Annotated in this window: 178 protein-coding genes and 8 pseudogenes (1 of these 186 cut by a window edge); 90 read left to right on the top strand and 96 right to left on the bottom strand. The window is 36.5% G+C overall.

All coding sequences use genetic code 11. From position 1 onward, the window contains the following. From H6G25_RS04440 to petB, 5 genes are all read right to left on the bottom strand, one after another. Positions 1–356 (bottom strand): recombinase family protein (locus H6G25_RS04440; RefSeq protein WP_190391419.1); only part of this gene is annotated, 356 nt, incomplete at its 3' end. 96 nt (positions 357–452) lie between these two features. Next, complete coding sequence (locus H6G25_RS04435) at positions 453–824, bottom strand: hypothetical protein (protein WP_190391418.1); 372 nt, start codon at positions 822–824, stop codon at positions 453–455. Positions 825–1086: 262 nt separating this feature from the next. Further along, complete coding sequence (locus H6G25_RS04430; RefSeq protein WP_190391417.1) at positions 1087–1530, bottom strand: anti-sigma regulatory factor; 444 nt, start codon at positions 1528–1530, stop codon at positions 1087–1089. A gap of 300 nt (positions 1531–1830) precedes the next feature. Continuing rightward, the gene (gene petD / locus H6G25_RS04425) at positions 1831–2313 is read right to left on the bottom strand and encodes a cytochrome b6-f complex subunit IV (protein WP_028083690.1); all 483 of its coding nucleotides are present in this window, start codon (positions 2311–2313) and stop codon (positions 1831–1833) included. Between the two features lie 172 nt (positions 2314–2485). Beyond that, complete coding sequence (gene petB / locus H6G25_RS04420; protein ID WP_028083689.1) at positions 2486–3133, bottom strand: cytochrome b6; 648 nt, start codon at positions 3131–3133, stop codon at positions 2486–2488. 396 nt (positions 3134–3529) lie between these two features. Here petB and ctpA point away from each other — a divergent pair, with 396 nt between their 5' ends. The 3 genes from ctpA (at position 3530) to H6G25_RS21045 (ending at position 7110) form a co-directional block, all read left to right on the top strand. Next, positions 3530–4762 (top strand): carboxyl-terminal processing protease CtpA, encoded by a 1233-nt coding sequence (ctpA, locus tag H6G25_RS04415; RefSeq protein WP_190391416.1) that lies wholly within the window; start codon positions 3530–3532, stop codon positions 4760–4762. A gap of 667 nt (positions 4763–5429) precedes the next feature. After that, on the top strand, positions 5430–6929 hold the full coding sequence (locus H6G25_RS04410) for a site-2 protease family protein (RefSeq protein ID WP_190391415.1): 1500 nt from the start codon (positions 5430–5432) through the stop codon (positions 6927–6929). A gap of 28 nt (positions 6930–6957) precedes the next feature. Beyond that, positions 6958–7110 (top strand): hypothetical protein, encoded by a 153-nt coding sequence (locus tag H6G25_RS21045; protein ID WP_242034879.1) that lies wholly within the window; start codon positions 6958–6960, stop codon positions 7108–7110. Here H6G25_RS21045 and H6G25_RS04400 read toward each other — a convergent pair. Both H6G25_RS04400 and H6G25_RS04395 read right to left on the bottom strand, forming a co-directional pair. Next, on the bottom strand, positions 7099–7665 hold the full coding sequence (locus H6G25_RS04400; protein WP_190391414.1) for a phycobiliprotein lyase: 567 nt from the start codon (positions 7663–7665) through the stop codon (positions 7099–7101). The two genes, H6G25_RS21045 and H6G25_RS04400, sit on opposite strands and share 12 nt — an antisense overlap. A gap of 72 nt (positions 7666–7737) precedes the next feature. After that, positions 7738–8418, bottom strand: a complete 681-nt coding sequence (locus tag H6G25_RS04395) for a HEAT repeat domain-containing protein (protein WP_190391413.1) — start codon at positions 8416–8418, stop codon at positions 7738–7740. 337 nt (positions 8419–8755) lie between these two features. Between H6G25_RS04395 and H6G25_RS04390 the strand changes: the two genes are divergently transcribed. Then, positions 8756–9307, top strand: coding sequence for a DUF892 family protein (locus H6G25_RS04390; protein WP_190391412.1), 552 nt, complete (start codon positions 8756–8758; stop codon positions 9305–9307). A 130-nt stretch (positions 9308–9437) separates the two neighbouring features. Here H6G25_RS04390 and H6G25_RS04385 read toward each other — a convergent pair whose 3' ends face one another. Together H6G25_RS04385 and H6G25_RS04380 are read right to left on the bottom strand one after the other, a co-directional pair. Further along, positions 9438–10136 (bottom strand): fasciclin domain-containing protein, encoded by a 699-nt coding sequence (locus H6G25_RS04385; protein ID WP_190391411.1) that lies wholly within the window; start codon positions 10134–10136, stop codon positions 9438–9440. 67 nt (positions 10137–10203) lie between these two features. Then, positions 10204–10346 (bottom strand): annotated as a pseudogene (locus H6G25_RS04380) (IS630 family transposase); the annotation flags it as partial. A gap of 252 nt (positions 10347–10598) precedes the next feature. Between H6G25_RS04380 and purL the strand changes: the two are divergent. From purL to purF, 4 genes are all read left to right on the top strand, one after another. Then, positions 10599–12983: a phosphoribosylformylglycinamidine synthase subunit PurL gene (gene purL / locus H6G25_RS04375; protein WP_190391410.1), complete on the top strand. Its 2385-nt coding sequence runs from the start codon at positions 10599–10601 to the stop codon at positions 12981–12983. A gap of 695 nt (positions 12984–13678) precedes the next feature. Continuing rightward, entirely contained in the window at positions 13679–13891 is a 213-nt protein-coding gene (locus tag H6G25_RS21040; protein WP_347239144.1) for an RRXRR domain-containing protein, read from the top strand. Then, the gene (locus H6G25_RS21035; protein WP_242034878.1) at positions 13869–14264 is read left to right on the top strand and encodes a hypothetical protein; all 396 of its coding nucleotides are present in this window, start codon (positions 13869–13871) and stop codon (positions 14262–14264) included. The genes H6G25_RS21040 and H6G25_RS21035 overlap by 23 nt, the downstream gene beginning before the upstream one ends. 300 nt (positions 14265–14564) lie before the next feature. After that, positions 14565–16064, top strand: a complete 1500-nt coding sequence (gene purF, locus H6G25_RS04365) for an amidophosphoribosyltransferase (protein WP_190391409.1) — start codon at positions 14565–14567, stop codon at positions 16062–16064. Positions 16065–16283: 219 nt separating this feature from the next. Here the strand turns inward: purF and H6G25_RS04360 are convergent, their stop codons facing one another. Together H6G25_RS04360 and H6G25_RS04355 are read right to left on the bottom strand one after the other, a co-directional pair. Then, positions 16284–16784: a DUF2085 domain-containing protein gene (locus H6G25_RS04360; protein WP_190391408.1), complete on the bottom strand. Its 501-nt coding sequence runs from the start codon at positions 16782–16784 to the stop codon at positions 16284–16286. An 81-nt stretch (positions 16785–16865) separates the two neighbouring features. Next, positions 16866–17684, bottom strand: a complete 819-nt coding sequence (locus H6G25_RS04355) for a Uma2 family endonuclease (protein WP_190391407.1) — start codon at positions 17682–17684, stop codon at positions 16866–16868. Positions 17685–17792: 108 nt separating this feature from the next. Between H6G25_RS04355 and H6G25_RS04350 the strand changes: the two genes are divergently transcribed. Together H6G25_RS04350 and dcm are read left to right on the top strand one after the other, a co-directional pair. Beyond that, the gene (locus H6G25_RS04350; RefSeq protein ID WP_190391406.1) at positions 17793–19781 is read left to right on the top strand and encodes an SUMF1/EgtB/PvdO family nonheme iron enzyme; all 1989 of its coding nucleotides are present in this window, start codon (positions 17793–17795) and stop codon (positions 19779–19781) included. A 484-nt stretch (positions 19782–20265) separates the two neighbouring features. Next, positions 20266–21585 (top strand): DNA (cytosine-5-)-methyltransferase, encoded by a 1320-nt coding sequence (gene dcm, locus H6G25_RS04345; protein WP_190391405.1) that lies wholly within the window; start codon positions 20266–20268, stop codon positions 21583–21585. Positions 21586–21588: 3 nt separating this feature from the next. Here the strand turns inward: dcm and H6G25_RS04340 are convergent, their stop codons facing one another. Then, positions 21589–21879, bottom strand: a complete 291-nt coding sequence (locus H6G25_RS04340) for an NgoBV family restriction endonuclease (RefSeq protein WP_190391404.1) — start codon at positions 21877–21879, stop codon at positions 21589–21591. 1109 nt (positions 21880–22988) lie between these two features. Here H6G25_RS04340 and H6G25_RS04335 point away from each other — a divergent pair. Beyond that, positions 22989–24788 carry an aspartate kinase gene (locus H6G25_RS04335; RefSeq protein WP_190391403.1) on the top strand — a complete coding sequence of 600 codons (1800 nt, stop codon included), beginning with the start codon at positions 22989–22991 and terminating at the stop codon, positions 24786–24788. A gap of 190 nt (positions 24789–24978) precedes the next feature. Here H6G25_RS04335 and H6G25_RS04330 read toward each other — a convergent pair whose 3' ends face one another. Together H6G25_RS04330 and cimA are read right to left on the bottom strand one after the other, a co-directional pair. Continuing rightward, positions 24979–26397: a glycosyltransferase family 2 protein gene (locus H6G25_RS04330; RefSeq protein ID WP_190391402.1), complete on the bottom strand. Its 1419-nt coding sequence runs from the start codon at positions 26395–26397 to the stop codon at positions 24979–24981. 639 nt (positions 26398–27036) lie between these two features. Then, complete coding sequence (cimA, locus tag H6G25_RS04325) at positions 27037–28668, bottom strand: citramalate synthase (protein ID WP_190391401.1); 1632 nt, start codon at positions 28666–28668, stop codon at positions 27037–27039. Positions 28669–29041: 373 nt separating this feature from the next. On the opposite strand from cimA, the pseudogene H6G25_RS21030 reads away from it, so the two are divergent. The 3 genes and pseudogenes from H6G25_RS21030 to thiO all read left to right on the top strand — a co-directional run. Further along, a pseudogene (locus tag H6G25_RS21030) lies at positions 29042–29276 on the top strand ((2Fe-2S)-binding protein); the annotation flags it as partial. Positions 29277–29292: 16 nt separating this feature from the next. Continuing rightward, a complete protein-coding gene (locus H6G25_RS04320; RefSeq protein WP_190391400.1) occupies positions 29293–29745 on the top strand; it encodes a hypothetical protein in 453 nt (150 codons plus the stop codon). 321 nt (positions 29746–30066) lie between these two features. Next, positions 30067–32067 carry a glycine oxidase ThiO gene (gene thiO, locus H6G25_RS04315; RefSeq protein ID WP_190391399.1) on the top strand — a complete coding sequence of 667 codons (2001 nt, stop codon included), beginning with the start codon at positions 30067–30069 and terminating at the stop codon, positions 32065–32067. Positions 32068–32268: 201 nt separating this feature from the next. Here thiO and H6G25_RS04310 read toward each other — a convergent pair whose 3' ends face one another. From H6G25_RS04310 to H6G25_RS04285, 6 genes are all read right to left on the bottom strand, one after another. Further along, a complete protein-coding gene (locus H6G25_RS04310) occupies positions 32269–32697 on the bottom strand; it encodes a type II toxin-antitoxin system VapC family toxin (protein WP_190391398.1) in 429 nt (142 codons plus the stop codon). Beyond that, complete coding sequence (locus tag H6G25_RS04305; protein WP_190391397.1) at positions 32694–32948, bottom strand: DUF2281 domain-containing protein; 255 nt, start codon at positions 32946–32948, stop codon at positions 32694–32696. The genes H6G25_RS04310 and H6G25_RS04305 overlap by 4 nt, the downstream gene beginning before the upstream one ends. A gap of 161 nt (positions 32949–33109) precedes the next feature. Then, positions 33110–33448: a hypothetical protein gene (locus H6G25_RS04300; RefSeq protein ID WP_190391396.1), complete on the bottom strand. Its 339-nt coding sequence runs from the start codon at positions 33446–33448 to the stop codon at positions 33110–33112. Positions 33449–33586: 138 nt separating this feature from the next. Then, positions 33587–37087 (bottom strand): N-6 DNA methylase, encoded by a 3501-nt coding sequence (locus tag H6G25_RS04295; protein ID WP_190391395.1) that lies wholly within the window; start codon positions 37085–37087, stop codon positions 33587–33589. Between the two features lie 110 nt (positions 37088–37197). Next, on the bottom strand, positions 37198–37566 hold the full coding sequence (locus H6G25_RS04290; RefSeq protein WP_190391394.1) for an aspartyl protease: 369 nt from the start codon (positions 37564–37566) through the stop codon (positions 37198–37200). Then, positions 37563–37880, bottom strand: coding sequence for a hypothetical protein (locus H6G25_RS04285; protein ID WP_190391393.1), 318 nt, complete (start codon positions 37878–37880; stop codon positions 37563–37565). Before H6G25_RS04285 ends, H6G25_RS04290 begins: the two co-directional genes overlap by 4 nt. 23 nt (positions 37881–37903) lie before the next feature. Here H6G25_RS04285 and H6G25_RS21475 point away from each other — a divergent pair, with 23 nt between their 5' ends. The 6 genes from H6G25_RS21475 to H6G25_RS04255 all read left to right on the top strand — a co-directional run bounded on the left by H6G25_RS21475 (position 37904) and on the right by H6G25_RS04255 (position 43927). Then, positions 37904–38047: a hypothetical protein gene (locus H6G25_RS21475; protein ID WP_190391427.1), complete on the top strand. Its 144-nt coding sequence runs from the start codon at positions 37904–37906 to the stop codon at positions 38045–38047. Positions 38048–38344: 297 nt separating this feature from the next. Then, the gene (locus H6G25_RS04275; RefSeq protein ID WP_190391392.1) at positions 38345–38524 is read left to right on the top strand and encodes a ssl1498 family light-harvesting-like protein; all 180 of its coding nucleotides are present in this window, start codon (positions 38345–38347) and stop codon (positions 38522–38524) included. A gap of 383 nt (positions 38525–38907) precedes the next feature. Beyond that, entirely contained in the window at positions 38908–39174 is a 267-nt protein-coding gene (locus H6G25_RS04270) for a hypothetical protein (protein ID WP_190391391.1), read from the top strand. A gap of 15 nt (positions 39175–39189) precedes the next feature. Next, complete coding sequence (locus H6G25_RS04265) at positions 39190–41355, top strand: tetratricopeptide repeat protein (protein ID WP_190391390.1); 2166 nt, start codon at positions 39190–39192, stop codon at positions 41353–41355. A 20-nt stretch (positions 41356–41375) separates the two neighbouring features. Continuing rightward, entirely contained in the window at positions 41376–43232 is a 1857-nt protein-coding gene (locus H6G25_RS04260; RefSeq protein ID WP_190391389.1) for an ABC transporter ATP-binding protein, read from the top strand. A gap of 107 nt (positions 43233–43339) precedes the next feature. Continuing rightward, positions 43340–43927 carry a Crp/Fnr family transcriptional regulator gene (locus H6G25_RS04255; RefSeq protein WP_190391388.1) on the top strand — a complete coding sequence of 196 codons (588 nt, stop codon included), beginning with the start codon at positions 43340–43342 and terminating at the stop codon, positions 43925–43927. Between the two features lie 126 nt (positions 43928–44053). Here the strand turns inward: H6G25_RS04255 and H6G25_RS04250 are convergent, their stop codons facing one another. Together H6G25_RS04250 and H6G25_RS04245 are read right to left on the bottom strand one after the other, a co-directional pair. Beyond that, positions 44054–44614 (bottom strand): redoxin domain-containing protein, encoded by a 561-nt coding sequence (locus H6G25_RS04250; RefSeq protein WP_190391387.1) that lies wholly within the window; start codon positions 44612–44614, stop codon positions 44054–44056. Between the two features lie 53 nt (positions 44615–44667). Next, positions 44668–45279, bottom strand: coding sequence for a peroxiredoxin (locus tag H6G25_RS04245; RefSeq protein WP_190391386.1), 612 nt, complete (start codon positions 45277–45279; stop codon positions 44668–44670). Positions 45280–45823: 544 nt separating this feature from the next. Between H6G25_RS04245 and H6G25_RS04240 the strand changes: the two genes are divergently transcribed. Both H6G25_RS04240 and H6G25_RS04235 read left to right on the top strand, forming a co-directional pair. Continuing rightward, complete coding sequence (locus H6G25_RS04240) at positions 45824–47284, top strand: hypothetical protein (RefSeq protein ID WP_190391385.1); 1461 nt, start codon at positions 45824–45826, stop codon at positions 47282–47284. A gap of 78 nt (positions 47285–47362) precedes the next feature. Next, entirely contained in the window at positions 47363–48934 is a 1572-nt protein-coding gene (locus tag H6G25_RS04235; RefSeq protein WP_190391384.1) for a tetratricopeptide repeat protein, read from the top strand. Positions 48935–49301: 367 nt separating this feature from the next. Here the strand turns inward: H6G25_RS04235 and H6G25_RS04230 are convergent, their stop codons facing one another. Next, on the bottom strand, positions 49302–50291 hold the full coding sequence (locus H6G25_RS04230; RefSeq protein WP_190391383.1) for a PRC-barrel domain-containing protein: 990 nt from the start codon (positions 50289–50291) through the stop codon (positions 49302–49304). A 615-nt stretch (positions 50292–50906) separates the two neighbouring features. Here H6G25_RS04230 and H6G25_RS04225 point away from each other — a divergent pair. The 3 genes from H6G25_RS04225 to H6G25_RS04215 all read left to right on the top strand — a co-directional run bounded on the left by H6G25_RS04225 (position 50907) and on the right by H6G25_RS04215 (position 55405). Further along, on the top strand, positions 50907–53318 hold the full coding sequence (locus H6G25_RS04225) for a type I restriction-modification system subunit M (RefSeq protein ID WP_190391382.1): 2412 nt from the start codon (positions 50907–50909) through the stop codon (positions 53316–53318). Between the two features lie 96 nt (positions 53319–53414). After that, a complete protein-coding gene (locus H6G25_RS04220) occupies positions 53415–54674 on the top strand; it encodes a restriction endonuclease subunit S (RefSeq protein ID WP_190391381.1) in 1260 nt (419 codons plus the stop codon). A 119-nt stretch (positions 54675–54793) separates the two neighbouring features. Next, a complete protein-coding gene (locus H6G25_RS04215) occupies positions 54794–55405 on the top strand; it encodes a Uma2 family endonuclease (RefSeq protein WP_190391380.1) in 612 nt (203 codons plus the stop codon). 464 nt (positions 55406–55869) lie between these two features. On the opposite strand, the gene H6G25_RS04210 is transcribed toward H6G25_RS04215, so the two are convergent. After that, on the bottom strand, positions 55870–56121 hold the full coding sequence (locus tag H6G25_RS04210; protein ID WP_199319650.1) for a UPF0175 family protein: 252 nt from the start codon (positions 56119–56121) through the stop codon (positions 55870–55872). A 519-nt stretch (positions 56122–56640) separates the two neighbouring features. On the opposite strand from H6G25_RS04210, the gene H6G25_RS04205 reads away from it, so the two are divergent. The 3 genes from H6G25_RS04205 (at position 56641) to H6G25_RS21470 (ending at position 60580) form a co-directional block, all read left to right on the top strand. Next, a complete protein-coding gene (locus H6G25_RS04205; protein ID WP_190391378.1) occupies positions 56641–59688 on the top strand; it encodes an HsdR family type I site-specific deoxyribonuclease in 3048 nt (1015 codons plus the stop codon). Between the two features lie 78 nt (positions 59689–59766). Beyond that, positions 59767–60468 (top strand): SprT family zinc-dependent metalloprotease, encoded by a 702-nt coding sequence (locus H6G25_RS04200; protein ID WP_190391377.1) that lies wholly within the window; start codon positions 59767–59769, stop codon positions 60466–60468. After that, a complete protein-coding gene (locus H6G25_RS21470; RefSeq protein ID WP_255501586.1) occupies positions 60452–60580 on the top strand; it encodes a hypothetical protein in 129 nt (42 codons plus the stop codon). The genes H6G25_RS04200 and H6G25_RS21470 overlap by 17 nt, the downstream gene beginning before the upstream one ends. Positions 60581–60642: 62 nt before the next feature. Here H6G25_RS21470 and H6G25_RS04195 read toward each other — a convergent pair whose 3' ends face one another. The 5 genes from H6G25_RS04195 to H6G25_RS04175 all read right to left on the bottom strand — a co-directional run bounded on the left by H6G25_RS04195 (position 60643) and on the right by H6G25_RS04175 (position 62333). Next, positions 60643–60993 carry a DUF5615 family PIN-like protein gene (locus H6G25_RS04195; protein ID WP_190391426.1) on the bottom strand — a complete coding sequence of 117 codons (351 nt, stop codon included), beginning with the start codon at positions 60991–60993 and terminating at the stop codon, positions 60643–60645. Further along, positions 60981–61226, bottom strand: coding sequence for a DUF433 domain-containing protein (locus H6G25_RS04190; protein ID WP_190391376.1), 246 nt, complete (start codon positions 61224–61226; stop codon positions 60981–60983). Before H6G25_RS04190 ends, H6G25_RS04195 begins: the two co-directional genes overlap by 13 nt. A 106-nt stretch (positions 61227–61332) precedes the next feature. Further along, on the bottom strand, positions 61333–61530 hold the full coding sequence (locus tag H6G25_RS04185) for a type II toxin-antitoxin system HicB family antitoxin (protein ID WP_190391375.1): 198 nt from the start codon (positions 61528–61530) through the stop codon (positions 61333–61335). 309 nt (positions 61531–61839) lie between these two features. Beyond that, on the bottom strand, positions 61840–62103 hold the full coding sequence (locus tag H6G25_RS04180; RefSeq protein WP_199319649.1) for a hypothetical protein: 264 nt from the start codon (positions 62101–62103) through the stop codon (positions 61840–61842). Then, entirely contained in the window at positions 62100–62333 is a 234-nt protein-coding gene (locus H6G25_RS04175) for a UPF0175 family protein (RefSeq protein ID WP_190391374.1), read from the bottom strand. Before H6G25_RS04175 ends, H6G25_RS04180 begins: the two co-directional genes overlap by 4 nt. Before the next feature lie 80 nt (positions 62334–62413). On the opposite strand from H6G25_RS04175, the gene H6G25_RS21465 reads away from it, so the two are divergent. The 8 genes and pseudogenes from H6G25_RS21465 to H6G25_RS04140 form a co-directional block, all read left to right on the top strand. Beyond that, positions 62414–62536 carry a hypothetical protein gene (locus tag H6G25_RS21465; RefSeq protein ID WP_277881703.1) on the top strand — a complete coding sequence of 41 codons (123 nt, stop codon included), beginning with the start codon at positions 62414–62416 and terminating at the stop codon, positions 62534–62536. A 76-nt stretch (positions 62537–62612) separates the two neighbouring features. Continuing rightward, entirely contained in the window at positions 62613–64766 is a 2154-nt protein-coding gene (locus H6G25_RS04170) for a DegT/DnrJ/EryC1/StrS family aminotransferase (RefSeq protein ID WP_190391373.1), read from the top strand. A 172-nt stretch (positions 64767–64938) separates the two neighbouring features. Further along, positions 64939–66012 carry an NAD-dependent epimerase/dehydratase family protein gene (locus tag H6G25_RS04165; RefSeq protein WP_190391372.1) on the top strand — a complete coding sequence of 358 codons (1074 nt, stop codon included), beginning with the start codon at positions 64939–64941 and terminating at the stop codon, positions 66010–66012. Positions 66013–66075: 63 nt separating this feature from the next. Continuing rightward, a complete protein-coding gene (locus H6G25_RS04160) occupies positions 66076–66621 on the top strand; it encodes a DUF1349 domain-containing protein (protein ID WP_190391371.1) in 546 nt (181 codons plus the stop codon). A gap of 11 nt (positions 66622–66632) precedes the next feature. Continuing rightward, positions 66633–67796, top strand: a complete 1164-nt coding sequence (locus tag H6G25_RS04155) for a DMT family transporter (protein WP_190391370.1) — start codon at positions 66633–66635, stop codon at positions 67794–67796. Further along, complete coding sequence (locus tag H6G25_RS04150; RefSeq protein ID WP_190391369.1) at positions 67789–68586, top strand: class I SAM-dependent methyltransferase; 798 nt, start codon at positions 67789–67791, stop codon at positions 68584–68586. The genes H6G25_RS04155 and H6G25_RS04150 overlap by 8 nt, the downstream gene beginning before the upstream one ends. 42 nt (positions 68587–68628) lie before the next feature. Beyond that, a complete protein-coding gene (locus tag H6G25_RS04145; RefSeq protein ID WP_190391368.1) occupies positions 68629–69672 on the top strand; it encodes a hypothetical protein in 1044 nt (347 codons plus the stop codon). A gap of 109 nt (positions 69673–69781) precedes the next feature. After that, positions 69782–69934, top strand: a pseudogene (locus H6G25_RS04140) (IS1 family transposase); the annotation flags it as partial. Positions 69935–70017: 83 nt separating this feature from the next. Here H6G25_RS04140 and H6G25_RS04135 read toward each other — a convergent pair. The 6 genes from H6G25_RS04135 to H6G25_RS21020 all read right to left on the bottom strand — a co-directional run bounded on the left by H6G25_RS04135 (position 70018) and on the right by H6G25_RS21020 (position 72200). Continuing rightward, positions 70018–70212 carry a type II toxin-antitoxin system HicA family toxin gene (locus tag H6G25_RS04135; RefSeq protein ID WP_190391367.1) on the bottom strand — a complete coding sequence of 65 codons (195 nt, stop codon included), beginning with the start codon at positions 70210–70212 and terminating at the stop codon, positions 70018–70020. Then, on the bottom strand, positions 70209–70412 hold the full coding sequence (locus H6G25_RS04130) for a type II toxin-antitoxin system HicB family antitoxin (RefSeq protein ID WP_246862935.1): 204 nt from the start codon (positions 70410–70412) through the stop codon (positions 70209–70211). Before H6G25_RS04130 ends, H6G25_RS04135 begins: the two co-directional genes overlap by 4 nt. Before the next feature lie 251 nt (positions 70413–70663). Continuing rightward, the gene (locus H6G25_RS04125; protein WP_190391366.1) at positions 70664–71212 is read right to left on the bottom strand and encodes a restriction endonuclease; all 549 of its coding nucleotides are present in this window, start codon (positions 71210–71212) and stop codon (positions 70664–70666) included. A 284-nt stretch (positions 71213–71496) separates the two neighbouring features. Then, positions 71497–71724, bottom strand: coding sequence for a hypothetical protein (locus tag H6G25_RS04120; protein ID WP_137907244.1), 228 nt, complete (start codon positions 71722–71724; stop codon positions 71497–71499). A gap of 2 nt (positions 71725–71726) precedes the next feature. Further along, complete coding sequence (locus H6G25_RS21025; RefSeq protein ID WP_242034877.1) at positions 71727–71957, bottom strand: hypothetical protein; 231 nt, start codon at positions 71955–71957, stop codon at positions 71727–71729. 3 nt (positions 71958–71960) lie between these two features. Beyond that, positions 71961–72200 (bottom strand): hypothetical protein, encoded by a 240-nt coding sequence (locus H6G25_RS21020; protein ID WP_242034876.1) that lies wholly within the window; start codon positions 72198–72200, stop codon positions 71961–71963. 419 nt (positions 72201–72619) lie between these two features. Here H6G25_RS21020 and H6G25_RS04110 point away from each other — a divergent pair, with 419 nt between their 5' ends. Together H6G25_RS04110 and H6G25_RS04105 are read left to right on the top strand one after the other, a co-directional pair. After that, positions 72620–72916, top strand: coding sequence for a hypothetical protein (locus H6G25_RS04110; RefSeq protein WP_027402408.1), 297 nt, complete (start codon positions 72620–72622; stop codon positions 72914–72916). Positions 72917–72923: 7 nt separating this feature from the next. Further along, positions 72924–73328 carry a type II toxin-antitoxin system VapC family toxin gene (locus tag H6G25_RS04105; protein ID WP_190391365.1) on the top strand — a complete coding sequence of 135 codons (405 nt, stop codon included), beginning with the start codon at positions 72924–72926 and terminating at the stop codon, positions 73326–73328. Positions 73329–73384: 56 nt separating this feature from the next. On the opposite strand, the pseudogene H6G25_RS04100 reads toward H6G25_RS04105, so the two are convergent. From H6G25_RS04100 to smc, 6 genes and pseudogenes are all read right to left on the bottom strand, one after another. Next, positions 73385–73507: pseudogene (locus tag H6G25_RS04100) on the bottom strand (type II toxin-antitoxin system HicA family toxin); the annotation flags it as partial. After that, entirely contained in the window at positions 73500–73709 is a 210-nt protein-coding gene (locus H6G25_RS04095) for a type II toxin-antitoxin system HicB family antitoxin (protein WP_137907243.1), read from the bottom strand. The pseudogene H6G25_RS04100 and the gene H6G25_RS04095, both read right to left, overlap by 8 nt. 319 nt (positions 73710–74028) lie before the next feature. Further along, entirely contained in the window at positions 74029–74865 is an 837-nt protein-coding gene (locus H6G25_RS04090; RefSeq protein WP_190391363.1) for a hypothetical protein, read from the bottom strand. 200 nt (positions 74866–75065) lie between these two features. Beyond that, complete coding sequence (locus tag H6G25_RS04085; protein ID WP_190391362.1) at positions 75066–75482, bottom strand: PIN domain-containing protein; 417 nt, start codon at positions 75480–75482, stop codon at positions 75066–75068. Then, positions 75469–75762, bottom strand: coding sequence for a CopG family transcriptional regulator (locus H6G25_RS04080; protein WP_242034875.1), 294 nt, complete (start codon positions 75760–75762; stop codon positions 75469–75471). The genes H6G25_RS04085 and H6G25_RS04080 overlap by 14 nt, the downstream gene beginning before the upstream one ends. A gap of 221 nt (positions 75763–75983) precedes the next feature. After that, complete coding sequence (smc, locus tag H6G25_RS04075) at positions 75984–79766, bottom strand: chromosome segregation protein SMC (RefSeq protein WP_190391361.1); 3783 nt, start codon at positions 79764–79766, stop codon at positions 75984–75986. A 105-nt stretch (positions 79767–79871) separates the two neighbouring features. Between smc and H6G25_RS04070 the strand changes: the two genes are divergently transcribed. The 8 genes from H6G25_RS04070 (at position 79872) to H6G25_RS04035 (ending at position 92000) form a co-directional block, all read left to right on the top strand. Further along, on the top strand, positions 79872–81317 hold the full coding sequence (locus tag H6G25_RS04070) for a glycoside hydrolase family 13 protein (RefSeq protein ID WP_190391360.1): 1446 nt from the start codon (positions 79872–79874) through the stop codon (positions 81315–81317). Between the two features lie 248 nt (positions 81318–81565). Then, on the top strand, positions 81566–81943 hold the full coding sequence (locus H6G25_RS04065) for a tetratricopeptide repeat protein (RefSeq protein WP_190391359.1): 378 nt from the start codon (positions 81566–81568) through the stop codon (positions 81941–81943). A gap of 494 nt (positions 81944–82437) precedes the next feature. After that, on the top strand, positions 82438–82983 hold the full coding sequence (locus H6G25_RS04060) for an acyltransferase (RefSeq protein ID WP_190391358.1): 546 nt from the start codon (positions 82438–82440) through the stop codon (positions 82981–82983). A gap of 20 nt (positions 82984–83003) precedes the next feature. Continuing rightward, the gene (locus tag H6G25_RS04055; protein WP_190391357.1) at positions 83004–84209 is read left to right on the top strand and encodes an aminotransferase class I/II-fold pyridoxal phosphate-dependent enzyme; all 1206 of its coding nucleotides are present in this window, start codon (positions 83004–83006) and stop codon (positions 84207–84209) included. A gap of 11 nt (positions 84210–84220) precedes the next feature. After that, a complete protein-coding gene (locus tag H6G25_RS04050; protein WP_190391356.1) occupies positions 84221–87127 on the top strand; it encodes a hypothetical protein in 2907 nt (968 codons plus the stop codon). Between the two features lie 458 nt (positions 87128–87585). Continuing rightward, a complete protein-coding gene (locus H6G25_RS04045; RefSeq protein WP_190391355.1) occupies positions 87586–88344 on the top strand; it encodes a TIGR00297 family protein in 759 nt (252 codons plus the stop codon). A gap of 261 nt (positions 88345–88605) precedes the next feature. Next, complete coding sequence (locus tag H6G25_RS04040; protein ID WP_190391354.1) at positions 88606–89364, top strand: peptidylprolyl isomerase; 759 nt, start codon at positions 88606–88608, stop codon at positions 89362–89364. Between the two features lie 32 nt (positions 89365–89396). Next, positions 89397–92000, top strand: coding sequence for a type I secretion system permease/ATPase (locus H6G25_RS04035; RefSeq protein WP_190391353.1), 2604 nt, complete (start codon positions 89397–89399; stop codon positions 91998–92000). A 41-nt stretch (positions 92001–92041) separates the two neighbouring features. Here H6G25_RS04035 and H6G25_RS04030 read toward each other — a convergent pair whose 3' ends face one another. Beyond that, positions 92042–93010 carry an ROK family protein gene (locus H6G25_RS04030; RefSeq protein ID WP_190391352.1) on the bottom strand — a complete coding sequence of 323 codons (969 nt, stop codon included), beginning with the start codon at positions 93008–93010 and terminating at the stop codon, positions 92042–92044. Positions 93011–93650: 640 nt separating this feature from the next. On the opposite strand from H6G25_RS04030, the gene H6G25_RS04025 reads away from it, so the two are divergent. Further along, on the top strand, positions 93651–94625 hold the full coding sequence (locus tag H6G25_RS04025; protein ID WP_190391351.1) for a sucrase ferredoxin: 975 nt from the start codon (positions 93651–93653) through the stop codon (positions 94623–94625). A gap of 71 nt (positions 94626–94696) precedes the next feature. Here the strand turns inward: H6G25_RS04025 and H6G25_RS04020 are convergent, their stop codons facing one another. Continuing rightward, positions 94697–96286 carry a transcriptional regulator gene (locus H6G25_RS04020; RefSeq protein ID WP_190391350.1) on the bottom strand — a complete coding sequence of 530 codons (1590 nt, stop codon included), beginning with the start codon at positions 96284–96286 and terminating at the stop codon, positions 94697–94699. 928 nt (positions 96287–97214) lie between these two features. On the opposite strand from H6G25_RS04020, the gene fdxB reads away from it, so the two are divergent. From fdxB to H6G25_RS03985, 7 genes are all read left to right on the top strand, one after another. Beyond that, complete coding sequence (gene fdxB / locus H6G25_RS04015; protein WP_028089711.1) at positions 97215–97508, top strand: ferredoxin III, nif-specific; 294 nt, start codon at positions 97215–97217, stop codon at positions 97506–97508. 411 nt (positions 97509–97919) lie between these two features. Continuing rightward, positions 97920–98855 carry a cytochrome c oxidase subunit II gene (locus H6G25_RS04010; protein WP_028089712.1) on the top strand — a complete coding sequence of 312 codons (936 nt, stop codon included), beginning with the start codon at positions 97920–97922 and terminating at the stop codon, positions 98853–98855. Between the two features lie 136 nt (positions 98856–98991). After that, on the top strand, positions 98992–100671 hold the full coding sequence (ctaD, locus tag H6G25_RS04005) for a cytochrome c oxidase subunit I (protein ID WP_190391349.1): 1680 nt from the start codon (positions 98992–98994) through the stop codon (positions 100669–100671). Between the two features lie 77 nt (positions 100672–100748). Then, complete coding sequence (locus H6G25_RS04000; RefSeq protein WP_190391348.1) at positions 100749–101339, top strand: heme-copper oxidase subunit III; 591 nt, start codon at positions 100749–100751, stop codon at positions 101337–101339. A gap of 96 nt (positions 101340–101435) precedes the next feature. Next, a complete protein-coding gene (locus tag H6G25_RS03995; protein WP_190391347.1) occupies positions 101436–101921 on the top strand; it encodes a hypothetical protein in 486 nt (161 codons plus the stop codon). 13 nt (positions 101922–101934) lie between these two features. Beyond that, positions 101935–102546 carry a cupin gene (locus tag H6G25_RS03990; RefSeq protein ID WP_190391346.1) on the top strand — a complete coding sequence of 204 codons (612 nt, stop codon included), beginning with the start codon at positions 101935–101937 and terminating at the stop codon, positions 102544–102546. 150 nt (positions 102547–102696) lie between these two features. Beyond that, positions 102697–103173 carry an ArsC/Spx/MgsR family protein gene (locus tag H6G25_RS03985; RefSeq protein ID WP_028083562.1) on the top strand — a complete coding sequence of 159 codons (477 nt, stop codon included), beginning with the start codon at positions 102697–102699 and terminating at the stop codon, positions 103171–103173. A gap of 165 nt (positions 103174–103338) precedes the next feature. On the opposite strand, the gene cysK is transcribed toward H6G25_RS03985, so the two are convergent. Beyond that, positions 103339–104280, bottom strand: coding sequence for a cysteine synthase A (gene cysK, locus H6G25_RS03980; protein ID WP_190391345.1), 942 nt, complete (start codon positions 104278–104280; stop codon positions 103339–103341). Positions 104281–105202: 922 nt separating this feature from the next. Between cysK and H6G25_RS03975 the strand changes: the two genes are divergently transcribed. The 7 genes from H6G25_RS03975 to H6G25_RS03945 all read left to right on the top strand — a co-directional run bounded on the left by H6G25_RS03975 (position 105203) and on the right by H6G25_RS03945 (position 108807). Then, positions 105203–105631 carry a hypothetical protein gene (locus tag H6G25_RS03975; protein WP_190391344.1) on the top strand — a complete coding sequence of 143 codons (429 nt, stop codon included), beginning with the start codon at positions 105203–105205 and terminating at the stop codon, positions 105629–105631. Between the two features lie 37 nt (positions 105632–105668). Beyond that, a complete protein-coding gene (locus H6G25_RS03970) occupies positions 105669–105932 on the top strand; it encodes a hypothetical protein (RefSeq protein ID WP_028083565.1) in 264 nt (87 codons plus the stop codon). Positions 105933–105934: 2 nt separating this feature from the next. Next, complete coding sequence (locus H6G25_RS03965) at positions 105935–106246, top strand: hypothetical protein (RefSeq protein ID WP_028089718.1); 312 nt, start codon at positions 105935–105937, stop codon at positions 106244–106246. A gap of 124 nt (positions 106247–106370) precedes the next feature. After that, complete coding sequence (locus H6G25_RS03960) at positions 106371–106706, top strand: hypothetical protein (protein ID WP_028083567.1); 336 nt, start codon at positions 106371–106373, stop codon at positions 106704–106706. Positions 106707–106724: 18 nt separating this feature from the next. Continuing rightward, a complete protein-coding gene (locus tag H6G25_RS03955; protein WP_190391343.1) occupies positions 106725–107723 on the top strand; it encodes an LLM class flavin-dependent oxidoreductase in 999 nt (332 codons plus the stop codon). Continuing rightward, positions 107716–108087 (top strand): hypothetical protein, encoded by a 372-nt coding sequence (locus tag H6G25_RS03950; protein WP_028083569.1) that lies wholly within the window; start codon positions 107716–107718, stop codon positions 108085–108087. Before H6G25_RS03955 ends, H6G25_RS03950 begins: the two co-directional genes overlap by 8 nt. A gap of 108 nt (positions 108088–108195) precedes the next feature. Next, complete coding sequence (locus H6G25_RS03945) at positions 108196–108807, top strand: class I SAM-dependent methyltransferase (protein WP_190391342.1); 612 nt, start codon at positions 108196–108198, stop codon at positions 108805–108807. 215 nt (positions 108808–109022) lie between these two features. Here the strand turns inward: H6G25_RS03945 and H6G25_RS03940 are convergent, their stop codons facing one another. Continuing rightward, positions 109023–109559 carry a hypothetical protein gene (locus H6G25_RS03940; RefSeq protein WP_190391341.1) on the bottom strand — a complete coding sequence of 179 codons (537 nt, stop codon included), beginning with the start codon at positions 109557–109559 and terminating at the stop codon, positions 109023–109025. Between the two features lie 380 nt (positions 109560–109939). Between H6G25_RS03940 and H6G25_RS03935 the strand changes: the two genes are divergently transcribed. From H6G25_RS03935 to grpE, 5 genes are all read left to right on the top strand, one after another. Then, entirely contained in the window at positions 109940–112153 is a 2214-nt protein-coding gene (locus H6G25_RS03935; RefSeq protein ID WP_190391340.1) for an Hsp70 family protein, read from the top strand. 103 nt (positions 112154–112256) lie between these two features. After that, a complete protein-coding gene (locus H6G25_RS03930) occupies positions 112257–112553 on the top strand; it encodes a hypothetical protein (protein WP_190391339.1) in 297 nt (98 codons plus the stop codon). A gap of 61 nt (positions 112554–112614) precedes the next feature. Further along, on the top strand, positions 112615–115116 hold the full coding sequence (locus H6G25_RS03925; RefSeq protein ID WP_190391338.1) for a hypothetical protein: 2502 nt from the start codon (positions 112615–112617) through the stop codon (positions 115114–115116). A gap of 65 nt (positions 115117–115181) precedes the next feature. Then, on the top strand, positions 115182–115574 hold the full coding sequence (locus H6G25_RS03920) for a molecular chaperone DnaJ (protein WP_190391337.1): 393 nt from the start codon (positions 115182–115184) through the stop codon (positions 115572–115574). Between the two features lie 32 nt (positions 115575–115606). Continuing rightward, entirely contained in the window at positions 115607–116083 is a 477-nt protein-coding gene (gene grpE, locus H6G25_RS03915) for a nucleotide exchange factor GrpE (RefSeq protein WP_190391336.1), read from the top strand. A gap of 102 nt (positions 116084–116185) precedes the next feature. On the opposite strand, the gene hypB is transcribed toward grpE, so the two are convergent. The 17 genes from hypB to H6G25_RS03830 form a co-directional block, all read right to left on the bottom strand. Beyond that, positions 116186–117010 carry a hydrogenase nickel incorporation protein HypB gene (hypB, locus tag H6G25_RS03910; protein WP_190391335.1) on the bottom strand — a complete coding sequence of 275 codons (825 nt, stop codon included), beginning with the start codon at positions 117008–117010 and terminating at the stop codon, positions 116186–116188. Beyond that, on the bottom strand, positions 117001–117342 hold the full coding sequence (gene hypA / locus H6G25_RS03905; RefSeq protein WP_190391424.1) for a hydrogenase maturation nickel metallochaperone HypA: 342 nt from the start codon (positions 117340–117342) through the stop codon (positions 117001–117003). Before hypA ends, hypB begins: the two co-directional genes overlap by 10 nt. Positions 117343–117452: 110 nt before the next feature. After that, on the bottom strand, positions 117453–117800 hold the full coding sequence (locus H6G25_RS03900; RefSeq protein ID WP_231395417.1) for a type II toxin-antitoxin system RelE/ParE family toxin: 348 nt from the start codon (positions 117798–117800) through the stop codon (positions 117453–117455). Further along, complete coding sequence (locus H6G25_RS03895) at positions 117772–118035, bottom strand: type II toxin-antitoxin system Phd/YefM family antitoxin (protein WP_137909070.1); 264 nt, start codon at positions 118033–118035, stop codon at positions 117772–117774. Before H6G25_RS03895 ends, H6G25_RS03900 begins: the two co-directional genes overlap by 29 nt. 177 nt (positions 118036–118212) lie before the next feature. After that, entirely contained in the window at positions 118213–119307 is a 1095-nt protein-coding gene (gene hypE, locus H6G25_RS03890) for a hydrogenase expression/formation protein HypE (protein ID WP_190391334.1), read from the bottom strand. A gap of 78 nt (positions 119308–119385) precedes the next feature. Further along, the gene (locus H6G25_RS03885) at positions 119386–119601 is read right to left on the bottom strand and encodes a 4-oxalocrotonate tautomerase family protein (protein WP_028089727.1); all 216 of its coding nucleotides are present in this window, start codon (positions 119599–119601) and stop codon (positions 119386–119388) included. Positions 119602–119625: 24 nt separating this feature from the next. Then, a complete protein-coding gene (gene hypD / locus H6G25_RS03880) occupies positions 119626–120777 on the bottom strand; it encodes a hydrogenase formation protein HypD (protein ID WP_190391333.1) in 1152 nt (383 codons plus the stop codon). 58 nt (positions 120778–120835) lie between these two features. After that, positions 120836–121084: a HypC/HybG/HupF family hydrogenase formation chaperone gene (locus H6G25_RS03875; RefSeq protein WP_190391332.1), complete on the bottom strand. Its 249-nt coding sequence runs from the start codon at positions 121082–121084 to the stop codon at positions 120836–120838. A 59-nt stretch (positions 121085–121143) separates the two neighbouring features. Further along, positions 121144–123495, bottom strand: a complete 2352-nt coding sequence (gene hypF, locus H6G25_RS03870) for a carbamoyltransferase HypF (protein ID WP_190391331.1) — start codon at positions 123493–123495, stop codon at positions 121144–121146. A gap of 445 nt (positions 123496–123940) precedes the next feature. Further along, a complete protein-coding gene (locus H6G25_RS03865; RefSeq protein WP_190391330.1) occupies positions 123941–125101 on the bottom strand; it encodes a hypothetical protein in 1161 nt (386 codons plus the stop codon). Between the two features lie 89 nt (positions 125102–125190). Continuing rightward, positions 125191–128433 (bottom strand): type ISP restriction/modification enzyme, encoded by a 3243-nt coding sequence (locus H6G25_RS03860; RefSeq protein WP_190391329.1) that lies wholly within the window; start codon positions 128431–128433, stop codon positions 125191–125193. Positions 128434–128728: 295 nt separating this feature from the next. Further along, on the bottom strand, positions 128729–128953 hold the full coding sequence (locus H6G25_RS03855; RefSeq protein WP_028083582.1) for a hypothetical protein: 225 nt from the start codon (positions 128951–128953) through the stop codon (positions 128729–128731). A gap of 8 nt (positions 128954–128961) precedes the next feature. Beyond that, the gene (locus H6G25_RS03850) at positions 128962–129225 is read right to left on the bottom strand and encodes a hypothetical protein (protein ID WP_028089732.1); all 264 of its coding nucleotides are present in this window, start codon (positions 129223–129225) and stop codon (positions 128962–128964) included. Between the two features lie 10 nt (positions 129226–129235). Continuing rightward, positions 129236–130204 (bottom strand): hypothetical protein, encoded by a 969-nt coding sequence (locus H6G25_RS03845; RefSeq protein ID WP_190391328.1) that lies wholly within the window; start codon positions 130202–130204, stop codon positions 129236–129238. A gap of 457 nt (positions 130205–130661) precedes the next feature. After that, positions 130662–132251, bottom strand: coding sequence for an archaeosortase/exosortase family protein (locus tag H6G25_RS03840; protein WP_190391327.1), 1590 nt, complete (start codon positions 132249–132251; stop codon positions 130662–130664). 212 nt (positions 132252–132463) lie between these two features. Next, a complete protein-coding gene (locus tag H6G25_RS03835; protein WP_190391326.1) occupies positions 132464–133186 on the bottom strand; it encodes an HpsJ family protein in 723 nt (240 codons plus the stop codon). 485 nt (positions 133187–133671) lie between these two features. Further along, entirely contained in the window at positions 133672–134265 is a 594-nt protein-coding gene (locus H6G25_RS03830) for a molybdenum cofactor guanylyltransferase (protein WP_190391325.1), read from the bottom strand. A gap of 63 nt (positions 134266–134328) precedes the next feature. Here H6G25_RS03830 and H6G25_RS03825 point away from each other — a divergent pair, with 63 nt between their 5' ends. Further along, positions 134329–134790 carry a nitrate reductase associated protein gene (locus tag H6G25_RS03825; protein WP_190391324.1) on the top strand — a complete coding sequence of 154 codons (462 nt, stop codon included), beginning with the start codon at positions 134329–134331 and terminating at the stop codon, positions 134788–134790. Positions 134791–134925: 135 nt separating this feature from the next. Beyond that, positions 134926–135126, top strand: coding sequence for an RNA-binding S4 domain-containing protein (locus H6G25_RS03820; protein ID WP_190391323.1), 201 nt, complete (start codon positions 134926–134928; stop codon positions 135124–135126). Between the two features lie 84 nt (positions 135127–135210). On the opposite strand, the gene H6G25_RS03815 is transcribed toward H6G25_RS03820, so the two are convergent. The 4 genes from H6G25_RS03815 to H6G25_RS03800 all read right to left on the bottom strand — a co-directional run bounded on the left by H6G25_RS03815 (position 135211) and on the right by H6G25_RS03800 (position 138421). Next, positions 135211–135939, bottom strand: a complete 729-nt coding sequence (locus H6G25_RS03815; protein ID WP_190391322.1) for an ABC transporter ATP-binding protein — start codon at positions 135937–135939, stop codon at positions 135211–135213. A 77-nt stretch (positions 135940–136016) separates the two neighbouring features. Further along, a complete protein-coding gene (locus H6G25_RS03810) occupies positions 136017–136244 on the bottom strand; it encodes a ferredoxin family protein (protein ID WP_190391321.1) in 228 nt (75 codons plus the stop codon). A gap of 39 nt (positions 136245–136283) precedes the next feature. Beyond that, positions 136284–137489, bottom strand: a complete 1206-nt coding sequence (locus H6G25_RS03805) for an ATP phosphoribosyltransferase regulatory subunit (protein ID WP_190391320.1) — start codon at positions 137487–137489, stop codon at positions 136284–136286. Beyond that, positions 137489–138421, bottom strand: coding sequence for a DnaJ domain-containing protein (locus H6G25_RS03800; protein ID WP_190391423.1), 933 nt, complete (start codon positions 138419–138421; stop codon positions 137489–137491). Before H6G25_RS03800 ends, H6G25_RS03805 begins: the two co-directional genes overlap by 1 nt. 388 nt (positions 138422–138809) lie before the next feature. On the opposite strand from H6G25_RS03800, the gene H6G25_RS03795 reads away from it, so the two are divergent. The 5 genes and pseudogenes from H6G25_RS03795 to H6G25_RS03775 all read left to right on the top strand — a co-directional run bounded on the left by H6G25_RS03795 (position 138810) and on the right by H6G25_RS03775 (position 143264). Beyond that, on the top strand, positions 138810–139772 hold the full coding sequence (locus tag H6G25_RS03795) for a hydrogenase small subunit (protein WP_190391319.1): 963 nt from the start codon (positions 138810–138812) through the stop codon (positions 139770–139772). Between the two features lie 78 nt (positions 139773–139850). Beyond that, a pseudogene (locus H6G25_RS03790) lies at positions 139851–140363 on the top strand (nickel-dependent hydrogenase large subunit); the annotation flags it as partial. 292 nt (positions 140364–140655) lie between these two features. Then, entirely contained in the window at positions 140656–141066 is a 411-nt protein-coding gene (locus tag H6G25_RS03785; RefSeq protein WP_190391318.1) for a hypothetical protein, read from the top strand. 69 nt (positions 141067–141135) lie between these two features. Next, the gene (locus H6G25_RS03780; protein WP_190391317.1) at positions 141136–142692 is read left to right on the top strand and encodes an AAA-like domain-containing protein; all 1557 of its coding nucleotides are present in this window, start codon (positions 141136–141138) and stop codon (positions 142690–142692) included. Positions 142693–142823: 131 nt separating this feature from the next. Further along, on the top strand, positions 142824–143264 hold the full coding sequence (locus tag H6G25_RS03775) for a hypothetical protein (RefSeq protein ID WP_168466052.1): 441 nt from the start codon (positions 142824–142826) through the stop codon (positions 143262–143264). Positions 143265–143364: 100 nt separating this feature from the next. On the opposite strand, the gene H6G25_RS21015 is transcribed toward H6G25_RS03775, so the two are convergent. Next, positions 143365–145098 carry a 3'-5' exonuclease gene (locus H6G25_RS21015; RefSeq protein WP_242034874.1) on the bottom strand — a complete coding sequence of 578 codons (1734 nt, stop codon included), beginning with the start codon at positions 145096–145098 and terminating at the stop codon, positions 143365–143367. 145 nt (positions 145099–145243) lie between these two features. On the opposite strand from H6G25_RS21015, the gene H6G25_RS03765 reads away from it, so the two are divergent. The 3 genes from H6G25_RS03765 to H6G25_RS03755 all read left to right on the top strand — a co-directional run bounded on the left by H6G25_RS03765 (position 145244) and on the right by H6G25_RS03755 (position 147583). Then, complete coding sequence (locus H6G25_RS03765) at positions 145244–145531, top strand: hypothetical protein (protein WP_242034873.1); 288 nt, start codon at positions 145244–145246, stop codon at positions 145529–145531. Beyond that, positions 145528–145947 (top strand): PIN domain-containing protein, encoded by a 420-nt coding sequence (locus tag H6G25_RS03760; RefSeq protein WP_168466051.1) that lies wholly within the window; start codon positions 145528–145530, stop codon positions 145945–145947. The genes H6G25_RS03765 and H6G25_RS03760 overlap by 4 nt, the downstream gene beginning before the upstream one ends. A 79-nt stretch (positions 145948–146026) precedes the next feature. Beyond that, positions 146027–147583 carry an AAA-like domain-containing protein gene (locus H6G25_RS03755; RefSeq protein ID WP_190391316.1) on the top strand — a complete coding sequence of 519 codons (1557 nt, stop codon included), beginning with the start codon at positions 146027–146029 and terminating at the stop codon, positions 147581–147583. A 41-nt stretch (positions 147584–147624) separates the two neighbouring features. Here the strand turns inward: H6G25_RS03755 and H6G25_RS03750 are convergent, their stop codons facing one another. Beyond that, positions 147625–147993, bottom strand: coding sequence for a hypothetical protein (locus H6G25_RS03750; protein ID WP_028083594.1), 369 nt, complete (start codon positions 147991–147993; stop codon positions 147625–147627). A gap of 90 nt (positions 147994–148083) precedes the next feature. Here H6G25_RS03750 and H6G25_RS03745 point away from each other — a divergent pair, with 90 nt between their 5' ends. Beyond that, positions 148084–148302, top strand: a complete 219-nt coding sequence (locus tag H6G25_RS03745; RefSeq protein WP_028088678.1) for a hypothetical protein — start codon at positions 148084–148086, stop codon at positions 148300–148302. Next, the gene (locus H6G25_RS03740) at positions 148295–148690 is read left to right on the top strand and encodes a hypothetical protein (protein ID WP_190391315.1); all 396 of its coding nucleotides are present in this window, start codon (positions 148295–148297) and stop codon (positions 148688–148690) included. Before H6G25_RS03745 ends, H6G25_RS03740 begins: the two co-directional genes overlap by 8 nt. Before the next feature lie 89 nt (positions 148691–148779). On the opposite strand, the gene H6G25_RS03735 is transcribed toward H6G25_RS03740, so the two are convergent. The 4 genes from H6G25_RS03735 to H6G25_RS03720 form a co-directional block, all read right to left on the bottom strand. Beyond that, positions 148780–149808 (bottom strand): adenine-specific methyltransferase EcoRI family protein, encoded by a 1029-nt coding sequence (locus H6G25_RS03735; protein WP_190391314.1) that lies wholly within the window; start codon positions 149806–149808, stop codon positions 148780–148782. Positions 149809–149820: 12 nt separating this feature from the next. Continuing rightward, complete coding sequence (locus H6G25_RS03730) at positions 149821–150651, bottom strand: EcoRI family type II restriction endonuclease (RefSeq protein WP_190391313.1); 831 nt, start codon at positions 150649–150651, stop codon at positions 149821–149823. 337 nt (positions 150652–150988) lie between these two features. Further along, positions 150989–151522, bottom strand: a complete 534-nt coding sequence (locus H6G25_RS03725) for a hypothetical protein (RefSeq protein ID WP_190391312.1) — start codon at positions 151520–151522, stop codon at positions 150989–150991. Further along, positions 151522–152091 (bottom strand): GNAT family N-acetyltransferase, encoded by a 570-nt coding sequence (locus tag H6G25_RS03720; RefSeq protein ID WP_190391311.1) that lies wholly within the window; start codon positions 152089–152091, stop codon positions 151522–151524. The genes H6G25_RS03725 and H6G25_RS03720 overlap by 1 nt, the downstream gene beginning before the upstream one ends. A gap of 253 nt (positions 152092–152344) precedes the next feature. On the opposite strand from H6G25_RS03720, the gene H6G25_RS03715 reads away from it, so the two are divergent. From H6G25_RS03715 to H6G25_RS03705, 3 genes are all read left to right on the top strand, one after another. After that, a complete protein-coding gene (locus H6G25_RS03715; protein ID WP_190391310.1) occupies positions 152345–153895 on the top strand; it encodes an ATP-binding protein in 1551 nt (516 codons plus the stop codon). A gap of 599 nt (positions 153896–154494) precedes the next feature. Beyond that, positions 154495–154725, top strand: coding sequence for a DUF433 domain-containing protein (locus H6G25_RS03710; protein ID WP_027402180.1), 231 nt, complete (start codon positions 154495–154497; stop codon positions 154723–154725). Further along, a complete protein-coding gene (locus H6G25_RS03705; protein ID WP_190391309.1) occupies positions 154722–155063 on the top strand; it encodes a DUF5615 family PIN-like protein in 342 nt (113 codons plus the stop codon). Before H6G25_RS03710 ends, H6G25_RS03705 begins: the two co-directional genes overlap by 4 nt. A gap of 377 nt (positions 155064–155440) precedes the next feature. Here the strand turns inward: H6G25_RS03705 and H6G25_RS03700 are convergent, their stop codons facing one another. The 6 genes from H6G25_RS03700 to H6G25_RS03675 form a co-directional block, all read right to left on the bottom strand. Next, positions 155441–155761 (bottom strand): type II toxin-antitoxin system VapC family toxin, encoded by a 321-nt coding sequence (locus H6G25_RS03700; protein WP_242034872.1) that lies wholly within the window; start codon positions 155759–155761, stop codon positions 155441–155443. After that, positions 155748–155987, bottom strand: a complete 240-nt coding sequence (locus H6G25_RS03695; protein ID WP_190391308.1) for a hypothetical protein — start codon at positions 155985–155987, stop codon at positions 155748–155750. Before H6G25_RS03695 ends, H6G25_RS03700 begins: the two co-directional genes overlap by 14 nt. Before the next feature lie 358 nt (positions 155988–156345). Next, positions 156346–156651: a hypothetical protein gene (locus H6G25_RS03690; protein WP_190385473.1), complete on the bottom strand. Its 306-nt coding sequence runs from the start codon at positions 156649–156651 to the stop codon at positions 156346–156348. Further along, on the bottom strand, positions 156648–157199 hold the full coding sequence (locus H6G25_RS03685; protein ID WP_053539677.1) for a DUF6036 family nucleotidyltransferase: 552 nt from the start codon (positions 157197–157199) through the stop codon (positions 156648–156650). The genes H6G25_RS03690 and H6G25_RS03685 overlap by 4 nt, the downstream gene beginning before the upstream one ends. 122 nt (positions 157200–157321) lie before the next feature. After that, on the bottom strand, positions 157322–157654 hold the full coding sequence (locus H6G25_RS03680; protein WP_190391307.1) for a S1 RNA-binding domain-containing protein: 333 nt from the start codon (positions 157652–157654) through the stop codon (positions 157322–157324). Between the two features lie 4 nt (positions 157655–157658). Continuing rightward, complete coding sequence (locus H6G25_RS03675; protein WP_190382728.1) at positions 157659–158000, bottom strand: hypothetical protein; 342 nt, start codon at positions 157998–158000, stop codon at positions 157659–157661. Between the two features lie 317 nt (positions 158001–158317). On the opposite strand from H6G25_RS03675, the gene H6G25_RS03670 reads away from it, so the two are divergent. Then, positions 158318–158869 (top strand): transposase, encoded by a 552-nt coding sequence (locus H6G25_RS03670; protein ID WP_190391306.1) that lies wholly within the window; start codon positions 158318–158320, stop codon positions 158867–158869. 435 nt (positions 158870–159304) lie between these two features. Here the strand turns inward: H6G25_RS03670 and H6G25_RS03665 are convergent, their stop codons facing one another. Both H6G25_RS03665 and H6G25_RS03660 read right to left on the bottom strand, forming a co-directional pair. Further along, positions 159305–159613, bottom strand: a complete 309-nt coding sequence (locus H6G25_RS03665; protein ID WP_190391305.1) for a hypothetical protein — start codon at positions 159611–159613, stop codon at positions 159305–159307. Between the two features lie 297 nt (positions 159614–159910). After that, positions 159911–161385: pseudogene (locus tag H6G25_RS03660) on the bottom strand (site-specific integrase). Between the two features lie 117 nt (positions 161386–161502). Between H6G25_RS03660 and H6G25_RS03655 the strand changes: the two are divergent. From H6G25_RS03655 to H6G25_RS03640, 4 genes and pseudogenes are all read left to right on the top strand, one after another. Then, a pseudogene (locus tag H6G25_RS03655) lies at positions 161503–162603 on the top strand (nickel-dependent hydrogenase large subunit); the annotation flags it as partial. Positions 162604–162786: 183 nt separating this feature from the next. Then, complete coding sequence (locus H6G25_RS03650) at positions 162787–163209, top strand: hypothetical protein (RefSeq protein WP_028084356.1); 423 nt, start codon at positions 162787–162789, stop codon at positions 163207–163209. A 470-nt stretch (positions 163210–163679) separates the two neighbouring features. Further along, positions 163680–163931: a type II toxin-antitoxin system Phd/YefM family antitoxin gene (locus tag H6G25_RS03645; protein ID WP_190391304.1), complete on the top strand. Its 252-nt coding sequence runs from the start codon at positions 163680–163682 to the stop codon at positions 163929–163931. Next, positions 163924–164343, top strand: coding sequence for a putative toxin-antitoxin system toxin component, PIN family (locus tag H6G25_RS03640; RefSeq protein WP_190391303.1), 420 nt, complete (start codon positions 163924–163926; stop codon positions 164341–164343). The genes H6G25_RS03645 and H6G25_RS03640 overlap by 8 nt, the downstream gene beginning before the upstream one ends. A 321-nt stretch (positions 164344–164664) precedes the next feature. Here the strand turns inward: H6G25_RS03640 and H6G25_RS03635 are convergent, their stop codons facing one another. Further along, positions 164665–164976: a helix-turn-helix transcriptional regulator gene (locus H6G25_RS03635; protein WP_137908524.1), complete on the bottom strand. Its 312-nt coding sequence runs from the start codon at positions 164974–164976 to the stop codon at positions 164665–164667. Then, a complete protein-coding gene (locus H6G25_RS03630) occupies positions 164963–165364 on the bottom strand; it encodes a type II toxin-antitoxin system RelE/ParE family toxin (RefSeq protein WP_137908523.1) in 402 nt (133 codons plus the stop codon). The genes H6G25_RS03635 and H6G25_RS03630 overlap by 14 nt, the downstream gene beginning before the upstream one ends. 316 nt (positions 165365–165680) lie before the next feature. On the opposite strand from H6G25_RS03630, the gene H6G25_RS03625 reads away from it, so the two are divergent. Next, positions 165681–166154: a hydrogenase maturation protease gene (locus tag H6G25_RS03625; protein ID WP_190391302.1), complete on the top strand. Its 474-nt coding sequence runs from the start codon at positions 165681–165683 to the stop codon at positions 166152–166154. A 41-nt stretch (positions 166155–166195) separates the two neighbouring features. On the opposite strand, the gene H6G25_RS03620 is transcribed toward H6G25_RS03625, so the two are convergent. The 3 genes and pseudogenes from H6G25_RS03620 to H6G25_RS03610 form a co-directional block, all read right to left on the bottom strand. Continuing rightward, entirely contained in the window at positions 166196–166570 is a 375-nt protein-coding gene (locus H6G25_RS03620) for a hypothetical protein (RefSeq protein ID WP_190391301.1), read from the bottom strand. 18 nt (positions 166571–166588) lie between these two features. After that, positions 166589–167194: pseudogene (locus tag H6G25_RS03615) on the bottom strand (SagB/ThcOx family dehydrogenase); the annotation flags it as partial. Positions 167195–167317: 123 nt separating this feature from the next. Next, on the bottom strand, positions 167318–167827 hold the full coding sequence (locus H6G25_RS03610; RefSeq protein ID WP_190391300.1) for a hypothetical protein: 510 nt from the start codon (positions 167825–167827) through the stop codon (positions 167318–167320). A gap of 264 nt (positions 167828–168091) precedes the next feature. Here H6G25_RS03610 and H6G25_RS03605 point away from each other — a divergent pair, with 264 nt between their 5' ends. From H6G25_RS03605 to H6G25_RS03595, 3 genes are all read left to right on the top strand, one after another. Beyond that, positions 168092–169432 (top strand): glycoside hydrolase family protein, encoded by a 1341-nt coding sequence (locus H6G25_RS03605; protein ID WP_190391299.1) that lies wholly within the window; start codon positions 168092–168094, stop codon positions 169430–169432. A gap of 230 nt (positions 169433–169662) precedes the next feature. Next, positions 169663–169965 carry a hypothetical protein gene (locus H6G25_RS03600; RefSeq protein WP_190391298.1) on the top strand — a complete coding sequence of 101 codons (303 nt, stop codon included), beginning with the start codon at positions 169663–169665 and terminating at the stop codon, positions 169963–169965. After that, positions 169962–170369 carry a hypothetical protein gene (locus H6G25_RS03595; protein WP_028089543.1) on the top strand — a complete coding sequence of 136 codons (408 nt, stop codon included), beginning with the start codon at positions 169962–169964 and terminating at the stop codon, positions 170367–170369. Before H6G25_RS03600 ends, H6G25_RS03595 begins: the two co-directional genes overlap by 4 nt. Here the strand turns inward: H6G25_RS03595 and H6G25_RS03590 are convergent. The 11 genes from H6G25_RS03590 to H6G25_RS03540 form a co-directional block, all read right to left on the bottom strand. Continuing rightward, positions 170359–170637 carry a hypothetical protein gene (locus H6G25_RS03590; RefSeq protein ID WP_190391297.1) on the bottom strand — a complete coding sequence of 93 codons (279 nt, stop codon included), beginning with the start codon at positions 170635–170637 and terminating at the stop codon, positions 170359–170361. The two genes, H6G25_RS03595 and H6G25_RS03590, sit on opposite strands and share 11 nt — an antisense overlap. After that, positions 170634–171671: a site-specific DNA-methyltransferase gene (locus H6G25_RS03585; protein WP_190391296.1), complete on the bottom strand. Its 1038-nt coding sequence runs from the start codon at positions 171669–171671 to the stop codon at positions 170634–170636. Before H6G25_RS03585 ends, H6G25_RS03590 begins: the two co-directional genes overlap by 4 nt. A 231-nt stretch (positions 171672–171902) precedes the next feature. After that, entirely contained in the window at positions 171903–172256 is a 354-nt protein-coding gene (locus H6G25_RS03580) for a DUF5615 family PIN-like protein (protein WP_028089546.1), read from the bottom strand. Next, positions 172257–172505 carry a DUF433 domain-containing protein gene (locus H6G25_RS03575; RefSeq protein WP_028089547.1) on the bottom strand — a complete coding sequence of 83 codons (249 nt, stop codon included), beginning with the start codon at positions 172503–172505 and terminating at the stop codon, positions 172257–172259. It lies immediately after the preceding gene. Between the two features lie 443 nt (positions 172506–172948). Beyond that, the gene (locus H6G25_RS03570; protein WP_028089548.1) at positions 172949–173200 is read right to left on the bottom strand and encodes a FeoA family protein; all 252 of its coding nucleotides are present in this window, start codon (positions 173198–173200) and stop codon (positions 172949–172951) included. A gap of 110 nt (positions 173201–173310) precedes the next feature. Beyond that, complete coding sequence (locus H6G25_RS03565) at positions 173311–173610, bottom strand: 2Fe-2S iron-sulfur cluster-binding protein (RefSeq protein WP_028084346.1); 300 nt, start codon at positions 173608–173610, stop codon at positions 173311–173313. Between the two features lie 105 nt (positions 173611–173715). After that, positions 173716–174093, bottom strand: a complete 378-nt coding sequence (locus H6G25_RS03560) for an iron-sulfur cluster assembly accessory protein (protein WP_028084345.1) — start codon at positions 174091–174093, stop codon at positions 173716–173718. Between the two features lie 61 nt (positions 174094–174154). Beyond that, entirely contained in the window at positions 174155–174937 is a 783-nt protein-coding gene (locus H6G25_RS03555; protein WP_028089549.1) for a HesA/MoeB/ThiF family protein, read from the bottom strand. A gap of 10 nt (positions 174938–174947) precedes the next feature. Further along, positions 174948–175265, bottom strand: a complete 318-nt coding sequence (nifW, locus tag H6G25_RS03550; RefSeq protein WP_028084343.1) for a nitrogenase-stabilizing/protective protein NifW — start codon at positions 175263–175265, stop codon at positions 174948–174950. Continuing rightward, positions 175262–175462: a CCE_0567 family metalloprotein gene (locus tag H6G25_RS03545; protein WP_028084342.1), complete on the bottom strand. Its 201-nt coding sequence runs from the start codon at positions 175460–175462 to the stop codon at positions 175262–175264. The genes nifW and H6G25_RS03545 overlap by 4 nt, the downstream gene beginning before the upstream one ends. 131 nt (positions 175463–175593) lie before the next feature. Next, positions 175594–175773, bottom strand: the end of a protein-coding gene (locus H6G25_RS03540) for a NifX-associated nitrogen fixation protein (protein ID WP_190391295.1). The gene runs 297 nt beyond the window's last position; 180 of the gene's 477 nt are visible here — the last part of the coding sequence; its start codon lies off the right edge, out of view; the stop codon is at positions 175594–175596.

The raw sequence follows: 175773 nt of genomic DNA, 5'->3' as shown, positions 1-175773 counted from the left end.
ACAACAAGGATGAATTTATTTCCTTGCAAAAGTCTGTCCAGTTTGGAGCGCAGACCTTTTCTTTTGAAGTTGAGTCCTGAGCCAATATCTTTGATGATTTCTGCGTCTGGGTAGAGGGATTGCATATAGGCGATTTGTCTATCAAGGTCATCTCGCTGTTTTGAGGAACTGACCCGGCAGTAGCAAATAGTGGGAGTTCTAATTGAATCGCCCGTGATGTATGATTCGACATCGTATAATCTTTGTCCTGCCGGGTTTTTAATGCTTTTGATTTTCCCCTCATCTGCATATCTCCTCAAGGTGTTTGGATGCAATCCCAGAAATTCGACCGCTTTTCTAAGTGGTATGTATGCCATAAGAAAAGCATAGCATTAGTTAGTATTAGTTGGCAAATATTTAACTAGCTAAACTCCTTTCTAGATTCCAACTTAATACTGACCACTGACCACTGACTAATCTTCCCATGATTGGGCTTGGACTTCAACCGCTGTCACATCAATTGTCCCTTCCGGTGTAAAACGTTGAAATTGACTGTTTTTAACTGATAATCGCTCTCCACAGTTAGCACACTGTGTTTGACTATTATTTAAACCTGTTAATTCATATCCACATACGGGACACTGTCCACTAACCAGATTCTTTTGTAACCACCAGCGAAACCCAAAAAATGCTGCTACGGGTAAAAATAACAATAAGCCAACAATAATTACTAAAGAATTAACTAACCAGCCCAAGCCCAATGATGCTAATAACCAGGTAATTGCTAACAGGGTCAGCCAGGGGCGGATTTTTTCAAAGTTGAATTGCAAGTTTTTAAAGCTCATGTCTCAAATTTGTACTGCTGACTCTAGGATAGCGAGTTTATTTTTTGCTGATGGAAAATGGCGGAAATAGAACTTTTTAATAAACTAAATAGTTATTATACCCTTTTATTTTAACTTTTTAATTCCTGTTAATTCCTGTAACCTGTCCCCTGTAACCTCTTTTCCCTTTCCCCTGTTCCCTCTTCCCTGTTCCCTGTTCCCTGTCCCCTGTTCCCTGTTCCCTCTTCCCTTGTCATAACGACAATTTTTCACGCCAACCTACTTAGTGTGATTCATCTAAACAATATTTGACAATTAACAAACAATTTCTTGTATCTTGATCACGCTCATAGACGACTTTATCAGCCAAACGTCGGAGTAAAAACCATCCATACCCACCTACTTGTAGAGTCCCCGGTACTGGTTCAGTGATCACATCAGGATTAAATGGTTTTCCATAATCCCAAATTCTCATTTCCAGTCTATTAATCCATAGACTGACTTGAATTTCTATCGCTGTTTCCGGTGGTAAAGAATGATGAGCATGACGAACAGCGTTGGTAAAACCTTCTGCTAAAGCTAGATTAAGACGATAAATTTGACTGTCTGACCAGCCATATTTCGGTAAATATTGGTGACAAAATTCTTCAAACCATTGTTGCACTTCGTTTAGGAGTTTAAGATCGCTCCTCACAGTCCGATGGTCCTGCTGCACTATGCCAAGCATTGACCCTAATTTGAATAAAAAATAAGTGGATAATACTTTAGACTGGGGAAAATTGGCAGGTGATTTGAGATTGGGGATATTTTGGTTTTGACTCCCTCGTGATCACTAATCTCAAGATTCTCCCGCTCCAATTCTATATTAGTTAACGCCTGTTGGTCTTCAAGAGCATATATTTTGAAATATCAATATCAATCACAATAGATCATCAAAGACCTAGTGTTATTTGTTTTTCAGATATTGTCTTCTATACACCCTTGAAAACCACAGACGTTATCAGGTTTATGTTTGACTGGAACTACCTTAGAACAATCCTAAAGTTAAGGATTTATCTAATGGGAGCGCAGCACCAATACCTAGCCACAGAGTCACAAGAGTACCAAAGAGAAATACAGTTGTTGCTACGGGACGACGGAAGGGGTTTTGGAACTTGTTCACGTTTTCCAGGAAAGGAACAAGAATTAGTCCCAAAGGTACAGAAGCCATTGCTAATACACCTAATAGTTTACTAGGTAATGAGCGTAAAATTTGGAATACAGGATACAAATACCACTCTGGTAAAATTTCCAAAGGAGTAGCAAAAGGATTAGCTGGTTCACCTGTCATAGCTGGATCTAAAACAGCTAAAGAGACAATACAGGCAAAAGAACCCATAATGACGACAGGAAATATATACAGCAAATCGTTAGGCCAAGCGGGTTCACCATAATAATTATGACCCATGCCTTGGGCAAGTTTGGCTCTCAACTTAGGATCGCTCAGATCCGGTTTTTTTTGCGTTGACATTTTTAAATGCGCTCTCCGGCTGAATTGAGGTTAAAGCATTAGCGAAAGCTATTAGCTTACAACTAGCTTGTGATTTCCGATATCCAGTTGTTTTCTTTTAGTTTAAAACAAACTCCGATGATCTGGAAACACAAGTTATAGCTGTTGGCTAATAACTTTGATGACAAAGTGATTACAATGGTCCTGAAATACCTTGTTTGCGAATCATCAAGAAGTGGAACAACATGAAGACAGCAATTAGCCAAGGAAGAATGAAGGTGTGGGCGCTATAGTAGCGGGTGAGTGTAGCTTGACCAACACTAGAACCACCACGTAATAAATCGGATATAAAAACGCCGACTACGGGAATTGCTTCTGGTACACCGCTAACAATTTTTACAGCCCAGTAACCAACTTGATCCCAAGGTAAAGAGTAGCCTGTTACACCGAAGGAAACGGTAATAACTGCAAGAATGACACCACTTACCCAGGTCAATTCCCGGGGCTTTTTGAAGCCACCAGTCAAATAAACGCGGAATGTGTGGAGAATCATCATCAGTACCATCATACTGGCTGACCAGCGGTGAATGGAGCGAATTAACCAACCGAAGTTGACTTCATTCATGATGTACTCTACAGAAGAAAAAGCTTCGGTAACTGTAGGTTTATAGTAGAATGTCATCGCAAATCCAGTCGCAAACTGGATCAGGAAACAAACTAGGGTAATTCCACCTAAACAGTAAAAAATGTTAACGTGGGGAGGAACGTATTTGGTGGTAATATCATCAGCAATCTCTTGGAGATCCAAGCGTTCCTCAAACCAGTCATAAACGTTGGCCATACAATCCTAAGTTCCTAAAAAATAGATTGCGGTTGATAAGTTTTGTGATGCGAAGCTTAGTCGGGAACGACTATTCAACTAACCTAAGTTAGAGGGTTCGCTTCTCGTTTTACTCAAGAGAATTGGCTTCTACTTGTCTACGAGCGTTAAGGGTGTAAGTTACCCTAGTTTAGTGAGTGTTTCTTCCTGTCTCTCGTCTTTAATGGACTGACAATGACAATGTTGACCCCAAAAAAGATTTTATCGTTAGATCAGGAAGAATGGACATCTCATTCAGTTGGACTAGCAACTTTATGAGAATAATGCACTGCTTCTATAAAAAAAGTAACATAGTCGAGAGATAGATTTCATCAACAAGTGAGCATTACACAAAGTTTTAGGGAATTTGAGTCTGACATGGAACTGAAATTAGGGTTTATTCACAAACGGGCTTGGCGGCTAGGATGTTTACTATTACTGCTTTTCGCTTTGGTGTTTACTGGCTATATTCCCCCGGCCTCGGCTTTGACTCCAGAACAGAAGTTAGTTTATGAAGTATGGCGAATTGTTAACCGTTCTTATTTAGATGGCACTTTTAATCATCAAAACTGGCTTGATGTCCGACAAAAAGCACTTAAAAATCGTTTTGTCAATCATGAAGCCGCTTATGCCACAATTCGGGATATGCTCAAAGGGCTGGATGATCCTTTTACCCGTTTTCTTGAACCTGAAAAGTATCGCAGTTTAAAGGTTAGCACCTCTGGAGAACTTACGGGTGTGGGATTACAAATCGCTCTCAATCCCCAAACTGGTATTTTGGAAGTGATTACACCTATTGAAAATTCTCCAGCCGATAAAGCAGGTTTAAGACCGCGCGATCGCATTTTGAAAATTGAGGGTCTATCTACAGAGAATATCTCTCTTGATGAAGCAGCGGCGCAAATGCGTGGACCATTGGGCAGTGTGGTTACGCTTTTGATTGGTAGGGAAGGAGAAAAAGATCAAGAAGTTGTATTAGTACGCGATCGCATTACTCTTAACCCTGTTCTATATGATTTAAAATTATCCCCAACAGGAAATAAAATTGCTTATATTCGTTTAACTCAATTTAGTGCTAATGCGGTGAAAGAGTTAACACAGGCTATTTCGATTTTAGAAGAAAAAGGCGCGTCTGCCTATATTCTTGATTTAAGAAATAATCCTGGTGGACTCTTACAAGCTGGAATCGAAGTCGCTCGTTTATGGTTGGATTCTGGTACAATAGTATATACTGCTAATCGTCAAGGCATTCAAGGAAGTTATGAAGCCTGGGGTCCGGCCATGACACAAGATCCCTTAGTTATTCTAGTCAATCAGGGAACAGCCAGCGCCAGCGAAATTTTAGCCGGTGCATTACAAGATAATCATCGCGCTCAATTGGTCGGGGAAAGGACTTTTGGTAAAGGTTTAATTCAATCTTTGTTTGAATTATCCGACGGTTCTGGTTTAGCAGTGACAATTGCTAAATATGAAACTCCTAACCATCGAGATATTAACAAATTAGGAATTAAGCCTGATCAAATTATTCCCCAACAACCTATCAACCGCGAACAAATTGGTACGGTGAAAGACGCTCAATATCAAGCAGCTATGGCACTACTAGCTAATTGATATAAGACTTAAGCAAGCATCAGAAAACATGATCATTTTTGTTTTCCAGTTATGGCTTTAGCCCTTATTCTATTCGCCCAGCGTCTAGAAGAGAGGACTAAAGTTCTGAATAAAATCGCTTAAAAATAAAAATATGTGTTAATTTACATAATACTAAGTTATGATAAAACTCGATAAAATAAGTCTTCAAGAATAATTGAACACAGATAAATACTAATGAATTAATGTGAACCAGGACTTACGCAAAATATCTCTCAAACCCTCTTTTCTTCGTTCTCTTCGTTCCTTCGTGGTTCATTATTCCGTGACTTGTGCGTAAGTCCTATGAACTAATGGATTTGATGATTCTGTACAGTCTCGCATAAAAAATGAAAAGTTTTAGAAGTGTTTGCTGATAAATGTTTGTCCTACTGGTTAGCAAATAAATGCTCTCCAAAAAATCATCCAAAAAATAAAATACTGTCAAATTTACGATAGTATAAATAAGAAAACGCTGGAAAATAGTCTAGTATTTAAATTATTTGTGTTGTAACATTGAGAGTAAATTCATCAGTAAGATTGGTGACGGTTAAAGGGAATAAATAAGCTTTTTGCTGTTCAACTAAGCATCAAAATCTTTAATAGAAATTACAGGTAAGGTATTCTATCTAATTATAGTGTAAATAATATGACATTTTGGTTTTTTATCGTTCTGGGGTTATTAACTTATTTACTAATGCAGTACAGTGTCGCACGGGCTACAAGAACCCCAGTGTGGTTATTGTGGCTAGTTTTAATGACACCAGCATTTATATCTACTGCTTGGAGTCTGATATATGGTGTCAAACAATCACCTCCCTCTGGGCTAATTATTTCGGTTTCAGTGATTTGTTTATTATTGTATTGGGTATTGTTTAATTCGGGCAGACAATTACCTGTAAATCGAGAAAATCAATCTCAAGACAATCAAGAACAACCAAATAATAATTCTCCTAATAATTCCCGTAATTCTACAGTAGAAACACCACCAGTTCGTCCTATTGACTTAGCAGAAGAAGCACAACTGCGAACTTGTTTTCCCTGGTCTGTATATTTTATCCAAAAAATCGAATATCGTCCCCAAGCAATTATTTGTCGAGGACATTTGCGAACTATGGCTAGTGCAGCTTACGAAGAAATTAAAGCTAATATTGAAAAAGAATTTGGCGATCGCTTTTTAGTTATATTTCAAGAAGGAGTAAATGATAAACCATTTTTTGTTTTAGTTCCTAATTCTCAAGCTGCTAAACAAAATAACCAACGAGATGCAGAAAAAATTACTCAACCGGGGTTAGCATTGGTATTATTAATAGCAACCTTAGTTAGTACCACCTTTGTCGGGTTGAAAATTGCGGGTTTTCAAGTCTCACAACTAGAATCTGATTTCACATTATTTTTTCAGGGTTTACCTTATGCTTTAGGTTTAATGACTATTTTAGCTACTCATGAATTAGGACATTATTTAACAGCGAGATTCTATAAAATTCGCGCTACATTACCTTATTTTATTCCTGTACCTTTTTTCCTGGGAACATTCGGCGCTTTTATCACTATGCGAAGTCCCATACCTCACCGTAAGGCTTTATTTGATGTGAGTATTGCTGGACCTTTAGCAGGATTTATTGTAACTGTACCTTTATTATTCTGGGGTTTAGCTAATTCGGAAATAGTAGCTTTACCGGAAAAAACCGGAATGTTAAACCCCAATGCACTTGATCCTAAATATTCGATTTTATTAGCTTTACTCTCCAAATTAGCTTTAGGAAGTGAATTAACTGTAAAATCAGCTATTGATTTACATCCGGTTGCAGTAGCAGGTTTTTTAGGATTAATTGTCACAGCTTTAAATTTAATGCCGGTCGGACAATTAGATGGAGGTCACATTGTTCATGCTATGTTTGGACAACGTACTGCTGTTATTATTGGTCAAATTGCCAGATTATCATTACTAATACTTTCGCTCCTTAGAGAGGAATTTTTATTGTGGGCAATTATTTTATTATTCATTCCTTTAAGTGATGAACCTGCTTTAAATGATGTTACTGAATTAGATAATAAACGGGACTTTATGGGATTAATGTCAATGGTTTTATTGTTGTTGATTGTTTTACCATTACCGGAATTTCTGGCTAATTTATTGCACATTTAACAAAAAAATTCCCAAGTAATTATACAATATGAATGTAATCAAAAAGCAAAAAGCAAAAAGCAAAAAGCAAAAGGCAAAAGGCAAAAGGCAATTACCAATTACCAATTACCAATTACCAATTACCAATTACCAATTACCAATTACCCATTACCAGCCTCAATATTGTATTTTAGGATTTTAGCGAATTAGCGGCTTCTGTAGCCTTTTTAGAAGCATCCGTACTACCCATACGGATTTCAGATGTAAAGGAAGCCATACTAAAACCACCAAACCGCTTTAATACACTTACTCGCATCCGTAAATTAGGACTAGCAAACCATAGTCTTTCTTCAGACCACATAGTTTCATATTCGGTAATCAGTGTCAAAGCACCATCATCACCGATTTTATAGCTACCAGCAACGGGGGCTTTTTCCGCATAACCCATTTCTCGCAGTAATTTACCTTCATTTGGATTATCTGCATTGGGAACTGTAGCTAAAACCGTCGAACCCTCATGTTTTTCCTCGTCCCATTCCATTGTCCCATTCCAGGTGACACGGGCCCCACAAGTGGCTGTATGCGGCTCAATTTCATACTGTTGACAGAGTTTAATCACTTCAGGATGATCAGCGGCTAACATCTCAATCACGATGTCTGATTTACCATCTTCTGACTGCTTAAACGCTAAATGGTGACTGGTGCGGTGAGAAAACCATTTTCCAGCACTTAATTCAAAAAATTCTTCAACCTTCATAAATAAAACTACCCCTGCATCATAATTTTAACAATCTCTTTTATTATTAAAAACTAGGAAGAGACTTTAATTTCAACTCAAGTTGTTGGTTTTCTCAAGTTGTTGCAGAGAAATTCTGGCCGCTTGAGCAACGTTGTGATGACTATCTTTTGCTAGATATTTTAAAGCTGAGACACTTTGGGGTGTGGGTAAATTACCTAAAGCTTCAGCGAGACGTTGACGCACTAACCAATCTTCTGATTCAGCAAAACGGAGAATATGTGTTACGGAATCTATATCCCGGATTTCTCCCAACGCAGAAATAGCAGCTTGTTGAATTACTATTTCTTGACTATTTAAGGCTTGAATGAGAATATCATGGGCGCGGGGGTCTTTAATATTACCTAAAGATACAGCCGCACTAAACCTTACTAGCCAATCTGTATCTTCATAAAATGCCCGTGATAAGGCTTCCACGGCTCGATTATCTTCAAGATATCCTAAAGCTCCAGCCGCATCAGCACGGATACCATAATCTGGATCTGTTTCCAGAATTTTTACTAGGATAGAATAACACTCTGGTGTTTTCTTGATACCTAGAGCAAAAATGGCCATGGAACGCATTTGCAGGGAATCATCATCTAATACCTTTTTAATTAAAGGTACAGCCTCAGCAGCGGATACATCACGTAAACTAGCAAGAGCTATCATGCGATCGCGCAAATTGGGACTTTCTAACTGAGTTGAAATTAATTCTAAACTGAGAGCAGCCATTTCTTTGACAGCATTTTCTTAATTTATCTTTACTTTAACGCAATTGGGGAAGTCTAAACCGTGATTTTGGTGATTTTGATAATTTAAGTAATTAAACTTATTTTTCCGGTCTAGTTTGTATTGTATAAAAGGGTAATATCTGCAAAACTTCATGAATAATAGTTAAATTAATCACACAAATTATAGTCCTATTCCCCAAGTCTGATCTTGTCACTTAAATAACAAATTATATTTCACACCTATACTGTATCTTTGGTCAGAAGAGAATAAATCAAAGTAGAACTAAAGTTAATAGAACTGCTGCTAAATGCAGTTTCATATCATCAGGAGAATAATCATGGTTCAACTTAGCGAGCGTCCAATTACAAACAAAATCACCAATTTGCAACAGAAGTTTATCTATGAGATAAACACCATGTTTGATGCTGAAAATCGCTTTTTAGAAGCCCAGCAAATGATGTGGCAATGTTGTCAAAATAATAAGCTGAAGACGGTAATTGAGCCACATATTCAAGAAACTGAACAGCACATTAAAAACTTAGAACAGGTGTTAAATATTTTAGGAGAAAAACCACAAAGAATTACCTGTGATCTTGCGTCTGGTTTAATTAGTGAATGTCAGAAATTTACACTTTTAGCAGCAGATAATCCCAAAATTGTAGACTTAGGACTGGCAGAATGGCATAGTAAAATTGAACAACTAGAAATAGCTTGTTATCGTCGTTTGATTAAAGTTGCTGAACAAATGGGACAAAACCAAATTGTCCAATTGTTAGAGCAAAACTTACACCAAGAGGAAGAGGTAGCACAAAAGCTTGAGCAATTGATGATGCAGTTAATTGAAGCAATAAAAACAACCGAAGGAAAGTCAACTGCTAAAGCTCGTTAGTCTGATTAATTTTTTTTAAAGCCCAGTTAAATAGTATTTTAACTGGGCTTTTCTATTGATTAAAATTTCCAGATTATGTAAAAATTGTAGATTTTGAACTTGATATTTTTACCAATCAAACATCGAAAATCTAGTAACTAGGAGGTATGAGCAAATGATCAATTTGATGAATAACACCATTACTACCTTGGATATCTGCCTTAGTTATGTTAGCGTATTCAACCTTGACAACTTTCTTATCAATGCTTACTTTAATAGGTTCTCCTTGTAGACTTTTCAATTCCCCAGATTTCAAATCACTAGAAAGGATTTTACCAGGTACTACATGATAAGTTAAAACATCCACTAATATTTTTCTATTTTCTGGCTTTAGCAGATCTGTAACGGCGTTTTTGTCTTTTAATTGTGCAAATGCCGTATCTGTGGGGGCAAAAATAGTAAAAGGACCCTCCCCTTGTAAAGTATCTATGAGTCCCGCTGCTGTTAGGGCTTTAATGAGGGTTTTGAATGAGCCATTGGCGTTAGCCAACACTATTAAGTTCCTGGTTTCTTTTATTTCTGTTATGGGCGCTGCTGAGGTGGGTTTAACAGTGGGAGCAGCGGGAACTGTTGTTGAGGCTGGGGTGGGTTTGTTGACTGGGGTTTCACTAGGTTTTTTACCACGATTGTAGAGTGGTTCGTTGAAAATACTTGGTTTGGGATTGCGTACTTCTTGTGCTTGAGATACTACATTCATCAGGAGACTAGTGCCGACTAATCCCATTATACTGACGATTTTGACCAATAATTTGAATTTGAACTGGCCAAATTTGCCGTAATTATCCTTCATAAATTTTTTATCTTGTTTATTTACAAGTTATATCAAGACTTATAACATTTTGCCAACTGTAGGACTTCTATTGGAGTTTTGGACAAATTCCGTACATCTCAAGAGTGGGAAAATCAAAGGTAGTGTGTCGAATAAACCACTCAAACATCCACTTTAAATGACATGGGAGAATTTTGGTATCAATGCACAGAAAGGCCGAACCCATGTTTTAGTCCATATTCCGCACTTCGTTTTGCAATACGCGAATATTTCCTTGATTTTATTTTTTATTGTATTTTAACAATACTTATGTTATCAAAAATTTTAAGTTTTAATACTTAATTACTTAAGCATTATTAAGAATAATTCTTAAAAAGCCTCATACTACATTATGAAGTGCGGAATGTCGGGTTATATAGTAGTCCTGAATTATGCGTTATGTTGCTATAAAATATTCCTCTGTCCTCTTGGTGCATAACTCCCATGACCACATTTGGTGAAAATCCATTTTCTACCCAAGAAATTGCCTCAGAAGGCATAAAACCAGAAGAATATGCAGAAATCGTTCGCCGTTTAGGTCGTCACCCCAACAAAGCCGAACTAGGTATGTTTGGGGTCATGTGGTCAGAACATTGCTGTTATAAAAATTCCCGCCCTTTACTCAAACAGTTTCCCACCACCGGACCGCGGATTCTCGTCGGACCTGGGGAAAATGCTGGAGTTGTGGATATCGGTGACGGACTACAATTGGCGTTCAAAATAGAATCCCATAACCACCCCTCCGCTGTTGAACCATTTCAAGGCGCTGCAACTGGAGTAGGTGGAATCTTAAGAGATATATTTACCATGGGGGCGCGTCCTATTGCTTTATTAAATTCTTTGCGGTTTGGTGATTTGAATGACCCGAAAACCCAAAGATTGTTTACAGGCGTAGTTGCGGGAATAAGTCATTATGGCAACTGTGTCGGCGTTCCCACTGTGGGTGGTGAAGTGTATTTTGACCACGCTTACTCTGGAAATCCCCTGGTTAACGTCATGGCTCTCGGTTTGATGGAAACTTCGGAAATTGTCAAATCAGGAGCTTCAGGCGTGGGAAATCCCGTGCTGTATGTAGGTTCAACCACCGGGCGGGATGGTATGGGAGGGGCAAGTTTTGCTAGTGCAGAATTAACCCAGGAGTCTATGGATAATCGTCCTGCGGTGCAAGTGGGAGATCCATTTTTAGAAAAGTCCTTAATTGAAGCTTGTTTAGAAGCATTTAAAACTGGGGCTGTAGTAGCAGCACAGGATATGGGCGCTGCGGGTATCACTTGTTCAACTTCGGAAATGGCCGCTAAAGGTGGTGTCGGTATTGAATTTGATTTAGATAAAATTCCGGTGCGGGAGTCAGGAATGATACCCTATGAATATCTGCTGTCGGAATCTCAAGAAAGAATGTTATTTGTCGCCGAAAAAGGACGAGAACAGGAATTAATCGCTATTTTCCACCGTTGGGGACTACAAGCGGTAGTTGCAGGTACGGTAATTGCTGAACCCATTGTCAGGATTTGGTTTGAGGGGAAAATCGCCGCCGAAATTACCGCTGAGGCTTTAGCGGAAAATACACCTTTATATGAAAGAGAATTATTGACAGAAGCACCAGAGTATGCTATCAAGGCTTGGCAATGGACAAAAGATAATTTACCCGCTTGTGATGTGACAGGAATTGAAATTGGCAGAAATTGGCAAAGTTGGAATCATATTTTATTGACTTTGTTAGATACTCCTACTATTGCTTCTAAAAGCTGGGTTTATCGCCAATATGATCATCAAGTTCAAAACAACACAGTATTATTACCAGGTGGGGCTGATGCTGCTGTAGTTCGTCTTCGTCCTTTAGAAAAAATCCAAAATCCAAAATCTCAAATCGAAAATCCAAAATCTGCTGTTGCGGCTACGGTAGACTGTAATTCTCGCTATGTCTATCTTGATCCTTATGAAGGGGCTAAGGCAGTAGTAGCAGAAGCTGCCCGGAATCTTAGCTGTGTGGGCGCTGAACCCCTGGCTGTGACGGATAACCTCAATTTTGGTAGTCCAGAAAACCCCATTGGTTATTGGCAATTAGCGTCCGCTTGTCGGGGTTTGAGTGCAGGTTGTCGGGAGTTGGGAACGCCGGTAACTGGGGGGAATGTGTCTCTATATAATGAAACCTTTGACGCGGAGGGAAATCCTCAACCAATTTACCCAACTCCCGTTGTGGGTATGGTGGGTTTAATTGAAGACTTGACTAAAATTTGCGGACAGGGTTGGCAAAATCTAGGTGATATAATTTACCTGCTTGGTTTACCTATTCAATCCCAAATCGAAAATCTAAAATCTAAAATTGAATTAGGCGCTTCTGAATATTTGGCAACAATTCATCATACAATTGCAGGTAGGCCGCCTAAAGTTGATTTTGATTTAGAACGGTGTGTACAACAGGCTTGTCGTCATGGTATTCGCACTGGTTGGGTAAAATCTGCCCATGATTCCGCTGAAGGTGGTTTGACTGTTGCTATAGCAGAATCTTGTCTTTCTGGAAATTTGGGGGCAGAAATTAATTTCCCAATCACGACAAATCATGATTTACGATTTGATGAAGTGCTTTTTGGTGAAGGTGGAGCAAGAATTTTAGTTTCTGTGAGTGGGGAAAATCAAGAAATTTGGGAATCTTATTTACAAGAGCATTTGGGGGAATATTGGCAAAAACTAGGTATTGTAGTTAATTCTGGCAATTTGCAGATTTTAACGGCAGACAACCATAAGTTAGTTCAGGTTAGTATTGAAGATATGCGCGATCGCTATTATGGGGCAATCTCTAAACGTCTAGCAGTTCATAGTAACATCTGAACCAGATCAAAAATCAAGGTTTGAACGTCAATAACCCCACCCGACGATAGGTATGGAGCTTGTAAAGAACAAACTTTACGTGGTTGACTAGCTCGTTGAGACTAATCCTGATACGCACTTCCGAATGCTTCCCTAGTTCGGATTATCTGCAAGACTATTTGTTTAGTCGTTGGGTACAAGCCAAGACATTTTGGATTAGTTGGGCGAGGGGACTTAAACGGGTTTGCTAGTTCCTAGGATTATATCCACTCAAAAACTAGTAATTTAATGATCACGGCGGTTTTAACCACACCCTTCGGGATCTTGCTACGCGTCGCTTCCCTAACCCATAAATTATGGTAATAACAGATTTGTACCAGATTTTAAATAAAAAATGGGAGGTGCGATAGCTCGCAATGTTCGAGTCGAACGTCAATAACCCCACCCGTCAATAGGGATGGGGCTTGTAATTAACAAAAATTACGTGTTTGACTAGCCCACTGAGACTAATCCTGATACGCACTTCCAAATACTTCCCCAGTTTGGATGATCTGCAAGACTATTTGTTTAGTCGTTGGGTACAAGCCAAGACATTTTGGATTAGTTGGGCGAGGGGACTTAAACTTTTACTCCAAGGATTATCTCTTTATGCGAGTACCTGTAATTTCAGTAGACAATATTCCATTAATGCCAACTAAGTCTAGCCGCGCTAGACGTTGGGTAAAGCAATTGGTAAATTCAACAAGTTAGGTATTTTTTATGTCCAGTTGATAACTGAATCATCTAATACAAAAGCTCAAGAAATCGTAATTGGTTTAGACCCGGGTAAAATGTTTTCTGGTATTGCTGTTCAATCCAATAAATACACTTTACAAATGTTGCATCTAGTTCTTCCATTCAAAATTTGTGAAATACCAAACATGGAATGACATTAAAAATCATGGTGCGTCTTGGGTAGGTAATGTAACTATTACTGAGTCGCAATTTACTATTTTACGTCCTCCTCCCATTAGTCGTAGACAACTACATTTAATGGTTTTCTCGAAAGGTGGAAATAGACGTAAATATGGTGGAACTACAACAAGGCATGGATTCAGAAAAGGTGATTTTGTAGAAGCTACTCAAGGTAAGAAAACATTTTTCGGTTGGGTTAGTGGAGACACAGAAAAACAAGTTTCAGTTAGTGACGCATCTTGGAAAAGATTGGGTCAATGTACAGCTAAAAAAGTCCGATTGATACAGCGAAACACGGGTTTAATTGTATTGTCAACTCGGAAAATGTTTAATTTAACAGTGTCGTAGGCGAAGCTTTCTCGAAGAGTACCATTAAATTAAACGCATTATCCCGTCCCAACCTGCTTCGCTGTAGCTTGCTTCTTCGAAGGAGTGGATGGGGTATCTCGCAGAAAACAAGATGAAAATTCACAATTCATACTTGATAATTCACCAATTTAAGGTAATGTTTTAATGGATGGTTAACGATTTGTTAAGAATGTTTCAACTATCCATAAAGTAAGGTGACAGGTAGGATTTCTTTACTTTTGACTTTTGACTTGTGACTTTTGACTTGTGAACAACATCCCCACCAGGAGCAATACCAGTATGATTCCCATTAATTCCGTCACCTTAGATGAATACCCCGAAATTGCTAATAACTTGATCAACAGTTATGAAAATACCAGTGACAAACCCGAAGAAGCTTGTGGTATTTTTGGCATTTATGCTCCAGAACAAGATGTTGCTAAATTAACCTACTTTGGATTATATGCTCTCCAGCATCGGGGTCAAGAATCTGCTGGGATTGCTACCTTTGAAGGTTCACGCGTCTACCAGCATAAAGATATGGGTTTGGTGTCTCAGGTATTTAATGAAACTATCTTAGAGCAATTACCAGGTAATTTGGCAGTTGGTCATACCCGTTATTCTACTACTGGTTCTAGTCGCAAAGTTAACGCCCAACCTGCTGTGGTGGAAACTCGGTTGGGTTCATTAGCTTTAGCACACAATGGTAATTTAGTCAATACTGTACAATTGCGTTCTGAGTTAATCAAAGATAAGTTTGATTTAATCACAACAACAGACTCAGAAATGATTGCTTATGCGATCGCTCAAGAAGTCAACGCTGGTGCAGACTGGATTACAGGCGCAATGTATGCTTTTAAACGCTGTCATGGCGCATTTAGCCTAACTATTGCTACTCCTGCCGGTGTAATGGGAGTCCGTGATCCTAACGGGATTCGTCCCTTAGTAATTGGCACATTAGATAGTGAACCTGTGCGTTACGTTCTCGCTTCCGAAACTTGCGGTTTAGATATTATCGGCGCGGAATATCTGCGTGATGTCGGACCTGGGGAATTAGTTTGGATTACCGAAACTGGTTTAGAATCATTTCAGTGGCATCAACAGTCAGAACGTAAACTTTGTATCTTTGAAATGATCTACTTTGCCCGTCCCGATAGCCTCATGCACAATGAAACTTTATACAGTTATCGAATGCGTTTAGGACGGAAAATGGCAGCAGAATCTCCCGTAGAAGCCGATTTAGTCTTCGGTGTCCCTGATTCTGGTATACCTGCGGCCATTGGCTTTTCCCAAGCTTCTGGTATAGCTTATGGTGAGGGACTAATTAAAAATCGCTACGTCGGCCGCACCTTTATTCAGCCTACCCAAGCCATGCGCGAATCAGGGATTAAAATGAAACTTAACCCCCTCAAAGATGTTTTATTCGGTAAGCGAGTTATAATTATTGATGATTCCATTGTCCGGGGAACTACTAGCCGTAAACTCGTGCAGGCCCTTCGTGATGCTGGTGTAGCAGAAGTTCACATGAGAATTTCGTCTCCTCCTGTGACACACCCTTGTTTTTACGGTATTGATACTGATACCCAAGATCAATTAATTGCTGCGACAAAATCGGTAGAGGAAATAGCCAAACAATTGCAGGTTGATAGTCTAGCTTATTTGAGTTGGGAAGGAATGTTAGAAACCACCAGAGAAGATACTAATAGTTTCTGTTCTGCTTGTTTTACTGGTAATTATCCCGTTGCTATTCCTGAACAAGTAAAGCGTTCTAAATTGATTTTGGAAAAAGTTGTAGTTTAGAAAATTGGAAAGAGCCAAAAACTGAATTGTACAATTTTGTGATTTAGAAATATCGGGTAACTGGAAATTTAGCTATCCAAACTAAACCCAGTTACCCTTTAGGACTTTCCAATAAATAATGATAAATAAAATAATGTAGAACAGTTTTTACAGTCATAACTTCTTTAAGATAATTAGAACGAATAATTTGTGGTGTTGGGTTTTGTAACCCAACCCACTTCATGACCTGGGAAAATGTAAAATTGGCATAGTAAATAAACCCCAAGCTAGACCAGTAATCAAACCGAAAGGAGTAACAATATAATTATTAAAATCCCATAAACCGAAAATCTGGGCTGCTAATTCCAAAGGATAGGCCATCATTAACACAGTAGCATAAGCAGCGCCATTTCTACCATATTGACTTAACCAAAAAACACCTTTGCCATCAGTTAAACTATACAAAATCCGAGTAATTAATAAACCTGTCACTGTGCCATAACAGCGCATACAAACCGCCATAATAAAAGGTGGTGCTAACTCCAAACCCATAGTAGGCTGCGGACAGACATGATCACCCATAAAGTAAATAATATCCGCAATACCCGGAAGCAAAAACACACCAGACCCAGCGAGAAAAGGAGCAAGAGGGGGACCAAAAACCATACCAGCTAACAGGAAATCAGCAAAAAAACTCACCCAATTAACTTGTAACCCTCTTAATAAAACTACCCTTTCCATATTCTCTCCGTGTCCTCTGCGCCTCTGCGGTTCGTTTTCTGCAATTAGTTAGTATTCTAGCGCAGAAAATACCCAAAATGATTATAAATCATCATTTGGATCTATCCCCATTGCCCGTAAACGTTCGGCTAATTGTGCAGCTTTTCGTTCTGCTTGTTCAGCCCTTTGTTGTTGCTGTTCAGCCCTTTGTTGTTGCTGTTCAGCCCTTAATTTTTGTAATTGGGCTTCTTCTTGACCTACCAATAACAAATTACCATCTAAATCCCACCAGCGCAGCCAAAGTTGTTCAGGATTATTTAAGTAACTTCCTTGCCATAGTCCCAATTCTACACCTAATGGCGCAATAGGATAATGTCCACGTTCGTTAGGCTGGATTTTTTGGTAAGCAAAATCCACCAAATGATAAACCTCTAATTTGCCATGATTAACTTCATAGATGGCATAATAGGGAACACGGATAATACGTTCATATACCCAGAATTTACCAGGTTTTTCACCTTCCTGTAAACCCACTAGAGGGGTGGAATCTCTTTCTTCGTCACCATTACCACTGGCTAATTCTATAACAATTAATGGAGGAATATATTCCCGCCATAATACATAGGAACGACGAATTTTACCATCTAATCTTGGTGCTACATCAGGGACATAAAACCAATCTGGTGCTACTGTACCTTTTTCTGGTGGTTCAGTTTCGCGCCAGTAAATACCACAATCTTGACCTATACAAAATTGTCCATCAGGATGTAATTTTTGTAAACTTTGAATTATGGAATCTGTGATGATAATACTTTGGGGATGTTCTTGAAAATTCTTCACGAATGTACCATCAGACTCTGGGAGTTGAGTATGATCAGGAAACTGCGGTGGTATAGCAATATCAGCCAGGGTTTCACTCATACTATTTAAAGGATTGCAGTTGTTAATTTAGTATTATATCAGAGAATAGGGAGCGCGGAATTACTGGATATTGTATTATAAAGGTTATACGGTCATCTATCACAGATTATGATTTGCTGCTTAAACCCGGATTGTTCCCAGCCTATCAACCCTGATCATAATAAGTTCTGTCAATCTTGCAGAACCCCATTGATACCATTATTAATCAATCGCTTTCAAGTATTGCGTGTGCTTTCTAATGAGGGTGGTTTTAGGAGAACCTATTTAGCGGAAGATAGCCAAAAGTTAAATGAACCCTGTGTAATCAAGCAACTTGCACTTAAACAGTCAGGAACTTACGCTTTAAAAAAAGCCACAGAGTTATTTATTGAAGAAGCTAAACGCTTACAAGATTTAGGAGAACACCAGCAAATACCAACACTGTTTGCTTATTTTGAAGATAATGGGTTTCTCTATTTGGTACAACAGTTTATTAAAGGGGATAATTTATTAGATGAATTAGAACAAAAGGGGAAATATAACGAAATTCAAATTAGAGAATTATTACTAGATTTATTACCACTTTTAAAGTTTATTCATGAGCGCCAGGTTATTCATCGAGATATTAAACCACAGAATATCATGCGCCGAGCAATTGATGGTAAATTGGTATTAATTGATTTTGGAGCATCAAAACAATTAACTATCACAGTTCACACCCAAATAGGAACACAAATTGGTTCTTATGGATATAGTCCACTGGAACAAATACAAGGTGGTGAAGCTTATCCAGCCAGTGATTTATTCGCTTTAGGTGCAACTTGTTTTCATTTATTAACAGGGGTTAATCCTTTTAATTTATGGACAATAAATGGTTTGAGTTGGGTGAATAATTGGCGAGAAAATTCACCCGTTTCTGTTAGTCAGGATTTGGGGAAAGTTTTAGATAAGTTGTTGAAAATTGAGATTCAAGAACGGTATCAATCTGCGGATCAAGTCATCAAAGATATACAAATTCCTCCTATAGTTTATCTACCTCCAGGGGGAAATCAAATTTATCAAAATCAAATTTCGGGAAATTCTCCAACTACAATCAATCGTCGCGGTTTTATCTATGGAGGATTATTTTTAGGTGGTGTAACTGTTGCATTTATAGGACAAAGTTTATTTTCTGGGAAGCAAAATCAAACTTTAATTCCCGAAAATACAATCACTCCTGAAAATACACCAACTCCTGAAAATACAATAACTCCAATAACTCCTGGAAATACACCAACTCCTATTATAAATAACCTTAAAACATTCAAATTTGAAGTGGTCAGCACTAACGCAACCGGAAACATCATTAACCGACGGAATGAAAGTGCAACATACTTTACAGAAGATTTAGGAAATGGTGTGACATTGGAAATGGTGGAAATCCCAGGGGGAACATTTATCATGGGTTCACCGGAAAACGAAGCAGAAAGGTATTCAAACGAAGGTCCCCAACATCAAGTTACTGTTCCTGCTTTCTTCATGGCAAAATATGAATTGACACAGGCACAATATCAAGCTATCATGGGTAGTAACCCTTCTCAATTCAAAGGCAATAATCGCCCAGTGGAAAGAGTCAGTTGGAATGATGCAGTTACTTTTTGTCAAAGGTTAAGCCAGAAGACAGGAAAAAACTACAGATTACCCAGTGAAGCCGAATGGGAGTATGCTTGTAGAGCCGGAACTACCACACCGTTTTATTTTGGTGAAAGTATTACTGCTGATTTGGTAAACTATAATGGTAATTCCACTTATGGTTCTGCACCAAAAGGACAGAATCGTCAACAAACCACAGATGTAGGTTCTTTTCCCCCTAATGCTTTTGGTTTGTATGATATGCACGGTAATGTATGGGAGTGGTGTTTGGATGATTATATAGATAATTATAGTGATGCACCTAAAGACGGCAGTGCCTTGACAGGACGAAGCAGTTATAATATGTTGCGAGGCGGGTCTTGGTTCTTCCTTCCTCGTTTCTGCCGTTCTGCGTCTCGCCACGTCTTCCCTTGGGACGTGCGCGACTACGTCATACTCGGCAGCCAGTTTGGTTTTCGTGTTGTCTGCGTTGTTGGGAGGACTTAGTAGCCGTTTACACTCTTGCTCTTTTCCCTTCTTTGATCGCATCACAGCGATAAATTTTTTTTATAAAAGTTAGAGTAGGGTATGTTGTATGATAATAACAGAGTTTTTCGGTCATGTCAAGTTTTATTTTGTCAGAATCAGGATATCCAGGATTTGAGGATTTTCAGGATATTGTTGATAAATTTCTGGTTTTCCTTTTTTAAAAAATTGCAGTTGTTAATTTAGTATAACTTAAGTAGTGTAGACTGTTGCAAAGCGATCGCTCAATTTTGTCATTATTGCGTGGTTAATATTTCATATATACCATTTTTACCCCTGCTGATATATTTATACAATGATGTATTCATGTATATATAAATAATTCAAAAAACATTTAATTTAAGTTATTGATGTTTTGTAAAACTCATGATTAATTACTAATAATGACTATTCAAACAATAGATTTTATGGTAAAATGTGAATTGTTGATTGCAATAAAATTTTTATGTTACCTATTAAATTTGTTGATTTATTTGCAGGAATTGGGGCAATAAGATTAGGTTTAGAACAAGCTTGTCAATCTTTAGGATTTAAAAGTGAATGTGTTTTAACATCCGAAATAAAAACTTCAGCAATTCAAGTTTATCAAGAGAATTTTCAACAAGATAAAATATGGGGTGATATTACTACAATTTCAACTCAACAAATACCTGATTTTGATATTTTATTAGCTGGTTTTCCCTGTCAACCTTTTAGTAGTGCAGGAACAAGACAAGGATTTTTAGATACTAGAGGAACGCTGTTTTTTGAAATCGAACGAATTTTAAAAGATAAATCACCGTTTGGTTTTTTATTGGAAAATGTGGAGGGTTTAGTACAACATGATGATGGGAGAACATTAACAACTATTGTTAATAAATTAGAACAATTAGGTTATCAGGTAAAATATGATGTTTTAAATGCTAAAGATTTTGGTGTTCCTCAAGATAGAAAAAGAGTTTATATAGCAGGAACTAAAACAAATGCTATTTCTCTGAATTTCTCTAAAAATGCTAAACCCAGATTATTAGATATTTTAGAAACAGGTTGTTCAACTTTACAAACTAATTTTGCCAAAAAATTATTACAACAATATTCTATTGAAGAACTTTATGGAAAATCAATTAAAGATAAAAGAGGAGGAGAAGATAATATTCATAGTTGGGATTTAGAATTAAAAGGAAATGTGAGTTTAGTACAAAGGGAATTATTGAATTTATTGCTAAAACAAAGAAGAAGAAAAATATGGTCTGCAAAAAAAGGGATTCACTGGATGGATGGAATACCATTAACGGTAGATGAAATTGCTACTTTTTATCCCCATCCTAAATTAGCAGAAATGTTAGATGATTTAGCAAATAAAGGTTACTTAAAATATGAACATCCTAAAGATATTCAGGAAGTAATAAATAAAGATGGTAACAAGGTTAAAAAAAGAGAATATAGATTTGATTTACCCAAAGGATATAATATAGTGGTGGGTAAACTGAGTTTTCCTATCAATAAAATTCTCGATCCTCATGATATTGCACCCACTTTAGTAGCTACAGATATGCAGAAATTAGCAGTAGTTGATGGGGATGGTTTAAGATGTTTAACAATTAGAGAAGGATTAAGATTATTTGGTTTTCCTGAAGATTATCAAATTAATTTACCTATTACTAAAGCATTTGACTTATTAGGAAATACTGTAGTAGTTCCTATTGTAAGAGAAATTGCAGAAAGAATAGTTATACAAAAAATGTTATCAGTTCCTAAAAAAGAATATGTTTTAACTTTTCTGTGAAACTTATAATTCTTCTCCTGTGTGTAAAAGATAATTATCTTTAGTAATATTTGAATTTTCATCAACCAAAAAAGCAGGGAACTCTTGAGTATTTTGTTTCGTCTTGAAATTAATCTTTTTTTGTCTCATCCATTCAGCAAACCATTCTTCAAATATATATCCTACAGCACTTTTTTCATTGATTTCTACAGATATATTGAAAAAATTAACAATAATTTCTCCTTCTTGTTTTGTAATTTCATCCTTAATTAATAAATTGTAAATTTGAGTAGCGATAGGATGATATTGAATCATAAGTGTTTTTTTGATCCTGTTTATGGATATTTAGTTTAATGATAACAGACTTTTTAGGGTGATGTAAAGGTTTATTTTGTCAGAATCAGGATTTACAGGATTTGAGGATTTACAGGATGTTATTGATAAATTGCTGGTTTTCCTTTGCGTCTACCCTGCAAGATTCCTAAGAGGATGTTTTAAAAGTATAGGGCGAATATATAGGAATCCTATTTGATTTTTGATAGCTTGGGTGGCGTAGCCATACAAGACTCAGTAGGTATCAATGCTGTCTTTCCTGTTCCCTGTTCCCTGACCACACAAGTAAATTCACAGAATCAAACCGGATTCCTATAATATGGCTTCGCCACGCCCAAGGAGAACGCTACTATACAAACTAAGTCCATCTGCGTGGGCTAAGGTCAAATTAAGGTTTTTTAACTCAGGTAGGTGGGTTTTCTCTGTGTACCTGCGTAGCGCAACGGGTAAGCAAGCTATGGGTAGCGTGCTGGAAGCATCTTTCTAATCGCCGGGTTAGGTCTTTAGAAACATCTGGTACAATGGTTTTTGCTGAAGGTTCTATTCCATAGTTCTAATTCCTGCCCAGGAATAGGTAGAATCTTCTTATGGACTAGATATCTAGTCCTAAGCTGACAATTTGCTAGACAAAGCTATATTTCTGTGGACAAAAATCAATATAAAAAATCAAGATATTTTAGTTAAAAAAATCAACTACTTGATATATAATCCTAAGATATCAAGTATCAAGTATTAAATTAAGACTATTGCTGACGCAAAAACCAAGCAATAATAGTGGTAGTCTTTTTCAAAACTTTTACAAAAGAAAGATGGCTGCGCCGTTGAAGACAGCTAAATGCGTTGGGCTACAGCGTGTAAGTCTACGGAGGGATAACCTCCCAAAAACTCCTGTTGAGGTAGAAAGTAAAGTCTAGCTTTGTCTAGGTTTTATATAACAGAACCACCTCGCTTACTAGATACCGCAAGGGGTCTAATTTGAGTGGACTCGTTCAACCAAGAATCACTGTATCTAAAGGTTCAGTGAATGTCAATTTTTTTTAATCTTTCCCTAGCTTACTCACTTAGGATAAATAGATCGAATATTTAAAATTATGGCGCTCATAGTTCAGAAATACGGGGGTACATCTGTTGGTTCAGTCGAACGTATTCAAGCGGTTGCGACTAGAGTTGAAAAAACTGTCAAAGCTGGAAATTCTGTAGTAGTAGTAGTTTCAGCCATGGGGAAAACTACCGATGGATTAGTTAAACTAGCTCATGATATCTCTAAAACCCCTAATCGTCGGGAAATGGATATGCTACTCTCTACAGGAGAGCAAGTTACTATTGCCTTATTGAGTATGGCATTACAGGAAATTGGACAACCAGCAATTTCCATGACTGGCGCTCAGGTAGGCATTGTTACTGAAGCTGAACATTCCCGCGCTCGCATTTTACATATTGAAACAGAACGCTTAATGCGGCAGATTAATGACGGTAAAGTTGTTGTGGTTGCTGGATTTCAAGGGATTAGCAACACAGAAGAATTAGAAATTACTACTTTGGGGCGTGGTGGTTCTGATACTTCCGCAGTTGCTTTAGCCGCAGCCATTGGCGCAGATTTCTGTGAAATTTATACAGATGTACCAGGTATTTTAACTACAGATCCCCGCATTGTCCCCCAAGCCCAATTATTGACAGAAATCAGCAGTGATGAAATGCTGGAATTGGCAAGTTTAGGGGCGAAAGTATTACATCCCAGGGCTGTGGAAATTGCCCGTAATTATGGCGTTCCCTTGGTGGTACGTTCAAGTTGGACAGATCAACCGGGAACGTGGGTAACAACCCCTCCAAGACGAAATCGGGCGTTAATTAACTTAGAATTAGCTCGCCCTGTAGACGCTATAGAATTTGATATGCAACAGGCTAAGGTGGCTTTATTGCGCGTTCCTGACCAACCTGGGGTAGCAGCCCGGTTATTTGGCGAAATTTCTCAGCAAAATGTGGATGTGGATTTGATTATTCAATCTATTCATGAAGGTAATAGTAACGACATTGCTTTTACAGTAAATACATCAATATTAAAACGAGCGGAAGCGGTATCATCGGCTATAGCTCCGGCATTGAGAAACAATCCCAGTTCCAATGAAGCAGAGGTTTTAGTAGAAAAAGATACTGCAAAAATTAGTATTGTCGGCGCGGGGATGATTGGTAGACCAGGGGTAGCAGCGCAAATGTTTAAAACTTTGGCGGCCGCTGGTGTGAATATTCAGATGATTTCTACCAGTGAGGTCAAGGTGAGTTGTGTAGTTGATGCTGTAGATTGCGATCGCGCTATAGTTGCTTTGTGTGATACATTTGAGATCAATTCTTCCTGTACTTCCCTGGCCTATCCAAGTCCTCAAGCCCCCGCTGTGCGTGGTGTCGCTTTAGACAGGAATCAAGCCCGGATTGCTATTCGTCAATTACCAGACCGTCCGGGTATGGCCGCTAAATTGTTCGGATTTTTGGCAGAATATAACATCAGTGTGGATATGATTATTCAATCCCAACGTTGTCGGGTGGTAGACGGTGTTCCCCGTCGGGATATCGCGTTTACTGTGGCTAAAATAGATGCAGAAATCGCTCAAGAAAAACTTACACAAGTCGCAGCGGAATATGATTGGGGTGAGGTAATATTAGATAGTGCGATCGCTAAAGTTAGTATCGTTGGTTCTGGTATGGTAGGACAACCAGGAATTGCAGCGAAAATGTTTACAGCTTTAGCGCAAAATCAAATCAACATTCAAATGATTGCTACCTCAGAAATTAAAATTAGTTGTGTTGTAGGTATTGATGAAGGTGTGAAAGCTTTACAAGTTATTCACGCGGCTTTTGATTTAGCTGGGAGTGAAAATTTTGTAGTTCCCGCTTGAAGATAATCAGCTTGTCTAACTATTTTAACCAAGAATCCCCGTGTCCTGAGACCGGGGAGTATTAACCTGATAGCGAATCCTAGTCTAATAAAGTACAAAATTATCTGCGTTTATCCGCGTTTATCTGCGTTTAATTCTGAGTTCTTGTACCTAACTTCCATACTTCCATGGGAATTGCTATATTACCTAATTACAAAATTGATTTTTCCACACCTTTATGAACAGTTTTTACCCATTTTAAACGTTTTGGTCGGAACGACATTCGCGCTGTGGTGCTACTCATAACTACTAACCAATGCAACATATATAAACTGCCGCGAAGGGTTTGTAAAAGTAACACTAAATATGTAGACGGTTTTAGCTGTTCTGATAGCCTTGGGGTAGCCTTATAGACCTGCTTTAAACCCGCAAACATACCTATAACTGACATCCCTAGAGATAACCCACTTACAGAACTTAACATAGGTGGACGATGACGAGCGATCGCCATTAATATATCTGGTATTGCCGCCGTTGGCAAGATATACATTGTCACCATAAAGATCAACAAATCCCAGGTTTTCTTTGTCCCCATGCGGTTTTTGAGGATCAGATCCCAGTAGTCTAAATAACGTTGATAACCACCTTCCGCCCAGCGGTTACGTTGATGCCAAAGGGCTGTAGCATTGGTAACACCTTCTTCCTCCACTGGGGGATGAAAAACACATTCAATATCCCACTTATCTAAATGTAAGCGGATAGTTAAATCCAGATCATCGGTGATAGTTTCCTCATTCCAACCACCGCAACTTGCTAGGGCTTGACGACGGACAAATTGACCATTACCTCGGAGTTCACCAATACCACCAATAGCAGTCCGCTGTTCTTGAAACCAGATATCCAACAACATTTCCGCCATTTGTCCCTTAGTCCAGAAATTTTCTGGAGCATTGGCGATCGCTTTACGTATTTGTACAGCCCCTACTCTGTCTTTTTCAAACAAAGGAACTACCTGAAATAGTAAATCTGGTGTAACTTGGGCATCAGCATCAAATACAGCAATAATGTCTCCCTTTATCAGTGGTAATACCTGATTTAATGCTCCAGATTTTCCGCCACTAGCTTGGGGAGAACGCCTAAATACATTCAGTTGTTGATATTCTTGCTGGAGTTCTGCTAATAATTGGGGTGTATTATCTGTACTATTATCATCAATAATCCAGACTTCATATTCACCATTACCGTATTCCAAATTACAGAGATTCTTAACTAATCTGCCAATTACTGCTTCTTCATTTTTAGCAGCCACTAACACAGACACAAAAGGCAAATCTGCCTCTATTTTTGGGGAATGGTCGCGGGGTTTGGTAAAAATAATCCCCAAGGCATGAATTCCCAGTATTGTTGTCAGTCCCAGGATCAATATCGAACCCCAAGAAACTAAATGTAGGGTAATAGTCCCACTCCAGACTATAGTTAAAACTAGAGCAGCTTTGCCACGACGGCCTTTAAATCGTTTTGGTTGTAGGTATTCTGATTCTTTATTTTCTGAGAGGTCAGGTAAGATCAGGTCAAGGGGATCAGAGTTTCCGTGATCAGTATTGTTTTCAGGCCAGGAATTTGCTGGCATAGGTTATATAATTAAAAAGGGCTATTTTATGTATGTAGCCTTAAATTACAGACCGATTCTGTAACAGATTACTAGCTACCTAATTAATATAGTTCTAAAGAGTCCCAAAGGGAATAGATAGAGCATAATTCCTCTTCTCGTCTCCCCCTCTCCCTCACTCCCCCTCATCGAGTGAAAGCGGCTATTAAATTAATTCCACATAATTATACATATCCCGGACTTCTTCAATAAGTTCGGGATACATAGCGATTATAACTAAAACGACAATACCTCCCTTTTCTCTACCTCTGCGTCCTCTGTGTCCTAGTAGGTTCGTTCCAAAAAAATCCGTTCACAACCCACCGAGGAATGCTACAGCACTACAAGAGTGTTATGAGGTACATATCTAGCGGGCAAGATGCCCGCACTACAAGAGTTTCATGATTCAACTTTATACCTCATCAGAGCGGAAAACGCTGTAAGTAGGTGAACGGAAAAACCGACACAAGTAACGAAAAGTAAAGTTGCCCAAAACCTGTAACCTGTCCCCTGTTCCCTATTCCCTGTTCCCTGTTCCCTGTTCCCTGTTCCCTGTTCCCTATTCCCTTGTCATAACGACAATTTTTAACGCCAACCTACTTATATTTACCTATTTACGGCTCAACTTTCACAAGAGTTTTCTGCTTGGAAATGTAATAATAAACCATATTCCAAACCTTCAACTACTGCTTGATAAGAGGCGGCCAAGATATTCTTAGAAACGGCAACAGTTGTCCAGCGTTGTTGAATATTGCGAGATTCAACTAAGACACGAGTTTTTGCCGCAGTTCCGGTATTTCCATTCAAAATTCTAACTTTATAATCTGTTAACTCAAAGGTGGCAATTTGCGGATAAAAGTTCACCAAAGCCTTACGCAAAGCCGCATCCAAAGCCGCTACAGGTCCAGTACCTTCCGCAGCTTCCAGAATATTTTCACCATTGACAGTGACCTTAATAGTTGCTAAAGAATGAGTTGTTTCTTTGCCCTGAATCAAATCACAATGGACTTGAAAACCATTGATTTCAAAAAATTGTTGACGCAGACCTAAAACATCATACATCAACAGGGCAAAACTCGCCTCCGCTGCCTCAAATTGATAGCCGACACTTTCCAATTCTTTCATCCTCTGGAGAATTTGTCTAGCCTGGGGATGATCCTTGTCTAACTCAATACCAAAAGTCCGGGCTTTAGCCAAAACATTACTGAGTCCAGACTGTTCGGAAATGACAATGCGGCGTGTATTTCCGACTTGTTCTGGTTGAATATGTTCATAGGTTAAAGGGTTGCGTTCTACTGCTGATACATGAATACCGCCTTTATGGGCAAAAGCGGAACGTCCTACAAAAGGTGCGTGTTCATCAGGAGCGAGATTGACAACTTCACTGACAAAACGACTAGCCGCTGTCAGTTGATGTAGCTGGTGTTGGGAGATACAACTATAACCCAGCTTTAGCTGTAAATTAGGAATCAGAGAACACAGATTAGCATTACCACAGCGTTCTCCATAACCGTTGATTGTCCCTTGTACCATTGTTGCACCCGCCATAACTGCTGCTAGAGCATTAGCTACCGCCATTTCTGAATCATTATGAGTATGTATTCCTATTTGCGGAATTGTTGACCATTCACCATTGGCCATTGACAAATGACAATTAACATCCTGAACAATTTGTGTAACTTCATGAGGTAAAGTCCCACCATTGGTATCGCATAAAACCAACCATTCCGCACCTGCGGTCATAGCAGTTGTCAAAGTTTGTAAAGCATAATCAGGATTTTGCTTATAACCATCAAACCAATGTTCAGCATCGTAAATTACCCGTCGTCCTTGAGAACACAGATACTCAATCGTGTCACCAATCATGGCTAAATTTTCTTCTAGACTGGTCTTGAGTCCGGCTGTAACGTGCAAATCCCAGGATTTACCGAAAATAGTCACCCAGCGAGTACCTGCCGCCAAAATCGCTTGCAGCATGGGTTCATCTGGGGGTTTGGTATGAGGACGACGGGTAGAGCAAAAGGGAACAACTTCTGCCTGTTTGAGGGGATTTTGCTGAAGTTGCCAGAAAAACTGGACATCTTTAGGATTTGCGCCCGGCCAACCACCTTCAATAAACGGAATCCCTAATTGATCCAGTCGGTGAGCAATGCGTAACTTATCTTCTATGGACACTGAGAGTCCTTCCCGTTGGGTCCCGTCCCGGAGAGTAGTGTCATAGAGCCAAAGTTGATTTGAGGGAGTTTTGGTCATAAAAATTGTTGAACCTTTGATTCAACACTGACACCTGAGAGATAACTTGGCTGCACGCGAATAAACAACAAAAAGCTGTTTTGGTAGTTTCATCAGGCCATACAAAAATGCTAACAATTGCTCTGAGGAAGTGTAGCGAAGCTTCATATTTTCTTCCTACTTCCAGTCTCAAAGCTTCGCCACTATCCCCTTGGGGGTTTAACCCATTTTACCCATGCAGGAAACCCTCAAACCATTCGGTACTTATTCTTCCTCTGCCAAACCTTTAGCAAAAACCATAACCGGTTCTGTCTGCTGTATCGAAGGTTGTTAAGAATTTAATTCTAGGCTGTTTTCATTCTCAAGACCAGCAAAGGAAATGATCCCCAAAATCCTGTTAAATATGAGGAAAGGAATTGGCACTTATGGTACTTGTGCGGTTAAGGTAGAAGGCAAAGTGTCCGCAGTAAATTGGTCTGAGCATTCTTCTGCGTTCCCTTCTTCCCCATTCTCCCACAGGTAATTTGGGTTTGGCTTGTCAAACTCAGGTTTTAGGTGCTATTAAAGTGACTAAATTTTACGGTTTTTGGGGTCAAGGTTCTCAAATAGTTTGGATACCAAAAGGTTAAAAAGGAGACAAACAAGATGGGTAGATGGACACCCTTGATTTTGATGGCTGGCGGCGTAGCAATTTTGCTAGGTACGCTACTGGGAATTAACTTCCCTATGGGCGGACAACAAAGTGCTAATGTGCCAACAGGACGCAGAGCATCCAGTGTTCTCCCAGCTAATATTAATGTTAATAGTGCCGCTGGTGGTAATGATAGGGAAAATAATTCTAGTAATGAGTCAGAAACGATTAAAAGCAATGATTCTAACAGTGAAAGCCGCCGCACTAATGTAGCTCAAGGTAATGTTTCTACTGGAAATTCAGGTAATTCTTCTAACACTACAGAAGAAACAAGCGCTAGTGACCAAAGTTCTGATTCTACCAGGGAAACGGCGAGTACAGATAGTGACATGACTACACCACGCGGGCTATCAAATTCCAGTAGTAATGTTAATCAAGACAAACAACCAATTCGAGCTTTGTGGTAACTAGAGATAAGTTAAGTTAAAAATCAACGGTCAACGGTCAACGGTCAAAATTAAATAACTCATGACCAATGACCAAAAATCTGGGATACAAGCCCCGTCCTTTTAGGACGGCTTTATGTTAAAATTTGGTCATAGTCGCCTTATGGCATTGGGAGACTTTAAACGGACATGGAGGGACGATAAGACCACTTGTGGCGTGTTCCGGTGAAGTGTCAAGTGTTTCCCCGCACCTTCAGGTCGGTGAGTATGTCAACAAATTCTACTCCCTTTGTTAGCCTTTATGAGTTATTAGTTATTTACTAGACTAATGACTAATGACTAATGACTAATGATGTTTTAATTATTGGTGGTGGTATTATCGGGTTGGCTTGCGGTCTTGAACTGAAATTACGGGGTGCTAATGTAACTGTACTTTCACGTGATTTTACTGCTGCCGCCAGCCACGCCGCCGCCGGAATGTTAGCTCCTGAAGCAGAAAATATTACTCATGAGCCGATGTTGTCTTTGTGTCGGCGATCGCGCAATTTATACTTAAATTGGACGGAAAAATTAGCAGAATTAACTGGAGAAAAGGATGTAAATAATACAGGTTATTGGCCTTGTGGTATCCTCGCACCAGTTTATCAACAACCACAAAATACAGGGGATAGAAACGCCCACTGGTTGAATAAAGATACTATTAACCAATATCAACCAGGTTTGGGTCAGGATGTGGTCGGTGGTTGGTGGTATCCTGAAGATGGACAAGTTGATAACCGGGCTTTAATTAAAGTTCTACGGACTGCGGCGGAGTCTGAGGGTATTATATTTCAAGACGGAGTTACCGTAGAAGCTATTTCTCAACAACAGGGAAAAGTGATTGGTGTCCAAACTAATATAGGTTTATTTCGGGCTGACCATTATCTTTTAACCGCTGGTGCTTGGGTAAATCAATTATTACCTTTAGCAGTGCGTCCCCGCAAAGGACAAATGTTGAGTTTACGAGTCCCAGATTGTCTCAATGAATTACCCTTAACTAGAGTATTATTTGGAGAAGGTATTTATATTGTCCCCCGACGCAATCGTTCTATCATTATTGGTGCAACTAATGAAGATGTGGGATTTACTGCTGATAATACCCCGGTCGGGATTCAAAGTTTACTACAATCAGCTATTCGCTTGTATCCCCAATTAGAAAATTATCCTCTTCAAGAACTTTGGTGGGGATTTCGTCCAGCTACCTCCGATGAATTACCTATTTTGGGTGCTAGTCATTGTCCTAATTTAACTTTGGCTACTGGTCATTACCGCAATGGAATTTTACTCGCACCAGTGACAGCGACATTAATTGCTGATTTGATTTGCGAACAAAAAACAGATCCTCTTTTACCTAATTTCCACTATTCCCGTTTTTCTGCTGTGTCATCTACTACTACATCAATGCTCGTTAATTCTACTGTCACTAATACTAATATTAATAGTGTAAACAAGCTCCAAAATAAATCATTTTGTGACATAGCTACGCCGAGACTATCAGATCTAAATATTCAAGATTCACCATTAATTATTGCCGGTAAAAGCTTTAGTTCTCGGTTAATGACCGGAACTGGTAAATATCGCAGTATCCAGGAAATGCAGCAAAGTGTCGAAAACAGTGGTTGTCAAATTGTAACGGTGGCCGTGCGACGGGTACAAACTAATGCACCGGGACATGAAGGTTTAGCAGAGGCGCTAGATTGGAGTAAGATTTGGATGTTACCTAATACTGCTGGCTGTCAAACTGCGGAGGAAGCCATTCGGGTGGCACGCTTGGGACGAGAAATGGCGAAATTATTGGGACAAGAAGATAATAATTTTGTCAAGTTAGAAGTTATACCTGATCCTAAATATTTACTTCCAGATCCCATAGGTACTTTACAAGCGGCAGAACAATTGGTAAAAGAAGGTTTTGCTGTATTGCCTTATATTAATGCTGATCCTATGTTAGCAAAGCGGTTAGAAGAGGTTGGCTGTGCCACTGTGATGCCTTTAGCTGCGCCCATTGGTTCTGGACAAGGGCTGAAAACTACCGCCAATATTCGGATTATTATTGAAAATGCTAAAATACCAGTGGTGGTAGATGCGGGTATTGGTGCGCCTTCACAAGCCGCTGAGGCGATGGAATTGGGTGCAGATGCGTTATTAATTAATAGTGCGATCGCTTTGGCTGAAAATGCCCCAGCCATGGCTTATGCGATGAATTTAGCAACTGTGGCGGGTCGCATAGCTTACTTGTCCGGTAGAATGCCCATTAAAGAGTATGCTAGTGCGAGTTCACCTGTAACGGGAACGATTACTGGTTAGTTTTGTTGTACTTAGATCCCCGGCTTCTTCCAGAAGTCGGAATCGCTGTCTAATTTCAATGGTAAATATTGTCTCCTTCTATCATACAGCAAGTAGCTTTGAGTGAGGTACACCTTGTGCGGGCAAGATGCCCGCACCACAAGAGTTTTATTATTAATATCTGTACTTCATAAACGGATAACTGCTGTAATTTACCTCAATTTAATCAACTGTAATAAACCAATTCTCAATTATCAGATCCTCAAAATCCTGAAAATCTGCCATATTGTTTGTTACTAAAATCAAGTCATTGCAGAACGCAATACTCGCAATTTGTCCATCAATAAAAGCAGGTATTTTACCAATTTTTGATAATCTAGCTCTTTCCTGTGCGTGCCATTTTGCAGCTTTGAGATCATAATTAAACACAGGCATTTTAGCAGGTATTTCCTCGATATAATCTTCTAAAAAACGTCTTCTTCCAGATTCAGGAGGTAAACGTAAACAGCCAAATAATAATTCATGAATAACTACTGAAGCTGTAGCTACTTCACCTTGATACTGATTCATTTTATCAACAACTAATTTATTGGGGATTTTTTTATTAATTTCCGAAATAATATTAGTGTCTAAAAGAAAACGAAAAGTCACAGTTCTACCTCTCGTCCTGGACTACGATCTCTAAGATTGGCAAAATCATCATCTGTAAATTCTATACCTTCTCTTTCCATCCGTTCCCGAAATCGTAAGGTCATTTCCCAGAAATTTTCACCGTCAGGATTAAAAGTTGGTTTATTTGGTGGTAATTTATGTTTGAGAAATTGAATAAAATCTAAAACTTCTTGTTGTTTATCGGTTGGCAACTCTCGCAGGTTTTCTAAAACTGCTTGTTCAATGGTCATAGTTTCACCTCTACTACTAGGCTATAATTCTATTATAAATGACATCAGCATTAATTTTTATTTTCTCCTCCATTGTTGAGATCAATTCCTAATATTGCAAATTGTTGATTTATCCAATCTGTAGAGGAAAATCAATTTATTCATATAAATTCAGCTTAATCTTAAAAAGGATTATCATCAATTTCTTGTTTTTGCCGCAAATATTCCCAAGTTTCCGTTTGTTCTTCTTGTTCTCCTTCTTCTAACCACTCTTTGGTTAATTCTTTGAGTAATTGATGTTGTTGATTTAAAATTTGTTGTTGTGCGTCTATTTCTAGCTGAGAATGGTTAAAAATCTCAGGTTTAAAAGTAACACTTTCTCGAAATACTCGCATTATTTGTAGGAGATTTGGCCAATATTCTTTAGGTGTTGCTTGAATTTCTCGTAAAATTTCTATGAGATTATTTTCTTTGGTAGTGTTACTTAATTCTGGTTTATTGATTAAATCGGATTGAGACATAATTATTTATTCCTCATAATGTTGATAAAGCGTAATTAGTCATGGGAATCCTATCTTTATATTATGACAAAATTTGCCGTGATAGTAAGCTGTTAAATTGATCAGGGAAAATATATATAAATATTATACAACAGGAAATTAACTAATGATGCTTTTGAGATCAATTCCTAAATTTTCCAATTGTTGATTTATCCAATTTGTAGCTGTTGCTTCATCGGTTTCAATGGCTTTTTCTACTCCTATTTTAGCAATTTCTAGGAGTTGTTTGGATTGTTCCTTTTTTGTAAAAGACATCTGGATTTTACGAGAAATGTTCTCTTGAATTGCAAAATCTATAACTGGAACTAAAATATTTTCTATTTGAGAAACTCGCCAATGTTGAATAATCGAACCACCAGAATCTCTTTCTGCTTGTAATCCAACAATAATAGAATTTAATACTAAAGTCAAATAATCAGGCAGTATAAAAGTTTGTTTTTTGATTTTCAAATGTAAAATTGCTCCTGATGTAATAACTTCTAAATCATTATCAACTTTATAAGCTATTCCAATACTTCCATCTTTACTTAATAAAATTGTATCTTTTTTAGGTGTTAAAGATTCGATATTTCCTATTAAATCGTGACTAATATGTATTTCAGTAGAAGTAATTCCAAATTTTGATAAATTAGAAACTCTAATAAAAGGTATACCATCTTCTTGATAAGCATCTGAACCAGGTTCAATAGATTTTGTAATACTAACAATATCCTTTAATAATTCAATTTTGCAATTATCCAACCTTCTTAATAAATCCTCATATTTTGGCTGATAATACTCAGAATCAAGTCTCCCAAAAGACAAAAAAGACTCTTTAAAACTCTTAACAGCAATAGTCTCTTTAGTAGGCTGCCAATCTTTCAAATTGAGTTCGGACAAAAGTAAATTCTCAGCTTGTTGGTAAATTTCAATTGCATTATCTTTAATTTTTGATACATATCTAATAATTTGCTCTATCTTATTTTGAAATTCTAGTTTTGGTTTAGCAATTAGGATATCATTTAATTCTACTAATTTTATTTCAGGACGAGTTGCTTTAATTCCTCTTCTTCTAAGCTGAAGATAACCATAGTTTGAATTGAAAAAAGTAGATAAATAGTAGGAGTTAACCTTGCTTTCATCTACTTTAATTTTACCAACATGAGCGCTTGTATTAGCAACTGGAAAATTATCTGGAATTACAGCACTTCTTCCAAAATAAACACCCGTTTTGGTCAATACAACATCTCTTGGTTTTAATTCTGATCTTTGAAGAGATTGATGCAATTCAGGAGATATAAATCTATAAATATTTTCATCAATATATCCTTCTTTAACAGATTCACTTAAAATATAATAGATACCTTCATCTTGATACTGAGTAGCACTGTGATCGCCATCTGTAATTAGTAAGCTACATTTACCAAGAGTATCTAGATCCATCTTGCTGCTTCTAATTGTATGAACAGCATCAACATATTGTTTCTGATAAAACTCAGCGCCTATTGTTATCAAGTTCTCAAGTTCTGAGAATTTCAAAGATACAGCTTCTAGCCCATCCATCAATTTTTGATACTTCACAGCATTAAAGGGCGCAACAGATGGGCTTAACTTAAAAAAACTGAGATTCTCCTTTTTCGCAAACTCAATAAACGCCTCAGCAATACCATCTTGTGTCTTTCCTTCATGATTAAATAAATCATGATCAATAATCAAATGACCATGATCATCTAACAAAAATTCACCCGAACCATCAGAATTTTTAACATAAATTTTCTCACCCGAATTATCCTTACCTGATTTTTGCATTGTCGCAAAAAAGATATTGTAATCATCCTGGCGAGGACATAACGCGCCTACATTTGGATCATCATTCCATTTTTGCACCAACAACACCGAAGTTTTAGTACCTGTATGGGGTTTAAAAGTATTTCCATGTAACCCAACTACCGCCAAAATTCGGCAACGTTCCGCAATAAAATCACGGATATTTTTATCAGAAGAATTATTAAAACGTCCTTGAGGTAAAACAATGGCCATTCTTCCCCCAGGCTTCAAAAAATCCAGATTGCGTTCAATAAATAAAATATCTCTTCCTACCTTAGTTTCCCATTTACCATTAGCCTTTTTTGCTAAATCATAATGATTAATAATGCGAGTTTCTTTAATATCTCCAGCAAAAGGTGGATTGGCCATCAACACATCAAACTGAAATTCTCGATAGTCCTTACTACCTTTTGGTCGTTGCCTTTTTAAACGTTTGAATCCACTATTATAAATATCATCCCATTCTTCCTGTCCTGTTACCTCATCCCACATTTCATAATCTAGAGTATTCAAATGCAAAACATTTGTTTCACCATCTCCAGCAATCAAATTTAAAGTCCGCGCTACCCTTACCGCTTTTTCATCAAAGTCAATTGCAAATACTTGTTCTTGCACATATTCTCTACATCGTGGTGGCTTCTCTTCCAGTGAAAACAAATGACTTGCTGATAAACCTTCATCCTCCAAAATTTGCCGCCACACATGAAAAATTGTATGCACTGGAAACCCGGACGAACCAGCGGCCGTATCAATCATGTATTCATCGTATTGAGGATTAAGCATCTTCACACACATATCAATCACATAACGAGGTGTGAAAAATTGTCCTTTTTCTCCCTTACTACTTTTATTAATTAAATATTCAAAAGCCTCATCAACAACATCCAAATTAGAATTAAACAACTTCACATTTTCTAAAGAAGATATACATATTGATAAATGAGAAGGAGAAAGGCTTATTTTCGCATCTTCACTAAATACACCTTCCCATTTTTTCTTAGACCTATCAAATAAATCTTGAATTTTAGTTTTGAGTGCAGCTTCTGTTTGTCCTGTGTTACGAAACTCCATTAAACGAGTTGTGCGGCGATTTCCTTGACCAGAATACCACTCATCATACAGTTTAGTAAAAATTAGTTTAAATAGTTCCTCAAAGACATCTACCCCAGCATTTGCGAGTACCTCATCTTCCATTTCTTCGATTAAGGCTTTGAGAGATTTATTCTGTTTTACTAATTTATCATTAACAACTAAATCTTCTAAAGTAAACTTAATTTGCAGAATATCAGCTAGAGTTTGACTAGCATTAGGTAAACCAGAAATTTCTTCAAAATAGTTAGGATCTTTTCGCTGGTAATAAGAAATTTGATCGCCATTTGTCCAAATAGCAATAGGCGCACCTGTAGCGTGACAATAAGATCGTAATTGTTCTTTACCGTCTTTGAGTTTCGGCTTTTTCACCTCCACCAGCATATAGACTGTATTTAACCGATCTTTGTCCATGACGACAATATCAGCCCGTTTCACTTCACGTCCAAAATTCACCCCATACTCTACTTGAATCCGATTAAGGGGATAGTAAAACCGTTCTGTTAATACCCGCAAATATAGTTGTCGGATTGCTTCCTCTGGTGTGAGTTTAATTTCTTTTTTACGGACTAAACAAACTGTGTAGGGTGTTTCGCCACTTTTGCTAGATTTGAGAATAATTGACTTTTCTAGCTGTGCAATTTCTTCAGCAGTAAATTGAGAGAGTTTGTAATTTGAATCTTTGAGAATGTCGGCTAATTTCATAAATTAAATACTAAGGTTTTGAGATTGCTTTGCTCCATTTCATTACCCGCGCAATGACAGTTTTTGAATCTTATGTTTTTTTGGAACATTCTTAATAAGAAATTGTTTAATTAAATCAAATTTAAATTTACCCTATCCTCACCATAATTAGCAACTAAAACAAACGACTTCAACCATCGAGAACCCAGTAAAATTTCCTGTATTTCATCTCCAGCAAATACAGGAATTTCCCACTCTTGACCATCTACTATTACCCTACCATGATAAACATCAAAATCAGTTTCTCCTTGAGCAGTTCTTAATTTATTTTGTCTTAAAAAAGGCCAATCAAGACTTTGTACATCTTGTTTATTCATGGCTAAATATTCAGTAAATCCCGTGTCTAACATTGTTTCTACAGGAAAACTGAAATTATCTCCATCAATTAAATCAATTTCCAAATAAATTTGACCTTTATCTCCAAATCTACCCTCAATCATATTCTGCCACTAACTCCCGTTTCATTAATGCCATAAATATGATGAATGACATGAGGATACTTTTCTCTGGCCATTTTACTAGCTACCTCTTGATCCTGATCAATAAAATAATCCCCGCTATCAGGTTCAATAGCAATATACCAACCATAGTATTTATCGAGTATTTCCGGTTTTAACCGCTCAAAAATTACCCAACAACGATCAGAAAAAGCCTGTCTTCTGGCTTTTTCCTGAGCTTTTTGTTCTTGGGTCCACTGAATTTCGGGAAATACTCGACCACGACGGACAACCCTTTGCGGTGTAGATTCTGTCATGATTAATCACCTGATTAAAGTGTATTGTCTATTTTAACCTAAAAAACGACTATATTAATAGTGCGATCGCTTTGGCTGAAAATGCTCCAGCCATGGCTTATGCGATGAATTTAACAACTAAGGCGGGTTTCATAGCTTATTTATCGAGTAGAATACCCATTAAATAGTATGCTAGTGCGAGTTCACCTGTAACGGAGACTATTGCTGGGTAGTAATATTGTGGTGCAAGCATCTTACCCGCTTTTTCCTTTTTCTATCTAGAGTTTGCTGATTTCTCTACCTCTGCGTCCTCTGCGTCCTCTGTGGTTCGTTCAAAAAAATCCATTCACAACCCACTGAGGATTGCTATATAAGTAAAAAGTCAGAAATTCTAAATCATGTAACTATTTATCTATTGTTATGTTATGAGAGTAATGTAAGATTTATATAGCATTAAGCAAAAGAAGATAACAAGGAATAACTTTATGCCCTATACAACAGAAGAAGGTGGCCGTCTTAATAACTTTCCCAAAGAACCCAAGGTTATACTAGCTGAACCTCCAACTAACGCTCAAAAGCGTAATTACATTATTTTAGGAATTGCAGCAGCCCTTTTGATTGGGGGGGTAATTTTTGTTGCTTTCGCTGTTTCCAATGTCAGTTGATTGCACAATTTTTCTCAAAAATTTGGGTTTAAGACCCCTCAGTGGGTATGTAAGAAATTTTAAATTTTCCTAATTTCAGGTTCTTAGTTTCCTATTACTTACGCAAGTGTGACACCAAAAATCTATTCTAGAGTGCATCAGATATCAAAAATCCGTTTATTTGCCAGATTTCTGCGGTAGTCATACACCTTACCAATGTGCCAGTTGCGTAAGTCTTGTTTCACAAAGAGCCTGATTTTTTGTTATTATGGCAAAATAGCAGTGTAATTATGGTTTGCTAATAGCTTGCGTGGCCTAGCCATAAAAGTTATCTGCAAGGACAGGGAAGGGGAAAGAGTTTAGGTGATCTGTTAGCATCATAGGACCCAAAAACCTGGAACTTTTTGGAACGAAAAAAGGATAAAATAAAAGCCTTATCTGCCATTCCTTTTAGATCTCAACAGCAAGTCCTAATTATATTTTTTAAATCTGATATAGCCGGAAAAACTGGATCAATCCTGAAAAATAAAACATCTAAGCCAGAAACCCCAAAATTAAAGCAGGAAATCAGTGTCATTTGCATATTTCATTCCTTAAACATTACCATACCAGGGGTTAGCCACAAAAAGAAACTTGGTGCCATTGGCAAAAATCAACACCGTCAGATATGAATTTATTCAGTCAGGATGTATACAGAAAAAAAGGACAAAAGCCAAATACATACAAGCGTGAATGAACCTATACACACAAGAAACATTAAGAATCAGCAAGTCTATCAACGTCTAAAGCTTGCCCTTAGTCTAGGTTTACGTAGACAAATTCTATTTGCTATATGTGATGATTTAAAGTTAAGAAATCGGATAGCAGCCCGTCTACACTCGATCCTAGCTTATCCACTCAAAAATACCGTATATCAGCAAGAAAATGGCGAAGAGTTTAGCGCACAAGCTTATCCAAGATTAGTTACTTGCAGATTAAATGTAAGCGATCCCAATCCCATAGCGCAAATAAATCAATGGTTAATTAATTATCCGCCTCCTATTATTGGGGGATCAAAAAATAATTCTGGCCGCCCCTTACCAACCCCAGGATTTCAAATTGTGGGGGTAGAAATGCTGACTAAAGAACCAATAGCAATACAACGGTTATTTTTGAATTATCTGAAACTAAGTGAGGTATATCTATCTAGTCAGGAATCAAGTCGTTTTTTAGAATCCAGTCTGTTATTTTGGGTTTCCCGTCCTTGGTTATTTGCAATTCAGCAATCAGCACCCAACTTTTGGCATTGTCGAACGGGTGTATTTGTATTCGCGGGAGAACCTACACCAACGGTAGATAATAGAGTTTATTCAGAATCTTTTGCAGATTCTAGCAGTTTAGATCGGGAAGATATAGAGGAGTTTTTTGTTAATGAAGCGGCAATTTCTCAAACATTTAAACAAACGGATAAACCTAATTTACCTTTAAATGCAAACGAATATTTACTAACACAAATACCAGAAAAATATCCTGTTAAATTTCCTCAAATAACTGATTACCAAAGCTTGGCTTCTTTATCTCATATTAACCAGGAATTACAAGAATTAGTTCAAGGATTATTAGGTAATGATGATGGCGGACAAAATCAAGAAATATTATTATTATGGGAAATTGAGCAATTACACATTCAGAATGCAACCGGAGAAGAGTTAGCTATTGCTTATCATAATTTTGGTGATTTGTATCGGTTGCGGATTGAGGAAGGACAACAAAAGCTAGAAAACTTAATGGTAGCAATTATCGCTTATCAGCAAGCGATTAGCTATGATGAAAGTTCTCCACAAGTTCCAGATATTTTGAATGATTTGGGAACACTTTATTGGATGTTGCACTGCATCCGTGATGATCCAGAAGAAGCAAAAATCTATATTCAGCAAGGTATAGATTTTTATAAATTAGCACTTAAGCTAATTAGAGGTGATACTCAACCAGAAACTTATGCCTGTATCCAAAATAACTTAGGAGCGGCTTATGGTGATTTGGCCAGGTTTTCTGAACCATTGGAAAACTGGAATTTAGCAGTTATTGCTTACCATGAAACACTTCGTTACCGACAGGAGGAAATAGAACCTTTAAAATATGCTGCTTGTCAAAATAACTTAGGTACGGCTTACTGGAACTTGGGGCAGTATAATCAGCCTGTAGAACATATCAAAAAAGCGATCGCTGCTTATAAATTAGCAGTTGTTCACTATAACCCGACAGATGAACCCCTAAAATATGGGATGATTCAAAATAACATTGGTACAGCTTATTGGAATCTTTCTCAATATGAACAACCAAGGGAAAATCTCCAATTAGCGATTCAGGTTTACACTGAAGCACTAAAATATAGAACATCAAAAAATGCTCCCCAAGCCTATGCTGCTACTCAAAATAATCTCGGTATGGCTTATTGGCATCTAGCAAATCAGGATCAAACAACAAAGGAAGATCAACAACAATTTATTAACTTATGTATTAAGTCTTATGAAGAAGCTGTGAATATTGCTCAATCATTAACTAATATAAATTTAAGTTTTGATTTATGTTTGACACATAATAATTTAGGAATAGCTCATTATTATTTAGTTACAAATGTGTATTTTGATCAAGACAAAAAAATACTTTCTCAACATTTAGAAGCTGCTTTAGAAAATTATTTACAAGCCCTAAATGGATTTAGTAAACAAACAGAAACCTATCAAAAAACAATTAACCACATTATTAAAACAATTCGTACTTTCCATAATGAGCTAGGCATTCAAGGACAAAATTTAGCTTTGTCTAAACTTCCAGGATATTTATTATCCAATATTTTAGAGAAATTGTAAATTGTTTGGTAATTGATAATATGAAAGAAATAGTGCTAGAGGTTCGTAATCTACAAGTTGAATTTATCAGTGATAACAGGACAGTTAAAGCCGTAGATGGTATTAGCTTTCAGTTACATCAGGGTGAAACTCTAGGAATAGTGGGAGAATCGGGAAGTGGAAAGTCAGTGACAGCTTTAGCAATTATGGGTTTATTGCCATATCCTGGTAAAGCTAGTGGGGGGGAAATTTGGTTTTCTCCAACCAATGGCCAACCACTGGATTTATTAGCTTTACCACCTCAAGAAATGCAGCTTTATCGAGGTGGTGATATTGCTATGATTTTTCAAGAACCAATGAGTTCTTTAAATCCAGTTTATAGTATTGGGTTTCAATTGCAAGAGGCAATTATGCGTCATCAAAATGTGAATGCAGTTCAAGCCAAAGCAATTGCGATCGCTGGCTTACAAGAGGTTAAACTCTTACCTAGTGATGACCAAATTCAACAAGAGTATCTTAATTATGATCTGTCTGTACTGGACAGTTTTAAATTAGCACAATTTGTAAAGCAACATAAGGAAGCAATGCTAGATCGCTACCCTCATCAATTATCAGGGGGACAGCTACAACGGGTTATGATTGCTATGGCAATTTCTTGTAATCCTTCTGTGTTAGTCGCGGATGAACCAACTACAGCTTTAGATGTGACTGTACAAGCGACCATTTTGGAATTGTTGTCTGAATTACAAAAAAGTCGCAATATGGCTATGATTTTTATTAGTCATGACTTGGGATTAATTTCCGAAATTACTGACCAAGTAGCGGTAATGTATCAAGGTAAAATAGTCGAATATGGCGCGGCTGCACAAATTTTTAATCACCCCCAACATCCTTATACTAAAGGACTTGTAGCTTGTCGTCCCAGCCTTAACCATCGTCCCCGCAAACTCCTAACTGTTTCTGACTACATGAGTGTAGTCGAAAATGATTTGGGAGAAGTCATAATTAAGGCTAAAGAACCAGTTAAACCAGCGGAAATTACCAAGAAAGAATTTCAGGAAAGACTGGCAAATATTAGTGCCAAACAACCGCTATTAACCGTGCGGAACTTAGAGGTAGGTTTCCCTGTGCGGGGAGTGTTTGGAGAAACAAAACGCTACCATAAGGCTGTAAATGGGGTTTCCTTTGATGTTTTTCCCGGAGAAACCTTGGGATTGGTGGGAGAATCGGGTTGTGGTAAAACTACTTTGGGTAGAACCTTGCTGCGACTAATCGAACCCATGAGCGGTAAAATATTCTTTGATGGACAAGATATTACCCACTCAACTGGGAAAACTTTGCAGCACTTACGACGGGAAATGCAAATTATTTTCCAAAATCCTTTTAGTTCCCTCAACCCCCGGATAAAAATTGGGGAAGCGATTATAGAACCTCTGTTAATTCATGGTGTGGGTAAGTCAAAACAACAGCAACAAGCTAGGGTAGTGGAACTTTTGGAAAGGGTGGGTTTAAGTGCGGATGATATGAGAAAATATCCTCATCAATTTTCTGGTGGTCAACGTCAACGGGTTTGTATTGCCCGCGCTTTAGCTTTAAATCCTAAGTTTATTATTTGTGATGAATCAGTTTCAGCTTTAGATGTTTCCGTACAAGCGCAGGTTTTAAACTTATTGAAAGAATTACAAGCAGATTTTCAACTCACTTATATCTTTATTTCCCATGATTTAAGTGTAGTGAAATTTTTGAGCGATCGCATTTTAGTCATGAATCAAGGGAAAATTGTAGAATCAGGTACATCTGAAAGTATTTACCTTGAACCAAAAGAAGAATACACGCAAAAATTAATTGCTGCAATTCCTACAGGTAGTCCTGCACGGGTGAGAAATCGCCACAATTAAATGGAACAATTAAATAGAAATTATAGAAATTTCTAGACAATAGCTTTTTATTACCAGATTTATCTATAATACGGTTACTATATCGGGAAAAAGTAATATAGATACTGATGTCATTACACACAACTCTGGTGCAAACATCTACTCACAATACCCAACAACATTTTACCAGGCGATCTTTATTGCCAAGTAAAAAGAATGCTTTATGGCAAATAAAAGCAGGATTTGTCATAACTTATACTTATTTAGAAGATGGAACGACAGTAGCTTTAGGATTATGGGGGCCGGGGGATACAGTTGGGGAACTGCTATCAAAAATGAACCCTTATCATATTGAGTGTTTAAGCAAGGTAGAGGCGAGTATTGTACCTGTATATGATTGGACTGAACTTACAAATACTTTGCTTGATCACATTCAACAAGCAGAAGAATTAATGGTAATTCGCAGTCACAAAAAAGTAGAAACCATGTTGATGCAATTATTAGCATGGTTATCAAAAAAATTTGGTTCAGAAGTACAAGCAGGAAGATTAATTGATATGCGTTTAACTCATGAAGACTTAGCAATACTGATCAATTCCACTCGTGTAACCATCACTCGTATATTAGGACAATTAGAACAGGAAGGATTAATTAATAAACTTTCTCAGCACCGGATTATAGTGAAACAAGAAGATATTTGGTATTATCAAATATAAAATTGTGAATCTACTCAAATATTAGAAATTGCAGCATAACAGGACTTACCCAACTGGCATATTGTTAAGGTGCATGACCACCACAAAAATCAGGCAAATAAATGGATTGTTGATATCTGATGCACCCTACAATAGATTTTTGGTCTGACAATTGCGTAGGTTCCATAGAAGTGTCTCTATACTGGCATTATGATTGAGTAGGGAAAATAAATGCCTGTAGAGCAGTTTTCCGTCTTTATCTAGTACAAACTGTGCTGGTAAAGGCGCTCCTAATGCTTGTCCAGTTTTATAAGTACGGAATGTGTGGCAACTAGGATCACTTAATAATGGCATTTTTAACCCCAAATCCTTGACGATGATTTGACTTTGCTTTTTGTCAGTGCTAGTAATTAATAGAATTTCGATTCCTCGACTTTTGAACTGTTCATAATTCTCATTTAAAGCTTTAATATGGGGATAACAAAATGGACAATATTGCTTTTCTGTGAAAATCCTAGTAAAAGCCAGTATTACAGGTTGTTTACCTCGGAAATCAGAGAGTTTGATAACGGTGTTGTTAGTAATATCTGATAATTTAAAATCTGGTGTTCCTATACCCAATCTAAAATTATCTAAGGCTGGTATAGGTAAAAAGTTATGCAAAAATCTCTCATTAAATAAGCCAGTAAAATCAGTTGAAGTCAGCATGAAGAATAATTTGTAATTTGTAAAATTCGCACTAATTCCTAATCCCCAATTATCTAAATAGTAGAGAAGTAAATTTTAGACTTGATGGGATCAGGATTCATAGTTTTATCTCCTGGTTGCCAATCAATAGGACAAACTTCATCTGGGTGAGATTGCACGTGCTGAATTGCCTGTAGTATTCTCAAAGTTTCGTCTACACTGCGACCAAAAGCCATATTATTGATCGTAGCGTATTGAAGTATGCCATCTTTGTCAATAATGAACAAACCACGTAAAGCAATACCGGAGGAGGGGTCGAGAACGTTGTAAGCCGCGCTAATTTCTTTTTTAATGTCAGAAACCAGGGGATAATTTAAGTCACCCACACCGCCGGATTTACGATCTGTTTGAATCCAAGCAAGGTGAGAAAATTCACTATCAACGGAAATACCGAAAACTTCCGTATTCAGGTTGCTAAATTCTGCATAGCGATCGCTAAATGCGGTAACCTCAGTGGGACAAACAAAGGTAAAATCTAGGGGGTAGAAAAACAGAACAACGTATCTGCCGCGATAATCAGACAATTTAATTGACTTAAATTCTTGATCTGCTACAGCTGTTGCTGCAAAATCGGGAGCCTGTTGACCAACGCGGAGGCATCCTTGGATCTCATAGGCAAGTGTCATTAATCTGATTCTCCTTCAAATTGGTATTTATATCTATTGTTCAGTCTGGGCGTATTGGTTATATGTAAATGAAAATTATCTATCTACACAGTCATGATCTAATTATATATAATTCTGTCAAAACTAGATCATAAATATAACTTGCGACCTGGGGTATTAGTGGGTTGAAAACAAAAGTTATCTTTTACACTTAAGAAGCAGGGAATGATGAAAATAGACAATTAAAAGATCATTATTTTTCCTGTTGAAATTCTTCTCTGAAGAAGTTACTATATACAAGGGCAGGGTGATATGGAAAATAGCCGACTAGTCTAAAAGATAAAAAATAATTCATAATAATTCACAAGAGATAAATTCAAGAGTTAATCGAGTTCGGCTTGAGCGTTATTATAGCTGTTCTCCATGGACAATTCTCAAGTTGATCAGACTGTGGTATATTAACCTCATTATTGATACTTCAGAGTATATCATGGAGATGAATCCTGAATTCTTTGCTGATAAAAGTTCTATTCAACTTTAACCGATCTGAATAAACGATAACACTATGTCTTACGTATCTGTCTTAAAAAACATACCGGAAATATTAAGCCAACCAACAGGAATAGCGGCTATAGCTTCCCTTGGTATCCACGGTGCTATTGCCTTAATTGTGCCATTAATGCCAGTTAACCCTAGTGAATCTGCTAAGATTGACCCATCAAAAGCAGTTCCCCTCATGGAATTGAGTAGTGCTGATCAAAAGCGATTACCAGAAGCTCCCAAAACATCTCAGATAGCGTTACAGCAACCCCAACTACCACTACAGCAGCAATTACCAGGTGCTTTGGGCGGCCTATCAACTATCTATCCTCCTACACAACCAGAATTATCTAGTCAGCCATTACCGCTTATTCCTCGCTCATTAAGTAACTATAACCTCTCTTCCGTACCTAGCAGACAATCTATCTTGGGACTGATTCGCAGCAATTCACAGAGAGAAATGCCTAGATTAGAAGCCAGATATACACCCTCAGCGTCTCCTGATGTCAATAATCTCAGCGAGAGAATTCCAGAAACCGAACCCCTAGCAATTAATAGGCTACCAGAACTCAAGCAGAATAATGAAATACCTGGAGAACCACTTAATAATCCATCTTCTGAACAGTATGATATTGGTAGTAGAACAGCAACAGAAATTTCACCAACACAAGCAGTGAAATCAGAAGATAATCCGGTTAAAATTCCTCAAGAACAACAAAAAATAGCCTTAGCAGGCAATTCTACAGGTAAATCACCAGAAATAGTCACAAACGAGTCTGAATTAAAAAGTAAAAGAACTGAGCAATTACTGGCTAAAATACAATCCTATCGCACTCTCAGGCAGAACATTCAACAAGAATATCCGAATGTCAAAGAGAATGGAGTAATTCGTGAAACTATCCCTACCGATACACCAGAAATGGAAGGTACAGTTTCGGGTACATTAGTTCTAAATTCAGATGGCAAAGTTTTAGATATTAAATTCCAAGAAGCAAGTATATCGCCTCAGTTACAATCTAAGGTGAGAGCATATTTCAAGAATAATCCGCCTCAAGCCGATAAGCAACTGATTAGCTCTTATCCTTTCCAATTCAAGTTCCAAAATAATCTCAATGCTTCTGGAGTCAGTTCTAAGATTCAACCTTCTGCAACTCCCAATCCTGAAAAAGTATCTACAACTCAAACACAACCTTCCGCAACTCCCAATCCAGAAAAGGTATCTACAATTCAAACACAACCTTCTGCAACTCCCAATCCAGAAAAAGTATCTACAATTCAAACACAACCTTCTGCAACTCCCAATCCAGAAAAAGTATCGGCATTGCAGAATACTAAAAATGCCCTTCAGACTCCATCCGTAAATACTCTTAATCCTGTAGCTTCACCAACACATAACGATAATCGCCCCGCTGGATCTACTAAGTTTAATCAACAACTGATCCAAAAATTACGCCAAATCAAGGAAGAAACAAAAAATCCTCAATAATCATTTGTCAGGGGGTAAGAGGTAGGAAAACCAATACCAATTACCAGCCCTGAAAAATATGATATCAGTTAATGAAAAATGGACTGGATTACTCTACTGCGATCGCTACAGTCTGACTTTCTCAACAGGTTAAAATCTGGTTGTCTACTTCATTGCGAAGTTGAAGGTCAACATAGTGAATTAACTATTATTTCCGGTGATAGATTAAAGACATTACGGGAATTTTGTTGGTTAATGACGGAAAAATATAAACGCACCTCCCCAGTCCGTGATGTTTTTATTAATAACCTGAAAGGTAAATTAGGAGAAGAAGTTGTTAAAGAAAGATTAGCCGATTTTATTACTGAAATAGATTATGAAAAACGCTTTGGTGGTGATGGTAAAAGCGATTTTACCCTCACCGCTAACTCTTTAATTGGGGTTGAAGTCAAATCTCGTCACGGTAGTATTGATAGAGTTAGATGGTCAGTGAGTGCGGAGGAAGTGGAAAAAAATGCAGTAATTGTCTGTATTTTGATTCAAGAAGAAGTTAATGAAGCCCAAACAGCATATCACCTTTTATTAGCTGGATTTCTCCCCACGCAAATGATTAAATTGAAAACTGGAAAAATTTCCTTTGGGATTAATCAATTATTATATGGTGGTGGTTTATTTTCCTATTTAGAACAATTTCAAGTTTCCGCAAATTCTCATAAATCTAATTTATCTCCAAGTCAATTAATTAAATCCCCATCTGCACCTGTTGATTTAACAAATTTTTATTTAACTCTCGGTGATGAATATTTCCAAAATGGGGATTATGCAGCCGCAATTAATAGTTATAATCAAGCTTTAAAAATAGCTTTAAAAATTAATTATAATCATGCTGAAATTTATTACAAACTCGGTTTAGTTAATTGTCAATTAGGAGATTATCACACAGGAATTACTAATTATAGTCAAGCAATAAATATTAATATTAATCATGAGCAAGCTTATAGCAAAAGAGGTTTAGCACATTATCAAATAGGTAATTATCAAGTAGCTATAGAAGATTACAGCCAAGCAATTAGAATTAATCCCCATATTGCAATTAATTATAAAAATCGTGGTGATGTTCGTTCTCATATTGGTGATACTCAAGGAGCAATTGAAGATTATAATCAAGCAATTAAGCTGAATCCTGATTATGCTACCACGCAAAAAGATAGACAAATTGCTCGTTATTTATTAGATGATAAAAATCAATTAAAGCAAGTGATTCCTATTGATTCTGATCATGGTATTAGTTATAAAAACCGGGGACATAACCGGGTTAAATTAGGAGATTATCAAGGAGCAATTGAAGATTATACCCAAGCAATTAAAATTAATGCTGATGATATTGACGCTTATTATTATCGAGGCAATGCTCACTTTGATTTAGGAAAATATGCAGCAGCAATTAGCGATTATACTCAAGTAATTAAAATGAATTACCACTATATTAATGCTTATTATAACCGAGGAAATGCCCGATTAGAAATAGGAGATAAACAGGGAGCGATTGAGGATTTTCATAAAGCAGCAGATTTATATTGGCAAGAGGGAAAATTAGCAGAATATAAAGATACACAGGCTAGAATTATAGAATTAGAAATAGAAGCATCTTTAGATATTTTAAATTTTTAACCATAAGTAACTACAAGTAGGGCTTGCTGAATAAGTTGTCTGTGAGAGTAGGGAACAGGGAACAGGGAACTCTTAACAGGGAACAGGTGACAGGGAACAGGGAACAGGGAACTCTTAACAGGGAACTCTTAACAGGGAACTCTTAACAGGGAACTCTTAACAGGGAACTCTTAACAGGGAACAGGGAACTCTTAACAGGGAACAGGGAACTCTTAACAGGGAACAGGGAACTCTTAACAGGGAACAGTTTTAAATGTTTGGATATCCTCAATTTTCCAAATTCGACAAAGAAAAATGCACCTTGACGGAAACAAACCGATACAAAAAATAACCCCCTTGACTACCAGTATCAGGGGGTTTACAAAACTTAATATCCGCCTTCTTCTTCGTATTCCACCTGTCGTTCCTTGACCTTTTTCGGGATATTTACGGGCTTTGGTGCATCATCCCAAGCATCACCATCTAAATCATCATCATAGTCATCATACTGGTCAGCGTAGGTCTTTTTAGTAGGTTTGGCCTCGTATCTGGGTGCTTCTTGATAACTGTCCCTAACCGTCGCGTCACTCCAGTTATCTTCTTCCTCCTCCTCATACCGAATTGACTCATAGGAACGGGCTTTCATAACTTGACGCTGAGGCCTTTCTTCCTCTACGTAGTCTTCTGTCCATTCCTCTTCTTTGGCTACGGGTTCAGGAATACGCACCTTGGGCCGAGGTGCTTCCAGAGGAACACCGCTGGGTAATTGATTACTCGGTGCAACCGCCCGAGGAGGGGTATAACCAAATTCTTCTTCTGCGTCCCTTTCCCAGGGGGCTTTACCAATACCTAGCCGTTCTAAAACGCCTACAGTTAACTGGTTAACCCTTTCTTCAGCACCTTCAAACACAATCAAGCGACTCGGTCCAGTGCTGACAACTTCATCTATGGAAAGTTCGTAGGTACTTAAAAACTGGTCAGGAATTTGGGGTAATCCCAAAGCAGCAATGACTATAGTGTATATTTTACCTGTTTCGCCATTAAATTTAAAGCCCCGTACCTTGCCTAAAACTTCACCTGTTTCTGTGATAACTTCCCAGTTCATGAGGTTACTGAGAATCTCTATTTCCACATCTTCGATAACATCCTCATTATCAACTAAGATGACATCACCGATTTGGTTAATGGTGTTAAGATACATATTGCGAGGGAGACTAGAAATAGAAATAAGGCTGTCTCGCAAACTAAGCGCCACAACCTCTCTTTGATCTACATCAACCCAAACTTGACTCACGATACCTAACCGCTTACCGTTGTCGCGGGTAATTACCTGAGTGTTTAATATATCCGAACGTCTAATTACTTGCTCTGAGGTCATTATATACCTAGTCCTGATCTTTAATCCAGTTTATGTATATCACTATTTTTAACAGAAATTTGTCAGTTGTCACTTGTTAGTTGTCTGCTCCCTGTTACCTGTTGCTGTGGTGATTCTATCATCGGACAGCACCAACTTACAACTACAGGGATTTCCGCTTTTATGAGGTACTTCATTTGCACCCCCCTCAATCCCCCCGCAGCGGGGGGAAGAAAAGGATAAACTTTTGATATTGGAGGGGTTTGGGGGTGGGGTTCTTGTACCTCATAACATCGGGAAGTGCTGTATCTCAAAACTATAAATTGTAACTGTTTTACCGATTGTTTTTACATTTTAGCTAATCTTTCCCCATTTGTCCTATCTCAAAATAGACAGTTGTTAACAAAGTATCGCCAAAATGCCAAAATAGAGATCACCAAACCAGTTTTGACCCCACCCTAACCCTCTCCTTAACAACAGGAGGGAAAAATTGTGATCAATAATTGAACGCAAATAAACGCAGATAAACGCAGATAAGGAAGGATGATCATAAGATCCCGGACTTTTATGATAAGTTAAGACATTAATGAAAATAATTGAATTGAAAAAATCAGGGTTCTGAGGCTACTACACAAAATGGCAATTAAGAAAAGTGAACTTTACAGTTCTTTATGGAAAAGTTGCGACGAATTGCGGGGAGGTATGGATGCTTCTCAGTATAAAAATTATGTATTAGTTTTATTATTTGTTAAGTACATTTCCGATCGCTATGCAGGTGTAGAAGATGCCACCTTAGAAGTCCCTGAAGGTGGGAGTTTTCAGGATATTGTCAATTTAAAAGGAAAACCGGATATAGGGGCGAAAATCAATGAAATCATCCAGAATCTAGCCACAGCTAATGACTTAGGTAACATCTTTAATGATGCGGATTTTAATGATGGGGATAAATTGGGGAAAGGGAAGGAAATGCAAGATAGGCTTTCTAACCTGGTAGCTATTTTTGAAACCCCTGCTTTAAACTTTAGTAAAAACCGCGCTGATGGAGATGATATATTAGGTGATGCCTATGAGTATTTAATGCGGAATTTTGCCACCCAGTCAGGTAAAAGCAAAGGACAATTTTACACCCCTGGGGAAGTTTCCCGCGTTATTGCTAAAGTCATAGGAATTAACACCGCAACCAGTCAAGAACAAAGCATTTATGATCCTACCTGTGGTAGTGGTTCATTATTATTAAAAGCAGCAGATGAAACCGATGTAAAAATCAGCATCTACGGGCAAGAAATAGATAACGCAACCTACGCATTAGCGCGGATGAATATGATTCTACATGGACATCCTAGTGCGGAAATTTATCAAGATAATACCTTATCAACTCCCTATTTTAAAGATGATCAAAGTGGTTTAAAAACCTTTGATTTTGCAGTTGCAAATCCTCCTTTTTCTGTGAAAGCTTGGAGTAACGGCATTAAATTAGACAAAGATGAATTTAACCGATTTGATGGTTATGGAATTCCACCAGTTAAAAATGGTGATTATGCCTTTTTATTACATTTAGTTGCTTCTTTAAAACCTCATGGTAAAGGAGCGATAATTTTACCCCACGGGGTGTTATTTCGGGGGAATGCGGAGGCAGATATTAGAAAAAATCTGCTGCAAAAACGGATAATTAAAGGGATAATTGGCTTACCTGCTAATTTATTTTATGGGACGGGGATACCGGCCTGTATTATTGTCATAGATAAAGAAAACGCGGAAAATCGGCAAAGTATTTTGATGATAGATGCAAGTAAGGCTTATATTAAAGATGGCAATAAAAACCGACTGCGAGAACAGGATATCCATAAAATAGTAGATGTTTTCAATAAACAGTTAGAAGTTCCCAAATACTCGCGGATGGTGCTTTTTACAGAAATTGCAGCCAATGATTATAATTTGAATATTCCCCGTTATATTGACTCTCAAGAAGAAGAAGATATTCAAGATATTGCAGCCCATTTATTAGGGGGCATACCTAAGCGCGATATTGCAGCATTACAAGATTATTGGCAGGTTTACCCAACTCTACAACAAGATTTATTTGCAGCAACAAATAGAGCAGGATATGTACAGCTAAAAATTGCAGTTTCCGAGGTCAAAACCTGTATTTTTAATCATCCTGAATTTATCCAATATAGTCAAGAAATTGACAAGGTTTTTCAAACTTGGGAAAATAAACACACCCCGTTATTAACAGCTATTCAACCAGGGGATAAACCCAAGGAAATTATTTACACTTTATCGGAAGATTTGTTAACAGCATTTGCAGATAAAAACCTGATTGATAAGTATGATGTTTATCAGCATTTGATGACCTATTGGTTAGAAACAATGAAGGATGATGTTTATATTTTAGTTGAAGATGGTTGGAAAGCGGAATTAACGGAAATTACCAATAAAAAGGGGGCTATTATAGATTATGTCTGTGAATTGATTCCCGAAGATTTGATGATTAACCGCTATTTTCTCACAGAACAGGGGAAAATTGCCCAGTGGGAAATACAGAAAGATGATCTAGTCCGACAACAGGAAGAAATGCAAGAGGAATATGGTGGAGAAGAGGGTTTATTAGCAGAAGTGACTAATGATAGTGGGAAAATTACTAAGACTAGTATTAATGTCAGAATGAAGGAAATTCAGAAAAATCCGCTTTTTGCAGATGTAGATGAGTTAAAGGTGTTAAAAAGTTATTTAAAATTGATTGAAGCGGAGGCAGAAATGAGTAAGAAAATTAAGGATCTGACTCTATCTTTACATAATCAGGTGCTTAAAAAATATCAACATTTAACAGAGGAGGAGGTGAAAATTCTGGTGGTTAATGATAAATGGATGAAGACATTAAAACAGGGTATAATTGGGGAAATGGATCGGATTTCTCAACGGTTGACGCAAAGGATTAAGGAGTTAGGGGAACGTTATGATCTGCCTTTATCTGTGTTGACTTCTGAGGTGGAGATTTTGACTCAGAAGGTTGAGGGACATTTGCAAAATATGGGGATGGTTTGGTGATAGTTATCTTTTGTAAAGGTAGAGACGTTCCATGGAACGTCTCTACAAAGGTTTAAAACGACGTACAGATTTGCAAAATATGGGGATGGTTTGGTAATGGAAATTAATATTAAGGATGGTTATAAGGTTACTGAGGTGGGGGTTATTCCTGATGATTGGGAGGTGAAGAAATTGGGAGAAATAGTAGCTATTCGTAAACAAAAAATTGATCCTAAAAAGGTATTATCACAGCCGTTTTGTATTGAATTAGAACATATAAATCAAGGTAATGGTATATTACTCGGTTATACTGAAACTACTAATAAATCATCAATCAAAAACGTCTTTTATAAAAATGATATTCTATTTGGTAAATTACGCGCATATTTAAGAAAATACTGGTTTGCTAGTACAAATGGTGTTTGTTCAACTGAAATTTGGCCTTTTGTTGTAATTCCAGATATTCTACTACCTAAATATGTATATTTTTGTATTCAAACTGATAACTTTATAGAAACTGCAAGTATGGCGTATGGTACACATATGCCTAGAACTGATTGGAATGTTATCAAAAACTATTATATTCCCCTTCCTCTGCTTGCTGAACAAAAAGCGATCGCTCATGCACTGAGTGATGTAGATAACCTAATTACAGCTATAGATCAACTGATCACGAAAAAGCGTAACCTTAAACAGGGGACAATGCAGGAACTCCTCACGGGTAAGAAGCGTTTACCTGGTTTTAGCGGTAAATGGGAAGTGAAGACTTTTAGAGAATGTTTTGATTTTCTTTCTACAGGAAATAATTCAAGAAGTGACTTATCAGAATACGGAAATGTTGGTTATATCCATTATGGAGATATTCATACACAATGGAATCTTGTTTTAGATTGTGATAAAGATAATATTCCTTTAATAAACAAAGAAAAAGTTAAAGGACTTCCAACTTTAAAAGATGGAGACTTAATTATAGCAGATGCTTCTGAAGATTATGAAGGTTTAGGAGTTAGTATTGAAATTAAAAACATTCAAGATAAAGAAATAGTAGCTGGTTTACATACATTACTTTTAAGAGCAGATAAACAAGTTATCGCTGATGGATTTAAAGCATTCATCACTTCAATGCAATATGTTAAACAATCTTTTCAAAAAATTGCAACAGGTATATCAGTATATGGCATTTCTAAAACAAATTTAAAAAACGTTGAAATTCTTTTACCTCCAACTATAGAAGAACAAAAAGCCATAGCTGAAATACTCAGCGACATAGACAAAGAAATAGAAGCATTAGAAAAAAAACGCGACAAATATAAAACCATAAAACAGGGAATGATGCAAGAATTGTTAACAGGAAAAACAAGAATAATTGACAATTGATAATTATAGGATCTTCCTTTGCGACTTGACGGGAAACCAAGACCCTATAAAATTGGTAATATTGAATAGAGCTTAAAAATTCGTGAACATAAAACCAACATCAGAAACAATATAAACCTATGACCTATACCCCAGTAAAAACCCTCACCTTTGAGCAATTTTTAATTGAATATGGGGACAATACCCGCTATGAACTAATTGACGGAGAACTCAGAGACATCGAACCCACAGGACCCCATGAAGAAGTTGCGGGAAATATTGCCGGCAGAATTTACACTGAGATTATTGATAATAAATTAAACTGGTTAATTCCCAAAACCTGCTTAATTAAACCCCCTGCTGCGTCAGCTACAGCACTGCGTCCAGATGTGATAGTTTTAGATAAAATCAAACTTAATCAAGAACCACTTTGGCAAAAAGAGCCAATAATTTGTTATGGTAATACTATTAAATTAGTTGCGGAAGTTGTCAGCACAAATTGGCAAGATGATTATGCTAGAAAAATAGAAGAATATGCCTTTTTAGAAATACCAGAATATTGGATAATAGACTTTTGGGCATTAGGTGGAATGCAATTTATTGGCAACCCCAAACAACCGACGTTAACAATTTGTCAATTAATTAATGGAGTATATCAACAAGAAAAATATCGTTTAGGAGATAGTATTTTTTCTCCTCTATTTCCAGATTTAAAACTTAAATTAGATGATACAGCAAGTAGCTTTGAGTGAGGTAAATATTATGCGGGCAAGATGCCCGCACCACAAGAGTTTTATTATTAATATCTATACTTCATAATAGCGGTAACTGCTGTATTATGCCATAAAATTTAATGAAAAATCAGGTTGTAGGTTGGGTAAAACGAAGTGAAACCCAACTTACAAATCTTTGTTTATTTGCGCTTTGGGGTGAAACATATATGCTCATGTTGGGTTTCATGCTTTAACCCAACCTACAAATCTGCTCATGTTGGGTTTCATGCTTCAACCCAACCTACAAATCTATTGCGACTTTAAATCATAACATATTATAACATATTAATGGTGCGATCGCTTTGGTATAACGGTAAAATTGTGCAGTGGCATATAATCTTATTTAGTCAGACTGTCTCTAGTCATCCTCTTAAGATTCTTGAGAAAGAACTAAAATACGCTAAGGGCAAGATTTGAGAGAGCAGAAGTATCACTGACGACAATCATAGCCAGCCCCGACTCCGCAGGTGTTGAACATCCTGCCCCAGGTCTTCCACATCATAATGGACGCAAATATTCCGGTCCGCCAGCAGCTTTTGAAAGTTCATTATGTCTATTCCGGCAATTTTGCTGGCACGGCTGAGGGAAATCCGCTGCTGCTGGAATAAGGCAATGGCTATTTCCCGGAGCCATTCACTCTGGTTAAAAGTTTCAGTTTTACTGAGGTTATCAGGTAGGTTTAGAGTAATTTGCATCAATTTGTCCTCACGCATTCACTTCTAATTTTCAGGAGCAAGTAATTCCGTTTCAAACCCTCAAAACCAAAATATCACTATATCCCAATATCCCAGATGATTGCAAAAATTATTCAACCCAACCTACAAATCTTTGTTTATTTGCGCTTTGGGGTGAAACATATATGCTCATGTTGGGTTTCATGCTTCAACCCAACCTACAAATCTTTGTTTATTTGCGCTTTGGGGTGAAACATATCTGCTCATGTTGGGTTTCATGCTTCAACCCAACCTACAAATCTGCTCATGTTGGGTTTCATGCTTCAACCCAACCTACAAATCTGCTCATGTTGGGTTTCATGCTTTAACCCAACCTACAAATCTTTGTTTATTTGCGCTTTGGGGTGAAACATATATGCTCATGTTGGGTTTCATGCTTCAACCCAACCTACATATCTTTGTTTATTTGCGCGTTGGGGTGAAACATATTAAAATAATTAAATCCTATCAAACCGTAATTGTCACTAAAAGGGTTAAAAAATGAGTGAAGTAGGACAATCGGAACGGGCAACCCAAAACCGTGTAGTGCAACTATTCCAACAACAACTAGATTATACATATTTAGGGAATTGGCACAAACGCGACAATAATAGCAACGTTGAAAGCGACTTACTCACCATATTTTTACGCGATACCCAAAAATATAATCATACTATTATCAATCAAGCTCTTGATGAACTAAATAAACTTAATCAGGATACAACTAAAAACCTTTATGACGTTAATAAAGAAATTTATGGCTTATTACGCTATGGTATAAAAGTTAACCCAGAAGCAGGTGAAAAAACTCAAAGCGTTTACTTAATAAATTGGCAAGAACCCTTAAAAAATAACTTTTATATCGCTGAAGAGGTCAGCATTAAAGGGGAAAATGATAAACGACCAGATATAGTTTTATACATTAATGGCATTGCTTTAGCGGTTCTGGAACTCAAAAGCAGTACCGTCAGCGTTTCTGAAGGTATCCGTCAAAACCTAGATAGTCAAGAATCAATATTTATTAAGTCTTTTTTTAATACAGTTCAATTAGTTGCAGCAGGTAACGATACCCAAGGGCTGCGTTATGGAACAACTAAAACATCAGAAAAATATTATTTAACTTGGAAAGAGGACAGTTATAACCAGATTACAAACCTTTTAGATAAACACCTGTTACAACTGTGCGAAAAACATCGCTTTCTCGACATTATTTATAACTTTATCCTCTTTGACAGTGGTATTAAAAAACTCTGTCGCTCCCATCAATACTTAGGCATTAAAGCCGCCCAAGACCACATAAAGCGCCAACAAGGTGGGATAATTTGGCACACTCAAGGTAGTGGAAAAAGCTTAACTATGGTGTGGTTAACGAAATGGATTCGAGAATTTGACCCAAAAGCCCGCGTTTTAATTATCACTGACCGGGAAGAATTGGACAACCAAATCAAAGACGTTTTTTTAGGTGTCAATGAAAACATCTATCGAACCAAAAGCGGACAGGACTTAATTACCCAACTGCAAAATACCACACCCTCATTAATTTGTTCATTAATTCATAAATTCGGGAAAAAGCAAAATAATACCGAAACACAAGAATATGAAGACTATATAAAAGAACTGAAACGTAATTTACCGAAAAAATTCCAACCTTATGGACAGTTTTATGTATTTGTAGATGAATGTCATCGCACCCAAGCGGGTAAACTACATAAAGCCATGAAAGATATATTACCAAATGCTCTTTTTATTGGTTTTACAGGTACACCCTTATTAAAACAAGACAAACAAAGCAGTTTAGAAGTTTTTGGTAAATATATTCACACTTACAAATTTAACGAAGCAGTGGGGGATAAAGTCGTTTTAGACTTACGTTATGAAGCCCGGAATGTTGAGCAGTATATCACCTCCCAGAGGAAAATAGATCAATGGTTTGCAGACAAAACCAGCGGGTTAACAGAAACAGCAAAAGCCGAACTGAAAAAACGCTGGGGAACAATGCAAAAAATCCTCAGTTCCAAATCTCGCTTAGAAATGATAGTTAAAGATATCATCTCAGATTTTAGCACCAAAGAACGATTACAAAATGGTAAAGGTAACGCCATACTTGTAGCTGGTAGTATTTACGAAGCTTGTAAATATTATGAATTATTCCAAAGTGCAGGATTTAGTCAATGTGCGATCATTACATCTTATGATCCTACCATCAAAAGTATCAAAGGTGAAACCACAGGCGAGGGAAAAACCGATAAAATACATCAATATGAAATCTATCAAAAAATGCTCAATGGACAAAAAGCAGATAAATTTGAACAAGACGTAAAAAACAACTTTGTTAATTCACCCGCGCAGATGCAATTATTAATAGTAGTGGATAAACTATTAACCGGTTTTGATGCACCTCCTGCTACTTATCTTTATATAGATAAAAAGATGCGAGACCATGGTTTATTTCAAGCAGTTTGTCGGGTTAATCGTTTAGATAGTGAAGACAAAGAATATGGTTATATTATAGATTATAAAGACTTATTTGCAAGTTTAGAAAAATCCGTTCAAGATTACACTTCCGCCGCTTTTGCAGATTATGACATCGCTGATATAGCTGGGTTATTAAGTAACAGATTAGAAAAGGGCAAAAATGACCTAGACACCGCTAGACAAGCCCTTAAAGCCCTCTGTGAAGCCGTAAAACCCCCTTATCATACAGCAGACTATACCCGTTATTTTTGTGGTAATACGGAAAACCCAGAGGATTTAAAAAACACCGAACCGCAAAGACTACTATTATATAAAAGTGTCAATTCTTTAGTTAGAAACTATGCCAATATAGCCAATGAAATGGCAGCAGCAGGATATACAGAGCGGGAAATTTATGAGATTAAAAAAGAGGTTAAACATTATCAACAAGTTAGTCAAGAGATAAAATTAGCCAGTGGAGATTATATTGATTTTAAAGCCTATCAAAATGATATGCGGCAGTTGATAGATAGTTATATTGGTGCAGAAGCAAGTCAAATTTTAGCAAACTTTGAAAATCTAACTTTAGTAGAATTAATAGTTAATCATGGAGTCAATGCAGTTGATAGTTTACCCCCAGGAATTAGAAACAATCAAACCGCAGTAGCGGAAACCATAGAAAACAACCTGCGGAAATTAATTGTTGAACAACAACCCACCAACCCCAAGTATTTTGATAAAATGTCAATTTTACTCCAAGAACTAATTGACAACCGTAAAACCGCAACAGCAGAATATGAAAATTATTTACAGAAAATTATCATCTTAGCTCAAGAAATTCACCAACCGAGTAAATCATCAACTTATCCGCCTTCATTGAATACCTCTGCAAAAATCGCATTATATGATAATCTAGATCAAGATGAACAATTAGCGTTAACAATAGATAGGGTAATTCGTCAAACTAAACAAGATGGTTGGAGAGGAAATAAAGTTAAGGAAAGAATGATCAAAAATGCCATTAAGAAATATTTACCTTTACCAGAACAGATAGATGAGATGATGGAAATAATCAAAAATCAAAATGAATATTAAAATAATTCGTAATTATATCATCTTCCTTTGCGACTTTGCTCCTTTGCGACTCTGCGCGAAACCTTAAATTATAATACCATGGAAACCTATCAAATCACCGTCAGTGAAATAATTATAGATGTGGTTAGAAAAGATATTAAAAACCTGCATTTAGCCGTTTATCCTCCAGACGGTCGTGTTAGAATTGCCACACCTTTACATATTAATGATGAATCTGTGCGCTTATTTGCAATTTCCAAATTAGCTTGGATAAAAAAAAATCAAAGTAAATTACAATCAAAACCAACTCCGAAAACAGTAGAATATTTATCAGGAGAAAGTCATTATTTTCAAGGTAAAATCTATATATTAAATGTAATTTATGAAAATTCCCCTCAAGTGGAAATTAGCAATAATCAATATCTGAATTTGTATGTAAAACCCGGAAGTAGTACAGAACAACGTCAAAAAGTTCTCAATTCTTGGTATCGTCAACAATTAAAAGCACAAATTCCCCCGTTAATTAGTAAATGGGAAAAAAATATTGGTGTGAATATCAATGACTGGGGAATAAAAATGATGAGAACAAAATGGGGTACTTGCAATATTCAAGATAAACGCATTTGGTTAAATCTGGAATTGGCCAAAAAAGACCAACAATGTTTAGAATATGTGATAGTTCATGAAATTACTCATCTTTTAGAACGGAGTCACGGGTCTGAATTTCAGGCTTTAATGGATAAATTTATGCCTAATTGGAGAAAATATAAAGAGGAATTAAACCGTGATTACAAATGCTAGTAGCCCTACCCTGAGCAATCTCCGTCAAACCTTTGGCTTGAGACTCAATTCTAGCGATCGCTTTTTTGATGAATGGTTAAATAATGCAGCGACTCTAACCGAATCAATCTAACCTACGAGGGATTCCTAGGTCGCGCAACGCTTACGCACCTAACCCCAACAAGCGAACTAGCCCTAATGAATAATCAAGCTATCTCTAGTCATTTCTAAAAAATCATAGGTCAAAAACAATTCGATTATTTGAGTAATATTTTGTACAAAAAGTTGTTCAATTTGTTTGTTACTAATATTACCTGTGGTTATTAGTAGTAGTTTATAAGGCTCTTGTTTGATTAAGAAAGAATCTAAAAAATCTTTACCTTTGGTAATAACAATTCTCTGTTCCAGGATTGATAGTTTGTTGATTTCCGAATCTGGAGTTGCATTTTTTAAAGGAAGATTCTTGGTATGTATAACATCACAACCTAAGTTCTCTAATAAATTGGCAATTCGCATTGGTAATTGAGCATCAATCAAGAATTTAATGAAACTAATTGGAGGATACTTTTAACTTGAGTGAGTCGAGTAGCAAAGCTGAGAACTGCTAAAATGTCTTCGTATTCTAAATCATCATAATCTTCTAAAAGATCCTCAATATTCATGCCTGAACTCAAAAGTTCTAAGATCATTTCCACCGGATAGCGCAATCCACGAATACACGGTTTACCATGACAAATATCATGGTTAATTGTTATTCTATTTAATAGCAGGTTATTCATGATATTAGATGTTATGTTGGTACTAAATTAATTATACTTGATTTTTCAATTTCTATGACAATAGAAAAAAGCGAAATGAAAGTCAGTGTTGCGAGGGCGCACTTGATCAATCTAAACTGGTAACAAATCTCAGAGATGTTTCTGGTAAGGAAAATTCCTCCAGGTAAAGCCGTGTGGCTTCTTTCAAACCAGCGATCGCCTGCTCGATCGTTTCCCCTTGATCTACTGTGCCAACTTCTGGACATTCAGCAATGTAAACATCATCTTCTTTGTACAAAATAACTGTAAAGATGCGATTTTTCATCGTCTCTTATCCTTAACAGCTTGCTCTGAAAATTATAACATCACTGTTCCCTATCGCACTTTATCAATTTAACCTATGAGCGATTCCTAAGTCGCGCAACGCTTACGCACTGATATGATTTTGACTTTCTCTTGAGAAGTTACTCCGAAAAAATCGCTTTTGTGCCAGTAATAAATAAGGTGCGTTACATTTCATTAACGCACCCTACGAGATCGGCGATCGCACTACAAATCTGCTTATGTTGGGTTTCATGCTTCAACCCAACCTACAAATCTATTGCGACTTTAAATCATAACATATTATAACATATTAATGGTGCGATCGCTTTGGTATAACGGTGAAATCAAGTCCCCGTTCCTGTTGAAGTTGGTTAGCAAGTTGGAAGTTGTTGAGGAATTGGGTTTGAATCCAGTCTAGTTGGAGAATAGCTGAAATGGTAGGATTGCTGGCCGCTACCAATTCGCCGGCAACCACGTCAGGAATGATAACTTTATGGTAGATAGCTTCTAGCAACCCAAGATGATCAACAAGGGCAAGATTCGAGAGAGCAGAAGTATCACTGACGACAATCATAGCCAGCCTCGACTCCGCAGGTGTTGAACATCTTGCTCAAAGTCTTCCACATCGTAATGAACACAAATATTCCGATCTGCCAGCAGCTTTTGAAAGTTCATGATGTCTACGCGGCTGAGGGAAATCCGCTGCTGCTGGAATAGGGCAATGGCTATTTCCTGAAGCCATTCACTCTGGTTAAAAGTTTCAGTTTTACTGAGGCTATCAGGTAGGTTCAGGGTAATTTGCATCAAGTTGTCCTCACGCAGTCACTTCTAATTTTAACTTTATCAATCCAACCTACAAGCGATTCGGAGCGGAGTGCTTCGCTATGCCGAAAAAACACCCAGAACACCGTTGCCCACGGTATGACTGTCTGAAAGAATCTGATACCGCGATCGCCGAACAGTTTCCGAGGGTAATTCTCCAAAACGTTTTTGGTAACTGTGTTTAAAAAAAGTTTAAGACTTTGTTAACTATGTTTAAAAATAGTTTAAGAAATGATATGGTGATACACGAGATTAATACCAGTGCAAATTATCATGGAAAAAAAGTTTGATGTTTTAATAACGGGTGGCTTAGGATTTATTGGGAGTGCCATAACACGCTACCTTTTAAGTGTAGATAAAACCGTTGTTTGTCTGGATACAGCAGATCCTGGACGGCTTGATGATCTTGATAGTTCTGTTCATAAGGTTATAGGTGACATTATGGATGTTGATCTGATGGATAGTTGGATCTCTCGTTGCGATCGTGTTATTCACCTTGCCGCCGTAGTTGGAGTAGATGAATATATGACTCGTCCCCACGAAGTGTTAGATATTAATATTTTAGGGACTCGAAATGTTTTAATGGCGTGTTTAAAACATAATCGCCCCGTTTTGATTGCTAGTAGCAGTGAAATCTATGGACTTAATACGGGAATTTTAGAAGAAGAAAGCGATCGTTGGTACGGTTCTTCACAAAATTATCGCTGGAGCTATGGCATTTCCAAAACAGCAGGAGAACATTATGCCTATGCCCTCGGACGGTTAGGACTAACTGCGGCAGCCGTTCGCTACTTTAATATCTATGGTGCTAAACTTGATGCCCCAGGCAAAGGAAGGGTAATCAGCAAATTTCTTGGTTGTATTCGTGATGGCAAACCCTTAACCTTAGTTGATGGTGGTCATGCAGTCCGAACATTATGCTATATCGATGATGCGGCAGAAGCAACCGCTAGACTTGCCCTAGAACTGAGTCCAGAGTGTTCCTTCAATCATTCTGCCGTCAATATTGGTCGTTCCGAACCCATGACGGTAAGGGAATTAGCCGAAATGATGATCCGCTTGTCAGGCCATAAAGCGGGGACTGTAGAAGTTAAAGGTACAGAATTTTTTGGTAAAGGATTTGAAGAAATCCCTCTGCGTGTACCTGATGTATCAAAATTAGCAAGAGTGCTAAACTTCAAGGCAAAAATTGAACCTGAAGAAGGGTTACGTCGAACTCTAGACTATTGGGGACTGTTAGCTAGGGATGTACCTACTACAATTATCCCCTCATCAGTAGCAACACAGCAGATCATTCCGATGGTGAAACCTCACTTTGCTCCCGATGATGCGCTGATGCAATCATTTCACAAATCCCTGGTAACAGGACAAACTACCAATGGAGGACCTCACCTAAGCTCGTTTGAAAAGGAACTATCTGATTACTTAGGTGTACCAGATGTAGTTGTCCTCAGTAATGGCGCTGATGCCCTCACGTTAGGATTAAAAGCTCTAAATCGTCAAGGCAAGGCAGTTTTACCATCTTATACTTTCATTGCCACTCTCAACTCCATTGTCGCAGCAGGATTAGAACCTGTATTCTGTGATATTGATCCAGAAACATTTACAATGTCACCCACAGCTTTGGGAGAAATCCTTGATCGTGAAGATAATATTGCTTGTGTAGTCCCTGTAAATGTATTTGGTGTACCCGCCGATTTAGAAGCAATATCCGAACTCTGCCAAACCGTAGGAGCTGAGATCGTCTATGATAACTGTCATGGTTTTGGCACAGAAGTCAATGGTAAACGCATTCTATCTCAACCCCGACTACAGATGTTTAGCTTCCATGCAACTAAAGTGTTGCCTGCGATAGAAGGCGGTGCGTTAGTCAGTGCTGATCTAGATTTACTACAAGAAGTGCGTCAACAGCGTAACCACGGCATTGCTCAAGGGAATTTACGAAGCTCCACCATCGGGATGAATGCCAAAATGGACGAACTGCGTGCAGCTACTGGACGGCACGTTTTACGTCAGTTTCCCCAAGGGTTAGAACAGCGACGCAAATATGCTCAACAGTTGAGATCCTCCTTTACTAATTCTTGTAACGGTGCTTTGATTCCTCAGCGAATACCTGAAGGTGTTAACTCTAACTTCCAAAACTTAGGTGTATTATTACCCGATGCAGAACAATACGGTCTGGAGAAAGCCATTCAAACCCTACGTTCTCATGGAGTAGAATGCCGTTCTTATTTTAATGTTGCTTTACACACCCTAGATTTATTTAAGGATCGCTACTATTTACCTGTTACTGAAAGGATCTTAAAATCTCTCTTGTGTTTCCCCATCCATAGCCAAATGAGCGATCAGGATCTAGCACAGATCCAAAAAGCGGCACAAGCCACGGTTGAGTCTCTCACTTTGCAACGAGCTTAGTCATAAATCTAAAAGGGTGTTGCTGATTTGGGCTACGAATTGTTTTGTTTTGTCTACAATTTTTAAAATCCAGACTCAAACTGACGTTTAGATACGTGCAAAATGAGCATTCGTACTTTGATTAAGCAAACCCAAGTTCTCAATTGTTATCACCTAAAAAATTATCAAGGTTATGAATATTGCCATCGTTACCGGGGCTTCTGGTTTAATTGGTTCAGAAGCTGTTCGATTTTTTGCCGATCAAAACTTTCAAGTTGTTGGTATTGACAATGACTTGCGGAGCTATTTTTTTGGCGATGAAGCTTCAACCCGTTGGAACCGAGATCGTCTGCAAAATGAAATTGAAAACTATATCCATGAAAATGAAGATATTCGGGATTTAAAAGCCCTTGAGCGTATTTTCAAAACCTATAACACCGACATTAAAGTTATTATCCATGCGGCGGCACAACCCTCCCATGACTGGGCTGCCACAGAACCTTTAACCGACTTTGCTGTTAATGCGAATGGTACATTAAACTTGTTAGAAATGATGCGACAGCATTGCCCAAAAGCGGTGTTTATCTTCACGTCCACTAATAATGTTTATGGAGATACTATAAATCACTTCCCTCTAGTTGAATTGGAAAAACGTTGGGAATTAGAAGAATCTCATCCCTATTTCGAGCATGGGATAGATGAAACTATGAGTATTGATCGTAGTGTTCACACTATTTTTGGTGCATCTAAAGTGGCGGCAGATATAATGGTTCAGGAATATGGTATTTACTACGGTCTTAATACAGGAGTATTCAGGGGAGGCTGTTTAACTGGTCCAGATCATTCTGGAACTCAACTTCATGGTTTTTTAGCCTATCTGATGAAATGTGCCATTATAGGACGACGTTACACAGTGTTTGGTTATCAGGCAAAACAAGTTCGTGATAATATCCATAGCTATGATTTGGTCAATATGTTCTGGCATTTTTATCAAAATCCACGGCAAGGAGAAGTCTATAATGCTGGTGGCAGTCGCTACTCCCACTGTTCGATGTTAGAAGCGATCGAGCTTTGTAGTAAAATTGTCGGAAAACCGATGGACTGGGGCTATAGTGAGCAAAATCGCCTTGGTGATCATATTTGGTGGGTTAGTGACGTACGGAAGTTCCAATCCCATTATCCTGACTGGTCATTTAAGTACAATTTAGATGATATTTTAGTACAAATATACGAAGGATTATCAAAACGAAGTGACTTAGCGGTTTAACTATTAACCATCTACAGTTTTGTTTTTGATAATTAATTTCCGCTCGCAAAGGAGTTATTTGAGATGCAGTTAAGCAAGTGGCATAATCCACCTACAGATTGGAGAGATGATCAGGGACAGATTTGGGTAAAAACTGGTCTGAAAAGTGATTTTTGGCGTACAACTCACTATGGCTTTATCCGTGACTCAGGACATTTTTACTTTGGTAATATGTCGGGGGATTTTGTGGCAACTGTTCGGATTTGCGGACGCTACGAAGAACTTTACGATCAAGCTGGTTTGATGGTGCGAATTAATGATCAATATTGGATGAAATGTGGGATTGAATTTGTCGAAGGTGTGCAATATGCCAGTGCCGTTGTCACCCGTGAACGTTCAGATTGGTCAGTAGCTCCTTTAATTGGTCAGCCAGAAGCCCTATGGATGAAGGTTTGTCGTACTGGAGGTACAATTGAGGTGAAATATTCCCTTGATGGAGAACACTATACGATGTTGCGGTTGGCAGATTTTCCTGAAGAGAAAATGATCGCAGTGGGCTTAATGTGTGCCTCTCCTGAAAGAGAAGGCTTTGAAGTAACTTTTGACAATTTCTCAATTCAGCCTACTTAGATTAATTTATAATGACTGACATAAATTCCACGACAGATAAAAATTTTGTTTCTAAGAGTGACACTGCTAGTATTGTCTCAAGTCAAGATAGTGATAGTGAAAGTTCTCTAAATAAAGCTTTGAGCTTTAAGATAAAAGATTCAAAGTTGATTCCATCTCTAATTCTTATCGGTGGTATTCTGGCGTTATCTTCGACGGCTATTTTTATTAAGGTATCAATCCGTGAGATTAGCTCAGAGGCTACTGTATTTAACCGAATGCTTTTCTCTACCCTTATTTTTACAAGTTGGTATGGGAGAAAATTATTTCAGTCCTCCTCTGATAACCAGAATAAGCAAAGTGCTTCACAAGATTTAGAAAGTGATTCAACTGATATGGGGGAAACTCCTTTAGCACTTGGTTTATCTCGTGATACTTGGGTTATTGTTGGTTTAGTCTTTGCTATGTCTATCACCCAATTAGCTGCAAGGTTAGTCTGGACTTGGTCGCTAGATTATACCACGGCGGCAAATGGCACAATGTTGGCTAATATGCCTCCTCTTTTTACCGCATTAGGCGGTTGGTTGTTCCTAGGACAGCGTTTCGATCGTCGTTTTCTGACAGGATTAGCGATCGCAATGCTAGGAGCTGTCGTCCTGGGATTGGGTGATTGGTTATACCCAGACGAAAGCCTTTTCGGAACTATGACAGTAGTTGGTGATTCTGCTGCACTGTTATCTTCTGCATTTTACGCAGTTGGTTATCTTATAATTGAAAAGTTGCGTCAGCATTTATCAACTTCTGATATTTTGGTTTGGCGTTGTGTCTGTGGCTTAGTTATGGTAACCCCGTTAGTTCTATTAGTAGATGATGTAATTTTTCCTATCAGTACCACTGGTTGGTTAGCCATATTAGGATTAGCTTTTGTTAGCGAGGTCATTGGTCATGGTTCAGTGGTCTATGTTCTCAAACATTTTTCTTCGGCTTTTGTCACTATGGCTTTTTTAATGGAGCCTTTGCCCGTTACCGTCTATGGTTGGTTCGTACTAGGTGAATTTCTAAGTTTATCAAGTGGGATTGGTTTTATCCTAATTACCATTGGGATTTACCTAGCAAAAACAGGTACAGGTTCTGATAGTCAAGACAAACAGTCTGATTCTGATCAAAAAAACTTGGTAAAAATTGAAAATGCTTGAACAAGATAAAGTAACTAAACTACCTACCGACAATCCAAGCATCTTTTATGATGGTGCTTTTTATGATCGGATTTTCCAGTCCTCACCCCGTTATTTAAAACAAAGTCAAGATGTATTATTTTGGCTTAATATGGCTGAGTGTTATGGTCCTTCGATACTAGAATTAGCCTGTGGGACTGGACGGATTAGCGTACCTCTTGGGGACAAAGGATTTGATGTGACAGGTATTGATCTGTCTGATTCAATGTTAAAAGCAGCTGGCCAGAAATCGGAAAGCGTACAATGGCTTCAAAAAGATGTGAGGGATTTCAATCTCAAAAGACGTTTCTCTCTTATAATTTTTCCTTACGATACATTTACGCATTTACACGAACTTCCTGATGTTAAATCCTGTTTGCACTGCGTGAAACAGCATCTAGAACCGGATGGATATTTCATTATAGATTTCAAAAATCCTTACTATGTTTTTGACACCTTAAATGCTCCTAATAGTCAAGATATATATTCCATCTTTCAAGATCCACATAGTGACGAAACAGTAACCGCTATGAGGGAATCTAAATATGACGCGGCGGAACAACTTTACCATAGAACATTAACGTTTTCGTGGGAAAATACTACAAAAATTGTGCAAGAAGTTCTAACGTTGCGAATTTATTTTCCTAAAGAGATTGAGGCAATCTTGACCGAAAATGGATTCACAGTAGTTCAGAAATTCGGTAACTATGAGGAAGCACCCTTTGGTAGCAACACTTCTCATCACATTCTAGTTTGCCAAAAAACTTTATAGAGATGGGGTAACTTGTTTTAACAAATTTGTCTATTATTAAATATGATCGTCAATTTTTTAGGGTGGCTTTATGGTAGTGATAATTTATTTCAAGGAGCGGCAGGATTAACCTATCCTTTAGTGGTTCGGACTTCCAAAAATCCTGATCCATTTGCTGTTTTAGGAGATTGGGCAGTTGAAACTCGTTCTTTTCCTGAAAGTAGTTGGCTCTTGGAAGAAATGCAAAAAACAAATAGCCATTTGTGGAATGGTAAAACCTATGCTTTACGGTATTTGGAAAATAGTGATCAAGGGGATCGCCTCCATTGCAGCACAGGTTCATATTTTGATACAGTCAATACCTGTACAATTTTAGAGGTGGAATTACGACGGGCAATGGCAACATTACCAGATAATGCCTCTCATGAGGTACGCTACGAAGCGATGCCTTTACGTCAAAAGTTGCACGGAACTAGAAAAGGATCTGAGGCTTTAGAAGATGCTTGGTTAGGAAAAGGCAGAAGTGCAGCGATCGCAATTTCTTGTTTCTTTGCAGTTTATGATGGACAGGATTATCAATATTTTATCCGACAAAGATCAGCAAATTTAGCTGATGGAGCAGGGCTATATCACATTGTACCATCTATGGTTTTTCAGCCTACCACAAATGCTCCTCTTGATCCCAAATCCTATAATATTCAAAATACAATTTTAAGAGAGGTTGCAGAAGAGTTATTCGATCATGAAGATGCTGATTGCAATCCAATTACCTATCCAGAAATTGCTGATTTACAATCTCTTTTAGTTAATGGTGGGGCTAGTCTGCAGATTTCAGGGATTGCGATGGATCTACTTTGTTTACGACCTGAAATCCTAGCGTTACTTGTCGTGGATGATCCTCAATGGTTGGCTCGTCATGGTTCATCGTTGCGTTTTTCTCGTCATGAATATACTACTGATAAAACTGATAGAGAAAGTTGGCGTTCACTAAATGATATCAGTGTATTCTTACCTGGTGGGGAGTTTGATCCATGCAACTGTGTTGCAACAGGAGCAGCTAGTGTTATTTTGGGTTTACCGTTGATTCGGCGATCGCCAGTCCTGTAAACCCATTCCATAATTTCCAACTTCGGTTTTCAACGTTCTTGCCTGAATTTAGGATGTGATAGGCTTAGGGGGCATTGCTGAGTTAATGTATGAATGGAGGTAAGAAATCATGCAATGTCCTGAATGTAAATCAACCCATATTCGTAAAAATAGCATCAAAAAAGGTAAGCAAAATCATATTTGTGTGGATTGCTGCCGTCAATTTATTGAACAATATGAAAGTAGTAAAGGCTACAGTGATGAAATGAAACGGGATTGTCTGAATTTTCCGACCCAATGCCTTATTATACATATATCGCCTATCAATTTCTTGATTTGGCGATCGCTATTCCTGTGAAGGAAGTGTTAGGTTATATTTGGATCTGGCACTTGTAAATCACGACATATCTTTCTAGCAAGTAAGTTATTCATCTCACGATGGCGTGGAATAGAAGTTGATCTCTGTGCAGCCCGATTGACATAAATAGTATAGCTACCACCTTCTCTTAAAAACTCACAACCATTGGCTTCAAGATGACGAATTAAGTCTAGACGCTTCATGCAACTGATAAAAAAATAGGTTCACGAATAACGTCCTGATCTTGAAGTAGTTCCTCTGTTAAAAAGCGGTTAGCTTCAAGTACCAACTCAATAGCTTCCTCCAGATTAACTCTTGCTTCATCAAGAGTATCAGCTTGAGTATTTGCTCCAGGCAGTTCTTCGACAAAACCTATGTAGCCTTCAGAGACCTTCTTGAACACTTTAGTTAATTTAAAATTCATAGTTCCACTTTATATATGTTTTCAATAAGTATATCACCAAAATTGGGGCAAAAATTGCAGCAAAACGGCTATTTACAGATCGCACTTTATCAATCTAACCTATGAGCGATTACTATCGCGCAACGCTTACGCACTGGCATGATTTTGACTTTCTCTTGAGAAGTTACTCTGAAAAAGTCGCTTTTGTACAATTAAAAATAAGGTGCGTTACATTTCATTAACGCTACAGGCTACAAATTTAACTGGATTTGAGTGGCTTTTGTTTCTATAATTTTTTCCGCACTTTTTAATACTTCTAATCCTAATCTAATATTTAATCTTTCCTGATTCTCAATTATATCTTTAACCGTAACAATTTGGATTTTATCGTAAGTTTGAGTAAAGTATTTATGTTGATAAAATCCGGCTTTTTTAGCTGTAGCAATCATATCTTTAGTTGGATTTTCTAAGGTAATAAATATGGCAATACTGGCATTTTCTAAGGTCATTGTTCCTAATAGATCTCTAATATCTTTTGATTGAACTTTACCTGATTTGACTTGAAAAATAATTTTTTCCTGTTTACCTTGATCTCCATTAAAATATGCTATTCCATCAATTCCTTCATCTTTTCCTTTTTTGCTATTAATTACTGCCCGATTATTACTATAGGTTAAAACTGCCCATTTTTCAAATTCTTTACGAGTTCTATCGTCTTGTTTTTGTGCTAGGGCGATCGCACTTTCTAAATCTTTAGGAATACCATGTAAGGTAATGCAATGGCTATTTCCTGAAGCCATTCACTCTGGTTAAAAGTTTCAGTTTTACTGAGGCTATCAGGTAGGTTCAGGGTAATTTGCATCAAGTTGTCCTCACGCAGTCACTTCTAATTTTAACTTTATCAATCTAACCTACAAGCGATTCCTGGGGAGCGCAACGCTTACGCACTGATATGATTTTGACTTTCTCTTGAGAAGTTACTCCGAGAAAATCGCTTTTGTGCCAGTAATAAATAAGGTGCGTTACATTTCATTAACGCACCCTAGAGGATCGGCGATTCCTGCGGAGCGCTTCGATATAATGGCTAAGTTGAGTGGCGGATAACATCGGGCGCATCACCACCAAGATGTCGCCCCCGTCCGCTCCAACGTGTTCTTATATCTTGCTTTCGTGATAAGCTCACAACTTCTCTACCGCTTTCAGCTTGTTGCTTTTGCAAATCAGCAAAGATAGCTTTCAAGTCATGATTGAATGATCGAGAATACTGTTCACGAATTTTGTGGATCTCTTCCACAATCTGATCATGAAACATAATCAACCTCCTAGAAGTTCATAGGGTGTACAAAGAATCGGCAATTCGTATCCAAAATCAATGCTGATCTCCGCCAATTTTCGCTGAATTTGAGCATTGGCAATGTGCTTGCAATTCCATGTCAGCAGATAATCCATTCCGTGAACAGTTGCAACTGCGATATGAACAGCATCAATATCAGCTTTTGCTGGAAGGTTGCTGCGGCCTAAAAATTGCTCTGCTAAATCCAGCACGGATTAGTTTAAGTTGAGTAATGATAGATTGCTAAAAATTTCTAGTCGTTGAGATGCAATTTTGGCATCTCCTTGGGTAGTTTCTTTCAAGACTGCTTGGGATGAGTACAGTTGAAAGTCACTGCGCCGTGTATTCCACCACTCCCTCGTTATCTCAATATTAGCCGCCACAATAATGTCTCTGCTTGGTCGAGCAGTAAGGTAGCCTAAGATACTGGTTTCAATATAGACAGTTTCACTCATACACGGTAGATTGTAAGCTACTTCATTTTAGCTTATATTTTAGGTGCGTTAGGGTTGCTCTGTTTTCTCCATCAAGATGAAGCTCAACACAAAACAGCAGTTGAATTAATTTCTAATTATAACGGTCGTTTTATCACACATAACTATGTTCTCAATGATTAACAGGTGAAGGTAGAAGTGGTGTTAGATGAAAAAAATGATCATTATTTATTAGTAAAAACTGGTTGAGAAAATCGCACTTTATCCATCCAACCTACGAGCGATTCCTAGGTCGCGCTTCGCTTACGCTTGACATTCAAAACAGGCGCTACAAACTTTTAGGGACTCATTGGTGATTCAAAAGTGTTAGTATAAATCATTGCTAAAAGTTCACAAACTTGATATAATGGACATAAAGACTATTTAGTGAGGTAATACTTATGTTATCAACTGATATGAAACAAGAATCAATAATTAAGAGAATTGAGAATGTTGTTGCTATTTTAATGGAAGAACGTCCTTTATTTAAAGAGGATCTAAATTATACGAAAATGGTTCAAGATTTAGTAAAAGTATTTAAAGAAAACTTTTCTTTGGAAGAATTTAGTCAGATATCAGAAGAAAGTCTTAAAAAGCGTTGTAGTGGTATCATGGCTCTACACCTTTTGGCTAAAATAGGAGAGGATTTTACTCCTGAACAAATGGCAATTTTTGATGATGCAGTTAAAAGAAAATAGAAAATTTATGAATTATTTATTAGATACTAATATTGTTTCTTTAGCACTCAAACAAAATTCCCAAATTCTTCACAAGATTACAATTAGTGAGTCTAAGGAAGAAAAGATTTTTATTAGTTGTATCACCTATTTTGAAATTAGGCGAGGTTTTTTAGCGGTTGATGCACCAAAACAAAGAGCAAGATTTGAGGAATTTTGTCAAGAATATCCGATTATTTTCTTAAATGATTTGGCAATTTTAGAAAAAGCTGCCCAAATTCATGCTAATTTGAGATTAAGGGGTGTACCAATTCAAACTGAAGATGTTTTAATCGCTGCTACTGCTATTCTTAAAGATTTAATTGTGGTTTCTAATGATAGTGATTTGGCCAGAGTTGAGGGTTTAAGTTTAGAGAATTGGGTAGAATTATGATGATTAAATTATTTTTTGGCTGATGTATTTAAAACTGTAGGTTTGGTTAAGCTGTTTTCACCATCTTCAGTTTCTTTCTTCATCACAACATGACTGCCTGTTTGACGAACTTGCTCGAAGCCTAAGCGTTCAAGCGCTCGAATTGCCTCTTTACTTGAGATTCGTGGCAGCTTAGGCATAACTAACCTCAATGCTGGTAACAAATCTCGGAGATGTTTCTGGTAAGGAAAATTCCTCTAGGTAAAGCCGTGTGGCTTCTTTCAAACCAGCGATTGCCTGCTCGATCGTTTCCCCTTGATCTACTGTGCCAACTTCTGGACATTCAGCAATGTAAACATCATCTTCTTTGTACAAAATAACTGTAAAGATGCGATTTTTCATCGTCTCTTATCCTTAACAGCTTGCTCTGAAAATTATAACATCACTGTTCCCTATCGCACTTTATCAATTTAACCTATGAGCGATTCCTAAGTCGCGCAACGCTTACGCACTGATATGATTTTGACTTTCTCTTGAGAAGTTACTCCGAAAAAATCGCTTTTGTGCCAGTAATAAATAAGGTGCGTTACATTTCATTAACGCACCCTACGAGATCGGCGATCGCACTATCAACTATGATGACGGTAATACGCGATCGCCTGACAAGATCAATAATTTCTCTAAATAATTATTCCTACTTTTCGAGTCTAAAATTTCATTTCTAGATTGTTTGAGAACTTGTCAAAACGGAAAAATGCTTTTCAGCATATTGAATAAATCTAAGCAAAAGGATCAGCGAAGTAAAAGCTTCTTCTTCTCCAATATTTAAACTTGCCCCATGAGCAGCATCATCTCGCCAATACTTTAATAATTCACTATACTTACGAAAATCAGCTTTAATATAATCATTAACCTGACCAATAAGAATATTCTCAATTGTAGTTCTGCCTCGATTTGAGTTGTATTTTTTAAGAATATCTTGCTCATTTCCACTTTTCTCAATCGCAAGAGCTAGTAAGACTGATTCGTATGTTGCTCCACACATCACGCAACAAGCAAAATAGTTTTGTGAACGATAGCAACTCAGTGCTTCTTGGCTACGCGATTGATAACCTTGACCAAATAAATTATCTCTATCACTCAAAAGTTTAGAAAATCTTCCATGTTCTGATGGCATACATTCATTTAGTTCACACTTTGAGATCCATTTTTTTCCAAAGCTTGTAAGTAAAAATTTTGCACAAAAGTTCTTGGGATATCGAAGCTCTTCTTGATTGGTCAGAGGTGCAGGTCGAAGAATACCTCTTGAACAAAAATACCAAGCCGCATCATAGAAAGCTTCTACGCCAGTTTCAGTATCATAATATGTGGGACAATAAACACCAGATTTAGTGTCCCACCCGTTAGGTTTGTGTTTTTCAAGATAATCTTCTATTACTTTATCTATGTTAATGACTTGATGATTAGTGCTATTACGAGTTACCCAGCTTACAATTTGTTTACAAGCATCTTCTTCAGTGAAATTTTGTGTGATATCAGTAAGTTTAAGTTCGTTCATAAATATCAATTTTATTGGGATGTAGGATTTCACAAGATATTTTTTCACTTTAACTGTGTTTTTGGCTAACTGTCAAGTTACTGCGATTACTTTCTCCTATGAAGTGCGATCGCTTCAATTATCTATCTGTTAAATATTTACTGAGGGTGATAGCGAAGCGCTCCATAGGAATCGCTATTACTGTGAGTCATGATTTTTAGTTATATAGACATCAAATTCTCAAAAGGATGACGATTTTTCCATCGGTAAGTATTAAAGTCCCGAAAATCAACAGATAGAATCCGCCCATGCCCCAAATGTTCGGCAAGAATAATCAATGAAGCGTCTGCTAAATCCATTGGCAGAGAACTATATTGATTCATCAATTCACTGATTCTTTTCCCATCTTGAACTTTGAGATCAAAAACCTCAAAAGCACCAATTTCTAAGCTATGAATAAACGTCTGTTGAGCATTTGTGCCTGTACGTTTCAAGAGAATATGACAAGCTTCCGTAATCACACACCATGTTGTCACCAGAGGCTCATCAATCGTATCTAGAACTTCTTGAGCGAGAACATGATAATCATCACGGCGATTGATTAGTGCTATCCAAAAGCCAGAATCAACGATGACCATATTTTTCGTTAAGACTTTCAGTAAGATATTGCTTGTAATTAACCGACAAATCAGAGTCCCCTTCAGCACAACCAATCAGCCCTGATTCTCTAAGAAGTTGCAAAGGTTTTACAGGGGATTCTTGATGTAATTTTTCATAATAAAGATCGATCGCCACTTTCATAATGTCAGACGCACCTTGATTTGTCCGCTGGCGAATGTAATTAAACTTACTAGCGCGATCGCTATCGAGCCTTGCATTAATTCTCATATTTTTGATTGTCATAACTCTGTATGACAATACTATAGCTCAAAAAATTTAAAGTTAAGTAGTTCTCAAATAGTTTCCTCATAGGGCGATCGCTCCTCTCGCCGCAGCGATCGCCTCCAACTCAAAACCAAATACCACAATATTGTCAAGTTTAATGCTTTGTTATACAGCGATTCCTGCGGAGCGCTTCGCTATCGCTTCACAATTATATATCTTACGCAATTCTGCGGAATGCTTCAATGGTCAGACGATTATAACTTAATACCCAAAACTTGAGTATAAGCGCCTCTAGCTTGAGTCACCCCAATTGTCCGCTGTGCTGATTCTATCATCGGCCGACGCAAACTCACGACTATAAACTGTGCTTGTTGAGCCTGTTGTTTAATCATTCTCGCTAACCTTTCCACATTTGACCCATCTAAAAACATATCCACCTCATCAAAGGCGTAAAATGGGGAGGGACGATAACGCTGGAGGGAGAATATAAAACTCAACGCGGTTAAGGACTTTTCCCCCCCAGACATGGAAGCAAGACGTTGGACGGGTTTACCTTTGGGGTGTGCGACTAGGTTTAAGCTACTGTTAAAGGGATCTTCAGGATTATCTAGTTGCAAATAACCGTCCCCATCTGATAAAATGGCGAAAATTGATTGAAAATTTTCGTTTACCGCGTCGAAGGCTTCTTTAAATGCTTTTTGACGTAACGTGGTAAAGTTTTCAATTCTTAATAATAATTCTGTCCGTTCCCCTTCTAGGGTCTCTAATTTTTCGGTAAGTTCTTGGAGACGACCTTTGACTTTATCGTACTCTTCCAAAGCCAACATATTTACAGGTTCCATGGCCTGTAAGCGTTTGCTTAAACTCCGTAATTCTTTTTGTAGGTCTTCTAAGTTAACTTTACCAGGAATTTCTGGCAGGGGACTGGGTAATTCTGCACCTAAGTCTCTTAACTGGTTTTGTAGCGCTGTTAGGTCTTCTCGGCGTTTTTCCTGGGTTTGTGCCAGTTTCTCTATTTCCCATTGTAATTGCTGTTGACGCAATAAGAGCGATCGCAATTCTGTTTCTGTCAGATCCCGATTTTTCTTCTCTTCTCCTAAATTTTCTGCTAATTTCTGCAAATTACTCTCATTGACAGCAATTAAATGATTTAATTCTTCAATTTGGTTATTGACTGTTGCTGCTTGCTGTTGGCTGGTTGTTTCTTCTTGTTGATATTGAATTACTCGCGCTTGGGATTCTTCTATTTTTTCTTGTAAACGCTGTTGTTGATTTTCTAGATTTTTTAACTGTTGTTGTCCATCCCTTAGTGCTGTTTCCCGTTGTTGCAATTCTTGTTCTTGCATTTTCATGGTACTTTGGATTTGTTGCCATTCTTTGGGAGTTTGGGAAGATTCTAAATCAGTTAATATCAGTCTCAATTGTTGTAATTGAGTTTCTTGTGCTGGTAGTTCCCGATTTAAAATTTCTAAACGGGATTGTGCAGATGTGAATTTTTCCGTATTTTGGGAAAGTTGACTGCGAGTATTTTCTAGTTGGCTTGTTAAATTCTTAATCTCTTTATTTAATTGTTCTAAATATAATTGTTGTTCTCTCTTTGCTTGACGTGCTTCTGTTAATTCTTGACTCAGGGCTTTCATGGAAGTTGCTAAAGTATTAATAGCTTCTCCACAACGCTCTAAAATCCGATCAATATCCATTAAGCGAGTTTTTAAATTTCCTACCTCTTCCCCTTCCCCAGTTTCACCTTTTTCAAACCGCAAGGAGGAACGCTGGCTACTACTACCTCCCGTCATTGCTCCACTTGTTTCTAGTAATTCCCCTTGTAAAGTGACAATGCGATAGAGTCCGATATTTTTTCGCGCTTGAGCCAGACTAGCAAAAATCACAGTATTACCAAAAACATAAGTAAAAACATCTAGATAACGGCGATCGCATTCTACCAAATTTACGGCATAATTAACGAAACCATCAGCTAAACGCAGAGTTGCGTCCTGAGTAAATTTAGGGACTTTAATTTTATTCAAAGGTAAAAAAGTTGCCCTTCCTGCCTTTTTTTGTTTTAAGAGTTCAATTCCCGCAGAAGCCACACTATCATCTTCCACAACAATATGTCCCAAACGACCACCAGCAGCGGTTTCCAATGCTAATTGATACTTAGGTTCGACCTTCCCCAACTGCACCACTAAACCACACAAACCGGGCATTTCTGACTGTAAAATTACCTTACTAGCTTGTGTTCCTTGTATTTCTTGTTGGGCTTGAGTCTGTGCTTCTAATTTATCTAACTGACGTTGTTTCTCCCGTTGTTCTTGTAAAAGCCGCTTTTGAGTATCTTGTTGAATTTGTAACTCTTGTTCTGTGGCGGTGAGATTTTCCGCTAAATTCTGAATAGGTAAACTAGCAGCATTAAATTCTGTCTCGACTTGTGCAAATTCAACTTGTTTTTGAGTTAATTCCGGTTGTAAAGTGGCTATTAATTGAGATTGTTCAGAAATCAGCAGTTGTAATTGAGTATTGCGTTCTTGTAATTGAGCTTGTTCCGTGCGTTGAGGTTCAAGAATATGTAGTAAAGATTCTATATTCCGATTTAGTTCGGTTTGTTGTTGTACCCAAGCTTCCGAAGCACTAGCTACTTCCGCCGCAGCTTGACGAGAATTTTCTAAATTTATTACTGCATGATTTCTTTCTATTTGTAGAGACGCAGTATTTAACGTTTCCACATTATGTTTTTCTATTGCTTCCTCTAAAGAGAGTTGATATTGTTGAATTTCCTGATAAGTTTGATTTAAACGCCTTCCAGATTCTTGAATAAGAGCTTCTAACTCCTTGTGCTGACGTTGGAGTTGTTTGCGTTCCGCTTCTTGAGTAGCAAGATGAGATTGAACTGCTAAAAGTTCCTCCTCACCCAAAGCCTTAACCCGGAGATTGCGTTGTTCTAGTTCAGTATTCTTCTCTTCAATTTGGGTATTGATTGTTGTTAACTGATTAGTAAAATCCCTGAAATTGCGATCGCTTTCTTCAACCTGTGAAACCAGCTTTTCCTGTTGTAATTGCAGAGAACGCCAAGATAGAACTGCTTCCCAAGATTGCTTTTCCAGAAATTCCGTCCGTAGCTGTTGATACTTCTGAGCCTTAGCCTGATCTTGATAAAGTCGCTCACATTGTACAGTTAATTCAGTTTGAATAATACGACAACTATCTTCCCGATCCTTCACCTCATCCAAAGTTGACTTAGCTTGAACAATCTTACGATCATAAGTTGCCACTCCGGCCAACTCATCAATAATTTCTCGACGTTCCCGGCCATTCATTGAGATAATACTAGTAACATCACCCTGTAAAACCACATTATAACCTTCAGGATAAATCCGCAGTCTCTCCAAATCCTCATGTAATTCAGTCAGAGTACAAGGTACACCATTAATATAATAATTAGACGTATAACCACCCTGTTGAGACACCCGCAAGCGACGGGTAACACTCCAGTCAGAGGATTTTGGATTTTGGATTTTGGATTTTGGATTTTCTTCCGCTACTTCCTCCCCGTCCTCCCTTGATTTTGGATTTTGGATTTTGGATTTTGGATTTTCTTCCGCTACTTCCTCCCCGTCCTCCCTTGATTTTGGATTTTGGATTTTGGATTTTGGATTTTCTTCTGCTACTTCCTCCCCGTCCTCCCTTGATTTTGGATTTTGGATTTTGGATTTTGGATTTTCTTCCTCCTCTTCCTCCTCCCTCTGTGTCTGTGCGTCTCTGCGGGAGATATCGGAAATATCAAAAGTTACAGTTACACTAGCTTCCAGCGCTGAACGTCCCTGATGTTTTTGAGCGTTATTAACTAAATCGGGTAAACGTTCCGCCCGCATACCCTTAGAACTAGACAGGCCTAAACAAAACAGCAAAGCGTCAAGAATATTTGATTTCCCAGAACCATTAGGACCAGATATGACAGTACAACCTGGTAGTAGAGGTACAGAAGTAGTACCACCGAAGGACTTGAAATTGGTAAGTTCAACGCGCTTGACGTATACCATTATAGAACTAATTACTGTAAACTCGTAAAAACTGGGTATTGTGGATGATCATAGCATACTTTTTGCTATTTTCGCCGTTCATCTTAGATAATCTTGGATAATTTTATGCAAATTCAAACACCAGATTGGGTTAAACACGCGGTTTTTTATCAAATATTTCCCGATAGATTTGCAAGAGGTCAGCGTTCCCGTTGTAGCTTTTTAAATAATAGTAATTTAGAAGCCTGGGATGCTATACCGACAATTCAAGGTTATAAAGGAGGGGACTTATGGGGAGTTTTAGAATCATTAGATTATATCCAAGATTTAGGGGTTAATGCTATTTACTTTACGCCCATTTTTCAATCTGCAAGTAATCATCGTTATCATACCCATGATTATTATCAGGTTGATCCTATGTTGGGAGGAAATCAAGCTTTAAGGGAGTTGTTAGATGCTGCCCATGATCGTAATATTAAAGTTGTCCTTGATGGTGTTTTTAATCATTCTAGTCGCGGGTTTTTCTTTTTCCATGATGTTTTAGAAAATGGATCTAATTCTCCTTGGGTAAATTGGTTTAAAATTGAAAATTGGCCGCTTGCTCCCTATGATGGTAATTTACCGGCTAATTATGTTTCTTGGGCTGGTATTCGCTCTTTACCAACTTTTAATCATGATCATCCAGACGTTAGGGAATATATCATGAAAATTGCTGAATATTGGTTAGAATTTGGTATTGATGGTTGGCGTTTAGATGTACCCTATGAGATTAAAACTCCTGGTTTTTGGCAGGAATTTCGTCAACGAGTTAAAGGTATTAATCCCCATGCTTATATTGTGGGTGAAGTCTGGTCAGATGCCCGTGAATGGCTCGATGGTACACAATTTGATGGGGTCCTGAATTATTTATTTAATCAGGCTGTCCTGGCCTTTGTAGTGGGCGATCGCATCGTTTTAGAAGAAGTTAAATATAACAGTTATTACCCCTATCCTGCCCTAGATGCGGCTGAATATGCTACTAAAATTCAATCCCTTTTAGAACTTTATCCCTGGGAAATTCAATTAACTCAATTAAACCTACTTGGTAGTCATGATACATCTAGATTAATTACCATTGCTAATGGCGATCAAACCAGTGTAGAATTATGTAATTTGCTATTATTTACTTTTCCCGGGGCGCCCAGTATTTACTATGGTGATGAAGTGGGTTTACCTGGAGGAAAAGATCCTGATTGTCGTCGTGTTTTTCCGCCAGAATCTAACTGGAATCAGAGTATTTTAAATACTCACAAACAATTAATTTATCTTCGCAATAATTACCCGGCTTTGCGAATTGGTAACTATCAGATTCTCTACGCAGCAGCAACAGTTTACATATTTGCACGAACCTTAGAAAATCAAGAATTAATTATTGCTGTGAATGTGGGAACTGAATCTATAACAGTGAATATAGATTGTAGTAACTTGCAAAATCGGCCAAATCAAGTTTTATTTGGGAATGGGGAGATGATCCAGAAGGGTGAGAATGTTTGTTTAACTATTCCTCCCCGGAGTGGTTTAATTTTGGGATAAATGTTAATATACCAATTTAGAAATGATATAGGAATAATATTTGATTTATGAAAAGATGCCTAGTGTGCGTCAGATATTACAAATCTGTTTATTGATAGAATTTATGTAGTAGTAAAGCACCCTACAATACCTAATTTTTTTCAAAAATCAAATACGAGTTCTATAGATGATATTTTTTTGCCTGTTCTGGGTAATCTAATACTATTAGGAGTAATGCTGATAAGTTTGACAACAGCAATGTTTGGTATATGGCTAAGTCGGGGGATGATTACTTAAATAAGCGGAGTAAGCAAATTGAACAGAAGAAAAGAATTTTTTCTTATATTTCTGCTCTGTCTTTTTTGTTCGGGGGAGTTAGTTTTATTAAACAGGTTTGGGAAAAACCTCAGCAAGCAGCAGTAAAATCAGCGGAAACCGAGTTAAAGAAACAAATTAAGGGTTATGAATTAGTTTTACAGCGTGAACCTAATAATCAATTAGCACTGGAGAAGTTGTCTATTATTCGGTTAAAGTCGGGGGATAATCAAGGAGCGATCGCTTTGATGGAAAAGTTGGTAAAATTACATCCAGATAAGCAGGATTATCAGATTGTTTTGGCAGATGTGAAGAAGAAAACTGGGAACTAGGAATTGTTTACAAGAGACCCCTGGAGGTCAAGATTGTAGAGACGTTCCATGGAACGTCTCTACAGTTGAATTAAAAAATTCTAAATTAAATTTTTTTAGCATATAGCAGTATACAATCGAATGTTTACCGGACATTGTATCATAAAGCATGGATAAATTATACAAAAAGTTAAGGGATTGATACTGGTACTTTCATATCAATTGTAAAGATTTGTGAAAATTAACATTAGTATATCTAGAAAGTGATAGATTTTCGAGAATTGTGGGTACTCTCTAGATATAGGATAGGGGTAATTGAGGAGGTTAAGGAGTGAAGTAAGCGATCGCCGTTATGGAGAAACTGGTAAAATTAAATAAGTAGGATTTTAAAACTGTGTTGGCAGATGTGAAAAACAAAATGGGGGAAAAGAAAACGCTAAGTAGTAAGTAGCTATTTTTCGGTTACACAATTAAATGTGGCTTAATTATTTATTTAAATTTGACGGGAAATCAATATGCAAAATAGTGTTGATAAGTATGGTATTCCAGGTGTTACTACTTTTGAATTTACCAAGATATTAGGATTAGAAAATATTGAATTTGGCAGAAATATTATCATTGATGATTTTGTTTTTATTTACGCTAAAAAGCCTATTAAAATAGGTAACTATGTACATATTGCATCTTTCACCTCAATTACGGGGGGTGAAGGTTTTATTATGGAAGATTTTTCAGGTTTATCTTCTGGAGTAAGAATTTTTACAGGCACAGAAGATTTTCAAGAATGGGGATTTGGTAATCCTACAATTGATGAAAAGTACAGGAATACAAAAAGATCACCGATAAACATAGGTAAGTTTTGTATAATTGGAGCAAATAGCGTTATCCTACCAGGCGTAACTTTGGGGGAAGGTGCTACAGTTGGAGCAGGATCAGTTGTGACTAAAAATTTAGACCCTTGGGGAATATATATAGGTAATCGCAAAGTCGGGGAAAGAGATAAGTTAGGTGTGCTTGAAAACTACCAGAAATTTTTATCAGAAAATAAAATTTCTATGTAGTAATATAATTTATGAAAAATATGATTTGCAAAAAAAAATACTTCAGTGATTTAGCTATATTTGGTGGTACACCCACCTTTACAGAAAAACTGCACGTTGGTCGTCCGAATATTGGCAACCGCGAAGATTTATTATCGCGCATCAATGATATTTTAGACAGAAAATGGTTAACTAATCATGGCATTTATGTCCAAGAATTTGAACAACGTATTGCCGAATTTGTCGGGGTTAAGCATTGTATAGCCACCTGTAACGCCACAGTAGCACTAGAAATAGCTATTCGTGCTGTGGGCTTAACAGGTGAAGTTATTGTTCCTTCTTTCACATTTATTGCTACTCCACACGCCCTACAATGGCAAGAAATTACACCTGTTTTTTGTGATATTGATCCCCAAACCCATAACATAGATCCAAACAAAATAGTTCAAAGTATCACCCCACGAACCACAGGTATTATTGGTGTTCATTTATGGGGTCGTCCTTGTGATGTCGAAACTTTAAGTGATATTGCTCATACTTATGGTTTAAAATTAATGTTTGATGCTGCTCATGCTTTTGGCTGTTCACATCAAGGTAAGATGATAGGGAGTTTTGGAGAGGCTGAAGTTTTTAGCTTTCATGCTACTAAATTTTTGAATACTTTTGAGGGTGGTGCAATAGTTACAAATAGCGATGAACTGGCAGAAAAAATCCGTTTGATGACAAACTTTGGTTTTGCTGGTTATGACCAAGTAATATACATTGGTACTAATGGCAAAATGAATGAAACATCAGCAGCAATGGGGCTAACCTCTCTAGAAAGTATTGATGATTTCGTTGATGTTAACTATCGTAATTACAAGTGTTATCAAAGAGAACTTGCTGATATTACCGGAATTTCATTATTGAGTTATGATGAAACAGAACAATTTAATTATCAATATATTGTTTTAGAAATTGAAGAATCTAAAACTCAAATAACTAGGGATAACTTGATCAAAATTCTTCATAGTGAGAATATCATAGCTCGTCGTTACTTTTATCCCGGTTGTCATCGCATGGAGCCTTATAAATCATATTTTCCCCATGCGAAATTACTACTATCTGAGACTGAAAAATTAGCTGATAAAGTTGTACTATTACCTACAGGAACTTCAGTAAACGAAGATGAAATTTACATGATATCTCAAATCATTAGGATTGCCGTTAGGGAAGCTAAAAACATTTTTCCGCAAATAACTCTATAGGAATTAAAATCATGAATCAGACCAATACAAAACATCAATTAAATTTTGTGATCTTTTCTCCAGCCTTTCAAGCTCATGTTGGTGGAGTTATTGCTCTTCATAATCTAGCTCGAATTATTGATGAGGCCGGATTTCCATGCAAAATCTTTGACATGAATGGGCTAAAGATACCTAACAGCATATTTGAAAAGTATGGAACAGAAGCCGATGTTAATGAAAATACAGTTGTTGTATATCCAGAAGTGACAGTTGGAAATCCTTTAAATGCAAAGTATATAGTTAGATGGATTCTTTGCGAACTTGGTATTAACTGTCCCCATGACATATATAAAACTTGGGGAAAAGATGACTTTGTTTACCACTATTCTACATATAATCCTGAAAAAGATGTAAGGCATTATAATCTTCTTTCCCCGCTATACATAAATCCAGCATTAAAGAATCATGGCAAATCAAGGGATGGTTACTGTCATATTATAAGAAAAGGTCATAAATTTCACAAGTCGTTAAAATATATTCATCCATCTGATTCTCTCTTCTTGGATGATTATTTATCTCAAGAAATTCTCATTGAAATATTTAATATAAAAGAATATCTTATTTCTTACGATCCATATTCCTATATCGCTTCAATGGCAGCCTTATGTGGATGTATTCCTATCATATTACCCATGGCAGGAACTACCAAAGATGAATGGTTTAAAACCTTACCTACTTCAGTGGTTTTAGAAGAAGTCGGAGAATTTGAACTAAAGGGATTTGCTTATGGAATAGAAGAAATAGAATATGCACGAAATACATTGCAGGAGGTACGATATCAACAAGAACTACAAATTAAATATGGTCAAGAATCAGTTCATCGTTTTATAAATGATATGATTAGCATAATTTGTGATAATTCGGAGATATCATCCAAAAATGCTCAGGTATTAAAAATTAGCGATATATTTCCTGTTAGTGAATCTGCAATTACTTTAGAAAATATTCGAGAAAATTCAAAAAATTTATTTGCCGATATTATACCTAAAATAATTAATAATTATCAAGAAGTAAACTATATTAAATTCCTGTTTTCCTCTCATTCATACTTCCAAGAAATAGGCCAGGCAGATAATTACCACCAATACTTGCAGAACTCGCTCGATTACTTATACACATCTATATTCAATAACTCTAACTCTGATTCTGAGTTATGGCATGAAGTAGTTAACAATTTTGCCCAAAAAGCTAACTTTATTCCTCTTTACTTCAATGAAGCTAATCTGAAAGATATCTATGTTAAACGTGCGGAAATAATAGAATATTTTCTGAAACTTAAGGGTTATGAGATTGATTATGAGTTTACGGATAGACCTACAAACAGAAAAAAAATCCGACTTGGTATCTTAGCTCATAATTTCCTACCCTCAGCGGAAACATTCGCTTATCTTCCTGTTTATGAATACCTAACTAGAGATTTTGAGGTAATCTTATACTCACTCACAGAAACAGGTCATACACTAGAACAATATTGTCAACTTTCAGCCAACTCCTTTAAACTGCTACCAGCGGAATTATCAGCGCAAGTAAATACAATTCGTGGTGATAATGTTGATATATTATTTATAGCTACCAACGTTACCGCAATTACTAATCAAATCTTTCTGTTAGCAAGTTTTAGATTAGGAAGAATACAAGTTACTAGTGGTGCTTCCGTAGTGACAACGGGAATACGAAATATAGATTATTACATCTCTGGAACATTAACAGATCCATCACCCACAGCACAAGATCAATATCAAGAAAAGTTAATCAAATTAGAGGGTTCTGCACATTGTTTTAGTTATGGGACTGAAGAAGGAAAAATAACCACCCCAGTAGAACGGAATAATTTAGGTATTCCCGAAGATGCTTTTGTTTTCATCTCCTGTGCTAACTATTTCAAAATCATTCCCGAACTAATTGAAACATGGGTTAAAATTATTAATCAAGTACCAAATTCAGTTTTAGTGCTATTACCATTTGGTCCGAATTGGTCAAATAATTACCCTAAAACACAATTTATCAATCATCTCAATTCCATATTTATTAAGTATGAGTTAGAAACTGAACGCTTAATAGTATTAGATCCTGAACCAGTCCCAGATAGACAGGATATGAAGGAATACTATAAAATAGCTGATGTTTATTTAGATTCTTTTCCCTTCGCGGGAACAACTTCTTTAATAGAACCATTACAGGTTAATTTACCAGTCATAGCTAGACAGGGAAATTGTTTCCGTTCTGCAATGGGAGCAGCAATGATTCAAACATTAAATATTTCTGACTTGGTAGCAGATAGCGAAGAATCTTATATCAAATTAGCAGTTCAACTGGGAAATAATTCTGAATTATGTCAACAAAAAAGCGACGACATTAAAGCAGCTATGAATAATAATCCTAGTTTTCTAGATAGTCGCTCTTACTCTGTTAAAATGGGTAATATATTCCAGGAGTTATTCAGGAATTATCTGTCAGAGAACCTAGAGGAAAATCTACGTTTGAGAGATATTAACTTAATAATATTCCCAGATTGGACACAAGCAGAAGAGGAACTTGGTTTTGAGTTACAAGAGGTAATTGAAGCATTAGGAACTCATCCTGAAAATCAAAAAATTACCCTGATTATCCACACAGGTAATCTAACCATAGAAGAGGCAGAAATGTTTTTATCTAGTGTGGCTATGAATCTGTTAATGACAGATTTAGACATTAGCGATACTATAGAGATTTCCTTCATTGATAAATTAGGAAATATGCAATGGCAATCTTTGTTACCCCGCATTTATGGTAGAGTTATCTTGAGTCATGAAGATCAAATAACTTTAGCACAAATGCCAGTTAGTAACTTAGAAAGTTATCAATTGGACAGTTTGATACAGGGGTTTCCGCTCTTATGAGGTACTTCATTTGCACCCCCCTCAATCCCCCCGCTGCGGAGGGAATAAAAGGATAAACTTTTGATATTGGAGGGGGTTGGGGGTGGGGTTCTTGTACCTCATAACATCGGGAAGTGCTGTAAATCGAATTTGAGAAGAAGTTTATCAAGTCCCATTAAGGGGATGTTTGGGGAGATTATCAGTTTCATCTAATACTTTCAAAGAACCTCAGTTTTCGATCATGATATTAGACACTTATTGACCCTCTTTAACCCCCTTAAAAAAGGGGATTTAAGGAGGTATGAAAATATTTGATACAGCACGAGCGACTTTTAACTATTCACCGTAAGTCCCGTATATCCTTAAATTCTGGATATCCTGATTGTGATTTTGTGAGGTAAAATTACGATAAATCCGTAATAAAATGGCATAAAATCATTTTATTATCGCAATCTGAAAATACTCATAATTTATCACAGATGTTATCTTTAATTGATTTGACAAATCCCTGGTTAATGGGATTAGCCTTAAATGCAATTTTACTAGGAATAGTGGCAATTCTTCCCAAAAAATTGCTCACACCCGCAGGTATACTGAATGCTGGATTATTAGGAATAATCATTTGGGGAACACTAGGTTGGCCAGGGTATCTAGTGGTAGTATTTTATTTTATTGTTGGTTCTGGGGTAACGCGCATTGGTATAGCGGAAAAAGAAGCCGCAGGAATTGCAGAAAAACGTGGTGGTGCAAGAGGTCCAGAAAACGTTTGGGGTTCAGCATTAATAGCGGCTGTATGTGCTTTAGGAGTGTTGTTTTTACCTGATTTTAAATATTTACTATGTTTGGGTTATGTTGCTAGTTTTAGCACCAAACTATCGGATACTACCGCTAGTGAAGTTGGTAAAGCTTATGGTAAAAGCACATTTTTAATTACGACACTGCAACCAGTTCCGAGAGGTACAGAAGGGGCGGTAAGTTTAGAAGGAACTGTAGCTGGTATGATAGCATCAATAGCGATCGCTCTGATTGGTTGGGGAGTGAATTTAATTAATCCTATTGGTATGATTTGGAGTGTATTAGCCGCATTTATCGCTACAAATTTAGAAAGTGTTATTGGTGCAACTTTACAATCTAAATATACCTGGCTAACTAATGAAGTTGTTAACATTTTTAATACCTTTATTGGTGCTATTTCGGCGATGATAATGGCGTTAATTTACCAAAGTATCTTTGTTTAATTATTCACTCAAATCAAAATATCTGTAGGTTGGGTTTACTCGCGTCAACCCAACATTATTATATTATTATTGTATTTTTGTCATCGTGCTTACAGATTTGCAAATACCTATCAGTTAAAATCCTTGAGATATTCCCGACTGATTAAGTATATATTTAATTTATCAAATCTTCATGATTGCTAAATATCATTCTCTACTGTTTTCTCTATTATTTAATGGAAAGTCTTAGAGATGTTTTAGTTTTATTTTCAGAATTACTTCATGGAATCTGCAACTTTTCTAACTGTAAATAACCAAGAAATCGCCCTAGCTGAAGTAGTCAAGTACCTACAAATATCCGGTAGACTAGGAAATTTTATTAATGATGTACTGCGTCAGCACATAATTGAACAAGAAATTAATACCAGGACAGATATTGAGATTAGTTCGGGATTAATTGAACAGACAATTATTGATTTTCGCCTCAAAAATCAACTAACTGATCCACAAAAATTTCAAGAATGGTTAATAAATAATGGTACAGATTATACAACATTTCATACATCTATCACCTTTAGCTTTCAATTAGAACAACTCAAAGCATTGGTGACAGAATCGAAATTACCAGAATACTTTATTGAAAGAAAAATATACTTAGATAGAGTGGTACTTTCACGAATTTTAGTTGATAGTCGAGAATTAGCAGAAGAACTGCAAACTCAAATTGAAGAAGGTGCTAGTTTTGAACAATTAGCAAAAGAGTATTCATTAGCAGATGAAAGAGTATTTAATGGAATGATGGGACCAATTAGTCGGGGGACTATACCGGATAGTTTACGTGCGGCTGTAGATGCAACTGTCCCCGGAAAATTGATAAATCCCATAGAAATAGAAGGGCGTTTTGCTTTATTTAGATTAGAACAAATTCTCCCAGCATCCTTAGAAGATCCTCAATTAAAACAATCACTACAAAATGAATTATTTGAAAAATGGCTAGGGGAGAAAATTCAAAATCTCACAGTCAAAATTCAAGTTAATTAAAAACTCTAAATTAGCAATCTTCACGAATAAATGTGTTAAACAATTTACCCTGGAATCAACCACCGCTATCTTGGCTAAATGCGGAAGAACAAAGCGAATTAAAACAGCAAGCGGAAATTCGTAATTACAAACTTGGTGAGAAAATTTGGTCACCAGAACTAGGAGGTGAACAGTTTTTAATTATCACTGGTAAAGTACGTTTACGAGAAGAAGGAGAAAATAAAACTGTAGCCACTTTACAAACAGGAAATTGGTTTGGTGACTGTCAGGAATTATTTACTAATTGTAAAGCTGTAGCTGCTAGTAAGGAAGTAGTAGTAGTCTGTTGGAATTTAGAGGTGTGGAAAAAGTTTTTAAATCCTCAAGTTGATGAATTTTGGAACAATTCAACAAATCAAGAGGAGAAAAAAATCCTTTTACCAGTTACTAACCCTCGCATTTCTGCACCTGCTTTCACACCTCCCCAACCAATAATTTCCCATTATCCCTTTGTGGGAAGTGGGAATACAGGTGCTGCCTGTTTAACAATGGTAGCGCAACATTTACAAAATCCTGTGCAGTTGGAATGGGTACAACGTCAATTGCGGGGACAAAAGCCACAAAATCTAGTAGAAGCAGCAGAAAAATTAGGGTTAGTATTGCGGAAATTGCAGGTTAATTGGAGTGAATTACGCCAATTATCTTTTCCGGCTTTATTGTTGTGGAATCAAGAGAATCAGGAAAGTAAAAATGATAAAAATGACCAATTAAATAGCCAATTAAATTGGGTTGTAGCATATCAAATGAAAGGTAATTATTTAATTATTGCTAATCCCCAAAATCCTGATTATATTTGTGAACAATTACCTCAATCTGTAGTAGAAAATTATTGGGATGGTACATTATGGCAAGTTGAATTAATTTCCCAACAAGAGAAATTTAATTTAGGTTGGTTTACCCCCGCAGTGTGGAAATATCGGGGATTATTAGGTGAGGTTTTATTAGCTTCATTTACCTTACAATTATTAGGTTTAGCTTCACCATTAATTACCCAAGTTATCATTGATAAAGTCATGGTACAGGAGAGTTTAGCCACCTTAGATGTGATGGCGATCGCTCTGTTGTTAGTGGCGACATTTGAATCTATTCTAGGTATTCTGCGGCTATTCATATTTACTCATACTGCACGGCGGTTAGATTTGAGTTTATCGGCTCAACTTTTTCGCCATTTAATGCGTTTACCTTTGGCTTATTTTGAGTCGCGGAGAGTGGGAGATACAGTTGCTAGAGTTCAGGAATTAGAACAAATTCGTCAATTTCTCACAGGTACAGCTTTAACAGTAATTCTGGACAGTATCTTTGCCATAGTTTACCTGGGATTAATGTTTTATTATAACATTCCTCTCACCTTTGTAGCCCTAGCGGTATTACCTTTATTTGCGACTTTAACGATTATTGCCACACCAATTTTGCGAAATTGGTTAAATGAAACCTTTAATCGCAGTGCGGACAGTCAATCATTTTTAGTAGAGACAATTACCGGCATTCATTCAGTTAAAGCCCACGCGGCTGAACCAATAGCTAGAGAAAGGTGGGAAGGCTTATTTGCCCGCTTTATTCGCACCAGTTTTAAAGCTTCCACCACATCCAATATTAGTAGTAATATCGGTGACTTTCTGACTAAGTTCTCCACCTTAATCATCCTATGGTTTGGGGCGAAATTAGTCATTGATCATCAACTTACCATTGGGCAATTAATCGCCTTTCAAATGTTATCAGGAAGAGTGACCAGCCCCTTATTAAGGCTAGTACAACTGTGGCAAAATCTCCAACAGGTGCTATTATCAGTAGATAGAATTGGTGATATTCTTAATGCCGCCCCAGAAACAGAAGCAGGAACAGGTTTAGTATTACCATCCCTGAAAGGAGAAATTAATTTTGAACAGGTATTTTTTCGTTATTCTGCTAACACCGAACCAGTATTAAAAGGAATTTCCTTTCATGTTAAACCAGGGCAATTTATAGGTATTGTTGGTCGTAGTGGTTCAGGGAAAAGTACCCTTTCTAAACTTTTGCAAAGACTATATCAAATTGAATCAGGGCGCATATTAATTGATGGATTTGATATTAAAAGTGCTGACCTAGCATCTTTAAGACAACAAATTGGCGTAGTTCTCCAAGAAGACTTTTTATTTAACGGTTCAATCTTAGAAAACATCACCTTAGGAAATGCAGATATTAGTGCGGAAAAAGTTATAGAAGCCGCGAGATTAGCAGTAGCCCATGACTTCATTAGTCAATTACCCTATGGTTACGAAAACAATGTTGGTGAAAGAGGTACAGCATTATCAGGAGGACAAAGACAAAGGATTGCATTAGCAAGATTATTTCTGAGTTCTGCACCTCTTCTTATCTTAGATGAAGCCACTAGTGCTTTAGATAGTGAAACCGAACAACAAGTATTAAAAAACCTGAAAAACGTCTCTTCCCACCGTACAGTTTTTTTAATTGCTCACCGTTTTGCCCCCCTCAAACGTGCAGATTTAATATTAGTCATGGAGAAGGGAATTATTGCCGAACAGGGAACACATTTAGAGTTATTAAAACAAAAAGGTTTGTACTGGTCCCTATATCAAAAACAACAGACCAATATTTAAACCAGAAGCCAATTTCTCTCTGCGACTCTGCGTGAAAAAACCTAATTTAATAAATCTAGACCCAAAGCAACAGCACCCCATAAAGGTGCATCATCACCCAACAATGCCCGGACAATTTCAAAATTCACCTCTGGTAATGCGGTTTCTCTGGCTACTTTTCGCACCGCAGCCCAAAAATTATCACCCGCTTTAGTCACACCACCACCTAAAACAAAGCGTTGGGGATTCATAAGATTGGCTACATTACCAATACCTACTCCCAAAGCCCACGCCCCCCTATATAATACCTCTTGGGCGATTTCATCTCCGTAGGATGCGGCAGCACTGACGACTTTTCCCGTGAGTAAATCCAGATTATTACCGATCAAATACCTAAGTATTTCTCCTCTGGCTTTACCCTCAGCGCTGGGTAGTTCTTTTTCCAGCATTTCTCGCGCATTTTGTGCCATGTAAGGGCCAGAGGCCAACCGTTCTACACATCCTCGTTTGCCACATAAGCATAATGGACCTCTAGGATCTACTACTATATGACCAATTTCCCCTGCCATGCCTAATGCACCTCGCCAGAGTTTGCCATTAATTATCCAGCCTCCGCCAACACCCGTACTAATGGTAATATAAAATAAGCTATCATATCCTTGTCCAGCCCCAAAGCGATATTCACCGATAGCTGCAACATTAGCATCATTATCTATACTTACAGGTACATTATAATCTTCCTCAAATAGCTGTTTGAGAGGAACATTTTCCCACCCCGGAACATGATGAGATAGTCTTACTAAACCTGTGGTTGCGTCCACTGGACCACCAAAGCTGATACCAATAGCATCCGGTTTATTTCCTTTTAACACAGATTTGATGAGCGATCGCATAATTTCTAAATCACTTAAAGCATCAGCATTTGCAGGAGAAAACCGTGATTCATGATACAACCACTCTCTAGTACCAGCCTTAACTGTCGCTGCTGCTAATTTTGTACCGCCAAAGTCCAAAGATAAGATTAATGTCATATAATTAAACAATAGGGAGTCTAGGAAACAACTATCAACCATTCACCATGATTACTTAATTATAATTTTTTTGTAGTGCATTAGGAAACCATCTTCACAGCCCGGATCTAAAATATTTCTGGTATTTTTGGATTAATTATCCTTGTAACATATATATAACCTAATTTATTACATTTATAAATGCAATCATAGTGATGCTAAATTTTTGTTAACTTATGTATATTTGAGATTGTAGTCAGGACTTTAGTCCTCAGACCTGGTTTTTTTAAAAAATTATTGAGAATTTTTTGCAATATAGATAAATTCAGCTATAATTTGAAATATAACTTAAAAGTTAGTGAATGTATGCTATTGGGTATACAGACAAAAGGTAGGATTTTTTATTTAGATAATTGAGGAAAAACATCATTTAGGAGTCAACAGAAAAGATTAAAAATGCTAGTCAAAACAGATATAAAGTATAAAAAATATTATATAGATTCCCCTACTAAAATGTAAAAAATCTATATTTGAGATGATTACATTTTTGATCACAGAATTTATTTAGCCGGAAAAACTTGAAAAAATGAGAATATGATCAAGTGTCCACCTGAATTTCTGCTAACAATTGTCCATAAAATCCATCCTTGAGTAAGTGTAAATGAATAAATTTTTTTGTGCTGATAATTCACGACAACTACAAGAAGATATCATTGGTACTGCTACCAACTACCAGACCTATATTTTAGTAGAATGTCCTACACCCTGGACCTATGAAGCCTTCAATTCCAAATGGGTTCCCGACAACTTACGGATTTTAGTAGAAGAAGTCAAAGGTGCTAAAATGCCAATTTGTTTTCTCCTAATTGCTAATGATCAATCCCATAGAGTTAAAGAGACAACTTTATTAATTTATCAGCAGCAAAAGGGATTAATCAAAGGATACAGTAAGCAAGAATTTAAACTACCGAATATTGAAAAAGCAGCGGGAGTTATTAGTAAATATTTAGCAGGTTTTAATCCTGATTATGAAATAGAATCTCATCTCAACAGGGATATATTAATATGTACCCATGGTAGCCATGATCAATGTTGTGCGAGATATGGTAATCCTTTTTATTTTTATGCTCAAAATACAATTTCTGATTTACAATTAAATCAGGTAAGAATTTGGAAATCGAGCCATTTTGGTGGTCATAGATTTGCTCCCACAGCCATAGATTTTCCCGAAGGAAGATATTATGGGATTCTTGATCAAAATAGCTTTCAATCAATTCTTAACCATAGTGGGGATATAGAATGCTTCAATAAAATTTATCGTGGTTGGGGCATATTGCCTAATCCGTTGCAAATTTTGGAAAAAGAACTTATCCTGCGTTTAGGATGGGATTGGTTTAATTATAAAGTAACAGGTAAGATACTAGAAAAGAGTTTAGATAATCAGACAATTTTGGGTGAGTTAAGTTTTGAAAAACCCTCTGGGACACTCTACACTTACCAAGCCAAACTTGTAAAAGATAATTTAAAAACACAAACTCTGAAAGTTTCTTGTCATGCTGCACAAGAAGTAGTATGTATGAAATATGCCGTATCTAATCTTTGGTTGGTAGCTGAAAAAGTGGCAACTTATAGTTAAGATAGTTAAGAGATCATTGTCACCAGATCCAGATCCCTGACTTCTTGAAGAAATCGGGGATCTATTTTAAATTAAGGAATATCTAGCAATTGTCTCAAGAGCATTTGATCATCTAATTTAGCTTTTAAACGACCTTTTTCCACATCACGAATCCAGCTTTGGCTTTTTTCCATTAACTTAGCTAATTCCCTTTGGGAAAGGTTCATTCTTTTGCGTCCTTCTATCACTTGTTCCCCTAGTAAATTACCTGTTTGTTGATGATTGCTTTTAGGTTTAGTAGTGCGACGTTGTTTCTTATCTGATTCTGAATGCTTTTCCCAATCTGGAGGCAGTTCAAAAGCTAAAATTCGCGCATTCAGAAGCAGATTCCATTTACCACGAGGTCCGCTATCTGTGAGACGATTTTCACCACTACCGTCATTAATCCAAAATTCTAAAGCTTGATCAGGATCTTCAGGAATATCAACTAATTTAGCCCACAAAGGTTGAATTTCTGGGGGATAGGTGACAGGATCAAATAATGGTTTAATTCCATAATGATTGAGAACTTCTAAATCATTTTCATAGGCTTTAAGTAAGCGTTTTCGCTCTTCCCTATGTTTAGAAGCTTGAGTCAGTTTTTCTTCACCATAAGCAACGCGCAGTAAGGTAGGAATAGTGATGCGTTGTTCCCTACCCATTTTAGTTTTAAATAATAACCAAAGCATGAGTCTAACAGCACCTTCATGTTGTTGCCACAAACTCATAACCGTGGTTAATAAGGTTTTAGGAAGGCTGCCATATTGATAAAATGCAGTGCGTTCTTTACATCCTTGTCTGTTGCAAAAATGTTGCGTCCAAATTCCAGCTTTGATTGTAAATGTTAGACCAATCAAATATTTACACCCTTGATCATCTTCTTGAAAATGGTGTTGAGTATCTATCAAATTCCAGAGATAACTATCTTTAATAGCAAAACTGGGAACTCTACCTTGTTGCGGCCAGTCAATAGAAACCATGAGAGAACAGGTTTGATAAACGATATTCTTGATTAAACCGAGTTTGGTACTTTTGCTCAGATCCTTACGTTTTTCCAAGCCCAAATACTGTTCAATTTGTCGTTCATCAATGGTAAATTCTTCTTGCCAAGGTTGATCTAAGGCTGTGATTTTAGCCGCAAAAATCAGATGAATACAAGCAGCACGAATATCTAAATCATCAATTGCTTGTAAATTACTATTAGTGCGGTTATTAACTGGAAATAGGTTTTGAATTTGAAAAGAAATTGTCCCTTTTCCTTGATTAACTGAGCGGCTGTAATGCAAATTACCTTGTTCATTTTTTTGCCATTGTAAAGATGTCCTTTGTGCTAATAGATTACAAGCTTCCCAGATAACTATTGCTGAAGCAAAGGGGTTATTCTTACCATTAGAAAATAAATCGGAACTGGTAGCATCTCGTGGTTCAATTTTGCATCTTCCCTTTTTTGCCCGTATAGGTATAGGGGCATTAGTTGGACAAGCAATTACGCATTGTGGTTGTGAATAATGACCATCACAATTATTACAAAGGACAGGATCAACCCAATATTCATCATCTTCGATTTTGATTGCACCCGTAGGACATAGGGGTCGGCAGTTGTCACATCCCACGCAATTGTTATTAGGAATTATATGCGGCATAGGAGGTCTTCCTACTTTAATCGTTGAGATGTTTGGCTCAAGTCTCCCCTTACAGAAATTTTTAGATAAATGAACTACATTTAGATTTGGTTTCGCGCTATCACTCTTAGTGATCTCGAAGAGTAGACGCTAAGAAGCAAAGGCGCGAAGGAGGAAGGAGATTAAATACATAAGAACTGCTATAATGTGTCCTTTTGATTCATAATTTGTTACCCAATTACCTCTATAACGAGAAGATATTTTTATCCTCTGATTAATTACTTATAGGGTTGATGAAGCCAGATTTTGTAGCTATTGATATTTGACAAAGTTAGGCTTTATTACTTCTTCATTAACTATAAATTTCATAAAGATTTGAATAAGATTGTTCAGTATGAGCTTGGCGGAATTTCTTAATATTTACCTAGATATTTATTGTGATAATGTTTATGCTGGGCTATATGAATTAGTCTAAATGTTTTTCATGAACATCTTGAGGAGTTAGGCACAAAATGGTTCAAAAATGAAGTAAATTATTTGTTTAACTTTGTATTTATAAATACCATGAAGATGATATTTTGATCTAACTAAAAAATATTCGCAAATAGCTAGTCAATTAAGTTAATAATTAGTTGAAATAATTGATAATAATTGCTATTAATTAAGGTATTTTTTGGCTAATTGACTCAGGTTTATTGAGAAAATAAATTTAAACACAATCTTGAAAAACTTTGGTTAATAAGCCTTTTATCTAACAAGACAGTGAAAATTTATCAATAAGTGTTATTATTTAATAATAATAAGTAACTAAAAATAAATAATATTGTTTAGCAAGTCATCAAAATTTGACAAAAAAGTTAATTTTTGTGATTGAAAAAATTAAATATTAGGCTAGTATGAAGATTAAAGGATTAACTAACATCTAGCTAAAATTGCTGAGGTTCGATTCATGGCTACATTCACAGGATTGACTTTTGGAGGTACTGCTTGGACTCCTAAATTTGCTCAAGAAATTGACAAAGATAAATGTATTGGTTGTGGCAGATGTATGAAAGTTTGTGGTCATAAAGTTTTGGGCTTAATGGCTTTGAACGAAGAAGGTGAATTTGTAGAAGATGAAGATGATGAGGAAATTGAACGGAAAGTAATGGTTGTTATTAAGCCAGAAAACTGTATTGGTTGTGAAGCTTGTTCTCGGATTTGTCCCAAGAATTGTTACAGTCATACCACTTTAGACCAGTAACATTTTGGGTAATTTTTAAACAGTTGATTTTTGTCATTCTCAGCAAGGTAACTAGAGGGTAATCTCGATATTTACAGAATTTATTTGAAAAGTTCAAGGTAAACAGAAACGTAGATCTTCAATTGTTATTATCTAAAAAATCATACTTGCTAGTATTTTTTCTACTTATATTTGGCTTATGAAAATATTAATTCTCAGATCCTCGATTTTTTCAAGAAGTCGGGGATTTTGTGGTTATCAATATGAAAAAATATGGAAGTTTAGCCATTTTTTGCTAGTTACAAGTTAGAACAGTAATAGTGAAAAATAAAAAGATGATTCTCTCTGTAAAAGAGAATTATTGATCTATAGAAACAAAGTCTATCTTCACTGACTATTGTTTTATTACTGTTTACAAAGCAGGTAGCATTTATGCAAAAAGTTCCTGTTTCGCTGTGGACACTGTTAGCTGGGATGATCATAGCCCCTATCAGTATCTGGATTGGTCAAAATCATCATTTATTACCGGAAGCAGCATCGCAACAAGCGCCTTTGGTAGATGGTTTTTTCAATATCATGTTGACAATTGCAGTAGCCCTTTTTTTAGTAGTTGAAGGGACAATTCTGCTGTTTCTAGTTATCTACAGACGACGAAAAGGAGATAATTCCGATGGTGTAACTGTAGAAGGTAACTTGAGTTTAGAGATTTTTTGGACAGCAATTCCTACGGTAATTGTAATCTTTTTAGGCATTTACAGCGTTGATATTTATAACCAAATGGGTGGTTTTGGTGTGGGTAGTCATCCTCACCATGGGTCAACAACTGCTATGAATGTTAGTCATACAACTAATATTGGTATTGGTGAAAATCCTCAAACCAAAAATAAACCTGCTGATTTAGTTGTAGATGTCAAAGGCATCCAATTTGCGTGGTTATTTAATTATCCTGTAAGTGGTGTTTCTGCTGGAGAATTGCACGTTCCCGTGGGTACTGATGTCCAATTAAATTTATCCGCAGATGATGTAATTCACTCTTTTTGGGTTCCCCAATTTCGTCTCAAACAAGATGCTATTCCTGGTGTTCCTACTCAACTGCGATTTACAGCTACAAAAACTGGTACTTATCCAGTAGTTTGTGCAGAATTATGTGGTGGTTATCATGGTTCAATGCGGACACAGGTAATTGTCCATGAACGAGAAGATTTTGATGCTTGGATGAGTGAAAATCAAATTGCTGAACATCAAGAGATAAATCAGGCTGTGGCTGTGAATTTAGAGAATTTATCCCCATCAGAATTTCTAGCCCCCTACACTCAGAATTTAGATGTAACTCCCGCAAATCTTGAGTCATTAGCCCATCAATTTTAGATTTTGGATTTGAGATTGATTCTTGTCTAAAATTTTGGATATTGAATCATCAAAATCGAAGTTTAAAATCTAAAGTTCAGTCGTTACTAATTATTAGCTAATAACTGAAACCTGACAAAAGACAACCAACAAAAATATGACACAAGTAGATTTTCCAGTTAATCCTCCACCTAATGAAAATCAAGCACCAACGCTGCTAAATACTCATAGTTCTCATCCCACAGCGTGGAAAGTTAGAGATTATTTCACATTTAATACCGATCACAAAGTGATTGGTATTCAATATTTAGTGACAGCCTTTGTATTCTATCTAATTGGTGGGTTAATGGCGATCGCAATTCGCACAGAATTAGCCACACCAGACTCAGATTTTATTGATCCAAATCTCTACAATGCCTTTATGACAAATCATGGAACAATCATGATTTTCCTATGGATTGTACCCAGTGCCATTGGTGGATTTGGTAACTATCTAGTTCCCTTAATGATGGGTGCTAGAGATATGGCTTTTCCTAAATTAAATGCGATCGCTTTTTGGTTAAATCCAGTCGCTGGATTATTACTATTACTAAGTTTTTTCTTTGGTGGTTCTCAATCTGGTTGGACCGCTTACCCACCATTAAGTTTAGTTACCGCCAACAACGCCCAAAGTTTATGGATTTTATCCATTGTTTTAGTTGGAACTTCTTCAATTTTAGGTTCTATTAACTTTGTCATCACCATTTTGATGATGAAAGTTCCCAGCATGAAATGGGATCAAGTTCCCCTATTTTGTTGGGCAATTCTAGCAACTTCCATCCTCGCACTTTTATCTACTCCAGTATTAGCAGCAGGTTTAATCTTGCTGTTATTTGATATTAACTTCGGGACATCTTTTTTCAAACCAGACGCAGGTGGTAATGTCGTTATTTACCAACATTTATTCTGGTTTTATTCCCACCCGGCAGTTTATTTAATGATTCTGCCGATTTTCGGAATTATGTCCGAAATTATTCCCACCCACGCCCGAAAACCGATTTTTGGTTATAAAGCCATTGCCTTCTCCACCGTTGCTATTTGCGTCGTTGGTTTATTCGTTTGGGTACACCATATGTTTACCAGTGGTACACCTGGATGGATGCGGATGTTCTTCACCATTTCCACACTCATAGTAGCAGTCCCCACTGGTGTAAAAATATTCGGTTGGGTAGCGACCCTCTGGGGCGGAAAAATCCGCTTTACCAGCGCCATGTTATTTGCTATCGGTTTACTTTCCATGTTCGTCATGGGCGGTTTAAGCGGTGTGACCATGGGAACAGCCCCCTTTGATGTTCACGTTCACGATACTTATTACGTAGTTGGTCATTTTCACTACGTTTTATTTGGTGGTTCAGTCTTTGGGATTTACGCAGGTATCTATCACTGGTTCCCCAAAATCACCGGTAGAATGATGAACGAAACCTGGGGACGAATTCATTTTATACTGACATTCATCGGTACAAACCTGACATTTCTACCCATGCACAAACTGGGTTTACAAGGAATGCCCCGCCGAGTTGCCATGTATGACCCCCAATTTGCCAGCTTAAACCAGCTTTGCACCATTGGCGCAATCCTTTTAGGTATTTCCGTCATTCCCTTCGCTTTAAACGCCATTTACAGTTGGCAAAAAGGCGAAATTGCTGGTGACAACCCCTGGGAAAGTTTAACTTTAGAATGGACAACCAGTTCCCCACCCATGATTGAAAACTGGGAAGTTTTACCAGTTGTTACCCATGGACCCTATGACTACGGACATCACCAGGAAGAATCATCAGTGACAGAAGCTATCAGTTAAAACCCAGAGGTATGCAGAGGTCTTTCGCGCCTTTGCACCTTTGCGTAAGACGAGAAAAAATTTACCAGGAAAATAATATGACTGCAATTACACCCAGTGAACATCACAGCGACGGAGAACATCCAGATTTACGAGTGTGGGGTTTAATCACATTTCTCGCTTCTGAATCTTTGATGTTTGGCGGATTTTTCGCCACCTATTTGTTTTTTAAAGGGACGACGGCAGTTTGGCCACCAGAAGGCACAGAAGTAGAATTATTTATCCCCGCCATTAACACTATCATCCTCGTTTCTAGCAGTTTTGTCATTCATTTTGGTGATATGGCAATTAAAAGAAATAGTGTAGGTTGGATGCGGTTTTGGTATTTTATCACCGCCATTATGGGTGCTGTATTCCTAGCAGGTCAAGTTTATGAATACATGAATTTAGGTTATGGATTCACTACCAATGTTTTCTCGAATTGCTTTTATTTAATGACAGGTTTTCATGGCTTGCACGTCTTTGTAGGACTGTTATTAATTTTAGGTGTCCTATGGCGTTCTTTCCGTCGTGGTCATTATTCTGCTACTAAACATACTGGCATAGAAATGGCGGAAATTTACTGGCACTTTGTTGATATTATTTGGATTATTCTCTTTACTTTGGTCTATCTTCTCAATATTTTGTAAAAATGGATTGTGAGTAATTCCCAATTACGAATTACTCATATTCTTGTCTAAAAGAATTATCAGAATTTCGGCAAAAACTTCTAGAAATTAACCATTATGGAAACCGATACCAATAGATTTTCATGGTTTGATGTTGCAGATGATATCAAAGAATTATTGATATTAGCCGCAGCCACCTGGGAAAATACAGAAGAATCTACAAAATATATGCAGCAAGCTTTGGCTAAAACAGCAGATAATACAGATATTTTAGTCGCAGCTTATAGATATTTTTACTACAAAAATAATTATGGTTTAGCACTGACAACAGCAGAGAAAATAACCGCTAAAATCAAAGCAGTAGAAAATCTATCTGATAATTGGGAAGAACTTAAACCTATCTTAATCAAACGTCAGGAAGAACCCCAAATCAGATTGTATTTGAATGCTTATGCTGCTTCTGGTTTGGTATTAGCTAAACTAGGAAAAATAGAGGAAGCGAAGGAAATTAGTAGTAGAATTAAAGGTATTGATGACAAAAATGATTTTGGTGCTGGTATTCTGCTCGATATTTTAACTCGTCCACCGGAAACAGATGATTAAACTTTCATAAATTATGCAAGGTAAAGATTGGTTTGTTGCAGCAAATGGAGAATATCAAATTTGTAAATCAGCAAGATCATGGGATTTATTGCAGGATAATTATCGTCTATATCGCTTTTTAACCGAAGTGGAAGATGTACTCAATCATGTTGAAGAAGAATCAACCCAACTTCCAGCCATAAGAACCCTAGTAAGACGATTAATTGTTAATTCCTATTGGGTACAAAGTCAGTTTTTAAAACCTGATGCCAAAACGGGAATTTCTGTTTTATTATTATATGATGAATTAGGATTTCCCTTAACAGTACAAACAGTAACATTTGCACCAGGAACAACTTCCACTATTCATAATCATGGCACATGGGGAGTAATCGCAATATTAAAAGGTCAGGAAAAAAACACATTTTGGCGACGTACTGAAAATCCTGACTTCCCTGATCAAATTGAAAAAACAGGAGAAATAAACTTATTTCCAGGTGACATTATCAGCTTTACATCTGAGACAATACATCATGTTCAAGCAATGGGTGAAGAACCAACAGTAACATTTAATATTTATGGAGAAACCAACCCAAAACAGAGATTTGAATTTGATATAATTAACCACATTGCTAAAAATTTTTAAAGAATTTTCAAGCTAATGGCAAAAATAAAAAATGTTATAATTTCGGGATATAGGTGTTAGCTATCAATCAAAAAAAATCATCTTGAATCTGCGTTTATCTGCGTTTATCTGCGTTTAATTTACATCCAGAAATCAATAGGAGAAATAGCAATGGCCAGAGTAATTTTCTATGAAAAACCAGGCTGTAAAAACAATACCAGACAAAAAGTATTACTCACAGCCGCAGGTCATGAAGTGGTAGCATATAGTTTATTAACAGAACCTTGGACAGTGGAAAAATTACGGTCATTTTTTGGCGATCGCCCGGTAATAGAATGGTTTAATAAAGCCGCACCCAGGGTAAAATCAGGAGAGGTGAATCCTGAAAATATCACCGCTGAAAATGCTTTAATCATGATGCTGAGAGATCCTTTATTAATTCGTCGTCCTTTGATACAAGTAGGAGACAGAAGAGAAATCGGTTTTGATGTGGAAAAAATTGACACATGGATAGGCTTAAAACCTGTGGATGAATCTTTGCAACAAATGAGCGAAAAACTGATGCAGCAAGACCTCCAAGGCTGTGCTAATAAAGATAATCACGACCACCATCATGGTCAAGGTGGTTGTAAAAATCACAAACAATAACTAACAATTTAGTAGGGTGTGTTAGCGTCAGCGTAACGCACCCGTGAACAGTTTATTTTTTAAGTCTATATATTAATAAATATTGGTGCGTTATTAAAAAAGATTTTGTTGGGTAACAAAAGAGTTAACCCAACTTACAAAATATTCAGAATTTGGTTGAATTAATTAACTCATCAAATCTTGAAACATAGCGGTACTTAAATAGCGTTCACCAAAGGAAGGTTGAATCACCACAATTAATTTACCCGCATTCTCTGGGCGTTTACCGACAACAATAGCCGCACATAAAGCCGCACCAGAAGATATTCCCGACAATAAACCCTCTTCTCTGGCCAATCTACGCCCATACGCTATTGCATCTATATCATCAACTTGGACTATCTCATCAATTAAGTCTTGACGCAAAACATCAGGAACAAAGCCCGCACCAATACCTTGAATTTTATGAGGACCCGGTTTACCGCCTGATAAAATGGGACTGTTGCTAGGTTCTACCGCAATAGCTTGAAAACTGGGTTTGCGTTGTTTAATCACTTCTGCAATACCAGTAATTGTACCACCTGTTCCTACCCCAGCAATTAAAATATCAACTTCTCCGTCCGTATCCGCCCAAATTTCCTCAGCGGTGGTTTCTCTGTGGATTTTCGGATTGGCAGGGTTAGCAAATTGCTGTAACATAAAAGCATGGGGAGTATTCGCCACAATTTCCTCTGCTTTATTAATTGCTCCTCGCATTCCTTGAGTACCGGGTGTTAACTCCAAACTCGCACCATAAGCCCGCAGCATGGCGCGTCTTTCTTGACTCATGGTTTCAGGCATGGTTAAAATCAATTTGTAGCCTCGCGCGGCTGCTACCATAGCTAACGCAATACCTGTATTACCGGAAGTTGGTTCAACTAAAACCGTTTTTCCTGGCGAAATTAAACCTTCAGCTTCAGCGGAAAGAATCATACTTACGCCAATTCTGTCTTTGACAGAGGCCGCAGGATTCATACTTTCTAATTTGACAACTATCCTGGCCTTCACTCCTTCAGCTTGGGGAATTTTATTTAACTGAATTAATGGAGTTTTTCCAATTAGTTCTGTTACATCTTTAGCAATTCGCATTTTTTAACTCCTAAACTCCTAAAGTTTATATATTAAACTATTTTGATCAAGTATTTATCTCATTGAGTATTGGTATTAACCACGCTTATTCTAGCATAATTTATATCTATTTCACCAAAAATATTAGTAATTAAAAACTATTAGATTCGTAGGTTGGGTTGAAGCATGAAACCCAACATGAGCGTTGGGTTGCGCTGTCGCTTAACCCAACCTACAAAAATGGTGAAGATATTGATTCATGAGCCTTGGGTTGTTGTCGCTTAACCCAACCTACAAAAATGGTGAAGGTATTGATTCATGAGCCTTGGGTTGCTGTCGCTTAACCCAACCTACAAAAATGGTGAAGATATTGATTATTGAAAATAATACTGTTTTACCTTCCTAAGAATATCTTAATGTTGTTTCTGAGTTATTTAAGATATCTTAGGCTTATCTTTGTCATGGAATGATGTAATTTGAGTACAGTTTGTACTTGGAAATTTTCTTAGCAAAATATCTAAAACTCATAGTCTGTCTTGGGTTGAGTTTGAGTACAAAATACCCCGTCCCCTTTTTCAAAAATGCTAGTCCCCCACTCAATAAATACTAGCACCCCAACCCCAAAAAATATTTTAATTTCTTTTAAATGCTTACCAAATCAGGATCACAGAATTTGAGTAATGTCGTAATTATCTTAATAATATTAACTTGAGTCGCTGAAAATTGGCACTAAAAAGGGAACTGATATAAACGATATAGGATTTACGCAGAGATTCCCCTCTACCCCCCGAAGTTCCTCAGATGAAAGTCTGACGAATCAGGGGGGACTTCTTAACTCCTGTATTTGTCATCAGCATATTTTGAATAAAAAAGGTGCAAAAAATCAACATACTCATAAAAATTTTCTTTCTAGGTAATTAAGTCCTGGTAAGGGAGAATAAACATGAAAGTGAAATTTTTAAATCTGCTGACTGTAAGTTTAGTAACTTTAGCATTAATTTCTCCAGGGATCATAGTATTTGCTATAGTTTGGGGACAACATAAAGAGTTCGTTAAAACACAGAATTTATCCTGTGAATTGCAGAAAATAAATATAGCATCTTCAGCATTAGTTCCCCAAACAAAAATTATCAATACTCAGTTATCTTTAGTCAAATCCCAACCATCTGATCACAATTTTCTGCATCAACTAAAAATTACTGCAAAAAAATATAAATTAGCGACAATTTTGCAATGGTTATTTTTAGTAACACCCATTTTTATTGGTGTAGTAATTATCGCTTATGACAGATATCTTGTCTATCGTGCTGCTGTATTAAAAGAACACATTGCTATGTTAGAAAGAATGTGGGAACAAAGCATCGAACAGTAATTTTTCAACTTAATCATTCACAATAAACTAAATTATCATGACAGACGAACGCCAAACCCAGTATTTTAATTTAATTGATGAACTTCTGCAATGTCCTAATGGTCAAGAACCAGAAGTTTTAGAAGCAAAACCAGAATTAATTGACTCTGGTTTAGTGCAATCAATGTTACAAGTAGCCACAATGTTTGCTCATCAAGGTAATCAAGATGGGGCGCAATTTCTATTTTTTGTTGCTAAACAATTAGCCAAAGAATTAGGTTTATATCCTGAAGTTTCTGATCAAGTTGTCACTCAGGAGTAATCATGTTATTGACTGCAACTGATGCTGGAAAAATATCATTAGAATTTCTCTTAGCAGATTGGAATATTGCTGATGATTTTAGAGATTGGTTTACAGTATTTAATTCTCGCTTAATGGGTGAGAGTTGGTATATTGTAGAATTGGGTGTAGAGGGATTACCTGATAGATGGTTTATGCAGGTTTATGACACAGGAGTTTGTGACCCTAATTATACTTTTATCTCCCCAATTGCTGGTGCAGAAGGATATACAGATTTAACAAATCTACCAGATATTATTGCCGATGTTTTAGTAGCAGAACGTAATTCTCGATAAAAATTGGAAATCTTGAGATCCTCGACTTATTCAAAAAGTCTGGGATCTTTATTTTTGTTATGCTTAAATGACAATTATATGTTATAATAAATAGAGTTATGGACGCTACAGAAGAATCAGTCAAATGATTACTGAAGACATCCTAGCCCAAGAATTTCTCAGAGTGGTAGATGACTATTATCCGTCCGTGGGAGAACTTTTAGAAGGCTGCCACGTGAAAGTTATCACTTGCTTTTGGGGACGACCTGCAAAACGGTTTCAATATATAGGAATTTATTGTCGAGAAGACATAATGCCCTATATTCAAGCCCAAAAACAAATCCTCAGAGAATTAGCTGAAAATATGGGGCTAATTCAAGTAGTTTGTCTCAATGCTAAACGATTGCTACGTGATCCTATGTCGAAGTTAAAACAGTCTGAACCTCGATTATGGTTGGAGTTGCAATTAGTGGCAGCCTAATCTAATATTTGGTTAACAATGAAAACAGGACTTTTCTGCAATTACGAAAATCATCACCATGATGCTAGACGCACTATCTTTGAACAAGTTTTATTGGTGAAGGAGGCTGAAAGTTTAGGTTTTGAAGAAGCCTGGGTAACAGAACATCATTTTAATGAGTTCAATCTCAGTCCTTCAATTCTGCTATTGTTGGCACATTTGGCAGGTGTGACTTCGCAAATTCGTCTAGGAACTGCGGCTGTATTATTGCCATTTCACCAACCAATTCGCGTTGCTGAAGATATTGCTACCTTGGATAATCTTTGTAGTGGTAGGTTGGCTTTTGGAGTAGCTAAAGGTGGACCTTTTCCCCAGCAAAATAAACATTTTGGTGTGAAAATGCAGGAATCTCGCACCAGAATGTTAGAATCAGTGGCATTGATTCAAAAGCTATTATATGAAACTAACGTATCATTTAATGGCGAATATTATCAATGCGAAAATCTGACGATACAACCCCAACCACTGCAAAAACCAATTCCTATATATGTTGCTAGTGGTGATGATGATGCAGTTAAATTTGCTGCTGAAAATTCCTTTGGTTTAATGGGGGGTCCGCCGTTTTCTTTAGCAAGACTAAAGAAGACGGTTAATAAATATCGGGAATTTAATCAAAGTGGTGCAGAAAAGTTCCTGTTAGCGCGGTTCTTTTTTGTGGGTAAAACTCATGATCAAGCGGTAAATGAAGCATTACCTTTTATTCGTCATTTTAGCAAAGAAATGACGGCTAACTCAACTCAAGTAATGGAAAAAAGTCCTCAACAACCAGCATTTGATCGGACAAATATTTGTTTTGATGAGGACTATTTGCTGGAAAATTCAATTATCGGTGATGTCAACGGTTGTCGTGACAAAATCAAGAAATTTCAGGACGAATTAGATCTCAGCACACTAGCGTTAAAACCTTCATCTTTTTCATTACAAAAAAATCGAGAAAGTTTACAACGCTACAATCAAGAGGTGCGGAATTATGTCTAAACTTTCCCTACTTCCTCCCGATGATTTACCTCCGACTAAGGTAACAAAAGAGGATGGAATGCTACATTTAGAGTTGGAACAGTCTATTGGTAAATGCTTCTTTTATGCGTGCGATCGCATTACCCAAGTATTACTATCTAATTGTCAGTGGTACATGACCACAAATAAGACGACTTTGATGTTAATTGTAGACTGTCCTGATCTGGTTGCCTATTGGCATATAGTTAGTAATATTCCCCAATTAGGAAATAGGCTGGAAAGATTCACTAAAGATGCCAAAATTCGCGTTTATCCTCCTTTTGGTAAAGGATCACCCTTTGAAATTGGAGTCAATGAAATTTCAGCTTATCGAGATTGGTTGTAAGTCCTAAATTATATTTTAATCACTAAAATCACCAGATCCCCGACTTTTCAAGAAGTCGGGGATTTATCTTCTATCTTGTTATAATAAAATAAATACAATATACCAGCCATGATTAACAACATGATTAATAACAAAAAAGAACTATTTGATCGTTGGGCAAATAGTTATGATTGGACATTTCCTTCCTTTATTTATCAAGCAATTCATAAAAGATTACTTTCCCAAGTTGAATTATCAGCAAATGCCAATGTACTTGATTTAGGTTGTGGAACAGGTAGATTATTAAATAGATTAGCAAATCAGTTTCCAGAAATTACAGGCACAGGTTTAGATTTATCTCCGCAAATGTTGCGGGTAGCGAGGCAAAATAACCGCCACCGTCCCCGCTTAATTTACCTTGAAGGTAATGCCGAAAATCTCCCCTTTGTAGAGGGACAATTTAACGCGGTTTTTAATACTATCAGCTTCTTGCATTATCCCCAACCAGACCAGGTTTTAAAAGAAGTAGCAAGGGTACTTTCTCCCGGTGGTAAATTTTATTTAGTGGACATTACTTTTAACAACTCATCATCATGTCAAATTACACCCCATTCTCATACAGCAGTTAGATTTTATAGCCAAAAACAAAGAGAAGAAATGGGGAATAATGCCGGTTTAACTTGTGTAGGTCATTATGACTTATTAGGGTTTGTATTATTAACTGTTTTTCAGAAAAAATAATGAAAATAGTTGATTAAATTTTGGAATTATAAACATAAAATGTGTAGGTTGGGTTAAGCGATAGCGCAACCCAACTAATTATTTATATTATTTATTTATACTCAATTTTTGTCTGAATCAGGATGTACAGGATGGAAATACTGTTTAGTATCCCCGAATTCTATGATCATTTATTGGTGAGGAGGAAGGTGTTAAAAGAAGTCGATGCTCTGAATTTAGCCTTGTTGCTGATTTTTGATTAATAATAATTTTTGTTGTAGTTCCTGATTCATATTTGCATTATTTTCCAAATCTCTGAACATTTCTGCTATAGTTTCTATTACAGTTTGCTTAATTAACTCTTTCAGTTGATTTATGGTAATATGTTTAAATTCTAGGGGTGTGATTTGATCAATTGATATAGCAGAATCTTTGAGAATTGCATCATCACTTTCATAATACATTTGATGTCTAAATTCTTCAAGTGAATGATTTTCATGATTCTTAATATTGTCTATTTTTAGTCTTTTTACAGTAGCAATAAAATTAGATTTTTTAATATTTTCTCCTAATTGATCAGAAATAACTTGCCATAATTCTGAGGCTACATATCTGAGATGTCCTGAACTACAATGATATTTATTGGCTATTTCTGAATAGGTTTGATTTTCAATTGTTCCTTGTAATATCGCCTGTTCTAAATCAGTAAGATGTCTTCCTTTTCTCATAAATACTAACTGATCAGCTAGAATTAATATATCTTTCAATTCCATAACTAATAATTAACAAAAAACAAAAGAAAAAGGCTTTTAGATTCAGATACACAGTATCACATACCTGTAATCATAGCATTAAATATAATTTAAACGCTATTTGTTACTAAATTTTACTTATATTTATTATTATACATAATATTATTTTTTAAGTGAAAATTCGTAACATACATATATCTTATGATTTCAGTTTTATTACTGAGTAAGTTCATATCTATAAGTATAACTTTGAAGAGTTTAGCTGCTGTTATAAATTTAGGTTATTTGTTTTATTTCTCACTAAATACCTAACAAAATCTTACATTTCCTGACAATCCAAAATGTAAATCTATTTAAAAAAAGTGCAATAATGTAGAAAATTAACGTTGTCAGGTATAAACATGGGTAATTTTGTTGGTATTGATTTGGGTACTACTAACTCTGTAGCTGCTTTTAAGTTGGCTGAATTGGAAGTAGTAACAGCTGATGGTAATACTCAACCAGATAAAAAGTTAACGAAATCCGTAGTTGCGTGTGATCAAGGAAAAATTATTGTTGGTGATACTGCTTATAATCAATTACGTGCAGATCCTGAAAATGTGATTATTTCTATTAAGCGTTTAATGGGTAGAGGGTTTGGTGATGAGGTTGTACAACAACAATTATCTAAATTTGCTTATAAAGTTACTAAATTAAGTAGTGGTACAGAAAATAGTTTAGCGGTACATCTGGATGGGAAAGAGTACGAACCAGAGGATATTTCCGCAGAAATTCTCAAAAAAGTGGTAGAAAATGCCCAAAAATATCAGCAGCAAATGGGACAAACTGGTACTATTAATCAAGCTGTAATTACGATTCCTGCTTATTTTAATGATAAACAAAGATACGCTACTCAAAGAGCAGCAATTAAAGCGGGATTAGCAAAACCAGAATTATTACCAGAACCAACTGCGTCCGCTATTTCCTATGGTTTTAAACCAGATAGTGATGATGTGAAAACTATTTTGGTTTATGACTTTGGTGGAGGTACATTTGATTCTTCAATTATTACTTCAACAGGAAAGGATTTTATTGAGTCAGGAAAAGCAGGAGATTTATGGTTAGGTGGTGATGATATTGATCATCAAATCATGGATTATGTGAAATTACAAGTAGCTGAGAAAGAAGGTTTAGGACATATAGATAGTTTAATTCAAAAAATGCCGCATTATCAGAAAGTTCGCTTTTTAGGTGATTTGAAAATTGCGGTAGAACAGGCAAAAATTCAATTAAGTAAAAAAGATTCTGTAAATATTATTCCTTCTACTCCCTTAATTGATGATTTGGGAATGACGGTCTATATTGATGTTACTTTGAGTAGAGAACAATTTGAAAAAATGATTGCTCCAATGGTAGAGCGTTCTATTAATATCTGTCAAGTAGCGGTAAGAGAATCAGGGTTTGAATTAGATTTAGTTGATGTGGTTTTATTGGTGGGTGGTTCTTCCCAAATTCCTTATGTACAACGTCAGGTTAAACAAGTATTTGGTGTAGAAAAAGTAGTAGTTCATCCCCGTCCAATGTATGCTGTAGCTGAAGGTGCTGCTATTGTTGCTGCTGGTTTAGTAGATAAAACTTCGACAGTTTCTAGAGATTATTGTATAGAATTAGTAGACGAACCACGTCATATAATTATTCACAGAAATGAAAATTTACCTGTGACAACTTCTCACACTTTTAAAACTGAAGCTGATGGACAAGGTTTAATTCACTTTAAATTTTTTAGTCCTGATCAAGTGAGGGAAGATTTAGAAAAGAAACGATCAGAAGAATATATTGGTGGTATGTGGTTAGCTTTGCATAAACCTTATCCTAAAGGTACGGAACTATTGGTTACTGCTGAATTAGATGAGAATAATGGATCTTTACAAATTACTGCTGCTTTAAAAAATGATCCTGCTGTAAAAGTTAGTCATTCATTTTCTAGAGGTGATAGAGATGAAGGTATTTCTAAAGAAGTAGAACAGTTAATTAATGATTTGAATGAGGAGGGAGCATTAACAGAGAAAGGTGTAAATAAAGTTTATGAAATTGCTGGTACTGTGGTAACGGCTGCTAACCAAATTAGCGATAGAAACGGTATAATTCAAAGTGATAGACAAGCAATTGCAGAAGCTAAATTACAGGAATTAAAGGCTTTTAGTTCTGACGATTATCATTTAGCTAATAGTTTAATTGTGGATTTTAGATTTATTGTAGAAGTGTGTGATCAATATCTTACCGATGATCAAAAAATCAGATTAAGACGATTAATTGAGGAATTAGAAACAGCAGTCAGAACTAACAATTTATCAGCAATTCAAAAATTAGTAGAAGATGGTAACAAAGAAAGTAGAAACTTACCAGAGATTGTCAATTTAATTCTAGCCTGTAGGGAAGGTGTAGCGCGTGCTAATCAGATTAACCCCAGTGCAGCTAAAGTATTAAGTATGAAATTCGGACAAATGCTAGATGCAATGGAACGTGGTAATGGTAGTGAAGCTGAGAGAATTTTATCGGAAATAATTCCTGAATTACAACATTATTTAGGACAAGATTTACCAACCATGAATATTGCTACAGGTTTGACTAAATAATAGTTGATTGCTCAATTGTAGCACTTGATAAATTGGTGGGCAAGATGCCCGCACCACAAAATTAATTAAAATCAATTCACATTAATAATAGAAAGAGAAAATTATGAATAAAAAACTCAGTTGTCCAGTGTGCGATCGCCAAGAAATTGTAGAATCAATTTGTCCTAATTGTGAAACCGATCTTTCTCCTTTAAGAATGTTGGAGGAATTACCTGAAGTAGATAAAACTAACTCTTTAGAATCTGTAATTATTCCAGTTTTACCAGATTTAGAACCAACTATATCTGAAAATAGAGAAGAAAATAGAGAATCTGAATCTAGTTCTATATCTAATCAGCAAATATTACTATTTATTGTGTCGTTTGTTATTTTCTTTGTGTTTAGCAATATCTTTAAGTAAATCTATTAACTTACTGGATATTTAATAAGTTTGTGCATCTTATCAAAATCAGGAATAAACAATGAATAAAATGATCAATTCTGTCAGTAAATTAATATTTGGTGTTGGTGTTGTTGATATTTTAGAACAAATTACATGGTCAGAGAAACAAGCTAAACAAGCAGATAATTTAGCTAATAAAAAGAATTTACAAGCAGCGGTAGATATTACTGTGAAGATTCTGGAACGTTGGTCAAAATCTCCAAATTTTTTAGAACAAAAGTTACGTGAACGTAAATTAGATAATCTCTTAAAAGATGTACAACAAAAACAAAAAAAATGGCAACTTCAAATTAAGCAAGTTGAAAAATTTATCACAGATGCAGATACTATCTTAAATCAAGATAAAAATAATCCTTTTGATACTAATTTATTAGCACAAGCATTAACTATATATCAACAATCTCGAAATTTTAATTATAGTGAAATAGTATTAAGTAAAATTAGTAAAATTCAAGCAGAGATTGAGAAAAGAAATAACTTCCAGTTATTAGTTAAACAAGGACAAGAAGCTGGAAACCAAATGTTTTATAAACAATCTTTAGAAAAATTTACTGAAGCCAAGAAACTATTCGATTATCCTACTCTAGTAGAACCTATTCAAGCTTGTGAGTCAAGAATTAACTATGAAGAAAAATATGAACAATATTTAATCCAAGCTAATAAATTAGCACAAGGGGGAGAGTTTCAAAAAGCCATTAAATTAATTCAACCTATTGTGAGTAAATTTCCTCGCTATGATGGTAAGCAATTTTTAGAAAAATTACAGAATGTGGAGAATGGTAAAATTTGTTTTCATGCGGGTTTATTAGCAGAAAAAAATCATGATTTAGAAACTGCAAAATCTAAATATCAAGAAGCATTGTTAATTTTACCACATTTAGAAAAATGTTGGACTAGATTAAATATTATTGAAATTAAAAATCAAAAATATCAACGAGTTTTATCTAATCTGACAAATATTAATAATTCTACAGCAGCTTATCTGCGCGGTTATATTTATGCACAACAAGGTGATTTTACTACAGCAGATAATGAATGGAGAAAATTTCCGAGTGAGGTTGTAGAAGAACAAAGAAAACTATTATTAGATTTAGTAAAAAGACAAAAAATGGTAATAATTAAAACAATTGAAAATTTAGTGACAATGGGGGAGTTACTAGAAGCAAAAAAAGTCAGTTTAGAATTTTTACAACAATATGGTGATGAAAGTATTGTATTGAACAACTTAAATAATCACATTGAACCTGCAATAATAGGAGAAAAATGGAAGCAAAACGACTGGGAAAAATTAGCGCGAGAATGTGAACAGGAATGGAGAAATAAAAAAGATATTGTGTCTTTACATAATTGGGCGATTTCCACCTATTATTACAGTCAAATTGATCCTAGTAAATTGAGAGAATTAATTACCGCTTGGTCAATTTTTCTCACCAATATTTATAATAATCCTGTTTGGAAGAATATCATTTGGTTAGATTATCATAAAATCAATTTTACAGAAGTTGTCACTAAAGTTCAACAAATTTTAGAAAATAGAATTGAAGACATTAAAGAAACAGATTTATCAGAATACCTACATTTAAGAGATTTATACCGTCGAGAAAATGCTTATTGGAAATTAATTAATCTTGCAGAAAAACCATCAAAAAAATCAAGTCTTATGTTCAATAATTTGTTAGTTTCTCCTGCTGGTGCTAAGTATTTCAGTAATAATTCTTTACAGAATTATTTAAAGTCAGTTATTTATAATGAGCAATTATGTCAAGCATTATATACTAATTGGGGTTTAGCCATAGCAGCTTGTTTACAAGGAGATATGGAAAGAGCAATTAAAATCAAACCTAATAATCAACCTTATTTAGAAATAGAAAAATATGCCCACTCATGGCTATGTTATCATGAGGGTTGCTATTTATTAAAAAATAATGATAGTTGGGAACAAGCGGGAGAAATTTTAAAGCAAGCTCGTCACCTAATTGTATTTAACAATGAATGGATTGAAAGTTTAGATAATATTTTCAACAAAAAGCGTAATCAAATCAAAAATTTATCAGAACATTTACAATTTGCTAAATTATGGGTTGATTTGCTAAACAGTCAAAATGCTAAAAGTTATTTAGCAGAAATGAAAGCAGAAGAGGTAAGAGAAGAAATAGTAACTGAAAAAATTGCTTTACGACAAGCATTAAGAAAATTTCAAGAAATCAAACAAATAGATGCTAATAATTCTGTAGTTTTGGATTTAATTGAAAAAACAGAATCAATTATAGAAAAAGAAGACGTATTTAATATGATTAAGAATAATAATTTTGATGGTGCTGTGCAAGCTGCTAAAAGATCCCGTTATTCTGAAGTGCGTTTGATGGTTACTGATCTTTGTATAGATATTTTACTAAATGGCATCAAAAACAACTCATTATATCATGATGATGTTATCAAATTATGCAATTGGGCTTATCAATTATCTCCTGATGATCCCAGAGTTAGAGAGATTAGATATCTTTTAGGTGTTCGTTTTTAATATCCAATACTACAGACGCTCATTTATCAGTAATCAACAATCAAATTAAACCCAACTAAAAAATCATGAATAATAACCTACCAAACCCTAATCCCTATCAAGTTTTAAATATTTCTCCTTCTGCTTCCAATACAGAGATTACTAAAGCTATGAAAATGGCACTGGTACAAAAAAAATATCCCATAAACGTCATTTCTCAAGCTCATAAAAGTCTATTAAATCCCCAAGAAAGAATTATTGCTGATTATTTAAGGGAGATATTACCATTAGTACAGCGTTTTCAAAAAACAGATTTATCTGAATTAGAAAACCTTCCAGAAAATTTAGATTTATTACCAGAAATAGATAATATAGATAAGGAGATATTGGAACTAAAAAATATTTCTGAAAGTGATAAAAAAATAGGACAAATTCTATTTTCCCAATCTCCAATTCAAATGGCTAAATTATCCAATTGATAAAACACAAACCCAAATAAAGATAACAAACTATGATTAACTATCAAATAAGTTCAGAAGAACGTGAACAATTAAAACAGGTAATTAGTACCTTGCTGAAAACTGAATATACATTAAGACAAAATTTGCGCGAACAAGAAAAGGAACATCAAGCAAGTAATGAACAACTGTATTTAGAAACATTAGAAATATTTGACGCTTTAGAAACATTACGTTTTGTTTTAGCAGAAAATCCAGAAATTAAAGAAAGTGGATTACAACGTTTACCTAAATCATTAGCAAGTATTGAGAAAAAATTATTAGGTATGTTAGAAAAAAGAGGAGTAAAGTCAATTATTTTTACAGAAAGTCAACCAAATTTTGAATTTTGTCGAGTAGTAGATAGAGAAATCAAAGATGATATAGAAGAACAAACAATTACTAAAGTAGTGCGTCAAGGATTTGAATTAGATAACCAGGTTTTACGTCCGATAGAAGTAATTACTTCTAAAAAATCATCATCTAATTAAATTATTTTCCTTGAAGAATTTAGTATAATATTTATATATACTGAAAAAGTCCATAATAAAAAATACCTAATCTTGTCAATAGTTAGGTATTTTTTACTGAATTTACACAGAAATCAAATCAACTGAATTATTCACCTTTTGACTTAACCACCCATACCAATCTTCCAAACCTTCCCCAGTAGTAGCAGAAACTTGGAAAACTTGGATTTTGGGATTCACCTGTTTAGCATATTCAATACAGCGCTGAACATCAAAATTGATATAAGGTAATAAATCAATTTTCGTTAAAATCATAATATCACTACTGCGAAACATATAAGGGTATTTAATAGGTTTATCTTCTCCTTCCGTCACCGATAAAATTACCACCTTAGCCGCTTCTCCCAAGTCAAACAAAGCCGGACAAACCAAATTTCCGACATTTTCAATCATCACCACAGAATTAAGGGGCGGATTCAATTCTTGCAGCCCTTTTTCTATCATGGAAGCATCTAAATGACAGCCTGTACTCGTGTTAATTTGTACCACTTGACAACCAGTGGATTTAATTTTTTCCGCATCATTTGTAGTTTCTTGATCACCTTCAATAACGCTGATAGTTAGTGTATTTTTTAAATCATTAATAGTGCGAGTTAATAAAGTAGTTTTACCTGCACCGGGAGAACTCATTAAATTTAAAGCCAGAATATTTCGACCTTTAAACCAGCCGCGATTTTGGGCAGCTAATAGGTTATTTTTACCTAATATTTCTTGTTCTAAAGATATGGTTGTATTATGAATTTGAGCATGAATTTGGGTTGTTTCCTCATGATGATGAGAATGAGTAATTACAGTTCCATCTGCTAAAGTATGAGTATGATGGTGTTCATTTTCCATATTTGTAATTGTTGTTTGATTATCACCAGAACATCCGCAATTTACACACATAAATCCTCCACTTCAATTTCTTTAATTTTTAGTTCTTCACCAGCTATTATATCTAATTTAATACTACCACATTCACAAATACCAAAAGGTTTTTCGACATAAAAATTTGTACCACATTCACGACATTTAGCCATTCCTGGTATTTCCAAAATTTCTAATCTTGCCCCTTCAACTATTGTACCTTGGGCGCAAATATCAAAACAAAATTTAATTGCATCTGGCATAATAGCCGATAATTTACCAACTTCTAATAATACTCTTTGGACTTTTTTACCTTGGGCATTTTCGGTGACTATGGCAATGATATTTTGAGTTATTCCGAGTTCGTGCATATTAGGTGACAGTTGAGCCGTTACAGACAAGGAGTATAATGAAGTACACATCAATTTATTTCCTGTTCCCTAAAACTAAAAAACTTTGTATCTCACGAGCATGGGAACTGCTATAATAATTTCTGCAAAAGATTATAAATATCTTCCTTATTACCTTCCTTTCTTAAACCTATGCCAACTACTAAAACAACTACCTTATCATTTTCCACTTGATAAACTATACGGTAGCGTTGCCCTACAGCCCTAAGACTACGATAATTTATTAGTTGTCCAGTTAAAGGTTTTCCCTGCTTTTCAGGTTCTATTTTTAGTTTATCAATTCGTGAAATTAGAGCTTTTTGGTGACGTTTATCTTTAATATTTGTTAACATCTCCAATGCTAAAGGCGTTAACTGAATTTCAAATTCAATATTATCAGTTTGTGGTTTTTCAAAGTCCGAGTTTGAGTTTTGCATCATGCCAACTAATAGTTTCTCCCCTGTGTGCTTGAGCTATACTTTCTTGTAATTGTTGGTTAAATTCTTGATCAAATAAAATTGCTAAAGTTTCTAATAAAGATTCATATTGCTCAAAACTAATAGCCGCCATAACTGGTTTACCATGTTTGGTAATAATTATTGGCTCTTGTTGTACATCATCTGGCAAATGTAAAATTTGCTGTTGTGCTTCTGTAATTGTGAGGTGTTTTAACATATTCTGGTAACAAATAAGTATTGTATATGATTATATCACTAATTCATGCACAAGATACCCGACTTCTGTGTTGATGATAGAATTTGTAGGTTGGGTTAAGCGACAGCGCAACCCAACAAAACCGCAAAAATGTCGGAAATGTTGGGTTTCCTTCGTCAACCCAACCTACTATAGATTTTAACATATTCTGGGCAGTTGATCACCTACTAGCATATCTATGATTCTTTCTGCACCAAAGGCGGTTTTTAAAAAGACTATTCCTGGTGGGTGGGGAATTATTTCACCTATAATAGATGCTTGTTTTCCTGTGGGGTGGTTTTTCATTGTTGCTAAAATCAAATCGGCTTTTTCTGGAGGTGCAACTATGACTAATTTTCCTTCGTTGGCTAAATATAAGGGTTCTAAACCTAAGATTTCACATACTCCATTTACTTCTTCTTTAATGGGAATTGCATTTTCATGAATGCGTATTCCTAAGTTAGAAGTGAGGGCAAATTCATTTAAGACTGTGGCTAAACCTCCTCTGGTTGCGTCTCGCATGGCGTGAATTTGGGGACAAATTTTAATAATTTCGGCGACTAATTCATGCAGTGGTTGACAATCACTTTCTATGTCTGTTTCTAATGCTAATTCTCCTCTGGCAATTAATATTGCTGTGCCATGATTTCCTATTTCTCCATTAATAATTACTACGTCTCCCGGTTGAATGTTGCGAGGAGAAATGTCAATGTTTGGGGGAATTATGCCAATGCCGGCAGTATTTATAAATAATTTATCGGCACAACCTCTATTAACAACTTTGGTGTCTCCTGTGACTATTTGCACTCCAGCTTTTTCCGCTGCTTTCTGCATACTAGCTACAACTTTTCTTAATATTTCTATGGGTAAACCTTCTTCTAAAATCATGCTACAAGTCAGATATAAAGGTTTTGCACCACTCACGGCTAAATCATTAATTGTACCATTAATTGCTAATTCTCCTATGTCTGAACCAGGAAAAAATAAAGGATCTACTACATAGGAATCTGTAGTAAATGCTAATCGTTTTCCATGTTGAGAAAGACTAAGTAAATCAAATGTGGCTTGGTCTTCTAATTGGGATAAAATGGGATTATCAAAACTTTTAACAAAGATATCGGCGATTAAATCTCTCATGGCTTTACCACCGCTACCATGGGATAAGTTAATGTGAGTATCTCTTATCTTTCCTTGACGACGACGGACTTGCTCAATTTTTTGGAAAAGTGGATTTTGATGAGAGTTAATTGTCATTTTTAAAATTGCTTTGTAATTATTTGTAATTATATTTTTTGTTGTGGGACAGGCATCTTGCCTGTCATTATTAATTAATTATCTGCCAGTTTCTTCATGTCTACCAGCGTGTTTATCAGAGTGTAAAACCCCTCCAACCGCCCAATTATCCCGTTCAAATTCATCAATATGAATAGTTATCCATTCGGGCTTTGTTCCTAGTGCAGAAACTAAAGCTTCAGTGACAGCTTGGGCTAGTTTACGCTTTTTTTCTATGGAGTGACCCTTACCAATTTGAACAGTGACAAAAGGCATATAATTTTCCTCAAATTGTGCAATTTAGACTGATATAGGTTCGGACGATACACCTGATTTATCTCTTTTTGCCATGGTTGACAGTCGCCCATATTTGTAATATGCTGCACAAGCACCTTCAGAAGAAACCATACAAGTTCCTATGGGTGTTTCTGGTGTACAAGCTGTTCCAAATACTTGACATTGCCAAGGTTTTAAAACTCCTTTGAGAATTTCTCCACATTGACAAGCTTTATGATCTGCTATTTTTAAATTCGGAATTGTAAATTTAACTTCAGCATCAAATTGGGCATATTCTGGGCGAATTTTGAAACCGGAATTGGGGATTTCTCCTAAACCTCGCCATGCAAATTTTTCTCGCACTGTAAAAACTTGATTCATGGCTGTTAATGCGTTTTGATTTCCTCTAGTTTCTACTAAACGATTATATTGATTTTCAACTTGACAACGATTTTCTACTATTTGTTTTAATAACATCCAAATTGATTGGAAGATATCTAATGGTTCAAAGCCAGAAATAACAATTGGTTTATGATATTGTTGGGTAATAAATTCATAAGGTTCTGTGCCTATGACCATACTTACATGACCAGGACCAATAAAACCATCAAGTTGTAAATCGGGATTTTCTAATAATGCTTGCAAGGCGGGAATTACTAATACATGATTAGAAAACATACTAAAATTAGTGATATTTTCTGCGGCTGCTTGAAGTATGGTAAATGCAGTGCTGGGGGCGGTGGTTTCAAAGCCTAAACCGAAAAATACTATTTCTTTATGGGGGTTTTCTTTGGCTATTTTCAGGCTATCTAAAGGTGAGTAAATCATGCGAATATCCGCACCTTGGGCTTTAGCTTGCAAAAGGCTGGTTTTTGCACCAGGTACACGCATTGCGTCGCCAAATGTGGTAAATATGATGTTGGGTAGTTGACACAGTGCGATCGCATCTTCTATTCTACCTTTAGGCATCACACAAACTGGACAACCAGGACCATGAATTAATTCTATATTATCGGGTAATATTTCTTCGATTCCATATTTAAAAATAGAATGGGTATGTCCTCCACATACTTCCATGATTTTTAAATGTCTATTTATTTGTTGGCTGAGTTTGGTTATTTCTTGTTGTAAAGCTTGGGCTTTTTCGGGGTTGCGAAATTCGTCTACATATTTCATAATTTTTGTTTCGCGCAAAGGCGCAAAGGTGCAAAGACGCAAAGAAATAAAGGAGATTTTAAGTATAAGATTGGGCTATTTCTTGTAATATTTTTAATGTTTCTGCTGCTTCTTGTTCGTTGATTCTGTTCATGGCAAAACCAACATGAACTAATACCCAATCTCCTATACAAGCTTCTGGTGGGTGTTGTTGGTCAACTATACAGGCTATGTTTATTTCTCTTTTCACTCCTCCAATATTAACTGTGGCTAGTTTGTGTTCTCTGTTGGTTATTTCTGTTATTTGTCCGGGTATTCCTAAACACATTTTAGTTTTCCTTTTTTTAAGATTTATCTCACGCAGAGGCGCGGAGACAACGGAGGTTTTTATAGCGTTTCTTTTAAGTATTTAGCGGCTGCAATTACACTTTGTCCTAGTGATAATCCTCCATCATTTGTTGGTACTATACTATGAGTTAATACGTTAATTTCTAATTTTTCTAATTGCATTTTTACCTGTTGTAATAAAATTTGGTTCTGAAATACTCCTCCTGTTAATACTACTTGATTAAATTGATTTTCTTGTTTCAATTGTTTAACTATTTTGACGGTGGTTATAGCTAAACTTTGATGGAATTTTGCAGCTATTTCTGATGATGAAATGTGCTGTTTTATATCATTCAAAATTTCTCGCCATGTCGGGGATGTATCTATATAATATATATTAGCTGATTTTTCCAATTTAAAGGAATAATTTAGAGTTTCTTTATCATTGTTTAAAATATTGGTATCAGCTATTGCTTCCATTTCTATGGCTGCTTGTCCTTCATAGCTGCATTGTTCTGGACAAATACCTATGGCCGCTGCAACTGCATCAAATAATCTGCCTACTGACGATGTTAAGGGTGAATTAATACCTTTTTCTATGATTTGGTTGAGTAGTTTAGGGTTTTTATGTTCTAAAAATTTGATTATTGCTAAATCCCTGTATTTTTCTGGTATTTCTTGCCAACTAAAAGCATTAATTAATTGAGAATAGGTATTTCTCCAAGGTTGATAAATTGCCTGTTTTCCTCCTATCATGGGCATAGGTTTAAATGTTGCTAATCTTTGAAAACTTTGATAATCTGCTAATAAAAATTCTCCTCCCCATAATGTACCGTCTTCTCCATATCCTAAACCATCAAAGGCTATTCCTAAAATCGGTTTTGTATCTAAAGAAATTTGATTTTCTGCCATACAAGCGGCTATATGGGCGTGATGATGTTGAATTTCTGCTAATTTAATATGATTAACCGTTGCTAGTTGTTTACCAAGTTTAGATGATAAGTATTCTGGATGTTTATCAATAGCAATTATTTCTGGCTTATGTTCAAACAAATTTAGATATAAATTCAATGTTTCTTGATAAGCATTAAACGCGGACGCATTTTCTAAATCTCCTAAATGTTGTGATAAAATCGCCTCACCTTCTCTTAATAAACAAAAGGTATTTTTCAACTCACTACCCATGGCTAAAATAGGCGGTATTTTTTCAAATCCCGGTGGTAAAATAATTGGTGCTGGTGCATATCCCCTAGCACGTCTGAGGGTTTGAATTTTATTGTCAATAACTCTAACTACAGAATCATCTACCCTATTAACAATATCTCGATTATGTAATAGAAAATAATCAGCTATTTTCGATAATTTATCTTTAGCCTCTTCATTATTTATACATTGTGGTTCATCAGAAATATTAGCACTAGTTAAAACTATTGGTACTTTCATTCTTCTGAGAATTAAATGATGTAAAGGCGTATAAGGTAACATAAAACCCAGAGTATTTTGTCCGGGCGCTATAGAAGAAGCTAATTGATGATTATCTTTAATTTTTAATAAAACAATAGGTGCAGCCGAACTTGTTAATAATTCTTTTTCTAAATCATTAATATAGCAATATTCAGAAATAATATTCATATCTCTAGCCATTAAAGCCAAAGGTTTATGATATCTATGTTTACGATTTCTGAGTTTTTGAACTGCATTTTCTAAAGTAGCATCACAAGCCAAATGAAAACCACCTAAACCTTTAATAGCAACAATTTCACCCTTTTGTAATAAAGTACAAACAGCATCCAAATCATCCAACATTGAGAACATATCAGATATCACAGGTTTACCGTCAGCCCTTTCTAACCATGCACGAGGTCCGCATACAAAACAAGCCACAGGTTGAGCATGAAAACGACGATTTTCCACATCTTCATATTCCCTTTCACATTCCTTACACATTGGAAAATTCGCCATACTCGTATTATCCCTATCGTAAGGAATAGCGCGAATAATAGTTAACCTTGGACCACAATGAGTACAATTAGTAAAAGGATAGCGAAAATAACGACTAAAAGGATCAAAAATTTCCCTTTGACATTGGGGACAACTTGCAGCGTCAGGAGAAACTTGAGTTTTTATCACACCATTAACACTTGGAGAAATCACAAAATCATCAAAATTAAATTCTCCCCAATATAGACCTCTAACCACCTGATTAATCCTTGCCAAAGGCGGACATTCTTGATATAATTTATTCACAAAATCCGTGATTATTTCCTCACTACCAGAAACACGAATCAACACCCCTTTTCCATCATTAAAAACCTCACCTTTCAAACCTAACATATTAGCTAAACGATAAACAGTAGGACGAAAACCCACACCTTGTACAATCCCACAAACCCTAATTTCCTCTATTCTCATTCTTCCTTCCTTTGCGTCTTTGCGACTTTGCGTGAGATAATCAAAACTTCCAAATCAAAACGCGATTATTCCCAGAATCAGCCTTCCTTCCTTTGCGTCTTTGCGACTTTGCGTGAGATAATCAAAACTTCCAAATCAAAACGCGATTATTCCCAGAATCAGCCTTCCTTCCTTTGCGTCTTTGCGACTTTGCGTGAGATAATCAAAACTTCCAAATCAAAACGCGATTATTCCCAGAATCAGCCTTCCTTCCTTTGCGTCTTTGCGACTTTGCGTGAGATAATCAAAACTTCCAAATCAAAACGCGATTATTCCCAGAATCAGCCTTCCTTCCTTTGCGTCTTTGCGACTTTGCGTGAGATAATCAAAACTTCCAAATCAAAACGCGATTATTCCCAGAATCAGCCTTCCTTCCTTTGCGTCTTTGCGCCTTTGCGTGAGATAATCAAAACTTCCAAATCAAAACGCGATTATTCCCAGAATCAGCAATTACCGCAACTTCTCCACAAACCTTAACTCCATAACACCAATTTAAACTTTGTCGCGTTGGTAGTCCAAAATTGCGATTTTCACTTTTATTTGTAAAGTTATCTTGCCCAATGACAAAATCAGCATCAGCACCCTGTAATAATAGAATAGATTCTCGTTTTTTCCATCCTACTAAACGCGAATTAGCCGTGTCAGCTACCATTAAATAATCTCCCCAAATATCTACTCCATAAGGCATACTTAAACTACTAGCACTAGGAAAATAAACCCCTTGATTTAATTCAACAAAATTAAAGTTTTTTTGTCCTAAAATCACCGCACAAGGAGTATTATTTTCTGTTGGTATTCCTGGCCAAATCATCACCCTGTTATTACCTGCATCAGTAACAACTAAATTATCATCCCACATCGTGATATCATGACACCAACGCATACTAGCAGCAGTGGGAGAACCACCTCCATTTTCATTGCGCGATATCATATCTGGTTGTCCCAAAACTATATCCGCAGGTTGACCATTTTCTGTGGGTAATTGATTCCAAATTAATAACCGACGATTTCCGGTATCAGCTACAAATAACTTACCTTGATAATAGAAAATACCGTAAGGCCAATGGAGAGTATTAGCTGCGGGTTGTTGGTGTCCTCGATTTGGTTTATTATCAATAAAGTTAGTTTGTCCTAATACTAAATCTGCGGGAATATGACTATCTTTTGGAATATTATACCAGATTAAAATACGATGATTCCAAGCATCTGCAACGGCTAAACCATGACCACATTTACAAATACCCGTAGGTACACTAAATGTAGATTTTCCTGGTGTATTTTTTGCATTTTGTCCTTCATGAAAAAAGTCAGGTTGTCCTATTACCCAGTCCGCAGGTTGATGGTCTTTTGTGGGTAAATTTTGCCACCCCAATAAACGATGATGTCCTGTATCTGCTACCCATAATGGTCCTGTTGGTGATAATAAACAAGCTGCACGGGGTCCAAACATTGTTGTCGGAGTGGGTACAAGGGGAATTACTAATTGTTCTGGCGTAATATTATTTCCTAATATTATTTTAGCGCTATCAGGGAAGAGGGAGAAATGGGATATATTTTGGGTTTGCAATGTAAATAGGGAATTAATGTTTATGCTATTTAATCCAGGTTTAGTTAATAAAATTGTAGGTTGGGTTGACGCAAGGAAACCCAACATATTTAGATGATCGGAAAACCTGGAATAATTCTATCAATTTCCTGCATTATTCGGAAAGTTTCTGTTAAGGAGATAACAATTTTTTGATAATGGTTAATTTCTTCAGTAGATAATTCTCGTTTAGCGTTTTTTCTGTCTTTTAACCATTTATCTAATACTTGGTATCCACCAATTTTAAATTCCCAGATATGTGGAGGAATATTGGTAAAATAACTCTGTTTATTGATATATACTCTTTGCAATTCTGAATTATAGGTAACTTCGCTAACTTGATTATCTTCTATTGTTTGATAGGTTGTCATTAAATTATTGAGTTTATTGGATTTCATTAAATGTAAGTTAACTAATTCTTCTCCTTTGACAGCTAATGAATTAAATAGGTTTTGATTACTGGTTAAGGGAAGACGGGGAAAATCTATTTTCAGAAATCCAGCGTATCTAGTGCGGTATGTAGGACTGTGAAATATAGCATAAGCATAGTAAAAGATTTGTTCTGGTGTGGGTATTTTACCAAGTTTTTCTTTGATAGCTTCTAAGAATTTTGGGGATAGGTTAGGAGTTTTTTCTACAAAAAGATTTGTTTGTTTATTTTCTGTATTTGGGTAGATATAAAGAGGAAAAACATAAGTTGCTTCTCTACTTTTTAACGATACAGTACAATGTTCTGTGAGAATTTCTGAACAAAATATATGATAAAAACCAGGTTCAACTTGTTGACGACAGGAAAGTAACGCAATATTATTACCTTTTAATAAATGTCCCATTAATTCTTTACGACTATCTCCCCTTTCAATAATCTTAGGATTATAATAAACCCAACGATTATCAAATGGTCTATAAGCATATAGTAGTATTTTTGATTCAATTTCATCTTGTTTAATATCTAACTTAGCTTTTTCTAAACTCCAATATTCTGTATCTTTGATATTGTATTTTTGTTTTAATTCTTCTAAATTAGTATTTATAGAAATATCATGAAAACGATTTATTAAAGTTTCTCTATCATAGTCAACACATACATTATCTCTTCTAGTTTTCACACCAGCAGCATAAATAGGAAAGATATCAGTTATACTCAAATCTCTTTGATATTCGTCTTCATAATCAAGATTTTTCCGTGCAAAAAAGTAATTAGGTTCAGTAGGTTTTACTTCTATCCAATCAATATTATCTAAACTTGCAGATTCTAAAAACTTATATTTATCCTCACGTCTTCCCCACAGATCATAATATAACACCTTAGCCATTTCCTTAACACCATCTCTGGATTTATAAGCAGTAGAACCATAATCAGGCTTATCTTTTTCGCGCACAGCAATTAAAATCGCTACACCCTGTTGAATATCAAAAACATTTTGATCAACATTTCCCTCTGGAGTGGTTTCTTTTAATAAGGAATTACCATGTAAATCCATGATATATAATCTATCAAAATACTTTAATAATTCTTCCCTCATACCTCGATGAATTAAACCATTGAGATAGGAATGGTTAGTAATAAAACCAATAATACCCGCATTTTGAGCATTATTTTCAATTTGATATTGAGCAAAACGAATAAATTTAATATAATCATCATCTAAAGGTTGAATATTCTTTTCTCCTTCCAGTCTGACTCTACCTTTATATAGTTCTAAAAGTTCCCCAATATGGGTTAATTCCGTGATAGTTTTACCCGCTTTTCCAGTTTTATAAATCCGATTCCAAACTGAACCAGTATATTCAATATCTGCTAAATATCTTTCATCTTGATTTAAGACCCTTTTGCGTTTACTCGCATTTTGTGAACTGACAGAATAAGGAGGATTTCCTAATACTACAGTTACAGAAATTTCCGTTTTTACCTTTGCTGCTTGACTTGATTCTTCCGCGATAATTTGGGTAATTCCGGGAATTAATTCCCCGGATTTTATTCCTGCTTCCAAAGCATTAGTTAAATAAATTTTTAATCTTTCTGCTGGTGCAAATTTATAACCCAAATCTCCCAATAATAAACCTAATTTTAAATGCGCTATGGTATAGGGAGTCATCAATAATTCAAACCCAAATAAACGCTTTAAAAGTTTTGCGTCTCTTAAAAAACTATTCCATTTATCAACACCATATTTAGCAACATTATCACGAATTTGTTTAATAACTGCATATAAAAATGTTCCTGTTCCCGTTGCGGGGTCAAGAATTGTGACTTTGCGATTTCCTAAGCCATATTCTAAATCAAAAATTTCTTCATTAACTAAAATATCATTAACAGAACGGACAATAAAATTAACTACAGGTTCAGGAGTATAATAAACTCCTCTACTTTTTCTCAATGAAGATTCATAAGCGGCTAAAAATGTTTCGTAAAAGTGAATAACTGGATCTTCTGTGCGGGTTTCTTGACCAAAGTTTTCTAAAATATTGGTCATGTCTATTGTGTTAAATAACTCTATTAAATTCTCAATTGATTTGTGAATTTTACTAACGCTATTAGTTCCTAAAACTAAATCAAATAAACCTTTTAAAAAAGGAATTTTATCAGTAATATAAATACTTGCTGTTGTGCGATTAAATGCAAATTCTCCAGGGTTTTGTGCATGACCAATTTTTGCAGTAAATAACCCATAAGCGATAGTTTGAGCGTACATATCTGCAAATTTATCATTATCTATATCTAAAAGTAGTAGTTTTTTAAATGTCTCTTGTAGAAGATTTAATTCTTCTGTGGTTGTTTCTATTTCTAAAGATGATTGAATTGCGTTTCTAATGGTTTTAGTATAAGCGGCCATTTCTTTAGCCAAATCATAATAATTATTAATATCTTTGGCTTTTTGATTCAGAAATAATTGTAGTAATTCTCTAATTGGTTGTAAATCATTAACCAGAATAATTTTACCTGATTTTAAATCAGCTAATTTAGCAGTTTTTTCACATTCTCCGTTTACATACCAATGAAATTCTAGATAATTAGTTAAAATCAAATTGTAACCAATGTTGGATTCTAAATAGCGTTTAATTTGTGCAGTTTTTTGGATTTTACCTAAATCAACATGAATATCTTTAGCTTCTATATATCCTAAAATCCGCTCATTTTTTCTGATAGTTAAATCTGGTATTCCTGCTTGATTACCTTTTTCTTCAATTCTGGCATTAATCCCAATCATTAAACCTTCAATTAGTCGTTTTAGACTGGGGTAATGACTGCGTTCTCCACCGCGTTGGCTATTTTCTTGTAAATCTTGGATGTAGTTATTAAAATCAGACATAATCCCTGGATAATTATTTATTAAATTTCTTGATTTTTATCATAGCATATAATTGTAATATATTTGTAGGTTGGGTTAAGCGACAGCGAAACCCAACAAGTTGTGAAAATGAAAATGTTGATGTTGGGTTTCCTAATGTCAACCCAACCTACTTATTTATCTGTTGATCATGTTGGGTTTCCTAATGTCAACCCAACCTACTTATTTATGATCATGTTGGGTTTCCTAATGTCAACCCAACCTACTTGTTTATGATCATGTTGGGTTTCCTAATGTCAACCCAACCTACTGTAAATCATTTCATTCTAAAATCTTGCAATAAAAAAGGCATAATTGCACCCGTAATTAAACTAGCTACAGTAATGGGAATACAAAGGGGAATTGATGCTTGTGCTAGTAATACTAATATAACTGTGCCAATACCACTAGCAATTATAGTTTGACGCAGAAAATATATGGGGTCACGGAATAGTTTACCCTTAAAAAATAACTTAATAGAAAACCAACTTAATTCTAACATATATCCTCCTAGTAATTAGCTAATAAATTCAGGATAAATAACCCTAAAATTACCGCAGGAATTACCCCCGCTGGTGCGAATAAACTACCAATTATGGCTGCAAATTTGTATCCAATATCTTTACCAGCAAGGATAATTCCACCAATTGCACCACCAACCATTGATAAAATTACAGCAATAATTAACCAAGTAAATCCTGTGGTGAAATTTAATTCTGTATTTAGACTATACAGAAAGTTAATAAATTCTGGATCATTGACAAAATCAAACATGATGATTCTCCTATACTTGAATTTCTGCGGCTAAATCTTCTAGTGCTTTACCTACTATTTCTGCTTGTTCTAATTGTTGATTGTCTGTAAATATTTGCCAAGCTTGCTGATAGTATTCTCGCGCTTGCAAAAGATTTCTTTGATTTCCTAATTCCGGTTTTTCAGGATTGTCAGGTAGGTTGAAAAGAACATTAGCTTTGTTAGAAATTGTGTTAGCATATTCTAACGGTGTATCTTGAGGATTACGCACTTTCAAAGCTTCATTGTAAGCCAAAACAGCCCGTAAATTATTGTCTATAGGATGAGAACTTACTAAATATTGTAAAGCATTTCCTAAATTATTTTGCAACATTGCATATTCTCTAGGATGGTCAATGATGTTAATATGTTTGAGAGCAGTTTCAAAAGACTGTATTGCTAAACCTTGACGTAAAGATTCCCGTTCTGATGACATAGGTATAGACAGATAAGCGATCGCTATATTATTATATAAAATCGCATATTCTTGGGGATACTTTTCCCAAGTGAACACTCGCAAAGCCTGATGATAAACATGAATACTATCAGTTATCCGCGCTAAATTTTCGGGAACTAAAGACTGTAAAACCAAACCCAAATTCATTTGGGCTGCTGCCACTTCCTCCGCAGTGGCAAATTGTTGTAAAATTGGCAAAGCTTCCTCATAATCTGCTCGCGCTTCTTGCAACATCTGGGAATCACCATCAGGAATCATTTGTAATGCCCCTGCCTTGCCCACCTTAGCCCGTGCTTTCAGTAAAACATATTCCACCCCACACATTTGATATGCACGGTCAAATAGCCCAACTGCATGGCGTAAATCTTGGGATGTTTTCGGTTTCTTTTGTAAACCTGTCGCAATTTCCATCAGCATTTGGATTTTTTCTGCTGTTGTTGCTGACTCGGAAGATATAGCCGCGATCGCTGCTTTTACCGCTGAATCTGTCATACTAGATATCATAAATTATTCTGGGGAATTAAATTATCAATCAATACTCATACATTTGGGTTATTAACTAAGCTGATTTACGCAGTTTTCGAGTTGATGCAGATTTCTCAATTTATCATTGTTTCATGACAAATTATGAAACCCACTTTTTCGATCAATTTCCTAGCTGAAAGCAAAATTCACCTAAGGTTAAATAGGGAGTTTTTACTTATTTCCTCTTCACGAACTTGAGTACAAAGGCAACAACACCAATATTTTTCACTATAAAACATTTGCTTGATGAAAATCTAGAGTAAATTTACCAATATTAATCTCAGTTTAAAATAATTTACAACTTAATACCATTTCTATGTATAGCAATCCTCCTTATAGGAATTATAAATGATAAATGTAGGGAGGGCAATGCTCACCCTACATTTATTTCAAAAATCAAATATTACTCCTAAAAAATCATTTTCACAAAGGACAACTACAGTTGCAAGTTCGGGAAATTACCCTCCCAATAGGACAATAAAGCCTGCCAAACGGACTCCAATTCAGCTTCAGTACCGTCAGCCCTTGCTAAGGAGATTTGCCCCCAGATACAGCGTCTATCACGGATAGTTTGTTTACCGTTCAAGAGGTTTACCCATTGAGAGGGATTTAGATAAGGACGATAAAAATAAGCTGTGAATTGAGCCACTGTCACTGTACTTTTTCCCATGGAATTAATACAAGCTGTCAAATAGTGATTTTTCTGATCAGAGAACTGTAAATGATAACCTTTAGGGTTCACCTTTGCCAGAGGTTTTATCACCTTGGGTAAATCAGGCAAATAAGTAAACTGCTCATAGTACGACATGATATCACCTAAACTCACGCGGATATAATAAAAATTGACCGTTAAATCCCGTCCAGCTTTTTGGTAATGATAAATTTGCCCAGTCAACATATCCTTCTTCTTATCTGCTTCCACATTTGTAGTTTGTTGAGGGGGATTATTTTCCTTGACTACTTGCTGATAAGAAACAGGTTTACTAGCGGTGAGTTGCCAACCAGGGATAGTAATTTCCGACGGAAAATGATAGACTACGTTTTGACTCAAGCCACCATTGGGATTGATGAGAAAGTTAAGTAAGATAATCAGTGAACCCATACCTGTCAGCACCATTAACCAGGATAATGGCTGGGATTTCTCAGGGGTCGCTTCTGTCACTGACGATGGCATATTATTATTGTTTGGTAATACCAGAAGAATCACTGCGCCAAAGACCAGAAACGAGATTACAAAAAAGATATTACCACCTTGATGACCGTGCCAATAATTAAATGCAGGTTTATCTGACACCACAAGGGCTATAATAACCAATCGGATAATGGAAGAAATCAGGCTAATCGCTACTGAAAGAATAAAAGGTAAATAACTATTTTTCAGTAGAGATGGAAAAAGAATGACCAGCAGAAAAGAAATTTTTAATAGCAAGATCAGAATTGGTACAGCCGTACATTCTGATAAAATCTGAATTGTTCCATTATTAACCCAAACAAAATCAGCCTGAGTAGCCGCATCAAAGCCCAAATACCATAAAACAAAAGAGGTAAGTTTGGCGGAAATGACTGTAATCCGCATCACCATTCCCAAGAATTTTACCAAGATAACAACCAGGGGAAATATGGCAATAATTGCTAAATATTTCCGAAATTGTTTAATTCCCTGAAATCCCGATACTAATAAAACGAAACCAGTGAAAGTGATTAAAGGTAGAAAATACCAGGAAATAGAGACTTCTTGGAATGAAAAATTTCCCTTGATGTAGGGAATTATAATCAAAAGACAACCAATAAAATTATCCGGAAACCTACTAATCAAGGTGAGATTATAGCGTTTCTGGTGAAGATGCCATAGAATACTTCCATATAGTAATAATTCTAAAAACCATTGATTAAAGTTTTTTTCAACTCGCCAATAGAGTGTTAGGTTAATTGAAGAAATCAACCCAAAGACGAATAGAACTAGAAAAGTCTGATTCAGGAACTTAACTTCCTTGAAATTTCCAATTTTACGTTTAATTTCTAACATGATCTACAATGTTTTTAAAGGACTTTCTAAGAGGATGTTTTAAAAGTTTTGGATGGTAATTTTATTTTAGATCCCCCCTCATGACCACCCTTAATCAACAGGATTTAGGGGGATGTGAAAATATTTGATACACCTTTGAGATTTTTAAAACATCCTCTAACCCACATTCCGCAGTGATTTTTCCCTAAACTTTACGACTTTTCAAGTATGCTCTAAAAAGCCGCACCTATTTTGAACCAAATAATCACAAAGGTAAAACTAAGAATGACGAGAGAAATAATTACTCTGCGACTTGTCTTCCACGTACTCAAAGATTTCTCTCTTTTGGTTTTTTCTGTTTCTTTGCGGACACTATCCTTGAAAGTGATTAATTTTTGTTCAATTGCATTTTTAAGTTGAGGATATGGTAAATTTAACTCCTCTGGACTCATTTTTATATTTCTACCTAAAATCTTGAGTTGTTGCTCATTAACCACAGAAGCCAGATTCTTTTCGAGTTGAGTTATTTGTTCAATATTGGTATTTTGCTGTTCGTTAATCTGATCATTGAATGATTTTAGTAAACGTCCTGTATCTAAAAAGACAAGGGGAATTAAAAGCAAAAAGGCAATCCCCATTATCAGAATCACCCAGCGAAAAATTTTCTGAAAAATAACTTCTAGAAGGCGGATATCAGATTGGTTGTCAGTAAAATAGCGAGTAAAAATAAATCCCAAACCAATCAAAAAAACCCAACTGTGTTCAGCAAATAGACTAATGGAATTGAGTTCATTTTCAAAGTTGTTCAACTGGAACTCAGCAATAACCGAGATATAGTCTATAAATGACATGGTAACAAGGACATAACCAATAATCGGTAATATACCAGTGATATCAGGACTACTCAATGATACCTCTCTCACATCAATCCGACGGAAAAGATTCTTGATGTTCATTTGCGCTAATGTTGTTTCTAAGTGGTAGGCTGGGCTGGTTAAATATCTTAACAGTTGCAGTACAATTGACGAGCAAAAGCAGTTAAAAATCCAGTTAAAATTTAGTATACCAAATTAATTCTCGCAGTCATTTGTTACGGATTTACTTTTTTACCCAAAAACATTAATGCAATGACTTTAGGCTATAAAAAATTAAATCTATCTGGGTAACAAATTAAATAAGGTTAAATACTTAAGGTAGATATATTATTTAGTGTAAATTTTAGTACATTTAACCAGAGAAGTTTCTACTAACGTAAGTTGCTAGTTAGGGAAAATGTCTGGGTCAGAATGTCCAGGATTCAAGTATTTACAGGATTAAAACGGAAAATTACTCACCAATGACCTATTACCCATTACCCATTACCAGCCTCAACCAGATAACCAGCAACTTGAGTTACTGTCCGGGCTTGAAGTATCTGCATGGATATAACCTTTACCAAATATTACTGGTTGAAATTAAATAACATTTGGGAATCTAACAAAGGTAAGGTATAAACAGAATAAAGTTCTAACCAGCCTTGAAATGAACGTCCACCTTGTTGAACATACTGATTTAATTCCCTTAGACAACGACTGCGATAAAAACCACATAAAGGTTGCCAGATTGGATAATTTTGTACTAAAGCTGCTATTTTATTCTCTGGAATTGTATCTAATTGACATATCCATGCTTGTAATATTTCTAACCGTAAATTTGGTAAATCACAAGCTAATAAAAGTACCCAATTTGTTTCTACCAATTCCAACCCTTGCATAAAACCTATAAGTGGCCCATGAGTACGAGATTCATTTCCAGTTTCTCCAGTTAGGGGAATTTCTCGAATAAATTGACTTTTAGGTGTTAGCAATTGTTGATAACGCTCAGGCCAGGGGGTGACAATATACACTTTATCCGTGCAAGCTTCAGCAATGTTACAAATTAATTGTAACATGGGTACACCTTGAATAGGAATTAAGGCTTTATCTCTACCCATGCGAGTGCTTTTACCACCGGCTAAAACAATAGTAGTAACATTGTATTTAAAATCAATATTCATAATGGTTGTATTTTATATACAATTCAAAATCGTTATAGTAAATATATAAATATTACCAATTTTATGACAGATTTTTTTGAATTTGAAGCGGACTTTGTTGATTCTTTGCGTTGCATTCCTATGTTAGTGCGCTATAAATTAGATACTTGCGGAATTAAGCTCAAGTTAGCGGAATGGAATCAGATGAGCCAAGAATCACGTCAATATCTAATGATATTACCTTGTGAGACAGATGATCAAATTAATGATTATAGGTATTATATTCAGGAATTGGTATTGCAATTGACTGGTAAACCTGTGGCTGAATTACCAATTGAACCTTGTCCACCATGGCTAGATGTTACTAATATTCCCTGTAGTGTTTACGAAAAAGCTGAGGAAATAGGTGTGATAATTATTGTTGAGGTTTGGGCAAGTTTAACTATTTTACAACGTTTTGCTTTAATTAAACTGAGTCGTCCTAGTCATGAAAATAAAAACTTTTTACCGGCTTTGCAAGAATTTAAATTGTTGCCAAAATCCTAAATCCTGCTATATTGCTATAGGTGATATATTTTTTAAGCTATCAGCTATCAGCAGTCAGCCAAGAGTAGGGTTTGCTGGTAACTGAGAGCTTATCACTAAAGACTTACACACTTTTTAAGTAGTTGCTAAGAGCAGATGATTAAACTCGACCAGTTTTTAAAGTTTATTGGTATAACCTCTACTGGAGGTCAAGCGAAATTATTGATTCTTCATGGTGAGGTGAAAGTTAATGGTATACTGGAAACGCGGAGAGGACGGAAATTAGTGGATGATGATCAGGTGACAATAGGAGGACAAACTTTTAAAGTTGGGGAAATTATATCCCGGACTTCTTAAATAGGGCTGGCTGGATAAATTGAAAATTTTGATCAATCAAGAGTTTCAGGGGTTTAAGATGATTTTGTTCTGATTTGATTTGATTTAATGTCTCTTCCCAGCACCTAAATATAATTCTCCCACTTTTGGATCATGTAATAATTCTCTACCAGGTCCTGAGATAGCGTCTCTTCCTGATTCTAACACATAACCTCGATCTGCCATTTCTAAGGCTTTACGGGCATTTTGCTCTACTAAAACTATAGCAGTTCCCGATTGGTTAATTTCCTTAATTTGCTCAAATACCTGATTTACTAAAATGGGAGATAATGCGGCTGAAGGTTCATCTAGGAGTAGTAAACTAGGTTCTAACATTAATGCTTTCCCCATGGCTAACATTTGTCTTTCTCCTCCAGAAAGAGTCCCCGCTCGTTGACGCAAGCGATCGCTCAATCTCGGAAACATATTGTATATTTTATCTTTAAGGGGTTTTAATGGCGTATTCCTGACAAAAGCCCCCATTTCTAAGTTTTCATCTACGGTTAATGATGGAAAAACATTCGCAATTTGTGGAACATAGGACATACCTTTTTCTACAATTTGATTGGATTTTAAACCTACTAAATTTTGATTTTTAAAGGTAATTTTTCCAGTATGGGGTGTTAATAGTCCAAAAATAGTTTTGATTAATGTTGATTTACCCGCACCATTGGGACCAATTACTGTTACTAATTCTCCATTGGTAACATGAAAGTTGATACCTTGTAAAATGTCTACATCTTTAATATATCCTGCATGGACATTTTCTACTTTTAATAAATAGTTATTCGTCATTTGTTCGTTGTTATTTGTTATTTGTTAGTTGTCAGTTGTCAGTTGTTTTTCTTTTACCACTGACCACTGACCCATGACTATGTTGGGGTTTTTTGCAATTCTGGTCTTTCTTCTGCCAAAATCGCATTTTCTACCGGACAAACTTGGAGACAGATGCCACAATCAATACAAGTAGCAAAATCAATCCAGTACCAATCTGTACCTTTGACGTTTTTCCCTGGACCTTGATGAATACAAGCTACTGGACAAGCACTTACGCAGTCAGCAACACCTTCACAAACGTCTGTAACAATACTATGTGGCATTTTTCCGATTCCTCCTCTTTTTTGTCCGTTATTCTTAACTTATGATCCTGCTTCAATGGTATGAGAACCATCAGCTTTAATCCAAGCAATTTTGGTGATGGAGCGATCGCTTGCATATTGACGAATCGCGCTTACATCCCTCCCGCCTAATTCTATTTCTACTCTCACTAACTCACTATTCTTACGCAATTTTTCCGCATAATCAAAAGCCGCAGCTTCAGCACCAGGAGTTTCTGGAACTACCAACCAATGACTAGCGGGGATATTCTGGGGTAATTGCTGATTAAATGAGAGAATTTGGTATAAATCATCAATACTCAGTTCAAAGCCGATACCGGGAATACTTTCATTCTGGGGATGATATAAACCTAGTAATTGGTCATAGCGACCACCTCTTCCTAAAACTTGTGCCTGAAAATTTGTATCACTCACTACTTCAAATACAATACCTGTGTAGTAGTCAATGGTTTGAATTAGGCTTAAATCAAGGATTAAGGGGAATTTACCCTCCAGTAATTCTACTAGAGATTTGAGATTATTTATTGCTTCCTGCTGGTCTGGTTCAAGATGCAAACTGCTGACTTTTTCTAAAACCTCTCGACTATCACCTCGCAAATCTAACATGATTTTAGCCCGCCGGTGTAGTTCATCGCTCAGAGGCAAGGTATCAAGAGTTACATAATCTAAATGAGCGATCGCAGTACGGACTTGATTTCTAATTTCCGGGGGAAAAGCATTAAACAGGGAGCGAGTAATTCCCGCTTCCCCTAGAATTAACCGCCACCCTTGTAAATCCAAGGCTGTGAAACAATCAGCTACTAACAGCAATACTTCCGCATTAGCTAATAATCCTCCCGCTCCCAGTAACTCCACCCCAGCTTGATAATACTCTTGTTGACGATTATGGCGGCCTTCCCAATTGCGACGAAACACATTAGCATTGTAATAGAGTCGCTGGGGATAGGTCGCATTTGTCATGCGAGTTACCACTGTCCGGGCGATAGAAGCCGTCAATTCTGGACGCAATCCCAATTCTTCATTTTGACCATTTTGGAGTTGAATCACCATCTGACGCTGAATTGCTTCACCGGCCATTAAGGTATCCATTCTTTCCAGGGTTGAGGTGATGATCCTGTGATATCCCCAACGCTGAAATACTTGTTCTAATCTATCTTCAATCCAGCGTTTTTGCGCTACATCTAAAGGTAATAGATCCCTGGCTCCCGCTGCTGGTTGATACACCATTATTTTTTCTTCCCACCAAACAAACCGCCAAACAAACCGCCATTTCCAGACTTATCTGGTTGCTTCTCTTCATTTTTAGGAGAGTAATTCACTGAAGAATCACTACTTGTCTTTCCTAAAGCCTGATCTACCTTGGGTTTCCACTCCAAAGCGATGTTATCATTAGGATTTAACTTCAGAGCGTTATCAAAGTGAATTTTCGCCATTTTCAGTTGATTTTGCTTTAAATATACCATTGCCATCAAGCTATGGCAATGACTATTTCTTGGCTCTAATTTTAAGGCATCCTGTAATTCTACAGTGGCTTGGGACAATTGGTCTGTTTCTAGTAAATTTTGAGCGCGACGCAGGTATTTTTCTGTTAAGGATTCTTCTTTTAATGGTAAAGTTGGAGATGAAGGTAATTTTTGACCAGGATTATGAGGCTGACTAGATGGGGGCTTAGTTATTAGTTCTTCTGATGTCCTCATCAGGTAAACTAGATTTAACTCACTAATTTCACTGATAATCTTGTGTGCTTGTTGTAAATCATTAAATTGAGTTTCAGCAATTTGGGCGATCGCTTTTTGATATGACACACTAACATTGGCAGCCGCTAACAATTCCTTGGCTAATTGGGTCTCAACCTTGATTGATGCTGCTTCCTGTGCCAATCGCTTACCCATTTGTGACAAAATTAATAGATATTCCCGACGTTTTTTTTCTCCAGTTAATTTCTGATAAGCCGGGTTGACTAGTTTTGATAACAGGCTATTAGCTATCTGTTTTTCCAAGTCACCCGCTAGATTAGAAGTATCTGGGTGCAATATCTGAGCTATTTGTAAATAACGTTGACGAATCTCCTTGATTTCCGCATTAATTGGCACACATAAAACTGCGTGATGATCTATGAAATCATCGGTAAATAATCCAGAAGTTATTTTTGACGACATTGTTATAGACGACATTGTTATAGTTACTGCACCGATGGATATATTTCTAGTTTACAAGGAATGAGGACGAGTTTCAAATAACAGAAAATATTAAAAAATTCGGACTATCCTCACAAAAAAATAGTATTGCATTAAAATAACAAATATAGCGATAATAAAATGTGCTCGTCCAAAGAGCCGTAGAAATACACTTCTCCCTTTTTTCCTCCTCTATTATCTCTGTGCCTGAAGTGGTTCGCTAATACAAATGTTGCTCACAAATCAAATAGGAGTTCTATATTGATCAATAGGTCAACCTCTACATCCTAGATTCTCAAAAAAGAGCAATTATACCCCTCGAAAACTTCCTTAATTCTCCATTGTCAACATATATAAAAATACATAGCTAATGACTAATGTACTCTGGCTACAAGGTGGTGCTTGTTCAGGTAACACCATGTCATTTCTGAATGCGGAAGAACCGACAGCTTGTGATTTAATTGCTGACTTCGGCATGAAAATACTTTGGCATCCTTCCTTGGGTTTAGAATTGGGTGATAACGTCCAAACTATGTTATGGGACTGTATTTTAGGGAAAACGCCCCTGGATATTTTAGTATTTGAAGGCAGCGTAGTTAACGCCCCTAATGGTACAGGAGAATGGAACCGGTTTGCAGACCGTCCCATGAAAGATTGGTTAAACGATTTAGCCAAAGTTGCCAAATTCATTGTCGCAGTAGGAGACTGTGCGACCTGGGGGGGAATTCCCGCAATGTCACCCAACCCCAGCGACTCCAAAGGACTACAATTTCTGAAACGGGAAAAAGGCGGTTTTTTCGGTTCAGATTTTGTCAGTCAAGGTGGTTTACCCGTCATTAATATTCCCGGTTGTCCCGCACACCCCGACTGGATAACGCAGATATTAGTAGCGATCGCCACCGGACGAATTGATGATATAGTTCTCGATGAACTACATCGTCCCCAAACCTTCTTTAACACCTTCACCCAAACCGGTTGTACCCGCAACATTCACTTTGCATACAAAGCCACAACCGGGGAATTTGGCCAACGGAAGGGTTGTCTATTTTACGACTTAGGTTGTCGTGGACCCATGACCCGTTCTTCCTGTAACCGTATTCTTTGGAACCGCGTCTCCTCCAAAACCCGCGCTGGAATGCCCTGTTTAGGCTGTACAGAACCGGAATTTCCCTTTTTTGACCTTGAACCCGGAACAGTTTTTAAAACCCAAACCGTCATGGGAGTACCCAAAGAAATACCCCCCGGAGTCAACCATAAAGATTACGCAGTGCTTACCGTTGTCGCCAAAGACACAGCCCCAAAATGGGCAGAGGAAGACTTTTTTACCGTTTAGTTATTAGTCATTGGTCATTAGTAGAAACAATTACCAATTACCAATTACCAATTACCAATTACCAATTACCCAGAAAATATGCCAATTCAAACCTTAGATATTTCACCCGTTGGTAGAGTCGAGGGTGATTTAGATGTGCGTGTCGAAATCGAAAATGGATATGTCACAAACGCCTGGACTCATGCCGAACTTTTTCGGGGTTTTGAAATCATTTTACGCGGAAAAGATCCCCAAGCCGGCTTAATTGTTACTCCCAGAATTTGTGGAATTTGTGGCGGTTCTCACCTCAGTTCCGCCTCTTGGGCATTGGACACAGCTTGGGGAACAGAAGTTCCCAGAAATGCAATTTTAGCGAGAAACTTAGGGCAAATTGTCGAAACAATTCAAAGTATTCCTCGCTATTTTTACGGACTATTTGCCATTGATTTAACTAATAAAAATTATCGCCGCAGTCACTTTTATGATGAAGCTTGTCGGCGCTTTGCTGCTTTCACAGGTAAATCCTATGAAATCGGCATTACCATTTCTGGAAAACCTGTGGAAATTTACGCTTTATTAGGTGGACAATGGCCGCACAGCAGTTATATGGTAATAAATTAAGGAATCGCTGATATAGTCAGGATTTTTGAGGATAGGTTTGATTATTCCCTGATTTTTCCTTAAATAGCTACATCATAAGTCCATTTATTTTTATCTACTAACGGCTATTTGGTGTTTTCAACCGTTACCTAATTTTTCCCTAACCCTGGAATAGCCACTGGAAGAGATTACTAGGTCGCCCTAGTTCTCACCGGGACACTCTGCGATCGCATAACTATGATAAATTTTTAGTAAGCAAAGAATAATCTAATCTACCTATCCTCTTTTAATCTCCTTCCTGATTATGAATTTTAAACGATGGCAAGAACTCAAGCAAATCCTCACTGAAGAAAAAGATTTGTCTAACATCTGGACATATTACATGGATCATTTTGCGGATCATCCCGAATTCATCAACTTGGGTAAACCTAGCCAGAATCAATATATAGATGCAGTTGTCAAAAAAACCTGTCAACAACTATTTGGTCAAAACGTCAAAATTACCAATTCTCTCCTTATCCATATTCCCCGACATCAATTTTTCCATGGACCATTGCAAGCAAGCGGACGAATTGGTGGTGTGATTTTCTTTGAGGATATCAAAGTCGGTTTAATGGGTATTTCCGCACACTTTCCCCCAACTAGTGAGGTGAAATATTCCCGGTTTACCGAAGTCATGGATCTATCACCACCAACAGGTCACGATTTAAATTGAAGCCTTCCTGACCCGCCCCAACCTGAAAATAGTCTAAACTTAAATTGTTCACCTATTACCAAAATCATCATGACTCGCTGGTTTAATATTGCAGGTCCTTGTGAAGACGATATCCACTATATGCTCTCTCCCACAATACGACTACCAGATTTGGAGGAGCTAATTCAACAACGTAGTTATTTTGTCCTTCATGCACCGCGACAAACGGGAAAAACCACTGCCATGTTATCCCTAGCAAAGCAACTTACTGATACAGGAAATTATGCAGCAGTCATGGTATCAGCAGAGGTAGGAAGTGCATTTAATCATGATCCCAGTGCAGCAGAATTAGCAATTTTGGGAACTTGGTATGATACTATTTCTATACGTTTACCCAAAGAATTTCAACCACCTGTTAAACAATGGCAACAGGAAGAACCAGGAAGTAGAATTAAAACTTTTTTATCAGGTTGGGCAAAAGCCATAAATCGTCCTTTAATATTATTTATAGATGAAATTGATTCTTTACAAGACCAAACATTAATTTCTATTTTACGACAATTAAGAGATGGTTTTCCTAACCGTCCCGAAAATTTTCCCTCATCTGTAGGATTAATTGGTTTACGAGATGTACGAGATTATAAAGTAGCATCGGGAGGTAGTGACAGATTAAATACATCTAGTCCTTTTAATATTAAAGTTGCTTCTATTACTATGCGAGATTTTAATATTGAAGAAGTAGGAGAATTATATCAACAACATACAGCAGCAACAGGACAAATTTTCACACCAGAAGCTATAGAAACAGCTTATGATTTAACTCAAGGACAACCTTGGTTAGTGAATGCTTTGGCTAAAGAAGTTGTAGAAAAAATGGTTAAAGATAGAACTATTACTATTACCAAAGAACACATTTTACAAGCAAAAGAAATATTAATTACTCGTCAAGATACTCATTTAGATAGTTTAGCTGAACGGTTACGAGAACCCAGGATAAAAGCAATTATTGAACCAATGTTAGCAGGTTTAGAATTAGGAAATATACCCAACGATGATATTCAATTTGTGATTGATTTAGGATTATGTAAAATGCACCCCTATGGAGGTTTAACTATTGCTAATCCCATTTATCGGGAAGTGTTACCCAGAGTATTAACAGTCACACCAATGGCTTCTTTACCAATGATTGCACCGACTTGGTTAACTGCGGAAGGAGAGTTAAATATAGATACTTTATTAACAGCATTTCTCAAATTTTGGCGACAGCACGGAGAACCGTTATTAGGTAGTACGGGATATCATGAAATTGCCCCGCATATTGTATTAATGGCTTTTTTACATCGTGTTATTAATGGTGGGGGACTTTTAGAAAGGGAATATGCCATTGGTAGCGATAGAATGGATTTATGTCTGCGTTATAAAGATGTAACTTTGGGTATTGAGTTAAAGGTATGGCGGGATAAAAAACGCGATCCTCAAGCTGATGGTATTGAACAATTAGAATCTTATTTAGCTCGTTTGGGTTTAGATTTTGGTTGGTTATTTGTGTTTGATAGGCGGAAAAATGCTTTACCAATGGAAGAAAGGTTATCAACTGAAGTTGTGGTGACGGAAAATCAATATAGAATTACTGTGATTCGGGCTTGAGTGTTATTGACTGAAATTATACTTACTTAACAGGAGAAATTAGCTTATAACCAGATTTACAGAATGGAATTATTTAAAATACTTAGACTATAATTATAATTAGTCTAAAAACACTTTGCTAATGAATATTTATGAATAGAAAAAAATCCAGTGGTGATACTTTTGGTGTTCCTAACCGTAGTGGTGATACTTTTGGTTTTTCTAAGCCTAGAGGTATAAATGGGATAAAAAGCAAAAAGAACAAGCCTATTTCACAACCGTCAATGTCAGCATCTACAATAGAACTTATAAAGCAAGCAATGAATCAAAAACGCTTGATTGAGTTTTATTATCAAGAATTACATCGTATTGCAGAACCTCACATTATAGGATTAAAAAATGAATTACTACAGGTATTAGTGTATCAAATCAGGGGAGAAAGTAATTCAATGAAGCTTCCCGATTGGAGACGTATGAATCTTGATGATATGTCATGCGTTCAGATTATTGATGAGACTTTCTTTAATAAGGTGCTATCTTCTTCTGATAGCCACAGTTCATGGGATGAAATCCTATTTACTCTTGATGAATAAATTTTAAAACTATATCCATTATTAAAATCCATAAATGCAATACATTCCCCTAATTATATCCTGAGTTATTGGGGGAATTTTTGTACCAGATTGATTGCTGTTACTCCTCATTTTCATTAACCAAGTAGTATTGACCTTGATTTACATGATAAACTTCTGATTTATTTTCCTCATCGTCACAAAACCTTACTTCAATTCCCAGAGCTTGAGAAATCCAACTTGCATTATTAAAATATTCTGGAACTGAAAAACCTTCTGCTGGATAGGTACGATACCAAACTTTTTTTGTTTTATTCCATCCATAACCTTCAGCTTTCAACAAATGGCTAATTGTATAAGTACCATTGCTACCTTTGCCATCTTGATTACCAACTTTAACAGTAATGTACCGTATAGTCCCCACACCAATAAAAGTTTGATAATCTGACCAATTTAATACAGAAATTTCCGTTCTGCTGTTTAATTCGTCAAGAAAAGGTGATGAATTGGTACTTTCTGTGACAATAAATAAAGTTTCAACTGCACGAGTTAAAGCCACATAAAATAAACGTCTTTCTTCATTTACTACAGACTCAATGCTATCACCAAACACACGGGTAAACATTAAATCAGGATGTATCAAGGGATAACAACGAGGAATAGCATCAAGTATTATAACTACATCTTTTTGAAGACCTTTATATTTGTGTGCAGTTGATATAGTTACTGAATTTCTTGATTCTTCAGGAAGGTATGAGTGCAGTAATTCTAAAAAACTACCAAGTGTACCATTTTTATATTTACTCTTTTGATTTTTATAATTCACATACCAAAGTAAACTATTTTTTCGACTGAGTAATACTACTTTTTTACCTTCTTTAATAGTCTTGTTAATTAGACGTAAGATGGCAGGTGTTATATTATCTCCAGGATAATTTTCTTGCTCTGTGGGAGTTGGTTTAAAGCTAGACATATCAGCAATATTTACTATTCCTGACGTGGTTTTATGAGCGCGAGCAGGAGTACCCAACCCTTGCATTAACTTATTACCAATATCAACAATAGAAGTAGCTGAACGGTAATTTGTAGATATATTTAATTGCTGTGATGGTTGGAAAAATTGATGAAAATTCTGATAAAATCGGAGGTCAGAACCAGCAAAACCATTTATTGCTTGCCAGTCATCACCAACACAGAAAAATAGTGCTTGAGGATTTTGCTTTCTGATGGCTTCTATTCTTAGTAAGAATTTAGACGTTCTCAAATGTTTTATTTCAATAACTTTTCCTTGTTGGCGAAATGTTACACCTTGTATATCTTGTCTGGAATGTTCATATTCAAGTTTGTTATCAAAACGACTAACTTCTCTTCCAATCAAAAGATTCCAGAGATGATCATTATCACCAATAATTTCTGCAAGTTTTTGAACAGTATCAATGTTAAGAAGGTTATTATTAAATTCATCATTTTGGTTTTCTATTAAAGGTATTTTTTTCTCTTGTCTGCTTTCCTTCAAGTTTGTTATTAGTGTTAAGTCAAAAATATTTTCTTGCATTAAAGGAGGTGAGATTTGATTAAACATTTGAATAAATTGATTTTTTTCATACATCAAAATATATCCAGTTCCATAATCTACTCTTAGTAATAATTTAGAAGTTTTCAAATGTTTTATTTCAATAACTTTTCCTTCTTTGCGAAATGTTGTACCCTGGATATCTTTTGTGGAATGTTTGTCTTTAAAGTGGTTATCAAAGCGACTAACTTCTCTTCCAACCAGAAGACTCCAGAGGTGATCATTATCACCAATAACCTCTGCAAACTTTTGAACAGTATCAATCTGTGAACTGCTATCCATAAGCACACCTCTATCATAATCAGCAATTGTGACTAAATTGCTAACAGTATTATTTTAGATAATTGGTATAATTATAACATATACAGGGTACAATTTAACATTTGCTCAACGTGAGATAATCTAAAAATAGAATCTAATAAAAAACATGATGCAAGCATACAAACTCAAAGGAAAAATTGATCAATCTGGTAACTTGCTGATTACCGAACCCTTGAATTTACCCCCCGGAAATGTGGAAATTGTAGTTTGGCCAGCTACAGATACCCATGATCATACCACAGCCCCAACCAGTGAACCAGCACCAGAGACACCAAAAAGAAAATCTAGGATTAAAGCATTTCAGGGTTTATTTGAAAATGCTCCTCCTGTTCCAGCAGATTTTGATCCAGATCAAGCTAAATGGGAATATTTAAAGGAGAAACATAACCTGTGAAAATCCTGATAGATACTAATATCATTATTGATAATGCCTTGGAAAGAGAACCTTTTTGGAATGCAAGTGAACAAGTTTTATCACTAATTGAACAAGGCACAATTGTAGGTTATATTTCCGCCTCAACTTTTAGTGATTTGTATTACATTATCCGTAAGGCAAGAGGTCGAGACTGGACGCTTACTTATTTAAACCAGCTAATTACCTTTTGTCAAATTGCTACGGTAAATCAGGCTGCAATTACAATGGCTTTCACAACCAATTTTAAGGATTTTGAAGATTCTATTCAATACTCTACTGCGGTAGTTAATCAATTGGATGCAATTATTACCCGTAATCCTCAAGATTTTCCCATTGTCACACCACGAATTATCACTCCTGAACAATTAATTGCGGAATTAACCAACTCTCATTAGCAAATTGGTGGTTTTAATAATATATCGGGAGCATAACAATTGTGTAAACTTAAAGAGTTCACTAAATAATAAAATCATCATGACTCGCTGGTTTAATATTGCAGGTCCATGTAACCCTAAAAAAAACTATACACTCTCAACCACCAGTCGTTTACCCGACTTATCAATGTTAATTGAACAAGAAAGTTATTTTGTCCTTCATGCACCGCGACAAACGGGAAAAACCACTGCCATGTTATCCCTAGCAAAGCAACTTACTGATACAGGAAATTATGCAGCAGTCATGGTATCAGCAGAGGTAGGAAGTGCATTTAATCATGATCCCAGTGCAGCAGAATTAGCAATTTTGGGAACTTGGTATGATACTATTTCTATACGTTTACCCAAAGAATTTCAACCACCTGTTAAACAATGGCAACAGGAAGAACCAGGAAGTAGAATTAAAACTTTTTTATCAGGTTGGGCAAAAGCCATAAATCGTCCTTTAATATTATTTATAGATGAAATTGATTCTTTACAAGACCAAACATTAATTTCTATTTTACGACAATTAAGAGATGGTTTTCCTAACCGTCCCGAAAATTTTCCCTCATCTGTAGGATTAATTGGTTTACGAGATGTACGAGATTATAAAGTAGCATCGGGAGGTAGTGACAGATTAAATACATCTAGTCCTTTTAATATTAAAGTTGCTTCTATTACTATGCGAGATTTTAATATTGAAGAAGTAGGAGAATTATATCAACAACATACAGAAGCAACAGGACAAATTTTCACACCAGAAGCTATAGAAACAGCTTATGATTTAACTCAAGGACAACCTTGGTTAGTGAATGCTTTGGCTAAAGAAGTTGTAGAAAAAATGGTTAAAGATAGAACTATTACTATTACCAAAGAACACATTTTACAAGCAAAAGAAATATTAATTACTCGTCAAGATACTCATTTAGATAGTTTAGCTGAACGGTTACGAGAACCCAGGATAAAAGCAATTATTGAACCAATGTTAGCAGGTTTAGAATTAGGAAATATACCCAACGATGATATTCAATTTGTGATTGATTTAGGATTATGTAAAATGCACCCCTACGGTGGATTAACTATTGCTAATCCCATTTATCGGGAAGTGTTACCCAGGGTTTTAACAGTGACACCAATGGCATCTTTACCAATGATTGCACCGACTTGGTTAACTGCGGAAGGAGAGTTAAATATAGATACTTTATTAACAGCATTTCTCAAATTTTGGCGACAGCACGGAGAACCGTTATTAGGTAGTACGGGATATCATGAAATTGCCCCGCATATTGTATTAATGGCTTTTTTACATCGTGTTATTAATGGTGGGGGACTTTTAGAAAGGGAATATGCCATTGGTAGCGATAGAATGGATTTATGTCTGCGTTATAAAGATGTAACTTTGGGTATTGAGTTAAAGGTATGGCGGGATAAAAAACGCGATCCTCAAGCTGATGGTATTGAACAATTAGAATCTTATTTAGCTCGTTTGGGTTTAGATTTTGGTTGGTTATTTGTGTTTGATAGGCGGAAAAATGCTTTACCAATGGAAGAAAGGTTATCAACTGAAGTTGTGGTGACGGAAAATCAATATAGAATTACTGTGATTCGGGCGTGAGTATTTTTAAAAGGAGGATATCAAGGTTAAGAGATGGGAATTTAAACCAGAACTCGTGCCATTTCCCTAATTCGATTTGCCCAGGTTTGAGACAAGGTGGAAATTTCCAGACGACTAGAATCACTTGCCCAAGTTGATAACCAATGAATATGCCATTTGGATAATTGACGTTGTATTTGAGCTAATTCAAAAGCATTATCTACATCTAAATCAATGGCTGTCAATTCTAAAAACACTTTACTTTCTCGAATAATTTCAAGTACCGCTTCTCCATTAAATTCATCTAAACTGAGAGATGCCATTTGCAGAAAGTTCTGTGCTAATTTTTCCAGACGTACAGAAAGACGATAGCTTCGCTCGCCTTCGGCAACACAACGAAAGGTAATTTGTTCTACAGTCCAGTTATTCATAAACCTCCTAATAATTTGTGGATGATTTGTTTCACTTCCGAACAGATCGCTTATGATAAATGTATTATTGTATATCTCAAAGTTTAAAATATGTCACTCGCTGAGTTAATTCCTCTGGTCAACAATCTAAGTCAGTCAGACAAGTTATCACTCTTCAAACTCCTAGCCACACAAATCCCAGACGCTGAACTACAAGTTATTTTTTCTGCTTCAGAATACCCGATTTGGTCGCCATATCACGCAACGGAAGCTGCAAACATTCTCATGCAGATGATTCAGGATCACCAAGAGGTATCTACTGATGGCTAGTACAGTGGAATTTCCCTTTAATGATGATCAAGGATTACCCACAATTCCTATCATTCTGAGTTATGCAAACTCTTCTATTTCTGCAAATGCACTGCTGGATACTGGGTCTACTGTCAATGTCTTACCTTATGATATTGGGTTACAATTAGGTGCGATTTGGGATAATCAAACTGTCCGCTTGCCATTTGCTGGAAATCTTGCAAAGGTTGAAGCACGGGGGTTATTTGTGCAAGTTCAAATTGGCAATCTTGAACCCGTTCGTCTAGCATTTACCTGGGTAGAAGCAGCTTATGTACCTTTAATTCTTGGACAAACGAACTTTTTTCGAGAATTTGATGTTTGTTTTGAAAGATCGCAATCCACAATCAAAATTATCCGAAGTGATTAGCGATCGCACTAACCCAATATTAGCGATCGCACTTATAAAAGATGTTTAATAATAAAATTACAAGGTGCGTTACATTTCATTAACGCACTCTACAAGATTGGCGATCGCACTTGTGGTATTCCTCTATTGTTAGATAATTCAGTCAATATTCGTTTATTTTTGATTATAATCCTAAAATATGGACATTTTCCATTTATTGACAAATCTTTTCCATCATTCCCTTTTCTAAATTTAATTATTTCAAACTGATCGGGATTGAATTTATGTAGAAATGTTATAGGTACACCCATAAATCCTTTGTAGTCTAATGGTATCTCTTGTGTTTTATTAACATTAATACCATCATAGTTGTCATAATGGGGGTATTCAATTTCGTTTCCAAAATATCTCTTTGTGAGAGTAATATATTCGTGTCGTTTAAAAGTGTCTAAATTAGTTAACCATAGACAATTGTTTGGAGAAACTATTCTATTTCCAGAGCTATCAATCCTAGTCTCTGTGCCATAGAGTTCATAGTATTCGGGGACAATAAAACCTGAAATACCTCTACCAAGGTTTATTCCTAACCACGCCTTGTTTTCCTTAATTAACTTAAATATTTCTTTATAGGTGATAGCATTAATATTGCCAATTATTAAGAATTTTTTATCGTATTTAACTAATTGAGCCACATACTCCCTAAATAATGAAAATGGAGGATTAGTAACAACAATATCGGATTGCTTTAATAGTTCGATACTTTCAGCACTACGAAAATCGCCATCACCTTTAAAATGAACGATGTTAGTTGAACTTGGTTTAATTCTTTCTCCCTCTAGACCTGTATATTCAAAGAAAAAACCATTTTCAACTTCTTCGGTATTAAACAAATCCCTTTCTTGTTTTCTATAACAAGCAGTTATTAATTTTTTAATACCCAATTCTGCGAAATTTGATGCGAAGTAATTAAAAAAATTGCTAATCCGAGCATCATCGCAATTACAAAAAACTACTTTATTTTTAAAATGACTTTTATAATGTTTTAACTCATTTTCTATATCTGAAAGCTGTGTATAAAACTCGTCATTTTTGTTTTGTTTTGCTTTTTTCAACAAAGAGTGCTGTACTTTTCTTGCCATTATCAATCCGTATTATTCGTTATTGGTAATTTGGTTAAATATTTCACTACCTAATGCCTTAAGAGAGGACTTAGACACTTCAACCATAATATCAAACATTTTTTGTTCATCCCATTTTTCTCCATTTCCTTGTGTATAAATTGAAGCTGATTGAAGCATAATTGTTTTATCATGATGCTTAACAAATTTATTTTTACATAGATTAGTGTTAATTGGCATTCCATAATTTGCAGCGGTCAATCTATCTAATCTACTTAGCTTCCTATAATCAAGAGTTACCACCCTTCCATCAGGTCTTTTAATTGAAATAGTTTCAGTTAGAAAATTTGACCCTTCCAGAAATAAGATGTAGGGAAAATGGGATTCAGACAGCATAAAATTAGCAATTTCTGATATGTTTTTATGCGCTCTTTCTATTGCGTTACCAGCAGCCATCAAGTCTTGATTCTTCTTTTTACCAACTAGTTCTCCTTTTTGGATATTTTCAATGTCTTTCCCTTGATGTTTAGCTTCTGTTACAAGCACCACCCTCCAATTACCGTTATCGTCTTTTACTTGAATTATTCCACCATCAGGTTTAATATGTGAATTTGGCACAAAAAGTGTTTGCCCTAATTCTGAATCAAGTTTCTGTAACGCTTCGTTTATTTCTTTTTTACTTATGCTTGTTTTGTATCTAAAAGATAATTGAGGAAATTCCTTTTCAAGCTGTTTAATTACAAGGCGTGAAATTTGTCCAACTGCTATATCGTGGGACTTTGCTTCATTTCCAAATATACCAACTACACCTTGAGACTCTTTATGTTGATTCGTTAATCTTTTTGATTGATTTTTTTTAGACATATTGTTTCTTTACTATTACCTCATTTTTACTTAAAACTTTTGGTACTTTGTTCTTTTTATGTATAACTATGTAACTATGTATTATACAAAAATTTTCTGTATAATACTTTTGAATACAGGTATATAGTAAATATTAGAGGCGATTCTTGTCAAGTTATGCAGAATTTTTCTGTATAACATCCTATGGAACAACGTCCTAAAAAACTGCTCTGGTACAAGATGTGATCAGGCTTAAGCACTATTGGATTGTTATACATTCTCCAACAATCTCAACCAACAATCTCAACTTTTCCACCTCCAACCTTAACCTTTCATTCTCCATTATTTTTACTGATCACTAAGCTGAAATATTATCAACCAAAACCTGATTCATAATTTTCTGTTTCAACGAATCCGCCGCCACTGAAGCAATAATTTCCCAATCTTTTTCTGTCAACATTACCCCAAGCAGTTCGCGCAATACCTGATGATTAGAAATAAACTCCTCACCAAAAAGTTCATCCTTTTGTAACACAGCTTGAATATGTTCTTTAACAGTAGATGTAGGTAGCCTGAATCTTTCCAATAACTTCTCTCTCGCCGTAGCAAATGCTATAGAAGTCGCAGTTCCTAAATTCCAATCTTTGAGTAATAAACGCACTTCCCTATTCAAAGAAATCCGCAAAGTTTTTAAACGATAAAACAATTCGGGATTAAGTAATAGTTGACTAAAACCAGAACCCCAATCTAAACCAACACCAATATTACCTCCTACTTCTTCCTCAGCTAAAATGCTTTTTCTCAACCATTCTTCATTTAGCAATAAATCCATCGGGTTAGCTAATTCTTGATTAGAGGTAAACGGAATATAATTAGATTCTTGTTGACTCATTACTTACCCTCACTATTTTTGTTATGAGAACGCCATACACCGTACTCAAAATAAACTAAATCATCGTAATCTTCATCTTGCCCTAAATCTAGCATTCCTTGATTATCATAGAATTTTTCTGTCCCTGGTAAAGAATGTAAACCTACCCTACCTTCATAACCTAATTCTAAACTACGGGTGCGGGCAAATAGCAGAAATACACTCCCAACACCCTTGTATCGTGGTGGACGTTGCACATCCTGACGATTCCAAGGTGCTGTAGCAATTCCATCAACATATACTAAGCGTTTACCCTCCGTAATGCGTGAGCCGTGCATCTGAGTTTCCATCAGCATCAATCCTTGGGTTTCACCTTCACACTCAATAGCATAGCCTTCACGGTTTGAACTGCTGGCGATAAACCTCAGTTTAAACTCCCAATCCCAAAATTTATCAGCTTGTATATATAAATTTAGTTGGCTTTTCCATAGCAATAGATAATCGTCAACGTGCTTTTGTGCCAGTTCCACTAAATACGCATTTACAAAAGTGCTATCCTCACCACGAATTAGTTGAACTTCCAGTTGCACTCATTACTCCTTGTTAGTGAAAATGACTGTGGTAACAGACTAAAATACTATCATTTATTACTCAGATAATTAAAACCTCTCTTAATTTCGGGTTTAACGATTACGGAAATCATGAATTTACCTCCCGCAAATGTGAAAATCATACAACTTGATTATACAATAGTCTCAACCAGTGAACCTTTTTATCATGTCAGATCATAATTTTCCTAAATAAATGTGTAAACTTAAAGAGTTCACCTATTACCAAAATTCTATGACTCGCTGGTTTAATATTGCAGGTCCATGTAAAGACGATATCCACTATATGCTCTCTCCCACAATACGATTACCAGATTTAGAGGAGCTAATTCAACAACGTAGTTATTTTGTGCTTCATGCACCACGACAAACAGGGAAAACCACCGCCATGTTAGCCCTAGCAAAGCAACTTACTGATACAGGAAATTATGCAGCAGTCATGGTATCAGTAGAGGTGGGAAGTGCATTTAATCATGACCCCAGCGCCGCAGAATTAGCAATTTTAGGAATTTGGCGAAATACAATTGAGGATAGCTTACCGACCGAACTACAACCCCAAACTTGGGTTTATAATGTTCCTGGACAGAGAATTGCTGAAAATTTAAGAGCATGGTCAAGAGCTATCAATCGTCCGATAGTATTATTTATAGATGAAATTGATTCTTTGCAAGATGAAACTCTAATTTCAGTTTTACGACAGTTAAGAGATGGTTTTCCTAAGCGTCCCGAAAATTTTCCCTCATCGGTAGGATTAATTGGTTTACGGGATGTGCGAGATTATAAAGTAGCATCTGGTGGTAGTGAACGACTAAATACATCTAGTCCTTTTAATATTAAAGTTGCTTCTATTACTATGCGAAATTTTAATATTGAAGAAGTGGGAGAATTATATCAACAACATACAGCAGCAACAGGACAAATTTTCACACCAGAAGCTATAGAAGCAGCTTATGATTTAACCCAAGGACAACCTTGGTTAGTTAATGCTTTAGCCAAAGAAATTGTCGAAAAAATGGTTAAGCATAAGAGTATTACTATTACAAAAGAACACATTTTACAAGCAAAAGAAATATTAATTTCTCGTCAAGATACTCATTTAGATAGTTTAGCGGAAAAACTCAGGGAAAAACGAGTTAAAAATATTATTGAACCAATTTTAGCAGGGCAAACCTTACCCGATACTCTAGCAGATGATCGCCAATATTTAATAGATTTAGGATTATTGCGACGTGATCCAATGGGAGGATTAGTTATTTCTAACCCGATTTATCGTGAAGTTATTCCCCGCGTTTTAGTACAAGGAACTCAGGATAGTTTACCTCTGATTAGTCCTAGTTGGTTGACTCCCAAAGGTGAATTAAATCCTGATGCTTTATTAATAGCATTTCTCAAGTTTTGGCGACAACATGGAGAACCATTATTAAGTAGTGCTGCTTACCATGAAATTGCCCCCCATATTGTATTAATGGCTTTTTTGCATCGTGTGGTTAATGGTGGGGGAATTTTAGAAAGGGAATATGCAATTGGTAGCGATCGCATGGATTTATGTCTGCGTTATAAAGATGTAACTTTGGGTATTGAGTTAAAGGTGTGGAGGGAGAAAAAGCGCGATCCTCAAACTGATGGTATTGAACAATTAGAATCCTATTTGGGGCGTTTGGGGTTGGATTTTGGTTGGTTATTTGTGTTTGATAGGCGGAAAAATGCTTTACCAATGGAGGAAAGGTTATCAACTCAGGTGGTGGTGACGGAAAATCAACGTCGAATTACTGTGATTCGGGCTTGAGTGTTTTCAGGACTTACCCAAAATACCTCTAAAACTCCCTTTCCTTCCTGTCCTATCCCCGACGGGATGCTTGGCAAAGGTTTCTTCGTGGTTCATTCTTTTATGACTTGTGCGTATTGCAGTTAATCCGAGTTAAGGAAGTTCAAGGCAAGTGGTTAAGTATAATTTTTACTTTCTCTGAAAATATAAACCCGGTTTTTTCTCAATATAAATACGCAAATAACAATATATAAGTTATAATATTTACATAAATAATTTATGAATTACGGAATAAACGAACCACAGAGGCACAGAGTTCACGGAGTAATAAGAGTTTCGGAGATTTTTGCGTAAGTCCTGATTTATTTGGAAATTTAGCGAACTGCTTGCAGCAGCGCTTCGCTATTGCTTTTATTCAATATGTTTAACCCACATTCCGCACCCTACAGGATTGGCGATTCCTGCGGAGTGCAACGCTTACGCACTCTACTTAATAGCGAACTGACAAGTCAGCGCTTACGCTATCGCAGTTAATCGATGTTTAACGGTGAAACTATTGAATTTTTAACAGAAATACATGGTATCATCAGACAAGTTGGTAAGAATGCACTCACCACATAATGAATTACAGAGACTATATCACAATTGAACCCAATAAACGTGGTGGTAAGCCTTGTGTACGTGGCTTGCGAATTACAGTTTATGAGGTGCTGGAATACCTAGCTTCCGAGATGACTGAAGCGGAAATTCTTGATGATTTTCCCGACCTAACGCGAGAAGATTTAAAGGCTTGTATTGCTTATGCGGCTGACCGTGAACGTCGGCTGATGATTTCGACCTTATCAGCATGAAATTACTATTTGATGAAAATTTATCCCCTAAATTATCCACCAGTTTGAGCGATATTTTTCCAGACTCGCTTCATGTTCGGGATGTAGGCATGAAAGCAACAATAGACCCGATAGTTTGGAATTATGCAAAAGATAATGATTTGATGATCGTCTCAAAAGATGCTGATATGCACGATCTGAGTTTAGTGTTTGGGAATCCCCCAAAAGTCATCTGGCTTAGACTTGGAAACTGTTCTACCTTACAAGTTGAAAATTTACTGCGTCGGGAGTTCAGCACAATTAAATTATTTTATGAAGATGAAAATTCATCATTGCTTGCCCTCTCATCATCGCACTAAAAAATTGGGCGTTGCTGAAATCAGGTATGAATTTAGGTGTAGAGACGAGAATCCCTACATGAGGAACGTCTCTAGAGTTCTCGGCAATGTCCCGCTTTAAACTCAGCGATCGCACTATACAGCACTTCCCGATGTTATGAGGTACAAGAACCCCACCCCCAACCCCCTCCAATATCAAAAGTTTATCCTTTTCTTCCCCCCGCTGCGGGGGGATTGAGGGGGGTGCGAGGAGGGGGCAAATGAAGTACCTCATAAGAGCGGAAACCCCTATATCATAAAAATTCATGAAAGAGGTTATCGAACGGTTCTGTATTTTTCCAGCGATAGGTGTTGAAGTCTCGATAATCAACCGATAAAATTTGGCCATGACCTAATTCTTATGCCAGGATAACGAGAGAGGCATCGGCTAAATCCATCGGTAAATCTTTATATTTTTCCATTAGTTCTTCAATACGCTGGCAATGATGTTGTTTGAGATCAAAGATTTGTAGTTTTCCTGTAGAAATTTTATTAATAAAGATTTTTGGAGCATCTACTCCTACTCTTTTTTGTAATAGATAGCAAGTTTCCGTGACGACACACCAGGTTGTAATAAATTGCTGATTAGCTAAATCTTGAAATCGTTTTTTGGCGGCTATATGAACTGTATCTTTTTTATTGGCAAGAGCTAACCAAAAGCCTGTATCAACTATGATCATATTTTTGATTAAGTTCACGGTCTAAGTAGTTTTTATAGTTTTTAGAGAGGTCTGTTTCAGCTTCTATGCAACCGATAAAGTCTGACCAGTCTTGCCAGGAATTTTCTGAGGATTCCTGTTGATTCTGAAGGTAGCGTTTTTTCAGGACTTCTACGAGTTCCACTATGATTTGTTGTGCATCGGGAGGAAGAGACGCAATATCTTGTTGAATTGTATCTAAGTTCATAATCTAATTTTGCTGTTTCTCCGATTATAGTTTAGCAAAAAACGATTCCTGCGGAGCGCAACGCTTACGCACTAACCCAATATTAGCGAACTGACAAGTCAGCGCTTACGCTATCGCAATTAATACAGCACTTCCCGATGTTATGAGGTACAAGAACCCCACCCCCAACCCCCTCCAATATCAAAAGTTTATCCTTTTCTTCCCCCCGCTGCGGGGGGATTGAGGGGGGTGCGAGGAGGGGGCTTAGGAAGTACCTCATAAGAGCGGAAACCCCTGTAAATAGTAGTTAACGAAGCATAAGACAATGGATTTTGAGCGATAGCGAAGCGCGACCTAGGAATCGCTTTTCTCAAAGATGTTAAACAGTGAAATTAGACGGTTTATATTTATAACTTAGTTCCAGAGCATTGCAAAAGCTATTTAGTTGATTAAGCAAAGCATTATAGTAAATGTAAGCATCCTCTTGTTTATCTTGGAGATTAGCATATAAAGTTAACTCTGGTTCTGGTGCTAGGTGATCTTTAGGGATATCTAAACCGGCTTGAGATAACCGTGTTGAGGCAATTGCAATTAATAATGCTCCTATTGTATTAGATTCACCATTGTGAAGATCATTAAGTCCAGGTAATATTGTTTCTGCACCAGGTAATTCATTAAGATTCATGATTGATTTTCCTCCAGGTTATTTTCACAAAGTTCAATAAATTTTTCAATTCTACTTCTAAGGATATCAGGGTTTAGAGAGGGAAATCTGATTATTTCCGGTGTAATTGCTTCAAAACTATTCCGTAAATCATTCAAAGAGAATAATTTCTGTTTGTACATGGCTTCAATATCTTTAATATCACGGTCAAATCCCCTGGATAGTTTAGCAAGAGCTTGGGCGGTAAAATCATAGTGATAAAACGAAATTTGACCTTGTTTGCCAATGAATACGCTTCTATCACGCCATCCTGGAAGAGGTGGTAAGAAGTCCTGGGGAGATGCTAATTCGATATTAATGTTTAATTCTTGTTTGAGTTTGGCAATAGCCTGAAAAATACCTGGTGGTTCAGGATCTAGACGAAGATCAACATCAACTGTGGAGTTGCGCCATCCAATTAGTAGCGCACTAGCTCCACCTGTAAAGTAGATACAGCCTGAACCCTGGGCTTCTCTACCTAAGAGTTGCATCAGACGTTCTAACTTTTGAGTGTCAATGTTTGCACGCATATTTTTATTGATTTATTTGTTTGGATATTGAGCGATAGCGAAGCGCGACCTAGGAATCGCACCAAATCAATATTATCAATATTAATGATCGCAGTTAATCACAGTTAAAGATACTTAAATCGTTATGCTGCTGATGATCGATCGCTTGTTGCGGGAATTTTGAGATGTACCAATGCTTTCTGTAAGACACTGGGCTTAACACTCAACCAAATTTGATTGCGATCATCTTCGGTATACCCAACAACAACAGCCCCAATAGGTGAACCAATATCTGGATACATTTCTGGAGTCATATCTCCACTATCAACAAAATCAGTAATCTGAACAAGACCCTTGACTGCTTCATCATCTAAACTAACAAAAATCCCAAACGGCACCTGATACTCGACTGTACCGTGAATCAGTTCACCTAACCGATATTTAGATTTGATTTTTTGCCAAAACTGATCGCTCATAGCACTACCTTGGTTTTAATACTCTTGGATATTGGTTAAGGATAGGAAACAAATGATGAGGAACTGGTAATTCAAATTGCTCTGTGCCTTGATAGGGTTTTTCCAGGGGTTTGAAATATTGTTCATAGATTTCTGAGTCTATTGTAACTTCCAAAATCCCGTCTTTGTAATACCGATGATACTCCTCAGCCAGACTCCTACTATTTGGTGCTGCAAAATAGCACTTACCGTCCGCAGTTGGAGGATGGTATGGAAAATCATCAGGATGAAATCCCTTTTCTACAAGATTTTGCCCTTTGCCTTTTTGAGTGGCTTTATAAATTGTAATAGTCTTTATCGTATTCAAACAAAAGAGAATTTATTAAGTAGAGATTTTTTTGCAATTCTAATAATATAGAGCAATTTTCACAACTATTCAAAATTTTCTATCAGTAGCGATCGCATTAACCCAATATTAGCGATCGCAGTTAAAGAAGCACAAGACAATGGATTTTGAGCGAACTGCTTGCAGCAGCGCTTCGCTATCGCACTATCGCTTACCCATGAGATCGCAGTTAATCACAGTTAAGGAAGCATAAGATAATGGATTTTGAGCGAACTGCTTGCAATATGACAATACAATAAATAAAAAATAAATTTAATTTCACCCATACTAACTCCATAATGCCTAATTATAGAAGACCTAATGTTTCTGGAGGTACATATTTCATCACACAAGTCACTTATCAAAGAGAATCTTGGCTCTGTACTGATATAGGGAGAAAATCTCTTCGAGAAGCAATAGAAAAAGTAAGGGAAAAATATCCTTTTTGTATTGATGCTTTTGTTTTATTACTTGATCATTTTCATTGTTTGTGGACTTTACCCCCTGATGATAAAGATTTGTCGGTGAGATTGCGCTTAATTAAAACTTATGTTACCAAACATTATGGACAAGAATTAGGGGTTAATCGGGAGGTTTCTCAATCACGACAAAAGCGAGGAGAAAGTAATCTTTGGCAACGTCGGTTTTGGGAGCATTTAATTCGGGATGAACGGGATTTTGCGCTCCATTGTGATTATATTCATGATAATCCGGCTCGACATGGATTGTGTGAAAATCCCCAAGATTGGCAGTATTCCAGTATTCATCGGTTTATCGCTGAGGGAATTTATCCAACCGATTGGGGCAAAGATGGCAGAAAGGAAAAACCTCAAGGAGATTGGGACGATTAGTAGGGTGCGTTAGCGACAGCGTAACGCACCGAAAATCAGTAAATAATCATACATAAGGTGCGTTACACTCCGTTAACGCACCCTACAAGATCGGCGATCGCACTGCTTGCAGCAGCGCTTCGCTATCGCACTAGCGCGATCTAGTAATCGCTTTTCTCAAAGATGAAAATGTAATAAGGTGCGTTACATTTCATTAACGCACCCTACAGGATTGGTTATTCCTGCGGAGCGCAACGCTTACGCACTCAAGGATATTGGGACGATTAGCAGTAGGGTGTGTTAGCGACAGCTTAACGCACCGAAAATCAGTAAATAATCATAAATATGGTGCGTTACATTTGTGTATATATATTTAATGGTGCGTTACACTCCGTTAACGCACCCGCACCCTACAAGATCAGCGATCGCACTGGGAAAGGAGGGTTTGCTTGGCTTTTAATAGGACTCTATAACGAACGTGTACACCGGCATTTGCTCATAAGATTTAAAGACAGATGAAGGTGGCGAAATGCAACGACCGTTAACCGTTTCGTCACTTCGATGGAAGTTAATTCTATGGTTAAATTGCCTCATGAATGCTGTCGCCTTTTCCGGTGTTAAAGGACCGTCGATAAAATTCAACAAATGTTGTTGTGAAACTTTTATCCACCACTTGTGAGGCTCCGCTACAATGTAACGGTTAGTTGCTTGCGCGTGTTGGTACAGCGCGTTATTGACGGACTGAATGTCTTCCCAAGCACCCATAAGATCGTTCCTTGTTAAAATTGAAAGGGGTTTGTATGCACATATCAAATTCGATACCCATACAACATAATATTAACATAATCGTGTGCAATGTCAATAAAAATTTTTCATTGTGAATAAATACTTGTGCTTTGAGGTAAATATTGGCCTTTGTGGACAAGATATACCTCAAAATGGGAGAGGACATCAAATTTCATGGACTCTATCGGCACAAAGTCTGATTTTTACGTGACTAACAGGTCATTTTATACTCACAAACTAGGCCACTAAATCCCTAAAGGCACAGTGGTGGTAAAGCTATTCGCAGTCCTCTCGATCTTTAGTTTCCAACAATCTCAACTTTTCCACTTCCAACCTTAACCTTTCATTCTCCATCCTTAACGCCAATATTTCATTCTTCTGCAACTCAATTAATGACTTTTGACTAATTACCTCACCAAAGGCTTTTTTCCGGTTTTCAATCCCAAACCATCTTTGATAAGTCTTTGTATGTTCATCAACAGTATGACCTAAATTATCTGCTGCTGCTTTAATTGCTATTCCCTGAAGATGCGCTCGAATTGCACAACCATGACGTAAATCATAAGGTTGAAACTCAATTCCCACCTTTCTAAACCATCTGGATATATCTCTTCGCATCCAATTAATATTTTGGACAGAGGCAATTTTTTCAACTTTTCTTTCTAAAATATTTAAGGGTTTAGGATTTTTTAAATCAAATAATTCTATCCATTCAGTCACAAAAGGAATAACTTCTCTATATCCAGTTTTAGTATTTTTATTCACCTTCCAAGTCTGATCTATATTTTGGGGGGACATCCACCAATTAATATCCGGTTGGACAAATAATTCCCTTGGTCTTAATCCATAGGTTGCTAACATTCCATATACCCAACGCCACATTTCCCAAGTATCTATTTCATCAGTAATGTTTGTATTTTTGCGGTTGAGGGCGAATTTTTCAAAGAGGTAAAAACCAGATATGATTTTATCATCATCGGGTATTTCTCGATAAGCAGGAGTGACATGATCCCGTTTAACATCCAATTGAAATCCTAAATTAAAGGTTTTAATCAAAACCGAAGTTACCGCTATTAGTTCATTTTTTTTATTACCCTGAAATGAATTAATAACTTCCTCAAAATTTTCTTTTGTGGCTAAATGGGTGAGATTCAAGTTTCTTTTAATTACAGATATATAGTTAGCAAAAGTATTTTCACTAGTTAGAGTTTTCTGACGAGTTTGATAATATTTTTCATTAAATTTATCTAATAATTCGCCAATTGTTTTGATCTCTTGCTTTTCTCTTGATTTAATTCCTAAATACTTCTCATTCCACTCAAAAGTATGACGAGCAATTAATTTACCTAATTCATAACTTTCTTCAATGGCTGTTTTTAATCCCTCTAAATTTGCGGGTATTCCTAAAGATATATCATACTGTTTTTTCTGTTTACCTATACTACTATCCCCTGGTTTTAAGGGTAGGGTAGCTCGTAATTGGAGAGAATTGCCAGTTTGTTTGATACTAACTTTTATTCTCTCTCTTTTTAAATTACTATTAGCTGCAATTAACTTCTGTTCAAAAACTGCTTGATACTGTAATTCTGTTGCTTTTATTTTCGTCATTCCCTATACCTACCGTCTGTGGTGTTCTGCGGTTCAAAATCTGCAAATATATCGGCGAATAAATTGGTTGAGTCTGCATTTGTATATTCCTGTGTAGATGTGGAATATATACCCTCACAATTACCCTGATCTTGTCCGCTCATTCCCTAAATATTCCCTTATTTATCAAAGCTAAAATCATGAAAATAAAATGTTATTACCGAGCAAAATTACTTTAAAAATAAGTTACTCAGGAACATTTTTAATATATCACCTGTTGTCATAGCAGTTATATGGTGCCTGGTGGAGTAATGTGCGCCCCAACTTTAACTGATATTACCCGCGCCTGGGCAATTTTGGAATATTTCCGCACCAATTGGTTAGAACCAGTTTGGTTAGGATGTTCTTTAGAAAGATATGAAGAAATTCAATCTTATGAGGACTTTCAAAAGTGGTTAAATGAAGATGTTAAACATCGAGAATCTGACTTGGGTTTATATTGGAGAATGGGTTTAGATATCGGTTTGGATAGATATGGTGCTGGTGTGGGTAAATATGTGACTTGGGGTTATATTCCCCATGAGGATAAATACAATAAACCCACCATTGAAGGACGTAACGCTGCTGTGATTATGAAAAGTGGTGTTTATGATAGTTTTACTGATACTCATAGCTTAATGAATCAAGCATTTGCTCGTGAGAATTTAACCCATTCTTGGTATGATGAGGGTACAGAAAATTGGCATCCAAGCGATCGCACTACAAACCCAATTAATCACAATCAAAAAGACTTTAATGGGGCATATTCTTGGTCAAGTGCAGTCCTCCACCAAGACTTAGGACGTTTAGAAGCAGGACCTCTAGCGCGTCAATTAGTTGCCGGCGGAAATCATGGAGAATCTTGGCAACATTATGACCCATTTATTCTGGATACATTTAAGAAAATGGGAGGTGCAAGTGTTCATGTTAGACAATTAGGAAGAGTCCACGAAATAGTTAAACTATATCGTCAAGCTGAACGGTGTTTAAGGGAGTTCAAATTAAACGATCCTTGGTATATTAAACCTGAAGAAAAAGATGGTAAAGGTTGGGGTGCAACGGAAGCTGCTAGAGGTGCATTGTGTCACTGGGTAGAAATCGAAAAAGGCAAAATTAAACAATACCAAGTTATCGCTCCCGGTACTTGGAATATTGGACCCCGTGACGGTGCGGGAGAACTAGGACCGATTGAAAAAGCATTAATAGGAACGCCAATTCAAGACCCTAAAGATCCGGTAGAAGTCGGTCATGTAGCCCGTTCTTTTGATTCGTGTTTGGTGTGTACTGTTCATGCCCATGACGCAAAAACTGGTGAAGAATTGGCACGGTTTAGAACAGCTTAATTTATATGATTCAGATCCCGGACTTCTTCAAGAAGTCAGGGTTCTATATAATTGTTATTTACTGTACAAAAGTTCCTAAATCCGTGAGTTAGTCTGAATTTTAAGGAATAATTGATAATTCCTAATTATCAGATGAAGAATTATCAATTAGGAATTAGAAAATACTAAAATTGGTAACTAATTGTGTCTAATTTAGAACTACATCAATATCTTCCCCAGCTTCCTGATGCTGCACTGCAAGAATTTATAGAATGGTGTATGCTGGAGCAGTCAACAGCCGCAGGATTAGAATTTAAACCTGATCAAAGTAAGTTAAATAATTTAGCTCCAGCGGATTATTCTAAGCAACTAGTTGATCAATTTATGAAAGTCAGACCTGACCCAATTAGAGCCGGTTTGGTGGCTGTAATTGCTGGAAAACAAGCTGATAAACACGAATTAACAGGTTTAGCTGCCGTGGTTGATTTTGTTTCTCTTTATGTTAAGTATTTAATTCCTAAAGATGGTACTAATCCAGAAGAAGCTGATGCAATTTTAGCGAAAGCATCACAACATCAATATGAGCGACTTGTGGAAATTTCCCAAAAGCATGGTGTAAGTTTATAGATTTATAGGGTGGGTAATTCCCACCCATAAAAACAATTATTGTCAATTATAAACCTCAGTTAAAGATTTTCAAGATGTTAATTTTTAATCTAGAAAATGAAAATTTATTTACTCACAATGAATAAATTATCAATAAATAATCCTGTTAATCCTTTAATCTTGATCATCCTGATTCTGACAATAGTAACCTCTGACGCACTTAGTTAATATAAATGTTGGGTTTCCTTGCGTCAACCCAACCTACTTTACTTTTTACTAACCCAAAATTACTTATTGTACGCTATAGATAGTCCCAGTATCACATAGTCGTATTTAAGTTAAGTCATAGATTTAGTTAGTGAAAACCGGACATAGTGTATGTGGATATCCGTAGCCGTTCAGATACTTCTGGTGAGTTAATAAGATAGTCGGAGTTAAGGAAATAGTCAAATAAAAAATTTGAGTTATCATAAAGAAAAAGGAGGTATATTATGATTTACCTATCTGCCACGGAAGCAAAACAAAATTTTGCAGAATTTTTAGATAAAGCTCAAAAAGAACCAATAACCATTCAGCGTCAGGAACAAGATTTAGTTGTAGTGCTATCTGTCTTAGAGTATCAAAGATTGACCAAATTGCTAAAAAATGAGTTTCACGAATTTTGTGATCAAGTTGGCAAAAATGCTGAAGCAAAAGGTATGACAGAAGAAAGGCTCAAGGAAATTCTTGAAAGTGATGATTGAGCAAAAAATTGTCATTGACACTAATTGTTTTGTGAGTCGTTTACTAACTCCCAAATCTATCACTTCTCAAGCAGTTCGTTATGCTTTGGATTCCCATCACATTCTTGTTTCTGCGGACACACTTACAGAGTTAGAAATGGTTCTCTCTAGGAAAAAATTTGATAATTATGTCAGTTTTGAAGAGCGACAAAAGTTTATTTTATATCTAAAAAATCTGGCTGAGATAGTTGATATAGTCAATCATGTGCAAGTTTGTCGAGATCCAAAAGACGATAAATTTCTCTCACTTGCCATGGCTGGTAATGCCGATTTAATTATTACCGGAGATGAAAATTTATTGGTGCTTAAATGCTATGAAAACATTCCTATTTTATCACCAAAGGATTTTCTAGCACAAACGGATAAAAGTTAAACAATAACCTGCTCATTTCTTCATCTCTCTGGGACTGGAGCGCCTCTGGGTTAGCCTTATTCCTCCACATCAAACCACACAGGAGAAATATCATCAACCTGTCCATTATAATTAATCGTAATTTCTTGACCTTCCCGAATATATTTATAAGCAATAATATCAATGATATTTTTAGCAAAATTCTTAATATAAGTAAGTTCTTACAAAGACCCTGATATCAATAAAAAGGGTGAAATAAGCGATTCCTACGGAGCGCTTCGCTATCGCAGAAAATCTATTTCTCCACTGAAAGTTTTACTCCACCTTACCCTCTGCCAGTCACTATGCAATTTGCTGTTCATCCATTGGAGTCAGATGAATTACTACCCGCTGATTCAGAGCATGAGCGATTTTTTGCAGCATGGAAAGAGAATGTCCTTCATAGTCAGCATCTTCTAGCCGTGCAATTACTGGTTGTTTTGTACCAATCAGTTCAGCCAACTGTTTCTGCGTTAACCCTGCTTTGGTTCTGGCTTCATATATTAACTGTGCCACTTCTCCATTAATGGCAGATACCGCTACCATTGCCTCAAGTTGAGGATCAGTACGAGTCATCTTGTCGATAATTTTAATCGCATCCTTAGTCTTGGCCATCATCATCTTCCTCCTCGTAGTAAGTGTGTGTTTCTGGGTTTTCCTCAAATAAACGCTTTCGCGCTATCGCTCGTTCGATATCAATTGCTGGTACTGCTGCTTGTTCTTTCGTAATGGCTTGTGCCAGAATCGCCACGTTTTGCCCATGAAAGAAGTACAAAATCCGGTACTGGACATGAATATGCTTTGCCCGCAATTCATAAATTCCATCTCGCAAGTAATCCGCCCCAGGGCGACGCAGTTCGTATCCTAAAGCCGCAAGCTGCTTGATGCGGGCTACACAGTTTGCATATCCTTTGCGGTCTTCTTTTAAAAGTCGCGTCAACCATTCCAGAACAGGTACTTCCCCATCCTCCTCCTGGTAGAAAACAACCTGGGTTTCAGGCACTGCACACTCTCTCACTATATCAATATTGTTATTATAGGCCAACTTGGATACTTTGGCACAATAACCTCCATGTTTGGTGTTTTGCGTAAGTAGGTTGGCGTTAAAAATTGTCGTTATAGTGAGGGAACTCTTAACTCTTAACTCTTAACAGAAAAGAGGTTTCGGGCAACTTTACTTTTCGTTACTGATGTCGGTTTTTTTCCGTTGACTTATTTAAACTCACTATAAAGTCAATGATTAAAGATGTAGTCAGAATTTCCATAAATTTTAATTTTTTGTGCCAAATTGATAATATTCATGTTAGGATAAATATCCCATGCTAACTATCATTGGTTGTGGTAATCTGAATCGCAGTGATGATGCTGTCGGCGTAATTATTGCCCAAGGTTTACAGCAATATCTCGCCCAAAATCCTCACCCCAAAATCCGCGTTTTTGACTGTGGAACTGCGGGAATGGAGGTGATGTTTCAAGCGAGAGGAAGTGAAAAATTAATTATTCTTGATGCTAGTTGCACAGGTTCAGAAGCAGGTGCTATATTTAAAGTCCCAGGGAACGAATTAGAGGCGCTACCCGAACCTAGTTACAACTTACATGATTTTCGTTGGGATCATGCTTTGGCGGCTGGGAGAAAAATCTTTGGTGATGATTTTCCCCAAGAGGTGACAGTTTATTTAATTGAAGCTGGAAATCTGGATTTGGGGCTGGAATTAAGTCCCGTGGTTCGACGTTCTGCTGATTTAGTTTTTGCTGAACTAATTACAGTTATCCAGCAGAATGTCATGGCTTAATCAACAATCTCAAATCCTAAATTCTCAAATCCTCAATTAAATCAGATCCAATCACGATAAACTGGTAACTCATCTACCCTCATTTCAAAAGGTACAGTTTGATGATCAGGTGGACAAATACGAATTTTGGCACTGCTAACAATGCCAGAAAGAACATTGGCCATGGGAACAATTTGTTGCAAAATTTGCCAGTTAGTAACTTGGTCGGGACATTCAATGACTAAAGTCAAAATACTAGCGTGGGTTGTGGCATACCAACGACAATTAGACAACAAATTATGAATAATGCGATCGCATCCTTCATAAAAGTATTTACTAATTGAATGTTCCAATTGTTGCCTAAGCATAATATCTGCTGATGTTGGCTGTATAGGATGTTTATCATCAGCATGGAATTGAGATTCTTTTTTCGTCATTTCCCGTTATTTTCCTATTTATTTACCAATTGCCATTGCGTACAATACGTCCTTATTGGTTTCTAGAAAGTCTTGGGTTTCATCATCATAAAAAGCACCAATCCCACTAGAATCTATTTTCCAATAATTGCTAAATAAATACACACTCTTTTCAACAAATCCGGCTAATTGCACAGCGATTTGATAACTCAAATAATTGGAGAAAAAAACAAAGTTACAGCACAATCTCTATCTATAGCTTGATTAATGCACAAATAACCTATTTTTTCCCTAAAGTTACCCGCTTGAATGAGATGTGTATTTTTATAGAACCCTGGTGAAATTCCCTCGATATCATGCACCACTGAGTAAATTTCTATTTACTCAAAATTCTCTGTTAGTAATAAACTCCTGGTTCTCAAATCACAAATCTGCATTGAGAATAAGTTTATCAAAATCAAAACATAGTCGTATGTTTTTTTCGTGAAGATATGCTAAAGCAGCGATAGCACCTAAATGGTGTCCGCTGTCTAACAAACAATATCTACAACTCCTGTTTTGATATTTCCAGCTACACCTATGATAAACACAACTAACTAAAAAGATGAATCCGTTGATACATTTATTTGGTATAATATAATTTTCTCAAGAACCAATTAAATGAGGGAGTTTTAGAGAAAATAACGACAATACGCACCTACCTAATAAAATTTTGAAAGATGCTTTAACTTCGTTGAATTTCTAGCGTCTTGGAAATTAAAAGCTTTATCATTCCGATACTACCTGTTTAATTACCTCTAAAGGTAACTCTAACACCTCTGCAATTTGCTCATCATTTAAGCCAAAATACCTTAATTTACTAATCTTTTCTATCTGAGTTTTATTCTTATTTCGTTGCTTTAATTTAGAATTACCAGAATGACTTTTATCTGGTTTAGTTTTAGGTTGTTTAGAACCAATATTTATACAGCCAATTAAATTACTGTTAATTTTACTATTATTACCCAAAGAAATATTCACATTTCCTTGTCGTTCTAGAACTGATTTAAGATTACTTTTATCAACTGGTTCACCAAAAATATCAGATAACATTTTTAAAAGTTCGTAACCTACATCCTTTGCATGACCCGCGCTACAACCACAATTTTCCGCAATATCAGCATACTTTTGGTGCTTTAGTGTCCCCTCAATAACTCCACGTTGCAAGTCATTGAGATGCTTTCCCGTGTTGAGATAAACAGCGTCATCCACAAGTTGTAGTAGTTCGTGAACCTGCATGGCTAAAAATGTAACGCGACATAAGTAATGATAGCAGACTTTATCCGTACTTTTCAGCCTTTTTCCGTCTGTTTGTAATTTTTTTTTGCAATCCGCTTTTTTCCGCTTTTCAGGTTTAGGTAAGTGGTGTAACGTGGGTGAAAAACAAAAGGAAACATAGTACCTTTTAACATATCTTATTTTTTGTGAACCCTCAACATTACTGGAGGTATATCAAAAAATTTGAAGATGATCTCAAAAGAACTTTAGCCTAGAGTTAAAAGTATGAAACCAAGTAACGAGTGTTTTAGTTTAATTAAAAAATGGGAGGGGTTGCACAAGAAGCGCCCTGATGGTTTGATTGAAGCGTATAAAGATCCAGTTGGAATATGGACGATTGGGTTCGGTTCTATAGAACACTTGGATTTGAACAGACCCATTCAGCCCGGTGATGTTATCAATCTAACAACAGCAGAACGCTGGTTGAAGATGGAAGTTGAACAAGCAGCAGAAGATGTTGATCAGCTTTGTCGAGCAGCTTTAACACAAGGTATGTTTGATGCCTTAGTTTCCTTTGTTTATAACATTGGCATTGGAGCATTTGGTGAGTCAACACTATTACGAAAACTGAATAATGACGTAGATTACGAAGGTGCAGCCCGCGAATTTGACCGTTGGGTACATGGTACAGACAATGGTACTAGAACAGTTTTGCCAGGATTAGTCAATCGTCGTAATGACGAAGAAGCTTTGTTCCGAAGAGATGGGTTAAATCCTTCGGTGGGAAATTCTGCAAGTTCCACTTCAGTCCCAACTACAACCCCTACTACTTCATTAGTAGAAGAACGTCCCTATCACCCTGCTCCTGTACCTCTACCATTTACCAGTGCATTAATTGTCAAGGGTGATGTCGGAGATGATTGCTATATCCTCAATTGCGCTCTTGCAGGATTGGGATTCCTGCGGATGACTTCGCAGCCAAATGAGTTTAATGATATTACCAAAAGTGCTGTTGAACTGCTGCAAAGACGTGAGGCTTTAAGCAAAATTGATGGTAAGGTCGGACCAGAAACCAAAAGAGCGCTCGAAAATGCTCTAAGACGAGCGCGGGGACTTGTTCCTGCTCCTACGCCGGATAGAGGCGTTTACTGTCGCCTTACACGCACCAGTAAAGATGCGTATGAAGGCTTGAAATTGTGTAAATTGGAGTTTGTACATCCCACACGAGGTGTGGTTGAATCCCTAGAGGTAGTATCTGGCGCACCAGGAGCGCAGCGTTTCTTACTATTTAGCGATCCTGACAGTTTTCCAGGTAGTCTACAGCCAATTCCTCAAGGTAGCTATATTATCGGCGATATTGACTGGGCAGGAAGTAAAGATAATTATAACGCATCCCATCCACACTTAAACAACGGACTTGGTCCTGTATGGGTTCCGTTCGTTGGTAAGCAATCAGATGACCGTGACGCATTTGGATTTCATGCTGATTGGAACTGGATTAAAGAGGGACACAGTCCTGGTAGTGCGGGTTGCGTCTGTGTAAGTTCTATTAATGATTTAAAAGAACTGGTACGTTTATTGCGAGAGTTTGATCCGCGGTTGCTAGTTGTAGATTGGGGATTGTAGCCCACATTCCGCACTTCATTTTGTAATACACCAAGATTACCAATATCGGGCTAATAATGGTCGGATAGCGATTCCTACGGAGCGCTTCGCTATCGCATTACCACCAGTTTTGTAGGGTGTGTTAGCGATCGCCTAACGCACCTTTTTTGGTAATTAGTGGTGTATTACCTAACCACAAATCACCCTAAAAAATAAAGAGTAAAATGGGAATAATAAACAAGCTGTTATAAATGAATATAGCCGCTCAACAACTACCTAACTTAACAGAAAAACCACGATCAGAAGTCTTAATAATTCTCAGCAACCAAGGATTTGAATTTAAAACGCAAACTCAAGGGGGTTATGAAACATTTCAGCATCCAGATGGTAGTCAAATTCATATTAGACCAAATGGGGAAATTGTTCGCACAGGTCCGAAAATTAAAGCAATTGATGGCAAATCTTACCGTCGTCGCTATAATCAATATGGAGAGCAGATAGAATTTGTTTCTGGAGCTAATACTCATAATACTGGAGAAATTGTGAATCTATGACAACAACAATTACATCAACCCTCACTACTTTTCTCGAAGATTTAAAAAGTGCTGACTTAGTTGGTATTTCTTTAAATCCTCAAAACTTGGGATTACGTCTTGACTTTACCTTTGGTCCTGAAGCTGATGATGTAGCTATTGAGTTTTATCAAATTATTCACCTAGTTTTTTCCCAACCTCTAAATGCAAATGATGAAGATATCTGTTTTTGGGTAGGAGAAGTTGAACTCAAGAAAATTGAAGATAATATCCCGGAATTTTTATCTACATCCTATCCATTTGTCAATCAAACTGGAATAATTAACACCAATTTACAATCACTAATTTATTTTCATTTAGAAGGAGATATTTGTTTAGAGGTTGTTTGTAGAAATTATAAAACTTTCCAACAAGTCAAAAATTAAATAATTTCCTAATTGTGAAAATGCTCATTTTATTTTTATTGACATTATGCAACCTAATATCTTGCTCAGGTTTAATTATTTTCTTGAGTAAACTGGTAATAATTACTTGAATTAAAGATTTATCAGTTTCTATTTTATGAACGAAAATATCTACACAGTCTTTTATTTCTTCCTCAATTTCTGATAACGCTTGATTTTTAATTAATTCAATTGCTTCCTGATAAAATTGTTCTAATGTTTCTATTTCTCGATTATAATTATATTTCATATAAATAATTCCTGTTGTTGAGAATCAGGTTGTTCCATGCGGTTATTAGCTAAATTTACATAATCAGGATTAATTTCAATTCCTAAATAGTTTCTATTTAAATTTCTAGCTGCTACACAACTAGTCCCACTACCACAAAAAGGATCAAGAATAAAATCATCTTCTTTAGTTAATAATTTAATAAGTTCCTGAATAATATATAAAGGATAAACTGCTGGATGATGATTATTTTTAGTAATTTCTACCGGACTTTCAATGATGTCTTTTTTCATGGTGTTTCCTAAAATTCTAATAATAGTAAAACCATGATTCTTAATTTGGTTATTTCTCCCTCCCTCTTGTCCACCATAGGCTAATTTATGTATGCCATGAATTTTCATTCTAAATCCTTCAATTTCTCCATTATGTACTGCTAAAATAGCTTGATTTAATTCTTTAATAGCATGATTTTTTTGTGCTTCGCTTAAATCAGAATTTTTAATTAATTCCAGATATTTTTTACCTAATTTATCAGATGGTTTACCTTTAATACTTTTATTAAAGGTATCTAAATGTTGTAAATAATTATCTAAATTAAAGTAATAATCTTTTGATTTAGCAAATATGAAAAAAGGTTCTGTAGCTTGTATTAATTTTCTTTTATCTTGACGTGGTGTAGGATTTAGTTTTGACCATGTAATTTGATTAATCAGAAAAATATTTTGATTTTGGGTAGCTTGAATGGCAAATTTATAAGGAATTAGAGATAAACCACCGTTAATATATTTATCTCCCAAATTAAAAACTATTGCTCCTGTTTTTTTCAAAACGCGCACACATTCCCCAAATACCGTTAAGATATTTTGTAAATATTCTGCTTCCGTTGTTTCGTTCCCTATACCTAAATTACCATTTCCATAATCACGTTGCTGAAAATATGGGGGTGAAGTGATGATTAAATCAAAAGTATCACTTTCTATTTGTTTGAGAATAGATAGATTGTCACCGAGAAGAATTTTATTTCTAAAGTCTAATATTTGTTGTTGTACTTTCATATAATTTAATTAATAATTAAATTGTCATTTTCAAACTATCATACAGCATTTTTGTTTTTAAATTTACAAATTTAATAAAATTTAACGTTTGATTTAGAGTCAGGATGATGTTCACCATTTTCTTGAGTCATTAATCGAATATGACTACCTGTTTGGTGATCAAGCTAGGGTGCGTTGTCCCAAAGTGCAACCCACCATAATCTTAAACATCCGAAATATCCGACTCAGCAATTATTTTAATCTGGCAAATCTAATCTGATTTTCAGTAACTACGACAAAACTATCTACTAACTTTTCCTTATGCTGCTCTAATACCTGTTGTAAAATATAGATTTTATTTGCTGAACGTTCATTTTCCAAACGCAGAAGAATCACACCCCGGTGAGGGTATTTATCTCGATAAACTTTCTCGCCAAAATCTTTGTCACTAGTAATCAAAATCCAATTTTCATCAAAGGCCTTTTGAATAATTGTGTCATCATCTATTCCCCGTCCTTGTTCATAAACTGAGAAAACTTCATAATCTTGTTCACGTAACCAGCGAGCGACAGTCACACCTGTATTTTCATCTACTAAAAATCGCATCTAAGCAATCTCCGCAATTAAAGGCATGAAACTGGTACTTTCTAGAGAGCGAGATGCAAATAATAAACAAGCTCGAATATCTGCTTCTACTAAACCTTCATATTCTTCCAGAATTTCTGTTACTGTAGCACCGTGTGCAAGGAGATTAAGAATATACTCGACTGTTAAGCGTGTGCCTTTAATTGTCGGTTTTCCAGCCATTACTTTTGGATTTGTAGTAATATGGTTGAGTAATTTTTCATCTGTCATAATGTTAGCCGTCCTAAATAATAGAAGAGTAGTTACAGATATCATACTATTTTAGTAGTCTTACCGAAATACAAATCACCCCACATTACATCTTTTTAGATTGAGCTAGTTATAGAATAAATTAATATAATTCTAAACAATCCAGATTGGGATGATCAAGTAATTTTTGAATTACTACCACCCCAGAACGCAGTAGAGATGCAACTACTTGTGTTGGTGCATTTCCACAGCGTAACTATATAACTTTAGGTGGAGAACCATATAAGGTAATAATATCTTGATAGCTCATATTATTTCACCTCTCTAACTTTATAGTATTTTAACATCTTTTGCTTTAGGCTTTAAGTTTAAGTCTATAAATTTAAATTCTGTGTTAAATACTATACGTGAGTTTGGTTGTAAAAACCACAATTTAAACCAATAACTAAACTTAATCACCATTTTCACCCATCAATTACCCGCACATAAATAGCCCGCGCTATTTGGCGATTTATAGTCATAGATAAACTACCACATTTAATAATAAAAGTCGGAAATTGCTGTTCTACAGTAATGGTATTACCTGTTTTAATGCCCATTGATATCAGCTTTTTTCTAATTGTCTCATCCTGACTTTGACAAAAAGTAACTATGCCACATTCTCCTGATTTTAGTAACTCTAAAGAACAGCCCATAACAGTAAAAGGAGTAAACATTCAATTATCAAAATAAAAAGTGAAAACTGAAATGATGAAAGATGATAAACATCCTCCATCATTGTGAAAATTAAAGAATTTAGAAATCCTAAATCCCGACAAATATTGTATTAAGCAAGGTAAGGTTCTTGGTGGGTTTTGATTGTGCAGTTAGAACGGGGATAGGTAACACACAATAAGGCGAATCCTTTGCCCATTTGCTCATCATCTAAAAAGGATTGATCATCTTGATTGATTTCACCTTCAACAATCTTACCTACACAGCTAGAGCAAGCGCCGGATTTACAAGAGAAAGGTAATTCCAGACCAGCTTCTTCTGCTGCGTCTACAATTGTCATCTCTTCATCACATTCAATTGTGGTGTCTATATTTTCTTTTTTGTTGATCAATCTTACTTGATATGTCGCCATTTTTCGATTCTCCTCAAAGATTAATGAAGTGAGTTTTTGAGTTAGTTAAGTTTTCCGAGATCAAGTCAAAATTCAAAATAAAGGAGCTAACTTTTGAAGTTTGAACTATTTACCGCAAGGTACACCATTGGGAGTACCATCACTGGTTTTAAAAGACTTGCCACAACCGCAGGTATCAGTTGCATTGGGGTTGGAAAACTTAAAACCGCTATCCATAACTCCCTCTACAAAATCAACTACCACACCTGCTAATAACGGCGCACTTTTAGCATCAACATAAATCAACACATTTCCTTGTTGAGTTACGATATCATCAGGTTGGGGCTTGCTAGTAATTTCGATGCCATACTCGTAGCCACTGCAACCACCGTCTTTAACCGAGATGCGAACACCCTTTGTGGCGTTATTAGTTTCGTCGGTTGCAGAACCTTTGACAAATGCCCAGAGACGAAATTCTGCCTTTTCTGTTAAAGTAACAGTCATTTTATGTTTTATTCTGTAGCGAATATTCTGATTTGGATGTGGATTTTCAAGAAGTGGTAACTTACACCGTTGCAGCTTGAGATTGGGAATATCTCCAAGGGGCAGTATTACCGCAGACTGGACAATTGCGATCGCGGTGAGAACGACGTTTAGCAAATTCCATTCTGTTCAAATCAATGGTCAGTAATTCTGATAACAGCGGTTGACTAAAACCAGTAATCAGCTTTACCGCTTCCAAAGCGGTCAAACAGGCCAAGGTCCCAGAAACAGCCCCCAGCACGGAAAAACCGCGTCGGTCCCAATCCGGCTTTTCTGGAAACAGACAAGATAAACAAGGGGTGACACCGGGAATAATCGTGGTCAGGTAAGCCTCCATACCGTCCATGGCCGCCTCTACCATGGGTTTGCGCCAGCGGACACAGGCTTCATTTAACAAATTGCGTTCAGTGAAATTATGAGCGCAATCCAAAGCCATATCAGCCGACTGTACCAACCCATCCACATTTTCTGCGGTAATGTAATCGTGAACTACATCCACTTGAACATCAGGATTGATGGCTTTGAGGGTTTCTTGGGCTTTAAATACTCTGGGTTTACCCACCCAGTCATCAGTCATCAAAACCTGACGATTCATATCATCCAGCCGCAAATCACCACCTCGGACTAGGATCAGCCGCCCAACGCCTGCTACTGTTAAGTAAAGCGCCGCCGTACCACCTAATCCACCCACACCTGACACTAAAACAGTCGCTGATTTTAGGCGCTTTTGAGCTAATTCGCCAAAATTAGGAAGCATCATTTGGCGACTATAGCGTTCCAATTCGGTAGGCGTTAGGTTAATCACTTTTTAACTCCTAATCTGAAGTAATTTCTGTCAGGGTGACAACATTTTTGGGCTTATCATTAAATACCTTGAACAGCTTTTGTTCATGGGGTGTAGATTCTATAAACACCTGATAAGCTTGTTGTAAAGCAACACAATATTTCTCTAATCTTTCTTGGTCATTTAGTTGAGGATAACTATCATCAATTTGACTCATGAACTGAGAAAACTTTTTCAAAATATGTAAACGATTGACATTTACAAATTTTTGGTCATAGGGTAGATTAAAAAAGATGAAAAACTCTTCGGCATCTACGAGTTTTTTAAATTCATCAATATTGGTACTCATTTAGAATTCTCCATTTTTTTGAGTTGTTGCTTGAGTCCATCTAACTGACAGTAGATTTCGTAAGTTTCCGCAGCAACATCCATCAGTTTTTGATAATCTGTGGGTAGTCCTTCTGCTAAATCATGCAGATCCATTTTCATTTGACCTGCTTTGCTATTTAGCTTTTTAATCTTGGTTGTGATTTCCTCAATTGTCATATTTTTTGTCCTTTGTCATTGGTCAGTTGTCCTTTGTCAGTTATCAGTTGCAATTTGCTATAGAAGAGAACAAATTTGCAAGTATTTTCTAACTAATGATCACTAACTACTAACTACTGACCAATGACTAATTAAAGATTTCCTACTTCGGGGAAACGCTTGGCTAAATCAATGCCTTTTTCCACAAACTTTGTGCCTTCTTCGTCTAATTTCTCGAAGGAATCAAAACCAAAACGATGAGCATCACGCAAAGTTTTGACAGCTAATAATAAGCGTCCTGAAAATACTAAAGCCCAACCAAAACCCTCATG

This window comes from Dolichospermum sp. FACHB-1091 (assembly GCF_014697585.1).
Lineage (GTDB): Bacteria > Cyanobacteriota > Cyanobacteriia > Cyanobacteriales > Nostocaceae > Dolichospermum.
This window is presented reverse-complemented; position numbering and strand designations above follow the sequence as displayed.

Excerpts from the sequence above, each read along its gene's own strand:
- H6G25_RS03965 (WP_028089718.1), top strand. The coding sequence starts at position 105,935 with ATGTTATTGACTGCAACTGATGCTGGAAAAATATCATTAGAATTTCTC.
- H6G25_RS04110 (WP_027402408.1), top strand. The coding sequence starts at position 72,620 with ATGTTATCAACTGATATGAAACAAGAATCAATAATTAAGAGAATTGAG.
- H6G25_RS04150 (WP_190391369.1), top strand. The coding sequence starts at position 67,789 with ATGCTTGAACAAGATAAAGTAACTAAACTACCTACCGACAATCCAAGC.
- H6G25_RS21015 (WP_242034874.1), bottom strand. The coding sequence starts at position 145,098 with ATGGATAGCAGTTCACAGATTGATACTGTTCAAAAGTTTGCAGAGGTT.
- hypB (WP_190391335.1), bottom strand. The coding sequence starts at position 117,010 with ATGTGTGTAAATTGCGGATGTTCTGGTGATAATCAAACAACAATTACA.
- H6G25_RS03625 (WP_190391302.1), top strand. The coding sequence starts at position 165,681 with ATGCTAACTATCATTGGTTGTGGTAATCTGAATCGCAGTGATGATGCT.
- H6G25_RS03885 (WP_028089727.1), bottom strand. The coding sequence starts at position 119,601 with ATGCCTTTTGTCACTGTTCAAATTGGTAAGGGTCACTCCATAGAAAAA.
- H6G25_RS04125 (WP_190391366.1), bottom strand. The coding sequence starts at position 71,212 with ATGGCTTCAGGAAATAGCCATTGCATTACCTTACATGGTATTCCTAAA.
- H6G25_RS04045 (WP_190391355.1), top strand. The coding sequence starts at position 87,586 with ATGTTATCTTTAATTGATTTGACAAATCCCTGGTTAATGGGATTAGCC.
- H6G25_RS03635 (WP_137908524.1), bottom strand. The coding sequence starts at position 164,976 with ATGGCCAAGACTAAGGATGCGATTAAAATTATCGACAAGATGACTCGT.
- H6G25_RS03740 (WP_190391315.1), top strand. The coding sequence starts at position 148,295 with ATGGCTAGTACAGTGGAATTTCCCTTTAATGATGATCAAGGATTACCC.
- H6G25_RS03875 (WP_190391332.1), bottom strand. The coding sequence starts at position 121,084 with ATGTGTTTAGGAATACCCGGACAAATAACAGAAATAACCAACAGAGAA.
- ctaD (WP_190391349.1), top strand. The coding sequence starts at position 98,992 with ATGACACAAGTAGATTTTCCAGTTAATCCTCCACCTAATGAAAATCAA.
- H6G25_RS04275 (WP_190391392.1), top strand. The coding sequence starts at position 38,345 with ATGCCCTATACAACAGAAGAAGGTGGCCGTCTTAATAACTTTCCCAAA.
- H6G25_RS03670 (WP_190391306.1), top strand. The coding sequence starts at position 158,318 with ATGCCTAATTATAGAAGACCTAATGTTTCTGGAGGTACATATTTCATC.
- H6G25_RS03985 (WP_028083562.1), top strand. The coding sequence starts at position 102,697 with ATGGCCAGAGTAATTTTCTATGAAAAACCAGGCTGTAAAAACAATACC.
- H6G25_RS04240 (WP_190391385.1), top strand. The coding sequence starts at position 45,824 with ATGTCTTACGTATCTGTCTTAAAAAACATACCGGAAATATTAAGCCAA.
- H6G25_RS04330 (WP_190391402.1), bottom strand. The coding sequence starts at position 26,397 with ATGCCAGCAAATTCCTGGCCTGAAAACAATACTGATCACGGAAACTCT.
- H6G25_RS04030 (WP_190391352.1), bottom strand. The coding sequence starts at position 93,010 with ATGACATTAATCTTATCTTTGGACTTTGGCGGTACAAAATTAGCAGCA.
- H6G25_RS03900 (WP_231395417.1), bottom strand. The coding sequence starts at position 117,800 with ATGATGCAAAACTCAAACTCGGACTTTGAAAAACCACAAACTGATAAT.
- H6G25_RS04360 (WP_190391408.1), bottom strand. The coding sequence starts at position 16,784 with ATGGAAAGGGTAGTTTTATTAAGAGGGTTACAAGTTAATTGGGTGAGT.
- H6G25_RS03725 (WP_190391312.1), bottom strand. The coding sequence starts at position 151,522 with ATGAGTCAACAAGAATCTAATTATATTCCGTTTACCTCTAATCAAGAA.
- H6G25_RS04175 (WP_190391374.1), bottom strand. The coding sequence starts at position 62,333 with ATGCAAATTACCCTGAACCTACCTGATAGCCTCAGTAAAACTGAAACT.
- H6G25_RS03750 (WP_028083594.1), bottom strand. The coding sequence starts at position 147,993 with ATGAATAACTGGACTGTAGAACAAATTACCTTTCGTTGTGTTGCCGAA.
- H6G25_RS04185 (WP_190391375.1), bottom strand. The coding sequence starts at position 61,530 with ATGAAAAATCGCATCTTTACAGTTATTTTGTACAAAGAAGATGATGTT.
- H6G25_RS03645 (WP_190391304.1), top strand. The coding sequence starts at position 163,680 with ATGATTTACCTATCTGCCACGGAAGCAAAACAAAATTTTGCAGAATTT.
- H6G25_RS03665 (WP_190391305.1), bottom strand. The coding sequence starts at position 159,613 with ATGGGTGCTTGGGAAGACATTCAGTCCGTCAATAACGCGCTGTACCAA.
- H6G25_RS03970 (WP_028083565.1), top strand. The coding sequence starts at position 105,669 with ATGACAGACGAACGCCAAACCCAGTATTTTAATTTAATTGATGAACTT.
- H6G25_RS03805 (WP_190391320.1), bottom strand. The coding sequence starts at position 137,489 with ATGGTGTATCAACCAGCAGCGGGAGCCAGGGATCTATTACCTTTAGAT.
- hypD (WP_190391333.1), bottom strand. The coding sequence starts at position 120,777 with ATGAAATATGTAGACGAATTTCGCAACCCCGAAAAAGCCCAAGCTTTA.
- H6G25_RS04095 (WP_137907243.1), bottom strand. The coding sequence starts at position 73,709 with ATGAAAAATCGCATCTTTACAGTTATTTTGTACAAAGAAGATGATGTT.
- petD (WP_028083690.1), bottom strand. The coding sequence starts at position 2,313 with ATGTCAACGCAAAAAAAACCGGATCTGAGCGATCCTAAGTTGAGAGCC.
- H6G25_RS04265 (WP_190391390.1), top strand. The coding sequence starts at position 39,190 with ATGTATACAGAAAAAAAGGACAAAAGCCAAATACATACAAGCGTGAAT.
- nifW (WP_028084343.1), bottom strand. The coding sequence starts at position 175,265 with ATGAGTACCAATATTGATGAATTTAAAAAACTCGTAGATGCCGAAGAG.
- purF (WP_190391409.1), top strand. The coding sequence starts at position 14,565 with ATGATTCCCATTAATTCCGTCACCTTAGATGAATACCCCGAAATTGCT.
- H6G25_RS04300 (WP_190391396.1), bottom strand. The coding sequence starts at position 33,448 with ATGTCTCAATCCGATTTAATCAATAAACCAGAATTAAGTAACACTACC.
- H6G25_RS03580 (WP_028089546.1), bottom strand. The coding sequence starts at position 172,256 with ATGCGATTTTTAGTAGATGAAAATACAGGTGTGACTGTCGCTCGCTGG.
- H6G25_RS21020 (WP_242034876.1), bottom strand. The coding sequence starts at position 72,200 with ATGAGTGAAACTGTCTATATTGAAACCAGTATCTTAGGCTACCTTACT.
- H6G25_RS04040 (WP_190391354.1), top strand. The coding sequence starts at position 88,606 with ATGGAATCTGCAACTTTTCTAACTGTAAATAACCAAGAAATCGCCCTA.
- H6G25_RS04255 (WP_190391388.1), top strand. The coding sequence starts at position 43,340 with ATGTCATTACACACAACTCTGGTGCAAACATCTACTCACAATACCCAA.
- H6G25_RS03680 (WP_190391307.1), bottom strand. The coding sequence starts at position 157,654 with ATGAGCGATCAGTTTTGGCAAAAAATCAAATCTAAATATCGGTTAGGT.
- H6G25_RS03825 (WP_190391324.1), top strand. The coding sequence starts at position 134,329 with ATGACAGATTTTTTTGAATTTGAAGCGGACTTTGTTGATTCTTTGCGT.
- H6G25_RS04090 (WP_190391363.1), bottom strand. The coding sequence starts at position 74,865 with ATGAACGAACTTAAACTTACTGATATCACACAAAATTTCACTGAAGAA.
- H6G25_RS03585 (WP_190391296.1), bottom strand. The coding sequence starts at position 171,671 with ATGAAAGTACAACAACAAATATTAGACTTTAGAAATAAAATTCTTCTC.
- H6G25_RS04105 (WP_190391365.1), top strand. The coding sequence starts at position 72,924 with ATGAATTATTTATTAGATACTAATATTGTTTCTTTAGCACTCAAACAA.
- H6G25_RS03600 (WP_190391298.1), top strand. The coding sequence starts at position 169,663 with ATGAATATAGCCGCTCAACAACTACCTAACTTAACAGAAAAACCACGA.
- H6G25_RS03610 (WP_190391300.1), bottom strand. The coding sequence starts at position 167,827 with ATGCAGGTTCACGAACTACTACAACTTGTGGATGACGCTGTTTATCTC.
- H6G25_RS03895 (WP_137909070.1), bottom strand. The coding sequence starts at position 118,035 with ATGTTAAAACACCTCACAATTACAGAAGCACAACAGCAAATTTTACAT.
- H6G25_RS03775 (WP_168466052.1), top strand. The coding sequence starts at position 142,824 with ATGAATAGAAAAAAATCCAGTGGTGATACTTTTGGTGTTCCTAACCGT.
- H6G25_RS04385 (WP_190391411.1), bottom strand. The coding sequence starts at position 10,136 with ATGAAGGATAATTACGGCAAATTTGGCCAGTTCAAATTCAAATTATTG.
- H6G25_RS03755 (WP_190391316.1), top strand. The coding sequence starts at position 146,027 with ATGACTCGCTGGTTTAATATTGCAGGTCCATGTAACCCTAAAAAAAAC.
- H6G25_RS04025 (WP_190391351.1), top strand. The coding sequence starts at position 93,651 with ATGAATAAATTTTTTTGTGCTGATAATTCACGACAACTACAAGAAGAT.
- H6G25_RS03690 (WP_190385473.1), bottom strand. The coding sequence starts at position 156,651 with ATGAATCTTAATGAATTACCTGGTGCAGAAACAATATTACCTGGACTT.
- H6G25_RS04055 (WP_190391357.1), top strand. The coding sequence starts at position 83,004 with ATGATTTGCAAAAAAAAATACTTCAGTGATTTAGCTATATTTGGTGGT.
- H6G25_RS04160 (WP_190391371.1), top strand. The coding sequence starts at position 66,076 with ATGCAGTTAAGCAAGTGGCATAATCCACCTACAGATTGGAGAGATGAT.
- H6G25_RS03565 (WP_028084346.1), bottom strand. The coding sequence starts at position 173,610 with ATGGCGACATATCAAGTAAGATTGATCAACAAAAAAGAAAATATAGAC.
- H6G25_RS03560 (WP_028084345.1), bottom strand. The coding sequence starts at position 174,093 with ATGACTGTTACTTTAACAGAAAAGGCAGAATTTCGTCTCTGGGCATTT.
- H6G25_RS03545 (WP_028084342.1), bottom strand. The coding sequence starts at position 175,462 with ATGACAATTGAGGAAATCACAACCAAGATTAAAAAGCTAAATAGCAAA.
- H6G25_RS04355 (WP_190391407.1), bottom strand. The coding sequence starts at position 17,684 with ATGAGTGAAACCCTGGCTGATATTGCTATACCACCGCAGTTTCCTGAT.
- H6G25_RS03920 (WP_190391337.1), top strand. The coding sequence starts at position 115,182 with ATGAATAATAACCTACCAAACCCTAATCCCTATCAAGTTTTAAATATT.
- H6G25_RS03850 (WP_028089732.1), bottom strand. The coding sequence starts at position 129,225 with ATGTTTGATTTTGTCAATGATCCAGAATTTATTAACTTTCTGTATAGT.
- H6G25_RS04295 (WP_190391395.1), bottom strand. The coding sequence starts at position 37,087 with ATGAAATTAGCCGACATTCTCAAAGATTCAAATTACAAACTCTCTCAA.
- ctpA (WP_190391416.1), top strand. The coding sequence starts at position 3,530 with ATGGAACTGAAATTAGGGTTTATTCACAAACGGGCTTGGCGGCTAGGA.
- H6G25_RS04410 (WP_190391415.1), top strand. The coding sequence starts at position 5,430 with ATGACATTTTGGTTTTTTATCGTTCTGGGGTTATTAACTTATTTACTA.
- H6G25_RS03800 (WP_190391423.1), bottom strand. The coding sequence starts at position 138,421 with ATGTCGTCAAAAATAACTTCTGGATTATTTACCGATGATTTCATAGAT.
- H6G25_RS04230 (WP_190391383.1), bottom strand. The coding sequence starts at position 50,291 with ATGACCTCAGAGCAAGTAATTAGACGTTCGGATATATTAAACACTCAG.
- H6G25_RS03935 (WP_190391340.1), top strand. The coding sequence starts at position 109,940 with ATGGGTAATTTTGTTGGTATTGATTTGGGTACTACTAACTCTGTAGCT.
- H6G25_RS03745 (WP_028088678.1), top strand. The coding sequence starts at position 148,084 with ATGTCACTCGCTGAGTTAATTCCTCTGGTCAACAATCTAAGTCAGTCA.
- H6G25_RS04010 (WP_028089712.1), top strand. The coding sequence starts at position 97,920 with ATGCAAAAAGTTCCTGTTTCGCTGTGGACACTGTTAGCTGGGATGATC.
- H6G25_RS04260 (WP_190391389.1), top strand. The coding sequence starts at position 41,376 with ATGAAAGAAATAGTGCTAGAGGTTCGTAATCTACAAGTTGAATTTATC.
- H6G25_RS04190 (WP_190391376.1), bottom strand. The coding sequence starts at position 61,226 with ATGAATAACCTGCTATTAAATAGAATAACAATTAACCATGATATTTGT.
- H6G25_RS03925 (WP_190391338.1), top strand. The coding sequence starts at position 112,615 with ATGAATAAAATGATCAATTCTGTCAGTAAATTAATATTTGGTGTTGGT.
- H6G25_RS04290 (WP_190391394.1), bottom strand. The coding sequence starts at position 37,566 with ATGATTGAGGGTAGATTTGGAGATAAAGGTCAAATTTATTTGGAAATT.
- H6G25_RS03780 (WP_190391317.1), top strand. The coding sequence starts at position 141,136 with ATGACTCGCTGGTTTAATATTGCAGGTCCTTGTGAAGACGATATCCAC.
- H6G25_RS04220 (WP_190391381.1), top strand. The coding sequence starts at position 53,415 with ATGGAAATTAATATTAAGGATGGTTATAAGGTTACTGAGGTGGGGGTT.
- H6G25_RS03855 (WP_028083582.1), bottom strand. The coding sequence starts at position 128,953 with ATGTTAGAATTAAGTTGGTTTTCTATTAAGTTATTTTTTAAGGGTAAA.
- H6G25_RS04320 (WP_190391400.1), top strand. The coding sequence starts at position 29,293 with ATGGGTAGATGGACACCCTTGATTTTGATGGCTGGCGGCGTAGCAATT.
- H6G25_RS21045 (WP_242034879.1), top strand. The coding sequence starts at position 6,958 with ATGAATGTAATCAAAAAGCAAAAAGCAAAAAGCAAAAAGCAAAAGGCA.
- H6G25_RS03765 (WP_242034873.1), top strand. The coding sequence starts at position 145,244 with ATGATGCAAGCATACAAACTCAAAGGAAAAATTGATCAATCTGGTAAC.
- H6G25_RS04145 (WP_190391368.1), top strand. The coding sequence starts at position 68,629 with ATGATCGTCAATTTTTTAGGGTGGCTTTATGGTAGTGATAATTTATTT.
- H6G25_RS03785 (WP_190391318.1), top strand. The coding sequence starts at position 140,656 with ATGAATTTTAAACGATGGCAAGAACTCAAGCAAATCCTCACTGAAGAA.
- H6G25_RS03815 (WP_190391322.1), bottom strand. The coding sequence starts at position 135,939 with ATGACGAATAACTATTTATTAAAAGTAGAAAATGTCCATGCAGGATAT.
- H6G25_RS03595 (WP_028089543.1), top strand. The coding sequence starts at position 169,962 with ATGACAACAACAATTACATCAACCCTCACTACTTTTCTCGAAGATTTA.
- cimA (WP_190391401.1), bottom strand. The coding sequence starts at position 28,668 with ATGACCAAAACTCCCTCAAATCAACTTTGGCTCTATGACACTACTCTC.
- H6G25_RS04205 (WP_190391378.1), top strand. The coding sequence starts at position 56,641 with ATGAGTGAAGTAGGACAATCGGAACGGGCAACCCAAAACCGTGTAGTG.
- H6G25_RS21465 (WP_277881703.1), top strand. The coding sequence starts at position 62,414 with ATGCCGAAAAAACACCCAGAACACCGTTGCCCACGGTATGACTGTCTG.
- H6G25_RS03950 (WP_028083569.1), top strand. The coding sequence starts at position 107,716 with ATGTCTAAACTTTCCCTACTTCCTCCCGATGATTTACCTCCGACTAAG.
- H6G25_RS04085 (WP_190391362.1), bottom strand. The coding sequence starts at position 75,482 with ATGGTCATCGTTGATTCTGGCTTTTGGATAGCACTAATCAATCGCCGT.
- H6G25_RS04430 (WP_190391417.1), bottom strand. The coding sequence starts at position 1,530 with ATGCTTGGCATAGTGCAGCAGGACCATCGGACTGTGAGGAGCGATCTT.
- H6G25_RS04285 (WP_190391393.1), bottom strand. The coding sequence starts at position 37,880 with ATGACAGAATCTACACCGCAAAGGGTTGTCCGTCGTGGTCGAGTATTT.
- thiO (WP_190391399.1), top strand. The coding sequence starts at position 30,067 with ATGACTAATGATGTTTTAATTATTGGTGGTGGTATTATCGGGTTGGCT.
- H6G25_RS03990 (WP_190391346.1), top strand. The coding sequence starts at position 101,935 with ATGCAAGGTAAAGATTGGTTTGTTGCAGCAAATGGAGAATATCAAATT.
- H6G25_RS03575 (WP_028089547.1), bottom strand. The coding sequence starts at position 172,505 with ATGACAGATGAAAAATTACTCAACCATATTACTACAAATCCAAAAGTA.
- H6G25_RS03715 (WP_190391310.1), top strand. The coding sequence starts at position 152,345 with ATGACTCGCTGGTTTAATATTGCAGGTCCATGTAAAGACGATATCCAC.
- H6G25_RS04250 (WP_190391387.1), bottom strand. The coding sequence starts at position 44,614 with ATGCTGACTTCAACTGATTTTACTGGCTTATTTAATGAGAGATTTTTG.
- H6G25_RS04305 (WP_190391397.1), bottom strand. The coding sequence starts at position 32,948 with ATGACCATTGAACAAGCAGTTTTAGAAAACCTGCGAGAGTTGCCAACC.
- H6G25_RS04215 (WP_190391380.1), top strand. The coding sequence starts at position 54,794 with ATGACCTATACCCCAGTAAAAACCCTCACCTTTGAGCAATTTTTAATT.
- H6G25_RS04235 (WP_190391384.1), top strand. The coding sequence starts at position 47,363 with ATGGACTGGATTACTCTACTGCGATCGCTACAGTCTGACTTTCTCAAC.
- H6G25_RS03590 (WP_190391297.1), bottom strand. The coding sequence starts at position 170,637 with ATGAAATATAATTATAATCGAGAAATAGAAACATTAGAACAATTTTAT.
- H6G25_RS03810 (WP_190391321.1), bottom strand. The coding sequence starts at position 136,244 with ATGCCACATAGTATTGTTACAGACGTTTGTGAAGGTGTTGCTGACTGC.
- H6G25_RS03710 (WP_027402180.1), top strand. The coding sequence starts at position 154,495 with ATGAATTACAGAGACTATATCACAATTGAACCCAATAAACGTGGTGGT.
- H6G25_RS04390 (WP_190391412.1), top strand. The coding sequence starts at position 8,756 with ATGGTTCAACTTAGCGAGCGTCCAATTACAAACAAAATCACCAATTTG.
- H6G25_RS03955 (WP_190391343.1), top strand. The coding sequence starts at position 106,725 with ATGAAAACAGGACTTTTCTGCAATTACGAAAATCATCACCATGATGCT.
- H6G25_RS04180 (WP_199319649.1), bottom strand. The coding sequence starts at position 62,103 with ATGATTGTCGTCAGTGATACTTCTGCTCTCTCGAATCTTGCCCTTGTT.
- H6G25_RS03795 (WP_190391319.1), top strand. The coding sequence starts at position 138,810 with ATGACTAATGTACTCTGGCTACAAGGTGGTGCTTGTTCAGGTAACACC.
- H6G25_RS03735 (WP_190391314.1), bottom strand. The coding sequence starts at position 149,808 with ATGGCAAGAAAAGTACAGCACTCTTTGTTGAAAAAAGCAAAACAAAAC.
- H6G25_RS03700 (WP_242034872.1), bottom strand. The coding sequence starts at position 155,761 with ATGATCATAGTTGATACAGGCTTTTGGTTAGCTCTTGCCAATAAAAAA.
- H6G25_RS03705 (WP_190391309.1), top strand. The coding sequence starts at position 154,722 with ATGAAATTACTATTTGATGAAAATTTATCCCCTAAATTATCCACCAGT.
- H6G25_RS04155 (WP_190391370.1), top strand. The coding sequence starts at position 66,633 with ATGACTGACATAAATTCCACGACAGATAAAAATTTTGTTTCTAAGAGT.
- H6G25_RS03830 (WP_190391325.1), bottom strand. The coding sequence starts at position 134,265 with ATGAATATTGATTTTAAATACAATGTTACTACTATTGTTTTAGCCGGT.
- H6G25_RS04070 (WP_190391360.1), top strand. The coding sequence starts at position 79,872 with ATGCAAATTCAAACACCAGATTGGGTTAAACACGCGGTTTTTTATCAA.
- H6G25_RS04020 (WP_190391350.1), bottom strand. The coding sequence starts at position 96,286 with ATGCCGCATATAATTCCTAATAACAATTGCGTGGGATGTGACAACTGC.
- hypF (WP_190391331.1), bottom strand. The coding sequence starts at position 123,495 with ATGAGAATAGAGGAAATTAGGGTTTGTGGGATTGTACAAGGTGTGGGT.
- H6G25_RS03695 (WP_190391308.1), bottom strand. The coding sequence starts at position 155,987 with ATGAACTTAGATACAATTCAACAAGATATTGCGTCTCTTCCTCCCGAT.
- H6G25_RS04000 (WP_190391348.1), top strand. The coding sequence starts at position 100,749 with ATGACTGCAATTACACCCAGTGAACATCACAGCGACGGAGAACATCCA.
- hypA (WP_190391424.1), bottom strand. The coding sequence starts at position 117,342 with ATGCACGAACTCGGAATAACTCAAAATATCATTGCCATAGTCACCGAA.
- H6G25_RS04065 (WP_190391359.1), top strand. The coding sequence starts at position 81,566 with ATGGCTAAGTCGGGGGATGATTACTTAAATAAGCGGAGTAAGCAAATT.
- H6G25_RS03845 (WP_190391328.1), bottom strand. The coding sequence starts at position 130,204 with ATGATATCTAGTATGACAGATTCAGCGGTAAAAGCAGCGATCGCGGCT.
- H6G25_RS03940 (WP_190391341.1), bottom strand. The coding sequence starts at position 109,559 with ATGGAATTGAAAGATATATTAATTCTAGCTGATCAGTTAGTATTTATG.
- H6G25_RS04050 (WP_190391356.1), top strand. The coding sequence starts at position 84,221 with ATGAATCAGACCAATACAAAACATCAATTAAATTTTGTGATCTTTTCT.
- dcm (WP_190391405.1), top strand. The coding sequence starts at position 20,266 with ATGTTACCTATTAAATTTGTTGATTTATTTGCAGGAATTGGGGCAATA.
- H6G25_RS04395 (WP_190391413.1), bottom strand. The coding sequence starts at position 8,418 with ATGGCTGCTCTCAGTTTAGAATTAATTTCAACTCAGTTAGAAAGTCCC.
- H6G25_RS04335 (WP_190391403.1), top strand. The coding sequence starts at position 22,989 with ATGGCGCTCATAGTTCAGAAATACGGGGGTACATCTGTTGGTTCAGTC.
- cysK (WP_190391345.1), bottom strand. The coding sequence starts at position 104,280 with ATGCGAATTGCTAAAGATGTAACAGAACTAATTGGAAAAACTCCATTA.
- H6G25_RS04225 (WP_190391382.1), top strand. The coding sequence starts at position 50,907 with ATGGCAATTAAGAAAAGTGAACTTTACAGTTCTTTATGGAAAAGTTGC.
- H6G25_RS04245 (WP_190391386.1), bottom strand. The coding sequence starts at position 45,279 with ATGACACTTGCCTATGAGATCCAAGGATGCCTCCGCGTTGGTCAACAG.
- fdxB (WP_028089711.1), top strand. The coding sequence starts at position 97,215 with ATGGCTACATTCACAGGATTGACTTTTGGAGGTACTGCTTGGACTCCT.
- H6G25_RS04120 (WP_137907244.1), bottom strand. The coding sequence starts at position 71,724 with ATGTTTCATGATCAGATTGTGGAAGAGATCCACAAAATTCGTGAACAG.
- purL (WP_190391410.1), top strand. The coding sequence starts at position 10,599 with ATGACCACATTTGGTGAAAATCCATTTTCTACCCAAGAAATTGCCTCA.
- hypE (WP_190391334.1), bottom strand. The coding sequence starts at position 119,307 with ATGACAATTAACTCTCATCAAAATCCACTTTTCCAAAAAATTGAGCAA.
- H6G25_RS03840 (WP_190391327.1), bottom strand. The coding sequence starts at position 132,251 with ATGTTAGAAATTAAACGTAAAATTGGAAATTTCAAGGAAGTTAAGTTC.
- H6G25_RS03960 (WP_028083567.1), top strand. The coding sequence starts at position 106,371 with ATGATTACTGAAGACATCCTAGCCCAAGAATTTCTCAGAGTGGTAGAT.
- H6G25_RS03860 (WP_190391329.1), bottom strand. The coding sequence starts at position 128,433 with ATGTCTGATTTTAATAACTACATCCAAGATTTACAAGAAAATAGCCAA.
- H6G25_RS03945 (WP_190391342.1), top strand. The coding sequence starts at position 108,196 with ATGATTAACAACATGATTAATAACAAAAAAGAACTATTTGATCGTTGG.
- H6G25_RS04210 (WP_199319650.1), bottom strand. The coding sequence starts at position 56,121 with ATGCAAATTACTCTAAACCTACCTGATAACCTCAGTAAAACTGAAACT.
- petB (WP_028083689.1), bottom strand. The coding sequence starts at position 3,133 with ATGGCCAACGTTTATGACTGGTTTGAGGAACGCTTGGATCTCCAAGAG.
- H6G25_RS03835 (WP_190391326.1), bottom strand. The coding sequence starts at position 133,186 with ATGAACATCAAGAATCTTTTCCGTCGGATTGATGTGAGAGAGGTATCA.
- H6G25_RS04200 (WP_190391377.1), top strand. The coding sequence starts at position 59,767 with ATGGAAACCTATCAAATCACCGTCAGTGAAATAATTATAGATGTGGTT.
- H6G25_RS04435 (WP_190391418.1), bottom strand. The coding sequence starts at position 824 with ATGAGCTTTAAAAACTTGCAATTCAACTTTGAAAAAATCCGCCCCTGG.
- H6G25_RS03820 (WP_190391323.1), top strand. The coding sequence starts at position 134,926 with ATGATTAAACTCGACCAGTTTTTAAAGTTTATTGGTATAACCTCTACT.
- smc (WP_190391361.1), bottom strand. The coding sequence starts at position 79,766 with ATGGTATACGTCAAGCGCGTTGAACTTACCAATTTCAAGTCCTTCGGT.
- H6G25_RS03730 (WP_190391313.1), bottom strand. The coding sequence starts at position 150,651 with ATGTCTAAAAAAAATCAATCAAAAAGATTAACGAATCAACATAAAGAG.
- H6G25_RS04340 (WP_190391404.1), bottom strand. The coding sequence starts at position 21,879 with ATGATTCAATATCATCCTATCGCTACTCAAATTTACAATTTATTAATT.
- H6G25_RS03975 (WP_190391344.1), top strand. The coding sequence starts at position 105,203 with ATGAAAGTGAAATTTTTAAATCTGCTGACTGTAAGTTTAGTAACTTTA.
- H6G25_RS04400 (WP_190391414.1), bottom strand. The coding sequence starts at position 7,665 with ATGAAGGTTGAAGAATTTTTTGAATTAAGTGCTGGAAAATGGTTTTCT.
- H6G25_RS04135 (WP_190391367.1), bottom strand. The coding sequence starts at position 70,212 with ATGAAGCGTCTAGACTTAATTCGTCATCTTGAAGCCAATGGTTGTGAG.
- H6G25_RS03995 (WP_190391347.1), top strand. The coding sequence starts at position 101,436 with ATGGAAACCGATACCAATAGATTTTCATGGTTTGATGTTGCAGATGAT.
- H6G25_RS03620 (WP_190391301.1), bottom strand. The coding sequence starts at position 166,570 with ATGACGAAAAAAGAATCTCAATTCCATGCTGATGATAAACATCCTATA.
- H6G25_RS03570 (WP_028089548.1), bottom strand. The coding sequence starts at position 173,200 with ATGTTTACTCCTTTTACTGTTATGGGCTGTTCTTTAGAGTTACTAAAA.
- H6G25_RS03685 (WP_053539677.1), bottom strand. The coding sequence starts at position 157,199 with ATGCGTGCAAACATTGACACTCAAAAGTTAGAACGTCTGATGCAACTC.
- H6G25_RS03930 (WP_190391339.1), top strand. The coding sequence starts at position 112,257 with ATGAATAAAAAACTCAGTTGTCCAGTGTGCGATCGCCAAGAAATTGTA.
- H6G25_RS04060 (WP_190391358.1), top strand. The coding sequence starts at position 82,438 with ATGCAAAATAGTGTTGATAAGTATGGTATTCCAGGTGTTACTACTTTT.
- H6G25_RS04165 (WP_190391372.1), top strand. The coding sequence starts at position 64,939 with ATGAATATTGCCATCGTTACCGGGGCTTCTGGTTTAATTGGTTCAGAA.
- H6G25_RS03605 (WP_190391299.1), top strand. The coding sequence starts at position 168,092 with ATGAAACCAAGTAACGAGTGTTTTAGTTTAATTAAAAAATGGGAGGGG.
- grpE (WP_190391336.1), top strand. The coding sequence starts at position 115,607 with ATGATTAACTATCAAATAAGTTCAGAAGAACGTGAACAATTAAAACAG.
- H6G25_RS04350 (WP_190391406.1), top strand. The coding sequence starts at position 17,793 with ATGATTTGCTGCTTAAACCCGGATTGTTCCCAGCCTATCAACCCTGAT.
- H6G25_RS03640 (WP_190391303.1), top strand. The coding sequence starts at position 163,924 with ATGATTGAGCAAAAAATTGTCATTGACACTAATTGTTTTGTGAGTCGT.